This is a genomic window from Microbulbifer thermotolerans (assembly GCF_001617625.1).
GTDB classification, from domain to species: domain Bacteria; phylum Pseudomonadota; class Gammaproteobacteria; order Pseudomonadales; family Cellvibrionaceae; genus Microbulbifer; species Microbulbifer thermotolerans.
In genome coordinates this window covers 2,530,515-2,761,200 of the sequence record NZ_CP014864.1, presented here as the reverse complement: position 1 = coordinate 2,761,200, position 230,686 = coordinate 2,530,515, and the positions used below count along the sequence as shown (strand labels likewise).

The 230,686-nt window shown below is 56.0% G+C and carries 180 protein-coding genes, 1 tRNA gene and 1 other RNA gene (2 of these 182 only partly in view); 121 read left to right on the top strand and 61 right to left on the bottom strand.

Annotated elements, in window-relative coordinates:
* The 3 genes from A3224_RS11480 to A3224_RS11470 form a co-directional block, all read left to right on the top strand.
* Positions 1-270 carry the end of an ATP-dependent zinc protease family protein gene (locus A3224_RS11480; RefSeq protein ID WP_082817505.1) on the top strand. Its footprint begins 426 nt before the window's first position, so 270 of the gene's 696 nt are visible here — the last part of the coding sequence; its start codon lies off the left edge, out of view; the stop codon is at positions 268-270.
* Between the two features lie 64 nt (positions 271-334).
* Positions 335-1,867: a UUP1 family membrane protein gene (locus A3224_RS11475; RefSeq protein WP_067154660.1), complete on the top strand. Its 1,533-nt coding sequence runs from the start codon at positions 335-337 to the stop codon at positions 1,865-1,867.
* A 7-nt stretch (positions 1,868-1,874) separates the two neighbouring features.
* Positions 1,875-2,879, top strand: coding sequence for an alpha-L-glutamate ligase-like protein (locus tag A3224_RS11470; protein ID WP_067154658.1), 1,005 nt, complete (start codon positions 1,875-1,877; stop codon positions 2,877-2,879).
* Positions 2,880-2,954: 75 nt separating this feature from the next.
* On the opposite strand, the gene A3224_RS11465 is transcribed toward A3224_RS11470, so the two are convergent.
* Positions 2,955-4,106, bottom strand: coding sequence for an acyl-CoA desaturase (locus tag A3224_RS11465; RefSeq protein ID WP_067154655.1), 1,152 nt, complete (start codon positions 4,104-4,106; stop codon positions 2,955-2,957).
* A gap of 703 nt (positions 4,107-4,809) precedes the next feature.
* Between A3224_RS11465 and A3224_RS11460 the strand changes: the two genes are divergently transcribed.
* Positions 4,810-6,810, top strand: a complete 2,001-nt coding sequence (locus A3224_RS11460; protein ID WP_067154652.1) for an ATP-binding protein — start codon at positions 4,810-4,812, stop codon at positions 6,808-6,810.
* 134 nt (positions 6,811-6,944) lie between these two features.
* Positions 6,945-9,965 carry an EAL domain-containing protein gene (locus A3224_RS11455; protein ID WP_067154649.1) on the top strand — a complete coding sequence of 1,007 codons (3,021 nt, stop codon included), beginning with the start codon at positions 6,945-6,947 and terminating at the stop codon, positions 9,963-9,965.
* A gap of 13 nt (positions 9,966-9,978) precedes the next feature.
* On the opposite strand, the gene A3224_RS11450 is transcribed toward A3224_RS11455, so the two are convergent.
* Positions 9,979-10,782 (bottom strand): inositol monophosphatase family protein, encoded by an 804-nt coding sequence (locus A3224_RS11450; protein ID WP_067157905.1) that lies wholly within the window; start codon positions 10,780-10,782, stop codon positions 9,979-9,981.
* 133 nt (positions 10,783-10,915) lie between these two features.
* On the opposite strand from A3224_RS11450, the gene trmJ reads away from it, so the two are divergent.
* From trmJ to A3224_RS11305, 28 genes are all read left to right on the top strand, one after another.
* On the top strand, positions 10,916-11,707 hold the full coding sequence (gene trmJ / locus A3224_RS11445) for a tRNA (cytosine(32)/uridine(32)-2'-O)-methyltransferase TrmJ (RefSeq protein ID WP_067154646.1): 792 nt from the start codon (positions 10,916-10,918) through the stop codon (positions 11,705-11,707).
* 141 nt (positions 11,708-11,848) lie between these two features.
* Positions 11,849-12,325, top strand: coding sequence for a Fe-S cluster assembly transcriptional regulator IscR (gene iscR / locus A3224_RS11440; RefSeq protein WP_067154643.1), 477 nt, complete (start codon positions 11,849-11,851; stop codon positions 12,323-12,325).
* Positions 12,326-12,378: 53 nt separating this feature from the next.
* Positions 12,379-13,593 (top strand): IscS subfamily cysteine desulfurase, encoded by a 1,215-nt coding sequence (locus A3224_RS11435; RefSeq protein ID WP_067154641.1) that lies wholly within the window; start codon positions 12,379-12,381, stop codon positions 13,591-13,593.
* A 20-nt stretch (positions 13,594-13,613) separates the two neighbouring features.
* Positions 13,614-14,033: a Fe-S cluster assembly scaffold IscU gene (iscU, locus tag A3224_RS11430; RefSeq protein WP_067154638.1), complete on the top strand. Its 420-nt coding sequence runs from the start codon at positions 13,614-13,616 to the stop codon at positions 14,031-14,033.
* A 30-nt stretch (positions 14,034-14,063) separates the two neighbouring features.
* On the top strand, positions 14,064-14,387 hold the full coding sequence (gene iscA / locus A3224_RS11425; protein WP_067154635.1) for an iron-sulfur cluster assembly protein IscA: 324 nt from the start codon (positions 14,064-14,066) through the stop codon (positions 14,385-14,387).
* A 105-nt stretch (positions 14,388-14,492) separates the two neighbouring features.
* A complete protein-coding gene (gene hscB / locus A3224_RS11420) occupies positions 14,493-15,017 on the top strand; it encodes a Fe-S protein assembly co-chaperone HscB (RefSeq protein WP_067154631.1) in 525 nt (174 codons plus the stop codon).
* A gap of 2 nt (positions 15,018-15,019) precedes the next feature.
* Positions 15,020-16,885, top strand: coding sequence for a Fe-S protein assembly chaperone HscA (gene hscA, locus A3224_RS11415; protein WP_067154628.1), 1,866 nt, complete (start codon positions 15,020-15,022; stop codon positions 16,883-16,885).
* Between the two features lie 43 nt (positions 16,886-16,928).
* Positions 16,929-17,267, top strand: a complete 339-nt coding sequence (gene fdx, locus A3224_RS11410) for an ISC system 2Fe-2S type ferredoxin (protein ID WP_067154626.1) — start codon at positions 16,929-16,931, stop codon at positions 17,265-17,267.
* Positions 17,268-17,315: 48 nt separating this feature from the next.
* Entirely contained in the window at positions 17,316-17,510 is a 195-nt protein-coding gene (gene iscX, locus A3224_RS11405; RefSeq protein WP_067154623.1) for a Fe-S cluster assembly protein IscX, read from the top strand.
* Positions 17,511-17,681: 171 nt separating this feature from the next.
* Complete coding sequence (gene ndk, locus A3224_RS11400; protein ID WP_067157902.1) at positions 17,682-18,110, top strand: nucleoside-diphosphate kinase; 429 nt, start codon at positions 17,682-17,684, stop codon at positions 18,108-18,110.
* A gap of 125 nt (positions 18,111-18,235) precedes the next feature.
* Entirely contained in the window at positions 18,236-19,399 is a 1,164-nt protein-coding gene (gene rlmN / locus A3224_RS11395; RefSeq protein WP_067154621.1) for a 23S rRNA (adenine(2503)-C(2))-methyltransferase RlmN, read from the top strand.
* Between the two features lie 36 nt (positions 19,400-19,435).
* The gene (gene pilW, locus A3224_RS11390) at positions 19,436-20,230 is read left to right on the top strand and encodes a type IV pilus biogenesis/stability protein PilW (protein WP_067154618.1); all 795 of its coding nucleotides are present in this window, start codon (positions 19,436-19,438) and stop codon (positions 20,228-20,230) included.
* Positions 20,220-21,200, top strand: a complete 981-nt coding sequence (locus tag A3224_RS11385) for a RodZ domain-containing protein (protein WP_067154614.1) — start codon at positions 20,220-20,222, stop codon at positions 21,198-21,200. The genes pilW and A3224_RS11385 overlap by 11 nt, the downstream gene beginning before the upstream one ends.
* Before the next feature lie 98 nt (positions 21,201-21,298).
* On the top strand, positions 21,299-22,411 hold the full coding sequence (gene ispG, locus A3224_RS11380) for a flavodoxin-dependent (E)-4-hydroxy-3-methylbut-2-enyl-diphosphate synthase (RefSeq protein ID WP_067154611.1): 1,113 nt from the start codon (positions 21,299-21,301) through the stop codon (positions 22,409-22,411).
* A 317-nt stretch (positions 22,412-22,728) separates the two neighbouring features.
* Entirely contained in the window at positions 22,729-23,991 is a 1,263-nt protein-coding gene (gene hisS, locus A3224_RS11375) for a histidine--tRNA ligase (RefSeq protein ID WP_074904255.1), read from the top strand.
* Between the two features lie 141 nt (positions 23,992-24,132).
* On the top strand, positions 24,133-24,879 hold the full coding sequence (locus tag A3224_RS11370; RefSeq protein WP_067154605.1) for a YfgM family protein: 747 nt from the start codon (positions 24,133-24,135) through the stop codon (positions 24,877-24,879).
* A complete protein-coding gene (gene bamB / locus A3224_RS11365) occupies positions 24,876-26,039 on the top strand; it encodes an outer membrane protein assembly factor BamB (RefSeq protein WP_067154602.1) in 1,164 nt (387 codons plus the stop codon). The genes A3224_RS11370 and bamB overlap by 4 nt, the downstream gene beginning before the upstream one ends.
* 230 nt (positions 26,040-26,269) lie before the next feature.
* The gene (gene der, locus A3224_RS11360; RefSeq protein WP_067154598.1) at positions 26,270-27,664 is read left to right on the top strand and encodes a ribosome biogenesis GTPase Der; all 1,395 of its coding nucleotides are present in this window, start codon (positions 26,270-26,272) and stop codon (positions 27,662-27,664) included.
* A gap of 89 nt (positions 27,665-27,753) precedes the next feature.
* Positions 27,754-29,214 (top strand): NAD-dependent succinate-semialdehyde dehydrogenase, encoded by a 1,461-nt coding sequence (locus tag A3224_RS11355; protein WP_067154596.1) that lies wholly within the window; start codon positions 27,754-27,756, stop codon positions 29,212-29,214.
* Positions 29,215-29,268: 54 nt separating this feature from the next.
* A complete protein-coding gene (gene tsaA, locus A3224_RS11350; RefSeq protein WP_067154593.1) occupies positions 29,269-29,952 on the top strand; it encodes a tRNA (N6-threonylcarbamoyladenosine(37)-N6)-methyltransferase TrmO in 684 nt (227 codons plus the stop codon).
* Between the two features lie 442 nt (positions 29,953-30,394).
* A complete protein-coding gene (locus tag A3224_RS11345; protein WP_139223305.1) occupies positions 30,395-31,222 on the top strand; it encodes a hypothetical protein in 828 nt (275 codons plus the stop codon).
* Entirely contained in the window at positions 31,212-32,177 is a 966-nt protein-coding gene (locus tag A3224_RS11340) for a transglutaminase-like domain-containing protein (RefSeq protein WP_175487814.1), read from the top strand. The genes A3224_RS11345 and A3224_RS11340 overlap by 11 nt, the downstream gene beginning before the upstream one ends.
* A gap of 100 nt (positions 32,178-32,277) precedes the next feature.
* Positions 32,278-47,253 carry a LamG-like jellyroll fold domain-containing protein gene (locus A3224_RS11335; RefSeq protein WP_197462981.1) on the top strand — a complete coding sequence of 4,992 codons (14,976 nt, stop codon included), beginning with the start codon at positions 32,278-32,280 and terminating at the stop codon, positions 47,251-47,253.
* 142 nt (positions 47,254-47,395) lie between these two features.
* Positions 47,396-51,808, top strand: a complete 4,413-nt coding sequence (locus tag A3224_RS11330) for an RHS repeat-associated core domain-containing protein (protein WP_197462980.1) — start codon at positions 47,396-47,398, stop codon at positions 51,806-51,808.
* Complete coding sequence (locus A3224_RS16920) at positions 51,789-52,367, top strand: tetratricopeptide repeat protein (protein ID WP_156481472.1); 579 nt, start codon at positions 51,789-51,791, stop codon at positions 52,365-52,367. Before A3224_RS11330 ends, A3224_RS16920 begins: the two co-directional genes overlap by 20 nt.
* Before the next feature lie 580 nt (positions 52,368-52,947).
* Entirely contained in the window at positions 52,948-60,582 is a 7,635-nt protein-coding gene (locus A3224_RS11315) for a putative Ig domain-containing protein (RefSeq protein WP_067154574.1), read from the top strand.
* Positions 60,573-61,076, top strand: coding sequence for a protein disulfide oxidoreductase (locus tag A3224_RS11310; protein ID WP_067154572.1), 504 nt, complete (start codon positions 60,573-60,575; stop codon positions 61,074-61,076). The genes A3224_RS11315 and A3224_RS11310 overlap by 10 nt, the downstream gene beginning before the upstream one ends.
* 124 nt (positions 61,077-61,200) lie before the next feature.
* Complete coding sequence (locus A3224_RS11305) at positions 61,201-62,016, top strand: MBL fold metallo-hydrolase (protein ID WP_067154570.1); 816 nt, start codon at positions 61,201-61,203, stop codon at positions 62,014-62,016.
* 246 nt (positions 62,017-62,262) lie between these two features.
* Here A3224_RS11305 and A3224_RS11300 read toward each other — a convergent pair whose 3' ends face one another.
* Complete coding sequence (locus A3224_RS11300; protein ID WP_067154568.1) at positions 62,263-65,373, bottom strand: chitinase C-terminal domain-containing protein; 3,111 nt, start codon at positions 65,371-65,373, stop codon at positions 62,263-62,265.
* Positions 65,374-66,277: 904 nt separating this feature from the next.
* Between A3224_RS11300 and A3224_RS11295 the strand changes: the two genes are divergently transcribed.
* Positions 66,278-68,668 carry a TonB-dependent receptor plug domain-containing protein gene (locus tag A3224_RS11295; RefSeq protein ID WP_231902369.1) on the top strand — a complete coding sequence of 797 codons (2,391 nt, stop codon included), beginning with the start codon at positions 66,278-66,280 and terminating at the stop codon, positions 68,666-68,668.
* Between the two features lie 236 nt (positions 68,669-68,904).
* Here A3224_RS11295 and A3224_RS11290 read toward each other — a convergent pair whose 3' ends face one another.
* The 18 genes from A3224_RS11290 to A3224_RS11205 form a co-directional block, all read right to left on the bottom strand.
* Positions 68,905-69,363, bottom strand: a complete 459-nt coding sequence (locus tag A3224_RS11290) for a hypothetical protein (protein ID WP_067154564.1) — start codon at positions 69,361-69,363, stop codon at positions 68,905-68,907.
* A 67-nt stretch (positions 69,364-69,430) separates the two neighbouring features.
* Positions 69,431-70,960, bottom strand: coding sequence for an NADH-quinone oxidoreductase subunit N (locus tag A3224_RS11285; protein ID WP_067154561.1), 1,530 nt, complete (start codon positions 70,958-70,960; stop codon positions 69,431-69,433).
* Positions 70,957-72,540 (bottom strand): complex I subunit 4 family protein, encoded by a 1,584-nt coding sequence (locus tag A3224_RS11280; RefSeq protein WP_082817502.1) that lies wholly within the window; start codon positions 72,538-72,540, stop codon positions 70,957-70,959. The genes A3224_RS11285 and A3224_RS11280 overlap by 4 nt, the downstream gene beginning before the upstream one ends.
* Positions 72,537-74,393, bottom strand: a complete 1,857-nt coding sequence (nuoL, locus tag A3224_RS11275) for an NADH-quinone oxidoreductase subunit L (RefSeq protein WP_067154558.1) — start codon at positions 74,391-74,393, stop codon at positions 72,537-72,539. The genes A3224_RS11280 and nuoL overlap by 4 nt, the downstream gene beginning before the upstream one ends.
* Position 74,394: 1 nt before the next feature.
* A complete protein-coding gene (gene nuoK, locus A3224_RS11270; protein WP_067154554.1) occupies positions 74,395-74,712 on the bottom strand; it encodes an NADH-quinone oxidoreductase subunit NuoK in 318 nt (105 codons plus the stop codon).
* Entirely contained in the window at positions 74,702-75,229 is a 528-nt protein-coding gene (gene nuoJ / locus A3224_RS11265; RefSeq protein ID WP_067154551.1) for an NADH-quinone oxidoreductase subunit J, read from the bottom strand. The genes nuoK and nuoJ overlap by 11 nt, the downstream gene beginning before the upstream one ends.
* Positions 75,230-75,312: 83 nt before the next feature.
* The gene (gene nuoI / locus A3224_RS11260) at positions 75,313-75,831 is read right to left on the bottom strand and encodes an NADH-quinone oxidoreductase subunit NuoI (RefSeq protein WP_197462979.1); all 519 of its coding nucleotides are present in this window, start codon (positions 75,829-75,831) and stop codon (positions 75,313-75,315) included.
* Positions 75,832-75,859: 28 nt separating this feature from the next.
* Positions 75,860-76,816, bottom strand: coding sequence for an NADH-quinone oxidoreductase subunit NuoH (nuoH, locus tag A3224_RS11255; protein ID WP_067154548.1), 957 nt, complete (start codon positions 76,814-76,816; stop codon positions 75,860-75,862).
* Entirely contained in the window at positions 76,813-79,641 is a 2,829-nt protein-coding gene (gene nuoG, locus A3224_RS11250) for an NADH-quinone oxidoreductase subunit NuoG (protein ID WP_067154545.1), read from the bottom strand. The genes nuoH and nuoG overlap by 4 nt, the downstream gene beginning before the upstream one ends.
* Positions 79,642-79,697: 56 nt before the next feature.
* On the bottom strand, positions 79,698-80,984 hold the full coding sequence (gene nuoF / locus A3224_RS11245; protein WP_067154542.1) for an NADH-quinone oxidoreductase subunit NuoF: 1,287 nt from the start codon (positions 80,982-80,984) through the stop codon (positions 79,698-79,700).
* Positions 80,962-81,549: an NADH-quinone oxidoreductase subunit NuoE gene (nuoE, locus tag A3224_RS11240; protein ID WP_082817619.1), complete on the bottom strand. Its 588-nt coding sequence runs from the start codon at positions 81,547-81,549 to the stop codon at positions 80,962-80,964. The genes nuoF and nuoE overlap by 23 nt, the downstream gene beginning before the upstream one ends.
* Before the next feature lie 99 nt (positions 81,550-81,648).
* Positions 81,649-83,454 (bottom strand): NADH-quinone oxidoreductase subunit C/D, encoded by a 1,806-nt coding sequence (gene nuoC, locus A3224_RS11235; RefSeq protein WP_067154539.1) that lies wholly within the window; start codon positions 83,452-83,454, stop codon positions 81,649-81,651.
* 45 nt (positions 83,455-83,499) lie between these two features.
* A complete protein-coding gene (locus A3224_RS11230; protein WP_067154536.1) occupies positions 83,500-84,147 on the bottom strand; it encodes an NADH-quinone oxidoreductase subunit B in 648 nt (215 codons plus the stop codon).
* Between the two features lie 353 nt (positions 84,148-84,500).
* Positions 84,501-84,914: an NADH-quinone oxidoreductase subunit A gene (ndhC, locus tag A3224_RS11225; protein ID WP_067154534.1), complete on the bottom strand. Its 414-nt coding sequence runs from the start codon at positions 84,912-84,914 to the stop codon at positions 84,501-84,503.
* Positions 84,915-85,395: 481 nt separating this feature from the next.
* A complete protein-coding gene (locus A3224_RS11220) occupies positions 85,396-88,170 on the bottom strand; it encodes a valine--tRNA ligase (RefSeq protein ID WP_067154531.1) in 2,775 nt (924 codons plus the stop codon).
* 145 nt (positions 88,171-88,315) lie between these two features.
* Positions 88,316-89,176: a hypothetical protein gene (locus tag A3224_RS11215; protein WP_067154528.1), complete on the bottom strand. Its 861-nt coding sequence runs from the start codon at positions 89,174-89,176 to the stop codon at positions 88,316-88,318.
* Positions 89,177-89,211: 35 nt separating this feature from the next.
* Positions 89,212-89,634: a DNA polymerase III subunit chi gene (locus A3224_RS11210; RefSeq protein WP_067154525.1), complete on the bottom strand. Its 423-nt coding sequence runs from the start codon at positions 89,632-89,634 to the stop codon at positions 89,212-89,214.
* A gap of 132 nt (positions 89,635-89,766) precedes the next feature.
* On the bottom strand, positions 89,767-91,233 hold the full coding sequence (locus A3224_RS11205) for a leucyl aminopeptidase (protein ID WP_067154522.1): 1,467 nt from the start codon (positions 91,231-91,233) through the stop codon (positions 89,767-89,769).
* 187 nt (positions 91,234-91,420) lie between these two features.
* Between A3224_RS11205 and lptF the strand changes: the two genes are divergently transcribed.
* Both lptF and lptG read left to right on the top strand, forming a co-directional pair.
* Positions 91,421-92,551: an LPS export ABC transporter permease LptF gene (gene lptF / locus A3224_RS11200; RefSeq protein ID WP_067154519.1), complete on the top strand. Its 1,131-nt coding sequence runs from the start codon at positions 91,421-91,423 to the stop codon at positions 92,549-92,551.
* A complete protein-coding gene (gene lptG, locus A3224_RS11195) occupies positions 92,544-93,605 on the top strand; it encodes an LPS export ABC transporter permease LptG (RefSeq protein WP_067154516.1) in 1,062 nt (353 codons plus the stop codon). The genes lptF and lptG overlap by 8 nt, the downstream gene beginning before the upstream one ends.
* A 218-nt stretch (positions 93,606-93,823) precedes the next feature.
* Here the strand turns inward: lptG and A3224_RS11190 are convergent, their stop codons facing one another.
* Together A3224_RS11190 and A3224_RS11185 are read right to left on the bottom strand one after the other, a co-directional pair.
* Positions 93,824-94,321 carry an RDD family protein gene (locus A3224_RS11190; RefSeq protein WP_067154513.1) on the bottom strand — a complete coding sequence of 166 codons (498 nt, stop codon included), beginning with the start codon at positions 94,319-94,321 and terminating at the stop codon, positions 93,824-93,826.
* A 160-nt stretch (positions 94,322-94,481) separates the two neighbouring features.
* Positions 94,482-94,982 carry a hypothetical protein gene (locus A3224_RS11185; protein ID WP_139223228.1) on the bottom strand — a complete coding sequence of 167 codons (501 nt, stop codon included), beginning with the start codon at positions 94,980-94,982 and terminating at the stop codon, positions 94,482-94,484.
* A 512-nt stretch (positions 94,983-95,494) separates the two neighbouring features.
* On the opposite strand from A3224_RS11185, the gene A3224_RS11175 reads away from it, so the two are divergent.
* The 6 genes from A3224_RS11175 (at position 95,495) to A3224_RS11155 (ending at position 102,133) form a co-directional block, all read left to right on the top strand.
* Positions 95,495-98,218, top strand: coding sequence for a family 20 glycosylhydrolase (locus tag A3224_RS11175; protein WP_067154506.1), 2,724 nt, complete (start codon positions 95,495-95,497; stop codon positions 98,216-98,218).
* A gap of 212 nt (positions 98,219-98,430) precedes the next feature.
* Complete coding sequence (locus tag A3224_RS16915; RefSeq protein ID WP_175487792.1) at positions 98,431-98,598, top strand: hypothetical protein; 168 nt, start codon at positions 98,431-98,433, stop codon at positions 98,596-98,598.
* A 56-nt stretch (positions 98,599-98,654) separates the two neighbouring features.
* Entirely contained in the window at positions 98,655-100,289 is a 1,635-nt protein-coding gene (locus A3224_RS11170; RefSeq protein ID WP_082817501.1) for a GMC family oxidoreductase, read from the top strand.
* On the top strand, positions 100,286-101,092 hold the full coding sequence (locus tag A3224_RS11165; protein ID WP_067154503.1) for a putative RNA methyltransferase: 807 nt from the start codon (positions 100,286-100,288) through the stop codon (positions 101,090-101,092). Before A3224_RS11170 ends, A3224_RS11165 begins: the two co-directional genes overlap by 4 nt.
* A 161-nt stretch (positions 101,093-101,253) precedes the next feature.
* The gene (tadA, locus tag A3224_RS11160; protein WP_067154500.1) at positions 101,254-101,709 is read left to right on the top strand and encodes a tRNA adenosine(34) deaminase TadA; all 456 of its coding nucleotides are present in this window, start codon (positions 101,254-101,256) and stop codon (positions 101,707-101,709) included.
* A 1-nt stretch (position 101,710) separates the two neighbouring features.
* Entirely contained in the window at positions 101,711-102,133 is a 423-nt protein-coding gene (locus A3224_RS11155; RefSeq protein WP_067154497.1) for a potassium channel family protein, read from the top strand.
* 79 nt (positions 102,134-102,212) lie between these two features.
* Here the strand turns inward: A3224_RS11155 and A3224_RS11150 are convergent, their stop codons facing one another.
* From A3224_RS11150 to A3224_RS11140, 3 genes are all read right to left on the bottom strand, one after another.
* A complete protein-coding gene (locus A3224_RS11150; protein ID WP_067154494.1) occupies positions 102,213-103,259 on the bottom strand; it encodes a glycosyltransferase family 25 protein in 1,047 nt (348 codons plus the stop codon).
* Positions 103,260-103,731: 472 nt separating this feature from the next.
* A complete protein-coding gene (locus A3224_RS11145) occupies positions 103,732-104,820 on the bottom strand; it encodes an acyltransferase family protein (protein ID WP_067154491.1) in 1,089 nt (362 codons plus the stop codon).
* Positions 104,821-104,920: 100 nt separating this feature from the next.
* Positions 104,921-105,007 (bottom strand) — tRNA-Leu (locus A3224_RS11140).
* 155 nt (positions 105,008-105,162) lie between these two features.
* On the opposite strand from A3224_RS11140, the gene queA reads away from it, so the two are divergent.
* The 4 genes from queA to secF all read left to right on the top strand — a co-directional run bounded on the left by queA (position 105,163) and on the right by secF (position 110,496).
* Complete coding sequence (queA, locus tag A3224_RS11135; RefSeq protein WP_067154488.1) at positions 105,163-106,203, top strand: tRNA preQ1(34) S-adenosylmethionine ribosyltransferase-isomerase QueA; 1,041 nt, start codon at positions 105,163-105,165, stop codon at positions 106,201-106,203.
* Between the two features lie 127 nt (positions 106,204-106,330).
* On the top strand, positions 106,331-107,449 hold the full coding sequence (gene tgt, locus A3224_RS11130; protein WP_067154484.1) for a tRNA guanosine(34) transglycosylase Tgt: 1,119 nt from the start codon (positions 106,331-106,333) through the stop codon (positions 107,447-107,449).
* 166 nt (positions 107,450-107,615) lie between these two features.
* Positions 107,616-109,484 carry a protein translocase subunit SecD gene (gene secD / locus A3224_RS11125; RefSeq protein ID WP_067154481.1) on the top strand — a complete coding sequence of 623 codons (1,869 nt, stop codon included), beginning with the start codon at positions 107,616-107,618 and terminating at the stop codon, positions 109,482-109,484.
* 10 nt (positions 109,485-109,494) lie between these two features.
* Positions 109,495-110,496: a protein translocase subunit SecF gene (gene secF / locus A3224_RS11120; protein WP_067154478.1), complete on the top strand. Its 1,002-nt coding sequence runs from the start codon at positions 109,495-109,497 to the stop codon at positions 110,494-110,496.
* Between the two features lie 91 nt (positions 110,497-110,587).
* Here secF and A3224_RS11115 read toward each other — a convergent pair whose 3' ends face one another.
* The 5 genes from A3224_RS11115 to pyrC all read right to left on the bottom strand — a co-directional run bounded on the left by A3224_RS11115 (position 110,588) and on the right by pyrC (position 114,902).
* Complete coding sequence (locus A3224_RS11115; RefSeq protein ID WP_139223229.1) at positions 110,588-110,782, bottom strand: hypothetical protein; 195 nt, start codon at positions 110,780-110,782, stop codon at positions 110,588-110,590.
* Between the two features lie 193 nt (positions 110,783-110,975).
* Positions 110,976-111,737, bottom strand: coding sequence for a hypothetical protein (locus A3224_RS17140; protein ID WP_197462977.1), 762 nt, complete (start codon positions 111,735-111,737; stop codon positions 110,976-110,978).
* A gap of 14 nt (positions 111,738-111,751) precedes the next feature.
* Positions 111,752-112,879, bottom strand: a complete 1,128-nt coding sequence (locus tag A3224_RS17135) for an extracellular catalytic domain type 1 short-chain-length polyhydroxyalkanoate depolymerase (RefSeq protein ID WP_197462976.1) — start codon at positions 112,877-112,879, stop codon at positions 111,752-111,754.
* A 154-nt stretch (positions 112,880-113,033) separates the two neighbouring features.
* Positions 113,034-113,717 carry a ribonuclease T gene (gene rnt / locus A3224_RS11105; RefSeq protein WP_067154475.1) on the bottom strand — a complete coding sequence of 228 codons (684 nt, stop codon included), beginning with the start codon at positions 113,715-113,717 and terminating at the stop codon, positions 113,034-113,036.
* A 153-nt stretch (positions 113,718-113,870) separates the two neighbouring features.
* Complete coding sequence (gene pyrC, locus A3224_RS11100; protein ID WP_067154472.1) at positions 113,871-114,902, bottom strand: dihydroorotase; 1,032 nt, start codon at positions 114,900-114,902, stop codon at positions 113,871-113,873.
* 303 nt (positions 114,903-115,205) lie between these two features.
* Here pyrC and A3224_RS11095 point away from each other — a divergent pair, with 303 nt between their 5' ends.
* The 13 genes from A3224_RS11095 to A3224_RS11035 all read left to right on the top strand — a co-directional run bounded on the left by A3224_RS11095 (position 115,206) and on the right by A3224_RS11035 (position 130,470).
* Positions 115,206-116,426: an argininosuccinate synthase gene (locus tag A3224_RS11095; protein WP_067154470.1), complete on the top strand. Its 1,221-nt coding sequence runs from the start codon at positions 115,206-115,208 to the stop codon at positions 116,424-116,426.
* A 142-nt stretch (positions 116,427-116,568) separates the two neighbouring features.
* Positions 116,569-118,023 (top strand): cytochrome-c oxidase, cbb3-type subunit I, encoded by a 1,455-nt coding sequence (ccoN, locus tag A3224_RS11090; protein ID WP_067154468.1) that lies wholly within the window; start codon positions 116,569-116,571, stop codon positions 118,021-118,023.
* Between the two features lie 12 nt (positions 118,024-118,035).
* Positions 118,036-118,653: a cytochrome-c oxidase, cbb3-type subunit II gene (gene ccoO, locus A3224_RS11085; RefSeq protein WP_067154465.1), complete on the top strand. Its 618-nt coding sequence runs from the start codon at positions 118,036-118,038 to the stop codon at positions 118,651-118,653.
* 18 nt (positions 118,654-118,671) lie between these two features.
* Positions 118,672-118,890: a CcoQ/FixQ family Cbb3-type cytochrome c oxidase assembly chaperone gene (locus A3224_RS11080; protein WP_067154462.1), complete on the top strand. Its 219-nt coding sequence runs from the start codon at positions 118,672-118,674 to the stop codon at positions 118,888-118,890.
* Complete coding sequence (gene ccoP / locus A3224_RS11075; protein WP_175487793.1) at positions 118,890-119,798, top strand: cytochrome-c oxidase, cbb3-type subunit III; 909 nt, start codon at positions 118,890-118,892, stop codon at positions 119,796-119,798. The genes A3224_RS11080 and ccoP overlap by 1 nt, the downstream gene beginning before the upstream one ends.
* Before the next feature lie 133 nt (positions 119,799-119,931).
* Positions 119,932-121,353, top strand: a complete 1,422-nt coding sequence (ccoG, locus tag A3224_RS11070; RefSeq protein WP_067154460.1) for a cytochrome c oxidase accessory protein CcoG — start codon at positions 119,932-119,934, stop codon at positions 121,351-121,353.
* Between the two features lie 67 nt (positions 121,354-121,420).
* Positions 121,421-121,945 carry a FixH family protein gene (locus A3224_RS11065; protein WP_067154458.1) on the top strand — a complete coding sequence of 175 codons (525 nt, stop codon included), beginning with the start codon at positions 121,421-121,423 and terminating at the stop codon, positions 121,943-121,945.
* The gene (locus tag A3224_RS11060; RefSeq protein ID WP_082817499.1) at positions 121,942-124,416 is read left to right on the top strand and encodes a heavy metal translocating P-type ATPase; all 2,475 of its coding nucleotides are present in this window, start codon (positions 121,942-121,944) and stop codon (positions 124,414-124,416) included. The genes A3224_RS11065 and A3224_RS11060 overlap by 4 nt, the downstream gene beginning before the upstream one ends.
* A gap of 2 nt (positions 124,417-124,418) precedes the next feature.
* Positions 124,419-124,601: a cbb3-type cytochrome oxidase assembly protein CcoS gene (gene ccoS, locus A3224_RS11055; protein WP_067154455.1), complete on the top strand. Its 183-nt coding sequence runs from the start codon at positions 124,419-124,421 to the stop codon at positions 124,599-124,601.
* A complete protein-coding gene (locus A3224_RS11050) occupies positions 124,601-125,335 on the top strand; it encodes a sulfite exporter TauE/SafE family protein (RefSeq protein ID WP_067154452.1) in 735 nt (244 codons plus the stop codon). The genes ccoS and A3224_RS11050 overlap by 1 nt, the downstream gene beginning before the upstream one ends.
* Positions 125,336-125,737: 402 nt before the next feature.
* Complete coding sequence (locus A3224_RS11045; RefSeq protein WP_067154449.1) at positions 125,738-127,453, top strand: glycosyl hydrolase family 18 protein; 1,716 nt, start codon at positions 125,738-125,740, stop codon at positions 127,451-127,453.
* 108 nt (positions 127,454-127,561) lie between these two features.
* Positions 127,562-128,929, top strand: a complete 1,368-nt coding sequence (locus tag A3224_RS11040) for an isoprenylcysteine carboxylmethyltransferase family protein (protein WP_082817498.1) — start codon at positions 127,562-127,564, stop codon at positions 128,927-128,929.
* Between the two features lie 11 nt (positions 128,930-128,940).
* Positions 128,941-130,470, top strand: coding sequence for a glycosyl hydrolase family 18 protein (locus A3224_RS11035; RefSeq protein WP_067154446.1), 1,530 nt, complete (start codon positions 128,941-128,943; stop codon positions 130,468-130,470).
* Between the two features lie 51 nt (positions 130,471-130,521).
* On the opposite strand, the gene A3224_RS11030 is transcribed toward A3224_RS11035, so the two are convergent.
* Positions 130,522-130,755 (bottom strand): hypothetical protein, encoded by a 234-nt coding sequence (locus A3224_RS11030; protein WP_067154444.1) that lies wholly within the window; start codon positions 130,753-130,755, stop codon positions 130,522-130,524.
* 235 nt (positions 130,756-130,990) lie between these two features.
* Positions 130,991-131,845 (bottom strand): carboxylating nicotinate-nucleotide diphosphorylase, encoded by an 855-nt coding sequence (gene nadC / locus A3224_RS11025; protein ID WP_067154441.1) that lies wholly within the window; start codon positions 131,843-131,845, stop codon positions 130,991-130,993.
* Between the two features lie 354 nt (positions 131,846-132,199).
* Here nadC and A3224_RS11020 point away from each other — a divergent pair, with 354 nt between their 5' ends.
* The 7 genes from A3224_RS11020 (at position 132,200) to A3224_RS10990 (ending at position 141,352) form a co-directional block, all read left to right on the top strand.
* Positions 132,200-134,470, top strand: a complete 2,271-nt coding sequence (locus A3224_RS11020; RefSeq protein WP_067154439.1) for a DUF1631 domain-containing protein — start codon at positions 132,200-132,202, stop codon at positions 134,468-134,470.
* A gap of 172 nt (positions 134,471-134,642) precedes the next feature.
* A complete protein-coding gene (gene ampD / locus A3224_RS11015; protein ID WP_067154436.1) occupies positions 134,643-135,206 on the top strand; it encodes a 1,6-anhydro-N-acetylmuramyl-L-alanine amidase AmpD in 564 nt (187 codons plus the stop codon).
* 279 nt (positions 135,207-135,485) lie between these two features.
* The gene (gene ampE / locus A3224_RS11010; RefSeq protein ID WP_067154433.1) at positions 135,486-136,364 is read left to right on the top strand and encodes a regulatory signaling modulator protein AmpE; all 879 of its coding nucleotides are present in this window, start codon (positions 135,486-135,488) and stop codon (positions 136,362-136,364) included.
* Between the two features lie 476 nt (positions 136,365-136,840).
* Positions 136,841-138,265, top strand: a complete 1,425-nt coding sequence (locus tag A3224_RS11005; protein ID WP_082817497.1) for an aldehyde dehydrogenase family protein — start codon at positions 136,841-136,843, stop codon at positions 138,263-138,265.
* A gap of 103 nt (positions 138,266-138,368) precedes the next feature.
* On the top strand, positions 138,369-139,361 hold the full coding sequence (locus tag A3224_RS11000) for a threonine ammonia-lyase (RefSeq protein ID WP_067154430.1): 993 nt from the start codon (positions 138,369-138,371) through the stop codon (positions 139,359-139,361).
* Positions 139,362-139,453: 92 nt separating this feature from the next.
* Entirely contained in the window at positions 139,454-139,960 is a 507-nt protein-coding gene (locus A3224_RS10995; RefSeq protein ID WP_231902368.1) for a YbhB/YbcL family Raf kinase inhibitor-like protein, read from the top strand.
* 42 nt (positions 139,961-140,002) lie between these two features.
* Positions 140,003-141,352, top strand: coding sequence for an AmpG family muropeptide MFS transporter (locus A3224_RS10990; RefSeq protein WP_067154424.1), 1,350 nt, complete (start codon positions 140,003-140,005; stop codon positions 141,350-141,352).
* Here the strand turns inward: A3224_RS10990 and A3224_RS10985 are convergent.
* Positions 141,330-141,653, bottom strand: a complete 324-nt coding sequence (locus A3224_RS10985; protein ID WP_067154421.1) for an MGMT family protein — start codon at positions 141,651-141,653, stop codon at positions 141,330-141,332. The two genes, A3224_RS10990 and A3224_RS10985, sit on opposite strands and share 23 nt — an antisense overlap.
* A gap of 128 nt (positions 141,654-141,781) precedes the next feature.
* On the opposite strand from A3224_RS10985, the gene A3224_RS10980 reads away from it, so the two are divergent.
* Entirely contained in the window at positions 141,782-142,732 is a 951-nt protein-coding gene (locus A3224_RS10980; RefSeq protein WP_231902367.1) for a DUF481 domain-containing protein, read from the top strand.
* Between the two features lie 184 nt (positions 142,733-142,916).
* On the top strand, positions 142,917-143,678 hold the full coding sequence (locus A3224_RS10975) for an SDR family oxidoreductase (RefSeq protein WP_067154418.1): 762 nt from the start codon (positions 142,917-142,919) through the stop codon (positions 143,676-143,678).
* A gap of 68 nt (positions 143,679-143,746) precedes the next feature.
* Here A3224_RS10975 and cfa read toward each other — a convergent pair whose 3' ends face one another.
* Positions 143,747-144,895 (bottom strand): cyclopropane fatty acyl phospholipid synthase, encoded by a 1,149-nt coding sequence (gene cfa, locus A3224_RS10970; RefSeq protein WP_067154415.1) that lies wholly within the window; start codon positions 144,893-144,895, stop codon positions 143,747-143,749.
* A 148-nt stretch (positions 144,896-145,043) separates the two neighbouring features.
* On the opposite strand from cfa, the gene A3224_RS10965 reads away from it, so the two are divergent.
* The 3 genes from A3224_RS10965 to groL all read left to right on the top strand — a co-directional run bounded on the left by A3224_RS10965 (position 145,044) and on the right by groL (position 147,736).
* Complete coding sequence (locus A3224_RS10965; protein ID WP_067154412.1) at positions 145,044-145,523, top strand: FxsA family protein; 480 nt, start codon at positions 145,044-145,046, stop codon at positions 145,521-145,523.
* A 204-nt stretch (positions 145,524-145,727) separates the two neighbouring features.
* Positions 145,728-146,021, top strand: a complete 294-nt coding sequence (locus A3224_RS10960) for a co-chaperone GroES (protein WP_067154409.1) — start codon at positions 145,728-145,730, stop codon at positions 146,019-146,021.
* Between the two features lie 74 nt (positions 146,022-146,095).
* Positions 146,096-147,736: a chaperonin GroEL gene (gene groL, locus A3224_RS10955; RefSeq protein WP_067154406.1), complete on the top strand. Its 1,641-nt coding sequence runs from the start codon at positions 146,096-146,098 to the stop codon at positions 147,734-147,736.
* Positions 147,737-147,846: 110 nt separating this feature from the next.
* Here the strand turns inward: groL and A3224_RS10950 are convergent, their stop codons facing one another.
* Complete coding sequence (locus A3224_RS10950) at positions 147,847-148,209, bottom strand: site-specific integrase (RefSeq protein WP_231902366.1); 363 nt, start codon at positions 148,207-148,209, stop codon at positions 147,847-147,849.
* A gap of 330 nt (positions 148,210-148,539) precedes the next feature.
* Here A3224_RS10950 and A3224_RS16910 point away from each other — a divergent pair, with 330 nt between their 5' ends.
* The 18 genes from A3224_RS16910 to A3224_RS17420 all read left to right on the top strand — a co-directional run bounded on the left by A3224_RS16910 (position 148,540) and on the right by A3224_RS17420 (position 159,760).
* Positions 148,540-148,911 (top strand): hypothetical protein, encoded by a 372-nt coding sequence (locus A3224_RS16910; RefSeq protein ID WP_156481470.1) that lies wholly within the window; start codon positions 148,540-148,542, stop codon positions 148,909-148,911.
* Positions 148,912-149,060: 149 nt separating this feature from the next.
* Positions 149,061-150,335 (top strand): PIN-like domain-containing protein, encoded by a 1,275-nt coding sequence (locus A3224_RS10945; RefSeq protein WP_067154403.1) that lies wholly within the window; start codon positions 149,061-149,063, stop codon positions 150,333-150,335.
* A 32-nt stretch (positions 150,336-150,367) separates the two neighbouring features.
* Positions 150,368-150,835 (top strand): hypothetical protein, encoded by a 468-nt coding sequence (locus A3224_RS10940; RefSeq protein ID WP_067154400.1) that lies wholly within the window; start codon positions 150,368-150,370, stop codon positions 150,833-150,835.
* A 117-nt stretch (positions 150,836-150,952) separates the two neighbouring features.
* The gene (locus A3224_RS10935) at positions 150,953-151,258 is read left to right on the top strand and encodes a hypothetical protein (protein ID WP_067154397.1); all 306 of its coding nucleotides are present in this window, start codon (positions 150,953-150,955) and stop codon (positions 151,256-151,258) included.
* 88 nt (positions 151,259-151,346) lie between these two features.
* A complete protein-coding gene (locus A3224_RS10930) occupies positions 151,347-151,670 on the top strand; it encodes a hypothetical protein (RefSeq protein ID WP_067154394.1) in 324 nt (107 codons plus the stop codon).
* Positions 151,671-152,244: 574 nt separating this feature from the next.
* Positions 152,245-152,619: a hypothetical protein gene (locus tag A3224_RS10925; RefSeq protein ID WP_156481469.1), complete on the top strand. Its 375-nt coding sequence runs from the start codon at positions 152,245-152,247 to the stop codon at positions 152,617-152,619.
* Between the two features lie 93 nt (positions 152,620-152,712).
* On the top strand, positions 152,713-153,201 hold the full coding sequence (locus tag A3224_RS10920; RefSeq protein WP_067157876.1) for a hypothetical protein: 489 nt from the start codon (positions 152,713-152,715) through the stop codon (positions 153,199-153,201).
* A gap of 129 nt (positions 153,202-153,330) precedes the next feature.
* Complete coding sequence (locus A3224_RS10915) at positions 153,331-153,984, top strand: hypothetical protein (RefSeq protein ID WP_156481468.1); 654 nt, start codon at positions 153,331-153,333, stop codon at positions 153,982-153,984.
* A 77-nt stretch (positions 153,985-154,061) separates the two neighbouring features.
* A complete protein-coding gene (locus A3224_RS10910; protein ID WP_156481437.1) occupies positions 154,062-154,400 on the top strand; it encodes a hypothetical protein in 339 nt (112 codons plus the stop codon).
* A gap of 84 nt (positions 154,401-154,484) precedes the next feature.
* A complete protein-coding gene (locus A3224_RS10905; RefSeq protein ID WP_067154382.1) occupies positions 154,485-154,997 on the top strand; it encodes a hypothetical protein in 513 nt (170 codons plus the stop codon).
* Between the two features lie 175 nt (positions 154,998-155,172).
* Positions 155,173-155,610: a hypothetical protein gene (locus A3224_RS10900; protein ID WP_067154379.1), complete on the top strand. Its 438-nt coding sequence runs from the start codon at positions 155,173-155,175 to the stop codon at positions 155,608-155,610.
* A 78-nt stretch (positions 155,611-155,688) separates the two neighbouring features.
* On the top strand, positions 155,689-156,210 hold the full coding sequence (locus A3224_RS10895) for a hypothetical protein (protein ID WP_067154376.1): 522 nt from the start codon (positions 155,689-155,691) through the stop codon (positions 156,208-156,210).
* A gap of 334 nt (positions 156,211-156,544) precedes the next feature.
* On the top strand, positions 156,545-157,345 hold the full coding sequence (locus A3224_RS10890; protein WP_231902365.1) for a hypothetical protein: 801 nt from the start codon (positions 156,545-156,547) through the stop codon (positions 157,343-157,345).
* A 448-nt stretch (positions 157,346-157,793) separates the two neighbouring features.
* Positions 157,794-157,925 carry a cupin domain-containing protein gene (locus A3224_RS17425; RefSeq protein ID WP_265964964.1) on the top strand — a complete coding sequence of 44 codons (132 nt, stop codon included), beginning with the start codon at positions 157,794-157,796 and terminating at the stop codon, positions 157,923-157,925.
* 75 nt (positions 157,926-158,000) lie between these two features.
* Complete coding sequence (locus A3224_RS17130) at positions 158,001-158,141, top strand: cupin domain-containing protein (protein ID WP_197462975.1); 141 nt, start codon at positions 158,001-158,003, stop codon at positions 158,139-158,141.
* Positions 158,142-158,456: 315 nt separating this feature from the next.
* On the top strand, positions 158,457-158,819 hold the full coding sequence (locus tag A3224_RS10880; protein WP_067154373.1) for a hypothetical protein: 363 nt from the start codon (positions 158,457-158,459) through the stop codon (positions 158,817-158,819).
* 340 nt (positions 158,820-159,159) lie between these two features.
* Positions 159,160-159,450, top strand: coding sequence for a hypothetical protein (locus tag A3224_RS10875; RefSeq protein ID WP_156481467.1), 291 nt, complete (start codon positions 159,160-159,162; stop codon positions 159,448-159,450).
* Positions 159,451-159,634: 184 nt separating this feature from the next.
* Positions 159,635-159,760 carry a hypothetical protein gene (locus A3224_RS17420; RefSeq protein WP_265964969.1) on the top strand — a complete coding sequence of 42 codons (126 nt, stop codon included), beginning with the start codon at positions 159,635-159,637 and terminating at the stop codon, positions 159,758-159,760.
* 431 nt (positions 159,761-160,191) lie between these two features.
* Here the strand turns inward: A3224_RS17420 and A3224_RS17660 are convergent, their stop codons facing one another.
* On the bottom strand, positions 160,192-160,410 hold the full coding sequence (locus tag A3224_RS17660; RefSeq protein WP_067154367.1) for an OmpA family protein: 219 nt from the start codon (positions 160,408-160,410) through the stop codon (positions 160,192-160,194).
* Between the two features lie 373 nt (positions 160,411-160,783).
* Between A3224_RS17660 and A3224_RS10865 the strand changes: the two genes are divergently transcribed.
* Positions 160,784-161,356 (top strand): hypothetical protein, encoded by a 573-nt coding sequence (locus A3224_RS10865; RefSeq protein ID WP_067154363.1) that lies wholly within the window; start codon positions 160,784-160,786, stop codon positions 161,354-161,356.
* A gap of 571 nt (positions 161,357-161,927) precedes the next feature.
* Here A3224_RS10865 and A3224_RS16610 read toward each other — a convergent pair.
* Positions 161,928-162,530 carry a TIR domain-containing protein gene (locus tag A3224_RS16610; RefSeq protein ID WP_082817495.1) on the bottom strand — a complete coding sequence of 201 codons (603 nt, stop codon included), beginning with the start codon at positions 162,528-162,530 and terminating at the stop codon, positions 161,928-161,930.
* A gap of 574 nt (positions 162,531-163,104) precedes the next feature.
* On the opposite strand from A3224_RS16610, the gene A3224_RS17125 reads away from it, so the two are divergent.
* A complete protein-coding gene (locus A3224_RS17125; RefSeq protein ID WP_197462974.1) occupies positions 163,105-163,299 on the top strand; it encodes a cupin domain-containing protein in 195 nt (64 codons plus the stop codon).
* 221 nt (positions 163,300-163,520) lie between these two features.
* Here A3224_RS17125 and A3224_RS10850 read toward each other — a convergent pair whose 3' ends face one another.
* Complete coding sequence (locus tag A3224_RS10850; protein WP_067154357.1) at positions 163,521-163,829, bottom strand: hypothetical protein; 309 nt, start codon at positions 163,827-163,829, stop codon at positions 163,521-163,523.
* A 412-nt stretch (positions 163,830-164,241) separates the two neighbouring features.
* Positions 164,242-164,670, bottom strand: coding sequence for a hypothetical protein (locus A3224_RS10845; protein WP_067154355.1), 429 nt, complete (start codon positions 164,668-164,670; stop codon positions 164,242-164,244).
* Between the two features lie 125 nt (positions 164,671-164,795).
* On the opposite strand from A3224_RS10845, the gene A3224_RS10840 reads away from it, so the two are divergent.
* Together A3224_RS10840 and A3224_RS10835 are read left to right on the top strand one after the other, a co-directional pair.
* On the top strand, positions 164,796-165,830 hold the full coding sequence (locus A3224_RS10840; protein ID WP_231902364.1) for a Fe(3+) ABC transporter substrate-binding protein: 1,035 nt from the start codon (positions 164,796-164,798) through the stop codon (positions 165,828-165,830).
* Between the two features lie 130 nt (positions 165,831-165,960).
* A complete protein-coding gene (locus tag A3224_RS10835) occupies positions 165,961-167,598 on the top strand; it encodes an ABC transporter permease (RefSeq protein WP_231902363.1) in 1,638 nt (545 codons plus the stop codon).
* Positions 167,599-167,719: 121 nt separating this feature from the next.
* Here the strand turns inward: A3224_RS10835 and A3224_RS10830 are convergent, their stop codons facing one another.
* The 4 genes from A3224_RS10830 to A3224_RS10815 all read right to left on the bottom strand — a co-directional run bounded on the left by A3224_RS10830 (position 167,720) and on the right by A3224_RS10815 (position 173,358).
* Positions 167,720-168,781, bottom strand: coding sequence for an ABC transporter ATP-binding protein (locus tag A3224_RS10830; protein ID WP_067154352.1), 1,062 nt, complete (start codon positions 168,779-168,781; stop codon positions 167,720-167,722).
* A gap of 65 nt (positions 168,782-168,846) precedes the next feature.
* The gene (gene bioA / locus A3224_RS10825) at positions 168,847-170,109 is read right to left on the bottom strand and encodes an adenosylmethionine--8-amino-7-oxononanoate transaminase (protein ID WP_067154350.1); all 1,263 of its coding nucleotides are present in this window, start codon (positions 170,107-170,109) and stop codon (positions 168,847-168,849) included.
* Between the two features lie 82 nt (positions 170,110-170,191).
* Positions 170,192-172,642: an ABC transporter permease gene (locus A3224_RS10820; protein ID WP_067154347.1), complete on the bottom strand. Its 2,451-nt coding sequence runs from the start codon at positions 172,640-172,642 to the stop codon at positions 170,192-170,194.
* Positions 172,642-173,358, bottom strand: a complete 717-nt coding sequence (locus A3224_RS10815; protein WP_067154345.1) for an ABC transporter ATP-binding protein — start codon at positions 173,356-173,358, stop codon at positions 172,642-172,644. The genes A3224_RS10820 and A3224_RS10815 overlap by 1 nt, the downstream gene beginning before the upstream one ends.
* Positions 173,359-173,407: 49 nt before the next feature.
* Between A3224_RS10815 and A3224_RS10810 the strand changes: the two genes are divergently transcribed.
* Together A3224_RS10810 and ttcA are read left to right on the top strand one after the other, a co-directional pair.
* Positions 173,408-174,070, top strand: coding sequence for an arylesterase (locus A3224_RS10810; RefSeq protein ID WP_067154342.1), 663 nt, complete (start codon positions 173,408-173,410; stop codon positions 174,068-174,070).
* 127 nt (positions 174,071-174,197) lie between these two features.
* Positions 174,198-175,115: a tRNA 2-thiocytidine(32) synthetase TtcA gene (gene ttcA / locus A3224_RS10805; RefSeq protein ID WP_067154339.1), complete on the top strand. Its 918-nt coding sequence runs from the start codon at positions 174,198-174,200 to the stop codon at positions 175,113-175,115.
* Here ttcA and A3224_RS16605 read toward each other — a convergent pair.
* The gene (locus tag A3224_RS16605; protein ID WP_197462973.1) at positions 175,000-175,596 is read right to left on the bottom strand and encodes a hypothetical protein; all 597 of its coding nucleotides are present in this window, start codon (positions 175,594-175,596) and stop codon (positions 175,000-175,002) included. The genes ttcA and A3224_RS16605 overlap by 116 nt on opposite strands.
* Before the next feature lie 198 nt (positions 175,597-175,794).
* On the opposite strand from A3224_RS16605, the gene putP reads away from it, so the two are divergent.
* The 3 genes from putP (at position 175,795) to A3224_RS10790 (ending at position 178,446) form a co-directional block, all read left to right on the top strand.
* Entirely contained in the window at positions 175,795-177,261 is a 1,467-nt protein-coding gene (gene putP, locus A3224_RS10800; protein ID WP_067154337.1) for a sodium/proline symporter PutP, read from the top strand.
* 112 nt (positions 177,262-177,373) lie between these two features.
* Complete coding sequence (locus A3224_RS10795) at positions 177,374-177,886, top strand: macro domain-containing protein (RefSeq protein WP_067154334.1); 513 nt, start codon at positions 177,374-177,376, stop codon at positions 177,884-177,886.
* Positions 177,887-177,981: 95 nt separating this feature from the next.
* On the top strand, positions 177,982-178,446 hold the full coding sequence (locus A3224_RS10790; RefSeq protein ID WP_067154331.1) for an Mpo1 family 2-hydroxy fatty acid dioxygenase: 465 nt from the start codon (positions 177,982-177,984) through the stop codon (positions 178,444-178,446).
* Positions 178,447-178,621: 175 nt separating this feature from the next.
* On the opposite strand, the gene A3224_RS10785 is transcribed toward A3224_RS10790, so the two are convergent.
* Positions 178,622-179,107 carry an Lrp/AsnC ligand binding domain-containing protein gene (locus A3224_RS10785; protein ID WP_067154328.1) on the bottom strand — a complete coding sequence of 162 codons (486 nt, stop codon included), beginning with the start codon at positions 179,105-179,107 and terminating at the stop codon, positions 178,622-178,624.
* 194 nt (positions 179,108-179,301) lie between these two features.
* On the opposite strand from A3224_RS10785, the gene ald reads away from it, so the two are divergent.
* Positions 179,302-180,447, top strand: coding sequence for an alanine dehydrogenase (ald, locus tag A3224_RS10780; RefSeq protein ID WP_067154325.1), 1,146 nt, complete (start codon positions 179,302-179,304; stop codon positions 180,445-180,447).
* A gap of 208 nt (positions 180,448-180,655) precedes the next feature.
* On the opposite strand, the gene A3224_RS10775 is transcribed toward ald, so the two are convergent.
* Positions 180,656-181,372 (bottom strand): 16S rRNA (uracil(1498)-N(3))-methyltransferase, encoded by a 717-nt coding sequence (locus A3224_RS10775; protein ID WP_067154323.1) that lies wholly within the window; start codon positions 181,370-181,372, stop codon positions 180,656-180,658.
* 39 nt (positions 181,373-181,411) lie between these two features.
* Positions 181,412-182,257 carry a 6-carboxytetrahydropterin synthase gene (locus A3224_RS10770; protein ID WP_067154320.1) on the bottom strand — a complete coding sequence of 282 codons (846 nt, stop codon included), beginning with the start codon at positions 182,255-182,257 and terminating at the stop codon, positions 181,412-181,414.
* 439 nt (positions 182,258-182,696) lie between these two features.
* Between A3224_RS10770 and ffs the strand changes: the two genes are divergently transcribed.
* Together ffs and A3224_RS10760 are read left to right on the top strand one after the other, a co-directional pair.
* Positions 182,697-182,794: signal recognition particle sRNA small type (ffs, locus tag A3224_RS10765), an RNA gene on the top strand.
* A gap of 187 nt (positions 182,795-182,981) precedes the next feature.
* A complete protein-coding gene (locus A3224_RS10760) occupies positions 182,982-184,817 on the top strand; it encodes a M2 family metallopeptidase (protein ID WP_067154317.1) in 1,836 nt (611 codons plus the stop codon).
* A gap of 147 nt (positions 184,818-184,964) precedes the next feature.
* Here the strand turns inward: A3224_RS10760 and A3224_RS10755 are convergent, their stop codons facing one another.
* From A3224_RS10755 to purM, 4 genes are all read right to left on the bottom strand, one after another.
* Positions 184,965-186,323, bottom strand: coding sequence for an outer membrane protein transport protein (locus tag A3224_RS10755; RefSeq protein WP_067154316.1), 1,359 nt, complete (start codon positions 186,321-186,323; stop codon positions 184,965-184,967).
* Positions 186,324-186,564: 241 nt separating this feature from the next.
* Complete coding sequence (locus tag A3224_RS10750; protein WP_231902362.1) at positions 186,565-187,281, bottom strand: DUF3108 domain-containing protein; 717 nt, start codon at positions 187,279-187,281, stop codon at positions 186,565-186,567.
* A 308-nt stretch (positions 187,282-187,589) separates the two neighbouring features.
* Positions 187,590-188,243 carry a phosphoribosylglycinamide formyltransferase gene (gene purN, locus A3224_RS10745; protein WP_067154315.1) on the bottom strand — a complete coding sequence of 218 codons (654 nt, stop codon included), beginning with the start codon at positions 188,241-188,243 and terminating at the stop codon, positions 187,590-187,592.
* Positions 188,243-189,292 (bottom strand): phosphoribosylformylglycinamidine cyclo-ligase, encoded by a 1,050-nt coding sequence (gene purM, locus A3224_RS10740; RefSeq protein ID WP_067154312.1) that lies wholly within the window; start codon positions 189,290-189,292, stop codon positions 188,243-188,245. The genes purN and purM overlap by 1 nt, the downstream gene beginning before the upstream one ends.
* 220 nt (positions 189,293-189,512) lie before the next feature.
* On the opposite strand from purM, the gene A3224_RS10735 reads away from it, so the two are divergent.
* The 3 genes from A3224_RS10735 to A3224_RS10725 all read left to right on the top strand — a co-directional run bounded on the left by A3224_RS10735 (position 189,513) and on the right by A3224_RS10725 (position 192,736).
* Entirely contained in the window at positions 189,513-190,610 is a 1,098-nt protein-coding gene (locus A3224_RS10735) for a DUF2066 domain-containing protein (protein WP_067154309.1), read from the top strand.
* A gap of 1 nt (position 190,611) precedes the next feature.
* Entirely contained in the window at positions 190,612-191,337 is a 726-nt protein-coding gene (gene hda / locus A3224_RS10730; protein ID WP_067154306.1) for a DnaA regulatory inactivator Hda, read from the top strand.
* A gap of 463 nt (positions 191,338-191,800) precedes the next feature.
* On the top strand, positions 191,801-192,736 hold the full coding sequence (locus tag A3224_RS10725; protein ID WP_067154303.1) for a universal stress protein: 936 nt from the start codon (positions 191,801-191,803) through the stop codon (positions 192,734-192,736).
* 358 nt (positions 192,737-193,094) lie between these two features.
* Here the strand turns inward: A3224_RS10725 and A3224_RS10720 are convergent, their stop codons facing one another.
* Both A3224_RS10720 and sodB read right to left on the bottom strand, forming a co-directional pair.
* Positions 193,095-194,981 carry a DUF885 domain-containing protein gene (locus A3224_RS10720; RefSeq protein WP_067154300.1) on the bottom strand — a complete coding sequence of 629 codons (1,887 nt, stop codon included), beginning with the start codon at positions 194,979-194,981 and terminating at the stop codon, positions 193,095-193,097.
* Between the two features lie 95 nt (positions 194,982-195,076).
* Complete coding sequence (gene sodB / locus A3224_RS10715) at positions 195,077-195,661, bottom strand: superoxide dismutase [Fe] (RefSeq protein WP_067154297.1); 585 nt, start codon at positions 195,659-195,661, stop codon at positions 195,077-195,079.
* Between the two features lie 323 nt (positions 195,662-195,984).
* Here sodB and A3224_RS10710 point away from each other — a divergent pair, with 323 nt between their 5' ends.
* The 4 genes from A3224_RS10710 to A3224_RS10695 all read left to right on the top strand — a co-directional run bounded on the left by A3224_RS10710 (position 195,985) and on the right by A3224_RS10695 (position 199,446).
* Entirely contained in the window at positions 195,985-196,722 is a 738-nt protein-coding gene (locus A3224_RS10710; protein WP_067154294.1) for a hypothetical protein, read from the top strand.
* A 284-nt stretch (positions 196,723-197,006) separates the two neighbouring features.
* Positions 197,007-198,515, top strand: a complete 1,509-nt coding sequence (locus tag A3224_RS10705) for a fumarate hydratase (protein WP_067154291.1) — start codon at positions 197,007-197,009, stop codon at positions 198,513-198,515.
* Positions 198,516-198,766: 251 nt separating this feature from the next.
* A complete protein-coding gene (locus A3224_RS10700) occupies positions 198,767-199,111 on the top strand; it encodes a 4a-hydroxytetrahydrobiopterin dehydratase (RefSeq protein WP_067154288.1) in 345 nt (114 codons plus the stop codon).
* Between the two features lie 104 nt (positions 199,112-199,215).
* Positions 199,216-199,446: a DUF1272 domain-containing protein gene (locus tag A3224_RS10695; RefSeq protein ID WP_067154285.1), complete on the top strand. Its 231-nt coding sequence runs from the start codon at positions 199,216-199,218 to the stop codon at positions 199,444-199,446.
* Between the two features lie 45 nt (positions 199,447-199,491).
* Here the strand turns inward: A3224_RS10695 and A3224_RS10690 are convergent, their stop codons facing one another.
* A complete protein-coding gene (locus tag A3224_RS10690; RefSeq protein WP_067154282.1) occupies positions 199,492-200,262 on the bottom strand; it encodes a TlyA family RNA methyltransferase in 771 nt (256 codons plus the stop codon).
* 164 nt (positions 200,263-200,426) lie between these two features.
* Between A3224_RS10690 and nhaA the strand changes: the two genes are divergently transcribed.
* The 4 genes from nhaA to A3224_RS10670 all read left to right on the top strand — a co-directional run bounded on the left by nhaA (position 200,427) and on the right by A3224_RS10670 (position 203,907).
* Positions 200,427-201,902: a Na+/H+ antiporter NhaA gene (gene nhaA / locus A3224_RS10685; RefSeq protein ID WP_082817493.1), complete on the top strand. Its 1,476-nt coding sequence runs from the start codon at positions 200,427-200,429 to the stop codon at positions 201,900-201,902.
* A 423-nt stretch (positions 201,903-202,325) separates the two neighbouring features.
* Positions 202,326-202,709, top strand: a complete 384-nt coding sequence (locus A3224_RS10680; protein ID WP_067154279.1) for an MmcQ/YjbR family DNA-binding protein — start codon at positions 202,326-202,328, stop codon at positions 202,707-202,709.
* Positions 202,710-202,732: 23 nt separating this feature from the next.
* Positions 202,733-203,587 carry a thioredoxin gene (trxA, locus tag A3224_RS10675; RefSeq protein ID WP_067154276.1) on the top strand — a complete coding sequence of 285 codons (855 nt, stop codon included), beginning with the start codon at positions 202,733-202,735 and terminating at the stop codon, positions 203,585-203,587.
* Between the two features lie 2 nt (positions 203,588-203,589).
* Positions 203,590-203,907 (top strand): Nif3-like dinuclear metal center hexameric protein, encoded by a 318-nt coding sequence (locus A3224_RS10670; RefSeq protein WP_067154273.1) that lies wholly within the window; start codon positions 203,590-203,592, stop codon positions 203,905-203,907.
* A 144-nt stretch (positions 203,908-204,051) separates the two neighbouring features.
* Here the strand turns inward: A3224_RS10670 and A3224_RS10665 are convergent, their stop codons facing one another.
* Positions 204,052-204,591, bottom strand: coding sequence for an NUDIX hydrolase (locus tag A3224_RS10665; protein ID WP_067154271.1), 540 nt, complete (start codon positions 204,589-204,591; stop codon positions 204,052-204,054).
* Positions 204,592-204,694: 103 nt separating this feature from the next.
* On the opposite strand from A3224_RS10665, the gene A3224_RS10660 reads away from it, so the two are divergent.
* The 4 genes from A3224_RS10660 (at position 204,695) to A3224_RS10645 (ending at position 211,654) form a co-directional block, all read left to right on the top strand.
* A complete protein-coding gene (locus tag A3224_RS10660) occupies positions 204,695-205,930 on the top strand; it encodes an efflux RND transporter periplasmic adaptor subunit (protein ID WP_067154268.1) in 1,236 nt (411 codons plus the stop codon).
* A 33-nt stretch (positions 205,931-205,963) separates the two neighbouring features.
* Complete coding sequence (locus tag A3224_RS10655) at positions 205,964-209,098, top strand: efflux RND transporter permease subunit (protein ID WP_067154266.1); 3,135 nt, start codon at positions 205,964-205,966, stop codon at positions 209,096-209,098.
* 112 nt (positions 209,099-209,210) lie between these two features.
* Positions 209,211-209,822, top strand: a complete 612-nt coding sequence (locus A3224_RS10650; RefSeq protein ID WP_067154263.1) for an NUDIX hydrolase — start codon at positions 209,211-209,213, stop codon at positions 209,820-209,822.
* Positions 209,823-209,947: 125 nt separating this feature from the next.
* Positions 209,948-211,654 carry a dipeptidyl-peptidase 3 family protein gene (locus tag A3224_RS10645; RefSeq protein WP_067154262.1) on the top strand — a complete coding sequence of 569 codons (1,707 nt, stop codon included), beginning with the start codon at positions 209,948-209,950 and terminating at the stop codon, positions 211,652-211,654.
* A gap of 253 nt (positions 211,655-211,907) precedes the next feature.
* Here A3224_RS10645 and A3224_RS17655 read toward each other — a convergent pair whose 3' ends face one another.
* Complete coding sequence (locus A3224_RS17655) at positions 211,908-216,317, bottom strand: thrombospondin type 3 repeat-containing protein (protein WP_067157861.1); 4,410 nt, start codon at positions 216,315-216,317, stop codon at positions 211,908-211,910.
* 487 nt (positions 216,318-216,804) lie between these two features.
* Here A3224_RS17655 and A3224_RS10635 point away from each other — a divergent pair, with 487 nt between their 5' ends.
* The 5 genes from A3224_RS10635 to A3224_RS10615 all read left to right on the top strand — a co-directional run bounded on the left by A3224_RS10635 (position 216,805) and on the right by A3224_RS10615 (position 222,938).
* Complete coding sequence (locus tag A3224_RS10635) at positions 216,805-217,305, top strand: methylated-DNA--[protein]-cysteine S-methyltransferase (RefSeq protein WP_082817492.1); 501 nt, start codon at positions 216,805-216,807, stop codon at positions 217,303-217,305.
* Positions 217,306-217,475: 170 nt separating this feature from the next.
* Positions 217,476-218,006: a gamma carbonic anhydrase family protein gene (locus A3224_RS10630; RefSeq protein ID WP_067154259.1), complete on the top strand. Its 531-nt coding sequence runs from the start codon at positions 217,476-217,478 to the stop codon at positions 218,004-218,006.
* Positions 218,006-218,209, top strand: coding sequence for a DUF1289 domain-containing protein (locus tag A3224_RS10625; RefSeq protein WP_067154256.1), 204 nt, complete (start codon positions 218,006-218,008; stop codon positions 218,207-218,209). Before A3224_RS10630 ends, A3224_RS10625 begins: the two co-directional genes overlap by 1 nt.
* 75 nt (positions 218,210-218,284) lie before the next feature.
* Entirely contained in the window at positions 218,285-221,812 is a 3,528-nt protein-coding gene (gene dnaE, locus A3224_RS10620) for a DNA polymerase III subunit alpha (RefSeq protein ID WP_067154253.1), read from the top strand.
* Between the two features lie 169 nt (positions 221,813-221,981).
* Positions 221,982-222,938 carry an acetyl-CoA carboxylase carboxyltransferase subunit alpha gene (locus tag A3224_RS10615; protein WP_067154250.1) on the top strand — a complete coding sequence of 319 codons (957 nt, stop codon included), beginning with the start codon at positions 221,982-221,984 and terminating at the stop codon, positions 222,936-222,938.
* Positions 222,939-223,109: 171 nt separating this feature from the next.
* On the opposite strand, the gene A3224_RS10610 is transcribed toward A3224_RS10615, so the two are convergent.
* The 4 genes from A3224_RS10610 to A3224_RS10595 form a co-directional block, all read right to left on the bottom strand.
* Entirely contained in the window at positions 223,110-224,567 is a 1,458-nt protein-coding gene (locus A3224_RS10610) for a sugar porter family MFS transporter (RefSeq protein ID WP_082817491.1), read from the bottom strand.
* A gap of 310 nt (positions 224,568-224,877) precedes the next feature.
* Positions 224,878-227,196, bottom strand: a complete 2,319-nt coding sequence (locus A3224_RS10605) for a glycoside hydrolase family 3 N-terminal domain-containing protein (protein ID WP_231902361.1) — start codon at positions 227,194-227,196, stop codon at positions 224,878-224,880.
* A 140-nt stretch (positions 227,197-227,336) separates the two neighbouring features.
* The gene (locus A3224_RS10600; protein WP_231902360.1) at positions 227,337-230,051 is read right to left on the bottom strand and encodes a TonB-dependent receptor; all 2,715 of its coding nucleotides are present in this window, start codon (positions 230,049-230,051) and stop codon (positions 227,337-227,339) included.
* 287 nt (positions 230,052-230,338) lie between these two features.
* Positions 230,339-230,686, bottom strand: partial view of a carbohydrate-binding protein gene (locus tag A3224_RS10595; protein ID WP_082817490.1) — the final stretch only. The gene runs 1,809 nt beyond the window's last position; 348 of the gene's 2,157 nt are visible here — the last part of the coding sequence; the start codon falls outside the window, past its right edge; it ends in the stop codon at positions 230,339-230,341.

Genomic DNA, 230,686 nt, shown 5'->3' with positions numbered 1-230,686 from the left:
GCTGAAGGCGATGCGCCGGTGACCATAGAGCTGCCGGTCAAGCGCTATATGCGCGTGGCGCGCCCCGGCTTCGAGAGTCAGCGGCGCCCGGTCGTGGAAATGAATCTGACCATCGGCGATGTCACGCACATGGTCGAAGTCAATTTGACCGATAGGGGCAATTCCGATTTCCTTCTGCTGATCGGTCGCAATTTCCTCAAAGATGCAGCGGTGGTGGATGTGAGCAGACGCAATGTCCAAGGGGCGCCGAAAGTTCCGGTCGGCAAGTAGCCTTGAATGAAGAACGCCCGGTGCCGCATTAGTGCGGCACCCGCAACACTATGGGGAATGGCGGATGTCGCCACGCGCTCAGGTTTATATTCTCGCAGTACTTCTCGCCCTGATGGGCATCGGTCTTACTATCTACAAAAATCGCGAACTGGGTTTTCCCCTGTTGCCCGGTGAATACCGCACCGTCTGGACCATCGAGGCCAAGGTGAGCTTCGACGCCGACGGCGGCCCGGTCAAAGCGGCGCTCACCCTCCCGCGGGAACAGCGCAATATGGAGGTGCTGGGGGAGTCCTTCAGTTCCTCCGGCTACGGTTTCAATATCATCCAGCAGGATGATGAATACCGCGCTATCTGGTCCCGCCGCACCGCCGCGGGGCGCCAGTCTCTCTTCTATCAGTTGGACGTCCATCAAACGCCTGGGGCGCCGCTGGAACAGCCGTTGGATCTCTCCACCGAGGTGCAGAAGCCCTTCCTCGGCGCCCGCGAGCAAGAGGCCGTGCGCCTGGCCATCTATTCGCTGGTGGACTTTGCCCGCGAGCGCTCCTCGGATACTGAGACTTTTACCACCCAGTTGCTCACGGCCCTCGGCGACACCGGAAATCAGGATCGCAACCTGATCTTTGGTTATTACAAAGACAAGTCCCTGGTGGACGTGGCCCTGCTGGTACTGGCGGTGGCGGAAATCCCCGCGCACCGCATCCGCGGCCTCTACCTGGAGGATGACCGCCGTCGCCTGGCCCCCGAGGATCTACTGGAAATCTACGATGGCAAACGCTGGGTGGTTTTTGAGCCCGTCAGTGGCTCGCCGGGCGTGCCGAAGAACTTCTTTATCTGGCAGCGCGGTGGAAAGAGCCTGCTGGATGTGGAGGGTGGGCGCAACTCCCAGGTGACCTTCTCCGTCATCGCCAACGACGTACCGGCGCGGGATGTGTCCATGCTTAAAACCAGCAAGGAAAAAGAGGCGCTGGTGGACTTTTCCATTTACACCCTGCCGATTGAACAGCAGAGTATCTTCAAGCTGATACTGCTGGTGCCGGTGGGGGCGTTGGTGGTGGTCGTTCTGCGTGTTTTCGTCGGCCTGCGCACTTCGGGCACTTTTATGCCGGTGTTGCTCGCCATTGCCTTTATCGAAACGCAACTCTTTACCGGGCTGGCAATTTTCGTACTGATTTTGGTGCTTGGCCTCTGGGTGCGCTTTTACCTGAGCCGCCTCAATCTGTTGCTGGTGGCGAGAATCGCCGCCGTGGTGGTTACGGTGGTGATACTGATGGGGGCCATCAGTGTTGTCAGCTATAAGCTGGGAATCGAGCAGGCGCTGACGGTGACTTTCTTCCCAATGGTTATTCTCGCCTGGACTATCGAGCGCATGTCCATCGTCTGGGAGGAGGACGGCCCCTACGAAGTGGTGGTGCAAGCGGGCGGCAGCCTGTTGGTGGCGGTGTTGGCGTGGTGGGTGATGACCAACCGCTATATCGAGCACTGGACGTTCAATTTCCCGGAATTGCTGTTGGTACTGCTGGCGCTAATTCTGGTGATCGGCAACTATACCGGCTATCGGCTCGGCGAGCTGATGCGCTTCCGCCAATTGGTGAGGTGAGTCACCGATGCAGGGTTTTTCCGCAAAGCACCTGATTGCCAAACTGCGCGGCGGCATTGTGTCTCCACTGGCGCTGCGCCGCATGGGGGTGTTGGGTATGAATGCGCGCAATGTGCACTATATCGCCCGCTACAACGACAGAAGCAAATACCCCATCGTCGATGACAAGCTGAACACCAAACGCGCAGCCAAGCGCTGTGGTATTCCATCGCCGGAACTGATCGCCGCCTTTGAGACCCAGCCGAGCCGTGCGCGGGTTATGGAGGTAATCGAGCCACTGTGGCAATTTGTGATCAAGCCAGCGCGTGGCTCCGGTGGTAAAGGCATTCTGGTGATTACTGGCCGCAATGGTGACCAATATGTGAAACCATCCGGCGCAGAGGTGACGGCACTCGACATACTGCGTCATGTCAGCAATATCCACAGCGGTCTTTATAGCCTTGGCGGCAAGCCAGACCGGGTGATGATCGAGGCGTTGGTGGATTTTGATCCGGTGTTCGACAACTACTCCTTCGAAGGTGTACCGGATATCCGTGTGATCGTTTTCCGCGGCTTTCCAGTGATGGCAATGCTGCGCTGCTCCACACACGACTCCGACGGCAAGGCCAATCTGCACCAGGGGGCTGTCGGGGTGGGGATAGATCTCGCCACCGGGCGCAGTTGCCACGCAGTTCAGCGTGGCCTGCGTATCGACAAGCATCCGGACACCTTAATGCCTTTCGATAAGTTGGAGGTGCCCGGCTGGCGGGATCTGGTGCGGCTGGCTGCCAGTTGCTACGAAATGACGGGGTTGGGCTATCTCGGTTGCGACATAGTGTTGGACCGTAACCGCGGACCGCTTCTGTTGGAAGCTAACGCCCGCCCAGGGTTGGCGATACAGGTCGCTAACGGTGTAGGTCTGGGTAAGCGGCTGCGCCACATCGAGGACTTTGATCTGGAACAACTGGAAAAAAATGTGGACGAACGGGTGGATTACGCCATGCGCCAGTTCGCTGCGGGCAGTGGCTGGTAGGGAATTCCACCAGGAGGCAAAAAATAAAAAAGGGCGAACAAATGTTCGCCCTTTTTTATTTGGTTCAACCGGCGATCATTGGGTTGCGCTGACTGGGCAGAGATGGAACTGCTCCATCATGATTTGCAGGCGCTTGCGCTGCATGTTTAGGCTGTACTCCAGCTCTTTGACCCGGGTGCGGATGGCCGCGGACTCCCATTTTGCCAGCAGCCGCTCGCGCGCGTTTTCATAGCGGCGGGATTGCAGCTCTTTCCATTCGGCCAGGGCCGCGGCAAAGTCCTGTGCCTCCTTTTCCAGCACCCTGCGCCACCGCTCTTTATGGCTGGATTGTTGTAGCTTCTGCTCTGCGCGCTTGAACTGCATGGTCAGAATTGCCCGCTGGATGCGTATTGTGGGCACCGTTTTCAGATTGCGCGCCAACCCGAGCCAGCTCGCGGTTTTGATCAGCCATTTGGTGGGATCCCACTGATACCAGCGGATGCCGTTGCGGTAGTCGGTCTGGAATATGTGGTGGTAGTTGTGGTAGCCCTCCCCGAAAGTAAAGAAGGCCAACAGATCGTTATCCCGCGCGGTATTTTCGTCGGTATAGGGACGGCGGCCCCACATATGCGCCAGGGAGTTGATAAAGAAAGTGGTGTGGTGGTTGACCACGATCCGCAGTACGCCGGCGAGCAGCAACATGCCGATGATGTCACCGGTGAGCCAGCCGGCGAGGAGTGGCAGGCCCAGGTTCATGGCCAGAGTAATCGGAATGTAGTGGTTGTGCTGCCACATCACGATCTTGTCCCGCTGCAGATCCTTGGCATTGCTGAAATCCACCTTGCCGCTTGGGTAATCCCGCAGCATCCAGCCGATATGGGAGAACCAGAAGCCGCGCTTGGCGGAGTAGGGATCTCGGTCGTTGTCGTCCACGTGGCGGTGATGACGGCGGTGTCCGGATGCCCAGATCAGGATGCTGTTTTGTAGTGTTGCGGCGCCGAAGAGGGCGAATATTAGGCGCAGGGACCAGTGCGCCTCATAGGTGCGGTGTGACCAGAGGCGGTGATAGCCGGCGGTAATAGAAAAGCCACAGAGCGCGCCGTAGACGGCAAAGGCCAGCCACTGGTACCAGTGATAGCCGTGGAAGATACCGTACAGGGGAACCAGGATCAGCGCTGCCAGCGCGGTGCTGGAAAACAGCAAAGTGGTGACCCACAGTCGTGGAGGGGTCTTGGAAACTGCATTCATAGTACGACCTTTGTTGAACGCTACTGTGAAGTTGTCAGGTGGGACATTGTAGGTTGAGACCGATTGGTCGGGTATTTGGGTTTTTATCATCAGGGGGGAATGCTAACCCATCGGCAGGTGCCAGGCACCTTTGAAGGGGTGGTTTTGGGAAGTGAGTCCGCCTATGCCAATTTATGGTGCGTTGGCGCCATATATCGAACCTTGTTGGTTCAAGCTTCGCCAAATTTCCGCCACTGGCGTCCACAGAACTACGAATTCGTGGGGAAACCAAAGTTGGCACGGGGCTTGCAATATTACTGGCGTGGGCCAAGAGGCCTGCGCTCCGGGAATCCATCACGGGGTTATAGCATACGAAGACTGCGTGACTTCCCGTTTTCTCTCATCATCGCTGATTCTGGCCCCGCTTTGCGGGGCTTTTTTTTAATCTTTCCTGTATATAGCAATTGAGCGTATAGGTCAATACTTAATCAGCCCTTACGCAAATTTTTTCAGTGGTATTGCGAAAACCGGCGCAGCTGCTGGCTGCGGTCTTTTCACGGCAAGCTATTAATGCTTCACTAAGCAGCCTCCGATAAATTCGACCGAAAGCTCCTCGTTGGTCCCGGCGTTGCGCTTCTCACGCCCACGCGGAGGGTTTTCATTGTCGGGAGCGAATGGACCAGAGCTTCGCTAACCGAGATAGAAGCGTATAAAAGAGAAATACGTGTCAGAGCAACAGCCTCCCAAGGGTTCCCCGCCGCTGCAACTGGCCTCCCCCGATGAGCTGCGCGGGCTGGAGCCTGAGCAGCTTGCCCGGCAGGCTGTCTATCTGCAGAGCCTGCTACTGGATGTCGACTGTGGTCTCTGGGAGTGGCATCCGCACAGTGGCCGCCAGCGCGCTCAAGGACCGGTCTGGTCGATTTTTTCCAAAACCCTGGACTCGGCCCTGTGCGGGCTCTGGACTAGCGAGGACTTGCCGCTGGTACATTCGGACGACCGCGAAAAACTGCTGGCGCTGCGCCAGCGCCTGGCCGGACAGGGGGGCTGTATCGATGCCGCTTTTCGCGCCTATGATGGTGCCGGCCAGTTATATTGGCTGCGCCTCTGGGGGCGTGCCTTTAAGTCCGATACCGGCGAACTCTTCGCTATCGGTGGCTGCGCTGATTACAGCGAGGCACTGTCGGTACCCTATCTTTCCAATCTCCCCGGTGAGTGGCCTTTGCAGGCTCTTGCGGGGATCGGTGACGGTCTCTGGGAGTGGGATTTACGCGCTGAAGAAATTGTGCTGGACAGAGCCTGCTGGGCGATGTTGGGTTACGAGCGGGGACAGGTGGATGCCAATGCGCGCACAGCTCTGTCCCTGTGGAAGTCGCGTGTGCTGCCCGAGGACTTGCCGCGCCTCGAACAAGCTTTTACGGACCACTTGGCCGAACAGCTTCCACTGGATGTGGAATTCCGTCTGTGGCACCGGGACGGCGGTATTGTGTGGATGCGCTGTCGGGGGCAGGTACAGCGCAATAGTTGGGGCGAGCCGCTGCGTGTACTTGGCGTGATGCAGGATATCACCGCCAGCCGCGAGGCGTTGGCCCGCGCCGAGTGCGAACTCACACAGTTGCAACGCGAAAATAAAAATCGCGCCAATCTGCTTTTCGGTCTCAGTCATGAATTGCGCACTCCGCTAAATGCGATACTCGGTTACAGCCAGATGATCGAACTGGACCAGAGTCTCAATCCCGATCAGCGCCAGCGGCTCGGGGAAATCCGCCGCGCGGGTCAGCACTTGTTGCATCTGGTAGGGGATGTGTTGGAACTGGCGCGTATTGACAGCTTTCGACTGGCGCCGTCGATGGAGCCAATTCAGCCAGCGTCACTGGTGGCGGAGTGCAAACGTCTGCTGGAACCCCTGGCGGAAACCCGTCGTGTCAGTTTGATTTTTGAACCCCTGGGTTGGGAATCCGCCTATATCAGTGCCGACCCGGTGCGCTTCAAACAGGTTGTATTGAACCTTGCCGGCAACGCGGTCAAGTACAACCGGGAAAACGGCCGTGTGGTTATCAATTTTGCCCCCCAGGCCGAGGGCTGGCTGCGGCTTAGCATTCTGGATACCGGCCGGGGAATTCCTGAGGACAGACGGGCGGAAGTGTTCGAGCCCTTCAACCGCCTGGGAGCGGAAAAGGGGCATATCGAAGGTACTGGCGTCGGCTTGGCGATTGCCAAGCGGCTCACCGAAGCCATGGGCGGGCGCATAGATTTCGATAGTCATGAGGGGCAGGGTTCTATTTTCTGGATAGAGTTCCCCCTGATTGACCCGCCGGCCGAGGTGATGCAACTGACGGCGGGGCCGAGTGACCCGGTTGAGCTCCCCTCCTGCCACATTCTGCACGTGGACAGCCGGCCTTCCAGTGTCGCCCGGCTGAAAGCCATGCTGGCAGGCTTCCCCCAGGTTCGGCTTTTGGTTGCGGCCGACGCTGTGGAGGCCATATTCACCGCTCGTACTCAGTGTCCGGATATCATGCTCTTCGATGCCTCGGTGCCGGGGATATCCGCCGCGGATACGGCGCGGATTCTAAAGGCGGATCCGGTGACAGCGTCTATTCGCTTCGTGGTTGTGGGCGAATACAGCGGTGAAAGTTGCGACGCAGGCCTGCCCGATTCCTATGACTTGGCGCAGTTATCCCGGGTGCTGAGCAAGTGTCTGGCGGATGCGATGAAAACCGCGCCATAAATACATAGGGTTCCGGCAATGGTGGCGAATTTTTCGCACCGGGTTACACTTGCCCGGCTCTGCAAAAGCGCCGTGTCCGGCAGGTGCCCATTCAGGCGAATACACGGGAAGACAACAATAAACTGAGGAGGGAAATGTCTGCCACTCTACCGGATGCCCGCCCCGCGGGACGGGAATTCCGACAACGTCTGTGGGTTTCGGCTCTGTTATTGGCTGTATTGGCCGGCATCTTTGTAGCGGTTTGCAAACAGCTGCTCAGTGTCAACGGCGGGGCGGCGATTCTCTGGTTTCCCGACGCCATCGCTATTGCGTTTTTGTATCGACATCCACCGCGTGACTGGCCCCCGTTGCTGTGTGCTCTGGTGTGCGCCAATGTCGCCGTGGATCTGGCGATGGGGTTTGAAGCCGGAGCGGCGGCCATATACGGGTTGGCGGGATTGGCGGAAGTCCTGCCCGCCGCACTGCTGTTGCGGCGATTTTTCCCCAATGAGACGTATTTCGACAGTCTCGGGCAATGGGCGCGCTTCACCCTGATTACCGCGGTGTTGCCGCCACTGGCCAGCGCCACCATTGGCTCCGCCATAGCAGCGCTGCGCACCGGCATCGATTACTGGACCTTGTTTTCCGCTTGGTATCTGGCGGATGCTGTGGGGATACTGGTACTGCTTCCCCTGGCGCTCCACTGCAACGCGGAATCTTTGCGGGCGCTGCTGGACCGGGTACAACTGAGCCGTCTGCTTACCGTGACCGGAGCAGTGATCGCGGTGATATTTCTGATTTTGGAAATCGCTCTGCAGTCTTTTGTTTTTGTCTCTCTTCCCCTGATCTGGGCTGCCACTCGGCTGCCCATTTTCCAGACGCTGATCGTGATCTTCGTCGCTATTTTGTCCCTAGCGCTGAAATATGTCGGCGTGGACGCGCATCCCAATCCCAGCCTGTCCCCGATTGCAGGCGAGAGAACCGGGCTGCACTTGGTGCTCTCCATATTTGCTGCCGTGATTCCAGCTTACGTCATGGCGGTTTATACCAATATTGAGCGCCATCGCAACGCGCGCATTATCGCCATGGAGAGCAGCTTCCGCGAGGCGGTGGAGCAGTCGCATATCGGCATGCTCCTAGTGTCTCTCGACGGGGTGGTCCGGCGGGTCAATCGCAGCTTTTGCACCTTCCTGGGTTACGAGGAAAGCGAACTGATCGGCCGCAGTGTCTTCGACCTCACTTACGCCGGTGACGAGGCCGAGAGTCGCACTTTCTGGCGGGAATATGTGCGTGGAGAGTGCGATGTGCCGCAGATGGAAAAGCGCTATGTGCGCAAAGACGGCGCGGTGGTCTGGGGCCATCTTTCATGCTCTCTCGCCCGCGGGGCCGATGGTAGAGCGCTTTACTCCATTGCCCAGGTTGAGGATATCGACAGCCGCAAACGCAGTGAGGCAAAACTACTGGAATCCCGTGAGCGGCTGCAGGTCACACTATCCTCCATTGCCGATGCGGTCATTTCCACCGACGTTGATCAGAAGGTCAATTTTATGAACCCGGTGGCCGAGCAGATGACCGGCGTCACAATGGAGGAAGCGCGAGGGCTGCCCCTGGATCGCATTTTCCATAGCACAATGGGGGTCGATGGCGAACCCTTGGACAACCCGGTCTCGGAGTGTCTGCAGTTGGGAGCGGCGGTGCGCGGTGCCGAAGGTGCCGTTCTGCACAGCCGCGACGGGCGTACCTATGAAATCAAGAATTCAGCTGCCCCACTGAAGACGGAGAGGGATAAGCTGTTGGGTGCGGTGATGGTATTTCAGGATGTCAGCGAGTCGCGCCAGCTGATACGCCAACTCACTTATAAAGCCTCTCACGACGATCTTACTGGCCTCCTCAATCGCGACGCTTTCAAACGCGAATTGCTGAAAGCCATTGACAGTGCGCGTTGTGGCGATGAGTGCCACGCGCTGGCATTTGTCGATCTGGATCGCTTCAAAGTGATTAACGACAGTGCCGGCCATTTGGCTGGCGATGCTTTGTTGAAAAAGATCGGCAGCTATCTGCGCGCCCTGTTGCGCACCAGCGACTGTGTTGCGCGACTGGGTGGAGACGAGTTCGGGGTACTCTTCCGCAACTGCAACAAGATGCAGGCAAAGCTGCGCTGTGAGCAGTTGATTCGGCAGGTTGTCTCCCTGCGCTTCCCGTGGAACGAACGCGTCTATGATGTCGGCGCGAGTATTGGTATCACGGAAATCAACTGCGACAACCACCGCCTGGGCGATTTGTTGAGCCAGGCGGACGTGGCTTGCTACTCCGCCAAGCACGCCAGCCGCGGTACCGTGATGATTTACGAGATGGAGCAGAGCGCCGCGGCTTTACGCCACCGGGAAATTATTATGGCCTCGACTATCCGCGAGGCGCTGGACGGTGGACGGCTGACACTTTATGCACAGGCGGTGGCGGAAACCGCCGATACCGGAGTAGTCAGTCATTGCGAGATTCTGGTACGCATGGTGGATCACCGCGGCGCGCTGATTATGCCGGCGGCTTTTATTCCCGCCGCTGAGCGGTACGGGTTGATGCTGCAGATAGACCGCTGGGTGGTGGATGAGGTGCTCGCGCGGCGCGCGGCCCAGATTTGCGCCGCGGGAATCCGCTTTTCCCTCAATCTTTCCGCCGATGCACTGGGCGATGCCGAATTCCAGACCCACCTGATCCGGCTGTTGGAGGAGACGCCGGTACCGCTGTCACGAATCGGCTTTGAAATCACTGAAACGGCGATCATCAATCAGATGGAAAGCGCCAGCCACTTTGTCGCAACCCTGCGCAAGATGGGGTGTGAGGTGGCGCTGGACGACTTCGGTAACGGACTCAGTTCGTTCGGTTATTTAAAAGCCTTCTCCATTGATTACATCAAGATCGACGGCAGCTTCGTGCGCCAGGTGGAATCCAACTTCGTCGATCTGATTATTGTCGAGTCCATCCATCAGGTGGCGCATCGCCTTGGTGCCAGGACTATTGCGGAATATGTGGAAGACGCCTCCACCGCTGAGCGATTGCGCCGTATCGGTGTGGATCTGATGCAGGGCTATTATGTCGGTCAGCCCCAACCGCTGGCGCAGCTGCTGGATGCGGCTGCGCCAACTGTCGCACAGCCGGCGGCGCTGACCGAGCGCTAGGTGGGGCGGGGTCTTAGCGAAGGTGACCCAAATGCCTGCCGACGGTTTGCAGCAGTGGTTTGAAGACTTTGGGGGTCCCGCAGACCAAGTGCCCTGAATCCAGGTAGCTCTCCCCACCCCGGAAGTCACTGATCAGGCCGCCGGCCTCTTTCACTAACAAGGATCCCGCCGCGATATCCCAGGTGTTCAGGTACATTTCCCAGAAGCCGTCGAAACGTCCGGCGGCCACATAGGCCAGGTCCAGGGAGGCGGCGCCGGGGCGGCGGATGCCCGCAGTCTGGCCAGCGATTTCCTTAAATGCCGCCAGGTAAGGGTCTATGGCATCCAGAGCGGGACCATTGAAGGGCACGCCGGTGCCGATCAGGGCGCCGCGCATATTCTGCCGGGGCGATACGCGGATGCGGCGCCCATTCAGGGCCGCGCCGCGGCCGCGACTGGCGGTAAACTCTTCGCGCTTGATGGGGTCCAGTACCACGGCGTGCTCGATGCGCCCGCGGTAACGGCAGGCGATGGAGATCGCAAACTGGGGAATACCGTGAATAAAGTTGGTGGTACCGTCGAGAGGGTCGATAATCCACTCATAGTCTGGCTCCGCGCCCTCCAGTAGGCCACTTTCTTCGGCGCGGATACTGTGCTTGGGGTAGACCTTGCGCAGGTGGTAAATAATTTCCTGCTCGCTGGCTTTATCTACCTCAGTGACGAAATCGTTGCGGGCTTTTTCCTCGAACTTGGTGACGTCGCCTCGCTCCCAGGCTCGTTCAATCAATTCACCGGCCTTGCGCGCCGCGCGCAGGGCAATATTCAGCATGGGTTCCATAACAATTCCGCACTTGTTGTTGAAAAAAACTGGCCACGGGCTCGCCGCGGCGGAGCGATTGTAGGGATTCCGGCGCATATTTGCTACACTCGCGCGCCCGCGTCATCCCGACAAACTGAAATATCCGCAGAGTATGGCCAAGTCCCCTCTCGACAGCAATCCACTCGCTGTCCTCGACAATATCCGTGTGGTGTTGGTGAACACCGCTCATCCCGGCAATATCGGCGGCGCCGCGCGCGCGCTGAAAAATATGGGGCTCAGCCAGCTCTACCTAGTGGCGCCGCGGGAATTCCCTGCCGCCAATGCCGTCTGGCGCGCCGCTGGCGCTGCCGATTTGCTGGACAGCGCCGTAGTGGTGGAGACGCTGGAGGAGGCCGTGGCTGACTGCGGTCTGGTGGTGGCCACCAGCGCCCGCGAACGCCGCATACCCTGGCCGCTTTTGACGCCGCGCCAATGTGGCGCCAGAGCCGTGGCTGAGGCAGCTACTCATCCGGTGGCACTGGTGTTCGGACGCGAGGACCGAGGGCTGACTAACGAGGAGTTGCAGGCCTGCAATTTTCACGTGCATATTCCGGCCAATCCAGAGTACAGCTCCCTGAACTTGGCCACTGCGGTACAGGTGCTCGCCTATGAGGTTCGCGTGGCGGCGCTGGAGGCGGAAAAAGGTGAGGCTCTGAATTACGCCGATTGGGACAGGCCGCCTGCCAAAGCCGGTGATATGGAACTTTATTTCGAGCACTTGCAGCAGGCCCTGGGAGAGCTCGGCTTTATAGATCCGGAAAACCCGCGTCAGACTATGACCCGTCTGCGCAGACTGTTCAGTCGCGTACGCCCGGACGATATGGAGCTGGGTATACTGCGCGGCTGGCTGACAGCGATACAGAATTACATCTACGGGACCGGTGGCAAGGGACGCCCGGAATAGATGAACCAGGTGACGCCCGTGGGCGGCGAGTGGGATATAATTCCTGACACAAGAGCTGGGTTATATACTTGACTAACTTGGTGGGTTATTCCATACTCGCGGCCCGATCGAAAGAGGGTTGTAGATCAGTCGGGAGCTGATATGCGTTTGACAACCAAAGGTCGCTACGCGGTCACGGCGATGCTGGATTTGGCGTTGCACGCCGATCGTGGTCCTATCAGCCTGGCGGACATTTCCAAACGCCAGGGCATTTCCCTGTCTTATCTGGAACAGCTGTTCTCCCGTCTGCGTCAGTCCGGCCTGGTCTCCAGTGTGCGCGGTCCGGGTGGTGGTTACCGCCTGGCGCGGGATGGTGCCGATATTTTCGTGGCGCAGATCGTTGACGCGGTGAATGAGTCTGTGGACGCCACTAATTGCGGCGGCAATGCGGACTGTGCCAACGGTGAACAATGTCTGACCCATTATCTGTGGTCCGATTTGAGCGAACAGATTCACAACTTCCTCAGCGGTATCAGCCTCGCCAATCTGGTAGCCCGCTCGGAAGTGCAGGAAGTGGCGCGCCGGCAGGATATACGCGAGGCCCCGGAAGAGCGGGTCGCGGTGGTCGGCGGCCTGTAACCGGGCCCTTCCCGCGAGATGTACAAAGAGTTACTGAGCGAAACGGTATGACTATGAAGCTTCCCATCTATCTGGATTACTCGGCCACCTGCCCGGTGGATCCGCGCGTTGCCGCCAAAATGGCGGACTACTTGACGATGGAGGGCAACTTTGGCAACCCGGCCTCGCGTTCGCACCTGTATGGCTGGAAGGCGGAAGAGGCAGTGGAAGAGGCGCGTCGTCAAGTGGCGGAACTGGTCAATGCCGATCCGCGTGAGATCGTCTGGACCAGTGGTGCCACTGAGTCCGACAACCTGGCTATCAAAGGGGCAGCCCATTTTTACCAGAGCCGCGGCAAACATATCATCACCTCCAAGATAGAGCACAAGGCGGTGCTGGATACCTGCCGCCAGTTGGAGCGCGAGGGGTTTGAGGTCACCTACCTCGATCCGCGCCCCGACGGCATTGTCTATCCGGAGCAGGTGGAAGAGGCGCTGCGCGATGACACCATTCTCGTCAGCCTGATGCACGTCAACAACGAGATCGGCACGGTCAACGATATTGCGGCCATCGGTGAGCTGTGCCGTGCCCGCAAGGTGATCTTCCATGTGGACGCGGCCCAGAGCGCCGGTAAACTGCCGATCGATCTGGGGGCGCTGAAAGTGGATCTGATGTCCTTTTCCGCGCACAAGGTCTACGGCCCCAAAGGCATTGGCGCTCTGTATGTACGCCGCAAGCCGCGGGTGCGTATCGAGGCGCAAATGCACGGCGGCGGCCACGAGCGCGGCATGCGTTCCGGCACACTGCCGACCCATCAGATTGTCGGCATGGGGGAAGCTTTCCGCATTGCCAAGGAGGAAATGGCGGACGAGTCTGCGCGCATGCTGGCGCTGCGCAATCGCTTCTGGGACCAGATCAAGGATATGGAAGAAGTTCATGTCAACGGTTCCATGGAGCAGCGGGTGCCCGGCAACCTGAATGTGAGCTTCGCCTTTGTGGAGGGTGAGAGCCTGATTATGTCCCTGAAGGATCTGGCGATTTCCTCTGGCTCCGCGTGTACCTCCGCCAGTTTGGAGCCCAGCTACGTACTGCGCGCCCTGGGAGTGAATGACGAACTGGCCCACAGCTCCCTGCGCTTCAGTTTTGGCCGCTTTACCAGCGAACAAGATGTGGATACGGCGGCGGCGGAGGTGCGCAAGGCAGTGGAAAAACTGCGCGAATTGTCGCCGCTGTGGGATATGTACAAAGACGGCATCGACCTCAATACCATTGAATGGGCGGCGCATTAAAGGTTTAGGAGAGATTAGCAATGGCCTATAGCGATAAAGTCATCGACCACTACGAACGCCCCCGCAATGTCGGCCGCCTTGACGAGAAGGCGGACAATGTGGGCACTGGCATGGTGGGCGCACCCGCCTGCGGCGACGTCATGCGTCTGCAGATTCAGGTGAATGACGAAGGTGTCATCGAAGACGCCAAGTTCAAAACCTATGGCTGCGGTTCCGCCATCGCCTCCAGTTCTCTCCTCACTGAGTGGGTAAAGGGAAAAACCCTGGAGGAGGCCGAGCAGATCAAAAACACCGCTATCGCCGAGGAGTTGGCCTTGCCGCCAGTGAAAATCCACTGTTCAGTACTGGCGGAGGACGCCATCAAGGCTGCGGTACGCAATATCCGCGAGAAGCGTGGCCAGCTGGCAGAACAGGAAGTCGACACAAAAGCCGCGGGCTAAAACCCATCGGGCAGTAGGGGTAGAATTGCAATGGCCATTACCATGACGGAAGCCGCGCAGGCGCATATCCGCCGCCAGCTTGAAAAACGCGGCAAGGGCGTGGGTATTCGTGTCGGCGTCAAGACCGCCGGTTGCTCTGGCCTTTCCTATGTGCTGGAGTTTGTCGACGCAGTGTCTGCCGAGGACATGGTTTTCGAGCAGAATGGCGTCAAGCTGGTGGTGGACCCAAAGAGTCTTGTCTACCTGGACGGTACCGAATTGGATTTCGTCAAGGAAGGGCTGAATGAAGGGTTTGCCTTTTCCAATCCGAACGTGAAGAACGAGTGCGGTTGCGGCGAAAGTTTTCACGTGTGATCCCCGCCAGCCGTGGAAAGGCCGGGTGCGTCGTGCATGCCGGCCTTTTTCATATCTCCACCATCTGCGGGGCAGTGTAAACGCAGCCTGCCGGGGTAAATGCCTATGCCACTGAATCAGAATTATTTTGAAATATTCGGCCTCACCCCCGAGTTCGATATTGATCGCGCGGCCCTGGCCGAGCGCTACCGGGAACTACAGCGGGAGTTCCACCCCGATAAGTACGCCGCCAAGTCCGAGCGCGAACAGCGGCTGGCGATGCAGTACGCGGCGAAGATTAACGAAGCCCATACCACTTTGCGCGATCCCGTGGCGCGCGCGGCTTACCTGTTGCGGCTCTCCGGCGTGGAAGTAAGTCCCGAACAGACTACCAGCGACGCGGAATTTCTGATGCAGCAGATGGTACTGCGCGAGCGTTTGGAAGAAGTGCGGGACGCGGCAGAACCGGAAAGGGCGCTGGACCACCTTGGGGATGAAGTGCGCGGCCTTTTTGTTGCTGAGCAAAAACATTTCGCCGGGTACTTAACGGCGGGCGATTTGGAAGCGGCGAAAAACTCCCTCTTTAAATTGCAATTTCTCGCCAAGTTGCAGCGACAAGTGGAAGACCTGGAAGAAGATTTACTGGATTAAAAATGGCATTACTGCAAATCTCCGAACCCGGCCAGACTCCCGAACCCCACCAGCGCAAACGTGCAGTCGGCATCGATCTGGGGACCACCAATTCGCTGGTGGCCACGGTGCGCAGCGGCTCGGCAGAAGCCATAGCGGCGGAAGACGGCAGTGTGATACTGCCGTCGGTCGTGCACTACGGTGAAGCGGGCATCAGTGTGGGCGCCGTTGCCCGCGCCCGCGCCGGAGACGACCCGTACAACACGCTGATCTCGGTCAAGCGCATGATGGGGCGGGGCATTGCCGATGTGCAGAGTTTCGGCGATCAATTGCCATACAGATTTGCCGATACCGATGGCGGAATGCCTTTGATTGAAACCGCTGCCGGGCCGGTGAGTCCCGTTCAGGTATCCGCCGAAATTTTGAAAACACTGGCGCAGCGTGGTCGGGAGGCCCTCGGCGGCGAGCTGGATGGCGCGGTCATTACCGTACCCGCCTATTTTGATGATGCCCAGCGCCAAGCCACCAAAGACGCCGCGCAACTGGCGGGTCTCAAGGTGCTGCGGTTGCTGAACGAGCCCACGGCGGCCGCGGTCGCCTATGGTCTGGATAGAGATGACGCCGACTCCAAGATCATAGCTGTCTACGATTTGGGGGGCGGCACCTTCGATATTTCCATTCTGCGCCTGTCCCGCGGTGTCTTTGAGGTGCTCTCTACCGGCGGTGATACCGCTCTCGGCGGCGACGACTTCGACCGCGCCATCGCCAGCTGGATCGCAGCACAGGCGGGATTGGGCACCGACCTGGACCCGGCCACCCAGCGTGAACTGCTGGATAATGCCTGTGCCGCCAAAGAGGCTTTGGCAAGCAAAGAGCAGGTGGAAGTCGCCTGTGGGGATTGGCGGGGCACTCTGGATCGCGCTGGTATGGCGCGGCTGCTGGACCCCCTGATCGACAAGACACTGCGCGCCTGCCGGCGCGCCCTGCGCGATGCCGGCTTGTCTGTTGAGGATGTGCAGGAGGTGGTACTGGTGGGCGGTTCCACCCGTACCCTGCGCGTGCGCGAGCGGGTAGAGGAATACTTCGGCCGTCCGCCCCATGCGGATATAGACCCCGATCAGGTGGTTGCCATTGGCGCGGCCCTGCAGGCGGACGTGCTGGTAGGCAACAAATCCCGCGACGACCTGCTGCTGCTGGATGTGATACCTCTGTCTCTCGGTATCGAAACTATGGGTGGTTTGACGGAGAAACTGATTCACCGCAACACCACGATTCCCGTAGCCAAGGCCCAGGAGTTCACCACTTTCAAAGACGGCCAGACAGCCATGGCGATCCACGTGGTGCAGGGAGAGCGCGAGTTGGTCAAGGACTGCCGCTCCCTGGCCCGTTTTGAATTGCGCGGTATACCGCCCATGGTGGCTGGTGCCGCCCATATCCGCGTGACTTTCCAGGTGGATGCGGACGGCCTTTTGTCGGTGACAGCGACGGAGAAGAGCAGTGGCGTCAGTGCCGATGTCACTGTCAAACCCTCCTATGGCCTGGAGGATAAGGACATTGCCCGCATGCTCCAGGATTCCTACGCCCACGCCGAGGAAGACAAGGTTGCGCGGGCGCTGCGCGAGGCCCAAGTGGAGGCGGAGCGCACCCTGGAGGCACTGCTGACTGCGTTGCAAGAAAATGGCGCTGAGCTGCTCAGCGAAGAGGAACTGAGCGATCTGGAGCGGGCCATGGAGGCGCTGCGGTTGGCGCACAACGGCGGCGATGCGGACGAAATCCGGCGGCGCATTGACGCGCTCAATCAGGTATCTGAGCCTTTCGCTGCGCGCCGTATGGATGCCTCCATTAAACGCGCCATGCAGGGGCACTCCCTGGACGAATTCGATCAATAAATGCCGGGACCCTGAGGGACCCACTGGATAGAGTTACAAGCCCATGCCAAAAATCGTTTTTTTGCCCCACGCCGAAATTTGCCCCGAGGGCAAGGTGGTGGAAGTGGAACCCGGAATCAGTATCTGTGACGCGGCCCTTGAGAACGGTGTTGAGATAGAGCACGCCTGCGAAAAATCCTGTGCCTGCACCACCTGTCACGTGATCGTGCGCGAGGGTTTTGACTCCCTGGAAGAGCCTGACGAACTGGAAGAGGACATGCTGGATAAGGCCTGGGGGTTGGAGCCGGAATCGCGCCTGTCCTGCCAGGCAATCGTGAGTGACGAAGATCTGGTGGTCGAGATTCCCAAATACACCATCAACCAGGTATCGGAAAAACATTGACCAGTTGGTCTGAATCGCCGCAGGTCTAGTTGCGAGGAGAAGACGCAGATGAAATGGACAGATATCAACGACATCGCTATCGAGTTGGTGGAAGCATACCCGGACGTGGACCCACTCTCGGTCAACTTTGTTGAACTGCGCAACTGGGTGATGGAGCTGCCCGGTTTTGACGATGATCCCGAGCGCTGTGGTGAAAAAATTCTCGAGGCTATACAGGCGGCATGGATCGAAGAGGCCGAGTAAGTCACCAGATAGTACAAACTTCGTGCAACAGCGCGTATAATCCGCCCTCCGCAAAATGGCGGTGATTAAAATCTGAGTGCTCCGCGCGGGCACACAAGAATTCATTGAAGAGCAACTGTTTGAGTTGCTCTTTCTGTATAAGCATTGCAAACACTGAAATTGGAGAACAAGATGGCCCTGGAACGCACTCTTTCCATTATCAAGCCGGACGCGGTAGCCAAGAATGTTATCGGCGAAATCGAAACCCGCTTCGAAAAAGCCGGTTTGCGTATTGTTGCCATGAAAATGCTGCACCTGTCCCGCGAGAAGGCCGAGGGCTTCTATGCCGAACACAAAGAGCGTCCCTTCTTCAAAGATCTGGTGGACTTCATGACTTCCGGTCCGGTCGTGGTACAGGTACTGGAAGGTGAAAATGCTATTCAGGCAAACCGCGATCTGATGGGGGCCACCAACCCGCAGGAAGCAGCTCCCGGCACTATCCGCGCCGACTTCGCCCAGAGCATCGACGCCAATGCGGTACACGGCTCCGACTCCCCTGAGTCTGCAGCGCGTGAGGTGAGCTACTTCTTTGCCGAAGACGAGATTTGCCCGCGCAGCTGATTTCGCGACAAAGGCAGTGTGAAGGGCCCGCCCCGCAGCGGATTGTGGCACTTTGTCAAAGTGCGCAGGCCGCTCACGGAAAGAAGCGGGTCCGCTCCTAAGCCTGAATCCCACGAGGTAATCCCATGACCCAAGCGCAAACCGCCAAAACCAACCTGCTCGGCCTGTCCCCGGACAAGCTGGCCGCCTTCTTTGAATCGCTGGGCGAAAAGCGTTTTCGCGCGGTGCAGGTGCTCAAGTGGATTCACCAAAATGGGGTCGATGACTTCTCGCAGATGACCAATATCTCCAAGGTACTGCGAGAGAAATTGGCTCAGGTGGCAGAGGTGCGGGCGCCCGAGGTACTGGGTCAGTGGGACTCCGCCGACGGCACGCGCAAATGGCTGATCCGCGTCGAGGGCGGCAATGCCATTGAGACCGTCTATATCCCCGATGGTGACCGAGGTACCCTCTGCGTATCCTCCCAGGTTGGCTGCTCTTTGGACTGTAGCTTTTGCGCCACAGGCAAGCAGGGCTTCAATCGCGACCTGAGCGCGGCGGAGATCATCGGTCAGGTGTGGATCGCCTGTAAGTCCTTCGGTCAGTTGCAGCCGAAAGGTCCGCGCAAGGTGACCAACGTCGTTATGATGGGTATGGGCGAACCGCTGTTGAATTTTGACAATGTGGTCGACGCCATGACCCTGATGATGGAAGACAATGCCTACGGCATTTCCAAGCGCCGGGTCACCCTATCTACATCCGGCGTGGTGCCCGCGCTGGACCGCCTCGCGGATGTGACTGATGTCAGTCTGGCCATCTCCCTGCACGCGCCCAACGACGAGCTGCGCAACCAGCTGGTTCCCATCAATAAAAAATATCCGATCGCCATGCTGCTGGATTCCGCCCAGCGCTACATAGAGCGCATGCCGGACAGCCATCGCAAGATCACCATTGAGTACACCCTGATCCGCGAGGTCAACGACCGTCCCGAGCATGCCGAGCAGTTGGCGGAGCTGCTGCGCGATGTGCCAGTCAAGATAAATCTGATACCCTTCAATCCGTTTGAGCTGTCCGACTACGAGCGGGTAAGCAACAATGCTTTGCGACGCTTTCAACAGATTTTGTTGGACAAAGGTTATACGGTAACCGTGCGCACCACCCGCGGCGATGACATTGCCGCGGCCTGCGGTCAGTTGGCTGGCAGCGTTAACGATCGCACGCGCCGCTCTGAACGCTACCGCAATGCCCGGCTCCGAGACGATGGCGCAGACCAAGGCGAGATAGAAAGCCCGGTGCGCTTCGTCGGGTGATGTCGACAGAACATCACCGGAGGCCGGAACAAAACAATGACAGGTGATGTTGTGTTAGCGAAAAAACTCTCCGGACTTCTTTCTGGCTTGATCCTCTCGGTCGCGCTGAGCGGCTGTGTCACAACCGGCCTGCCGCAGCGGCAGGAAGTTGATATTGAAAAAGCGGTTCAGACCCATGTGCAGCTGGGGCTGCGTTACCTGAGAAATGGCGACAACCGCGAGGCGGCCCGCCACCATTTCAACAAGGCCCTGGAACTCGGTAAAAAGGACCCTATGGCCCATCTCGGACTCGCGCTGATGTATCAGACGGACGGCGAGGTAGAGGTGGCTGAATCCCACTTCAAGAAAGCGTTGCGCTACGGAGACAACTTCTCCATGGCGCGGACCAACTACGGTGCCTTTCTCTACCAGCAGGAGCGCTACGAGGAAGCGCTAGTGCAGTTTGAGAAAGCGGCTTCCGATCTCACCTATAACCGCCGCTCCTATGCGCTGACCAACTATGGCCGTACAGCCGCAAAGCTGGGCAAGGTGGAAGAGGCAGAGAAGGCTTACACCCGCGCCCTGGCGCTGGATGACGATTTGCCTCAAGCCTTACTGGAATTGGCCGAACTTAAATTTAATACCGGTGCTTATGTAGAGGCAAAGCACTACCTGGACAGATACAGTGCGAAAAACCGGCAGATACCTCAGTCCCTGTGGCTGGGTATCCGAATTGAGAAAATTTTTGGCAACCGGGACAAGGAACGGAGTTATGCCCTGGCGCTGAAAAATCTCTACCCCTATTCGGCGGAAGCGCTGAAGTACAAACAGACTATGGCCAATGACGGATAACCTTTCCGATATCGCCCGCGAGCAGACGGGTGAATCCCGTGAACAGCTGCTGGATAATTCCCCCGGCAGCCAGCTGCAACGCGCCCGGGAGGCGGCCGGCCTGAGCCGGGAGGAATTGTCCAACCGCCTGTGCATGACCGGGAACAAACTGGAACTGCTGGAGCGCGATCAGTACGACCGCCTGCCGGGCGCCATCTATGTGCGCGGCTATATCCGCAATCTCTGCAAAGAGCTGAATATCGACGAGGGGCCCGTGTTGCAGGCATTCTCCGGCTATTGCAGTGCCGAGGAAGAGAGCCGTGAAATACTTGCCCACGTCAGCCGTGGAGGAGAAGTTTCTCCGGTTCGACACCGCATGCGGGGCCTATTGGTGTTGCCGCTGTTGCTGGTGGGGGTTGTTTTCTGGTGGCTATATGGCCGCGATGTGGCACAGCAGCCGGCTGCGCTCGCCAACGGGGGCTTGTATCCGGAAGCGCCAAGGGATGAGCTGGCCGCCGTGGAGCCTGAGGGCGGTGACGTTGTCGTTGCGGATGGAGCGGCTGCCGCGGATTCAGCGGAGAGCGAGGCCGAACTCAGTGCCATGCCTGCAATTGAGGCGGATCCGATCTCCGCTGTCGGTGAATCGGAACAGGTGCCGGCAATTGCTGAACCGCAGGCCGTCGTGACGCCGGCCACCAGTGCTGAAGAGTCTGGCTCCGGGCAGTCAGTGGAACCCTCCGCAGCATCTGTCGACGGCGCACTGCGGCTGACGTTTGTCGAGGAGTCCTGGGTCGAGGTCAAGGACGCCAGCGGCCGCGTACTGCTGGCCAAGTTGCAGCCCGCCGGTACTGAAGTCGAGCTGAGCGGTGAGGCCCCTTATCAGTTAATGCTGGGCAATGCCCGGGGAACACAAGTGCGCTATCGCGGCGAGCTGATTGACAGTGACCCCATCGGTAGCCGCCGCACCCGCCGCCTGACAGTGGGCGAGTAGTTCACTCTTCGCTAGGGCGCGGCCCCTGTAGGTTTGCGCCCAATCTCTCTATAATCCCTCCTTCATATTTTGTATCCGCAAAACTGCCAGGTCACCCTATGCAATTTGAGTCTCCCATCGCCCGTCGCCAGTCGCGTCAGATCATGGTTGGCGATGTGCCCGTCGGCGGCGGTGCTCCCATCTCGGTGCAGAGCATGACCAACACCGACACTTGTGATGTCGCGGCTACTGTGGCTCAGGTGCAGCGCTTGCAGCAGGCGGGTGCGGACATTGTGCGGGTATCCGTCCCGAGTCTGGACGCCGCCGAAGCCTTCGGTGAAATCAAAAAGCAGGTGAGCGTGCCCCTAGTGGCGGATATTCACTTCGATTACCGCATCGCACTCAGAGTTGCCGACTTGGGTGTCGACTGCCTGCGGATCAACCCGGGCAATATCGGTCGGGAAAAGCGTATCCGCGCGGTGGTGGACAAAGCGCGCGATCTGAATATTCCGATCCGCATTGGCGTTAACGCCGGTTCCCTGGAAAAAGACTTGCAAAAAAAATACGGCGAGCCGACACCGGATGCACTGGTGGAGTCCGCCTTGCGCCACGTGGAGATTCTCGACAGCCTGGACTTCCACAATTTCAAGGTGAGCGTCAAGGCATCGGACATTTTCATGGCCACTGCTGCCTACCGAAAACTGGCCCAGCTGATAGAACAGCCCTTGCACCTGGGGATCACCGAAGCCGGCGGCCTGCGTTCCGGCACGGTCAAATCCGCCATCGGTCTCGGAGCATTGCTGTTGGATGGGATTGGCGACACGCTGCGGGTTTCCCTTGCCGCCGACCCGGTGGAAGAGGTCAAGGTGGGTTGGGATCTGCTCAAGAGCCTGCGCCTGCGCACCAAGGGGATTAACTTTATCGCCTGCCCCAGCTGTTCGCGGCAAAACTTCGACGTGGTCAAGACAATGAACGAATTGGAGGCGCGCCTTGAAGATATCACCACCCCGCTGGATGTCGCCGTGATCGGCTGCATTGTCAATGGCCCCGGGGAAGCAAAAGAGGCGGATATCGGGCTCGCCGGCGGTACGCCGAGCCACGCGATTTATGTGGACGGCCAGCCGGACCGCAAATTCAAGAACGACAACCTGGTCGACGACCTGGAAAAACTGATTCGCGAAAAGGCCGCTGCCAAGGCCGAGCGGGAGGCGGATATAATCGCCAAGGCGTAGAGCCAGGGAACTTCTGATGAATTCGCATGAGCGTTGTAGCCTGTGTCGGGGCGCTCAGGTTATGGGCTGGATATTTCGAAAATACACGAGTACATCCCTGTAATTCCGCCGGATATCTCCGTGTTTCCGGTGGTTCCGAGATATCCATCCCGTTATCTGAGCTCCCATCTGGCCTTGCAGTCTTTTTACCGCCAGGAGGCGAATTTATCAGAGGCTCCCTACAGGAGCCCGCAATAAGTGGCAGAAAATCGATGTGCAGGCGCCTAGTCGATATCGGCTCTAGTGGCGCTGAGTTAACCAGTAAGTAAGGAACACCGTTGAAACAACTTCGCGCAATTCGCGGCATGAACGATCTGCTGCCGGATCAGTCTCCGGTCTGGCAGTATGTGGAATCCACACTGAGCGAGCTCTTTGCCCGCTATGGCTACAGCGAGATCCGCACCCCTTACCTGGAGGCGACGGAGCTGTTCAGCCGCGCCGTGGGAGAAGTCACGGACATTGTCGAGAAGGAGATGTATACCTTCGATGACAAGAGCGGTGACAGTGTAACCCTGCGCCCGGAAGGCACCGCCGGCACAGTGCGCGCTGCCATCCAAAACAATTTGCTTAACCAGCCGCAGCGCCTTTGGTATTTCGGACCCATGTTCCGCTACGAACGCCCGCAGAAAGGGCGCCTGCGGCAGTTTCACCAATTTGGTGTCGAGGTTTTCGGAATCCCGGGGCCCGATATCGACGCGGAAATCCTGATTATGACCGCGCGCCTCTGGCGTCAGTTGGGCATTGCCGACAGCGTGAGTCTGCAGCTGAACTCCCTGGGCAATGCTGCCAGCCGCGCCGCTTATCGCGAGGCCCTGGTGGATTACCTGCAGGCCCGCCGCGAGCAGTTGGACGAGGACAGTCAGCGCCGCCTGGAACGCAACCCGCTGCGCATTCTCGACAGTAAAAATCCCCAGACACAGGAACTGCTGGCCGGTGCACCCTGTCTACTGGATTTCCTGGACGAGGAATCCAAAGCCCATTTCGACGGTCTGAAGGCACTGCTGGACGCCGCCGGGGTGAGCTACGAGATCAACCCCAAGCTGGTGCGCGGTCTCGATTACTACGGCAAAACGGTATTTGAGTGGGTCACCGATAGCCTCGGCGCCCAAGGTACCGTATGCGCCGGTGGCCGCTACGATGGCTTGGTGGAACAGATGGGCGGCAAGCCGACGCCGGCGGTAGGCTTCGGCCTCGGCGTTGAGCGCTTGGTTCTGATGCTGGAGACACTGGGCGTACTGCCGGAGTTTCTGAATCGCCAAGTAGATGCCTATCTGGTGGCCGTGGGTGAGGTACAATCAGCGGCTTTAGCTGCGGCGGAGCGGCTGCGTGAAGATCTGCCCTGGCTGCGTCTGCAGGCCCATATGGGCGGCGGCAGCTTTAAGAGCCAGATGAAAAAGGCCGACAAGAGCGGTGCTGACTATGCGCTGATCATTGGCGAGGACGAGGCCGCCTCGGGGCAGGTGACGGTCAAGTACCTGCGCGAGGAACAGCCGCAACAGACTGTGGCGCTGGAGGCTTTGGCGGCGCTGCTGCGGGAGTAGTGCACGGCAACCGGAGCCACCGGTGCCGGAGCATTGAGGTAATGCGAAGACAAGGCGGTCCGCTGTCCTCGCACAGGAAAATGGTAACCCGGCTTTGTGCATCCCGGGCCCTGGAACAAAACAGGAAAGGCAAACAATTACATGGCAGACCATCTGACAGAACAAGAACAGATAGAAACGCTCAAGCGCTGGTGGGCGGAAAATGGTAAGGGAATTGTGACCGGCGTGGTTTTGGCGCTGGCCGGCTATTTCGGGTACCAGTGGTGGCAGAACTCCGAGCGGGCCAAGGCCGAGGAGGCCTCCAATCTGTACCAGAACTTTGTCGAGGCGGTGTCCGCCAATGGTGGCGAGCCGGACAACAAGCAGATGACCACTGCCAAAAGCATTAGTCAGCAGCTGAAGGACGAATTCCCCAAGGGCATCTACGCCAGCCACGCGGCTCTGCGTCTCGCCGCTGAGGCGGCAGAGGAAAACGACCTGGAAAGCGCGGAAAAAGAACTGCAGTGGGTGCTGGACAACACCCAAGAGGAAACCTTGAAACTCTTGGCCAAGCGCCGCCTGGCCGCAGTGATGGCCGCGCGCGGGAAGCCGGACGAAGGACTGAAACTGCTCGAAGGCGCTGTGCCCTCATCCTTCGCCGCGCTGTTTGCCGAGACCCGGGGCGATATTCTGTTACAAAAGGGTGAGGAGGCCGGAGCCCGCGCCGCTTACCAGCAGGCGCTGGCGCAGCTGTTGCCGGAACAGGCGGAGAGCGCCCAGCTACTGCGCCTGAAGGCAGAGAGTCTGTCTGCACAGGATGACGGCGCAGAGGACAAGAGTGAAGTACAAGGCGGTGAAAACGAAGTAGAACCTGCAGACGCAGGGGCCGAGGAGAGCAGCGAACAATGAGTTTTCTTTCCCGAGCGGCCGGCCGCGCCGCCGCCGTGGCGCTGGCAGTGGTGTTGGCCGCCTGTGCTTCCAACGAAGAAAAGGAAGACACAGATCCCGTTGAACTGGTGGATATCACCACATCGGTGGATCTAAAAGAGGTGTGGTCGCGGAACATCGGTGATATCGACGCCACTCGCTACGCCATGCTGCAACCGGCGGTGAGTGCCGGCAAACTGGTGGTGGCCAACAGTGAGGGCGAGGTCATCGCCTTGGAGCGAAACACTGGCCGGCGCTTGTGGGAGACTGATCTGGAGATAGAAATCAGCGGTGGCGTCGGCGTTGGTCTGGGCATGGTGGTGGTCATCGACTACCGCGGTCGCGCTGTGGCCCTGAATCTGGAGGACGGAGCGGAACTCTGGACCTACCAGGTGTCCGGTGAAGTGGTCTCTGTCCCGGCGATAGGTGCCGGAGTGGTTGTATTGCAGACAGTGGATGGCAAGCTGCTGGGGCTGGACGCCACCAGTGGCGGTGAACTCTGGACCCATAATACGGTACTGCCGGTACTGACCCTGCGTGGAACCGCATCGCCGGTGATCGTGGGCGGTACGGTAATTGCCGGTCTCGACAACGGTAAGTTGATCGCATTGGACGCCCGTGACGGTATTCCGCGTTGGGAACAGCGGGTTGCCATTCCTCAGGGCTCTGCGGAGCTGGATCGGGTAGTGGATATTGACGGTGCTCCAGTGGTGCGTGGCGATTTAGTTTTCGCGGCCAGCTACCAGGGCCGTGTGGTAGCCCTTTCCCGTGAAGATGGCCGCGGCCTGTGGGCACGGGATGCCTCCACCCACCAAAGCGTGGCGGTAGGCGCGGGCAATGTATACTTGAGCGATGCCGGGGGTAGTGTCTACGCCTACAATGTGGGCAATGGCCAGATTGTCTGGAACAACAACGAGCTGCTGCGCAGGGAGCTTTCCGCTCCGGCTTACTTCAGCGATGTGCTGGTAGTGGGGGATTTGGAAGGTTATCTTCACGTTCTGGATCCCGCCAACGGCCACTTTATTGGGCGTAAGCGTATAGACGGTGATCCTGTGCGAATCCCGATGCTGGTGGATGGAGATCTGCTCTTCGCTCTGTCCGACGGCGGTGAACTCGTCGCTCTACGTCTCGAACGGCACTGATAGCAGCGGCGCCACAGGTATCTTCGCCAGATATCTTCCGGCAGGGCCGGACAGTGAGGGCGTCTGATTAATTCGCGTGAACGCTGTAATGGATTCCGGGCTGCCCAGGTCCGAAGAATCTCTAGCGGCGGGAAGCAAAATAATCAGAGGCTCCTAATAAATGCCAAGTTGAAAGTAGCCCGCTTCGTGCGGGCATTCGTGTTTTTTGGATAGGCTCAAATCAGATTTATATGCTGCCAGTAATTGCCTTGGTCGGGCGCCCCAATGTGGGCAAATCCACACTCTTCAACCGGCTCACCAAGAGCCGCGACGCCTTGGTGGCCAACTACGCCGGCCTGACCCGCGACCGCAAATACGGTGAAGCGGAGATCGGCGGCCGCAGGGTGATCCTGGTGGACACCGGTGGAATCAGCGGCGGAGAAGAGGGTATAGACGCAGCCATGGCTCAGCAGTCGCTTAGAGCGATTGAAGAGGCCGATGTCGTACTATTTCTGGTGGACTGCCGCGCGGGACTCACCGCAGCGGATGAGATGATCGCCGACCAGTTGCGCTCAAGATCCAAACCCACCTTCCTGGTGGCGAACAAAGTGGATGGCGTCAACCCGGACATCGCCCTGGCCCCCTTTTACGAGCTGGGCATCGGCGAAATATTTCCCACTACGGCGACCCACGGTCGCGGCGTGCGCAGTTTGATGCAACGGGTGGCGGAAGATCTGCCGGAACAGGTGGAGACGCCGCAGTCCGAAGAGGCAACGGGTATTAAAATCGCCATCGTCGGCCGCCCCAACGTGGGCAAATCAACCCTGGTCAACCGCCTGCTGGGGGAAGAGCGGGTGGTTGTTTACGACCAACCCGGCACCACGCGCGACAGTATCTACATTAATTACCAGCGCGACGACAAACCCTACACCATTATCGATACCGCAGGGGTTCGCAGGCGCAAAAATATCAAGGAGTCCGTAGAGAAGTTTTCCATCGTTAAAACTCTGCAGGCGGTGGAAGATGCCAATGTGGTGGTGTTGGTGATTGATGCCCGCGAGGGGCTGGTCGATCAGGACATGCACCTGATGGGCAGCGTCATTCAGGCTGGGCGCGCACTGGTAGTGGCACTGAACAAATGGGACGGCCTGGAAGCGGACCACCGCGAATACGTCAAGGCGGAATTGGAGCGGCGTCTGCGCTTTGTCGATTTCGCCGATATTCACTTTATTTCCGCCTTGCACGGCACAGGGGTTGGCAATCTGTATCAATCGATTGAAGCGGCCTATCAAAGTGCCACCGATAAGCTGAGTACCAACCACCTCACGCGAATCTTGCAATGGGCAGTAAGTGAGCACCAACCACCACTGGTGCGCGGTCACCGAATCAAGCTGCGCTATGCTCATGCCGGTGGGCAGAATCCACCGGTTATTGTGATTCACGGCAACCAGACCGAAGAAGTGCCCGCGCACTATGTACGCTATCTGGAAAAAACCTACCGTAAAGCACTCGATCTGCATGGCACCCCCGTTAAGATCGAATTCCGGACTGGCACTAACCCCTATGCGGGCAGAAAACAAAAGCTGACCGATCGCCAGAAGGCCAAAAAGCGGCGGTTGATGAAATTTGTAAAAAAGAAAAAATAATTTTCTTTTGTAACACGTGTGCACAATCAACACCTCTTTTCCATGTAGGAAAGAGGTGCGGAGGGAGAGAGCAAAGAACGGAGGCGATCATGCTCGAACTCAAAAATACTGCATTGCTGCGTACCCAATCCTACGTCAACGGTCAATGGATAGACGCTGACTCAGGAGAAACCTTTGCGGTCACCAATCCAGCCACCGGTGAAGTCATTACCAGAATAGCCAATCTGGGACCCGCGGAAACCCGCCGAGCCATAGAGGCTGCGGATAAGGCGTGGCCAGCCTGGCGCAAGGCAACCGCCAAAGAGCGTGCCAACGTTCTACGCCGCTGGTTCCATCTGATAGTGGATAATGTCGATGACTTGGCAAAAATCCTTACCGCCGAACAGGGCAAACCACTAACCGAGGCCAAAACCGAAATTCTCTACGGCGCAAACTATATAGAATGGTTTTCCGAAGAGGCTAAGCGCATCTATGGCGATGTGATTGCGCCCCCCTCCAATGACAAGCGCATTGTCGTAATCAAGCAGTCCGTCGGCGTTGCCTGTTCCATCACCCCCTGGAACTTCCCCAGTGCGATGATCGCCCGCAAAATGGCCCCCGCACTTGCCGCTGGCTGTCCTTTTATCGCCAAGCCCGCTTCGGAGACACCGCTATCGGCACTGGCACTGGCAGTGTTAGCGGAAGAGGCCGGTATCCCTGCCGGTATTTTTAATGTAGTGGCCGGTAAAAGTGCACGGGAGATAGGCGCCGAGATGACAAGCAACTCTCTGGTGCGCAAGTTCACCTTTACCGGCTCCACCGCCGTAGGGCGCCTGTTGCAGACCCAATGCGCCGACACCATCAAAAAAACCTCGATGGAACTGGGTGGCAACGCCCCCTTTATTGTGTTCGATGACGCGGATATCGATGAAGCGGTCAAAGGCGCCATTATCTGTAAATACCGCAACGCAGGGCAGACTTGTGTCTGTGCTAATCGCATTTTCGTGCAAGAGGGTGTCTACGACGAATTTGTGGAGAAATTTACTGCTGCGACTAAAGCTTTGAAAGTTGGCAACGGCACTGATCCAGATACCCAGGTCGGCCCTTTGATCACCAGCAAGGCAATAAAAGGTGTGCAGGAATTAGTGGACGACGCACTGCAGAAAGGTGCCAAAGCAACGATTGGCGGTACACCTCATGGACTGGGTGAATGTTTTTATGCCCCCACGGTGCTAACTGAAGTCAACGCGCAGATGCGCCTTTTTAAAGAAGAAATTTTTGGCCCGGTAGCGCCACTGTTCAAATTTTCCTCTGAGGATGAAGTGATCCGCATGGCCAATGACACCGAATTTGGCCTTGCTTCCTATTTCTATTCCCGCGACATCGGTCGTATCTGGCGTGTAGCGGAAGCGCTGGAATATGGAATGGTAGGTATTAATGAGGGCATAATTTCCAATGAGATGGCCCCCTTTGGCGGAATAAAGGAATCCGGACTAGGGCGCGAAGGTTCCAAGTATGGCCTGGATGACTATCTGGAAATCAAATACCTCTGTATGGGCGGCGTGAATTAATAGTTGCCCGACTTCCTGCCCCATAGCGGGCAGGAGACAGCGAGAAGATAGCTTTTGAATATTTCCCCTATTGCAACGGTACACTCCTGTTTTGGAGAAAAATTCGGTGTGCCACGACAGCCTATGCTGGCTGACGCCAGTCGCGCATCTATTGAATTACTGCCTCCAGTAAATAGCCCCGATGCCATTGCAGGCATAGCAGAACACACCCACCTATGGATTATTTTTCAATTTCATCAGACGAACGGGCAGTGGTCCAGCAAGGTGCGCCCACCACGTCTTGGCGGTAACAAAAAACTCGGCGTGTTTGCCACCCGCTCGCCATTCCGCCCCAACAATATCGGCTTATCCGTGGTGCGCTTGATCGAAGTACGTACCTCTCCAAGAGTAGAACTCATCATCGGTGGTGCCGACCTGGTGGACGGAACCCCGGTGCTGGATATAAAACCCTATATTCCTTATGTGGACGCGGTTTCAGAAGCGCGCAGCGCCTTCGCAGATGCCCCACCACCTTCCCTCGCCGTTTATATTCCTGAAGAAATACAAAAAAAAGCCACCGCATACAGTGATGAGTGGGGGACAGACCTTCCTTTACTGATTCGCCAAGTTCTACAACAAGACCCTAAACCCGCATACCAAACACCTGATCCAGAGCGTATCTATGGTATGCGGCTTTGTGGTTTTAACCTGCGTTGGCGTTATACATCTGGCGGTATTGAGGTTGTATCATTGAGTTAACCTGGTAAATAGGTTTTCCGGTCTAACTTGGAAAAAGGATTCAATTGATTGGATGTTCTTTATTGCTTCAGGGAATCCCTGATTAATTTGTATAAGCACTTTGGCTAGTCTTAGGCGTTCAAGTAACAGGGTGTCCGCTTCAAGAATGTCCCTTCAATCTCACTAGTCAGCTACCCTAATTTAAGAATTTTAAATTAGGGTTTTATCGCATAGACTTCATTTTGTTGAAGTGAGGTATTTATCACAAATAAGTTGTGAGCTATATCAATAAGTAGTGCACCCCTGAGATTAGTCTAAAAAATTTCGCTATGTAGCTGTGTAAGTATGTAATAGCTTGTAATGAAATAATATTGACGAAATTATGCTTGTGTCATTACTATTGCCCGCCTTGGGGGTGGTTTTTCTTTTAACCGCAAATAAATAACAAAATGAGTAATTAGGTGTGACGGGAACTTTCACATCTGTAATTCGCGGATTTGGATTGCTCTGCGTTTTTTGGGGATTTTCGTATTGTCTTAGTGCGAAAGCGGCAGAAGCTGAGGCTGATTACTGTTCCGCTGACGCTTCTGGTAATTACTTCACTCCACTTGCGCCCGTGAGGGCGGAAACATCCGAACTCTGCTTTACTCACTCTGAAGAGATTAAGAGTGTCGAGAATTTAGTGCTTGCTGATGTTGCTGTACAGCCTCAATTTCATGATCCCGCACTGAATGTTATACACCTGTCTGGCAGGCAGCTCAAAACAAAGGTGTTTTTGAAGAATAAGCCTTTGCTTATCGTTGCGGAGCCTTATAAAAGGCACTCGATGGCAAAATTATGTAAGGAGCTTATTCAGGGCGGATTTCAAAGCCCAAAGATTCTCATAGGTGGTGATATAGCCGGTAGCGATACTGTCAGCATTGTATCGGTAGAAGATTTTATTGTTGAAGTAAGCAACTTTGGTGCAGTTACAGTTGCGACCAGTCGGCAGGTGGCTAAAGAACTTTCAGTATTGGGAATCGCGTCAGTTGCTGTTGAAGAAAATTTACAGTTGGCACCAGTCGTGCATAAAGCAGCACTGGATTATTCAATAAATGGTTATTTTCCCGTATTCGTGGTTGGACGAAAAAGTGAAGAGGCAAAACTGAAATTACAGCTAGAAGGTGAGCCACTTAGTGATGTCTACTTGGTTTCTGGCGGAATAGAGCAGGTTAAAAGTGCGCTGAAAATGAGCGCACTAAGAGCTGTTAAAAGACAGGGATTGGATGGGGTGTCCAGCTGTGGCGGTTAAAAAAGAGGGTGTGAGGATTTTGGGTAGTGAATCTATAGCTGGAGTCGATAGTAAAGAAATAATGCTTTCACCTTTGTCTCATAGAGTTCGGATAAAACATTTTTTCGGTTATGTTTTTTTGGTTGCTCTTTTGGCGACTGTGTTGGCTGGGATTGGTTGGTTATATATTCACTGGCATAAGCGAGATTCTATTTACGAAATTGAAAAAACAATTCGTTATAGCTTTCTTGTGAAAAATAAAACTGCAGAATACCTTGAAAGTGCATCATTAAAGGTTTTTGCTCCTGTACCGCGGAATTCATATCAATTGATGGAAACTATAACAGCTAATAAACCTTTTGAAATTCAGTTAGATCAATCCGGAAATCAATCGTTGATATTTCATCTAAAAGGTGTTTCTCCCTATGCCAGTGAAGTGATAAGTATTACTGCAGAGATGAGGTTGGCCGGAAACCCGCAGCCATTTACTTTAGAGACTGAACCGCTTTTAGCTGTAGAGCCTAATATCGAAGTGAATGATCCGGATATTCGCGAATTGGCAGGCAAGTTGGGCGGAAATATCGATAGCATAGCTGCGTGGATTTATAAAAATGTAAAAGATGTTGGTTACATAGCGGAAGATCGGGGGGCGCGTTACGCGATCACCAAGTTAAGAGGAGATTGTACGGAGTTTGCCTCTGCATTTGTTGCCTTGGCAAGAGTTTCTGGTATTCCTTCGCGGATGGTTGCAGGGTTTATGATGGAGGATTCAGGAAGGTTGCAGGCGGAAAATTACCATAATTGGTCTGAATATCAGACGGGCAATACGTGGAGTGTTGCTGATGTGCAAAATAACACTATTGATTTCGGGTATGGAAAGTATATCTCTTTTTATAGTTTTGATAGGTATTCTCGGTTAGGAAATAGCCATAGATTCTTAAGTTTCGATGAGCGTTTAGATGTGCAGATGCTCTAAAAGGTCAGAGTTATGACTGCTCGATATGTATTGAATAGAGATTTGTTGTGTTAGCAATTTGAGAATTTTGACTGGTTCTATGTACAGGTATGTTGGGGATATGAATTACTTAGGGACTGAAGTAAAGGGATATTTGTCAGCGTTGCTGGTGCTTCTACTTTTCCTATCAGAGATTCCAGTGTGTGGAGCTGAAGATAGCGGTAAAGTAGATGAATATCGGAGTCTCGTTATAAATGATTCTCCGCTGGCATACTGGCCTCTAGATGACAGTATGAGTGGGGGGAGTGCTGATGTAATGGGGAATGCTCCTGATATTACTAGCGGTGAGGATCTAGAGTTTGTTGAGATGCAACCTAATTTGGGTGGTGCAATAAAACTGGATGGTGAAAAACAATACTTAAAGGTAAACCCAAACATTCCTCGTTTGCCAGATACATTCTCTATAGAGTTATGGATTCAGTTTGATGAAATGGCTGGTGAGGATGAAAGAGGAATATTGTTTGTTCCGTCTACTAATGATCGTAAAGGTTTATTTGTAGCTGATGAAGATAGTGAAGATTTTTCCTTTGGGGCTACAAAAAAAGGGCATGTTGCATTTTCTTATTGGGGGGATTTTTCGTATTCCGTATCAGATCCAGACCCTATAGTGGCTGGTGAACTTTATCACTATGTGGTTACATATGGAGATGAAGTTCTTTCTTTGTATAGGAATGGCACGCTTGTAAATTCTATCGAAGAGTTTGAGAGTATTTATATTTATTCGGATAGCTATTTTATTGGAGGACATCCTTCTTCAAATAATAATGATGTTCAAGTGGAGGAGGTGATAAATGGCTTGGTGAGTGATATTGCTATATATGATTATGCGCTCTCTGGAGATAAGGTAGAACAACATTATAAATCGGGTGTTGGTATTTCAGACTCTGACTATTTGGTGATAACCAATGATACAATAATTTTGGAATCGGATACTAGATTCGAAAATAAACATATCCACGTCGACGGAGCATCCTTGACACTTGATGGAAGTCACAAGTTTTCTAGCATGACTTTATCGAGTGGTGCAGTTTTAAAACATTCGGTTGGCGCAAGTATAGATTTGGAGGTGGAAGGGGTTTTAGAGATTGACTCATCTTCGAAAATCGATGTTTCAGAGCTTGGAAACTTATCTGATCCACAAAACTGCGAAGCTTGTGGCGGTGCACATGCTAGCTATGGCGGCGGCCGGGGACAGATACCTTACGGAAGTTATAAGCAGCCGTTAGAGTTGGGGGCAGGCGGGAAGCACTCAGTAAATGGCGTGGCAGGGGCCCGTGGGGGTGGTAGTCTTCATCTGAAAGCAAAAAAATTGATGTTGAATGGCAATATCCTGGCAAATGGGGGGGCAATAACGAGTTCTTATGAAGGGGGGTATTCTGGTGGCGGTGCTGGAGGTTCCATATTCCTGCAGGTGGATGAGATTGAAGGAGACGGAAGTATCAGTGCTCATGGTGGTGCTGGAAATAATTCATACGCTAATGGTGGTAGTGGTGGGCGAATAGCCGTTTACTATAAACCAGGCAGTGTTTTTAATTTTATTAAGCAGATTTCAGCAAAGGGCGGTAAAGGGAAGTTATACGGTGGCCCTGGGAGTGTGTTTCTCCATGACGGCGCCGTTGAAAAATTAAATGTTAAAAATGCTAATGCTGAATTTGGTAGCCTTAAATACTGGGATGTTGAGGAGGGTGATGCTCAAGTTCATTCTGTAAGCCCATCCCCTAGTTCTACAGATCTTGGTGGCTCCTATTATATTTATGGTGGCAGTAAAACGGAAGAATCCAGGATTTCACAAGAGGTTAGCCTTATAGGTGGTAATATTTCTCAAGCCGAAATTGATGAAGGAAAAATAGCATTATCAGTAAGCTGGATACAGTCGTCATATAGTGGGGATGACGAGGGTCAAATAATTTTGGAGTATCTTGATGCTTATGGAAATAAGATATCTGAAAGCACTAGCGAGCTTACGACGACAGAAGCTCAGGAATGGGAGCAAAGAAACTTAGTTTCAACTGTGCCGGTAGGAACGACTTCCTTTAACTTGGTTATTCGGTCTGTTCGCAGAAGTGGGGTAGATGCGGATAGTTATTACGATAACATCCGGATTACGGCTCATCGTATTGATTATGATCCTGTGAGTGGAGAGGATTTTTCAGGTCTGTTAATTTTGGATAATCAAGCATCAGATTCCAAAGCAGAGCCTTATGTTCTAGAAAACACAGCAAGAGAGGATATCTTGCTAAGAAATGCCGCGTTGCAGATTCCGGAAGGTGTTGATCTGAGAACTCACTCTATTCGAGGAAATAAAAACGCATTAGTAACCTTCAGTGGATCATTTTCGTATGAGGCGGAAGATTTTATAGTGGATGGATACACCCTTGTAATGAGTTCATCCTATGATTTTGATTCATTGTTTGCCGTTGTGAATCGGGGTGGGGTAACTATACCCTCTGCAGAAGAAGATTCCTTTTTATTACAAATTTCAGCTAATGATATATATATCGCTGATAATTCTTCGGTAGATGTTAGTGCAAAGGGAAAAAAACCTATAGAAGGTAGCCATTTTAAATCTGGTGGCAGTTATGGAGGTGTGGGTGGTGCAGATCCAGTGTCAGGAACGGTAGCCGAGACTTTCGGTTCGATTGAGATGCCGACAGACTTTGGCGTAGGAGGTTATGGTTCGGATGTCTCTATGTCAGGAACCCGAGGTGGTGGCGCCATAAAGTTAATTGCCAATAACAAGTTCGAAGTTTATGGCGATATTTTGGCTAATGGAGAAGATGGTCTATCGCAGGTCGGTGCGGGAAGTGGCGGCTCAATATGGATAGAGGCAAAGGAACTGATCGGAAATAGCAATACGCTGATAGAAGCTTCCGGTGGACGTGGTTACTTCGCTGCTTCCGGTGGTGGTGGTCGAGTCGCAATTTATTATGACTCACTGACAGGGTTTGATCCTGCTGCCCGTGTTTTTGCGCGAGCTGGTAATAACTACTCTGGAACGACGGCTTATGGGGGGCCGGGAACAGTTTACCTTTATGATCGTTCTGCAGAATTCAACAATGCTAAGTTGCAGATCGCTAACCATAATGCATCTACATCATATGCGCCCTATACGTTCAGCGGACAGGTAGACGCCCCGATATTTATCAGTAATGCACGCGCGATTATAGAGGAAGGAACCTATCTAAACTCTTCGATTTCTGGTGCAGGATATAGTAGTGCCTATGTGAGTGCAAAGGGAGACTTTACAGTAGCCAATAATAACTTGGTTGTTGACGGTTATACGCTTGAGCTGCCTCAGGATTACAGCTTTGATTCCATTTCGGTTAAGAACAATGGAAAGATCACTACACCGGCGGCGTCAGGCACTTTTACTTCAGGCATTACCCTGACTGCTAATGACTTCTATATCAGCTCCAACTCCTATATTGATGTCAGCAGCAAGGGACGTCTACCGGAGGAAGGTGAACACTGGAAATCTGGCGGTAGCTATGGTGGCTTGGGAGGTGCAGACCCCACTCCGGGAACAGTAGCACCTATTTTTGGTTCTATGGAAGCGCCGGTAGATTTTGGTGTGGGGGGCTATGGAATAGATGCGTCAGTACAAGGTTCCCGAGGTGGCGGTGCTATTAAGCTGGTTGCCACTAATAAATTTGAGGTGTATGGCGATATATTGGCGAATGGGGGATTCCAAAGAGAGGTCGGTGGAGGTAGCGGTGGTTCTATCTGGATAGAAGCCAAGGAACTGATAGGAGGTAATGGTACTTTGATAGAAGCTTCTGGTGGGAGAGGTTATCTTGCAGCAACCGGAGGTGGTGGTCGAATTGCCATTTATTACGATTCTCTGACGGGATTTAATCCTGAAAATAGTGTTTTTGCGAGGGCTGGTTATAATTATTCGTGGGCTACCGGCTATGGCAGTCAGGGAACGGTTTATCTCTACGATCGCTCATTGCCTTCCAATAATGCCAGATTGCAGTTTATTAACCGAGGTACATCCACAGCCTATGCCCCGTATCATTTGAGTGGTGAAGTAGATATTCCGATCTATTTTGAAGATTTGCGAGTAATCCTTGAGGAAGGAGTAACTCTTTCCGCACCACTCACGTTTAAAGAGACCTCAGTTATTGTAAGTGAAAATATAAACCTTTCTGTACCGATAACTTTTATTAATTCTGAAGTTGTTCTAAAAGAAGGCGTGCACCTGGGTTCAACAATATCAGGGAATGGTTATAACTCGGTATATATAAAGGCTGAGGGTGACTTTACGACAGCTGACAATAACTTGGTTGTTGATGGTTACACGCTTGAGCTTCCACAGGATTACAGCTTTGATTCCATTACGATTAAGAATAGTGGAAAGATCACCACACCGGAGGCATCGGATACCTTTACGTCAGATATAACCCTGACGGCCAATAATTTCTATATTAGCTCCAATTCCTATATTGATGTCAGCGACAAGGGACGTCTACCGGAGGAAGGTGAACACTGGAAATCTGGCGGTAGCTATGGTGGCTTGGGAGGTGCAGACCCCACTCCGGGAACAGTAGCACCTACTTTTGGTTCTATGGAAGCGCCGGTAGATTTTGGTGTGGGGGGCTATGGAATAGATGCGTCAGTACAAGGTTCCCGAGGTGGCGGTGCTATTAAGCTGGTTGCCACTAATAAATTTGAGGTGTATGGCGATATATTGGCGAATGGGGGATTCCAAAGAGAGGTCGGTGGAGGTAGCGGTGGTTCTATCTGGATAGAAGCCAAGGAACTGATAGGAGGTAATGGTACTTTGATAGAAGCTTCTGGTGGGCGAGGTTATCTTGCAGCAACCGGAGGTGGTGGTCGAATTGCCATTTATTACGATTCTCTGACGGGATTTAATCCTGAAAATAGTGTTTTTGCGAGGGCTGGTTATAATTATTCGTGGGCTACCGGCTATGGCAGTCAGGGAACTGTTTATCTCTATGATCGTTCTCTGCCATCCAATAATGCCAAGTTGCAGATTATTAATCGCGGTACATCCACAGCCTATGAACCCTATCAATTGAGTGGGCAGGTGGATATCCCGATTTACTTTGAGGATTTGCGAATAATCATTGATGAGAGCGTAAATCTATCAACTCCATTAAGCTTTAAGGATGCAGTTGTTACGCTAAAAGATGGCGTGCACCTGGGCTCAGCAATATCGGGTAATGGTTATGGCTCAGTATATGTGAAAGCCGAGGGTGATTTTACGGTAGCCAACAACAACTTGGTCGTCGACGGCTACACTCTCGAGCTGCCGCAGGATTACAGCTTTGATTCCATTACGGTTAAGAACAGTGGAAAGATCACCACACCGGCGGCGTCAGGCACTTTTACTTCAGGCATTACCCTGACTGCTAATGACTTCTATATCAGCTCCAACTCCTATATTGATGTCAGCAGCAAGGGACGTCTACCGGAGGAAGGTGAACACTGGAAATCCGGCGGTAGCTACGGTGGCTTGGGAGGAGTAGATCCCACCACAGGAACAGTCGCTTCTACTTTTGGATCCGTAGAAGCCCCGGTGGATTTTGGCATGGGGGGTTATGGTGCAGATGCGACTGTACAGGGCAGTCGTGGTGGCGGTGCCATTAAACTTATAGCCAGTAATAAATTTGAAGTGTATGGCGATATATTGGCGAATGGAGAATACCTGCGAGACGTCGGTGCGGGTAGTGGTGGTTCTATCTGGATTGAAGCCAAGGAACTGATCGGAGGTAGCGGTACTTGGATCGAGGCTTCTGGTGGGCGAGGCTATCTCGCAGGGACTGGAGGTGGTGGCCGAATTGCCATCTATTACGATTCACTAACGGGCTTTAACCCTGTTGACTGTATTTTCGCGCGAGCGGGATATAACTATAGCAATGCTACTGCCTATGGCGGCCCGGGAACTGTTTATCTCTATGATCGTTCTCTGCCATCCAATAATGCCAAGTTGCAGATTATTAATCGCGGTACATCCACAGCCTATGAACCCTATCAATTGAGTGGGCAGGTGGATATCCCGATTTACTTTGAGGATTTGCGAATAATCATTGATGAGAGCGTAAATCTATCAACTCCATTAAGCTTTAAGGATGCAGTTGTTACGCTAAAAGATGGCGTGCACCTGGGCTCAGCAATATCGGGTAATGGTTATGGCTCAGTATATGTGAAAGCCGAGGGTGATTTTACGGTAGCCAACAACAACTTGGTCGTCGACGGCTACACTCTCGAGCTGCCGCAGGATTACAGCTTTGATTCCATTACGGTTAAGAACAGTGGAAAGATCACCACACCGGCGGCGTCAGGCACTTTTACTTCAGGCATTACCCTGACTGCTAATGACTTCTATATCAGCTCCAACTCCTATATTGATGTTAGCAGCAAGGGACGTCTACCGGAGGAAGGTGAACATTGGAAATCCGGCGGTAGCTACGGTGGCTTGGGAGGAGTAGATCCCACCACAGGAACAGTCGCTTCTACTTTTGGATCCGTAGAAGCCCCGGTGGATTTTGGCATGGGGGGTTATGGTGCAGATGCGACTGTACAGGGCAGTCGTGGTGGCGGTGCCATTAAGCTTATAGCCAGTAATAAATTTGAAGTGTATGGCGATATATTGGCGAATGGAGAATACCTGCGAGACGTCGGTGCGGGGAGTGGTGGCTCTATCTGGGTCGAAGCAAAGGAACTGATTGGAAGCAGCGGTACATTGATAGAGGCTTCCGGGGGGCGTGGATATTACGCAGGGACCGGTGGTGGTGGTCGTATCGCTATCTACTACGACTCGTTGACGGGCTTTGACCCTGCAGCCCGTGTTTTTGCGCTGGCTGGTAACAATTACGCCGGCGCTACTGCCTATGGCGGCCCGGGAACTGTTTATCTCTATGATCGTTCTCTGCCATCCAATAATGCCAAGTTGCAGATTATTAATCGCGGTACATCCACAGCCTATGAGCCCTATCGATTGAGTGGGGAAGTAGGCATCCCGGTATACTTCAGTTCTGTACAAGCTGTTATAGAAAAAGGCGCGTATCTGGCCGCTCCGATTTCCGGATCGAGTTACAGTAAAGCCTATGTGAAGGCCGAGGGTGACTTTACGGTAGCCAACAACAACTTGGTCGTCGACGGCTACACTCTCGAGCTGCCGCAGGATTACAGCTTTGATTCCATTACGGTTAAGAACAGTGGAAAGATCACCACACCGGCGGCGTCAGACATATTTACTTCTGGTATTACTCTGAGTGCTACTGATTTCTATATCAGCTCGAATTCCTATATCGATGTTAGTGGAAAGGGATATCTACCTTCAGAGGAAGTGAGTTATCAATCTGGTGGTAGCTACGGTGGCCTCGGTGGGGTATTGGCTGATGGTACGACCAATGCAGTTTACGGCAGCGCGGTAGCCCCTATGGATTTTGGAACCGGCGGCAGGTATCAGGATGATAGTCAGCCGGGCTCCCGTGGCGGCGGCGCTATCAAATTAGTGGCAGACAGATTGGAGCACTACGGTTATATCGATGCCAATGGCTATGGTTCTTCCAGCTATAAAGGGGGTGGCAGTGGTGGCTCTATCTGGCTGGATATCGGCGAATTGGTGGTTGGAGGTAACGGTTATATAAGAGCCAACGGTGGCTATGGGATCAATGCCGGTGCCGGCGGTGGCGGCCGCGTTGCTATCTATTATGAATCACTCACCGGTCTCAATACGAGCCGGGTGGAAGCTAATGACGGTGGAAGCAATAGCAGTGGCGTTGATGGCGAGGATGGCAGCGTTCATATCGCTGAAAAGACTGCTGCACCCAGAGTGCGGGCTGTTAGCCCCAGCGGTTACCACAATGCGCCTATTTCCAGTGTGGTTGTACAGTTCAATATTGGAATTGATAACGAATCACTGGATATTAATGACTTTGAATTGACGGATTCTGTAGGAAATTTTATCGCGATTACTTCGGTTACATCTCTAGATGATATCCGCTACCAAATTGACTTTGCTCAACCTCTTGGGGAAGGTGTTTATACCTTTTCTGTAGGGCCGGATATTTTCGGTACTAACGGTCTGGGCATGGATCAGGATCAGGATGGGGTTGAGCAGGAGCCGGAAGACGATAGGTTCTCTGTCCCTATAGTTGTCGATATTACTAAGCCAGCTCCACTGACTCTGGATCAGCCACTGGCACCTGAAATAAACAACTCTAACAGCCGCTGGATTACGCTCTCCGGCAATCGTGAAGACGACACTGCTATCTTGGTTAACGGCAGTGAAATTGTACCTTCGGGATCAGGCCGTTGGTCTGGTCGTTATTATTTGCCGGAAGGTGAGTCCACGATTGAGGTAGTGGCAAGGGATCTGAGTGGTAACTTGTCGGAGCCAGTTTTCCTGATCTTTAATGTAGACAGCAATGCTCCCAATATTACGGCTGCCGATCCGATAGGAAGTCTCAACCTGGCCCCGCCCTATATCACACTGGTGGTAATCGAGGAAGGCAGTGGCATTGACCTGCAAAACAGTGACATTACGGTTAAACGCAATGGCGTAGTACTGGCAGGGGCTCTTGCCCTGTTTGAAGGTCAAATCCAGTTTACTCCGGACGCTCCCTTCCTGGATGGTGACTATGAGATTGTGGCTCAGGTAGCAGATAAACTGGGTAATTTGTCTGCCAAGCGTACTTATCACTTCACGCTCGATTACACACCACCGGCGCCTGCAACACTGAATGATTATCCGCCGGTGACTACCGTGAATGCCCATGTATTCAGCGGCACCAAAGAAGCGGGCAGTGCTGTTCTTGTGAATGGCAGTCTGGCCGTAGTTGCATCAGCTGATACCACATGGAGTACACAGGTTGCATTGTCATCGGGCGATAACACCATCGCCTTTGTCGTGCGCGATGCGGCTGGCAATGAGAGTGAGCCGACCTTGGCGCAGATCCGTTATGACAATAATCCGCCTGGGCCGGTTGCGTTGGTAATCGATCCCAACGGCAGTGGTTCAGATCTGCTGCTGAACTGGAGCAGCTACGATGAGTTTGCCAACGGCAACGATATTGGTGAGTACCGTATCTATCAGAGTGCGAGCAGCTTTACGGATATCGCCGGCAAAACACCGGTAGCGGTTGTACCGCAGGGAACCAAGCAATTCCGTGTGGAAGGATTGCCACGGGATACTCAGGCGCACTTTGCTGTAGTCGCTTACGATACCCAGGGACTATTTAATCCCGCGGTAACTTCCACGGGCGCTGTGCCGGTGGATGTGGCTGCGCCAGATGAGATCAGCAATCTGATTGTAATTCCGGGTACCGACCGCCTGCAGCTCAGCTGGAATCCGTCTGCTAACTCCGCCGGTGATCTGGCTGGTTATAAGGTGGTATTTGCCGGAGACTTAAGCGGCAGGGTGGATGATATTCCACTGGCATCACTCAGTGATTCGCAGGCGCCGGTAGAGCATTTGGTAGAAGATCTCAGCCCTGCTACTTCCTATCCCTTGCGAGTCTATGCGTACGATGAGAGTGGCAATGCGTCTGTCGGTATTGAAGATGCCGGTACCACATTATTGCCGAATCCGACTACTGTGACCGCGGTGCCGAAGAGCAGCAAGATTGAGATCAGTTGGTCCAGTGTCGCGCCCTATGAACTGCTGAAAAACTATGCGGTTTATGTGGAAGATAAGAGTTTCAATTCCATTGTGGGACTGCAACCAAAGGCCGTGCGCAGTAAAGGCGCTGCTGACAGTGAGCACAGTTGGTCTCTTGCGGGCCTGAAAAATGGCACTACCTATTATGTGGCAGTAACTGCTGTAAATATTTCCGGTGGCTCCGATCCAGTGGTAACACCGGTGGCTGTAACACCTGTGGAGGACACAGATGGTCCGGTTATCCATGCTGCGCAATATCAGCAGATAGCAGAATTGCTGGATCTCACTTTGGCTCCGACTTTGTCAGAAGATGGCAGTTTCAAAATCACCGCTGAGGATGAGTCTGGTGTATCCCGGATAGAGTTCTATCTGGACGGCACTTTGCTGGGTACCGCATATACAGCCAGTAGTGGCGCCTTTGGACGCAATATTGTCCTGCTGGATCTGTCGGATGGTGAACATGTCCTTACAGTTAAAGCCTACGATGTTTGGGAAAATGTCACTATTGCCCAGTACAGTTTCACCGTGGCGCTCGCCCCACCACCGGCACCGCAGATTACCAGCCCGAGTGACGGCTGGGTGACCAACAAGCCGTCGGTAATCGTTTACGGTAAAGCGGAAAAACAGACCCAGGTTCAGGTTTATCGCAATGGCGTTGCGGAGGGCAGTGTTGCTGCGGTCGATAGTTATGGCAATTTCCAGGTAGAAATTTCCCTGGAAGAGGGAGAGAACCAGATCAGCGCAGCGGCGGCATATCCGCAGCGTAGTGGTTTTGGCGAGCCGAGTGCCACACGCACTATAGTGCTCAATACATCTATCCCGGATGCTCCGACCAATCTGACTGCTATCGAGAGAGAGCTTGGTCAGATTTCTCTGTCTTGGAATGCGGCGAACAGTGATGATATCGATAACCAGACTGCTGGTTACAATGTCTATCGCTTAGCTTCTCCGTTCACTTCTGTGCAGGAAGCGCAGCAACTGAACAACCAGCTTCTGAATGAAACGAAATTTACTGATCTACCCTCGGTAGATGGTAACTATTTCTATGCCGTTACTACGGTTAATAAAGTGGGCACAGAGAGTAGCCTGTCCAATCTTGTAGAAGCCACTGCGGATAGTGAAGGTCCCCATGCTCTGGAGGTGCGCTACCACTCCAATGGCTTAGTGGATTCGGCTAGCGGCCATTACGCGCCAGGTACAGTGGAAGTTGTGGTGCAGTTTGACGAGCCGCTGCGTAACAAGCCCTATTTCGCCATAGTACCTGAGGGCGGTGTGCCTATCGCCGTTGATCTGAGTAAGGATTACAGCGATGACACCTTGTACACCGGCAGTTTCATTATCGAACCTGACAGCATCTCTGGAACCGCCTATGCGGTAATGTCCGCGCACGATAATGTTGGTAACCGAGGAACAGTTATCGAGCAGGGGGCAACACTGCTAATTGATGCTCAGGGGCCGGAAGTGACCGCGCTGACATTGAACCCGGGCGAGCCTCTGAAGGTCGATGAAGTGAGCGGCCTGCAGGTGGAAGTGGTGCTGCAACTGAATGACGAAGTCAAGCAGGGAGAAATGCCCACTTTAGTGCCGCTGCTCGACAACCTAGAAGTTCCCGGCTACGAGAGCGGCATTACTCTGGTGCGCGATGTTCAGTCTATAGAAGGAAGCTCCTTGTGGGTGGGAAGCTTTGCTCTTCCCACCAGCGCCGGGCGGGATGTAGACGGCAATCCCACGGTGGCAAATCTGAGCTTCAGCTATCAGGCGCTGGATGATCTGGACAATATTGGCAACAAAATCCGTGTACCGAACAGCTTCCAGGTCTACCAGGGCGATCTGCCACCGCTGGATATTCCACAAAACCTCAAGGCCACTGCATTGCCGGGTGGCAAAGTGGCGCTAACCTGGGATGCGGTGGAAGGCGCCCGCTATGTGCTCTATCGCAAGGCGGAGGGCGATGCGGAATTTGTGGAGATCCTGCGCCTTTCGGAAACCGAAACCCAAGACGTTCTGCCTGACGATGGCAACTATTTCTATGCCATCGCCAGTGAACGCCGGAATAACAACCAGGTTGCGGTGAGTGCGATGAGTGAGCCGGTGGCTGTCAGTGCGGACAGTATTCCTCCCGCTGCGCCCTCTGAGCTGGCCCTGGAGCTGAATGGTGCCGGCATAGTGGCCACCTGGCAGGCACCGCTGCAAGATGCCGATGGCAACGATGAGGCAGTGGACAAGCTCACTTATAACCTCTATCGCTTGAATTTGGCTGAGGGCGAGACTGCAACAGCGGAAACCCTGCGAGAGATAGAGCCACTGCAAATCGGTATCCCGGATACCATCGCCCTGGATGCCAAACCCAGCGAGAGCGAGCACGTCTATGTGGTAACTGCTCTGGATGAAGCGGGTAACGAGTCTGTTCCGAGTAACACGGTCTACCTAAACTTTGGCCTATTGCCTGTTTCCGATCTCAGTATTTCGGTCAGTGCCGAGGGCAACCCGCAGCTTCAGTGGAACCATAGTGGTACGGCTATCGCTGGCTATCGTGTCTATGTGGGTGAAAGCGATGATCTGCAGGAAATCACTGATGCGTTGATTCCTCATGGCGGAAATACAACGGTGTTCGTGGATACCGGTTACTCCGCTGGAGCACAGGGTGTAATGACGGAACGCCGCTATACGGTAATCGCCGAGGACGAGAAAGGAGCAACCAGCATAGGGCACAACCTGTTGTTGCCGGCGCTTTCGGTGGAAGTGATTGAGCCGGAAAGCGGCGATGCTGTGGTCAAGCGCGGCGTGATGAATGAAGTGCGCTTCCGCGTACAGAACCGTGGCAGCAGTGACATCTCGGGTATCAAGCTGTTTGCCACTGTCAATGACGGCGGTGTGGCGCGCGAGCACCAATCCGCCAGCTTCTCCGTTGCCGCCGGTGGCCTGGTCGAAGTGCCGATTGTGATTGGCGGTTACGAGAAGCTGGATACTCTCAGCAATATTCAGCTGCGCTTGGAGCAATCGCCATTGCCTGGCGAAACAGTATTTATCCACGCGGAAGATGAAATACTGGTGGGTGACGCAGCTCTGCGTCTCGGGCTGGAGACGGACACCGTTTACCGGGGCGGCCTGGGCAAGGTGCGCTTCACCATGGAAAACACTTCGCTTGTGGAAACAGAAGTGTTGATGGCGCGGCGCAATGGCCGCGATCCGTCGGACGAAGTGCGCATCCGCATCGAAGATGCGGATGGAAACCTGCTCGCCAGTCAGCCTGTACAGCAATTTACCGGTGATGTCATTACCGTCGCCAGTGGTGAGACGGTAGCGCGGCTGCAGCCTGGTGAGACCTTTGTTTCCGACTGGATTGAAGTGCCGATACCTCAGGCGGCACCGGATCAAGTCACTGTGGCACTGGAAATTGATCGTTTCCGCTACCACACCGGCAAGCCCACGCAGGTTTTGATTGAGGGTAACGGTACCCGTATCCAGGCGTCGCTTCAGGAGACCGCCTACTATGGTGAAGTTACCGAAGTTACTCCTGGACTGATCTACAGTGACGGGGAAGTTGTCACTATTAGCGGTCGCGCTATGGATCGCACCAGTGACTCGCCCGTTGGTAATGTGCCACTGACACTGGTGATGGAGTTGCGCGGCTTCGAGCGGCAGGTGTCCGTGATTACTGATGCGGACGGCAACTTCTTTTACGAGTTCGATCCCCAGGGGCAGAGTGGTACCTGGCGGATATCCGTTATCCACCCGGATAGTCTTGCCCGTCCTAACCAGGGGGAGTTTGCGGTGCTGACTTCCGAAGTAAGTCCGCCGCAGATCACCCTTCATATACCGCGTAATTACACCCAGGTTATCCCGATCAATATAAACGCGGGTTACGGCAGTGAGCTGACTGATGTGCGTTTGGTTTCTGTCGCCGAACCCGGAACAGAACAGCTGCAGATACCACAAGGTCTGCACTTGGATCTAGGCTCAGTAATTGCGCTGTCGCCGCAACAGAAGGGGGTAATCAACCTGTCTTTTTCTGGCGACAATCTGGCACCGGAAAGCGGTTCCCTTTATTTCCAGGTACTGGCGAATGTGAATGGTGTGGCGCAAGTGCTGGAAGATATTGCACTGGAATACCGCTTGTCTGAGAGCCAGCCGGTTATCAAGGCGACGCCCGCCTTTATCGATACCGGTGTTGCTCTTGGAGGCAGCACCACAGAGACCTTTACGCTGAAGAACACCGGTTTCGACGTGCTGCGCAATGCCACCCTCTCCCTGGTGGACAGCGCTCAGAACCCGGCGCCGACCTGGGTGCGTCTCGACGGCACCGCGAACCTCGGTGATATGGACATTGGCGCGAGTCGCGATATCAGCGTCACCTTCAGCCCGGATAACACCGTAGAGCAGGGCAATTACGAATTCCGTCTTCTGGTAGAGGGTGACGGAGGCCACAGCTTTACGGTGCAGATGTTTGTGGCCGTGGTCACTTCGGAAATTGGCGATGTCTTTTTCCATATCAGCGACATCTACACCGCCACACTGGGCGAGGACAATCAACTGATCCCTGGTTTGGCCGGAGCCAAAATTGAACTGCAGAACGAACAGGTATTGTCCGAAACCCGTACTATCAGCAGCGATGCTAATGGTGAAGCCTTGCTCAAAGACCTGCCGGCCGGCCGATACGCCTACCGGGTGAGTGCCTTCGATCACGAGAGCGTTTCCGGTCGCCTCTGGATCAGGCCAGGTGCGACTGTCGCCGAAGAAGTGTTCCTTATGAACCGCATTGTCACAGTCGAATGGCAGGTGAACGAAATTAACCTGGAAGACCGCTACGAGATCAAGCTGGAGGCTACTTTTGAAACCAATGTGCCGGTGGCCGTGGTGATGTTGGACCCGATCAGTGTCACTCTGCCGGATATGAAAAAGGGCGACGTATTCACCGGTGAGCTGAGCCTCACCAACTACGGCTTGATCCGTGCAGATGAAGTACAGGGCCTGCTGCCATCCGGCAATGACGTGGTGTCATTCGAGTTTCTCGCCGAGGTGCCGGAAACCCTGGAGGCGGGTGAAGTGGTGTATATCCCATACCGTATCACCGCACTGCGCGACTTTAACCCCAGTGAAGAGGGCGCGGCCAGTGGAGCCGGATGTGGCAGCCACAGCTTTAAATACAAAGTCAGCTATCAGAGCCAGTGTGCCAACGGCCAGGTAGTGCCCGGCGGTACATCTACTTACTGGTCCACGGCCTCCTACGGTTCCTGTGGAGGTGCTGGAGGCGGTAGCGGAGGCGGCTACTACTTCGGTGGAGGGGGCGGCAGCGGCGCCAGCTATGGCAGCGGTTATACACCGATAAGCAAAGACGAAACCCTCCGCTGTGAGCCGGACCCGAGTTGCGATGAGTGCAACAAATACAACACTGCGGCTCAATAAATGCACTGAGAACGCCCTCTCCCCGTGGGAGAGGGCTGGCCCGGGCGTATTCCGGTAGGGTGCACCCGCGATTGGAATTGGAAACAACGAAAAGAACTTTGGGAAAGTATCGATGAAGTTTTCTGTCGGGGAACAAGAAAAAATGCTTCTAGTCGGAGCCAGTGCTCGGGGGCGGCTACTAGTTTATAAACGCTGGATAACGGCAGTCTCCACAGTGGTATCCCTGGCACTTCTGGTGCTGACTTCCGGGACTTATGCAAAGCCCGGTATCTCCAGCGATGGCGCCCAGCCGCGCGCCGTTTCCTCGGAAAATATGGAAGACCTGGAAGATATGCAGGTCAAGGTGCTGGGTGGCTATGTGCGTATGACCCGTCGCTGGACCCGCAACGGCTGGGAGTGGAACAGTCGCTGGAATCCAATTCTCACTTACGATCAGCTCAAGGCGCAGGCCTCGGAGGAAGAGCAGCAGGCATCAGGCCAACAGGCAACGGCTGCCGGTTGTCAGCAACCCTATGAGTTCTACCTGTTCCGCAATGGCCAGTCCTACCGCCCGGAAAAGTTCCGCTCGGATTTGAACAGCTGTATCACACCGGATGGAGACGGCTATCATGCCCTTTTAAATCAGACGCTGACGAAAAGTGGTGAGGATTACACCTGGCGCGATAAAAAGGGCAACCTGATTTTCTACAAAGAGGGAAAACTCTCTTACTACGAAGATAAAAATGGTGTCCGCGTCAGCCTGGAATACGAAGACGACCGCATAGTGCGCGTCAAGGATCACCTGGGTAACACCGTTATTACTTACCACTGGGAGCAGCTGGCAAACCAGGTTAACGGCGAAACAGTTCTATCTTACCGTTTGAAAAGCCTCGAGGACTACAGTGGCCGCAAGGTTATCTACAAATACGGTGAAGATGCCGCTGATCCACTCAGCTATCAGCAGCTGGTGGAAGTGATCGACGTGCGCGGTAAAAGTTGGGTTTACCAGTATCAGTCCCTCAGTAATAACAAACTGGCACTTAAGAGTGTCACCGATCCCAATGGACGGATAACCACCTACTCCACCAATGCCGATGGCCATATTAACGGCTACGAAACTCAGGACGGTACCGGCGTTACCTATAGCCACAGTGCTGAGGATCAGGTTTACAAGGCCACCCAGCGCGACAGGTCAGGCGTGGTCACGGAAACCTGGCACAACGTGATGGGAATGCCGATCAAGCAGTTGATCGGCGGCGAACTGCAGTATGAAATAGAATACCAGTACTCCGGCAATAAGACCGCTAAAGATTTGGCTGAACAATACCGGTACACCGGTAGTACTCAGTTGGCAGCTAACGCCAATGAAGCACCGGTGCGCATTATCAGCAGTGTCACTACCGATGCCCGGGGTCTGAAAACCAAACACTTTTACGATACCTTTCGCAATGTCACCCGCACCGAAAATCCCGACGGTACCTATACCACCACTGAGTGGAATACTGAACTGACTCTGCCGCTGCACGAGCGGGATGAGCGCGGCGTGATCACCGAATATGAATACGATGAGCGCGGCAATCTGATCACTCTGATTGAAGCTGCCGGCACATCCGATCAGCGCATCACCCGCTATACCTACGACCAGTACGGGCAGATGCTCAGCGAGAGTACTGGAGAATCCACAGCCGATAATACAGAAATTGCCATCACCCGCTGGGAGTATGACGATTTTGGCAACGTAACCAAAGTCATAGATCCCGAAGGCAAGGTTACTGAATACCGGGACTACGATGTCAACGGCAACGCCCACACTATTGTCGATGCGCGCGGCAAAACCTGGACCCGAGACTACGATGCAGTGGGCAACCTGCTCTCGGACCTGAACCCCTATGGCCAGGGCTTCCACTACGAGTACGACGCTGCCGGTGACCTGATAAAAGTTACTGATGCCAGCGGCAGCAGCCTGCATATCACCAACAACGCCTCCGGCCTGCCGGTGACAGTGACCGATGACAAGGGCAACAAGCTGGCATTGGCTTATGACAAAGGCAACCGCCTGGTAACTATCACTGATGCGGAAGGTGCCAGTATCCGCCTGGAATACAACAGCCAGAACAAGCTGAGCGCTATTATAGACGGTGAACAAAACCGCACTGAATACAGTTATCAGCAGAACTTGCTTTCAAAGGTTAAGAACCCGACTTACGAGGAAGAGCTGGGCTACGACAAACGCAACCGCTTAGTGCAGAGCAGGCAAAAGGCCAACAATCTAGAATACCTGCGCGCTTATGGCTATGACCTGAGTAACAACCTCATTTCGGATACAGACGCACTGCAAAACACGGAAAAATATGAATACGACCACTTAAACCGCCTGGTCGCTATTATCGATCCCGTCAACGGTGAGACAAAAAAAACCGAATTTACCTACGACGCCCGCGATAATCTGCTGCAAGTCAAGGACCCGGAAGGGCGTCTGACTGTTTACACCTATGACAAAAACGACCGTCTGAAAACGGAAACCAAACACGACTTTATCGGCACTTCTAAACAACGGGTCTACGATTACGACGCCAACGGCAACCTGATTGCGGTTACCAACCCGCAGCAGGAAAAGCGCGTATACAGCTACGACGATGCCAACCGCCTGATCAGGCTGCAGGTCTATGCCCACAAGGACAACCCACAGCCGGTCAAGGTAGTGGATTACCACTATAACGCCAAGGCCCAGTACACCGGTTATACCCAGACTCCGGGGCCGGATACCGCCAACGCCACTGCGGATATAGTTCATCACAGCGAAACTTACACCTACGACAGCCTGAACCGGCTGGCATCGGTCAGGGTGGATTATTACGGCCAGGGGGATCAGGCCGAAGAGATCACTTTCTCCAAAAGCTACAGCTATACCTATTACGGCAACGGACTGAAAAAAACCTATACAAATCCGGAAGGGATTACCTATACCTACTACTACAACAAAAATAACCAGCTGGCGGCGGTGCATATCCCCGGTGAGGGCCAGCTGGCCTGGACTGATTTCCACTGGCTGGCGCCGCAGACACTACTGCTGCCCGGCGGTAACCGGATCACCCTCAGCTACGATGACTTCCTGCGGGTCAAGGAGCGTATTCTTGAAGACAGCGCTGGCAACAACAAAGCCAGAGCCGTCTACGAGTACGACCTGGAAAGTAATATTCGCAAAATCACTTCCGACCACGGTGAATATATATTTTCCTATGACAACCTTTACCGCCTGACCGAAGCGGACTATCCGCTGGAAAACGCTGCCAACGACGAGCGCTTCGGATACGACGGTGTGGGCAACCGCACAGAACACGCCGAGCGGGCGGATTCCGCCACGGAGGCGGATTTCAATCTGTCCGTATCTCAAAGCAGCTACAACAACCAAAACCAGCTGACCGCTATCAGCGGCGACAGCCCAGCCAGTTTCGAATACAACGACAACGGCCACACAAGCAGCAAAGTGCAGGACGGCATTACCTGGGATTATCAATACAACCACGAAGAACGCCTGATCGCCGTTGTTAAAAACGGCGTTACCGTTGGCAGCTACCAGTACAACCCCTACGGGCAACGGATTCGCAAACAGGCTGGCGAAACAACCTACTTTCTCTACAACGAAGAGGGGCTGGCGGCGGAGTACGACACTGTCGGCAACCTGATCCGGGAATACCACTTCAAGCCGGGTATGCCCTGGATGACGGAACCCCTGTTTCAGCGGGCTGCCAGCGGGGAGCTTTACTACTACCAGAACGACCACCTGGGCACGCCGCAGCGGATGCTGGATAAATCCGGGGCAGTGGTTTGGGAAGCTCGCTATTCGGCGTTTGGAAAGGCTGAGATTCTGGTTGAGATTGTTGAGAATAATTTGCGGTTTCCGGGGCAGTATTTTGATGGGGAGAGCGGGCTGCATCAGAATTTCTTGAGGTGCTATGATCCCTTAAGTGGGCGATATTTACAGACCGATCCGATAGGATTGAAAGGTGGTTGGAATGCCTACGTATATGTAATGCAAAACCCTGTAACAAATATAGATCCTTTCGGCTTGGATATTTTATCATTTTTGGGAGTAGCAGATGGCTCCTCCGGGGAACGTCCTGATCGTGTATGGGAGCATCAAACTTGGAATGAATTTCAGAAGGAAAATCCAAGGTCATCTACCAAGAATAGTAAGCGATGGATAGATCATAAGCTTAGGCAAATGGGTGGAGGTAAGGGCTATTGGGGAAGTCATGGTACAGTTGGAGCAGCCTCTGATGCTTTGGGAGTTATAAACTGGCAGATGGAAAACTCCTGCTTTCAAAGAGGGTTGAAAATTCAGAGTCAGATTAACAAAGAAATAATGGATTATGATGAAGGTTATTGCCCAAAAAATAAAAGTACAAAGGTATATTGGCATGTAGTTATGTATATTGATAGAAATGGATGTATTAATGATTACAGAGTCAATCTTAGTCGTACACCGGTTCCGCCTAGCTACGCATTGCCTCCTGATACAATAATAGGTGGTTGGAGAATTAAAAGTGGAGTTTATGATCAAGCAAAAAATTAGCAATTTTACTTTAGTGGTAGTTTTTATATTAATTTCTTGTGGGAAGTCTCTAACTCAAGATGAATTATATAAGAAATATTTGTCTTGTTATGAGTCTGAGAATTATGATTGTTCCCTTAATTATATTAGTTTAATGATTGAAAAAGATCCAAATAATATATTTCTGAGGAGGGAAAGAGCTGATGTTTATATGAATCTTTCTAATCCAGATATGGCTATTTTAGATGTTAAATATACGATTGACAACGATTTGGCATATTCTGAAGATTATTTGCTCTTGTTTGATATTTATAGATTTTTAGGGCGTGGAAAAGAGGCAGAGAAAATTCTTCTGTCAGGAATAAAAAAGGCGAAAGAAAGAATGCCGTTTACTCCACTACATGTAGATAGCGTTAATCCTGGAGAGGAAGAGTTGTTTTTGAATTTGTATCGGTTCTATATAAATATGGGTGAAGAGGAAAAAGCATGTGAAATTGCAGAAGATGGATTTAGAAGAAATTCTGCATCAATTGATCTCAGGGATGTGACGTCCAATTGTGGGGCAGAAAGAGAACAGTAAAAGGTAAAGAGGATAAAGGGGCGAGAATAAAGGGAACAGGTCTATTTTAGATGCTTAATTAGCAAAGGCTTGAAGTAGCGCCTGACCAAGATCGAGAAACGCTATGCCAAGGCAAGCCAGAATCCTGTTAGCCAATATGCCCCATCGTATAGTCCAGCGGGCCCACAACCAGAAGCCAGTGTTCCTGGTGGATGAGGATTACCAGTACTGCCGTGACAAGCTGTATATCGAATTAAACCCAGTGCGCGCGGGCATGGTGCGCAGGCCGCGGTCGTACAAATGGCCCAGCTACAGGGCGTGAATCGGGGTAGAGAAAGTTTGAACCGGATAGCCACGAGGAGGGGCGGGGCTCGGGCGCAACGGCGAGCAGAATTGATTAAGACCGCAGTGCCGGCAGATGAGCTGGGGTTCTTGAGTAAGGCTTGAGCGAGGAGCCAGCTGATCGAGCACCGTCGGACTGGGGCGCCCCTAGGTGGGCGACAAATAGATAAGAGACCTATTGGACGGTCATCTGGCCGCTAATCGAGGTCGTCAACATAAACAGAATGTGAAATACAAGTCATTGTCGGGAATAGAAAACATGTTGCAACGTTGGGGGATTTTGGCAGCTTTTTGGATTTGTACGCTGGGTGTGCCGGCTACCGTTGCTCAGGAAGAGGCGCTGTGTGCGGAGGTGCGCATAGAGATACTTCAGGAGTTGACACTGGAGCGTCAGGGCTTTGAGGCCATAATGCGCATTACCAACAGCCTGGATACCTATTCCATCGAAGATATCGCGATTACTGTCAATTTTACCGATGCCGACGGCAATGCGGTCACAGCCACCTCCAACACTGCCGCCAGTGATGCGGAGTTTTTTATCCGCGTGGATGATACGCAAAATATTAATTCACTGGTTACCGGCGACGATGGCGCTGTAACCGACGGCGTGATCCAAGCGGGAAAGGTGGGTGAATTTCGCTGGCTGATTGTGCCCACCGCCAATGCGGCCGGGCAGACGGACAACGGTGAACTCTATTTTGTGGGTGCAACGCTTTCCTATTCCTACGGCGGCAAGGAAGAGCTGGTGCAGGTGGCGCCGGACTCCATCGTGGTCAAGCCCCAGCCGCTGCTGACACTGGATTACTTTCTCACCCAGGAAGTGATCGGCGACGATGCCTTTACCACCGAAATTGAGCCGCCGGAGCCCTATACCCTGGGTGTGCGTATCGACAACAGCGGCTACGGTACCGCCAGAAATGTCAAAATAGAATCTGCGCAGCCCCGGATCGTCGATAACGAGCAGGGTTTGGCGATCGACTTTACCATTACCAAGAGTTTTGTTGAGAGCCAGCCTGCGGAACCCACCCTGCTGATCAATTTCGGCGAAATAGCGCCCCAGAGTATGAAAACCGGCCGCTGGGTGATGGAATCCACCCTGTCGGGAAAATTTACTGAATTTTCCGCCAGCTTTACTCACGCCGATGAGCTGGGGGGAGAGTTGACGTCCCTGATTGAAGCTACCAACGCCCACCTGCTGGTGAAGGATGTGCTGGTGGATCTGCCGGGGCGGGACGCTGTGCTTGATTTTCTCGCCTACGGTGCCGGCGGCGATTTATATCTCTACGAGAGTGAAAATACGGGTGCGGATCTCGCCTTGTGTAAGAGCTGTGCCCAGGTGACATCCTTGTCTTATACCCTCGGAAGTGAAAATGGCGGTAGCCGCGTTCTGAGCGGCGCTGTGCAGGAAGGCTTCGGTTTTATCCAGGTGTCCGACCCCTACGCCGGGGCCAAGGTGTTGCACAGGGTAGTGCGCGGAGACGGGAAAACGCTGAATCCGAATAATTACTGGCTGTCAAAAAAGCGCGCTGATGATAAGGTGAGCTTTAACTATTTTATTAATATTTTTGATTACGATAGTAGTCCCGACTATACGCTCTATTTTGTCGACTCCGCTGAGCTGCCGCAGCCTCCGGTGATCCAGGCGATTCTCGACCGCACCAGCCACGAAGGTGGTCAGATCGGATTCCTGGTGCAGGCCTCGGACCCGAACGGCACAGTGCCGCAGTTGTCTTCCAGTAACCTGCCCTCCGGCGCCACCTTTACCGATGGCGGTGACGGTACCGGCATTTTCCGCTGGCAGCCGGCCATCGGTCAGGCGGGCAATTATGTCGTTACCTTTACCGCGACTGACGGTGCTCTCTCCACTCAGCGTTCTGTCAATCTGAAGGTGAACCCGGCCGATGACACCGACGGCGACGGCCTCAGTGATGCCTGGGAGAGAGAGCACTTCGGTAATTTGGACCGGGACGGCACCGGCGACTACGACGGCGATGGCCGCACCGATGCCCAAGAAGAGGAAGTCGGCAGTGATCCCACGGTGCCGGAAGTGGCGCCCGGGGCCCCGCAAATTGCCAGCCCGGTATTTGATGCGGAAATACTCGACGGCGCCGCCGAACTGTTGCCGACACTGGAAGTGACGAACGGACAGCACGATCCGGAGCTGACTGTCGCCTATCAGTTTGAAATCTATTCCGACGAGGCGATGCTCACCAAGGTGGCGGAAGCCACTGTGGATGAAGGCAACGGCAGTACCCGCTGGACTGTTGCCGCCGATGCGCTGCTGCCCGGGCAGTCTTTTGCTGACAACAGTCTCTACTTCTGGCGCGTGCGCGCAATTACCGTGGTGGAAGCAGGCAGTAATGAAGCCCCGGTTGCTTCCAACTGGGAGGCGAGCCGCTTTTTTATTAACACTGCCAATGATGCGCCGTCAGCGCCGGCGATTATCGCCCCGCAAGTCGATGCGATCCTTGCCGACACCCGCCCGGAACTGATCGTAGCTCACGCCTTTGACGCAGACCGAGACGCGCTGACTTACGGCTTTGATCTGTTTCACGAGTCTGATCTGGATACACCGATTGCATCCGTAAACGGACTTCTGCCCGGCGGCAACTTCCAAACCAAATGGCAGGTGCCGAACCCGCTCGATGAAGACAGCGCCTATATATGGAAAGCCTGGGTGGAGGACGAACACGGCGCTCGAACAGAGAGTGCAATCGGCAGTTTTCTGGTCAGTGTGCAGAACAATGCGCCCACGGAACCTTCGATTGTTTCTCCGGTTGGCGGATTGTCAGAGTGGTTGCCGAATAACGGCGTGGAACTGCGTGTGGCCAATGCCTCTGATCCGGAGCAGCAGCCGCTCACGTACTTTTTCGAATTGGATACTGTGGCCAGTTTTGACCGCGGAGCTGTTATTTCGTCCGGTCCGGTGACCGAGGGAGACACAGAGACCGCCTGGATTATCGAGGGACTGCAGGAGGACCTTACCTACTACTGGCGCGCCAAGGTCAGTGACGGTGAGGTGGAGAGTAACTGGGTAAGCGCCAGCTTCCAGGTGGACAGCGATAATTCAGCACCACCGGTGCCCAGCCTGCAGAATCCCGGCGATGGTGCGGTGGTGGAAAGCCTGCGTCCGCTATTTGAGGTCAATCCGGTGATTGACCCGGATGGCGATGCAGTGCAGTACCGCTTTGAAGTGTATTCGGATGCGGAGTTGACGCTGCTGGTGGCAAGCCAGCAGCAAGCGGATACTCAGTGGACGCCCGGTTTCGACTTCAATGACAACAGTCACTACTACTGGCGCGCCCGCGCTGAAGATGCCAAGGGCATGGCCAGTGACTGGAGCCCGGTCAACCGGTTTGCCATCAACGAAAACGCTGTCAATGATCCTCCGCAGATCACGCTGGTTCTGCCGGACAGCGCGGTTACCGTCAGCGGGCCCCAACTGCTGATCCAATGGCAGGACAGCGATCCAGACAGCAATGCCACTGTATCTCTTTACTATCTGTACGAGGGTGGCAGCAGGACATTGATTGTTACCGATATTCCTGAAGATGAAGATGGGGAGGGCGATCAGTATCTGTGGGATGTGTCCGGCCTGTTGCCCGGCAATTACACCCTGGAAGCGGAGATCACCGATGGCGAGACAACGGTGACCGCCAGCGGTTGCTGCACCATTACAGTACCCTCCCAGTCCAAGCGCATTACGGTTACACCCTTGACGCCGCTGGAAACCGATGAAGCGGGCACAGTGATCGCCGCAGTGGAAGTGAGCCTGGACCAGCCGCTGCAGGCGGGTACAAGCCTGACTCTCAATTTGTCCATTACGGATGAAACCGAGGCGGAAATTCTCGGAGATCACTACCTGCAGTTTACCGCGGAAAACTGGGATATTCCGCAGACGATCCGGTTGCGCGGCCTGGATGATTGCAATGTGGATGGAGACAGTCCTTTCAGCCTGGTATTCCAGCCGGCGCAGACTGACGATCCGGCCTACAGCGGCTATCTATTGGACAGCATTGCTTTTGTAAACCGGGACAGTGAGAGCGCGGGGCAGACACTGTTTATCTGTCGCTATCAGCTGGAGGAACAAGTTCCCCTAAGCGGTACCGATGAGGTGGAATCCCATTACCGAGTACAGCTGGATAATCAGGGCGTGGCACTGGTGGATGCCAGTGCGACCCTGACTCTGCTGCCGTCTCCCGATCTCAACTACGCCGCAGAAATTGTCGGCAGTAATCGCTTTACCTTCAGCGATATTCCGTTCGCCGGCAGTGTTTTGAGTAACGAAATACTGGTGATTCGCCATCCTGCCGGTCAGGCACTGGATTTTGCTAAATTCTCCTGGGATATAGAGGCTGGGGAATCTCAGGTCGATGTAGAGGGCAACAGCGGAAACAACACACTCCACGGCAGCGTCGGGGCCGATATTATCGATGGCAAGGCCGGCAACGATACCATCTATGCCGGTGATGGCGACGATGTAATTATCGGTGGTCCCGGTGCCGATCAACTCTACGGTGAGGGAGGTAACGATACTTTTATCGTCGAGGGTAATGATGGCTATGCCGATCGCTTTGAAGGCGGCGAGGGCTTTGACCAGGTGCTCGGAGGCAGCGGCGACGACGCCATCCGCCTCAGTGTGTTCAGCGGCAGTGCTACCGTCGAACGCATTGATGGTGCCGGCGGTTACAACATTATCTACGGTACCAGTGGCAACAATATCCTGGATTTCTCCGATACGGAACTTGTCAATATCGCTTTTATTGACGGCCTGGCTGGCAACGACACTATTTATGGTAGTTCCGCTGACGACAAGATTATCGGCGGCAGCGGTAACGATCAGCTGTACGGCAATGCCGGTGACGATATTTTCTATATCGAAGGAGTGAATTCTGGCACGGATCGGGTGGAAGGCGGCACTGGCCTGGACAAGGTGGTCGGCAGTGATGGCGACGACTGGTTCCGCTTCAGTGTATTCAGTGGAGAAGCTCGAGTAGAAGTTATTGACGGCGGCGAGGGTAACAACCAAATATTGGGCACTTCTGCCAATAACACTCTGGATTTCCGCGATGTCACTCTGTTGAATATCGCGCGCCTGGATGCCGGTGCCGGTAACGATACTGTGTACGGTTCCAGTGCTGCGGACGTTATTGTCGGCGGTCTGGGCAGTGATAATCTCTACGGCGAGGGTGGCGATGATCGCTTCCTGATCACAGCTGGTGATGCCGGATTTGACCGCTATGATGGCGGTGAAGGTGAGGACTGGCTTGTCGGTACACCGAGTGATGATGATTTCCGCCTCAGGGTATTCTCCGGTAACGCGACGGTGGAAGTGATCGACGGCGACGGCGGCTACAACCGTATTCTGGGCAGTAGCGCCAATAACACGCTGGATTTCAGCAATACGCAGCTGATTTCCATCGATTTAATTGACGCCGGTGCCGGCAATGACACCGTCAAGGGGTCTTCTGCGGCGGACGTAATTGAGGGCGGTTTGGGTTCAGACCTGCTTTATGGCAACGGTGGTGCAGATATCTTCCTGCTTACCGCCGGCGATACGGGTTTCGATCAGTACCGCGGTGGAGAAGGTACTGACCGTATTCTTGGCACTGATGGTGATGATGAAATCCGCCTGAGTGTATTTAGTGGTGAAGCGCGGGTGGAAATTATTGACGGCGGTGCCGGCAATAACCGCATTGTCGGTTCCAGCGCTAACAACACTCTGGATTTCAGTGAAACCCAGCTGCTGAATATTGCCGAGATAGATGCGGGTGCAGGCAATGATACCGTTTACGGTTCACAGGGTGCAGATCGCATCCTCGGTGGGCCCGGTTCCGATTACCTTTACGGCGAAGGCGGTGACGATACGTTTGTCGTGATGGAAGGGGATTCGGGCGCGGACCGCATCAATGGAGGCGAAGGTTTCGACACACTGCTGGGCAGCTTCGCAGATGACAATATTGTGTTCTCTGTATTCGGTGGTTCGGCTACTGTGGAGCGTATTGATGGCGGCGCCGGCACTAATAGGATCAGTGGAACCAGTGCCAATAATACACTGGATTTTCGCAATACCGAGCTGGTCAATATCGCACTGATTAACGGTGCCGAGGGCAATGATACTATTTACGGTACCTCGGATGCCGATGTAATCGAAGGCGGCCTGGGCAGCGATACTGTCTACGGTGAGGGCGGTGACGATATTTTCAAATTGACACCTGGGGATACCGGGGCGGATTCCTATCGCGGCGGCGAAGGAAGAGATACGCTGCTGGGGACCAGTGGTGATGACCTTTTCCGGTTCAGTGTTTTTGCCGGCGAGGCGTCTGTGGAAGTGATCGATGGAAATGGTGGGACAGATCGTATCGTCGGTACCACTGCCAACAACACACTGGACTTTTCCGCTACAGAGTTGATCGGTATCGCATCCATTGACGCCGGTAGTGGTAATGACACCATTTATGGATCACCCGAGGCAGACACTATAGCTGGTGGTTTGGGCAGTGATTATCTGGTAGGTGGCGATGGCGATGACACCTTCCTGTTTACTGCCGGCGACACCGGTGCTGACAAGTACAGTGGAGGCAAGGGGGACGATCAGTTGCTGGGGAGTGCGGAAGATGACGATATGATTTTCAGCGTTTTCTCCGGCGCGAATACTGTTGAGCGTATAGACGGTGGCGAAGGGGTGAACCGCCTGTTTGGAACCAGCGCCAACAATACCCTGGATTTCAGAGAGACCCAGCTGGTGAATATTGCTTCAATCCACGGTGCCGCCGGTAACGATACTATTTACGGCTCCTCGGCGGATGATGTGATTGAAGGCGGAATCGGCAGCGATACTCTTTATGGCAGTGCTGGTGACGACACCTTTATCGTTACTCCAGGGGATACCGGCTATGACCGTTATCAGGGGGACGAAGGCAGCGATACTCTGCTCGGTACCGACGGTGACGATGAATTCCGCCTCAGCTTTTTCTCCGGTGATGCCACTGTTGAAACCATCGACGGCAAAGCGGGCACTAACCGGATTGTCGGCAGCAGTGCCAATAATACTCTGGATTTTCGCAATACGGAGTTAATCGCCATAAATCGGATTAATGGCGGTGCCGGTAACGATACCATCTATGGCTCCCAGGGAGACGACTTTATCGAAGGAGGCATTGGCAGTGACAACCTCTACGGTGAAGGTGGAGATGACGTTTTCCTGCTCACTGAGGGCGATACCGGCTATGACCGCTACTCCGGCGGAGCGGGGACGGATGAAGTGCGCGGTTCCAGCGGCAACGATCTGATTCGCCTGGCCTCTTACTCCGGAGCCTATACCGTCGAAGTAATTAACGGTAATGGTGGCGTTGACTATATCCAGGGTACCACTGGTAACAATACTCTGGACTTTTCAACGACGGTGCTGACGGCAATCGCTGAAATCCGTGGCGAAAAGGGCAATGACACTATCTATGGCTCGCAGGGAGCGGATACTATCCGCGGCGGAGCGGGCAACGACACCTTACAAGGCAATGCCGGTGCCGATATCTATGTCTTCGCGCGCGGCGATGGCGTGGATACTATTAACGATAGTGGCTCAAGTGCCGGCGACAAGCTGTTGTTTGAAGGTGCCATAGCGCCGGAAGATATCTGGCTGGTAAAAAATGGCAATCATCTGGATATCTACCTGCTGGCGGGCGCGGAAAAAGTGCAGGTCCGCAACTGGCAGTCTTCAGAGAGTGCGATAGAAGTGATTGCAACGGAGGCTGGTGCTGAATTGCCACTTGCCAATATCGATGCGTTGGCGGAGCTGATGACTGCGATCGGTGTTCCTCAAAATGGCGTCATCAGTCTGAGTGGCGACCAACAGGCACAGGTCGCTGAGGCCAGGAATACCGCATGGCAGTAAAATTCAAGAAAGTCTTCTGGAATCTACTCCAGTTTGCGTTTATCGCTGTACTGGCTGTCGGTGCGGTGGCTTACTATCAGCAGCGGGATATCCCCCGAGAGCAGGCGCCGCCTCTCTCGGGCATGTCTTTGGATGGAAGCCTGCTGGATCTGCACCAGGCTACTTCGCAGGGGCCGGTGCTGATTTATTTCTGGGCTTCCTGGTGCGGTTACTGCCGTGTGGTTTCTCCGGTGGTTTCTGAGCTCTCGCAGGATCATCAGGTGATTACCGTGGCCATGCAGTCCGGCAGTGATGAGGAATTAGCTGAATATCTGGTGCGCCGGGATCTGCAGTTCCCTACCATTAACGACCCCAATGGCGTATTGAGCCATGCCTGGGGAGTCCGGGTAACACCAACCATCGTGATTGTGGGCAGTGACGGCCGGGTGGCCTGGGTGACATCTGGCGCCACTTCCAAATGGGGCCTACAGTTCAGGCTCACGCTGACCGATTAGTATTCCTCCACGCTGCCGCAGCCATTCAGAGACTGGATATGTCACACAAGTTTGCGGATATGGTAATTTCCCCTGCCTTGGTAATTGCGTTCAAATGGCTTTTCCTGAAAATTGAGGGATTGCTGTGTCTGTTCTCGATTCTTTCCGCTACCAGGGATTGGATGGGCTGCGTGTAGGCCGTTTTGACCTGGGAATTAACAGTTCGTTTATTGTCTACCGGCTGGCGGATACGATTATCGACACGGGTCCGAGCAATCAGTGGAAGTTTGTGCGGCCATTTGTCTGCGCTTGTCCCTTCAGTCAACTGTTATTGACTCACCACCACGAGGATCACACTGGCAATGCGGACGCCATTTACCGGTTGACGGGGGTGCAGCCTCTGGCCCCGGCGGGAACTGTGGATATTCTCAAGCGGGGCTTCCGAATTCCGCCGATACAAAAGATCATTTGGGGAAGTGCGGGTAAGGTGAAAGCCAGGCCCTTACCGGACCACGTTCAGATTGGTGGCGAAGCGGTAGAAGCGATTTTTACACCGGGCCACGCAAAGGATATGACCTGCTATCTGTTACCGGAGAGGGGCTGGCTGTTCAGTGCGGATCTGTATCTTGCCAATTATTTAAAATTACTGCGCAGTGATGAAGATATTCCCACACTGCTCGATAGTATCCGCAAAGTGCTCGAGCGGGATTTTGAGGTGATTCTCTGTCCGCACCGCGGGGTGGTGGAAGATGGTAAAAAGCGCTTGCGGGAAAAGTACGATTATTTGCTCAATTTGGCGGACCGTGCGCAATCTCTGGAGCACCAGGGGCTGGATTTGTCCGCTGTGACAAGGCGTCTTTTGGGCAGGGAAAATATGATGAGTGTGCTCAGTCGCTATAACTTCAGTAAGCGCAATCTAATTGCGTCCTGTCTGCAAGTGGATTTATCCCGCTATCGCTAATCCGAAAAAAAGGGGCGCCTTCCCTAGCGCCCAGGTCATGCCTGTGAGAATGACTTTAAGGAGCCTCTGATGTTTTTACTCGGGAGTGGTAGCGGGCTACGGGGTGTTCAGGCACGGTTTTGAAATATCCGTCCTATCACCTGAGCTTCACATCCGCCACCAAAGAACCTCTGCTACCAGGAAATGAATTAATCAGAGGCTCCCTAGAATTTTTTTGCACCAGTCAGAGAATGGTTTAGATGCGGTTTAATTCGCTGAGCAAATGAGTGTCCAGCTGCCGTCACTGCTGCCCGGCTGGGAATTGGTCCACCACTTGGCTTGCCAGACACTGCCGTTGTGTACAATCCGGTCACCGCCGTTGGCGTGATCGCCAGCGGGCCAGTTGGGATAGACGGGATAAACCGAGGGGTCGATACCCATGCCTGCGCAGTTATCATCGCCGCCGTTATCACCGCTGTTACCGTCCCCGCCATTGTTGTGATCACCTGAGAGATCGGCCAGTGGCAGGTCCGGGTATTCGAAGGCCAGGGCATAAGCGGTTCCGTTAATAGTAACGGTGTAGGCCTGGGGGCCGGTGATCGGCAGATAGTAGTTGAGGGTCATGTCCCAGCTTTCGCCGTCGGCCAGGTCTTTCCAGTTCGGCAGAGAAAAGCGCACGCGATGGAATTCGTGTTGCAATCCGCCCACGTTACCACCGCCTGCGTTGGCGCCGCTTTCGATGACCTCCAGCCCGGCACCGCTTTGGTCGCTGATGGTATCTGGGGTAGAGGTTGGCATATCGAATTCGAACACTGTACCGCCTGGAATCGTGGTTCCGGTATTGTTTGTGATGGCGAGCTTGGGGTTGAGTGGATAATTCTGGTCGCCCAGTTTGAAGTCACTCACTGTTATTGTTATATCCACCGCTTGGGTTGGCAGCGGGCGGTTGCTGCGTTTTTCCCGATAGGGAGTGGCGCTTTTAAATTTTTCGTAGGCGACATCGGTCATGGTGGAGCCTATAAAGTATTCGTTTTTGGCGGTATTCCAGGCGTAATCACCCGCCAGCTCCCAGATCATAATGCCGCCCAGTCCCTGGTCGATGACATATTGGGCCTTGGCTTCCATGGAGGCTTCGTCTTCGGTGGAGAGGAATACTTTTTTGGTGTCGTTCCATAGCCAGGCAGCCTGGGACACACTGTCGTAGTGCCGGGTGTAAGTACCGACGAGCCTGTCTGCCGGATCATTGACTGTATCCAGGCCGTAGTACCCGATATAGCTGCCGAGGATCCCTTGCTCCAAATTCTTTGCGTGCCACAAAGGATTGGTCCCGGCTCCGATTTCTTGTCCGTTGCCGTCCGAGTCGTGCCAGATATTGTCTATTCCGATGGCTCCGTAGCCGCATTTGGCTGCGCCGCCGGTACCTGCCGGGCATTCTGACTGGTTGGGTAATGAGGCTGTGCCGCCGAGGCCCCATTCGCCGTTAGCCGAAGTAACATTCTGCCATCCGCGGGTGTAGTAGGGGGTGCCGATATTGATGCGTCCGGGAGACATGGAACCGCGGAAGTATTTTACTGCCCAGTCGATATTCAGATAGCCAATGCCGCCATACTGTGCGGTGTTGTAGATATTCGCCGCCTTGAGTTCCGGGTCATTGCCGTTATCAAAAATTGCAGAGTTGTGGCCCACGTACTCATTCCAGGTACCGTGGAAGTCATAGGTCATGATGTTGACGTAATCCAGGTACTGGGTGATCGGCATGGTTTCCATACCGCGCAGCAGGTAGCCGGAAGATGGGGCGGCAATAGTGAGCAGGTAGTGGGTATTGTCCTCCTCTCCGGCCTGGTCCAGTTTTTCCCGCAGCACACGCATCAGCGCCACATACGAATTCATCAGGTAGGCGCGCAGGGGATTTGCAAAGCCGAAATCCAGAGGGTTGCCGGCATCGTTCATCGATGTGGGATATTCGTAGTCAATGTCCACGCCGTCAAAGCCGTAGGTGCGGATAAAGTCCACCACTGAGTTCGCGAAGGCTTCAATTCCCGCGTAATTGACACTGCCGTCGGCATTGGTGGTCATCGTGTAGAAGCCACCGTCGTTGACGCGATCACCCTGTTCGTTCAAGTGGCCACCGGTCTCGGCCCAGCCACCGACGGAAACGAGGGTTTTCACATCGGGGTGTTGTTTTTTGTATTTAGCCAGTTGGTTGAAGTGTCCCTTGTAATTAAAAGCGGGATCTGTTTCCGCGCCAGACACCCCCGGCCACTCCATACCGGTGGAGGGATTATCCGGGTTTGAAGTGTCACCAATGGAAATAGAATAATCGCTGTCTATATGGGCGAAGGCGTAGTTGATATGGGTAACCTTGTCCCATGGAATATCTTTCACCAGATAGCTGGGTTGGCCATTAGTGCCGTTTCGCCAGCTTGTGAAGTAGCCGATGATGCGCCTCTGGTGATCCGGCCCCAGTTTCTCGCGGCCAGCAGCATCGTAGATATCGCAGTAGTTGGGCGCGGTTCCCGGCGTGGTATAGAGCCCGTCGGGGCGGCAGGGGTGGTCGCCTGTGTGCGCTTCGCCGACGGATATGTAGACGCTATTGGAATTTGTGGAGAGGTGGTCGTCATCGGTCGCAACTGCGTGGATCGTATGGTTGCCTTCGATGGCGGTCCAGTTGAACTGATAGGGTGGTGTGGTATCCACCCCGACGCTTGCGCCGTCGACAAAGAATTCCACGTTGAGCAGACTGCCGTCGGTATCGCTGGCGGTTGCTGTGATTGCGACGCTGGCACCTGTATCGAAAGTGGTGCCATTAGCTGGGGCATCCAGACTAATCTGAGGTGCTTGTGGACCTTCGGGGTTGTTGACGGTGATGGGGATATCGGGGGTTACCGTCTGCTGTCCGGCATCATCGGTGATTCGGGCACTGAGCACAGGATTAGTGCCTGAGGCCGACCAACTGATTTGCCAGGGGGGGGTGATGTCCGTACCGATCGAGGTGCCATCGACAAAAAATTCGACGGACACCACGGCGCTGTTGTCGCTGGCATCAACCGATATGATAACGCTGTCATTTTTATTGAAAACGGTGCCGCTTGCGGGACTGGTGATGGATCCCTGTGGTGGTGTGTCTTGTGCGGCACCACATTCGCCCAAATCTGTCCATGCGTGGGGCCACGCCCAGCCGACACCCGGCGCATAGGGACCACCGATGGTGCACCACCCACCCACTGTGCACTGATAAGCCGTGTTGTTGTTCTGGACCTGATCACCAGTGTTGTAGCTGGTACCGTCCGCGTAGGCGGGCAGCCCGCTGCAATCGTAGGCGTAGCCTTGTGTGCCGGCTAAGCCAAGCGTCAATGCAATTGCGATTCTCCGTTGCATCGTCCCTTCCTGTTGCTCTTGATATTGTCGATGGTGTTTGGCTGCAAGTGGTGGCTTTACGCCGTGCACTTTGCGCTATGCGAAATGACACCGCTGTCAACACTAGCAACCTCTACTTCCTCAGAACAATGAGCAAATGGCGGATTTGTGAAATGTATAGCGTATTCGGCGCCAATTTAGTTTTTTCTAAATGGTTTTGTGCTGGATTCCGGGTATATGGTTGTGGTTTTTCCCGACCAAATTTTTAGCGCCATCCCGTTTCTTGAAATCCGCTGCAGCACTTATGGAAATTTTTCGGAGGCGTAATCTAAGGGGAGCTTTGAGTCTGTGGGGGAATTCCGTTTTCGGTTTGCTATGCCAAGTAATGGTGCAATAGCTGCAAGCCCTTCCCGAATAGGTGCGAACAGGATTGTTGAACCGTAAACGAAGCGGTCGGAGATTTTGTCGTACTGTTTCTTTTTTACGGTAAAGAAATTGAAAAGGATAAATTTGCGCTTTGATTTTGTTAAAAAGTCATAATTTTCATTTTCGGGTGGTTAGGAATTGATATTAAGCTGTTGTGCCAATAAAAGCTGACCGGAATCACATATCTATTCGAAAATATTACCCTATGGGTGTCACAGTATTTGCATAGGCATTACGGGGATTAGAGGAAACTATAACCTCTGATCTGTTTTGCTAAGCTGCAACTGGCGTCCCTCAATTTTTATCGAACTCATTGGGTGCGTCCGGTATAGGAACTGGAAGAGCATTTAACTTCCAGCTTCTGGCAGTTTGGGGTCCTTTATCTTATAGATAAAAATTTCGGGTATCTCTTATGAAAGACAAAAAAATAATTGCGATTCGCTCTGTTTTGGCAACAGCGGTTTCCATAAGTTCGATTTCAGCAGTGTGTCAGGAAAATATGATTGAAGAGATCGTCACTATAGGGACACGTGTTGAAGGGCGATCCGCTACCGATTCCGCCGCTCCGATCGATATCGTCAGCGGTGATCAGTTCGTCAATCAGGGGGATGGTGACCTGAACAATCTGCTGCGCAATGTAGTGCCTTCCTATAATGTGAACACACAGCCGATCAGCGATGCGGCGACTATTGTACGTCCCGCGAACCTGCGCGGTCTGCCGCCGGACAGCACTCTGGTGTTGGTCAACGGCAAGCGTCGACACCGCGCCGCAGTGATCTCTTTTCTGGGAGGTGGGCTTTCCGATGGTGCACAGGGGCCGGATATTTCTGCAATCCCTGCGATTGCGTTGAAGCAGGTGGAAGTACTGCGAGACGGCGCTGCGGCCCAGTACGGCTCGGATGCCATTGCCGGAGTGATCAATTTCCAGTTGAAAGACGCGGCAGAGGGAAGCTCCGCGGAAGTGAAGTATGCAACCACGGCAGAGGGTGATGGCGATCAACAAGTTTTCGCAGCAAATGTGGGTCTGCCTTTGACTGACTCCGGATTCGCCAACGTCAGCTTGGAATTTCGCCAGCAGGATGACACCAGCCGCAGCGTGCAGCGAGATGATGCTGCCGAATTGATTGCCGCGGGCAACACTGAAGTGGCAGACCCCGCGCAGATCTGGGGGCAGCCAGAGGTGGAGGATGACATCAAGTTTTTCATCAACAGTGCTGTTGAGTTAAATAGCGGTGCGGAGCTATATGCATTTGGCAACTATGCCAGCCGGACCGTGGATGGCGGGTTTTATTTCCGCAACCCAGAAACGCGCCCCGGTGTATACGCCTGGGAGGATGATGACGGAAACCTGTATCCGCTGATCGCTGATCTGGACCCAAGTAATGGTGTTGATAGTTGTGTGGGCATGGACCACGCTGATGCACTGGCAAGCGAGGAATGTTTTTCTTTCCAGGAAATTTTTCCGGGCGGATTCACGCCGCGTTTTGGCGGCGACCTGGAAGATTACTCGATGGTTTTTGGTCTGCGTGGAGAAATGGCCAATGGCATCGGCTATGATATCAGCGCGAGCCGCGGCCACAACCGGGTGGATTATTTTATCTACAATACCGTCAATGCCACGCTTGGACCGAATACACCGACTGAATTTTCTCCCGGTTCATATATTCAAGAGGAAACCAATTTCAATATTGACTTGACCAAGAGTATGCAGCTTGGTGAAAAGCCTTTGTTTGTCGCTGCGGGATTTGAATGGCGCGAGGAAGAGTTCGAGGCAAAAATGGGGGATCAGGCTTCATGGGAAGTAGGTCCACTTGTAGATCAGGGTTTTACTGTTGGCTCTAACGGGTTCCCGGGCTTTGGTCCCCAAGTAGCGGGGGTTTTTGACCGCGACAATATTGCTATCTATACCGATACAGAGCTTGAAATGAGCGACAGCTTGCGCTTAGGGGCAGCGCTGCGCTGGGAGGATTTTTCCGATTTTGGCAGTACCTCAAACTTCAAGTTGTCCGGACATTATATCGTTAATGATGTACTGGCTTTGCGCTCTACGGTCAGTACCGGTTTTCGTGCACCCACACCGGGGCAGTCCAATATCACCAATGTATCCACGGTATTTACCGATGGGCAGCTGGTCAACCGAGGTACGATTCCCGCGACCAATCCCATCGCAATGTTAAAAGGTGGCAAGCAACTGCAGCCGGAAGAATCTGAGAGCTATACTTTTGGGGCAATTATCAATCTCGGGGGGTGGGATATTACCCTGGATTACTTCCATATAACGGTCACTGATCGCATCACCCAGTCCGCTGACCAGGAACTGACCGATGCGGAGCGGGCGCAACTGGTGGCTGATGGTATCACTGGTGCTGAGTCACTCAATATCTTCCGGTTCTATACCAACGATTTCGATACAGAAACTCAGGGCATAGATTTGGTTGGTACTTATTCGCTCACAGATTCCACGGAACTCAGTTTGGCTGCGAACTGGACAGAGACCGAAGTGATCGACTATAACCCCGAGACCATGGATGAAACCCGGATTGGCCAGTTGGAGGATGGACTGCCGAATATCCGTGCAAACGCGACGATAACCCATTACGGTGATAGCTGGCGTGGTCTGATGCGGATTAATTATTACGGTAGTTACTGGGAGGCGCATCTGGATGATGGCAGCTTGCCGATTGACGTTGGGGACGAATGGACGCTGGATGTGGAGGCCGCCTATAATTTCAGTGATTCACTTTCCTTGATCGCGGGTGCTGAAAATCTGCTCGATAATTATCCGGACGAAAATCCGTGGGCGGGCGTTGCGGGAGCGGAATACCCTGTGACCTCTCCAATGGGATTTAATGGAGCACTCTATTATTTGCGGGCACGCTACGAGTTCTAGGGTTTTATTTGAATAAAAGAGAATGCCTGCTGACTCACTTACGAGAATGCTTTAGTTGATGTTGGGTATTCGGGCAATGGGATAGCATTGCGAAAATGCACGTATGCGACTATACATGCGTCGCATTTCAAAATGCTTTCCCCATTGTCTGAACCTTTTGTTCAAAGGTGAATTGTCGTTTTCATTAGGAGGTGAATTAATTAGAGATTTGTTAGAGTTCGGCGGAAATGTTGAATTCACATATCCCATAGTGAATTGGTGGCCATAGATAGCGTGATCCTCTCTTTATCTTGAATCTGCTTTAGGTCTTCAAATACTTCCTTTACTTCGGAAGACTCTATCGCCCCGTGTACTGCCTCGTAAAGATTGGAAAAGTAACGGTCTACTTCTCTGCCAATTTTGTTGATTTCTCTAATGGTGGGCGGGTCGCTCAGCTCAAGTTTGTTGATAAAGTCATCAGAAGATTCTTCTTGAGTGTACTGCAGCCAGGTTCGCATCACCTTATGCTTGGCGACTTCACCATAGTTGGAAAGGTTTCTCGCCATGCGCTCTTCGTGCTCCAGCATGTGCTTGAGCAGTAGTTGCGTTCGCCGATCCTGGGCTTTTTTTAATAGTTTTTTATACAGATCCGCCATTTTCAGGTGGAACTTCTCCGCATCTTTGATGACTTCATAAGCCTGCTTGAATGTTTTCATGGCGCTGCCTTTTGATTTTTGTAGCCGCCTGCACGTCAGAATGTGCGGCGCCTCTCCATATGTATTCTTATAGCGTATATATCCAATCGATCAAGATCTGTGGAAACACACCAAAAATCAACAATACGCCAGTCAGTGAGATCAGTAGTAGCCGGCCCGATACGGCTATCCGTACGCTTTCTATGGAATCCAGTGGCGCCTGAGGTTCACGCAGCACCATGGTTAGCAGCAGACGTAAGTAATAGAAAAGGCCTATGGCGCTGCCGATCACGACAGCGGCCAGAAGAAGCCACAGTTGTCCCTGGATGCCGGCGGCAAAGATGTAAAACTTGCCGATAAAACCGATGGTTAGAGGGATGCCTGCCAGCGAGAGAAGCATTGCCGCAAGGCAGCCGGCAAGCCAGGGGGACCGCCATAGGAGTCCGCGGTAAAAGTCGCGTTGAAAAGGGGATGTGGTGGTGTAGACATACTCACCTGCACTGCCTGCTGTTCTCGCCAGGGCGCTGTCTGCGATCAGTCCCACCGCGCCGAAAGCCCCTAGGGTGGTGATCACATAGGCAACCAGGTAGTAGAGAACCGCCTCGTTGCCGAAGGCGCTGTTGCCAATCAGAAATGCGACGAGTAAGTAGCCGATATGTGCGATGGAAGAATAGGCCAATAGTCGTTTGATATTTTTTTGCATAAGCGCCAGTAGATTGCCGACCAACATACTGGCCACGGAAGCTGCGGCCAGCAGCCCGGTCAGCGCTGGAATGGAAAATAGTTCCAGTTCGGTAAACAAGCGCAGTAACAGAGCCACCACGGCACCTTTGCCAACGGTGGCAATCAGGGCGGTGACTGGCGAGGGTGCACCCTGGTAGACGTCTGGGGTCCAGATATGGAAGGGCACCAGAGAAAGTTTGAAAGCGAGTGTAATCAAAAGCAAAGTCAGGCCGCTCAATAACAGCGAAGGGGTGCGCGGTAAATTCGCCACCGCCGCAGCCACTCCACCAAAATCCAGCGCACCGCAAGCAGCGTAGATTAGGGCGATGCCGAACAGTCCCAATGCGGTGGACAAGGCCGACAGCAGCAAGTACTTAACGCCGGACTCAAGAGAGTACATTTGCTCCAGTCTAGGGGAAAGATCGCCAGTGACAGCAAACCCGAGCATTGGATAGAGCGCCAGGCTCATCAGTTCCATGGAGAGGAATACGCTGGCGAAATGATTGGAGAAAACCAGTGCCATTGCTCCCAACATAACCAGTAACAGCAATAGGTAGAAGGCTTCGGGTATGCTTTCCCGTGCAGAATCACATCGCTTTTGCAAATAACTAAACCCCAGAACCGCAATGGCCAGCGCGGCCAGTAAAAACAGCAGGCAGAAAAACAATGCCTGCTGATCGATCAACAGCAGACCGGTGACTTCGATGGGTGCTGCGCTTTGCGACAGAGTGCGGGCAACGTCAAAACAAGCCGCAATTGCCGCGATCAAGGTGATCACCGCTGTGGCCGCTGCAGCCTTGTGGCTGCGTAGAAAGGATACTTGTAGCAAAAGAAACAGGATGCCTCCGCTCAATATAAGCAACGGAAGAATGGCATGGATTTCCCGTGCACTCATGGTGAATTTCCTCTGCGATGATCAGTGTCTGGCCAGGCGGAAAGTCGCAATTTGGGCGAGGATATTTGTGAGGTGGCAGTGGGTGCTTTCTTATGTAGTGTTCCAGTTCTTGCAATGGCGGGTTGAGCGATATCGAAAACTACTTGTGGGCGAAGACCGAGGAGCAATAACCCTGCAGCCAGCGATATGAGCGCCAGAAATTCACGCGCTTTAAGATCCGTCGGAGACCGGGTCTGTGCGTCTTCGGGTGTGCGTAGTCCGCCGAAAAATACCCGTTGCATCATCAGCAGTGCATAGAGCGCCGCGCCGATCAGTCCTGTTGCCGCGATGGCAGTGATCCAGTGATTGCTGTCGAAGCTGCCAAGCAACACCAGGAATTCGGCGATAAAGTTACCCAGCCCCGGCATTCCCAGAGACGCCACCGCAAAAAAAAGTGCTGTTGCGGACAGCTTGGGCAGACTGCTCCAAAGGCCGCCCAGCTGTGCCATGTCGCGGCTGTTGAGCCTTTTTTGAATGGCGCCTACAAGGGAGAATAGTGCGGCGGTGCTGAAGCCGTGGGCGATCATCTGCATTACCGCGCCCTGTGCTGCAACTGTATTCATGGCGTAGAGGCCGAGTAATACAAAACCCATGTGGCTGACACTGGAGTAGGCCACAAGGCGCTTCATGTCCTGCTGTGCGAAGGCGAGCAGAGCACCGTAGATGATATTGGCGGCGCCGATCGACATGGCAACGGGTGCGAAAGCCGCCGAGGCATCGGGAAACAGCGGTAGAGTAAAGCGCAGCAGACCGTAGGCACCGGTTTTCAGCAATATTGCCGCAAGCAGTATGCTGCCCGCTGTGGGTGCCTGGGTATGGGCATCCGGAAGCCAGGTGTGCAGGGGCAATGCGGGCAGTTTTACCGCGAAGGCAATGAAAAAACCGAGCATCAGCCAATAGGCGTTTCCGGGTGTCAGCTGTGCGTTCAACAGCTCACGGTAATTGAAGGTCAGTATTCCACTGGCGCTGTAGTGAAGATAAACGAGGGTGACGATGGCCAGCAACATCAACAGACTGCTGGCCTGGGTGAAAATAAAGAATTTGATTGCTGCGGGAATGCGTTCCTCATAACCCCAGACCGCGATCAAAAACAGCATGGGAAGCAACATGACTTCCCAGAAAAAGAAAAATAAAAAGAGGTCTATCGCGGTGAAAACCCCCACTACTCCGGCCAGAGTCCAGAGATAATTGAAATAGAAAAAGCCGCGCCGGAAGCGGATATCCCGCCAGGTTACCACCAGACCGAAAAGGCCCATTAACACCGTCAGGGCCAGCATCAGAAATCCCAGACCGTCTATAGCCAGAGAGAAGCTGATACCGAAGCGGGGAATCCAGTTAATTTGCACACTGTCCCACCAAACGCCAGTGGGGGAATCCGTTAAGTGAGGCCAGTAGGTGGCAAGCAGGGCGGCGGCCACTGAAAGACTGATAAGCGAAATCTGGCGACTGCCACGGTTGAAATAGCGCTCGGACAGCCAGGCGAGTATGCCGCCACAAAACAGAATCGCGATGATTGCCGGGAGTGTGCTGAAGGGTGTCATAGGACCACCAAAAGCGCGAGAAAGATAATGGCACCACAGGTGAAACTCGCTATATACCCGCGAATTAGTCCGTTTTGCGAAGTGCTGAGCAGGTTGTGAAGCTGCCGGCAGATAAACGCAGTGCCGTTGTAAATACTGTTCAGAATGTCATTGCGGTTAATGCGCGCGAGGGAGGTTAAGGGTTGTACCAGCAGTCTGTGGTAAAGCCAGTCAAAGCCCCAGCCAGAAAACCAGAGCTTTTCCAGGGCGGATTTGTTCCGGGACTCCATGGGACTTGTGTTGTGTCGGAACAGTAGCCATGCCAAGGTCAGCCCCAGGATGGGCGCGGCAATGGCCACGCCTTCAACCCAGAGCGGTGCATGGCCTGCCGGGGCCTGTGTGAAAACCCTTTGCAGTGGCGGGGTCAGTAGGCCTCCGAATAACGCCAGCACCGCCAGGACCGACAAAGGCAGTGTCATTACCCCGTTGTTGGCATCCTTGCACCGGGCGGAGGCCGGACCATCGTTGCCAAAGAACACCAAAAACAGCAGGCGGAAACTGTAAAAGCCGGTTATCAGGGCTCCCAAAATTCCCGTGAACCAGATGCCATTGAAACCGCCTTGGTACTCCCATGCTTTGAGCAGTATCTGGTCTTTGCTATAGAAGCCCGCGGTAAACGGCAGAGCAGCCAAACTGGCGCAACCAATAGCAAAGCAGCCAAAGGTGAAAGGGAGTTTTCTACGCAGGCCGCCCATGGAAAACAGTGATTGCTCGTGGTGCAGGCTGAGAATCACTGACCCGGCGGATAAGAACAGCAGGGCTTTGAAAAAGGCGTGGGTCATCAGGTGAAAGATGGCGCCGGTCCAGGCTCCCACACCCAGTGCCAGGAACATATAGCCGATTTGGCTGATGGTAGAGTAGGCCAGTACCCGTTTGATATCGCTTTGTACCATTGCGCTGAAACCAGCGAGCAGTAGCGTCAGCGCACCGACAATACCCACAGCGCTCATCGCTGTTTCCGAGGCGTTAAAGAGTGGGTGCATCCGCGCGATCAGGTAGACGCCGGCGGTTACCATGGTGGCCGCATGGATCAGTGCGCTGACCGGGGTCGGACCGGCCATGGCATCGGGCAGCCAGGTCTGCAGCGGCAGTTGCGCTGATTTTCCCACCGCGCCGCCGAGCAGTAGCAGGGCGGCGAGCGTAACCGTTAAATTATTTGCGGGCACGCTGGCTGCGGCTGTATTCAATGCGCGGATACTCAGCGTTCCGAACTGGGTAAACAACAGGATCAGGCCGAGGAGCATGGCCGTGTCGCCGATACGGGTGACAATAAAGGCCTTGCGTGCGGCGTCTCCGTTGGCTGGGTTCCGGTACCAGAAACCGATCAGCAGATAACTGCACAGCCCAACACCTTCCCAACCCAGGTAGAGCAAGAGCAGATTATCCGCCATCACCAGTATTAACATGGCGCCGACAAACAGGTTGAGATAGGCGAAGTAGCGTCGGTAGCCATCGTCCCCATGCATGTAACCGGCGGAGTAAAGATGGATCAGAAAGCCTACCCCTGTGACCACCAGTAACATCGCCATGCCCAGCCAGTCCAGATAAAAATCAAATCCCAGCTGCAGTGCGCCGACCTTGAGCCACTGCCATAACGAGACCTGTAAAACCGCCGACGGATTGTTGAGGAACAGCGTCCACATAATTAGCAGCGTAAGCAGTGCGCTCAGGCATACACTGCCAACGCCTACAACAGCACTGACGGCTTCGGGCGGCTCTCGCCGGTGAAACAGTGGCAAGGCGATGAGCACTACAAAGCCGAGCAGCGGCAGTAGCGGGATCCAGGCGAGAAACGGGGCGAAAAAATCCTGCATATCAACCTCTCAATCCGTTCAGTTGGTCGATATCCACGGTGTGCCGGCGGCGAAAGAACTGTAAAACCAAGGCAAGCGCAATAGCCACTTCCGCTGCTGCTAGCGTGATAATGAAAATAAACATCACCTGGCCGTCGCTACTGTCCCAGTGTGCACCGGCGACGACAAACGCCAAGGCTGCCGCGTTGGTGCATATTTCCACGCACATCAACAGATAAATCACATTACGCCGCACCAGTAGACCGATGAGCCCTAAGCAGAAAAGAATGGCGGACAGCGTCAATCCGGTGAGCAGGTCTGGCAGTGTTTCAGTCGGCATCTGGGGCCTCCGGCGTTTCGATGCGTTTGTGCCGGGCCAGGTGAAAAGCGCCAACGAGACCGGCGAGCAGCAGCATTGATGCGAGTTCCACCGCCAGTATGTAGTGGCTGAACAGCGCGATACCCACTTCCGTGGGGCCAATGTAGTGTATTCTCTGTGCGGATTCCTCTGCGCCGCTGAATATCAACAGCAGCAGCTGTACCAGGAGAATTGCAGTCAGTAGCGCCGGGCCGTACCAGTTTTTCGGCGCGAGCCATGCTTTTTCCTGATCGACAGCGGCGTCCCCCTGATTGAGCATCATAATGACAAAAATCATCAATACCATGATTGCGCCGGCATAGACGATGACTTCCAGTGCCGCGGCAAAGGGCGCACCGTAGAGTGTAAAAATAACCGCGATGGCGAGCAGGGACACAATCAGGTGGAGCAGGGCGTGGACGGCGTTACGACTGGAGATAACCATCGCGGTGGCAACCGTGGCGGTGGCTGCGCTGATGTAGAAAATCACTGCTGTCATAGGTTTATTCCTCGCTCCGTAAGAAGGCGCTAAAGAAACGGCGATTTCACCTGGGCGTGTGCTTAGGGATTCCATTATTGTTTTTATAAATTCAGACTCTTGATTTCGACTGGCTTGGACTCTTGCTCCGCCTCACCTTTTTTCTTGCCCGCGACCGCTTTGCCCGCTACGCGGTAAAAACTGTAATCGTGATATTTTCCCGGGCCGCTGATCAGAAGATCTTCCTTTTCGTATACCATGTTCTGGCGATCGTATTCGCACATCTCGAAATCCGGGGTAAGTTGTATCGCGTAAGTGGGGCAGGCGTCTTCGCATAGACCACACATAATGCACCGGGAAAAATTGATGCGGAACCAGGCCGGGCGCCAGCGGCCGTCTTCATCCTCGGTTTTTTGCAAGGCGATACAGTCCGGGGGACAGGCCGCGGCACAGAGGTTGCAGGCCACACAGCGCTCTTCGCCATCCGGGTCTCGAGTGAGCACAATGCGGCCCCGGTAGCGCGGCGCCAGATAGGGTTTTTCTTCCGGGTACTGCACCGTCGCGTTGCGGCGGAACAGGTGCCTGAATACCAGCCACATACTGCGCAGTTGGCTCGCTATCATGGGGTTTCTCCGGCGGTTCTTTGTGTATCTATCCAATCCATAACAGTGCCCCCGCGGTGACCAGCAAATTGAGCAGAGAGAGCGGCAGCATCACTTTCCAGCCGAATTGCATCAGCTGGTCGTAGCGGGGGCGCGGCAGGGCGGCGCGCAGAAGAATAAACAGCAGTACCAGGAACGCGGTTTTCAGGGAAAACCAGACCAGCGGTGGCAGCCAGGGACCCAACCAGCCGCCCAGAAATAGTGTGGTGATCAGGGCGGAAATCAGAATGACAGACAGGTATTCACCGACAAAAAAGATCCCGAACTTCATGCCGGAGTACTCAGTGTGAAAGCCGGCGGTCAGTTCGTGCTCCGCTTCCGGGAGGTCGAAAGGCAGGCGGTGGCTTTCGGCAATTCCGGCGATAAAAAATACAACGAATCCGATAAACTGGGGCAGCAGGTACCAGCCGTCCTGTTGTGCTGAGACAATTTCGCGCAAGTTAAAGCTCCCGGAGAGCATCACCACGCCCATCAGGCTCAGCCCCATAAAAACTTCGTAGGAAACTGTTTGCGCAGCGGCGCGCAGGCCGCCTAACAGTGCGTATTTGTTGTTAGACGCATAGCCGCCGAGGATCACGCTGTAGACTGCCATGGAAGACATGGCGAGGATAAACAGGAGGCCGATATTTAGATCGATGACACCGATGGTGGGGGATATTGGCAGTACTGCGAAGGAAAGCAGCATGGTGGCCATTACCACCGCTGGGGCGAGTATAAATACGGGGACATCGGCGAAACGGGGGACAAAGTCCTCTTTGAAAAACAGTTTGATCATGTCCGCCACCACCTGCAGCAGGCCAAAGGGGCCTACCCGGTTGGGGCCCGGCCTGTCCTGCCACAGGCCCAGCAGGCGCCGCTCACCCCAGGTCAGCAGGGCAGCCAGTAGTACTGCGGCCGCCAGTATGCCGAAGATATTCAGTAGCGTGATCCATATTGGAACTGTCATGGTGTTTCTCCCGGTTCGCGGTCGCTGCGGCGTTCCAGCTGTGCGGGAGCGGGCAACAGTGCTGCCAGGGTTTCCAGGCCCGGCAATCCGGAAGGCACACCCACCGTGCCGGGTGGCTGTGCATCGCTGATGCGGATCTCCACGGTGTGGGATTCACCGCCCAGCTGCAATTGCCCAATGTCCTGCGCTGTGACATCGAGCCTCAGGGCGTCTTCGCGGCTGATCTGTGCAAAGGGAATGTCGGTGACGCTTGCGATGGCTGCGGCGCCCACACTGAGCTCACCGGAGCCGAATAGCCGGTAGAGGGGAACGGCGGTCAGTGTTTTACTGGTTTTTGCGGGCACCGATGCTGCTAATTGCCATTCGGGGAGTGGTTGCGGTTGTCGCCGGATAGGGACGCTGCCCCTGACACCCAGGCGGTGGCCATTGATTTCCTGCTGAAATTTGATAATCGATTGATTTGAGTTCCAGCCTGGCGACCAGATATGGGCGGAGAGCGGTGTCATCGCCGGGCTTTGGATGCCCTCCATACTGAAAGTCATAGGGGCGTCTGGGTCCGGGTGTGGTGGAAGTTCGGCCACCTGCGCTTTGGCGCCCAGCGCGGTGCGCCCGCTGTAGCGGTGGCTTTGCCGCGCAATTTTGAGCCCGTTGAGGCGGTAGTTTTCGTCGGGGCCGATTTTCTCCAAGACTTCGAACTGGTGAAAATTTGCGGCGAGTGCTTCGCTCAGGTCCATGCTGTGCCGCCAGGCGGCGATGGTCGCCAGTTGCGGGGATTTCTGTTTGCAGAAATTCGCTGCATCCACCAGCCAACGCCAGCTTTCCTGAATATAGCTGGCCCCTTCACAAACGGCGTAAAAGCGCTGAGCGGTACCCTGGCTATTAATATAGGTACCCTGACTCTCCGCCGTGGCTGCGGCGGGGAAAATCAAATCCGCGTGTCGCGCGGTGTTATTGAGCAGGGTGTCGATCAGGATGACGGCATCGGCACTGTTGAAAATCCGTTCGACAGTGTGGCGGTCGGCGCGGCGGTAGAGGTCGTTTTCCAGCACGATCAGTGTGCACGGCGTGCCGCTGTGTATTTCTAGGGTGTGTGCCAGCTGTTCCAGATCCCCTTCCCCCGCTGGGAAAAATTGTGTCAGCCCGAGGCTATTGACTTCTGGACAGGCCAGGTACAAGGAGCAGGGGGAGGAAGAGGTATCTGCCAGAGTGGCGGCGATTTTTCCGGCGCAGTGGATAATGTCACTGCTTCTGCTCCCACAGCCGGAGATGATCAGCGGATTTTCCGCCTGCCGAAGGGTGTTCGCCACTTGCTCCACCTGTGCACGGCAGTCTGGGGCAAGTTTCCGTGCACCGGTATCGTCCCCCAGAATCAGTTGCGCGATGCTGTCGGCAAACAGCGCGGTTTGTTCCGGTGTGCCGAGCAGTGTGGCACTGGTGATATCCGCGAGCCGAGGTTTTTCCAACCCGATAAAAAAAATGGGACTGGCTTCGACGCGCAGCTGGCGTACCGAGGCGTCCTGCCAAAGGGGAATCTGCAGTTGCTGTGCCTGCCGCTTTTGTCGGTTGCGTGCTGCCTGGCGCACTGCCAGTGCGACGCGCGGCGCGGTGTTGTCTATGTCTTCACCGAGAATCAATATGGCGTCTGCGCTCTCGATTTCCGGTGTGGTGGGGCAGTGAATGCGCGCGTCCCGCTGCGTTCTGTCCACCAGTTGTAGCAGTTGCAGGTCCCGCGCAGAAAGGCCGCTAAAAAAGTTGTTTTTTCCCACCAGCTCCCGGAGTGCAAAGTTGTTTTCCAGTGAGCTGCGAGGTGATCCTATGCCGATAAGGCGGCGCCGGCCCTGTTGGACTTCTGCGAGGTGCCGGGCCAGATGTTTAACCGCGGGTTCCGGGTGTATTTCGCCGTGGATTCTTTCCCCCGGTGCCGCAGTGGAGCTGATGATATTTTTTTCGCACGCGACCAAAACATTTTTGATGCGCTTTTCGCTGTTGACATAATCGTATCCAAAGCGACCGCGGTCGCAGAGGAAATAGCCGTTGATATCGCGGTTGTAGAGATTGACCACCCGGCGCAGTATCGGATCTTTTCCATTACCGGGGGCGCGCGCGCCGGGTGCGGTATTGCAGCCCACCGCGCAGTGTTCGCAGACCGAGGGCGCCGATTGCAGATCCCACTTGCGCACAAAGTGTTTGCTGAAGGTTTTGTCAGTAAAGACCCCAGTAGGGCAGACTTCCACCAGGTTGCCGCTGAAGCCGTTTTCCAGTAAACCATCTTCATGGCGGCCAAAGTAGACCTGGTTATTTCGCGCCAGAGGCTGTAGATCTGTGCCTCCGGCGTAGTCGCGGTAAAAGCGTGTACAGCGGTAGCAGGCAATACAGCGATTCATTTCGTGGTTGATAAAGGGGCCCAGGTACTGATTGCGGTGGGTGCGTTTACGGCCGCGGAATCGGCGCATGGTATGGCCGCTCATCTCGGTCATATCCTGCAGGTGACACTCGCCGCCCTCTTCACAGACAGGGCAGTCGTGGGGGTGGTTGGTCATCAGGTTTTCGATAATGCCGCCACGGAATTGGCGCGCGCGCGTTGCGTCGACACTGTAAATACCGCCTTCCCTGACCTGGGTCATGCAGCTCATAACCAGACGGCCGTGCTTGTCATCGGTGTTTTTGTATTCGATCACTGCACACTGGCGGCAGGCACCAACAGATCCCATCGCCGGATGCCAGCAGAAGTAGGGCAGGTTTATTCCGGCTGTGAGGCAGACGCTGAGCAGGTTTTCTTGTTCTTCTGCTTGATAGTGTTTGCCGTCGATTGTGATGGTAGGCATAGCTTATCCGTTTTTTTATGGTTCCTTCTGCTCGCACAGATTGCGGGCATGGCTCTCTACCGGTAAGGGCAGCGCCCTTTTCTGATGTGATCGATAAAGTCCTCTTCAAACAGGCGCAGTGCGCTTTGTAGGGGCTCGGCGGCACCGGGGGCCAGAGCGCAGAAGGTATTGCCGGGGCCCATGCGTGCCACCTGTTCCTGCAGCAGATCCAGATCCTCCGGTGTCCCACTGCCGTTTTCGATTCGGGTCAGAATTTCCACCACCCAGGGCAGACCGTCGCGGCAGGGGGTGCACCAGCCGCAGGATTCCCGGGCAAAAAACTGACTCAAATTCAGGACAAGCCCCACCGGGCAGGTGTGGTCGTCCAGTACGATGATGGTGCCGGTCCCCATGCGGCTGCCCGCCTTGGCGATTGCGTCATAGTCCATCGGCAGGTCCAGATCTGTGGGGCCGAGAAAATCCGTGGAACCACCGCCGGGGAGGAAGCCTTTGAGTTTCAGTCCATCGCGCATGCCGCCGGCGTGTTCTTCAATGATTTCCCGGATGGGTGTACCCATGGGCAATTCCCAGGTGCCCGGTTTGTTGACCTTGCCGCTGACTCCGAACAGTTTGCTGCCCGCGTCCTGGCAGCGGCCGAGGCTTTTGTACCATTCGCTGCCAAGTTCGATCAGGTGCGGAATATTGCAAAGTGTTTCCACATTGTTGACGACGGTGGGTTTACCCCAGAGGCCGCTGACCTGGGGAAAAGGCGGTTTTGCCCGTGGGATGGCCCGCCTTCCCTCCAAGGCGTTGAGCAGGGCAGTTTCTTCACCGCAGATATAATTACCTGCGCTGCGGTGCAGATAAATTTCCAAGCTGTAACCACTGTTGAGAATGTCCGGCCCGATAAGGCCGGCCTGTCTGGCTTCGTTTATCGCTTGTTCCAGGCGTACCGCTGCCAGGTGGTATTCGCCGCGGATAAAAATATAGGCGGTGCGCGCTTCTATGGCGTAGGCGGCGATGGCCATGCCCTCGATCAGCAGGTGAGGGTTTTGCTCCATCAGCAGCCGGTCCTTGAAGGTGCCCGGCTCCATTTCGTCTGCATTGCACACCAGATATTTGACCGAGGGGCTGCCCTTTCCCCGGGGGACGAAGCTCCATTTAAGCCCTGTGTTGAAACCGGCACCGCCGCGGCCGCGCAGTCCGCTTTTCTGAACCAGCTCGACAATATCTTCCGGTGCCATGCCCAGGGCTTTTCTCCAGCCGCTGTAGCCGCCGTTATCCTGGTAGCGCTCGATATCCGGTGGTTTATGCTGCGGGCATATGTTTTTGGTCAACGGCTTAGTCAGTGTCTGGTCCGGCATGGCAGGAGCCTTTCGCGCGATGGGTTTTGATTTTGTTGTCGAGAATTTCGTCCACTGTGGCTTCTGTGAGATGGCGGTGCATCTCTCCGTTGATCATCATTACCGGCGCTTTGTCGCAGTCGCCGAGGCAGGGGGTTTCCAATAAGGTGAAAAGCCCGTCTGCCGTGATTTCTCCTGGCTTGATACGCAACTTCTCCTGGATTTTTTTCTGCAGGTGGGCGCACCCCATAATCCAGCAGCTGGCGCTTTTGCACAGAAGAATCACTTCTCGGCCCACTGGCTGGCGAAATATCAGTTGGAAATAGGTGGCGACACTTTCCAGTTGCGCCACTGGAATGTCCAAATAGGCAGAGACCGCCCGCAGACTTTCGTCGGAAACCCAGCCGCGGTGTTTCTGCACTATACGCAGTGCTTCCAGGCCCACAGAGGCCTTGTCCTCGTAGTGGGCGAACTCGCGTTCAATCTCGGCTTTTTCCGCATCACTTAAGCTGGCCTTGTGAATGTCTTCGCCCGCCTTGTTTTGCTCCATTACTGCTATGACTTCCGCTTCAAAAGTACTGGACATAGGTTATTCCCGATAATTGGGGAACCGCTGATAGGTTTGCTTGATTGTCCTGTGCCACAAGCCGTCATCGCGTTCGTGTGCATTCATCAGCGCGCCCTGCTACCGGTCCACATCTGCCATCACAAAATCGATACTGGCGATGATAGCGATCAGATCCGCCACCAATAGGCCGCGCGCCATCAGTGGAATCATCTGTAAGTGGGGGAAAGAGGGCGTGCGGATTCGGGTACGATAGGCGCAATTTCCGCCATCGCTAATAATTTGGTAGCTGTTCACTCCCTTGGTGGCTTCCACCGGATAACAGACTTCACCCGGCGGCATTACCGGCCCCCAGCTGTTGTTGACGAAGTGCTGTATCAACGTCTCTATGTCGTGCATGGTGCGCGACTTGCGCGGCGGCGTGGTAAGGGGATGATCGGATTTATAGGGGCCGGGGGGCATATTGTCGAGGCACTGGCGGATAATCCGCAGACTCTGCCAGATTTCCTCGACACGAACCCGGCAGCGGTCGAAACAGTCGCCGCTGTCGAAACAGGGGATATCAAACTCAAATTGATCGTAGCCACTGTAGGGGCGGCGCTTGCGCAGGTCCCACTCTAGTCCTGTGGCGCGAAGGCCGGGGCCGGTGACGCCCCACTCCAGTGCTTCTTGTGTGTTGTAGACGCCGATGCCACGGGTGCGTTTTTGCAACAGCTTGTTTTTCAGCACCATGCCCTCGTACTCGCGCAGCCGCTTTGGCATATAGTCGAGGAATTCTCGTACCAGCTTGTCCCAGCCGCGGGGCAGATCCTGCGCTACACCGCCGATTCGGAACCAGGCCGGATGCATACGCCCGCCGGTGATCGCTTCGATAATGCCGAAAAGTTTTTCCCGGTCGACGAACATGTAGAAGACGGGTGACATCTGCCCCACGTCTTGGGCAAAGGTGCCGTAGAACACTAGATGGCTGGCAATGCGGAATAGTTCGCACAGCATTACCCGAATCACCTGTGCGCGAGATGGGACCGGAATTCCCGCCAGTTGCTCCAGCGCCAACACGTAGGGCAGATTGTTCATTACGCCGCCCAGATAATCGATACGGTCGGTGTAGGGCATAAAAGTGTGCCAAGCCTGACGCTCGGCCATTTTTTCCGCACCGCGGTGGTGGTAGCCGATGTCTGGCACGGCGTCGATAATGCGCTCGCCGTCCAGTTGCAGTGCGACGCGAAAAACTCCGTGCACACTGGGATGATTGGGCCCCAGATTCAAAAACATGAATTCCGCGCTGTCGCTGGCGCGGGCCATACCCCACTCCTCGGGCTTGAATCGCAGTGCTTCTTGTTCCTGGCGCTGTTTTTCCGCTGTTAGTTTGAAAGGGTCTACTTCAGTGGCGCGGGCGTGGTGGTCTTTGCGCAGCGGGTGTCCCTGCCAGGTCGAAGGCATCAGGATCCGGCGCAGATTCGGATGCCCAATAAACTCGATGCCGAACAGGTCCCAGATTTCCCGCTCGTACCAGTTGGCGCTGGTCCACACGCTGGTGGCGGATGGGGCGGACAAATGCGATGCTGGAAGCGCCAATTTAATGCGGATAAACAGATCCCGCTGCACGGAAAGCAGTTGGTAGACCAGGGTGAAATCACTTTTAGGCTGCTCGGATTCTCCCTTGCCGCGGTTGATCCGCAGCCGTTCGTCGATGGCGGTCAGGTCGTAAAGCATTGCGAACGGGTGGGAAATTTCCGCTTTCAGAAAGCGCAGCAGCGGCAGCAGTGAGCGGCTATCCGTCCACAGCGTCGGCATATCGGGGCAGTCCGGTTGCAGCCAGTATTTGTTATGCCGGTATTGGCTGCGCAGGTCACCGATAAAACTTTTGGCCGCCGCACGGTAGGGTGTCGGGCTGTAAACACTGTTGGCGATGACGCTGTTCATAATTTTTCTCCCCCTTTCGGGAGGGCAAGCGCGGGCTTGCAGTGCTCAGACGGTATCGGGTGACCGCAGTTTGTCTGCCGCCATGCGTTTTTCACGGTTTTCGTCGCGCAGGCTGGGTTTTGGAATCCGGCGCACCCCCTGATCTTCCACCACCCAGCTGATGGGGCGGCGCTCCGTGGCCACCTGTTTTTGCAGTAGGGTCAGCCCCTGCATCAATGCCTCCGGGCGCGGCGGGCAGCCGGGCACGTAGACGTCAACGGGGAGAAAACGGTCTACGCCCTGCACCACACTGTAGATGTCGTACATGCCGCCGGAATTGGCGCAGGAGCCCATGGATATCACCCAGCGCGGCTCCATCATTTGCTCATAGAGTCGCTGGATTACTGGCGCCATTTTGATAAATACGGTGCCGGAAATGACGATAAGATCCGCTTGCCTCGGTGTGGCGCGGATCACTTCTGATCCAAAACGGGCGATGTCGTGACGGCTGGTAAAGGCAGTGGCCATTTCCACATAGCAGCAGGAAAGGCCAAAGTTAAAGGGCCAAAGTGAATTGGCTCTGCCCCAGGCCACCAGTTTTTCCAACTTGGTAAGCAGGATATTTTTTTTGATCTCTTCGGAAAAAATATCGTCCTGTGTCCGCCTGGCATCCACGGCGATCAGATTGTCCGCTTTGGTTAACTGCCAGCGCATAGGCTTTCCCTAAGAGGTTATTGTTGTCCTTTTCGTCGCTCTATGGGAGCCTTTGCCCCATACGCTCCTTGGACGTGAAGACGGTTAAAGGTTAGGGAACCTCTGATTAAGTCACTTTCTGGTGGCAGAGGCGCTTCGGGGGCGCATGTGAAGCTCAGGTGATAGGACGGGCATTTCGAAACCGTCGGATACAGGGATGTATCCGTCGGAGCTACAGGGAAGTACTCGTGCGTTTTCGAAATGTCCTTCCTATTGCCTGAGCGCCCCGGAAGCTACCATAGTGTCCACGCGAATTAATCAGAGGTTCCTTAGATAAATACTCACAATTTCATTGCAGCGTCCACGCGAATTAATTAGAGGTTCCTTTGCTGTTTTCCGCCCCAATCCAGTGCGCCCAGGCGCCATAGATAGATCAGGCCGGCGAGGAGTATTACGATGAAAATAGCTGCTTCGATAAAACCCAGCAAACCGGTTTGCCGGAAAGCGATCGCCCAGCTGAACAGGTAGATAGCTTCCAGGTCGAAGACAATAAAGAGTATGGCCACCAGATAGTAGTTGATAGAAAGACGCACATGCGCGCTGCCCTGGGAGACAATACCGGATTCGAAAGGTTCATCCGTGGCGGCGTCCCGCCGCCGCTGGCCGAGGAAATACGACAGCCCTAACATCAGGGCGATGAGCGCGAGTACGGCAAATCCGTAGACGATCAGTGGCCATAAATGCTGCACTAGAGTGGCCGGGTCGAATTGGGTTGGTCGATTCAACATTTCTCTCCCCGATTTGCTGGAGGGTGCTGACCCTCTTTCGGTCGTACTGCGGCGTATAAAAATCCCTGATCGATTTTGTCTGCGGAATTCAGATCAACCGCGGCAGAGGCTGATTTTTTATTGTTGGCGTAAAAATTTTGATGTGTGACGCAAGTACGGAACACTGCCTGTTTTATAAATCTTTGCCGTGGAGAGTGCCAGTGAGCTAAAGGATCAATTACTTCTTAAGTAATGGGTTTATATGCGCGTTACTTCTGTAATATTGGGCGTCACCGCTTTCAGGTGGGCGTGGGAAGGGGGGGAAGGCATTTGGCAGCTGGTGTCGGGGAAAACAGAGAGTGAAGCGGTGACAACAAAAAAGGGGCCTGCGCCCCTTTTTTGCGAATTGTCACTGTTGAGAACCTCTGAAGCCGGAGAGGGCTTCGGGCGCTCAGTCACAGAATGACTTTTGCCGCCGGGATGTGAACCGATCAGAGGTTTCTCAAAGCTTACTGATTGCCTCCAGCTGTTGCTGCAGGCGCGCCTGGGCACTCAGCACGTCGGCCAGTTTATCCCTTTCTTTGGCGACTACTTCCGCCGGCGCCTTGTCGACGAACTTGGGATTTTCCAGCTTGTTCTCCAGGCGGCTGCGCTCTTTCGCCAGCTTGTCGATTTCCTTCTGCAAGCGTGCCGTTTCTGCCTGTACATCAATCAGCCCGGCCATGGGGACCAGCAGCTCCATGTCGCCAACCAACGCCGTGGCAGAAGCGGGCGCGGATTCTCCGTCGGCGAGCCAGGTGATGGACTCGAGGCTTGCGAGCTTGAGCAGCAGGCTGCGGGCCTGTTCCAGCAGTGCTTCGTCGCGCTGCGAGCCGTTGCGCAGCAGCAGCGGAATTTTCTTCGCTGGGGAGATGTTCATCTCTCCGCGAATATTGCGCACGCCTTCGATCACCTGCTTCAGCCAGGCGATGGCCGCTTCGGCTTCGGTATCGATCTTGTGATCGTTCGGCTCCGGGTAGGGTTGCAGCATAATGGTTTCGCCGCTTGCGCCGGCGAGGTCTTTCACCCTTTGCCAGATTTCCTCGGTGATGAAAGGCATCAGTGGATGCGCCAGCCGCAGTGTTGTTTCCAGTACGCGGATCAGGGTGCGGCGGGTGCCTTTTTTAATGGCGTTTGACGCGTTTTCGTCCCAGAGTATCGGCTTGGAAAGTTCCAGATACCAGCTGCAGTATTCACCCCAGATAAAGTCGTACAGCGCCTGGGAGGCGAGGTCGAAGCGGTAGCTGTCCATAGCTTCGCGCACGGCTTTTTCTGTGCGTTGCAGCTGGGAGATGATCCAGCGGTCGGCGAGGCTGAGTTCGAAATCGCCGCTGCCATCCTGGCCGCAGTCGTGGCCCTCGCAGTTTTGCAGCACGTAGCGGGAGGCGTTCCAGATTTTGTTGCAGAAGTTGCGGAAGCCCTCGATTCGGCCCACGTCGAACTTGATATCGCGGCCGGTGGATGCCAGCGAGTAGTAGGTGTAGCGCAGGGCATCTGTGCCGTAGGCGGCGATGCCTTCGGGGAATTCCTTGCGCGTCTGCTTCTCAATTTTTTCCTTCAGGTGCGGCTGCATCATGCCGGTGGTGCGTTTCTGCACCAGGCTTTCGAGATCGATGCCGTCAATCAGGTCAATGGGGTCTAGCACATTGCCCTTGGATTTGGACATCTTCTGCCCTTGGCTGTCGCGCACCAGTCCGTGCACGTACACGGTGTGGAAGGGCACTTCCTTCTTGAAGTACAGGGTCAGCATCATCATGCGCGCGACCCAGAAGAAGATGATGTCGAAACCGGTCACCAGCACCGAGGTGGGGTGGAAGGTTTTGAGTTCCGGGGTTTCCTCTGGCCAACCGAGGGTGCCGAAGGTCCAGAGGCCGGAGGAGAACCAGGTGTCGAGTACGTCTTCGTCCTGGCGCAGGGTGACTTCACTGCCCAGGTTGTTTTTCTCTCGCACCTCCTGTTCGGAGCGGCCGACGTAGACATTGCCTTCGTCATCGTACCAGGCGGGAATGCGGTGGCCCCACCACAGCTGGCGGGATATGCACCAGTCCTGGATATCGCGCATCCAGGAGAAATACATATTCTCGTAGTTCTTGGGCACAAAATTGACACGGCCGTCTTCCACCGCTTTGATGGCTTCTTCCGCCAGCGGCTGGGTTTTTACGTACCATTGATCGGTAAGCCAGGGCTCGATCACTACGCCGGATCGGTCGCCGCGGGGAACCTTCAGGGTGTGTGGCTCGACCTTTTCCAGAAGGCCCAGGGCGTCTAAGTCGTCTACAACCTGGGAGCGGGCGGCGAAGCGCTCCATGCCGCGGTATTTTTCCGGCACGTTTTCGTTCAGGTGTGCGTCGGCGTCGAGGATGTTGATCATCTCCAACTGGTGGCGCTGGCCCATTTCGTAGTCGTTGAAATCGTGGGCTGGGGTAATTTTCACGCAGCCGGTACCGAATTCGCGGTCTACATAGTCGTCGCCGATGATGGGGATTTCGCGTTCTGTCAGCGGCAGCTTAACCTTCTTGCCGATCAGGTGCTTGTAGCGCTCGTCTTCCGGGTGCACGGCCACTGCGGTGTCGCCGAGCATAGTCTCGGGGCGGGTGGTGGCGACCACCAAGTGGCCGGAGCCATCCGCCAGCGGATAGCGGAAGTGCCACAGGTGGCCTTGTTCTTCCTCGTTCAACACTTCCAGGTCGGAAATGGCGGTGTGCAGTTTCGGGTCCCAGTTCACCAGGCGTTTGCCGCGGTAGATAAGGCCGTCTTCGTACAGGCGGATAAAGACTTCCTGCACCGCCTTGTAAAACCCTTCATCCATGGTGAAGCGTTCGCGGGACCAGTCTGGGCTGGCGCCCAGGCGGCGCAGTTGGCGGGTGATGGTGCCGCCGGACTGTTCCTTCCACTCCCATACTTTTTCGATGAACTTTTCGCGACCCAGTTGATGGCGGTCTTGTCCTTCTGCGGCGAGCAGGCGTTCCACGACCATTTGGGTGGCGATACCGGCGTGGTCGGTGCCCACCTGCCAGAGCGTGTTATCTCCCTGCATGCGGTGGTAGCGGATCAGTGCATCCATGATGGATTCCTGGAAGCCGTGGCCCATGTGCAGGCTGCCGGTGACGTTGGGAGGCGGAATCATGATGCTGTAGGGATTGGCTTCGGTATCGCCGTTGGGCTTGAAGTAGCCGTTTTCTTCCCAGGTTTTGTACCACTGCTGTTCTATGGCGTTGGGCTGATATGTCTTGTCCATGCGGGTGGGAAACCTTGTTCTGCTCGCCGCGGGGGCTGGGAAATCACTCGAGGCCTGTCGCGCCGAATTCGCCGAAGTGACGGGCGAATCCGGTGCGGCCAGGTCCTGTGCCGGAACTGTTGGAAAAGGCGGGGATTATACCGCGCTACTGCTTGGCTTCCAGTTCGTCGAGCATTTTCTCGATGCGCGCGCGGAGCTGGCGCTCCAGTTCGGGTAGCTGTTTTGCCACCAGGCGGTCGACGAGTTGCTTGCGCTGGATTTCCTTATCCGCCGGTTGTGCGTCTTTCCCCGCTTGCGGAAGGAGTGGCGCGGGCTCTTGGGGTTCCGCGGCTGCGTTTGCCTTGGGCCCAGTGCTTTCCGCAGAAACTTCTTCGGCCGGGCTTGTCGCGGTCGCTGGTGCTTCGGGGGTGGGTTCCACGGTTTTGGGGACCCGACCGCCTGTCAGGCGCGCGCGGATATGGGCGGGCAGAAACGGGTTTTCCTTGGACGGGGTCTTGGTTTGAACGAAGAGTTCTCCCTGTCCCTGTTCCTCGGCGCTTTGAGCGGCATCGCCCGCTGCAGATTGCTTCTGTAGATGCGCGGCAGGCGGTGATGGGGGGTCTTCCCGTTCCCGCGGCGCCGCTGCGGCCGGGGCAGTGGAGGACTCCGTCAGAGGTGCTCCGCTTTCCGGGCGCAGGTTTTGTAGCGGGCGCAGCAGTTCGAGTTCTGACTCGTTGAGCTCCGGTTTGCCGTCGTCCGGCAGCTCTTCGTCTACGGGAGAGAAGAGAATCGGCAGGTCAATTTCTTCCAGCGGTCGGCGGGACGCCGGTCGCAGCGGCTGCGGTTTTGGTGTCCGCGCGGCGGACTGTCGGGACGGGACAGGCCCGGCCACCTGATCGAGCAGGGGGATATCGCCGAGTTCGTCACTGCCGAGCAGGTCGCGCAGGGTGTTCAGCTCATCGAGCAGTTCGCTGGAAGGCCCGGGCTGATGTCCGCGCTGTTTGTATTTGTTCTTCCGACGGGACATGGCTGGGTGAGTGCCTGCTTGCCGTGTGGTTAATGTCAGTTGATCTTGTGGGATTGTAACGGATATCCGCGATCGCGGAAGTGACAGAATCGCGTTCGGGAACGCGCCAGGGCGTCCGGTTGCTGCACGACGATTTCTGCCAGGCGCTCAAAGCGGCTGAACCAGCCGGGGACGTCGCTGCGCAGGTTGATCAGCAGACCGTGGTGCTGGCCCGGTTCCTCGCCGCAGTTGATTTCCACCGCTGCGTTTTCGCCCGCACTCTGCGGCGCGTGGGGCAGGAAGCTGTCCTCGCGGAAAGTCCACAGCAGTTGGTCCAGTTCGTTAGCCCGGGTTTTGTCGTCGACTGCCAGCAGCACGCGTAAGCCCGCGCGGTAGGCTTTTTCCGCCAAGCGACAGGCGAAAATATCGGCGTCCCGGTGCTGATCACCGGGGAGTACATAGAAGTCTATTCGGGTCATCTTTAATTCCAGCTCGGGCGAATGGGACGCTGTCGCGGAGGCGTCAGGCGCGGCCCCGCCCGCGCCCTTCCCTGGCCGCGGGGTGGGTCAGAGGCCGCGGCCACCGGGGCCGTCACCTCTGGGTTTTGCGGCTCATTTGCCCAGCAGGTACTCCACCAGGAGCGGCACGGGCCGCCCTGTGGCGCCCTTCTTGGCCCCGGAGTGCCAGGCGCTGCCGGCGATGTCCAAATGCGCCCAGGTGTAGTCTTCGGTAAAGCGGGATAGGAAACAGGCGGCGGTGACGGAGCCCGCCTCGCGGCCGCCGATATTCTGGATGTCGGCAAAGTTGGAGTCCAGCGCGGACTGATATTCGTCCCACAGCGGCATCTGCCAGGCGCGGTCGCCAGTGCGTTCGCCAGCGGCGAGTAGTTCCTGTGCCAGACTGTCCCGGTTGGAGTACAAGCCGGTGGCGTGACTACCCAGAGCGATGACACAGGCACCGGTCAGGGTGGCCACGTCGATCACCACTTCCGGCTTGTACTTGGCGGCGTAGGTGAGGGCATCGCAGAGTACCAGGCGGCCTTCCGCGTCGGTATTGAGGATTTCAATGGTTTTGCCGGACATGGAAGTGACGATGTCGCCGGGTTTGCTGGCGCGGCCGCTGGGCATGTTCTCCGCTGCGGCCACCAGGCCCACTACGTTGATTGCCGGTTGCAGTTCCAGCAGTGCGCGCATGACACCGAAGACAGCGGCGGCGCCGCACATATCGAATTTCATTTCATCCATTTGCTGGCCGGGCTTGATGCTGATACCGCCGCTGTCGAAGGTGATTCCCTTGCCCACCAGGACCACCGGTTTGTCTCCGGCCTTGCCGCCTTTGTAGTTCATGGCGATCAGCGCCGGCGGCTGTTCGCTGCCCTTGGCGACGCTCAGGAAGGCGCCCATACCGAGGGACTGCAGTTTTTTCTCGTCCAGTACGGTGGTGGTCAGTTTGGCATTGCCTTTTGCCAGCGCGCGCGCCTCTCCGGCTAGGTAGCTGGGGGTGCAGATGTTGCCCGGCAGGTTGCCCAGTTCGCGTGCCAAGTTGCTGCCGGCGGCCTGGGCGGCGCCTATTTCTACGCCGCGCTTCACTGCCTTGAGTTGTCCCCGCTCCGGCGCGTGCACGGTAAATTTGGCCAGTGGATTGTCTTTGGCATCGCTTCGGCAGCGGGTAAATCTGTAGGTGGCGAGGCCCGCGCAGAGGGCCAGTTGCTGCGCCTGCCAGGCGGTATCGGCATCGGCCACTTCCAGCTCTGTCAGATAGCTGCAGGCATTTTTGAAGTCTTTGGCAACCCCGGCGCTGTTGGCGGCGAGCTTGCGGAAGTCCGCGCGGTTGAGCGCACCGTCTGCGGCGCGCACCAACAGCGCCCGCTCCACCGGCCCTTCCACCAGATTGACGGTCAGGGTGCTGGCGAGTTTGTTGCCGAGGTCGCCGCGTTTCAATATTTTGCCGATGACACCGCCACTGACTTCGTCCAGGGCGCGGCCAGCTGCACCCAGACGGTTTTTGGCATCGACGGCAATGATGGCGCAGGCGCTGCGCTGTTTGCTGATATCGGAGACCTTGGCAGAGAACTGCATAATTCCGTTTCCTTTCATTGAAATCTGGTTCTATGTCCCGCGTTTCGAGACATTGCAAATAAATTTGGCGATAATGCGCCGCACAAGTTTAACTCCTGCGCCATAGGATTGTCGTAATTGGAGTGACTTGTTCATTATTTGATCCACAACTTACCGCATCGCTGTCACCAAGGAATTCATTCGCCCCGTGATTATTTTCCGCTATCTGTGCCGCGAGCTGCTTTTCGCCACGCTAGCAGTCAGCGCCGTGCTTTTACTGATGGTGATGAGTGGCCGTTTTGTGAAGTATCTGGCGGAAGCAGCTGCGGGCGACCTCTCCGCGAATATCCTCTTTGCCTTGATGGGATACCGCCTGCCGGGGTTTCTGGAACTGGTGCTTCCGCTCGGACTCTTTGTCGGTATTCTGCTCGCCTATGGCCGCCTCTATATCGAGAGTGAAATGACAGTGCTGCACGCTTGCGGTTTCAGCGAGCGGCGTCTGCTGATGTACACCCTGGCGCCGGCCTTTATGGTGGCATTGGTGGTGGCGTCCATGAGCCTTTATTTCTCGCCCACCGGCATGGCGCGGTCCTCCAGCCTGCTCACCGCGGATAAATCGCGCAACGAGTTCGATCACCTGGTGCCGAAGAAGTTTGTCGGCACGGAAGGGGAGCGCGCGGTCTACTACGCCGACTCCCTGAGTGAGGACAAGTCCACCATGCGCGATGTTTTCCTCGCCGAGCTGGGCAACTCGCGCGCGGATACAGAAACGGACCACCAGATCGTCACCGTCGCGCGGGAGGGGGTGCAGCGGATAGATCCGGAAACCGGGTTGCGCTATCTGGTGTTGCGCGACGGTTACCGCTATGAAGGCATACCGGGGCAGCGCGACTACCGTCTGATGAAGTTCTCCAGTTACGAAGTGCAGTTGGAGATTCCCGAAGCCCGCAGCCGTTGGCGCGACCGCATAGAGTCCGCATCCACGCTGGATTTGTGGCGTAGCGACAATCCTGTTGAGCGCGCTTATCTGCACTGGCGCTTCAGCTTGCCGGTACTGGTGCTGGTGGTGGCAGTGCTGGCGGTGCCATTGTCCCGCACCAATCCGCGGCAGGGGCGCTACGCCAAGATGGTGCCGGCGGTGCTGCTCTACATTACCTACCTGGTGATATTGCAAGGGGTAAGGGGGGCAATTGAAGATGGCAAGATTGGCAACCCAGCGGCCATTTGGCTGGTGCACCCGCCTTTTCTCATTCTCGGTCTTTTGATGCTGGGCGGACGCGACTGGAGGCGGCGGCCGAAGCGCGCCGCGGTACACGGCGGAGAGGGGCGCAATGCGTAAACTGGATGTCTATATCGGCCGCACTGTGGCCATGGCCGTCGGCGCCGTCCTGCTGGTGTTGATTGGCCTGGATGTGATCTTTGCCATTGTCGATCAGCTGGGCGAACTGGAGGACAATTACCAGTTTGCCGACGCGGTGCTGTATGTGCTCTGGACACTGCCTGAGCGGATCTACGAACAGCTGGGTTTCTCCGCCCTGGTGGGCTGTATGGTTGGCCTGGGCACCCTCGCCGGCACCAGTGAACTCACGGTAATGCGCGCTGCGGGCATCTCTATCGGCCGGATCGCTTGGGCTGTGATGAAACCGGTGATGCTGCTGATTGTGCTGGGGCTGGCGCTGGCGGAATTCGTGATACCGCATACCAATCAGACCGCGGAAAACCGCAAGGCTATGGCCCTTGGAGAACTGGATGACAGCGGCCTGGAGGAGGGGCTGTGGCTCAAGGAGGGCGATGAATTCGTACACTTTAATGCGGCGCTGCCCAGCGGCGAGCTGTACGGTGTTACCCGCTACCGGTTCGGCGACGAGCGCGAGTTGCAGCGGGTGGAATTCGCCGAGCGCGGCTATTTTGCCGGTGACCACTGGATACTGGAGAACAGCCGCACGACGACCTTTACCGCCGACCGGGCCCTCAGCGAGGTGAAGGCGCGGCAAGAGTGGCAGGCGGAAATTTCCCCGGAACTGTTCGCTCTGGTGGTCCCTCTGCCGTCGGATCTGTCACCGCGGAATCTCTGGGCTTACGGCAATTTCCTCGACCGCAAAGGGGAAGACTCCAGCCGTTATTGGCTGCAGTTCTGGAAGAAATTGCTGCAGCCGCTGACAATTGCCAGCCTGGTCATGGTGGCTATTTCTTTTATTTTTGGCCCCTTGCGGGAAGTGACCACCGGCCTGCGCGTCTTTACCGGCGTTATCGTCGGTATCGTCTTCCAGACGCTGCAGGATATGCTCGGGCCTTCATCGGTGGTGTTCGGCTTCCCGCCGTTTATCGCTGTTCTGCTGCCGATACTGCTCTGCTTTGCCCTTGGCTGGCTGTTGTTAAAGCGGGCTAGGTAAATTAAGGAACCTCTGATTAAGTCACTTTCTGGTGGCAGAGGCGCTTCGGGGGCGGATGTGAAGCTCAGGTGATAGGACGGGCATTTCGAAACCGTCGGATACAGGGATGTATCCGTCGGAGCTACAGGGAAGTACTCGTGCGTTTTCGAAATGTCCTTCCTATTGCCTGAGCGCCCCGGAAGCTACCATAGTGTTCACGCGAATTAATCAGAGGTTCCTTAACGGCCCTTCTTGGGTTTCGGCAGCAGACGGACTTCAGAGGCGGAAATCAGATCGTGCCAGCTGGCGCGGTCCGTGCGGGTCCAGGCCCAAAAGTATCCCAGGCCCAGGCAGGCGACCGACAGCGGGGCCATCAATACGCGCAGTGTGCACTGACGCCAGCTCAGTTGTACGCCGCCGGGACTGGCCAACAGGAGGCGCCAGGCGCGCATGCCGATGGTTTGTCCCGCCGCGCGCCAGGACCAGATGAAATAGCTGGCGACCACTGCCGCCATTCCCAGCGGAAAGAGCGTGTGGTACAGCGGTGTGCCCACACAGCGCTGATCCGGCAGGCACTCCAGTAGCCCCAGGGTTGAGGACAGGGGCACCACCAGTAATCCATACACCATCAAAAGCCCAGCCACTATCAAAGCGTCGTAAACCAGGGCCGCCAGTCGCCGGCCAACGCCGGCTCGCGGCAGTTGTGAGAAGGTTTTGGGGGTGGCTGAATTGGTCACTGTTGTCTCCGCCAGAGATAAATGGCGGGGATTCTATCAAATCGATGCCGGGGAAGGAGTTGGATGGAAATTGGGGGCGTTGGAAGATCGCCCCCGTTGGTGATACAGCGGCCCCCCTGGCGCACGATTGCAGCTGGGTGCCGGAATGCGATCTTTGCGCTCAGAATTCGTATTCGAAGGAGAATCTGAACTTTTCGTCTGAAAGGCGCACGTCGTAGTCCAGGGCTTTGCCGATAGTGCCGTGGCCACTGGTGTAGCGCAAAAGACCACTGCTGAAGTTGCGCTTGTTCTGCTCCCGGTAGGTTTTCCAACCCATTTTTAGAATTTCATTGAGGGCCTTGCCACCAGTGGTGGGCTGGAACTTGTCTGGGTTGGTGTGCATCTGCAGCCATTGATAATTGAGACGCCGCTGAACCGAATCCATGGAGTTGTTGCGTAGATTTTCCGCGGCTTCATATAGGGCGGCATTGTCCATGCCAAAGGCGCTGTCGGTAAAAAAAGCGTTGTCCGCCTGCAGATTCAGAGCGCTGGTGGAGTCGGGAATAAACAGTTCGTCGGCGAGGCAGGAACCGGACGTGGGAAGTAAAAGCAGACTAAATACAATTGTCAGGTGTTTGTTTGGACGGAATCGAAAACTGCTGAATTCCTTGGAGACTTCCATTTGATCTACCCCGGGGTGTCTACTTCTTAGCCAAGCGGCCGCAGTCGCCGTTGAATTTATTATGGTTCACCCTTAATGAACTGTTGTATCTCATATCTTTGGCGCCCCATGCAACCGGTATTTGTGGACGGGCTGGAAAAACTGGTCATTGCGCCACAGGCCGCGCCACTGTTGGTTTTTTCCATTCTTGTCGATCTTCTTCCAAAGGTGCGAAGCGGAACGCCAAAGTTTTTTATCCTGGTTCACACAATACGCCTGGTGCTTTAATGAAAACTTGATCTATGTCGCTTATTGAGTTTTCCGCGGAGGCAAAGGCACTTCCGACGTAATAGCGTGGGCGCGGTAAGGGTTCGAGAAGACCGCGCGAGGCCGGTGTGTGGCTTTATGTGAGTTTTCCCCGGTGTATTCGCCTGGCGTGCAGAAGATTGCAAACTGTGTCGCACTACACGCTGTTGACAGCGTTGTCTTTTTCGCTATGGTGACGCCAGCAATAAAAAAGATGAGAAAGCGCCATGATCCGTGTTCCCTTGATATCCGCACTGCTTCTGGCCGCGCTTTTATCTGCCTGCGACCGGTCCGGCGGCTTTCCCGCTCCGACCGGCAGTGAACGACTTTCCTCCGCAGAGCGGATTGCGCGCGATTTTTTGGTAACTCAAGAGGTGCTTACAAACTTCCAGGGGGTGGATGAACGGCTGCGCACTGAGTGCAAACGCGCTGGCGGCAGCGGTGCCATCTGCTCAAGCTATCGCATTTCGCTAATCAATCAGGGCGAGGCAATCCGGCCCGGAGAAGGCGATTGGGCCATTTACTTTCACAGCATCCGCCGCAGTCTGCGTCTGTTGAACCGGGATGACTTCACGCTCGAGCACATCAAGGGTGATCTGCACCGGCTGACGCCCACCGAGGCGTTTACCGGCATCGCCGAGGGTGAGACGCTGGCCTTTGACCTACTGGCGGAATATTGGATGCAGTCTGAATCGGATTTCATGCCGCGCCTGTTCGTGGTTGATGGGGCCGGTAAGGCCCATGTCATTGCTTCTACTGACAGCGATAGTATTGAAGGGTTGGCGCTGCCGATCACCTCTCATCATCCGGAAAATTGGAAACGCACTGCCGACGATGCCAATACACTGGCCACCCCCGCCAGTCGCTATGCTGCTTTCAGCACAAGACAACCGGACGGCGGAGAATCCTGGCGCACGCGCATAATTCCACGGCCGCAATTATTGGAAGTAACGGGAGAACCGGTGCGCCTCCGAACTGGCATCGCGGTGGACGCGGGACCTCTGGAGAGCAGGAGCCTGCACGCTTTTCGCCAGCGGCTTGAGCAGCTGGGGCTGGCACCCTCCGGCCCCGGGGCTTACCCGGTGCGGGTGGACATAGAACCGGAAGCCTTCAGGGAAAAGGTCGCGGGCGCTTACACTCTACAGACGAAAGCGCGCGGTGCGCGGATTATTGGCCGAGATCAGGCCGGCGCTTTTTACGGCCTGCAGTCCCTTTTGGCACTGGTGGATCTGCGCAGCCAGACACTGGCGCGGGTGCGGGTGGAAGATGCGCCACGTTTTCCTCATCGCGGATTTTCTCTCGACGTAGGGCGCAACTTTCACAGTAAGGCGGTGGTGTTGAAGTTGCTGGATCAGATGGCGGCCTACAAGCTCAACCGTTTTCACTTCCACTTGTCTGACGACGAGGGGTGGCGTCTTGAAATACCCGGCCTGTCTGAATTGACGGAAGTGGGGGCCAGGCGCTGTTTCGACCCCGGTGAAACCCGCTGTCTGCTTCCTCAGCTGGGTTCGGGTCCAAAATCCGACAACAGCGGCAGCGGCTTCTTTACTGTCGAAGACTATATCCACATCGTGCGCTATGCCGCTGCACGCCATATTGAAGTGATTCCCGAGTTCGACATGCCCGCTCACGCACGCGCCGCGGTGGTGGCGATGGAAGCGCGCTACAGAAAACTGGCCGATGAATCCGCACAGAGGGCGGCTGAGTACCGATTGATTGATCCACAGGACGATACGCAATACCTGTCGGTACAGTTCTACGACGACAGCTACATCAATCCGTGTATCGACTCTACCTACCACTTTATTGGCAAGTTGATCCGGGAAGTGCAAGCGATGCACCGGGCAGCCGGTGCTCCGCTGGCCAGCTGGCACTTCGGTGGCGATGAAGCGTTGAATATCCTTGCTGGCAATGGCTTCGAGGATGCTCCCGGCAGCGATCCAGACAAGGGCGATGTGGCATCGGTGAAGCGCCAGATGCCGTGGAGCGAGTCGCCAGCCTGTCAGAAACTCGTGCCCAAGGGCGAAGTGGAGGATCTCGGGCAGTTGGGTGCCTTCTTCGCCAAGCGGGTTAGCCGCCTGGTGGCCGAAGCCGGTATTCCCACTCTCGCGGCTTGGAGTGATGGCGTAAAACATATAGAGAATGCCGGTGAGATGCTGGCCACCAAGCGAAATTATGCCAATGCCTGGACACCGCTGTTCTGGGGCGGCGGTGCTGAAAGTGTGCGCTTGGCAGATGCAGGGTTTGGAGTGGTGCAGTCCCACGCGGATTTTCTTTATTTCGACATGCCCTACGAGCTGGATCCCAAAGAGAGCGGCTATTACTGGGCCTCGCGCTCAACAGACACCCGTAAAGCGTTCAGCTATGCGCCGCTGAACACCGCGCAACTGGCGGAAATTTCAACTGATCGCGATGGCAGGGGCTGGTCGGCGATGTCACCGGCGCCAGAGTTTGAGAAGAGTGTGCAGGGTATTCAGGGGCAGCTGTGGAGCGAGGTGGTGCGCACTGATGCCCAGGTGGAGTACATGCTATTTCCGCGCCTTTTGGCTTTGGCGGAACGCGCCTGGCACCGGGCGGAATGGGAGCTGCCGCTGGCGGAAGGACAGAATTTTTCCGCCCGGACCGCAGCTGTCGATAAGGCATCGCTCGACGCTGACTGGAACGGATTCGCTGCGGCGCTGGGGAACAGGGAGTTGCTCAAGCTGGATTTGAGCGGCATCGCTTATCGTATACCGGTGCCCGGTGTAGTGGTGGAAGATGGGGCACTGAAAACCGCGCTGCCTTATCCGGGATTGCCACTGGAGTATTTCGACGGCGAAAGATGGCGGGAACTGGAAACGAGTGTTTCGGCAGATGCGGTATGGGCGGTGCGCGCCCGCAGTGCCGACGGCCGCCGCACTGGGCGCGCGGCGATTTTGCGGGCGCTGCCTGCGGCGAATGCGCAACGTTGATCTCTGCGCGATCGCCCGGTGCTAACCGCTGGTAGTGCCCCGCCGGGGGCTACTCCGATGTATTCGCGGGCGGCGCCGCTAGTCCTGGCTCTCTAAACAGGGGGGAGCGCCCGCGTAGTACAAAAGTGCTTACCTGCGTACCCTACGGGCCACTTCTCAACCCCGCGGTTACCCCCCCCCTCTAAGTGATTACTTCTGCGTCCTTCCCCGGCATGGAACTACTTTTGCTGCCGGTGGCGAAGAATTTACCGATCGATGCCCAGGCCGCTGCTGCAGCTACACTTGCTGCACCACGTTTTGGCCGGACAGAAACACTGCCGAACGCGGTTTTTATCACTGATTTCAAAATTGTGGAGGGGTTTGTTTTGCACAGCCTGTGACAGGTCTATGGTCGCGTGTACCGTCTGGGCAGCAAAGCGATAAAAGAGAAAACCCTATGGCCCGTGAAATGGTATTCGACTATGTGATTGTCGGCGGAGGTTCCGCCGGCTGTGTACTGGCCAACAGGCTCAGTGCCGAGGAGCGGCACAGAGTCTGTCTTCTGGAAGCGGGACCGCCGGACCGCAGTCTTTTGATCAATATGCCCGCGGGCATCGGTTATCTGGTGCCGGGGGAGCGCTATAACCTGCACCATTACACTGAGCCGCAGATGCATTTGGAAGGGCGCCGCCTGTTTTGGCCCCGCGGCCGCACGCTGGGCGGCAGCAGTGCCATCAACGCGATGATCTATATGCGCGGCAACAGTGACGACTACGACGCCTGGGAGGCCGCGGGCAACCCCGGCTGGGGCTGGCGCGACATCTTGCCCTACTTTCTGCGGGCGGAAGGCAATGCCAGGGGTAGCGATGCCTTTCACAGTGGCGCGGGTCCTCTATCGGTGTCTGACCTGCAATGGAAGACAGAGGCCGGGCGCGCTTTTGTGCGCGCGGCCCGTTCCGCCGGCCACCCGTTCAATAACGACTTCAATGGCAGTCATCAGCACGGCGTAGGGTTTTATCAGGTGACGCAGAAACACGGTCGCCGGTGTTCCGCCGCCGCGGCTTATCTGCACCCAATTAAAAACAGGCCCAATTTGAGCGTTTTTACCCGCAGTCAGGTCGCACGCTTGTTGTTCAGAGGGGATCGGGTAAGTGGGGTGGCGCTGATTAACGGCAAGCGCATATTGGCCAACAGGGAAGTACTGCTCTGCGCTGGCGCCATCCAATCGCCGCAATTGCTGTTGCTTTCAGGTATTGGCCCCGGCGAAGCGTTGAAAAAGCACGGGATACGGCTGCAGGCACACTTGCCGGGAGTGGGCAAGAATCTGCAGGACCACCTGGATATCACCCAGGTAGTGCAGGCTTCGGAAGCGGTAACTTTTTCCAATTCTCTGCACTCGAAATTACAGATGGCTCTACGTCTGCCGGAATTTCTTTTGGCACATCGGGGGCCGCTCACCAACAATGTGGCCGAGGCGGGGGGATTCGTCTTTTCCAGTCGTGCTGGCGGACAACCGGACATTCAATTTCACCTTTCCGCGGCGCCGCTATTTGAGCACGGACGGAAAAAGCCCGGAGGCTATGGTTACTCGTTGCACGCCTGTGCACTGAGGCCCAGAAGCCGCGGGGAAATCATATTGGCGGATGGCGACCCCAGGTCGCTGCCGCTGATACAGCCGAATTATTTAAGCGAATCCGAGGATATGGCAGTGATGGTGGAAGCGTTTGAAATGGCGCGCGATATTTTGATGCAAGCGGATATGCAGCGTTACCACAAGCGCTGGTGGAGTCCGGATAAAGCGCTGCGCAGCAAGCTATCCATCAAACGCTTTATCCGGCGCCATGCGGAGACCATCTATCACCCGGTGGGTACCTGCAAGATGGGCCGTGATGAGATGGCCGTGGTGGACGCGGAACTCAAAGTGCATGGCGTGGATGGACTGCGCGTGGTCGATGCCTCCATAATGCCCGCCCTCATCAGCGGCAATACCAATGCACCGGTCATTGCCATCGCGGAAAAAGCGGCGGATTTGATTCTGCAGAAGCGGGCGAGTCCGCCGCAGGTAAACACGGAAACTCTGAAAACCGAATGATCTGGCAATGTCCTGTCTGTCAGCTGCCGTTGCAGTGCGATGATACGCGCTGGCATTGCGCCAACCATCACAGCTATGACTGTGCCCGAGAGGGCTATGTGAACCTGCTGCCGGCCAACCGAAAACGCAGCAAAGACCCCGGTGATTCCGCGGAAATGTTGCGCGCGCGGCGCCGCTTTCTCGACGCGGGTTACTATCGCCCGCTGGTTGAGGCGGTGACGGCGCTACTGCCATACACTCCCGGTCGACAATTACTGGATATTGGCTGTGGCGAGGGGTATTACCTCCGCGCACTCGAGGCCGCAGGCTGGCCGTCGCAGGCACTGGCGGGCGTGGATATTGCCAAGGCCGGCGTGCGTCTGGCAGCCAAGCGCATGCCGGATGTTCAGTTTGTGGTGGCCAGCAGTGTGGAGCTACCTTTGGCGCAGGACAGTGTCGACCACTTGCTGCGAATCTTCGCTCCAGCTGCGGACAGTGAAATGCGCCGGGTGCTGAATCCGGGCGGTTCACTGTTGGATGTATCTCCGGGGCCGGAGCACCTCTGGTCACTGAAGGCGGCCCTCTACGACGAGCCGCGCCTCCATCCACCGCCCGGGCGGGTGGACGGATTTGTACCGGAAATGGAAGTCCGTTGCTGCTTTCCATTTCGGGTTCAGGGGCGTGAGGCGATCGCGGATTTTCTGATGATGACTCCTTTCGCTTGGAAAGGCAGCCGGGATATGCGCCGCCAGCTGGAACAGCAAGACAGTCTGAATCTGGAAGCGGACTTTGTGGTGCGCCGCCTGGTCGCTACGGAACCTTAGGTTGCGTCGCTTAATGGCGGCAAAGATACTTTGCGCCCAGATGAGAAGCGCATGTGGTGGGATGGATATGACGGGCCCGTCGATAGGCTTCGGTATGCGGCGGATTAAATAAGACTATCCCGGCTACACGACGTCGGTATAACAATTTATCTGGGAACTTTATGGCAACCCCGAGAGATTACGGATTTATGCGCCGGGCCCTGGAGCTGGCGGAAATTGCCGGTGCGCGCGGTGAAGTGCCGGTTGGTGCGGTTTTGGTGTTCGAGGGAGAGGTTATCGGCGAGGGCAGCAACCGCCCGATTGGTAACTGTGATCCCAGTGCCCACGCGGAGGTCATCGCCCTGCGCCGCGGGGCTGAGCGGATGCGCAACTACAGACTGCCGCAGACTACCCTCTATGTCACTATCGAGCCCTGCACCATGTGCTTCGGCGCCATGATACACGCGCGTGTCGGCAGGCTGGTGTACGGTGCCTCGGAGCCGCGTGCCGGCGCGGTGGAAAGTCGACTGCAGCTCGGCGCGTCGGATTTTTACAACCACAAAATTTCCGTGGAGGGCGGTGTATTGGCGGAGGAGGCCGCGGCTCTGGTGAGGGAGTTCTTCGCGGACAGGCGCTGAGATGCTGGTTGCTTATCTACTCAACAGTTTTCTTGTGGCGGCGACAGTGCTGATTCACCACGAATCGCTCAACGGGCTGTTCCGGCTGGGGCAGAAGTTGTCGGTGCGGCGGAATTTGGCGGTGTTGATCGGTGTGTTCGGTGCTCTGTTCGCGCACGTTGCGGAAATCTGGCTGTTTGCCCTCGGTTACTACTATATGGTGCGGTCCGAGGATTTCGAAACCCTGGCCGGCAATTTTGATGGCAGTTTAATTGACTGTGTTTACTTTTCCTTTACCACATACACGTCTTTGGGGTTTGGCGATATCGAACCCATGGGCTATTTGCGCTTTACCGCTGGCCTGGAGGCGCTCGCAGGATTGATGATGATTACCTGGAGCGCCTCTTTTATGTTTCTGAAAATGCAGAAATATTGGGAAGTTTAAACTGAGCCCAAAGTCTATTTTATCGTCCGGACACCCTTGAGCTGGAAATAGCGCTTGCGAGAATGCACTGAAGTTTCCGTTAAAACTTGAGCCGCGGGGTGCGTCCCGGACGTTTTGTGGGGTTCTGAGCCGGGTAAAATGCACGCGCGTTCCGCCGCAGATAGTAATGGCGCTCCAGGCTGCGCCAGAGTTTACCCAGCGGGTGCAGCCAATAGAGCCAGGTTGCGACTTTGTCCCGTCCCGCGTTGGACTTCACGATACTGGATTCGTGTTCCGTTTCCCACAGCAGGTGCGGCTCCACGCCGTAGAGTTGCAAATCGAACTGCCAGAAGTGGTCAAACAGCTTGTCGATGGGTTCGAAGATGCGGCTGCCGTGTGCCAGCACCTTTTTCATGCCCGCGCGGTTGATCAGATACCCCTGCGCTCCACACCAGCCGCGCTCTGGCCGCACCAGTGTGTGACTGCCATCGGCGAGCGGCTGTATTTCCTTGCGCTTGCGCACCTTGAGGCCCATCAGGCGCACCATTTCCACATTTGCGGGCAGGCGCTCCAGCTCCGCCAATACCTTGCCGAAGCTCGGTTCCAGGCGTACGTCGTCTTCGAGAATACAGACCCGTTCGAGACCGGACTCATAGGCGCGGCGTATGGCGCGCAGGTGCGCCAGATAGCATCCGACTTCGGAACTTTTCAACTCGCATAAATGGCGCCAGCGAGTGGTGCCTTGGGAGAGGCGTTCGCCACGCTCAAATTCAGGCATACCACTGCGGCCATCGACGCCGGGGATGGCAGTCGTTGGCAGGCGCTGTGCTCGCAGTGATTCCAGTAGCGATTTTACCCGCTCCCCATCCGGGTCCAAGGTGATCACCCAGCAGGGTGCTTTGGTGATGTGCGAAGTTTGTGGGCGTTGCCGTGTAGGGCGCTCGCGCTTATGCGGTTTCTGTGGCCGCGGCTGGTAGGCGGGCGCCGGCTGTGTCGCCACTCGCTGCAACTGAGCGGAGGCGCCATTGGCTACAGCCACCCCCGTGTTGCCGGCCAGTTGTTTCAGAAGCTGGCCGACCATGTCCACAGGGATATTAGCGAAGCGTTTGAGTGCCGCGGTGAAGCGGCGATGATTTTGCTGTTTCATCCGCGCCTCCCACTTACACACTTCAGAGCTGGTGTGAGAGAGGAGAGGAGTCTGTTGAGCATGCGATCACCTTATCTGCAACGCGGTCGCCAGCGGGCGACCAATCCAGCGGTTGCTACTGCGGTCCGTGATCGAGCAAGGTTCGGCGCCTGGGCCGACCATCCCTGTGTCCGAATCTGGATTTTTTGGTTGATTCGTCTGTTGACTTTCAGAAGGTGGCCGGACACCGCTCGGCGCCGACGGGATGGAGACGAGAACCGCCCCCAGGATAGCTACCAACCCCCCAATACCTACCTTCTTGTTATCTTTCTTTGGTTTGTTTGCGGAGTCTAACCTTAACGCGGACGCTCGTACTGTTGAACGTCTGATTTTGGGATCTATCTCACATAGTTTGTCAGGTGCGGAAGAGGAGAAGCGGCTTGCGAATTAATCATAAGGTCAGGTGCTAGCCAAATTACATAGGGTTGTACAATTAAGCAAAGTTTAGCTGTGACTTTGCCGATTGTGTTAAAGCTCTGCCGATGGCGATGGACGGCCTTTCTATCACTTGATAGATAAGATGGGAAATGGCGATAGCGAACAGCGTAGTGATAAAAATATAGAAGCCAAGTGATAGGTTGGCGAGCGGTAGACCCCATTGCTGTTGAATTGACCAGTCGAGCACTTTAATGGCAATCGGATGGAATAGGTAAACAGAGTAACTGATAAGCCCCAAATACAGAAACTGCCGGGGAGGGGTTTTGCGCATCAGCAGTCCTCCCAAAAAAACTACAAGTGCAATTAGGTGAGAGAGCCCGAACCGTGCGGGGTTATTGACCAGATTGTGGCCCAGTAGGCCAAGAGTCAGTACTGCCAGGGGTAAAGAAAAAACAGTAAAAACACCCAGAATAGTGTAGTGGTAATCAGATCGGTTAATGTAAGTGTGACGGATCAGTGCGCCACAAAACATAACTGCCAAGCAAAACGGGGTGTAAGTGATGGGGGAGGGTAGGTTGGTAAGTTGAGGCATAAATTTACCGGCTAATTGCCAAACAACGAATATGAATAGATTGCTCAAGCAGGCTAGAAGCAGAGCTGCGGGCCGGTTGAGTAATTTCATCGCAAATAAGAGGGCAACCAGGCAGTAAAAGATTAGTTCGATTGTGAGAGTCCAGTATAGTCCCTGAATATTCTCATAACCAAACAATCCTTGTAGCATTGTGATGTTAGCTACAATAGTGCCTGTTGAAAGGTGGCTGTTGTCTACGAAAACAGTAAAGACTATCGCGGCGAGTAGTGATATCCAGTAAGGGGGGTAGAGCCGGAAGAATCGTCTTATAGCGAATCTCTTCAGAGAAGACTCTGTTTCGGAGAGACTATAGGGGATCACGAACCCCGAAATCAGGAAAAAGCAAATAACTCCGATTCGGCCGAAGTCAACCGTCGAGGCTATATCAGCCAGCGCTGTTCCATGTTGAGCTATTCTAGGGTTTCTAACAAAGAGCTCGCTGCTGTGTTGCCACACTACTAGTAAGGCAGCAATTCCACGTAGGGCATCTAGGTTGAAAAAACGGCTATTCATTGTCGTTTATTCGCGTTATTCAGCTCGTATCGAGTCGAATGGTCGTCCATGGCGCTTAACCAAGATACGAAAAAGCCCGCACTAAGCGGGCTTTCAAACTTGGTACCAGAGGCCGGACTCGAACCGGCACGGGTTTTACCCCAACGGATTTTGAATCCGTCGTGTCTACCAATTTCACCACTCTGGCACTGGCTCGGGGCCCGAGAATGCACACCGGAACCGCGAGAGGGGCCGATTATAGCGATGCGAGGCTCGCGGTCAACAGGATTTGGCGCGAAGAGCGGTTTCCGTTACTCTTCGCGCCCCTTGGTTCTCCAAACTGCTGATTGCCGGACTGATTCCATGCGCCGCCAGGATTTCCACTTCGAACTTCCCGATGAACTGATCGCCCGCGCGCCGGCAGCAGAGCGCCGGGGCAGCCGCCTGCTGTGCCTGGATGGCCCCAGCGGCGCTGTCCAGCACCGGCACTTTGCGGATCTGGCCGATCTGGTGGATACCGGTGACCTGCTGGTGTTCAACGATACCCGGGTTATTCCGGCGCGCCTGTTCGGGCGCAAGGCCACCGGTGGCCGCTTGGAGATACTGATAGAGCGGGTGCAGGGCGAGCGCGATGCCTTGGCTCATATTCGCTTCAGCAAGTCTCCCAAACCCGGCAGCGAAATATTACTGCAAGACGGTACCGAGCTGCGGATGGTTTCGCGCCGCGGTGCGCTGTTTGAACTTGAGTTTCCCGCAGAAGGCGTGCTGCCGGTGCTGGAGCGGCTGGGGCATATGCCGTTGCCGCCGTACATCGACCGGCCCGATGAGGACGCGGATCGGGAGCGCTACCAGACGGTATACAGCCGGGAAGCCGGCGCAGTGGCGGCGCCGACGGCGGGATTGCATTTTGACGAAGCTATGCTGGAGACCCTGCGCCACAAAGGTGTGGAGACTGCGTTCGTGACTCTGCATGTGGGCGCCGGCACTTTCCAGCCGGTGCGCGTGGACAACATATTCGAGCACGAGATGCACAGTGAGGTGATGAATGTGCCTGAATCCGTCTGCCGCGCGGTGGCGGACTGCCGTGCCCGTGGCGGTAGAGTGATCGCAGTGGGGACCACCAGCGTGCGGGCCCTGGAGAGTGCGGCGGCCGGAGGTGAGCTGAAACCTGTCGTGGGGGAAACGGATATCTTTATCTACCCCGGCTATCAGTTTCGCGTCGTGGATCGCCTGATTACCAATTTCCACCTGCCGGAATCCACACTGCTAATGCTGGTCAGTGCATTTGCCGGTTATGATCAGACAATGAATGCCTATCGGGAGGCGGTGCAGAAGCGCTACCGTTTCTTTAGTTACGGGGATGCGATGCTGATCGATCGCAACCCCCATGTGAGCGGCTGGTGAGTCTTCACATCTCTCAGTCCGCAGCCAAAATTCAGGTCCGTAGCGCGTGGGAGTGCCGCTGCAAGCTGGCATTTGCCGCCCGGGCCGGTACCAGAATCAGGAGTTTCCCTTGAGTCGCCAGTGCTTTATGCAGTTTGAATTGGACACCACCGACGGCAAGGCCCGACGCGGGCGCTTGCGTTTTCCACGCGGGGTGGTGGAGACGCCGGCGTTTATGCCGGTGGGTACCTACGGTACCGTCAAAGGGATGCTGCCGCGGGATATAGAGGCCATTGGGGCACAGATCATCCTCGGTAATACATTTCACCTGATGCTGCGCCCGGGGGCCCAAGTGGTGCAGGAACACGGGGATCTGCACGACTTCATGCAGTGGCAGGGGCCTATTCTGACGGACTCCGGCGGCTTTCAGGTATTCAGCCTTGGAGATCTGCGCAAGATCACCGAGGAGGGCGTGTCTTTCCGATCGCCGGTGGATGGCAGTCCGGTTTTTATGGGGCCGGAAGAGTCCATGCAGGTACAGAGGGCGCTGGGGTCGGATATTGTGATGATCTTCGATGAATGCACGCCTTACCCTGCCACGCCCGAAGAGGCGCGCAAGTCCATGGAGCTGTCCCTACGCTGGGCGGAGCGCTCCAAACGGGCTCACGGAGACAGCCCGTCGGCGCTGTTTGGCATAGTTCAGGGTGGTATGTATCCCGAGCTGCGGGATATTTCCCTGCGCGGTCTGACCGATATAGGTTTCGATGGCTATGCCATTGGCGGCCTGTCGGTGGGTGAGCCCAAGGAGGAGATGATCCGGGTGCTTGATCATTTGGCCCACCGAATGCCGGCGGACAGGCCCCGTTACCTGATGGGCGTGGGCAAGCCGGAGGATATTGTCGAGGCGGTGCGCCGGGGGGTGGATATGTTCGATTGCGTGATGCCCACCCGCAATGCGCGCAATGGCCATCTGTTCACCGCCGAGGGCGTTGTGAAGATCCGCAATGCCAGGCACCGGCACGACACAGGCCCCCTGGAAGCGGATTGCGACTGCTATACCTGCAAGAATTTTTCCCGCGCCTATCTGCACCATCTGGATCGCTGTGGCGAGATGCTCGGTGCCCAGCTCAATACCATTCATAATCTGCGCCATTATCAGCGGCTGATGCAAGGGCTGAGAGAGGCGATTGCCGCCGGGGCACTGGAGACTTTTGTGATCGATTTCTATCGGCGACTCGGGCGTGATGTGCCGCCACTGTCATCGTAATTGCGGGCGCCAGTCCGGGGCTGATTTGTACCCTAATACTATCCCCGTATAATCGGCCTCCATTTGGGGGAAAGGCGCCTTGCAATCCGGCACGGGAGCCCGCATATCCCCCGACATTGCCAAAGTTTACCGGCCGTAACGGCCCCACTAGAACAATGAGAGCAGCATGAATCGCTATCCCCTCTGGAAGTATCTCCTGATTCTCGCGGTTGCGGCCCTCGGCATTTTGTATGCCGCGCCCAACCTCTACGCACCGGATCCCGCCGTGCAGATTTCCGGCCAGTCCAGCGCTATGACCGTGGGGCAGGGTGTGCTCGAGCGGGCACAGAAGGCACTGGATGACGCTGGTATCGCCTATTTTGGCGGCGAAGTGCAAGACAAGGCGGTTTTGCTGCGCCTCAAGTCAATCGAAGAGCAGTTGCCAGCCAAACGAGCCATACAAGAGGCTCTGGGGCACAGTGAATATGTAGTGGCGCTGAACCTGGCCTCCACTACCCCGGATTGGCTCGCCAATATGGGGGCCAGTCCGATGAAGCTGGGCCTGGACCTGGCCGGTGGGGTGCACTTCCTAATGGAAGTGGACACCAACACCATCGTCAAGACCAATATGGAAGGTTACGCGCAGGATGTGAAAGCCAAGCTGCGTGCGGCCAAAGCCCGCTACCGCAGCGTGGAGTTGGTGGATGAGCGGGAAATCGTTGCCCGTTTCCGCAGCGAGGAGTTACGTGATCTGGCGGTCTCCACCATGCGTAAGGAGTTCCCGCAACTGCAGCTGACCGAATCCGGCAGTGGCGACAATCTGATCGTGCGTGCGACATTGTCTGACCAGGAAGTTAAGCAGTTGGAGGATTACGCGGTAACTCAGAACCTCACTACCCTGCGCAACCGCGTTAATGAGCTGGGCGTGGCGGAGCCAATCGTGCAGCGCCAAGGGCGCAACCGCATCGTGGTGGAGCTGCCCGGTGTTCAGGATACCGCCGAAGCCAAGCGCATTATCGGCAAGACCGCCAACCTGGAGTTCCGCATGGAGGCGCGTCCGGACACGCTGGTCACCAACAAGGAATATTTCGAATACCGGGATGAAAGACAGCGCCAGATGTACGGTGGTGCATGGCTGGAGCGCAAGGTGATTATCAAAGGGGACCGGGTAACCGATGCCCGCGTCGGCTACGACGAGAGCGGCTTCCCGCAGGTAAACATCACCCTGGATTCCCGCGGTGGCGAATTAATGCATCGCGCCACTTGGAAAAACGTCGGCCGTCGCATGGGCACTCTGTTTATCGAAAGCCGTTTCGTGCCACAGGCCCGCACGGATGAGCAGGGCAATGAAGTCATTGTGCAGCAGCGCACCGACGACAAGAAAATCATCAGCCTGGCCACGGTACAAAGTGCTTTGGGGCGTCAGTTCCGCATTACCGGCCTGGACAGTCCTGCGGAAGCGCAGGAGTTGGCGTTGCTGTTGCGAGCGGGAGCCCTGGCGGCACCCATGTATTTTGTTGAGGAGCGCGTTATAGGTCCGTCTCTGGGTGCGGACAATATCGAAGTGGGTGTGACTTCGGTGCAGATCGGCCTGCTGGCGGTGGTGATCTGCATGCTGCTTTTCTATCGGGTGTTCGGCCTCGCTGCCAACCTCGCCCTGCTGGTGAACATGATATTGCTGGTAGCCGTGATGTCGATTATCGGGGCAACACTCACTCTGCCCGGTATTGCCGGTATCGTGCTGACGGTGGGTATGGCGGTAGACGCCAATGTGCTTATCTTTTCGCGAATACGGGAGGAACTCAGGAATGGCATGTCGCCACAAATGGCGATCAGTGCCGGCTTCGATAACGCCTACAGCACCATTGTCGATGCCAATATCACCACGCTGATTGTGGCGGTGATCCTGTACGCGATTGGTTCCGGCCCAGTGCAGGGTTTCGCGGTAACCCTGTCCATCGGCATTTTGACCTCCATGTTTAGCGCAATCATGGGGACCCGTGCGTTGATCAATCTTTTCTACGGCGGCCGCCGTGTGCAAAAACTCTGGATCTGAGGAGTCGGCGATGAGCGAGACCAAAGTAGAGAACGGAAAAATTACCGAATATATGGGCAAGCGCGTGTTTGATTTTATGCGGTGGCGTAAATTGGCCGCGGCGCTATCCATCGCCATGGTGGTCGCGTCTATTACTGCCCTTGCAATGAACGGCCTACAGTTCGGCTTGGATTTTACCGGCGGTACGCAAATTGAAGTGGCTTACGAGCAGGCGCCCAATGTAGAGTCGGTCCGCGATCAGTTGGATTTGGCCGGTTTCGAAGGTGCTTCGGCGGTGCGATTTGGCTCCGATAACGAAATCCTGATCAAGCTGCCGCCGGAAGTGGCCGAGGCGCAGACTCAGATCAGCGCCCGCGATGAAAAGGCGTCACAAACCATCGGAGACAAGGTGGTGGAGGTGTTGCGTCAAAACAGCGATGGCGCTGTGGAGTTGCGCCGCGTGGAAATGGTGGGACCGCAGGTCGGTGAGGAGTTGCGGGACGACGGCGGGTTGGGCATGTTGTTCGCACTGGCCGTGGTGATGGCCTATGTGGCGCTGCGCTTTCAATATAAATTTTCCTTTGGTGCCGTGACGGCCCTGGCCCACGATGTGATCATCGTATTGGGTTTTTTCGCCCTCTTTAAACTGGATTTTGACCTGACGGTTCTCGCAGCGGTGTTGGCGGTGATTGGTTACTCCCTTAACGACACCATTGTTGTCGCAGACCGCATTCGCGAAAATTTCCGCAAAGTGCGCAAGGCGAGTACCGAGGAGATAATTAATATTTCCATCAGTCAGACGCTGGGCCGTACCTTTATGACCTCATTCACCACTCTGTTGGTGCTTTGGGCATTGCAATTCTTCGGCGGCGAGCTGATTCACAACTTTTCCCTGGCGCTGATTGTCGGTGTGGTGGTGGGTACTTACTCATCCATATACGTGGCAGCCAACGTGCTGATGTTCCTGAAGATTACCAAGGAAGACATGATGCCGCCGGTCAAGGAAGGGGCGGAATTGGAAGAAATGCCTTAAGAAGCGCGTTGCCCCGGTTAAGCCGGGGCTAACCAAAACAAGGTGGTACAGCGACTGTGCCGCTGGCCGCGGAGAAAGATAAAGGAAGTAATCAGCTGCGGGGTTTTTTGCCCAGGGTGATGTGTCTGGGGCCTGAGGTGTTGGTCTGCCCGCTGACCCCTTTGGGGACCTGCTGGATCTTACCGCCAGCGGCGAGAAATGCCTGAACCTGTTCCTCGATACTTTCGCGGGTTTCGACGGCGGCGGGCTGTTTGCGCTTGGCGGAGGTGGAAGCTTTTTTGGCCACGGTAATTTCCGGTTTTGAGCGTGAACCACGCATTATACATAAAACTGGATGAAATTTCACCCAATCGATTAAGTGGTATTCATACCGCCGTTCCATGAATGATTTTTGGCCTGGATCCATGGAGGCCGGATTTGATAATGCCCGGCGTTTACCGGGCATATTTCCCGTATGTCTCTGTGAGTCGGGTGTTCTATCAGGGGCAGTTACCTGTCCGCCAAATGCTGCCATCGCTGCTGTGCAGTGTGGTCCAACCCCAGGTTGATCCTGGCATGGCATCGCCGCTCCCTTTGGCAAAGTAATCCGGTGTCAGGGGATTGCCGGTACTGTATGCGCGCCCGGCGGCCTTGTGGTAGTAATTGTATGTTGAATAGTCGCTGCAACTGCTGTTGCTTCCGTCGTTACCGCCGCTATTACTGTCATTATTGCTGCAGGCCACTGCTGGGCCGCTGCAGCTGCCGTCACCATCTCGCCACTGGCACCGGTCGCTGGAAATAGGATATTCGTCCAGCCGGAAAGGTGCAGTGCTGTATTCGAGATAGCAGTTGGCATAGTTGGTATAGTCCAGGCGACCTGCAACGATATGATCATCGAGGGTTGCGGTCACACCAGCGTCCACGGTAAAGGTGACACTGGCGGTGGCCTTGAGACCGGTCAAGTCGGTGGCGGTAACAAGGGCAGTCTGCTCGCCCCCTGGCAGGTTACACTGTTCGGCCCTGAAAGCAGTCCCGGTTACCGAGGCGGTGACACTGTCGTTGGCGAAAGCTACCACCAACGAATCCAGGTTCTGGTTTTCATCGATGACAGTGCCCATGACCGATGCGCACTGACCGCTGGTTTCGGCGGAGATATCGCTCAGTTCCGGCGCCATCGGGGGCGGTTCCGGCCCAACCCGCACTGTCTGCGCGTAGGCTTCGCTTTTCGCCCCCTCATTGTCGGTGGCGACTATGGTGACCAAGTAGAGGTTATCAGTCAGTGAGTCGCTGGTAATAAAAAAAAACCGCTGTTATCGACCTGACCGCTGGCGCTGGACGTGATGTTCCCGCTAAATGTGGCGTTTACCTGAGAGATGCTGCCCTCGGCATCGGTCGCGTTGCCGCTGACGAGGATGCGGTCGCCACTGGAGCTGACTTCCACATTACTGAGTACTGGCTGCTGATTCCGGTCAACCCGTTTGTTGTTGTTGGCGAAAAATTGTCCCAGGTAGCGTGCGTAATTAATGCCTGCGCTGCTGATATAGCCTCCCGTAGCGCCCTCGCCGCCAGACCAGGAGTGGTCGACACCGTCCAGCCATAGCATGGAAACGCGACCGTCTTCCCAGAGGGTTTCCTGGGCGCTGCGGCCGTCTTCGGAGATGGTGTTTGTTCCGGAAAGCTGACTGACACCGTAGACACCCGCCATACCGTCCGCATTTTGTCGGTTGTAGCACTGATTGACCGTCGAGTCTTCCGTGCCGTGTGCAATGGATGCAATTTGGGTGGCGAAGTGGTTGGCGTAGCTGCCGGCGTAATTGTTGCAACGGCTAGCCACATCGGCAGCTTCGCAGGGGCCCAGAGCGCCACTGGCGCTAGTGCCAATGCTCGGCCCGGCGCTAACGCCCACGCCGGCGAAAACGTCCGGCGCCAGGCAGGCGGTGGTGTTGGCAAAGCTGGCGCCGGAGGAGAGGCCAGCGATGTAGACTTGGTTCGGATCTATCCCCCGGCTACTGTCGCCGGCCATGGTGTTGGCCAGATTAATCAGATTTTGGTAGTCGCCAGCGGAGCGGGACTTGCTGCCCTGCCAGTAGGACCAGCAGTTATAGCCCGCTTTGTTCATGGCGTCGGGTACGGCAATCACCATGCCGAATTCCTCAGCGGCGTCTTCCAGGTTGGCGGTCAGATAATTGTCGATAGGTTGTACGCATCCGTGCAGGACGATCAGCAGTGCTTTGCCGTTGCCGATCGGCGAACTGTTCTCCGGGGTGTAAATATGCACCTTGTTGAAACCGCCAACGGAGACATTCTCTTGCCAGCTGCCGGCTTGAGCTGTCGCAGTCGCGCACAGTGCCGCGGTGGCAAGCAAGCGCAGGAGGCGCCCTTGCAGGAGCTTGGAAGTCATCATCGCATTCACCTTTTATTGTTATTCGGGCATCGGACAGCCTAGAAGGGCAGGGGGGGGGATGGGAATGCGACCTTGGTTGTAGCGACAGATGTCGGGCTGACAGGTTTTCCCGTGCGCGCGGCCACTGGTGCAGGGGGCGCAAGGGCACCGGGCCTCAGGAGGTCTCCCGGTCTTCCCCCTGGGATATGGTTGCCGAGGATAGTGGCCATCCGCCCAGTGCCTTCCATTTATTCACGATCCCGCAGAAGAGTTCGGCTGTTTTCTCTGCGTCGTATTCGGCGGAGTGGGCACTGCTGTTATCGAATTCTATTCCCGCGACTTGGCAGGCCTTGGCCAGAACCGTCTGGCCGTAGGCGAGGCCGGCGAGAGTGGCGGTATCGAAGCAGGAAAAGGGGTGAAAGGGGTTGCGCTTGATACCGCAGCGCTCCACCGCGGCATTGATAAAACCGAGGTCAAAGTGGGCGTTGTGGGCAACCATGATGGCGCGGGTACAGCTGTGTTTTTTCACCGCGCTGCGGATCTTGCGGAACATTTCCGGCAGGGCCATTTCCTCGGGAATGGCTTCGCGTTCCGGGGACTCCAGGTCTATGCCGATAAAGTCCAGGGCGGATTGCTCTATGTTTGCGCCCTCAAAGGGTTCCAGGTGAAAAGTGTGGGTCTCCTGCGGAAAGAGCTGGCCCTCTTCGTTCATATCCAGGATAACCGCGGAGACTTCCAGCAAGGCATCGGTGCGCGCATTGAAGCCGCCGGTCTCCAGGTCCACCACTACGGGCAGGAAGCCGCGGAATCGTTGGGCGAGTAGGCTTTTGGGTCCTGTGGGTTCTTCCGCGGGGGTCACTCGATGTCCTTCTTTGGTCTGTCGGGGTTAGTTTATTGAAATGCGAAGTCCGCTGCGGCAGCAGGTTTGGTGGATGCTTGCTGAGGTTTCACAAGCAGCTGCCGCTCCAGGGACTTTGCCTTTCAGTTTTTGCACGTGGCTAATGTTCTGTTTTTAAACCAGCTTCCAGTTCAATGTTTCCCCGGCCGCCAGTGGAATCAAGGGTTCTCCACCCATATCCAGGTGTTCGGGCAAAGACCAGGGCTGTTTCACCAGGGTGATGCGATTTTCGTTGCGTCGTAGGCCGTAAAAGTCCGGCCCGAACTCACTGGCGAAGCCTTCCAGTTTGTCCAGCCTGCCGGCGCGGTCAAAGGCCTCGGCGTAGAGTTCTATGGCTGCAATGGCTGTGTAGCAGCCAGCGCAACCGCAGGCGGCCTCTTTTCTGCCCTGGATATGGGGCGCCGAGTCGGTACCGAGAAAGAACCGGGGGCTGCCGCTGGTGGCTGCCTCCATCAGGGCGGCCTGATGGTAGCTGCGCTTTAGAATCGGCAGGCAGTAGTAATGGGGGCGCACGCCGCCTACCAGCATATGGTTGCGATTGTAGAGCAGATGGTGGGCGGTGATAGTGGCGCCCACGCCTTCGCGCGCTTTCTGCACGAACTCGACCGCATGGGCTGTGGTGATGTGTTCCAAAACGAGCTTCAGGTTCGGGAAATCCTCCACCAGTCTGGTCAGCACCTTCTCGATGAACACCTGCTCGCGGTCGAATATGTCGATATCGCTGGTAGTCACCTCGCCGTGCAGCAGCAACTTCATGCCGGATTCCTGCATGGCCTCCAGCGCTGGGTAGATATTGGCCAGATCGGTAACGCCCGAGTCGGAATTGGTGGTGGCGCCCGCTGGATAGAGTTTGGCGGCGACAACGCCGGCTTTGCGGGCCCGTCTGATGACTTCCGCATCCGTCCTATCGGTGAGGTATAGGGTCATCAGGGGCTCAAAATCGGTGCCTTCAGGGATTTGCTCAAGGATGCGTTGTCGGTATGCGCGAGCATCATCCGCATTTGCAACCGGCGGAACCAGGTTCGGCATCACAATGGCGCGGCGGAATTGGCGGGCCGCGTCAGTAACTGTACGCGCGAGGGCGGCGCCGTCACGCAGGTGGATGTGCCAGTCGTCTGGGGCGCGAAGGGTGATCTGCTCCGTCATATTGCTCTGTGTAACCGGGTAAAGATGAGCGGGTTAGGGGCGCGCATGCTACCGGAAGCGCGGATAAATTGCGATGCACGGGCTGTTCATAATATGATCAACTGCTGTGGTGAATCGCTTTCCGCTAGTCGTTCGCCGAACTTGGCGCTACAATCGCGCCCCGAAAGAGGTACCGAGAGTACCACTCCTGGGCACACCTCCAAGAATAATTCCCCAGATCGACACCGATTTCGTGCGCGGAGACCACCGGCCCCGGCGCTTGTGGTGGCGCTTATTTGATTCAAGCGGCAGCAGAGGACAGCAATGAGCAAAATCGACAAGGTGGTATTGGCGTATTCCGGCGGGCTGGATACCTCGGTGATCGTACGCTGGTTGCAGGAGACCTATGACTGCGAAGTGGTGACTTTCACCGCCGATATAGGTCAAGGCGAGGAAGTGGAGCCGGCGCGGGCCAAAGCCGAGGCGCTCGGGGTCAAGGAGATCTACATCGATGACCTGCGCGAGGAGTTCGTGCGCGATTTCGTCTTCCCGATGTTCCGCGCCAACACCATCTACGAGGGGGAATACCTGCTGGGTACCTCCATCGCCCGCCCACTGATCGCCAAGCGCCTGATTGAAATCGCCAACGAGACTTCCGCCTCTGCGATCGCTCACGGCGCCACCGGCAAGGGCAACGATCAGGTGCGCTTCGAACTGGGCGCTTACGCCCTGAAGCCCGGCATTCAGGTGATCGCTCCCTGGCGTGAGTGGGATCTGACTTCCCGCGAAAAGCTGATGCGCTACTGCGAGCAGCACAAGATTCCAGTGGATTTCTCCTCTGGCAAGAAGAAGTCCCCTTATTCAATGGATGCCAACCTGCTGCATATCTCCTATGAGGGCGGCATTCTGGAAGATCCTTGGGCGGAGGCCGAGGAGAGCATGTGGCGCTGGAGCGTCAGCCCCGAAGCGGCCCCCGATCAGCCCACCTATATCACCCTGACCTTCGAGAAGGGTGACGCGGTGGCCATCGATGGCGAACGCATGAGTCCGGCAACCCTGCTGGAGAAGCTGAACAAGCTGGGTGGCGCCAACGGAATCGGCCGCCTGGATATTGTCGAGAATCGCTACGTGGGCATGAAGTCCCGCGGTTGTTATGAAACACCTGGCGGCACCATCCTGTTGAAAGCGCACCGCGCGATAGAGTCCATTACCCTGGATCGCGAAGTGGCGCACTTGAAAGACGAGCTGATGCCGCGTTACGCAAAGCTGATCTACAACGGCTACTGGTGGTCGCCCGAGCGGCGCATGCTGCAGGCGGCAATCGATGAGTCTCAGCAGGTGGTGAATGGAGATGTGCGCCTGAAACTGTACAAGGGTAGCGTAAGCGCCGTGGGGCGCCGGTCTGCGGATAGTCTGTTCGACGAGCGCATCGCCACCTTTGAAGAGGATGCGGGTGCCTACGACCAGAAGGACGCCGAAGGCTTTATCAAGCTGAATGCCCTACGTCTGCGCATTGCCGCAGGTAAAGGAAGAAAATTGATATAGATCAGCCGCGCGGGGCCGATGATGCGTTTAAATCCTCGCCCTGCAACCAGTGCGGACGATTGTGACGCAGAAAGCCGCCGCTTTGGGTGCGGCTTCTGTCGTTCAACGTAAACAAATTTTAAAAAGCAACGGAAGTAACGCAATGACGACATCGGTGGCAAAGACCGGCCCTGTGCCGGGCTATGACTACAAGATCGTGCGCCAGTTCACCATAATGTCCGTGGTCTGGGGTATCGTTGGTATGGGAATGGGGGTGCTGATCGCCGCTCAGCTGGCTTGGCCTGCCCTCAACGACTTCTGGCAGCCGTTTTCCCACTTCGGCCGCCTGCGTCCGCTGCACACCAACGCGGTAATTTTCGCCTTTGGCGGCAGCGTGCTCTTCGCTACTTCTTACTATGTGGTGCAGCGCACCTGTCAGACGCCTCTCTGGGGTGGCTGGCTGGTACCTTTCACCTTTTGGGGTTGGCAAGCGGTCATCGTTGCCGCCGCTATCACCCTGCCGCTGGGTTACACCTCCACCAAGGAGTACGCTGAGCTGGAGTGGCCGATCGATATACTGATCACCCTCGTCTGGATCGCCTACGCCCTGGTTTTCTTCGGCACTATCGCCAAGCGCAAAACTTCACATATCTACGTGGCCAACTGGTTCTTTGGCGCTTACATCATCACCATTGCCGTGTTGCATGTCGTCAACAACCTGGAGATTCCGGTTGCGCCGTTTAAATCCTATTCCATCTACTCCGGCACTAAGGATGCGATGATCCAGTGGTGGTACGGCCACAACGCGGTGGGCTTTTTCCTGACCGCGGCCTTCCTCGGCATCATGTACTACTTCGTGCCCAAGCAGGCCGGACGCCCGGTGTATTCCTACCAGCTGTCCATCGTGCACTTCTGGGCGCTGATCTCGATCTACGTTTGGGCCGGCGGCCACCACCTGCACTACTCGGCGCTGCCGGACTGGACCCAGAGCCTGGCCATGGTGATGTCCGTGATTCTGCTGGCCCCCTCCTGGGGCGGCATGATCAACGGCATCATGACCCTGTCTGGAGCCTGGCACAAACTGCGTACTGACCCGACACTGCGCTTCCTGGTGGTATCCCTGTCTTTCTACGGCATGTCCACCTTTGAAGGGCCGATGATGTCCATCAAGACAGTCAACGCCCTGTCTCACAACACCGACTGGACCGTGGGTCACGTTCACTCCGGCGCTCTGGGCTGGGTGGCCATGATCTCCATCGGCGCCCTGTACCACCTGGTGCCGGTGCTGTGGAAGCGCAAGGAAATGTACAGCGTGAAGCTGATCAATGCGCACTTCTGGCTGGCCACTGTGGGCACCGTGCTCTACATCGCCGCTATGTGGGTGAATGGTATTACCCAGGGCTTGATGTGGCGTGCGTTCAACGCCGACGGCACGCTAACCTACAGCTTCGTGGAAAGTGTGATTGCCAGCCACCCGGGTTATGTCGTGCGCTGGATCGGCGGCTCTCTCTTCCTGCTGGGAATGTTGCTGATGGCTTACAACGTGTTCCGCACCGTGACCGAGACGGAGAATGCCGCTCGTGAAGACAACACTAAGGCACAACCGGTAGCGGCGTAAGGAGGTCAGATCGTGAAAAACCATGACATCGTAGAAAAGAACATCGGTCTGATGATCGCCTTCATCGTCATTGCCATCAGCTTTGGCGCGTTGGTGGAGATAGTTCCGCAGTTCTTTACCAAGGACAACAACGAACCTATTGCCGGCCTCAAACCGCTGGGTCCGATTGAGCTGGAAGGGCGCGATATCTACATCCGCGAAGGCTGTCACGTCTGTCATACGCAGATGATCCGCCCGCTGCGCGCGGAAGTGGAACGGTATGGCCACTACTCCATGGCGCAGGAATACGTTTACGAATTTCCCTTCCTGTGGGGATCCAAGCGCACCGGTCCGGATCTGGCCCGCGTAGGCGGCCGTTACTCCGATGAGTGGCACCGCGCGCACTTGTACAACCCGCGCAGTGTAGTGCCGGAATCCATTATGCCTGCTTACCCCTGGCTGTTCGACAATGTCGTCACCGGTGAGTACACGGCCAGGAAAATGGAAGCGCTGCGCACATTGGGTGTGCCTTATACCGACGAGGACATCGCCAATGCCTCCAAACCCTTCATCGGCGACAAGGTGAAGGAGATAGACGCACTGGTGGCCTATCTGCAACAGCTGGGTACTGTGGTACAGCAGAAACGCTGATCCGCGACGAGGTTTAGCATGATTGACATATTGCGGCAGATCGCCGTCGTTCTCGGAGCACTGGCATTTCTCGCCATCTGTTGGTGGGCCTTTTCTCCGAAGCGCAAAAAGCGCTTTGAGGAGGACGCCAAGCTGCCGTTCGCCGATGAAGAGCCTTCAACCGATGAAGCTCGCGGGGACAAAGATGAATCCGGAGACAAATCCGGCGCGAAACAAAAACAGGGGCAGGATAAGTAATGAGTACATTTTGGAGTCTGTGGGTAATTGTGCTCACCCTCGCGAACCTGGGTCTGATTGCCTGGGTACTGTTTGCCAACCGCAAAGTGGCGGTGGATGACCAGGCGGATCCGGAAAACAAAACCACCGGTCACGTCTACGACGGCATCCAGGAATACGACAACCCGCTGCCCAGATGGTGGTTCATGCTGTTCGTGGGTACCTTGATATTTACCGCTATCTACCTGGCGGTTTATCCGGGGCTGGGTAACTTCAAAGGGCTGCGTGGCTGGACTTCCGTGAATCAGCTGGAGGCCCAGCAGGCGAAGGCGCAGGAGCAGTTCGACGATACTTTCGGCAAGTACCTGGATATGCCTATCGAACAGATTGCCGAAAGCCGCGAGGCTTTGAAAATGGGTGCGCGCATCTTTGCCAACAACTGTGCTGTGTGCCACGGCGCGGATGGTGGCGGCAACTATGGCTTCCCCAACCTCACCGATAACGACTGGCTCTACGGGGGTACGCCGGAGAAAATTCTCGAGACTATTCACGAGGGTCGGCAGGGTGTGATGCCGCCACAGGGTCCGGTAATTGGCGAGGAAGGTGTCAAGAATGCCGCAGAATATGTGCTGGCTATGAACGGCCTCGAGCACAATGCCGAGATGGCCGCCGAGGGCAAGAAGATCTTCGGCACCGTTTGCATGGCATGCCACGGTATGGACGGGAAGGGTAACCAGGCGCTGGGTGCCCCTAATCTGACCGACAATATCTGGCTCTACGGCGGCAGCCGCGAGCAGATACAACACACCATCCGCGGCGGTCGTCAGAACCAGATGCCGAGCCAGAAAGACAAACTGCGCGAAGACAAGATCCGCCTGGTGGCGGCCTATGTCTACAGCCTCTCTCGTCAGGAAGAGGTAGAGCAGTAGTTTTCCAATCTGAACCATCGACCCGGCGCGGCCGGGTCGCAACGGGATCCCGGGCGTCGCACGGACGAATAAGAAAAGCCTCATCGAGTTGAAGAGAGCCCGTTCGCGCCGCGCAGGGGCTAAGAGAGGTATTGTGAGCGACAATCGAATCCCCAGCATCGAAGAGCAGGACGGTGACGGCGAAGTGCGCTACCGCATGCTCTATGAGTCGGCAGACAAGGTTTATATTCGCCATATCCGCGGCGTCTACACCCGGATCCGCAAATACACGGGCCTTCCTCTTCTGGCGGCCTATTTTTTCATCCCCTGGTTTAATATCGAGGGCCGTCAGGCACTTCACTTCGACCTCCCGGAGCGACAGTTCCACATTTTCTGGGCCACCTTCGGCCCCCAGGATGGCTTCCTGCTTGCGTGGCTGCTGATCATTGCCGCTTTTGGCTTGTTTGCGGTTACCACATGGCTGGGCCGGGTCTGGTGCGGATTTACCTGTCCGCAGACGGTGTGGACCATGATGTTTATCTGGGCCGAGCGGGTGTGTGAAGGAGACCGAAACCAGCGCATAAAACTGGATGCGGCGCCCTGGAGTGTGAACAAAGTGCTCCGCAAGGGGGGCACCCACGCCATCTGGGTATTGATCGCCTTTGCCACGGCACTGGCTTTTGTCGGCTACTTTTACGGGATTCGCGATCTGGTGGTGGATCTGGCGAGTTTTGAAGCCCATCCTCAGGCCGTTTTCTGGGTAGCTTTTTTCACCTTTGCCACATACTTCAATGCCGGTTTTATGCGCGAACAGGTGTGCAAGTACATGTGCCCCTATGCGCGCTTCCAGTCGGTGATGTACGACCGGGATACCCTGGCGGTCTACTACGATGCCAAGCGCGGGGAAACCCGTGGCCCCCGCAAAAAAAATATGGATTATCGAGCAGAGGGACTGGGCGATTGCATCGATTGTTCCTGGTGCGTGCAGGTGTGCCCTGTGGATATCGATATCCGTGACGGAATGCAGTACGAATGCATCAACTGCGGTCTGTGTGTGGATGCCTGCAACAGTGTCATGGACAAGATGGGCTATGAGCGTGGCTTGATCCGTTTCACATCGGAAGACGAACTGGAAACGGGTAAAACTAATTACCTGCGCCCGCGCCTGTTCGGTTACGCTTTTGTGCTGACGGCGATGGTTGCCCTCTTTACCCATCAGGTCGTCACCCGCAGCCCCATAGAGGCCGAGGTGTTGCGCGACCGGGGAGCGCGCCTGTTCCGCGAGTACCGCGGGGATATTCAGAACGTGTACACGGTCAAAATCAACAACATGGACCGGGATCCCCATGAGTTTTCTATCGCCGTCGAGGGCGTGGCTGGTTACGATTACTCCCTGCGCCGGCCGCGGGATATTTACCTGGAGGCGGGGGAAATCTTTGCGGTGCCAATTCGCGTAAGTGTGCCCAAGGACCAATTGAAAACCGCCAAGCACAATATCGTTATCGTCGTGCAGGCGGAGGATGATCCCGAACTGATAGACCGGCATCAGACGGTGTTTATCGGACCTAAGCAATAGACGTTGAGGCCCGCGGAAAGCGGGCCTTTAAATAAAGGTTTCACGGTCCGTAATTTTGGATAACACAATGAGTAAACACTCTTCAAAACCTTGGTATCGTGAGTTTTGGGTGTGGCTGGTGCTTTCGCCACTGATTTTGACCGTGGTAGTCAGTTTCGTGATGGTCTCCATCGCTGTGCGTCACGCGGACGACACTGTCAGCGACACCTACTACAAAGACAGCCGCCTGTATCACTTCACCGCAGACCAGGACAAGCGGGCCAAGGCTTTGGGGCTCGCGGGTATGGTGCGCTTCGCGCGCGCGGACAACACCATCACCCTCGAGCTGACAGGCGATCTGGACTACCCTCAGCGGTTGCTGCTGACACTCAGCCACCCGGTGGAGGCGGATCTGGACCGCCATATTCTGCTCGAACAGTTGTCGGTGGGCCGTTATACCGGCTCAGTGACCGGCGAGCTCAAGCACCGTTGGTACTTGCGTTTGATGCCTGAACTGAACCCGCAGGAGCACCAGAAAGCCGAGTGGCGTCTCAAGGGCGAGATCAACTTTGACCTGGGCGACTCCGCGCCGCTGAATCCCGCTATTCAATGAGTTCCACTGCCTGCTATCACTGCGGCCTACCAGTGCCCGCCGGCAGCAACTTTTCTGTGCGCATCGGCGGGGTAGAGCGTCCTATGTGCTGCCCTGGTTGCGAGGCGGTGGCCGGTGCCATCGTCGCCGGCGGTCTCGACAACTTTTACCGCTACCGGGACAGCCGAAACGAACGCCCGGAGGAGGTGCCGCCCGAGGATCGCTGGGCCGCTTACGACCTGGCGGAGGTACAGCGCCAGTATGTGCGCCCCTTCGGCGATGACGATCGCCAACTCGCCAGTCTGCTGATCGGCGGTATCAGTTGTGCCGCCTGTGTTTGGCTGATCGAGAAACATCTGGGCCAGCTCGAAGGGGTGGACAAGGTGTCGGTCAACGCCAATACCCAGCGCGCGCAGGTATGCTTTGATCCATCCGCAATACGACCCAGTCAGCTCTTCGCCGAACTGGCCCGCATCGGTTACCGGCCGGCACCGGCCACTTCGGCAAACAGCGAAGACCTGATCCAGCGCGAACAGCGAGCGGCTTTGCGCCGCCTGGGTGTTGCCGGACTGGGCACCATGCAGGTGATGATGTTTGCTGTAGCACTTTATTTCGGTGCCAGCAGCGGCATAGAGACCGAGCTGCAAAGCTACCTGCGCTGGGTGTCCCTGCTGGTGGCCACGCCGGTGGTGTTTTTCGCCGCGAGACCCTTCTTCTCCGCCGCCTGGCGCAGTTTGCGCGGGCGCAGCCTCAGTATGGACGTGCCGGTCTCACTAGCTATAGGCCTCGCTTATGTGGCCAGTTTTTATGCCACTGTTTTTGAAACCGGCGAAGTCTATTTCGAATCCATCTCCATGTTCACCTTTTTTCTATTGCTTGGCCGCACTGTGGAGATGCGCGCACGCCACCGCGCCGGTCTCGCCAGTGGCGGCCTGGCGCAGCTGTTGCCACTGACAGCGACAAAAGTTGAAAAGGGTGAAGAGAACAGTGTCCCGGTGGCGGCATTGGCCGCCGGCGACATCATACTGTTGCGCCCTGGCGACACCATTCCCGCCGATGGCGAGGTCATCGAGGGTGAGAGCGGCGTGGATGAGTCCCTTCTCAGCGGCGAGTCCGCTCCGCGTCAAAAGTCCCCAGGGAGCACGGTTTATGCTGGCAGCGTCAACAGTGACTCCTCACTTCTTGTGCGTGTGACGGCTGCCGGCCAAGCCACGCGCCTGTCCGCGATAGAGCGTCTGGTGGAGCGGGCTCAGTTGGAAAAGCCACGCCAGGTGGCTCTGGCGGATCGCGTTGCCGGCTGGTTCGTCGGCCTGGTTCTTGTCGCGGCGCTGACGGCGTTCGCCTTCTGGTGGCACCTGGACGCGGAGCGGGCCTTCTGGGTGGCCTTGTCGGTGTTGGTTGTCACTTGTCCATGCGCCCTGTCACTGGCCACTCCGGCGGCGGTCGCGGCGGCGACCTTGCGCCTGCAACAGATAGGTCTGCTGGTGGCCGCGGGCAATCTGTTGGAAACCCTTCCGCGTATTACCCGTGTCGTGTTCGATAAAACGGGCACCCTGACCCGCGGCGAACCTCACATAACGCAGATTGAACTTTTGCGCGACGGCTGGACAGAACAGCGGGTCAAGGACTGCGCTGCGGCGCTGGAATCCCACAGTAACCACCCGCTCGCTCGCGCCTTTCGGGCCTGGCGCGGCAATCTCGGCGCAAGCGAGCTCAGACTGCATACCGGGCAGGGTGTTGAGGGTGTTGTCGATGGCGAGCGGCTGCGCCTGGGGCGGGCGGACTTCGCTGTGCAGCCGACCGGCGCGGCGGCACCGGAAATTCCGGCGGCGGAAGGGCAGTGGCTCTTGCTCGCCGATACCGAGGGCCCTGTCGCCTGGATTGCGCTGGGCGACAGTCTGCGCCCCTCTGCGAGAGGGGCAGTGGCTCGGCTGCAAGCGGAAGGCCTGCACACGGAACTGTTGAGTGGTGATCAATCGGCGGAGGTGGCGCGCCTTGCCGCTGCCGCTGGAATCCGCGATTTCCGCGCGGGGGCTTCACCGGAAGACAAGTTGGCACATCTACAACAGTTGCAACGGCGTGGCGACAAAGTGCTCATGGTGGGGGACGGTCTCAACGACGTGCCGGTGTTGTCCGGTGCGGACGCCTCGGTGGCGATGCTGTCTGCTGCAGATCTCGCCCAGTCGCGGGCGGACGCCATCCTTTTGAACGGCGATTTGATGGTGCTGCCGGACGCCATTGCCCTGGCGCGCAAATGCCGGCGCATTGTGCGTCAGAACCTGACATGGGCCCTGGGATACAATGCTCTGGCTCTGCCTTTGGCAGTGTGCGGTCTGGTACCGCCTTGGGCGGCGGCTATCGGCATGTCGGCCAGCTCACTGATCGTGGTATTGAACGCATTGCGGCTTTCGCGCAGTCGTGTGGGCAAGCGCCCTGTTGGCAGCTCGTTGCCAACAGGGCAGGTTTCCTCGGAATCAACTAGTCGGGGTTAGTTTTGGACAGCCTCTATTTTCTGATCCCCATCGCCATTCTTTTTATTGGTCTCGCGGTGAAACTCTTTTTCTGGGCGGTGAACAGCGGCCAGTACGATGACTTGGAAACCGAAGGGAGGCGTATCCTCTTCGATGACGACGAGTCCGGCGTCGACGTGCCGGAGCAAGATGAGCGGGATGACTAATGGGAGACTGGGGATTTTTGGCTGCTGCGCTGGCCGTCGGATTTTTTGGCAGTAGTCACTGCATTGGCATGTGCGGCGGTGTGGCCTCCGCTCTGGGGATGGCGGTGCCGGGACGGCAGACTGCCTGGACGCCGTTGATCTGTTATTCCGCAGGGCGTCTCAGCAGTTACGCATTCATGGGGGCTCTGGCGGGGGCACTGGGGGCGGCGGCACTGCCGACACTGACGCCACTGCGCCTGCTTGCGGGGTTTATGCTGATCGCTATGGCGCTCTATATCGCGGGGATCTGGCGCGGCCTTGTCTGGCTGGAAAAAGGGGGGGCGCATCTCTGGCGTTACCTGCGCCCGCTGTCGGAAAAACTGCTGCCAGTGAAGTCCGCTCCCCAGGCACTGGCCCTGGGGGCGCTGTGGGGCTGGTTGCCCTGCGGTTTGGTCTACAGTGCGCTCACCTTTGCCTTGGCGCAGGGCAGCGCATTGCGCGCGGCGCTGGCAATGCTGGCGTTTGGCCTTGGCACAGTGCCCGCCATGCTCGCCACTGGCGCCGCCGCGGCACAGGTGCGTAGTTTTATGCAGAAACCGGCGGTGCGGCTGCTGTTTGCCGGCGCGATATTGCTGTTCGGTGGCTGGACTCTCTGGGGGGCGTTGGGGCACGGCGGCCACGCCGGTCATGACCACACGCCGGCGGTGGAAAGCATGGATCACCAACACCAAGAACACCAACATCACCACCATTAACAGCAGACTTTTTTAGCAAAACGTTTTGCTCTGACTGTGTCTCACTTCTTAGGTTGACGCGATTTTTTTCGCCGTTATGTGACCATCTGCACTTATTCGTAATCGCTGTCTGGTGCGAAAAAATAATCAGCGTTATCTTCTCTCGCGCACAGATGACAGCGTTATCATTTTTATTTTTGACAGCGCTGTCTGTGCGTCGGTAAACGGTGCTCAGCAGTCCCCACCGGCGAAACAGGGCGTTGAAGTGCTCGGATGCTAAAGGCGCATATTTGCATCAGTGTGGCTCGCTGGAGTGGTGGGGATGTGCAGCGGGATTGGTGTGCGCTGTTGCATCTTGTGGGGTATCTGCGCGGGCTTTCGCCGTTGGCTTATCGAACTCACTTTAAAAATACGGTGACATGCATGAAAACAATGACGTCTTTACGGTTGGGGGCCCTGGCGCTACTCGGCCTGATTACGGGACAGGCGTACAGCTACGATTGCGGAGGCGTACCTGTCTACGTGGACGGTTCCCCCTACAGCACGAACGATATTGTGCAGAATTACGACGTGGCCTATCGCTGTAAGGTAGGGGGCTGGTGTAGCCAGGGCGGCCCCTACGAGCCGGGTGGTAGCGCCGGATGGGCCTGGCCCGAGGCCTGGGAAGACATTGGGGCCTGTGACGGCGGTAGTGGTTCCTCTTCCGGTGGCACCTCTTCCGGCAGTTCTTCGTCGGGAAGTTCTTCCGGTTCCGGAGGCCCGGTTGACACTGGCAGCTGTGTCAGTCTGCCGCTGTGGTCTGCGACCGAGGTTTACGTTGGCGGAGACCGGGTCCAGTACCAGGGCAAGGAATATGAGGCCAAGTGGTGGACCCAGGGGGAAGACCCGGCCCAGTCTGGTGCGGAGGGTGTATGGCGGCTGATTGGGCAATGTGCCAGCGACTCCGGCAGCTCGTCTTCGTCCAGCAGTTCCGGCAGCAGCTCCGGCTCTGGTAGCGGTTCCGGCTCCGGCAGTGGTTCCAGCAGTGGCGGCGAGCGCCTGGGCGGCTACTTCGTGAACTGGGGCGTCTATGGCCGCAATTATCACGTGAAAAACATTGTCACCAGTGGATCTGCCGAGAAATTGACGCATATCTACTACGCCTTCGGCAATGTGCAGAATGGCAAGTGCACTATCGGTGATTCCTACGCAGACTATGACCGCTTCTACGATGCTTCCGAAAGTGTCGACGGCGTGGCCGATACTTGGGATACGGGCGCACTGCGGGGGTCTTTCAACCAGCTGCGCAAGCTGAAGCAGATGTACCCCCATATCAAGGTACTCTGGTCGTTTGGCGGCTGGACCTGGTCCGGTGGTTTCCCCCAGGCAGTGCAGAATCCTCAGGCCTTCGCCGATTCCTGTTACAACCTGGTTTTCGATCCGCGTTGGGCCGATGTATTTGACGGAATCGATCTGGACTGGGAATACCCCAATTCTTGTGGTCTGACCTGCGATAGCAGTGGTTTCTCCGCTTTTACCGAGATGATGGCAGCCATGCGCGCCCGTTTTGGTAACAAGCTGGTCACTGCGGCGATCACCGCAGACGGCAACACAGGGGGTAAGATCGATCAGGCGGACTACGCCGGTGCGGCGCAATATGTCGATTTCTACAACGTCATGAGCTATGACTTCTTTGGTGCTTTTGACGCCGATGGTCCCACTGCGCCGCATTCCGCATTGTATGACTACCCGGGTATCCCGACTCCCGGTTTCTACGCCGATAAAGCGATTCAGGCACTAAAAAGCAAAGGTGTTCCGGCACAAAAACTCAGCCTCGGTATCGGTTTTTACGGCCGCGGCTGGACCGGCGTCACCCAGTCGGCTCCTGGCGGCTCTGCTACTGGTGCGGCTCCGGGTACCTACGAGGCTGGTATTGAGGACTACAAGGTGCTTAAGAACACCTGCCCGGCTACTGGCACCGTTGCTGGCACGGCTTACGCGCACTGTGGCAACAATTGGTGGAGCTACGATACACCCTCTACCATTGCCGGAAAAATGCAGTATATCGCCGACCAAAATCTGGGAGGCTCCTTCTTCTGGGAACTTTCCGGCGATACGGCAGATGGCGAGTTGATTGAAGCCATGCACAGTAATCAGTAGATTGGTTTGGTTTCCGGAAAATATACTCGGAACCAAAGGGCCCCGATGGCAGGATGGCCGCGGGGCCCGGCAAAACAAAATTTATTTGACTGATTACCTGGCCGCGATATGAAAAAAAATAAAAAGCCCGCGGCGGCGGAAGCCGTCGAATGTCCCAAGTCACCCACCAGTGTTGTTATCAATCTGATCGCCCTTGGCATTTCTCTGCTGGCGGTGGTCTGGCTGCGCGAATACGGACAACAATTGCCCTCGCGCACAGCTGGTTTGATAGTGGTCTGCACAGCCCTGGCGGTGCCGATTATTCTGCTGGAGTGGTTGTTTCTGAAGCCTTACCGCAATGCGTCCGCAGGGTTGGATTTTTCCCGGCGCAAGCAGGGCAGCGCGCGGCGCGCGGCGGTGAAGCTGTTGGGCTTTTACGCCAGTGTGGGCCTGGTGGCCTTTGTTTACTGGCTGTTTCCCGAATATCACGGCTCTTTTTACGACAATTATTTTGCGGTGGTGAAAACGGTTCTGCCCTGGTGGCTGTTGCTGGCGGTACCTTATTTTTACTGGCTGGACGGGCACATGCTGAAACCCAGGGACGGCTATTGGCACTTGGGTAGCTGGCTGCTCGGCCGGCGCGATGATGTCGATGGCCGCGCCATTGGCCAATTGTTGCTGGGTTGGTTGGTGAAACTGTTTTTCCTTCCGCTGATGTTTGTCTATCTCGGCAATAACCTGACAACACTGCTCAATTTTGACTTTTCGCAGCTCGTGGGAAGTTTTCGCGCAGTGTTCGATTTCACCTTCAACTTTCTCTACTACATCGATTTGTTGTTCGTGACCGTGGGCTACGTGTGCACGCTGCGCCTGTTTGACTCCCATATCCGCACTGCAGAGCCGAGTTTTCTCGGCTGGGGGGTGGCGCTAATAGGCTATCAGCCATTCTGGGGCTCTTTTTCTGGTCTCTATCTCAAATACGATGAAGGGCCGGCCTGGGGTTATTGGTTCTGGAATACACCTTGGGCCTACAGCCTGTGGGGCAGCGCGATTCTTCTGCTGATTGCCATTTATGTGTGGGCGAGTGTGCCGTTCGGTATCCGCTTTTCCAATTTGACCCACCGCGGCATTCTCACCAACGGCCCATATCGCTACACCAAGCACCCGGCTTATGTCAGTAAAAATCTGTCTTGGTGGATGATTTCCATGCCTTTTATGGTCAGCACCACCGCGGATGAAGCACTGCGTCACTCGCTGCTGCTGTTGTTGGTGAATTTTATTTACTTCATGCGCGCCCGTACGGAAGAGCGGCATCTTTCTTGGGACCCGGACTATGTCGCCTATGCGCGCTATATCGAGCAGCGCGGATTGTTTGCCTTTGTCGGGCGCTGGTTCCCGCTGCTGCGATTCAAACCCGGGTGTTTGTTGAATGTTGGCGGCCAGCCCAGAGCCCAGGGGCAGGTGCACCCGGCGGCGCCGGAGCTGGCGACGAAATAAGGACAAGGATTATGAAAATGTTTTGGCTTGGCCTCACCGCTTTGGGGCTATGTGCGGCAAACGCCGCCGCGGTGGACTGCAGAAGTCTGCCCGACTGGGAGAACGCAGGCGTCTACGTGGGCGGAGATCAGGTTCGCCACCTTAACAATGCCTATACCGCCAAATGGTGGACTCAGGCCGAGGATCCAGCGACCCATTCGGGGACCTGGGATGTCTGGCGCTACGACGGTGCCTGTGATGGCGTTTCCTCCTCGTCGAGTTCATCTTCATCCAGTTCCTCAAGCAGCTCCTCCGGCAGCGGCTCGTCAAGCGGCTCTTCATCCAGTGGTGGCAGTTGCAGCTCACCGCAGTATGTCGATGGGGGGCGTTACAGCACTGGCGATTTGGTGCAAAACGTCGGATCGGAATTCCGCTGTGATGTGGGAGGCTGGTGCAGTCTGGGGGGAGCCTATGCGCCCGGTGTCGGCTGGGCTTGGGGGGAAGCCTGGACGCAGTTGGGGGACTGTGAGGGTAGCTCCAGCAGTTCTTCCAGCTCCTCTGGTAGCTCGGGCAGTTCTGGCAACCCCGGCAGTTCCGGCGGCAACAGTGGCTTGTTGCCGAAGCACGCGCTGGTGGGTTATTGGCACAACTTCAACAATGGCTCGGGTCTGTATCGTATCGCGGAAGTATCGGACGTATGGGATGTGATTGTCGTGGCTTTTGCGGACGATGCCGGCAACGGTAATGTCGCTTTCAATCTGGACGCGGGGCTGAACAAACAGCAATTTATTGATGATATTGCTGCCAAACGCGCCGCTGGCAAGATAGTGGTGCTGTCATTTGGTGGCCAGAACGGTACCGTGACGCTCAACAGTGCAGAGCATGTCACCAATTTCGTTAACAGCACCGCGGACATTTTGGATGAATACGGCTTCGATGGTATCGACATCGATCTCGAGTCAGGTGCCGGCGTTATGCATGGTGCGCCGGTGGTGCAGAATCTCGTCAGCGCGGTTAAACAGCTGAAAGCGCGCTACCCGAATATGTACTTGTCCATGGCGCCGGAACATCCTTATGTTCAGGGTGGCTATGTGGCCTACACGGGTATTTGGGGCGCATATCTGCCGATGATTGATCAGCTGCGCGACGAGTTGGATTTGTTGCATGTACAGCTGTACAACAACGGCGGCTTGTCCACCCCCTACCATTCCCAGGCCTATGCGGCGGGATCAGTGGATATGATGGTGGCTTCGGCGATGATGCTGATTGAAGGTTTCCCGCTCGGTGGAGGCTCGGCGGGTTATTTCGACGGGCTTCGCCCGGACCAGGTGGCTTTGGGATTGCCGTCGGGGCCCAGTGCCGCCGGGAGCGGACAGGCTGCCACCGCAGATATCAACCGGGCACTGGACTGCCTTACCGCGCGGGTTAATTGCGGCAGCCTGACGCCGAGTCAGGCCTGGCCGGATTTCAACGGCGTGATGACCTGGTCGATTAACTGGGATATGCACGACGGTGGAATCTTTTCCGGGCCGGTCGGCAGCCATGTACACAATCTGCCCTAAGCGGAAGTAAGAGAAAAAACGGGGCCGCGAGGCCCCGTTCTCAATTGCCGGCTAGGATCGGTCAACCATTTCCGGATGCCCCGCGCGCGCCGCGCAGTGGGCGCAGCAGTAGAATTTGCCCCCGGCTTCGGTTCCGTGGCCCAGGATACGGCAGTTGCACTGCTCGCACCTTGGCGCCAGGGCTTGGATGGCACACTCAAAACTGTCGAAGGTGTGCGTTATACCGCCCATAGTGATTTCCATCGTTTTGTCGTAGTCGTTACCACAGGTTTCGCAGCGGTTCATGACAGGAATCTCCGTGAAAGAAGGGACCAAATAAAGCTTAGGGAACGACTGCCTGAATCGCGAGGGTTGTATAGTGGGGAGGGGCGCCCGGACCTGGGGGCGGATACGAAAGTGCAAGTACACACCCGTGACGCTATGGGATACCTCCGTGTATCTGGCGGTTTTGCACTGATATCCCCTCCGCTTGTACGTGATTACGGGGCGCGGAGCCCCTCTACGTCAGGCGGTGATGCCGTCAGAGATCGATACGCAGGGAGAGGTCGATGGCGCGTAGATGTTTAGTCAGACTGCCGGACGAAATATAGTCCGCCTCCAGTTTCGCCAGCTGCTGTAAGCGGTCACTGTCGACACTGCCGGAAATCTCGATTTTGGCCTTGCCTTTGGCCAGGGAGAGCGCGGTCCGCGTGTCCTCGTCACTGAACTCGTCCAGCATAATTACGTCCGCGCCGCTGTCGAGTGCCTGGCGCAGCTCGTCGAGATTTTCCACCTCTACTTCGACCAGTGCTCCGGACTTGATCTTTTTGGCCTGGGCGATGGCCCGATCGATACCACCAGCGGCGGCGATATGGTTTTCCTTGATCAGGAAGGCGTCGTAGAGGCCAATGCGATGATTGTGGCAGCCCCCGCAGAGTACGGCGTATTTCTGTGCCGTGCGCAAGCCGGGAATCGTCTTGCGGGTGTCGAGTATCTTGATCTGAGTGCCCGCTGCCCGCGCCGCGTATTCCGCTGCGGTGGTTGCCGTACCAGAAAGGGTTTGCAGAAAATTCAGTGCGGTGCGTTCGCCGGTCAGAATGGCGCGGGCGTTGCCAGTGAGCTCGAAAAGCACCGCGTTGGCGGCCACTTGATCGCCGTCTTCGCAGTGCCAGGTCAGTTGCAAATCCGGGTCCAATTGGTGGAAAACCTCCTCCACCCAAGCGCGGCCGCAGACGGTGCATGCCTCACGGGTAATCACCCGCGCGCGGGCGCTCCGGTCTGCCGGTATCAGCTGGGCGGTGATATCGCCACTGCCGATGTCCTCCTCCAGTGCGGCTCTTACGGTGCGTTTGATATCGGAGATCAGGTTGGGAATAGGCGTGTCTTGTGGTTGCATGGGAAGACCTCGAATACGGTGGGCGAAGTGTACCTGAAACCCGATGGATTTGGACTCCGGGACGGCATTGTCATAACGCGGCGCCGCGGGTCGGGACAGGGGAAGTTGTGATGAATTTTCTGGCTGTCATCAGCTTGTGACAAGCGTCTCAATTACGCTGGTGCCCGTTGTTCAACCGTACCGAAACAGCGGTAGAATGGGCGTTGGCAATCAATCCGCCCGTGTGCGGTACAAACGGGTGAGCACAATATTGGACGCTTGCACGGCGCCCTGCGCGAAGCGCAATGGCAGGGCATAATTAGATACTATCGATAGAGCTGGGAGCCGGGGCGGTATCCCGAAGGCGGCTTGGCAATGAAAGATTCCAACAAGGTTGTTTCACTGGCGGAACGCTTGGATAGTTCTGCGCGCAAACCGGTGCGTCTGGCAGCGGCAGTGGTGGCTCTGCGTGATAAAGCGCGGGAGCTGCTGCAGGAGCAGGTCAAGCAGCTTTTCGGCAAGGTGGATGACTCTCTCTTTTCCATGGCGGAGCGGGCCCACGGGCAGGAAGAGCAGGATGGCCTTTTTCAGGCGCTGCGTTTGCTGCGGGTGGAGCGCCGCCATATTGTCGAGCGGTTTGCGGCCAATATCGATGCGGCGTTTCAGGTGTGTTCTCCGGAGCGGGAGAAAGAGGAGGCCTTCGCCTCGGATAATCTGTCGTTGGTACACAACGATGACCTGGAGCAACTGGTTGCCGCCGACACCATGGTGGCCAATGCCAAGCGCGATTGTGCCGAGCTCATCACGGAACTGTGCCTGCGCCTCGACACCCTCTATTCGGTCAAGATCTACGACAAAAACAACCCCCTGGGGCCCGATGCCATCTGCGACGCTTTTGTCGAGGCCGTGCGCCCACTGGATATTCATATTCGCGCGCGCCTGACCCTGCTGAAAAAATTTGAGCAGGGGGTGATGTCGCAGCTGAAGGATTTCTACGAACACTGCAATCAGCTGCTGGTGGAGCGCGGCGTCTTGCCGTCTCTGCGCGAGCAGCGTCGGGTCGCCCGGCAGCAGCGCAACGCGCCGCGCTCTGGCGGTGCTACTGGGGCCGGGGCAGGGCCTGTGCAGTCCGGAAGTACCGCGCCGACTCAAGGTGGTGGCCCTGTAAGCGCGGGGCATTTTCCACCGGGGCTGCTGCCCGCCACCGCTGGAATCGCCCCTATGCCGTCGTCGGACCTGCTGACGTATTTGGGTGAGCTACAAGGCAGTGCCCACAGCTTTCAGCCCGCGGACGAAGCTCAGCCTCTGAATGTTGGTGAGCTGCTGCAACAGCGCTTGGTTCAGGCCAACCAGGCCGCCTCTCTGGCCAAGGTAGACAGCGATATCATCAAGCTGGTGGAGATGCTGTTTTCCTTCATTCTCGAAGACCGCAATCTGGCCGATCCGATTAAGACGTTGCTTGCGCGGTTGCAGCTGCCACTGTTGAAGGTGGCCATTGCCGACAAGTCTTTCTTTAGCAAGGGCGGTCACCCCGCGCGCAAGCTGTTGAACGAGCTGGCCGACGCCGCGACCGGCTGGCAAGCCGGGGAAAATTTCGAGTCCGACCCGCTGTACCGGGAGATCAGTCAAGTGGTCGATCGCGTACTCAGCGAGTTCGACCAGGACGTCAACATCTTCTCGCTGCTGCTGGAGTCCTTCCGACAGTTTATTGCCCGTGAGCGCAAACGCGCGGAGATGCTCGAGCGCCGCGTGGTGGACGAAGCGGACGGGCGTGCTAAAACCCAGGCGGCGAGGGCGCGAGTGGCCGCGGTGATGGATGCCTTGGTCGCCGAACGGGAATTGCCGCAAGTCGTGCAGGACTGGCTGCACAAAGTCTGGAACAACGTCCTCTTTCTCACCTGTGTCAAGGAAGGGACAGAAAGCGAAGCCTGGAGCCGCGATGTGCGCACGGCCCGGGACCTGGTCTGGAGTGTGCTGGCTCCCATGCCCGACAGCCGCCAGCAATTGTTGGGGTTGTTGCCCACGTTACAGGAGCGGTTGCGCGAGGGTGTCGAGGCGGTTTCCTTAAACCCCTTCGAGGCGCGCACGCTGTTTTCCGGGTTGAAAGAGGTGTACCGGGAGCGCTTCGCGCTGGCCAAACAGCTCACCGAGGAGCGCGAGCGGCAAGTCAGGGAGCAGGTGGCCCAGGAAATGCGGGAAGCCGCGGAGAACACCTCTGAATCAGACGTCCAGCAGGCCCCGGAGATACCGCAAGAGGCGGTCTCCGTGCCGCAAATGGAAGAACTGGAACAGGTGGTCGCCGAGGCGGAAGTGGCCGCGCCCGAGGCGGAGCAGGGAGAAGCGCAGCTGCCGGAGAGCGACCCCCACTGGCAGATGACCTATCGCTTGGCGCAGGGCAGCTGGTTCGAACTTAAACGTTCGGACGACGAGCAGTTCCGCTGTCGCCTGGCGGCGGTCATTCGCGACATAGACCAGTTTATTTTTGTCAATCGCAATGGCGCCAAGGTGGCGGAGTTCTCTCGTCTGGAACTCGCCTATGCCTTGCGCGGAGCACAGTTGATGCCGCTGGATGACGGTATGTTGTTCGAACGGGCACTGCAATCCGTGATCGGGAACGTGCGCAAGAAACGCAGTGAGCAAAGATAACCGCTGCACTGCCATCTCACCTGGGATTTAAATATCCGCTGATCGGTTCTCCTGTCTGGGGGTGCGCGGGGCCGGTTGGCATCCCCAGCACCGCTTCCATAGAATGTGAACTCCCTGGCGCGATGTGGTGCGCGAGCCCCCGCGCTCTTTTCTGCCGAAGCGGAGACCTAGCGTGAAGTATCGACTGGAATCCGGTTGGTTGTCCGGCGCGCGCCGGGTGCCCAGCCCCCACTGCGACAGCCGGCCAGCGGATTGCTCCATAGACTTGCTGGTGATTCACTGTATCAGCCTGCCCCCGGGCCAGTATGGCGGCCGCTATATCGACGACCTTTTTCTCGGCCAGTTAGATGCAAGTGCCCACCCTTATTTCGCTGAGATCGAAGGGCTTCGGGTATCGGCGCATATTTTGATCGACCGCGAAGGCCGCGTTACACAGTATGTCCCCCTGGAGCTGCGCGCATGGCACGCTGGACAGTCGCAGTTCGAGGGCCGCTGCAACTGCAACGACTTTTCCATCGGCATTGAGCTGGAGGGATTGGACACGGATAGTTATACCGATGTGCAATACCGAGTGCTGGCGCAAGTGAGCGCGGCTATCATGGCATCTTATCCGGCAATCGACAAAAGCCGGATTACCGGCCACTCGAATATCGCACCCGGCCGTAAACTGGACCCTGGCCCAGGTTTTGACTGGGATCGCTATTTTCGAGAACTGGATCAAGCGGCCGTCGTTTGATCGTAGAACCTAGGTAGCCTCTGATTCATTCACACGGGAGTTGTAGTGGGGTGGGGCGTAGACATTGGGATGAGGGGCGAAAACACACGAGTAGGTCCCTGTGTCCGACAGTTTGGAAATGCCCATCCCACCACCGGAACTTCTCATTGGGCCTCAAAGTATCTTTGCCGTTATAAAACGGTTTAATCAGGGGCCCTAAGTGCTGGTGGCGCGGTAATAGTTTTTTCTGAAGCTCGTCGGCGTTATTCTTCTCAATCCAACTCAATCATGAGAACGATTATGGCACTGTTGATCGTGTTGCTGGCCTTGGGCCTAGTGCAGCTCTGGGGGTCCGGTGCGCCGCTGCACCGGGACGGATGGTTTCGATGGTGGCACGGGCAACTGGACAAGATAGAACTACTGCACAAGGACGCGGGATTGATGCTGGCGGCCTGCGTGTTGCCCCCGGTGCTGTTTTCCGCAGTATTGATGGTGCTGGCGGAAGCTCTCCTGGGGGGGCTGGGTTCCTTGCTGATGGGGGTTCCCCTGCTTCTCTACTGCCTGGGAAGGGGCAATTTTAGCGAAATCCTATCGAATTACCTGCGCAACTGGTACAAGGGCGACTTGGCCGCGGCCAGAGAGGCGGCGGCCCCACTGATGAAAGAATTGCACGAGGAGCCGGCGGACAGTCGGCATCTGCATGAGCAGGTGTTTCGCGGTGCGGCCTATTGCGCATTCGAACGCCTCTTCGCCGTACTCTTTTGGTTTTTCCTGCTGGGGATTCCGGGCGCTGTATTGTTCCGGCTGAGCGCACTCTACGCCGAGCTGTCCCGTGGCGGTAACGGAGGCGCCGCGGCCGAGCGTTGGCTGTGGCTTCTGGAGTGGCTGCCTGTACGGGTGATGGGATTCAGCTTTGCCATAGTGGGCAATTTTGTCGGCTGTTACCGAGCCTGGCGCCAGTGCCTCACCTGCCGGGAGCGGGATACCGACGAAGTGTTGGAGACCTATCTCGAGGGTGCGCTGGGCGGCATAGATGCCAGTGAGTGCAGCGCTGGTGCCGAAGTGGCTGAGGGGCAGCGAATCTGCGGTGCGCAATTGGAAGGGTTGCAGGCATTGCTTTCCCGTTCTCTGCTGTTGTGGATCACCGTTATGGCGCTGGCGGTGTTGTTTGGTTTTTGAGGTGCCACTGGCCGCTACCGCGCCTCGGGGAGGGCAGTCTGTCAGTGGATGAACGAATTACGTGGCGGACCTGAATTGCGGCCGCCCCTTCCACATAGATAGGTGACTTGACGGTTTTTGGATTCGCATGGGCGCGTAGTGGGCTTCGGGACGTCCATTCCATCACCTGAGCGGCTCATCTGGCCCAGAGCATCTTTACCGTTACCAAGCGACTTAAACAGAGGCTCTTTAATCCATTGCCCGAAGATCCGGCACAACGGTCGTGCCAGCGACTGCTCATGGGCCGTTTCGCAAGCTTCATGCGCTCTTCGGTGATAAGAGAATCTACGCCAAATTTGTAAAATTGTCCCATTTCCCTTCTTGACTTCATTCCATCCGCCTCCGATATTGCAGGGACTCTTTCCCAAGCCGGTGTAAAAAGCGTGCGGCTTTGACCGGTACCATAATAACGATACATCTGAGAGAGGAAACAAAGGTTGAAAGCGTCTGCGTTGGAATCTCAAGTAAGGTTGCCCCCGGAACCGGATAGCGGCTTCGATGCGGCGGCGCTGGTGGCAGGGCTGCGCACATTTTTTCGCAGCGGCACTACAGCTGATATCGGCTGGCGGCGTCGGCAGCTGGAACAGCTGCGCAGCATGTTGTCTGAAAACGAAGCCCGCTTTCTCGATGCGCTGGCGCAGGACCTGCACAAAGCGCCCCAAGAAGGCTATATGACCGAGATATCCGGTCTCTACGAAGATATCGCTCACACGCTGAAGTACTTGAAAAAATGGGTGCGGCCGCGCCGGGTCCCGACGCCGCTAATCGCCCAGCCGGCAAAGAGTTATACGTTGCCGGAACCCCTGGGAGTGGTGCTGATTATCGGGGCCTGGAACTACCCCTTGCAGTTGCTGTTATCGCCACTCGTGCCGGCTATCGCCGCTGGTAACTGCGCCGTATTAAAACCCTCCGAACTGGCGCCGGCCACGTCCCGGCTGGTGGCAGAACTGCTGCCGCGTTACCTGGATGGCGATGCGTTTATCTGTGTTGAAGGCGCAGTGCCGGAAACCACCGCGCTGTTGGAACAGCGTTGGGACCACATTTTCTACACCGGAGGCGGCCAGGTGGGGCGTATCGTAATGGCCGCGGCCGCCAAGCACCTGACGCCTGTAACACTGGAACTTGGGGGCAAAAGCCCATGTATCGTCGCCGACGATGCAAATATTGCGTTGGCCGCTCGGCGAATAGCCTGGGGCAAGTTTCTCAACGCTGGACAGACCTGCATTGCCCCTGATTATCTCCTGTGCTCCAAAACCACCGCCGACCGGCTGCTGCCGGAAATTGAAAAGTCTGTGCGCGCCATGTTCGGGGATGATCCTCGCAAGTCTCCGGATTACGGTCGCATCGTCAACAGTCGTCACGCTCACCGCTTGGCCAGCTACTTGAGTGATGGAGAAGTGGTTTTCGGCGGTCAAGTGGATGCCGATGCGCGCTATGTAGCGCCGACGCTGTTGCGCAACGTCGGCGTGGAGTCGGCGGTGATGCAAGAGGAGATTTTTGGCCCTGTGCTGCCGGTCGTGGAGCTGAATGATATTTCCGAGGCGGAAGCGTTTGTCAACGAGCGCGAAAAACCACTCGCACTCTACGTTTTCACCCAGAGCGATGCTACCGCCGACCACCTATTGGCCCGCTGTAGTTCCGGCAATGCTTGTGTCAATGATTGTGTAATGTTTATGGCAAACAGTGCCTTGCCGTTTGGCGGCGTCGGCGCCAGTGGCATGGGGGCTTACCATGGTGAACACGGTTTTCGCACCTTCAGTCATTTCAAGGCAGTGATGAAACGGCGCAATATCTTCGATTTGAGTATACGTTACGCCCCCTTCAGCGCCTGGAAATTTAAACTGTTGCGGCTACTGCGTTAAATTATCGGGGCACCGGAGCCGGGGCGCAGCCGTCAGGTTCGCTCCGGTTCCAGTCTCTGGCCATTCCAAGGAAATAATAACCTCTGCCTTCCCGATACCCCTTATGCAGAATGATCGCAATGATGTTCCCCGCAGCGCTGATGTCTTCACCGCGGCACAGCATATCGCCAGTTATATTCACCGTACGCCTCTGATTAGCAGCCGCCTGCTGAATACACTCAGCGGTGCCAACCTATGGTTTAAGTGCGAGCATTTGCAGAAGGTCGGTGCCTTTAAGGCGCGTGGTGTTTGCAACGCATTGGCGCAGGTACCATCAGAGGTCACTATGGTGGCCACGCATTCTTCCGGTAATCACGGCGCTGCGCTCGCCTGGGCGGCTGCGGAGCGCGGCTTGGCGTGCACGGTAGTGATGCCGGAGACAGCGCCTCAGGTCAAGCGCGCGGCGGTCGCTGCCTACGGTGCCGAGATTGTGATCTGCGGACCTTCGCAGGCGGACCGGGAGCGCGCGCTGGAAAGCGTGGTAGCTCAGACTGGAGCTCATGTGGTGCCCCCTTTCGATGACCGCCGCATTATTGCCGGGCAGGGTACCGTTGCCCTGGAGACCATACAGCAGTGCCGCGAGCGCGGCTTCACGCCGGATGTGCTGGTGGCACCGGTGGGTGGCGGCGGCCTATTGGCGGGGGTCGGCCTAGCGGTGGCAGCGCTGGCTCCGGATATTACGGTAATGGGGGCCGAGCCCGCCGGCGCCGATGACGCCCAGCGCTCTCTCCGTGGCGGGGTGCATATCACCGCGCCACAGGTGCCGGATACCATTGCCGACGGTTTGCGGACTTCCCTGGGGCGACGTAACTATGCGGTGATACGCCGTACCGTACGGGATATTGTCACGGTAACTGAGCATGGTATTGTCGAGGCCATGCGCATGTTGTGGATGTACACCAAACAGCTGGTTGAGCCGTCGGCGGCGGTCGGGCTGGCGGCGGTACTGGAGCACAGCGCGCGCTTTCGCAACAAAAATGTCGCCCTGATACTGACAGGCGGCAACATGGATTTGGATCGGGTTGCGGATCTTTTTTCCAGGGAGGAGCTGTCTTGAACGTTTCAGTACTGTTGCATCAATATCTCAGTTTGCTCCGTACACGGGTTGCTAAACTCGGGATTACTACAATACTAATGGTGATAACGCCTATGTCTTTTGCCGTTTCTTCCACTCCGGACTTTATTCTCACTTCGAAAACCCTGAAAGCTGGTGAGCGCATGCCCATGGCCCACGTTTTTGATGCCTGCGGTGGCGATAATATTTCTCCACAGCTCAGTTGGCAGGGCGCACCTGAGGGGACCGAGAGTTTTGCCCTGATGGTACATGACCCGGATGCACCCACAGGCAGCGGTTGGTGGCACTGGGTTATGTTCAATATTCCGGCAGATGCCACTGAGCTTCCCGAAGGGGCTGGCGATCTGAAAAACGGCCTGATTCCCGAAGCGATACAGGTCCGCAATGACTACGGCGCTCCCGGCTACGGCGGTGCCTGCCCACCGGAGGGGCACGGAGACCACCGCTATCAATTCCGCCTCTATGCGCTTAAGGTGGAGCAGTTGCCTCTGGACGATACCGCAACCCCGGCCATGGTGGGCTTTAACGTCAACGCCAATGCGCTGGCGGTAGCGGAGTTGGAGGTCGTCTACGGTCGTTGATTGCTGCGGACGAGTTTATTCACACAGAGATTATTCAGCGGCATGCCACAAAACAAACTCAGTTGGGGAGAGGCGCTGCAGGTTTATCTCAAGCCTCGCGTACTCGCCATGTTCTTCCTCGGTTTTTCCGCCGGACTGCCGCTGTTGCTGGTTTTTTCCACCATGACCGCGTGGCTGCGGGATTACGGTGTCAGCCGCACAGCCATTGGTTTTTTCGCCTGGGTGGGTATCACCTTTTCCATCAAGGTGTTATGGGCTCCGGTGATCGACTATTTGCGCCTGCCGCTGTTGACACGCTGGCTAGGGAAACGCCGCAGCTGGATGCTGGTCTCTCAGTTGGGGGTGGCTTTGGGCCTGCTGGGGATGGGCAGTTTGAATCCGCAGCTGGCATTGACTCAGGTGGCGGTACTGGCGGTGTGGGTAGCTTTCTGCTCTGCCTCCCAGGATGTGGTGATCGATGCCTACCGCATTGAAGCCGTGGATAAGGAACTGCAGGGGGCCATGGCCGCCAATTATGTCTTCGGATACCGGGTGGCGCTGCTGGTGGCTGGTGCGGGTGCTCTGTATATCGCCGAGCTGGCCAACTGGCCCATGTCCTATACCGTTATGGCACTGCTGATGGGGGTAGGGGTTATCACAACCCTGTTGGTGGCAGAGCCGGACCACTCGAAAGTGAAGGCGCAGGCGGCTTCTTTCCAGCACGCGTGGGTAGATCGGATGCTGGGCAGCGGTGAGCACGGCCCGCTTAAGGAATGGTTTGTACGCGCCGTCGCCTGTCCGTTTATTGAGTTTTTTGAACGCAACGGCCGCTTTGCGCTGGTGCTCTTGCTGTTTATTGGTATTTACCGCTTGAGCGATATCGCCATGGGGGTGATGGCCAATCCCTTCTATCTGGACCTGGGATTTAGCAAGAGCGATATTGCCGAAATCGGAAAAATCTTTGGCTTCTTCTGTACCATCATCGGTTCATTCCTGGGCGGTTTGCTGGTGGTGCGTTACGGCATTATGCGCCCCTTGATTCTCGGTGCGGCCATGGTGGCCGCCACCAATCTGCTGTTTGCCCACCTGGCTCAGGTGGGGCCGGACAAAGTCTGGTTGGCAGTGGTGATCAGCGCAGACAATATCAGCGGCGGTATATCCAACGCAGTGTTTATCGCCTATTTGTCGAGTTTGACCAATCAAGCTTATACGGCCACCCAGTACGCGCTCTTCAGTTCCCTGATGACCCTGCCGGGGAAATTCATCAGCGGTTTCTCCGGAGTAGTCGTGGATGCTCAGGGTTATGCTCAATTTTTCGTCTATGTCGCCCTGCTGGGTACCCCGGCGGTGATTCTGGCTGTTTATCTGTGGTGGCGCGACAGCCGCGGTTCTAAGGCTGCCAGCGGTACTTGAGCAGATCCACGCGCCCGTTGTGCAGAAAGATCCCCTCTCTTTCCAGCCGCGCTCTCTGCCGCGCCGCGTCTGGCTCCGGCAGTGATATACGCCCCTGGGCGTTAATGACCCGGTGCCAGGGCAGTTTGGTATCCCGTGGTAGTTTGCGCAATGTCTGTCCGGCGAGCCTTGCGGCGCGCGGATAGCCCGCCATTTGCGCCAAGTCACCGTAGGTGATTACGCGACCATAAGGGACTGTGGCCAGTACACGATAAATTCTGGTTGTGGCATCATTGCCCTCTGTTTGTGCGTCTGCTCTCACAAATAACTCCGCATTTCCAACTTCCCGATAACTCCAAGGCGCTTCCTGTGGTTCCAGTTGTACGAAAATTAACATCTCTTCTGCTTTTTTTACCGCTTTTTGTCTCCCTTAATGCCGCGGCGGGTGTCTTGACACTGGATAACGGTGACCGGGTGCACGGGGAATTGGTGGTTGTGGAGCGGGAACAGGTTGTATGGAAGTCTGAGAATTTTGGCGAGATTAAGGTGGACAAGTCCAAGGTATTGTCCATGGATGTGGATGTGGACCTGAAGATCGCCGGACGCGAAGGCCCTTGTGCACTGGTTGGACACCGCCGCGAGCAGTGGGAGCTATACTGCGACGAAGGCGCGGGCTGGGTGATGGATTTTCCCGCTGTCGACCGGGCTGAACCCTATATCAATTTTGTCGGCAACCCGGTGGTCTTTCACGGCAAGGTCAGTGCCGGTGGCGTTTTCGAAAGTGGCAACCGCGAACGCGAAGATCTCGATACGAGTATCAATCTGGACATCCGTAATGGCGATTTCCACCATCTGATTAATTTCCTTTATCAGAATCAGACAGATAGTGAAGTGGAGGGGCTGGAAAAATACCAGCTGGGCTATAACCTGCGCTGGATTTTTGCCGAAAGGTGGTTTGCCGCCGCCAATAGCGCAGTGGAACGGGAAGAAGCGCGCAACCTGGATCTGGGCACCACTCTGGGTCTTGGTCTAGGTTATCTCTTTTTTGACACCGCAAAGACGGCCTTTTCCCTGCAAGGCGGTATCAGCAGCCTACAGGAAGACTTTATCGATACTGATTTGAGTGAGGACCAGGATGACAGTTTCGCAGCCGGGCGTTTGGCACTGAATTACCGCTACAAATTCGCGCTTGGGCCTGAAGTCTATCTGGACCAGGAAACATTGCAGTCCCTCGATCGCAGTGACGACTACCAGGCCACAGCCAAGTTTGGCGTGCGCACCCCGCTGGTAGAGGGAGTGCTGATGGAAATCGCCTACCACTGGCTATATGACAATACGCCATCACTGGACTTGGAAAAAGAGGATACCAAGGTGACGGTTGGTGTCGGTTACCAGTGGTAGTTGTGAATTTCCGGTGCTTTGGACCAAGTGCTGGTAAATCTGCCTTGAAGGCTTAAAGATACGTCGTTATTGGCTGAGGAAGCCCGGTGGTGAGGCGATGTGCCCGCCTCGGAGTTGATCACCCTCCCCGCAATTTACCCAAGGGGAGCACAAAAATAATGAAGATTAGAAAGAGGAATCCAAAATGCAAATCGCCAACAGCGTAGTAGCTATCACCGGTGCCGGTCGGGGACTCGGCCGCGCCACTGCCGAATATCTCGCCGAGCGCGGTGCACGTTTGGCACTGATCGATTTAAACGAAGATGATCTGAAGGCGAGTGTCGAGGCCTGCGCGCAACACGGTGCAGAAGTACGCAGCTATGGAATCAACGTGGCTGTGGAAGAAGAAGTGGACAGCGGTTTTGCCAAAATCGCCGAAGACTTTGGCGGCCTGCAGGTGCTGGTGAACAACGCCGGCATTATGCGCGACGGTATGCTGCTGAAAGTCAAAGACGGCAAAGTGACCGATCGCATGTCCCTCGCTCAGTGGCAGTCGGTGATCGATGTCAACTTGACCGGCGTCTTCCTCTGTGGCCGCGCCGCTGCGGCGATCATGGCCGAGCGCGGGGAAGGCGGTGTGATTGTGAATATTTCCAGCCTTTCCCGAGCCGGCAATATGGGGCAGACGAATTATTCTGCCAGTAAGGCCGGCGTTGCCGCTATGACCGTCACTTGGGCGCGGGAGCTGGCTCGCTACGGCATCCGCGCAGCCGCGATTGCACCAGGCTTCATCAATACGGATATGGTTGCGCAGATGCGCCCTGAGATCCTCGATAGCCTGGTGAAGCAGGTGCCTCTGCGCCGCCTGGGTGAGCAGGAGGAAATCGCTTCTACGGTAGCGTTTATTCTGGAGAACGACTTCGTTTCCGGTCGGGTACTGGATATCGATGGCGGCGCGCGCATATGATCCCACATTGAGGATAATGCGCTGTGGAAAAAAACTGCGGCCGCGATCGCGGCCGCATCTATACCCCCTCAGGAAACCCGCTCAATACCACCCTGCAACCGATCTGAAAACATCCACTGCCACAGCTGAATATACCGGGCGCGGAAGGCGCCGGCGCAGGACAGCAGGTAGTAGCGCCACATGCGGTAGAACTGCTGTCCATATTGCTCTGCGAAACGCTCCCAGTGCCGTTCAAAATTGGCGTGCCATGCCAGTAGGGTCTTCTCGTAGTCACTGCCGAAGTTGTGCATATCCTCGCAAACCAGCAGATTGTCCGCCGCGTCGGTGATCTGGCCCGCGGAGGGAAGTTCACCGTTGGGGAAGATGTACTTCTCTATCCAGGGGTCAGTTGTTGAGTGGCGCAGGTTTTTGCCGATGGTATGCAGCAGCATCAGGCCGTCCTTTTTCAGGCAGCGCTTAACCACGCGCATAAAGGTGCGGTGATTCTTGCGCCCGACATGCTCAAACATGCCCACGCTGGCGATGCGGTCGAAGGGTTGATCCAGGCTGCGGTAGTCCCGCAGGTGCACGGTAATCGGCAAGTCCGCATAAGTTTCGGCGATATAGTTGCTCTGCTCGCGGGAGACGGTCACTCCGACGCATTCGACCCCGTAGTTCTTTGCCGCGTAACTGATCAGGCTGCCCCAGCCGCAGCCGATGTCCAGAAGGCGCATACCTGGCTTCAGACCCAGCTTGCGACAGATCAGATCCAGCTTGGCTGTTTGTGCCTCCTCCAGTGTCTTTGCCTCGCGCCAGTAGCCGCAACTATAAGTCATGCGGCTGTCGAGCATGGCCTGATAGAAGTCATTGCCCAGATCGTAGTGGTGTTCACCCACCTTGAACGCACGGCGCCGGCTCTGCAAGTTGATCAGATAACTGCGCAGGATGCGCCCGGCATTGCGCCAGGGCTTGATATAACGGGGCAGGTCCGCGGTGAGAATGCGGTAGAAGAACTGGTCGAGGGATGGGACATCCCAGTCCCCGCGCATATAGGTCTCGCCCAAGCCCAGACTGTGACGTGCAACGATTTCGTCCAGTGCCTCCGCCCGGTGCAGGCGCATATCCCAGGGTCTGTCCCCGTTGATACGGATATCCGCTTCACCGAACACCTCGTCCAGCAAATGGCGGCTGCGGCCGACTGCGGGTACTTCCATGGTGTCTTGCTGCTCAGTTGCCATCGTTGGCCTCCTTGGCTCAATTGACGCTATGGCGCGCCGAGTTGAATGCGGCGCCCTTGAAGAATTTGCCACCTCACTCCATTTACTACAGCATATCGAAAATACCCAGTTTCGCCCGTTTCTCCAAACAAGCTGAAAGGAACCCCGAATGCGCCCACTGCTGTTGTTGTTCATCGCCATGCCCATCCTGGAGATGTGGCTCTTGATTACCGTGGGCAGCGAGATCGGCGCACTGCCCACCATTGGCTTGGTGCTGTTCACCGCGGTACTGGGGATGGCACTGCTGCGCCGCCAGGGGCTTTCCACAGTGATGCGGGCCCGCCAGAAGGCCGAGGCTGGTGAATTGCCGGCGCGGGAGATGGTGGAAGGAATTTTCCTCGCCGTGGGCGGTGTGCTGTTGTTAACCCCCGGCTTTATTACAGACCTGCTCGGTTTTGCCTGTTTGGTCCCAGGACTGCGCCAGCTGCTGCTGGTACGCCTGTTGCGGCACGTCACTATCGTGGGAACCAGCTATACAGCCCGTGGAGCGCGGCCAGATGATCGATTCAACGATCACAATGTGATCGAGGGGGACTACTCCCGCGATGAGAGTCACTCCAGCAAGGGAGATAAGCGTGACCCTGATTGAGTTGTACAAAAAATAAACTTCTGTGGCATGACAGTCACAACCCCGCAGTTTTTTTTCCTGCCGCTGTTGAAATCCTCATGAGTGCCCATAGATAGGGTCCACCCCAAGTTTTTTGCCCCGGCTCTGCCAGCCGGAGCGGGGCGAGGGCCCGAGACAGGGCCTACCACTTTGGAAACTGTGAAACACTCAATGGAGAGCTTATCCATGAAAATTCGTCCTTTACACGACCGCGTCGTAGTGCGCCGTAAGGAAGAAGAAGAGAAAACCGCTGGCGGCATCGTGCTTCCGGGCGCAGCCAAAGAGAAGCCGAATCAAGGTGAAGTGGTTGCCGTGGGTGAAGGCAAGCTGCTGGATAACGGTGACGTTCGCGCGCTGTCTGTAAAAGTTGGCGACAAAGTTGTGTTCGGTCGCTATGCCGACAGCAACACCCTCAAGGTGGACGGCGAAGAGCTGATCATCATGAGCGAAAGCGATATCTACGGCGTACTGGAAGGTTAAGCGACCGCTGTACTCCCCGTAGCGCCCGTCCGGCGTGTAGATAGAAACGCATACAGAATCTGAGGAACAAAATCATGGCAGCTAAAGACGTAAAATTCGGTGATGACGCCCGCCAGAAAATGCTGAAAGGCGTGAATATTCTGGCTGACGCAGTGAAAACCACCCTGGGCCCGAAAGGCCGCAACGTAGTACTGGACAAGTCCTTCGGCGCTCCCACCGTGACCAAAGACGGTGTATCCGTAGCCAAGGAAATCGAACTGCAAGACAAGTTCGAGAACATGGGCGCACAGATGGTGAAGGAAGTGGCCTCCAAAGCTTCCGACGCCGCCGGTGACGGTACCACCACTGCCACCGTACTGGCCCAGGCAATCGTCAGCGAAGGCCTCAAGTCCGTGGCCGCCGGCTTCAACCCGATGGACCTGAAACGCGGTATCGACAAAGCCGTAGCCGCCGCTGTTGAACACATCGCAGGCCTGTCCACTCCCTGTGAAGACAGCAAATCCATTGCCCAGGTAGGTACTATCTCCGCCAACAGCGACGAGAGCATCGGCTCCATCATCGCGCAGGCCATGGAAAAAGTTGGCAAAGAAGGCGTAATCACTGTAGAAGAAGGTTCCGGCCTGGAAAACGAACTGGATGTGGTAGAAGGTATGCAGTTCGACCGCGGCTACCTGTCTCCCTACTTCATCACCAACCAGGAAAGCATGACCGCCGAGCTGGAAAACCCCTACATCCTGCTGGTGGACAAGAAAATCTCCAACATCCGCGACCTGCTGCCGCTGCTGGAGCAAGTAGCCAAGGCTTCCAAGCCGCTGCTGATCATCGCTGAAGACGTAGAAGGCGAAGCGCTGGCCACTCTGGTTGTCAACAGCATGCGCGGTATCGTTAAAGTTGCCGCTGTTAAAGCACCTGGCTTCGGCGACCGTCGCAAAGCCATGCTGCAAGACATCGCCATCCTGACCGGCGGCACCGTGATCTCTGAAGAAGTTGGCCTGGAACTGGAAGGCGCCACTCTGGAGCACCTGGGTACCGCCAAGCGCGTGACTCTGTCCAAAGAAAACACTGTGATCGTCGATGGCGCCGGCGATGTGAAAGACATCGAAGCCCGCGTTGCTCAGATCCGCACTCAAATCGAAGAATCCACTTCCGACTACGACAAAGAAAAACTGCAAGAGCGCGTGGCCAAGCTGGCCGGTGGTGTTGCAGTGATCAAAGTTGGCGCCGCCACTGAAGTGGAAATGAAAGAGAAGAAAGCACGCGTAGAAGACGCCCTGCACGCAACCCGCGCCGCAGTGGAAGAGGGCGTGGTACCTGGTGGTGGCACCGCACTGGTTCGCGCTACCCAGGCTATCAAGGTAACCGGTGACAACGAAGACCAGAACCATGGTATTGCCGCCGCACTGCGCGCCATGGAAATGCCGCTGCGTCAGATCGTTACCAACGCCGGCGAAGAAGCCTCCGTTGTGGTCGACAAAGTGAAACAAGGCTCCGGCAACTTCGGCTACAACGCCGCTACCGGCGAGTACGGTGACATGCTGGAAATGGGTATCCTCGACCCGGCCAAAGTAACCCGCACCGCACTGCAGGCGGCTGCTTCCATCGCCGGTCTGATGATCACCACCGAAGCCATGGTTTCCGAGATCCCGGAAGAAAAACCGGCTGCGCCTGACATGGGCGGCATGGGTGGTATGGGCGGCATGGGCGGCATGATGTAAGCCAGCCTGATCCGGCTATACCAAAGAAAAAGCCCCGCAATTGCGGGGCTTTTTTGTATTGGTCCGACTCCCTTCTCGTAATCCTTCATTCGGTACCATGAAGCGAGACACTAGGCCGCTCCCGCTTCTGCAATTGCAGTCCCACCCGGCGGCTGCATCCGATCCATTGGGCTCAACACCCCCTTGCCAATGAAGCACTTATACAGGTAAACCAGGGCGTTCAATGCAACCCTCTGGGTATTTACCGAACAATCCCTCTGCTGGGAAAGATGTGTGAGAAAGTGCTCCACCTCCGCAGAGCCCATTTCCTGAGGGTGCCGTTTTTGATGAAAACAGATAAAGCGCCGCACCCAATGGACATAGGTCTTCTCGGTCGTAAATGCCAAGCCGTTCTGGCGAATATGTAGTCGTAGCCTGTCTAAAAAACGCACTGGTTGGGCGGATATTCTGGGGCGAACGTCATCCATGACCATGGTAGAGCTCCTGGAACTGTTTTTATATACAGTATTTCCGCAAGAATGACGATGTCAAGACCGTGATCAGTAGCCAGTGGCTATTGTTCACCGCTGAACAGCGGTTAAGTTATTGACTTTAAAGGACGTAGTGATAAAACTTGGCGCCAAGTAAACAAAAAGATAACAGAGCGCCAGGCTCGTTTAACTCCGGAAGTTAGATTGACTCGTAAGTTATCTAATTGATTTTAATGGAGATTTTCTAGAATGTGGTATTGCGCGCCTGTGAACAAGAGCCAAGGTGATATAGAGCCATTGGCTTTTGAATAAAACTGTTAAGCATCACAAGTAATGAAATTCTTACCGCTCATAATTGGAATTTTTCCTGGCCTGTTGCTAGCTAGTACGATCCCTTTAGATAATGACGTTATCCAAGTAAGAGAATGTGGTATGGAACAAAGAGATGGCCATGGGCAGTTGCTGCCAATAGTTGTTTCAACTCCGCTTGAGTTAAATTGCCTCAATTGCAAAATTGAGTTCAATTTTAACGTACCTGCAGGTGGAGGCTATCCAACCAATTTAAGTGCCAAATCCAGCGGCATCTCGAAACAGCAGGAAAATAAGTATAAAAATACATTCTCTCGTGGCTGGGCATTTCCAGGTTGTAGCCATAAAGGCAAAGCCAGAGGTTTTCAGGGAGAGCGCAGGGCCTTCAATGCTTAACAAACGCAGGCAGTTTGCTCCGGCCCTTCGGGCCTCCGCGGGACGCCCAACGCCATGCACATATTGTGCTGGTCGCTGCGCTCCCTTTTTAGCACAATATATGCATGGCATTGGTCGCCCCTGCTGCGGGCGTTCAATGAGGAGATAGAATGAAGGATTTGTTTCCAGGCCATTTTAAAGAAAGTGAAGGAAAGCTTCGCGAGGTTTGGGATACCTCATTGTTTGTTTTTGATGCGAATATCCTTCTTAATCTATATCGTTATTCTGATACTACTCGCAAAGAATTTCTAAGAATTCTGGAGAAGATTAAAGATCGAGTTTGGCTTCCTCATAGAGCAGCTGATGAGTATTTGAACAATCGACTTTCCGTTATAGATCAGCAAGAAAGATCGTACGATGAGACAAAAAGGTCGATTCAGTCGCTACGAAGCGATCTTGAGAACGCACGCCAGCATCCCTTTGTCAGCAACCGAACCATGTCTAAAGTAAGCAAAGTATTTGATGAGCTTTGCGAAGAGCTAGATAAGAACCGGTCGGTTCATACCAATAGAATCTCAAATGACGAAATAAAATCGTCGGTTTCTGAGATATTTGAGGGTAGAGTTGGACAGCCATATGATAAGGAAAGGCTTGTTGAATTGATTGCCGAGGGAGAAGAAAGATATAAGCAAAAAATACCACCTGGATTTAAGGATGGCGCTAAATCCGGTGACAGTGATATATTCACAGAGAAGTGCAGGAAGTATGGAGACCTAATTGTTTGGACACAAGTAATCGATCAAGCAGTAGCTTCCGGAAAAGGTGTAGTTTTAGTAACTGATGATAAAAAAGAAGACTGGTGGGAAAAGTTTAAAGGTAAGACCGTTGGGCCGCGCCCCGAGTTGGTAAAAGAATTCAAAGATCGTGCAAACAATACTTTTCACATGTATCAAGCTGACCGCTTTCTTGAGTTGGCTAGAGAAAATCTAGATGAGCAAGTTAGTGATGAAATAGTTGAAGAGATTCGGGAAGTTAGGAGAAGGGACAAGCTGGCTCAAAAGCGAATGAGAGAAATGGAATTCATAAAACGGCGAAAAAATGAGATGAGCCATTTGTTTCAAGAGCTAGAACAAAGTAAGAGTAGAATGATGGCGTATGAAGAAGAACGCCGAATGTTGCAGCAGCGTATGAAAGAGTTGGAGTCAGTAAGAAGCGACATGCGGCATCATCAAGAGCATTTGTTGAGAGAGGGTGTAGATAACCCCGATTTTGAACCTTTCATGGATCACTATGCTGCTCTATCTGAAGAATACTCTAAAGTTAGAAGTAACCTTAAAGATTCATCTATGAGGTGTAAAGAGATTCAACTCCATATGATGGAGCTTGAAAAAGAGGTCGCCCATCGAATGAAAATCATTGAACAAGACAATCCAGCGGACTCGTAAACTCGCCGCTGATTTTTGCGTTAAGTGAAGAAATGAACTGGCTATTGAACATTGATTTTCTCCAGCTGATGGCTCAAGCGCCGCAAACAGCGTTGCTTGATTTCGGTGATCGTTTCACCCTGGATGATGTTGCCGCTTTAATGGTAGAAGGCGCACCAAAGGTGTTTGCCGCACTTCCACCGAAAGACAAAGAAAAGCTGCTGAAGGGATATCACACGCGCTCAAGGGAAGAATTGCCTCCAAAAGAATGGTGGCCGCGAGTCAAAGAAGAGTTCCATATCTTTCTCTGCACAGAAGACCCGAAGTACGAGAACCTCCGAAGAAAGCTCAACGATTCAGCGTCCGCAACCACCACAACCTTTGTTGGCCTTATTTCTGCTGCTATTGGGAGCAATCTTGGTTTTGAGGCGGGTTCAATAATTGGTCTGGTTGCGGCCTGCGTTTATGCCGCAGCCAAGTTCGGCAAAGAGGCATACTGTGCAAATGCACTTAACAAGTAGTTCCAGCGGACCCCGAACGCTCCGCGGCAGCTTGCGCATGCCTTCGGCATTGTTGCGCAATCTACCGCTCCGCATTCGGGCCCGCTGAACTAGGCGTTAAAGGGCCAAGACTGTTCTATGGCTAAATCTGAGTTTGACCAGCTTCCTTTGCATGATGCATTGCTTGAATCGGCAGAGGCCAAGTGGGCTGAGAAGACAATTCAGTTGCGTCTTGCGGTGTTCACGGATTCTACAAAAGAGGCCGCTCCGCACGTCTTGAGCTTTCTGGGAGTCACCAGCTTTATAATGCAGCATAAAGAAGCGTGGGGGCCGTCCAATTCAGTGCTATCTGCATCATATAGTTGCGGTATCTATAGACTGGAGATGCAATCTGGGGATTGTATCGAAGTGGAGGCTGATTCTTTTGATTTGGCCAGCCTTTAACCAAGCGGTAAACCGGACACCAAAAGCGTACCGCTTTTGGTTCCCTTCGCTGGCGCTCCGGTGCCGGTTACCTAAGCGTTAAGTGGCCATGGAACTAGACGAATTTGAAAAGTCGATAGTGTCTGCAATAGGAAAACATCAACCCCTAATACTCGACGTTATCGATGAGTTGAAAGTGAAAAGTCGTGAATATACCGGTCCGGGTCTATTTGTGAATTTCATGCCTATCAAAGGTAAAGTAGATTGTGGAATTCAAGTTTTAGATCTACTTGGTCAGATCGAACTACAGAGCGGATTAGTACTATCAGCCCATATTGAAATGAGCGAAGGAAAACCAGATTTTCTGGAGGTTTATACTCTGCCATTAACCGAATGGGATGGTACTTACAGTGGTTTTGCTATCTGCAACTAGCCACTTAACAAGCGAATGTTGTGCAGGCAAAAGCGCCGCTAACGCGGCAGGCCTAGGACTCACTATCGTTCGCCTCAAATCACAGACGTTATGAGTCCGAATGAATAGGTTTCATTGTGAATGAGAAATACAATATATTTCTATCAAGCTTATTTGTTCTTGTCGTTGTAGTTGGGCTGTCAATTTTCGCGGGTGTTGCGTATATCTATACACTTTGCGGTCTTTCGGTGTGGGCTGTGATCGGTCACTTAATCACACTAGATGATGATATGCCGGGAGAGTGGAGCAACATGGAGGGTTCACCCGAAGTTTGGCGTAGATCAAGAGTCGAGCTTTTAATAAAGTCCTTAGTAATGTTTGCTCTCGTTGTAATCACGATGGCTTTTCCAAGCTTGGGAGAATACGGTGCCCACTGAAATCGTGGAAACTCATAACCATGCCGGGCAGTTTGCTCCGGGCCTGCAGCCCTCCGCGGGACAGCTCACCTTACGCACGTTTTGCGCGGGTCGCTGCGCTCCCTTTTCGCGCAAATCGCGCACAAGGTAATCCGCCCCTGCCGGCGGCGTTATGCACTATGAATAGATATATTGCGATAATTTTAACTCTCTTTCTGTCGAGCTGCGCATCATACAAAGTTGTTCCAGAAGGAGAATTGAAGAAATTGCCAGAAGGCGAAAAGGTTTCTATCAAGAAACAAAATGAATGGCCAGAAGGGGCTCATTGTTTCGAGCCACTCTTTTATGTGCTTTCTCTAGGCATTATTCCAACGCACTGTGTAGATACCTATACTGTTACAGCAGAGAGCAACGAGCTAGGCACTGTTAAAGTCACGTCTATGCAGGGCTGGGTTACCCTTTTAATGTCGCCATTTCCTGTTTGGCAGTATGGTTTCGGTACTGAAAAAGACGTTGAGAGCAATGTAAGCAGTTTAATCGAGGTCGCAGAGTAAAATGCATAACAAGGCCAGGCACAATCGCCCACTTCGTGGGCTGGACCTCCGCACTGCGTGCTTCGGCCTGTGCTGGCGGCGTTAGCACTCAATATGAATCGAGTAATTTTTACAATAATCGGAATAATACTGGCTACAAATACCATGGCAGGTCCCTTTACCTATGACATCCAGCAAGCAGGGTATGATTTCGATCAATATGATCTCAAAGGTGAGGCCACTTACGAGATATTCATCGATGAATTCCAAAAATTTCCTTGGGTCGAGCAAGTAGGTAAAAATACAGGTGGGTCTGAACCAACTATCTCCGTGAAAAACAAGGAGAGCAAAATAGACTATTGGGTCTCTGTCATTGGCAAACCTAACGAATATGCCTATTTGGTCGGAATTGTTCAGCCTAAAATGGTCAAATCTATGTTCGGCCTAGGCAAGGAAAAGGAGGTAAGGTGGGTATCTATATATGTCGCTGAGCGACAACAAACAGTAGAAGACACATTCAAACTCTATTTTGCAGGTAAAATTCCTGAGCTAAACCAGGAGCTTTCTAGGCTTCCTTTGTTTTTAGAGCAAGAGGCAAGATAACAGTGCTAACAAGGCAGTCAAATTGACAGCTATTCCGTTGCTTGGTTTTGGTGGCGGTCGCTACGCTGCCACCAAAATCAACCAACTACATAGCTGCAATTTACTGCGGCGTTATGCGAAAACAAGATCATGAGTACACCTCCACACAGTAAAATTATCAACAGAGTAGCAAGGCAGGCTTTGAAGCCTGTTGGTGTTGAGCGAAAAGGCCAATCGAGGGTTTGGCTTGATGACAATGGATGGTGGATTACTGTAATCGAATTTCAACCTTCTTCATGGTCAAAAGGCACTTACCTAAATGTGGGTATTAATTTTCAGTGGTGCCCCAAAGAACACCTATCTTTCGATATTGGATATAGAGAAGCAGGTTTTGTCGAATATAAATCAGATGAGCAGTTTGAGCCTAAAGCTCAAGAGTTCGCAGAAATTGCCAAAGCTAAAGTGTTAGAAATTAGAGAGCAGCTATCTAGCCCGAAATCAGTAAAAGAGTACGTAATTTTTTCGTTGCAGAACCATCGGCCAACGTTATGGGGTGAATTTCATCAAGGTATGTCATGTGTTATGACTAAAAACAGAAACGAAGCTATTTCATATTTCAATCAGGTGCTAAGCAACCCTCACGATACAGAGTGGGCGATAGAGCTTAAAGAATTCACATCTCGAATGGTTAAATTACTCGAGTCAGGCGAGGATGCGCTCCGATTCATAGAAGAAATAGTAAATAAATCACGTGAATTGAAGAAATTGGAGCCAACGGATGTTCAGCTTGCAGAATTCGCATAACAAGGCGCTGCTGCCGGACAAATTTTCCGCTTCGCTCCAAATTTGCCGCAGAGCACGGCGTTATGTGTAAGGTAAGCATGGACGAGCATCTTAGGTTATCAGCACAAAGAGCTTTACTAGGCCGTATCACGAGGGGTCTTAGGGCTGTATCGGTAGAGAAATCAAATAATGTTGTTAAGTGGCGTTGCGTATTCGGTTCAGAGGTAGCAAAGGAGTCACAATGGGAGCTACTTTCGGAAGCAGCCGCAGAATTAATTGCTGATTTTGAGCCGCCAACGAAGATAGAGGAAGAGTACATAGTGGTGCGATTTCGAGATTCGGAGCAAAAGGTTCCGAATGAAATCCCTCATTTAAAACATATTGTATTTCTAAGGCATGAGCGTGAAAGTTATCCCGAGCTTGCGATCAACACATAACAAGTCAATCAACTTCGCGCCTACGGCGCCGGACGCGCTAAAGCGCGCCGGTTATATAGGCGTTACAAGGCATAAGGAGAGAGCGTGGGAATTACTGTACATTTTGAGGGAAAATTAAAAGACGAAGCCTCCTATAATGCAATCTGCTCAAATGCTGAGGCGTTTGCTAAAGAAATGGAATGGCCTTTCGCGCTAATCTCTGAGCAAGAGATAAAGCTCGAAAGAACCCGCAATGAAGAAGATTGGGACTACATAGGCCCAGTTAAAGGTATTGAGATATTTCCACATGAAGCTTGTGAGCCATTCCGCTTGGAGTTCGATAGGGATCTCTATATTCAAGAGTTTACAAAAACTCAATTTGCTCCCGTCGAAATACACGTTCTATTAGTCGAATTCCTTCGGTCAAATATTGAATTGTTCGAGTCCATTGAAATAATCGATGAAGGTGAGTACTTCGAAACAAATGATATCGAAGTACTCAAGAAGCACCTGCAAGCATGCAACTCTCAACTCGAGCAATATCTGGAGCAACCAGATAAATACTACGGTCCAGTAAAATTAGAAAACGGCCGTATAGTCGACCTTATGGAACAGTAATGCCTTGTAACAAGTTACTCAAGTTCACTCTGGCCGCAAAAGGCGCGGCCTCCGTGTAATGACCCAGTAAATAACTGCACATGGTAAAGTCGCTTCATCAGATGGAGTGAAGCATGACACAACAACCGGATATCAAACGTTGGACTTCCGCTGAGCAAGGAGTTATGTGAAATAAATGAAAGACAACTATTTGGTAATCACTGCAGATGTTGAAGATGATGGGACCGTAGGTTTGAAAGGAATCGTTTCAGTACGAGGGTTTTCAGGTACGGGCGAAGCTTGGTTTAACGTATCTCAAGTCATTGAGTTTTCCGAGCAGTTAGAGCACTTTGCAAAAACCACCGAAAACCCTCCAGAAATCTTTGGGGGTTATTGGGATGGCGAGGGGAATTTGATAAACAAACTATTCTCTCTTCGGTTCTACTCACTCTCAAATTATCGCGCAGGTGTTCAAGTTGAGTTCGCAGATCATCCCTATACGGGCTGCCGTACTGAAGAAATCGCTTGTGTTAAGGTTGAGCTCAAACCCGAGATGCAGGCTTTCATTGAATTTTGTAGTCAGTTAAAAAAACTTTTAACTAATGACTTGCACGAGGCCAAGCTTTATTGCTAGACCTCGCATAACAATCACAGGCAGTCGACGCGAAAAAAGCTCGCGCAACTGCTACAAGCGTTAACTCTATGAGGCCGCATGGAAGAAATATTTAACTGGGTAAGACCAATACTTAGCGGGTTAGCGGGCGGACTCTTTGTCTGGGCGTTAGTCGCATTCACTAAAGATCAAGGAAAGCATGAAGGCAGTATAAGACATCTACATTACGGGAAGCCTTTCAAGATATTTGCTTTGCTGCTAATTCCTTTTTCCGTTTTCGTGGTCTATGCAGTTTCCCAATCATATAAAGGTCAAGAAATACCGGCGTTTCTTGTTGCATTGGGTTTTGTTTCGGGTGCCATATTTTTCCCTTACCAAGCTTTCTTCGTAAGGTTTAGCTACGATGACGAATTCGTTTATTATAAAAGCCCCTTGGTGGGAACAAAGAAAGAGCCGTGGGGTAATCTCATAGATGTAGGTTACTCGAAACTACTCCAAGCTGACTTCATTGTGGTTGATGGCATTGGGAAAATCTGGTGTTCGAATATGCTTAATGGGTATGGTGAGCTTGGTGAGTTTCTTGAGAAGAAGGTTCAAGAGCTATATCCAGAGCAGAGTTAAGGAACCTCTGATCAAGTCACTTTCTGGTGGCAGAGGCGCTTCGGGGGCGGATGTGAAGCTCAGGTGATAGGACGGGCATTTCGAAACCGTCGGATACAGGGATGTATCCGCCGGAGCTACAGGGAAGTACTCGTGCGTTTTCGAAATGCCCGTCCTATTGCCTGAGCGCCCCGGAAGCTACCATAGTGTCCACGCGAATTAATCAGAGGTTCCTTAACAAGGCGCTGTTGTCGGACTGGCCTTCCGCTGGAAGGCGCTCCAAACCAGCCGCAAATCGCGAATAAGGTAAGCCGCCCCTACCGTGGGAGTTACATGCCTAGGAGAGTTTTCAACATTGGATAATGATCAGTTTTACCCTAAGGAAATTATGAATATAACGTTAAGATCAATTGGAGTTTTCGGTGTCCTATTATTTGGAGTCTTGCTCTCTGTAACCTTTGTTTCTCCTGAGAGAATCGAGCATTCAGCCAAGGGTTTTGTAAAATATCAAATTGAGAAAGAAATCCGTGAAAAGCATCAAGTTTTGACAGAATCTGATGTCGCTACCAAGGCTTTGAATATTGCTAGTAGGCTGGGGTTTGAAAAGGAAAAAATTCAAGAGAATATCGACAATAAGCTACCCGAGAAGATTGCGAGTATAGTTGCCGCAATGTGCGGTTATGATTGTGAAAAAAAGAAAATTTTGGCGCAATCTATAACGTCTGACTATTTAGAGCGTATTAAAAGTATTGAGATCGCTCAAAACACGTTAGGTGATATTGTAAAGAGTAAATATGTTGAAATTGTGGGTAACTTAAAAGTAGACCTTCGGATATTTCTTGGCACTAATTTTGTAATGTTTTTGATTCTTTTGGGAATATCTTTTGCTAAGCCGAAAGCTGTTGTCCACCTGTTTTTACCAGGAATGCTTTTGCTATTATCAACGATAATATCTTCATCTATATATATTTGGGGTCAGGATTGGTTTTATACAATTTTGTATAATGATTATATGGGGTTTGGGTATCTGGCCTATATATCGGTGATTTTTGCTGTACTATTAGATATTGTATTTAATAAAGCAAGGATCACGAGTGAAATTTTAAATGGCATTTCTAATGCGATCGGTTCTGCCTTCTCGGTGGTGCCGTGCTAATTGTATTTAAGGAACCTCTGATTAAGTCACTTTCTGGTAGCAGAGGCGCTTCGGGGTGGATGTGAAACTCAGGTGATAGGACGGATATTTCGAAACCGTCGGATACAGGGATGTATCCGTCGGAGCTACAGGGAAGTACTCGTGCGTTTTCGAAATATCCGTCTTGCTGCCTGAGCGCCCCGGAAACTACCATAGTGTTCACGCGAATTAATCAGAGATTCCTTTACATAGGTTATTCCCGAACTGGAATACAACAAAATCAAGAAATACGGCATTTTATATTAATGTGGCATACTCCAATTCTTAATGGAGCCTTGGTATAAGAAAATGTACTGATTTTATCTTGAGGGGCTACTATAGATACTAACCATAGAAAACCCGGAAAATCGCCTGCACAAGTGTATCCGATGACTCTGTGTTCAACCCATGGCAGCAATGGGAAGTTCGGATGGATAAGGCAGAACTGAAAAGTTTCTCTGAGCCGGATGAAGTGCGTGAGTTTCCCAAGGGGCGGGTGGAGTTGCTGAAGATAGGCGGTGGGATTGTCGGCCGCGCTGTCTTTGAGCCGGGCTGGCGTTGATCGGAATCAGTGCGGCCAATTTTAAATACACAGAGTTGTGATGCTCCGCATTTTCAATATCAAATATCCGGAAGATTGAGGGTATTAACGGACGACGGTACCGAAATCGGTTGTAAACCCGGTGATGTTCTGTTGCTGCCCACGGGACGCGATGCCTGGGTGGTTGGGGATGAGCCTGTGGTGACAAAACTGGACACCCACCAATTGAAAACGTGATGGAAAAGCTAGGATAAAATGTCTTGCGAAGGTTGGCAGGGTGGTGGACCCTGGCACTATCGCGCTCGATGGCTATCTACGTGCTAACAGTGTTTACAATAGTTGAAGGAACAAAGATTTAGATTGGTAGCGAAAAGCGGTTGTTGTGAGCGTTTCATTTGGGGCCGGCATTGCTACTGGGGTATTGGTTGGTACGCTTATAGCGATGACGTCTGTTGGGTTTATTGTTGGCGTTTTTGTGGGAGGTTCAGCCGCCGTTGGAGTGGGCTATGGAGTCAAAGAAATTGTTGGGTGGATATATGACTAGTGGTAATCATGAATAATCATTCTTTGATGCTATTTTTTGCCGTCATAGCCCTCGGAGGTGTGGCAAGCATGATGCTCGGTCTTCTGCTTCTCCGCCTAACGCTAACTCGTCGCCTTAAGAAAAAACTGCAGGCAACCGGAGAATATTGGGAGAGTGGTACCATCGATTTTGGTTTTATCAATACCGCAATATTTGCCTGGGCTTGCACAATGCGTCGCGTTCAGAAGCTTGAAAGGTTTCAGTTAATCTACCCGGGGCTGGATGTCAGGTCATATGCAAATGGGTTTGAAAGAGTTGCAGCCTATGGCACTGTCGGTGGGTTATTGGCTGCTTCCCTGGGTGTTGTCTTCTTTTTCATTTTTAAGTTATAGCCATAGAAAAATTGAACTCTCGCTAATTTAAAAGTAAGTTTATGGGGTCGTACATATTTAGTCTTCTTTTTTCGCAGCTTGCTATACGGGGAAATAAAGCCGACGTTCCGAGCGGAGTTGCGCCAAACCGTTTTTTTTGGCGCAGTAGTCCTTCGCGGAATCTCGCGATAGTGTTTTTCGAGGAAAGGAAAAACTTTAGAAAGTGAATGGCGTTTTAAAAGTGTCCATGAATAGCGTGAATCTAGCACCTGACAAGGCCAGTCAGAGGGACACAAAACTCGCCGCTTTGCTGCGGTTTTCGTGCTCCTGCTGGCAGTGTTATGCATCTTAGTGACTTGAAGTGAATAATGTAGAAATGGAAGAAAAGAAGAAATTCCCTAAGGAAATCGCAATTGCACTGGCTGTCGTCGGTGTGCTAGTTTCACTGGCTCCAGTTGCCATCATTCAAAATGAGGCAGCAGTTTTACCCGTAATATTTGGCCTTTTAATGAACTTCGTTCTTATACCTTCTATATTTCTACTGTTTGGCGGTATCCAGAAACTACGTGATAAGCAGTTCAACTTGTGGAACGCATACTACCTTGGGCTCTTTGTTGCCATAGTTTTGGCGGCACAAAAGCTGGCTGCGTAGTGGCTATTCATAACAAGGCCGGGCCGTTTGCTCCAGGTCTTTGTCCCTTCGCGGGATATCTTATCTTGTGCGCATATTGCGGGGTAGTGAATCATCCTTTCTGTTAGTTTACCCGCGCGTGATCTAGGAGCGGGCCACGGTTAGACTGATAGTCGCCAAACATTCAGTCTAAAAGGAGATAACCGTGACCCACGATAATGAGAATACAGCAGCAATATCAGCTATGGCTGAAATCCTTTCTGATCAAGGATTTGATGGGCTGGCCTCGGCTTTCCTGGTTCTGCTCAACGAGCTGATGTTGATAGAATGAGATCAGTACCCGGGAGCGCCCTTCTGCGAGCGTTCATAGAGTCGTTGGGGCTATGTCGTACAAGATTCGGTATTTGCATATAGTTAACCTCGCTTTTGTCAAGGTTTTTTTAGTGTGGCCCGTAATTTGTTGATTTGTCAGTATTTATAGCGTTGGTTAAATTTTCTCCACAAAAGGGTTGTGCTGGTTATACGGGCGCTGGAGGCGTTTGTAAGCGGAATATACATAGAGTTATCCACTGTATCTGTGGACGATATGGATGAGAATGAGGTGGCTATCAGCTGGGGTGTCTTTGCTTCGCCACTACCTGTAGGCAAGAGCGCCCCGACTTGATTGGGTGTGTAGGTATTCGAGGTATCTATGCTGGCCGGGCTTGTTCGCTACTTACACTGTGAGCAAGCCCGGCTGAAAAGTTACTTCTCGCTGACTGCTCAGCAGAAGCGCATTTCTACCCGCCGGTTCTGGGCGCGACGGCTTTCAGCCTCATTGCTTGCTACCGGTTGTTGTTCTCCATAACCTTTTGCTGTCAATCTGGTGGCATCGACCCCGTTTTGGATTAGGAAAGCGCATACAGCTTCGGCTCGTTCACTGGATAGTTGTAGGTTGTAGTCGTCGTTGCCGCGGCTGTCTGTGTGGCCCGCAATTTCCACTTTCGGGTTTGCGGTTCAGGTAGTGTTAGCGATTCGGACCGATTTCTAACTGCTTGAGTCTCGCTAGTTGGTGGTCATCAGTGCGATAAGATGTAAATTGCGGTTCCGTATCAATTGCAGGAGCAGACTATTCTCCGTGGCCCTTTATTCCAATAGTGCTTCCCCAGGATGACCTGGCACTGTTGATTGCGGATATTCTGTCTTTATGCCGGCAACTGAAGGAGGGTGCTCTTTTGATGAACCAGTAACTTGATCGAAAGACGTTAGGCTAGATAAAAGAAGCTGTATCCATGTGCGTGATCTTTTTGCAACTTATAAACCGTGTGAAATGTCCTCGGGTGGTGGTCTCCATTATTGATATAAGGAAGAAAAGATGTTGACTGACAGGGCAAAAAAGTATCTGGCGACTCTCGAACGGGTGCCCTCTATTCCGACTAGAGAGATAGAGCGCATTCTGTCTGATAATGAATATCCATGTATTCCAGACTGGCTAGAATTTCATGACAGATTTTCCGGGTATATAGAGCCTTTGGGGCTGGATAGGGCCGTGTGGGGATTGGCCCATAATTCTCCTGTCTGGATGGATTCATTTTCTGTCGATGTTGAATGCGACAAAATAGAAGGAACTTTTGAGGTTGTCTGCGCAGATGTTCATCCTTCATATAATTATACTATTGATGATAGGGGGCATTTTTTCGGATTGGCTTCAGAATCTTTTGAAATTTATGTAGAACGCAAAGCGGTTGGTTTTTTATTTTCGAAAGCGGGAAGTGTGAGACCGATTAGAGTGGCGGATATCGAAGATGAAGTTATTGGGCATATACTGAATAAGGAAAATCTCATTTCTGAGGCGACAGATAAATTTTTCACTTATTATCGGTATGATAATTACCTTTGCGTGCAGAATTCTGAAAATTTATCGATAAATGGCTGGATTATAGTTTAGGGTGGAGAGTAATGAACGCCTACAAATGAAGGATGGGAAAAATGAGCATGTAGTATATGCGCGGCCATAGGTAAAAGTTACCATCACTGAGTAGTTGGTATGTTGAGTGGGTTGAATGGACAGTATCAATCAGAAATTTGAAGTGGCATTCGATGTTTCGATTCGGGTAGAGGTGCAGATTGATCCTTAGCTACTCGAGAACGGGTACTAATCATCAAGAGCGCTTGATGGGTTCGTTTGAGTGCTGTCATTGCTTCTGGGCGCTTAAACAATGGATGGATATTTCGGAAACGCACGGGTGCTTCCCTGTAGCGCCGACGGATATGCCCTTGTGCCCGATAGTTTTGAAAAATCCACCCCGCAGCCTGTGATTCTCATTTTGGACGTTTCTTTATTATTCAGGAACGAAATAATCTGTTGTTCCTTAGATATTTTTTATATTCACTGTCTCGGGTTGCATCTTCTTTCTTTAGAAAGTCTAAGACTTTGCGTTAATTGGTTTAACATGCTCTGATTTTAATCGGTCGCGTACGGTTAAATTTATAGAAAGACAGTTTACCAGTCTTTTTAATTACAGATCGCCTATGGCGTCGATCAGTGACTGAAGAGCGGATTCTGTAATAATAAAATCGCCTTTGTCCCAGGCTAGAGGATCATGTTTCGCTTGGAACTTTGCGGCACTTACTCGTTGAACAGGGACGCCATTTAGTACTAAGGATGAATTTCCTGAGAGATCTAGAACAATACCTTTAAGCGGTCTTTGTAGTGGGCGGCGTTTGCTTTCGCTTATGAACTGGCTCCACTCTTGCATGCACCACTGGCTGTGGGCAAATTCGTCTGTATACACAAAAATCATCGCTTTGGCTTCTGACATGGCCTTGGTGTAGAGCTCATTCCAGTCAGTTCTTCTGGCGCCAATGGGTATGGCTCCCGTTGGGGATCGCATATGTGAGCGATAATCTGGTGAGACAAAAGCGACATTTGGGGGCGGGACAGCATTTCCAAATGTATTTGCATGCATGGTATTACCAGATCGGGATACAACAGAATCTAGGTATACAGCATTTACGTGATACAAATTGTAATGTTTCATTAATTTGTCCCGTAGCCAATGGGCAAATGTAGAGCCGTGATTAACCATTGCAAAACTGAGTAGAATGAGCGTGTTGTCCATATGAATACCTTTCGGTTTGATGAGTTAGACTTTAATTAATTCGAATAAGTGCGGCAGTAGAAGGTAGGTCTCTATTTATTTATTGGAACTGCTGCTATAGCGCAGTTCAAATTTTCTTGTTTAAATGCTCAGTGATTGACGGTGCTGGGCAATATGGGCACGGAAATAGGTGGTTTGACTAAAATTTACCTGTTGGATCTTAGAGAGTATCCCAGCACGATGATTTCTTGGGAGCACTTTATGGACTGCGAGTTTCTATCCGATTGTTTCATATGGCTATGAAAAGTATGTGATGCAAGTTAGGTTTTACATGTTTTTCTGAGTTGTCTTGGGGTTGGCGTCCTATTTTGGCGTCAAATACTGCATAAGACAGCCGTAAAATATTTGTATTCAATGATCTGATTTTCAGCTTGAGTGGACTCTTCCCTGTATTCGATGCGTGAATATAAGGGCCACGTTAGTCATTTTTTGTTTTTGCAGCGCGAGATAACATACAGTAAATCATGTTTTTCTTTTTTTAAGCTAATTTTTGTTGCGACCTATATTCAATCAATGTCAGCAATAGGGCTTTCGAATGGATAAGGCAGAACTTAGAAGTTTCTCTGAGCCGGATGAAGTGCGAGAGTTTCCCAAGGGACGGGTGGAGTTGCTGAAGATCGGTGGCGGTGTCGTCGGCCGCGCTATTTTCGAGCCGGTCTGGCGATGGTCGGAATCAGTGCGGCCGATTTTAAATACACAGAGCTGTGATGCACCGCATTTTCAATATTAAGTTTTCGGCAGATTGAGGATATTAATGGATGACGGCACAGAGTTTGATTGTAAGCCCGGTGATGTGCTGTTACTTCCCACGGGACACGATGCTGGGTGGTAGGGAATGAGCCGGTAGTGGTTGCGGATTTCCAGGGAATGGCAGATTACGGCAAAGGAGAGTAAGTGCCGTTCCCTGGCGTCGAGTAAAGGCCACTTTGGACATCGGGAAAACCGATATCCTCAGTTCCGGTCCGGGCGGTCTGAAATAATTAAGCCGCTGTCTGGATCCACTTCCAGCGCGCGCGGCTTGCCTCCGTAAAGCGCTTTTATTTTCCAACGTCCTCCGGCAAACGTTGCTTCGGTAATCGGTCTAAAACCGAGGTTGTGTAGTTTGCTGCGAATAGTGGAGTAATCTAGGGCGATTTCGGAGGGTTTATCGCCATACAGATCGGGGCTATCGTAAATCGGAGCCGGGGTGTTGGGGTTCAGGTTCGGGGGAATGGGAAAGGTTAGGGCGTTTACGAGCAATACCGTGGCAACAAAACTCATGTGTAACTCCTCTCACTACCCAGAATAATGATTGATAATGTGAGGAGACCAAAATTCCCATATTTATTCGGGCAGAATTCCGCACTAGGGAACCTCTGATTCATTTACGTGAACACATCCGCCCCCGAAGAACCTCTGCTACCAGGAAATGAATTATTCAGAGGTTTCCCAGGTACCTCTGATTAATCGTATAAACACTGTTGGCAGTTCCGTGGTGCTCGGGTGGTGGGATGGATATTTCGAAAACGCGCAAGTATTTCCCTGTCGCTCCGCTGGGCACGTCTTTGTATCCGGCGGTTTCGAATGTTCAATCTCATTGCCCGAGCACCTCATTCGGGTAAGGTGCCTCTTTATCCTACAGGAACGAATTAACCAGAAATTCTTTGGTATTGAGACGCAGCGGGCAGATGATTCACTGCCCGCTCTGTTCCAGACGTTGCTGAATCATGCGGCACCATTCTTCGCTTCCGCCGTCAGGTCCGTGGGTTCCGTCGCCGCCGGTGAGTTTGTCTATCGCCAGGAACCATTCATCGGTTCCGACTTCCGGCAGGCCGGCGGGGTAGAGGTCGGCCATGTCGCCGTTTTGCATCGTTATTACTTGCTCGTGTACCCATACAAACCACTCCGGCGTGCAGATGGTGGCCGCGGCGCTATCGTCAGATGGGGGTTCCGCGGATTCGGGTGGGGCAGGTGGCGTAACCGGTTCTTCCATCATCTCGGTGGCGCCTTCGTCCGGCGGTGTAGTCTGGTGATCGCCGGGATCGTGGGTATCACTGTTGCGGCCGCAGCCGGCTAGGCCGATGGTGAGTACGAGTGCGATGAGTGCTAGGTGGTGGTACATGGGGCCTCCGCAAGTCGCCGTTTGTTTCTAAGCATAGGTGGAATTTGGCGGCACTGCAGGCAGTTGACTTTATCTGGGGTAAAAATGAGAATGCTTCTCAAATAAGTGGAGCAGGGCATGGATTAATGATGCGTATCCGATCTTTTTCTTTCGTCGCAATGTTTGTTGCAGGACTGGGCAGTGCGGTTGCGGTTTGTGCTGCGGAGCGGGTGAATATCTATTCCTACCGCCAGCCGTTTCTGATCGAGCCGGTGCTGGACAAGTTTACAGAGGAAACTGGCATCGAAACCAAGGTCGTTTATGCGAAAAGCGGCCTGAATGAGCGGCTGCAGCGGGAGGGACGCAACAGCCCGGCGGATCTGGTGCTGACTTCCGATACCCGCAACCTGATGGATTTGCTCGCCAAGGGCTTGACCCAGCCGGTGCGCAGTGACGTGCTGGAAGGGAATATCCCCGCACAGTTTCGCGATGAGAACGGAAATTGGTTTGGCCTGACGACACGCGCGCGTTTGATCTATGCCTCTAAGGAGCGGGTCAAGCCCGGTGAGATTACCCGCTATGAGGATCTGGCGGACCCCAAGTGGAAAGGCCGTATCTGCATTCGCAGTGGCAAACACCCCTACAATCTATCCTTATTTGCCTCCATGATTGCCCACCACGGTGAGGCGGAGACCAAAAAGTGGCTGCAGGGACTGAAAGCGAATCTAGCGCGCAAACCCCAAGGGAACGATCGCGCCCAGGTAAAAGCGATTAAGGAAGGGGTGTGCGATCTGTCTCTGGGCAACAGCTACTACTTTGGCAAGATGATCACCAATACCGAGCAGCCGGAGCAGATTGAGTGGGCCAAATCGGTCAATCTGGTGTTCCCCAACCAGCAGGATCGCGGCACCCATATGTTTGTTTCCGGAGCGGTGCTCACCAAGTATGCCCCCAACCGGGAAAACGCGGTCAAATTGCTGGAGTTCCTGAGTGGCTCTGAAGCCCAGTACCTGTATGCGGAGAAAAACTTCGAATTCCCCGTGCGGCCTGGTACGAAACGCTCCGAGCTGATCGAGGAATATATGGGCGAGTTTAAGGAAGATAGTTTAAGCCTGACGGAAATCGGCGCCCTGGTACCTGCTGCCTCTCGTCTGGTGGACGAGGTGGGCTTCGATTTTTAAAATCGTGGGACCCGATTAATTGTTGTGGCGCGGCCCCCGCTTTCCGGCGGGAGCCGCGTTTTTTGATTCTATGACCCCTGCATCTTCTCTTTCCCGCCGAAATTTTTCCGGTTTGCGGTGGATATTGTCGGTGGCGGCGATAGCACTGCTGGTGGCTCTGCCGCTGTTGTCAGTTTTCTGGCTGGCGCTGTTTCCCGAGGAGAATATCTGGCCGCATCTGCTGGATACGGTACTTTTCCACTATATTTCTGCGACCCTGATGTTGGCGTTTGGCGTCGCTGTGCTGACCTTGTTGGCAGGCGTGGGCGCCGCTTGGCTGGTGACCATGTGCCGCTTTCCGGGGCGGGGTTTATTCGAATGGGCGCTGTTGCTACCTTTTGCGGTGCCGGCCTATGTCATCGCCTATGTGTACACGGATCTGCTGGAATACGCGGGGCCGGTGCAAAAATTTCTGCGGGCGTTGTGTGGTTGGCAGACGGCGCGGGATTACTGGTTCCCGGAAATCCGTAGCATGGGCGGTGCTATTGCCATGCTATCTCTGGTCCTCTATCCGTATGTGTATATGCTGGCGCGGGCCGCCTTTATCGAGCAGTGCGGGAGTATCCGCGCCGCCAGCCGCTCCCTCGGTTGCACACCTTGGCAGAGCTTTTTAAGGGTCTCGCTGCCCATGGCGCGCCCGGCGATTGCAGTGGGCCTCTCTCTGGTGCTGATGGAGACACTGAATGATTTCGGCACTGTGGATTTCTTTGCGGTGCGCACACTCAGTGTGGGCATCTACGATACCTGGCTGAGCCGCGGCAATTTGGGAGGCGCCGCCCAGATTGCTTGCAGCACGCTGGTTTTCGTGGTGCTGTTGATCGTGTTGGAGCGCCGGGGGCGCAAGGGACAACGGCATTTTGTGCAGTCTCCCGTGGCGGGCAGCGATTTCTATCGCCTTCGTGGTTGGCGCGCTTTGTCAGCCAGTCTTTTCTGTGCGTTGCTTCTGATCAGCGGTTTTGGTGTGCCGATTGTTGTGTTGGGCGGTTATGCGCTGGACAACTTTTCCAGTTACTGGAGCGGAGATTTCCTCGCCATAGCGCGCAATAGCTTTCTGCTCTCCGGTGCAGCCGCAGTGGTGACAGCGGTTCTGGGATTGTTACTGGCCTACGGCAAGCGCCTGTATCCACGGCGGTCGGTTAAGTCTCTAGTCGGTTTTGCCAAGCTGGGCTACGCCATGCCCGGTGCGGTAATGGCCATCGGTGTGCTGATTCCACTGGCGGCCTTCGACAATGCACTGGACGCGCTGCTGCGCGAGCACTTTGGTATCTCAACCGGGCTGCTACTGTCCGGCAGTGTTTTTGCGATCGTATTTGCTTATGCCGTGCGCTTTCTCGCCGTATCTGCCGGTGCCATAGAATCCAGTCTGGACAAGGTTACGCCGTCGATGGACCGCGCGGCCCGCTCTCTGGGGCGCAACAGCTGGCAGACACTGTGGGCGGTTCACTTCCCTCTGGTGCGCGCCGGGCTTCTGAGTGGTGCGCTGGTGGTGTTTGTGGACTGTATGAAGGAACTGCCGGCCACGCTGTTACTGCGTCCTTTTGGTTTTGAGACGCTGGCGACCCATGTATATCAGTTTGCGTCCGATGAGATGCTGGAACGTTCCGCATTGGGCGCGTTGATGATTGTGTTGGTGGGGTTGCTGCCGGTAATACTTCTGAGCCGTTCGATGGGGCGCCGCAGGGAAGGGCAGGTGGCTGAATTGGTGGAGAGTGAGGCGCCTACTCTGTGATCCCACCGCTGGCCGCCCTTAGGGAGCTTCTGATGAATTCGCTTCCCGATGGTGAAGATACTTCTCGTCCGAGAGTGGAGTACCTTTAAGCCCTGAGAGCGAATTGATCAGAGATTCCCCTTCATTGCTTGAGATCCGCTCGCTGATGTTCAGTAAAGATTACCGGTGAGTTGATGCGCAAGGGAACTTCACTGCCCGGGGCGAACTGAAGTTCTGCGCTCAAGGTTGTTTCTATTATCCGCCCCGAGGGCAGGCGGAACTTGTACAGTACACTGCTGCCGAGAAAGCGCTTATCCACTACCTCGGCGTTTACCGCATCTGGATGTTCACCAGGTAGCAGGTCTTCGTTGCGCACAAAAATCTGGAATTTGGTACAGGCCGCTTGGACGGATGGAGGCAGCGGCATCCGCCCCATTTCTGTTTCGATCAGGTCCGGTTGTCGCAACTTTCCTTGCAGCAGACTGCCTTCTCCGACAATACGTGCCACCGCTGCACTGGCCGGTGTGCGGTAGGTATTTTCCGGAGTGTCCCACTGCTGCAGCCGGCCGCCGCTGAGTACGCCCAATTTGTCCCCGGCTGCAAAGGCTTCGTCGCGGTCGTGGGTGACAATCAGTGCAGCCATACCCTCTTCGCGCAATATCTGTCGTACTTCGGTGGCCAAACTGCGCCGCAGCTCCATATCCAGGTTGGAGAACGGCTCATCCATCAGCAGCAGCTGCGGGCGCGGCGCCAGTGCCCGGGCCAGGGCGACGCGCTGCTGCTGACCACCGGAGAGCTGGTGTGGATAGCGGTTGGCGAAGCTTTCCAGGTGCACCAGTTGCAGTAGTTGGCGCACACGGGCCTCCCGTTCCGGGGCGGGCAGGGATTTGAGGCCAAAGGCGATATTTTGTTGAAGATTCAGGTGGGGGAAGAGGGCGTAGTCCTGAAATACGACACCGATATGACGCTTCTCCGGCGGGGTGATGGCGTCGGGGGTGGCGATTGGTTTCCCTCCCAGTGCAATACAGCCTCCGTAGGGTGGCTGAAAGCCCGCGATGGCGTGTAGCAGTGTGGTCTTGCCACAACCGCTGGGGCCGAGCAGACAGGCGATCTCCCCTTTGTCGAGCGTGAAGGAGACAGATTCGAGAATCACTTTTTCGCCGTAACGGCATTCGAGGTCAGTAACTTTTAACAGCGCTTGCACGAGAAAATTCCGGGAAAATACATTTGCCGGGTGGACTAAGCGCAGCCCACCCACCACGGGAATTGTTAGGCCAGGACTTCGACCATGGCGTTTGTCAGTTGGCTCAGATCCTGTTCTGAAATTACATAGGGCGGCATGGCGTAGACCAGCTTGCCGAAGGGCCGCAGCCAGACGCCGCGCGCGATCAGCGCCTCCTGTACCCGCGCCATGTCTACCGGCTCGCGCATCTCCACCACGCCGATAGCGCCCAGGCAGCGCACATCGGCGACGGCATCGGCGTTGCGCAATGGAGCCAGTTCTCTCTGTAGTTGCTGTTCGATACTGGCGACACGCTGTTGCCAGGGGCTGGAGAGCAGCAGGTCGATACTGGCATTGGATACGGCACAGGCGAGGGGATTGCCCATAAACGTGGGGCCGTGCATAAAAACGCCCGCTTCGCCCCGGCAGATGCCTTCGGCAACTTTATCGGTACACAGGGTTGCGGCCAGGGTCATGGTGCCGCCGGTCAGTGCCTTGCCGAGGGTCAGGATGTCCGGGCTGATACCGGCGTGTTCACAGGCGAATAGCTTGCCGCTGCGGCCGAAACCGGTGGCGATTTCGTCGGCGATCAACAGCAGCTCGTGCTGGTCGCAGAGTTCGCGCACACGCTGTAAATATTCCGGTGAGTAAAAGCGCATACCGCCGGCGCCCTGGACGATTGGCTCGAGTATCACCGCCGCCAGTTGCCCGTGGTTTTCCTCGATCAATTGTTGCAGCTCGGCGATATCCGCGTCCTCGCAAGGCTCGTTAAAGGTGGGCCGCGGTGCGGGGGCGAAGAAGTGTTGAGTCAGTTGGCCCGCGAACAGGTGGTGCATGCCGGTGACAGGGTCGCAGGCGGCCATAGCGCCGAAGGTGTCGCCGTGGTAGCCGTTGCGCAGCGCCAGCAATTTGTTTTTTTCCGGGCGCCCCTGGGAATGCCAGTACTGCAGCGCCATTTTGATTGCAACTTCCACAGACACAGAGCCGGAATCGGCCAGAAAAACCCGTTGCAACGGTTGCGGGGTTATCTCCACCAATTTTTTGCACAGGTCGATGGCTGGCTGATGGGTGAGGCCGCCGAACATCACGTGCGACATCTTTTCCATCTGCTTTTGCAAGGCGGTGTTCAGCTCCGGCACATTGTAGCCGTGCAGGGCACACCACCAGGAGGACATGCCGTCGATCAGGGCGCGGCCATCTTCGAGGTAGAGGTGTACGCCCTCCGCGCGCGCTATGGGATAGACAGGCGGCGGGTCAATCAGGGAGGAGTAGGGGTGCCATATATGGGCGCGATCGAAGTCCAGATCCATACAGCTTTTTTGACTCAGTTCGGAGTTGCCCCAGCGGGAGCGGCCCGCTTCCGGCCGCTCCCGCAGGGAGATAAATTCACATTCACGCGAGTTCGCGCAGTACTCTCAGCGGTGGCTGACTGACTGAGCGGCGGCAGGCGAGGGTGCCCGCGGTGCCGACCAGCAGCGCGCCCGCCAGCGGGCCCAGCAGCCACAATTGCGGGTGGAAGGTGAGCGGCAGCTCGAAAACCCGTTGTGCCAGTACCGCCAGTGTCGCCTCGGCGCCGATGGCCGCTAGCATACCGGCGGCGGCACCGAGCAGGCCGAATTCCAGTATCAGGCTCTGCAGCAGCAACCGCCGGCGACCGCCCAGTGTGCGGATAATCGCTGCCTCCTGCAAACGTTCGGAGATACTGGCGCGCACACCGGCCAAAAGTACCAACACACCGGCCACCAGCATCAATACCAGGACGGACTCAATGGCCAGGGACACCTGGCCGATGGTATCGCGGATACTCTGGATGATCTTGTCCAGCTCGATCACGCTGACACTGGGAAATTCGCGTACCAGGTCGTTGATCAACAGCTTTTGCTCCGGCGGCAAGTAGAAGCTCGTGATATAGGTCGCGGGGAAATCCTCCAGGGTGCCTGGGGCAAACAGCATATAGAAATTGGGCCTCATGCTGTTCCAGTTCAGGGAGCGGAAGCTGGCGACCGGCGCCTCGATGGTGAGGCCGCCGACGGAGAATCGCAGCTGGTCGCCCAGGGACAAGTTCAGGCGCGCCGCCAATTCCACTTCCACCGACACGCCTTCATTGACCTTGTCCCACCACTCGCCCTCCAAAATCCGGTTGTCGGGCGCCAGTGTTTCAGTCCAGCTGAGATTGAGTTCCCGGCGCAGTGCGTTGTCTTTCTCTTTGATCTCCTTTACCGGCACACCGTTGATCGCCACCAGGCGCCCGCGCACCATTGGGTAGATTTCGGTGCTGACAATACGGTTGTCCGCCAGCATTTTGCGCAGGTCTTCAACTTCGTGTGGGGCGATATTCAGCAGAAAGTGGTTGGGGGCCTTTTCCGGCAGCTGCATGCGCCATTCATCGATCAACGCCGTGCGCGCGAACACGAGTGCCAGCATTGCCAGTAGTCCGGTGCCGAAGGCGGCGATCAACAGGGTGTTAAAGGCGGCGCGGCGCTGCAAGCTGCCCAGGGCGATACGCCAGGCACCACCGAAGGATGCCAGGTGCCCGCGCACTAATAGCCGGTTGACGAGGGCCGCACCGCCAACCAACAGTGCCAGGCCGCTAAAGAGGGCCGCGGTGATCGCAAGACTCCCGGACAGCCACCAGATCAGGATCAGCATGGAAGTGGGGCCGAGCACCAGCCCCAGCCATTCACGTCGGTCGGGGTTGCTCCAGTCCCGCCGCAGAGTCTGCATGGGGTCGGTGCGCGCCAGGCGCACGAGGGGAGCCACAGCAAAGCCGAGTGCGCAGGCGAAGCCGGTGGCCAGGCCGACGAGCAGTGGGTTCCAGCGGCTGGGAGGTGGTTCCACCGGAAAAACATCCGCCATCAGGGCCACGGCCTGGGACTGGATCAGACTGCCGGCGAGCAGGCCGACAGCGGTGGCCAGCAGGGTCAGTGCGGTCAGCTGGCCCAGGTAGATGGTCAAGACCTTGCCGCGACTGGCGCCGAGGCTTTTCATCACCGCCACGTAGGCCGTGTGGCGCAGACCGTAGCGGCGCGCGGCCAAGCCGACGGCGATGCCGGCCAGAAGTACGGCAAGGCTGCCGGCGAGGAACAGAAAACGCTCGGCGCGTTCAAGAGCCGTGGCCACTCGCGGCTGGCCATCGCGCAGGTCGATAACGCGCTGGTGTTCGGTCAATTGCGGTTTCAGCCAGGTGAAATAGCTCTGCAGCACTTTGTCGTCGCCGGCAAACAGATAGCGATAGCGCACCCGGCTGCCGGGCTGAATGACACCGGCGGCGGGCAGGTCTTGCAGGTGCACTAATACCCGCGCGCCCATGTCGAAGAGGCTGGTGCCGCGGTCGGGTTCCCGTTCGAGCAGGCCGGTGATTTTCAAACTGGTGTCGCCCAGTTGCAGGGACTCGCCCAAATGCAATTGCAGTAGGGGCAGCAGGCGCGGCTCGACCCAGGCTTCACCGGGCGCGGGGCCTCGTTGCACTTGGTGTGTGGGGCCATTTTCGCGATCGCGCACTTCCAGCTCGCCGAGTAACGGATAGCCCTCTCCGGCGGCCTTGACCGACGCGAACTGGAACTGGTCGCCAGCGGCGACCATGGATGCAAACTGCACCACTTGCGCTGTTTGCAGGCCGCGTTCGCGGGCTTCTTGCAGCCAGGCCGGATCCACCGGCTGACTGCTGCGCAGCACCCGCTCGGCGGCGAGAAAGGTCAGTGATTGTTGCTGCATCGCGCGGGCGAGGCGGTCGGTCACGTGGGAGATGGCGGTCACGCACGCAACCGCCAATACCAGCGCCGAGGCGATCAGGGCCAGTTCGCCGCCGCGCCAGTCTCTGAAGAGCAGTTTGAGGGGCAGCATCAGGTGGACACCTCCGGCAGGGACCCGCTGCCAGTTTCTCCCGCCGCTATCTCGCCCGCTACCATACGCATCTGCACGCCGCAGCGCTCGGCCAGACGCTGTTCGTGGGTGACCAGCACCAGGGTGGTGTTGGACTCTGCGTTGAGTTTGAACAGCAGCTCGATCACGCGTTCGCCGTTGGCGGCGTCGAGGCTGCCGGTAGGCTCGTCGGCGAAAAGAATACCGTCGTCACCGGAAAAGCTGGCAAATGCCCGCGCGATGGCGACCCGCTGCTGCTCGCCGCCAGATAGCTGGCGCGGGTAATGATGCAGCCGGTGTGAGAGGCCGACCCGGTCGAGGAAATTGCCGGCACGCTTGGCGGCACCGCGTTCTCCGCGCAGTTCGCTCGGCAGCATGACGTTCTCCAGCGCGGTGAGCCCGGGCAGAAGCTGGAAGGTCTGAAACACAAAACCGACGCAGCGGGCGCGCAGGGCGGCGCGCTGTTCCTCATCCATCCGGGTGATCTCCTCGCCGGCGAGCCATATGTGGCCGCCGGTCGGTTTGTCGAGACCGGCCAGCAGCCCGAGCAGGGTGGATTTGCCGGAACCAGAGGCACCGGTGATCGCGAGACTTTCGCCGCGGGCGAGTTGCAGGGAAATATTATTTAATAGGGTCAGCGGTCCCTCGCTGGTGCTGACCTGGTGGTACAGGTTTTCGGCCCTTAGCATGGCGGACATTCAGTGTTCCTTCTGCAGCGTCTTACACAGGAGAATTGGAGAGTATGACATGACGACAGATTTTTTCCGGAGGCTGTACCTGTATTTTGGCTTGTGTCTAATGCTGTCTATCCCACTCGGACAGGCGCGGGCCGCGGACAGGCTGGTGGTGTTGGGGGACAGTATCAGCGCCGCCTACGGAATTGATGAGGCGCAGGGCTGGGTGCAGTTGCTGCGCGAACGCCTGCAGGGCTCCGAGAAGCCCATTGAAGTGATCAATGCCAGTATCAGTGGGGAGACATCGTCCGGTGGGCTGGCGCGCCTGCCGCGCTTGTTAGAGGAACACCGACCGCGCTGGTTGATCGTGGAGCTGGGGGGCAATGATGGCCTGCGCGGTTATCCGCCCCTGGCGCTGCAGCGCAATCTGCAGAAAATGGTGAATCTGGCGCAAAATGCGGGGGCCGAGGTGCTTTTGCTGGGAATGCGTATGCCCCCCAATTATGGCCGCGCTTATACCGAGGCTTTTGCCGCTGTCTATCCAAAGGTGGCCGAGGCCGAAGAAATCCCGCTGGTGCCCTTCTTTCTGGAACCTGTGGCGCTGATGGATGGCGCCATGCAGAGCGACGGTATTCATCCCACGGCTGTGGCCCAGCCGGTGCTGCTTGACCATATTTGGCCCTGTGTTCAGGTGCTGCTGGGACAGGCGGTTGGTGATGAGTCCTGTACTCCGTGATTGGAATGCGTACAATCGCGGGCCAATGATTAAGGTGTCACCACCTGTTTAGAGAGGCCGGCTGCCGCCAGCCGGCCTTCCTTACACCCTTGTTGCAAGCACTAAGCTCAGTCGTAAGAGAACCGCCATGCCCGAATTGGAAAGTCGCCGCGAGCGCCTGGAATTCAACAAGCTGCAGAAGCGCCTGCGCCGCAATGTGGGCCGCGCCATTGCGGATTTCAACATGATCGAGGAGGGCGACAAAATCATGGTGTGCCTGTCCGGAGGCAAGGATTCTTACGCGATGCTGGATATCCTGCTGAATCTGCAGAAAACGGCACCGGTGCACTTTGATCTGGTAGCGGTGAACATGGACCAGAAACAGCCTGGTTTTCCGGAACATGTGCTGCCGGAATATTTGCAGTCTCTGGGGGTGCCCTATCACATTATCGAAAAGGACACCTATTCGGTGGTCAAGGAGGTGGTGCCGGAGGGTAAGACCACCTGCGGCCTCTGCTCTCGCCTGCGCCGCGGTACTCTGTATGGCTTTGCCGAGGAGATAGGGGCGACCAAGGTCGCGCTGGGCCATCATAAGGACGATATTGTCGAGACGCTGTTTCTCAATATGTTTTACGGCGGGCGCCTGAAGGCGATGCCGCCGAAGCTGCGCGCGGATGACGGGCGCAATATCGTGATCCGCCCCCTGGCCTATTGCCGCGAGGAAGATATTGCGCGCTTTGCCGAGTACAAGGAATTCCCCATCATTCCCTGCAACCTTTGTGGCAGCCAGGAAAACCTGCAGCGCCAGGCGATTAAGCAAATGCTGCGGGAATGGGACAAGAAGTTTCCGGGCCGCAGTGAAAACATCTTTGCCGCGCTCACACGGGTATCGCCTTCACAACTGGCGGACAGGGATTTGTACGATTTCGAAAGCCTTGAGCTGGACCGCTCTACGCCATCGGCTGCCGCGCGCGATGACTATGCGCTCCAGCGACAGGTGCAGACGTGGGTTCCCGATGGTGAAGCGGAGGCGCCGCCGCAGTATATCGAGGCGCTGAATCTGTAGGATCTGCGGCACTGACCAGGCGCGCGTAGCTGCACTGGAAATCCCGCACTGTTGCCGCGGGGCCGTGGTGGAAGTGCTGGTGCCAGAGCCGCGCCATGGCCACCACGTCGTTTTCCTGTACCTTGTTCACGCCGGCGGCGCGGTATATCAGCCAGGCGATCGCAGTGGCGTAGCGCAGGTTGGTGGTCAGCTCCTCGTGCGGGTGGTCCAGAAAGTCCCATTGACTCGCCAGTCCGCGCACTTTGGATGCCAGAGCGGGGTGGTCGATCAGGTATTCATCCCAGATCTCTCGGTGAGTGTGCGGCTGAATCTGGTAGATGCCGAGGCCGTGGCGCCGCCCCTGTTTGAGGTGAAAGCCCAGCTGCGACTCCTGCGCGGCGGTGCCCAGTAGCAGGTTTTCCATTCCCGGCGACCAGGCCTTCAAGTGCTTGAGGGTGGGACGAATGACCAGTAGCCGTAGTTCGTCCAGACAGATGCCCATAGTGTTGTCAGGTTTTTCCGTGTGTCCCCCAATATGTAGTTGGCGGATTGAGCCGCTGCCAGTGAATGAGTAGATTTGTGCGTAATAAACACAAAATTTGACTGTAACAGCTCCTGTAGAGCTGGAAATTGATTAAAAAATAATCATAATCTGAGCCCTACACTTCACCGCCATAATACTCCACATAACAGGTTCTCTATGTCTGAACAATGGCTCGTCTCCCTCACGTTTGTCGCCTACCTGGCCCTGATCCTCGCCATCGGTGCCTATGCCTATCTGCGCACTAGAAATGCCAGTGACTACTTCCTCGGTGGCCGCAGCCTGCCGCCAGCGGTAGCTGCGCTCAGCGCCGGCGCCTCGGATATGAGCGGCTGGTTGCTGTTGGGGCTGCCCGGTGCAGCTTACACAGCGGGCCTTTCTTCGAGTTGGATTGCCATCGGGCTGTTCAGCGGCATTGTCATCAGCTGGATAAGCATGGCGCGGAGGCTGCGGATATATACCTATGAGTTGGACGATGCTCTGACTGTACCGGCCTATCTGCACCGGCGTTTTGACATGGGGCATCCCTATCTGCGTACGGTCTGTGCCGTGTTCATCTTGTTGTTTTTTCTTTTCTATGTGGCCTCGGGGCTGATTGCCGGCGGCAAGCTGTTCGAAACTGTGTTCGACTGGGATTACCGCTGGGCGGTGATTATTGGCGCTGTGGCGGTGATTTCCTACACACTCTTCGGTGGTTTTCTGGCCGTTTCCTGGACGGATGTGTTTCAGGGGCTGTTGATGAGCCTGGCGCTGGTGATAGTGCCGGTAATCGTCATTCGGGACGTGGGAGGGCTGAGCGCTGGCTGGGCACAGTTGCACGCGAAGGTGCCGGAATTGATGCATTGGATGAGCGACAATACGGGCCAGGCACTGGGGCTGGCGGCGATTGTCAGCTCGCTGGCCTGGGGGCTGGGCTACTTTGGCCAGCCCCATATACTGGCGCGCTTCATGGCCGTGCGTCATCCAGGCGATGTGCCGGTGGCCGCCTCGGTTGCCGCTATCTGGTCATTGTTCGGGTTTATCGGGGCCCTGTCGGTGGGTTTGTTCGGCCACCTGGAATTGCAACAGGTGCTGCCCGATGGGGAACGGGTATTTATGGCGTTGGTGGAAACCCTGTTCCACCCGCTGGTGGCCGGTATCCTGTTGGCGGCAATTCTGTCTGCGATCATGAGCACTGCGGATTCCCAATTGCTGGTGAGTTCTGCCGCCCTGGCGGAGGATATCTACCATGTGTGGTGGGGACGCGAAACCAGTCCGGAAGCGATGGTGAAGGTGGGACGCTGGGCAGTGGTGGCCCTGTCATTGATCGCGGTCTGGGTGGCCATGGACCCCGATTCCAAAGTGCTCGATGTAGTGGCCTATGCCTGGGCCGGCTTGGGTGCAGCCTTTGGCCCGGTCACCTTGATCAGTCTTTTCTGGTCGCGTATGACCGGCGCCGGTGCCATTGCAGGTGTTGTGGTTGGGGGCCTGACGGTGGTCATTTGGGGGCAGCTCTCCGGAGGTATATTCGATATTTATGAGCTGTTGCCCGGCTTTGTTTTCTCTGCAGCTGCTATTGTCATAGTTAGCGCCGTGACGAAATGCCCCGCGGCAGTGGCCTCGCGCCACCGCCAGTTGCTGGGGTGACAGCGGCTGCGGCCGTCCCTGGGATAGTAGCCGCCTGTCGTCGCGAGTCTGTTGTGAAGTGATAAGGACGTCCATCCGCAGCGATTATTCCAAAAGCGGTTGGAGAAACTGAGTGATTGAAGTTCATCTCGGTGATATCACTCGATTACAAGTCGATGTAATCGTCAATGCCGCCAATCAGCACCTTCAGAGCGGCGGTGGTGTGGACGGGGCCATTCACCGTGCGGCGGGCCCCGGTCTGCTGGAAGTCTGCCGTGAAATAGGCGGCTGTCCAGTAGGGGAGGTTCGCGCCACACCGGCCTTCAATTTACCCGTGAAACGTATTTACCACACCGTGGGCCCGGTCTGGCGGGGTGGCAGCCTGGGCGAGCCTGAGCTGCTCGCCAGCTGTTACCGCCAGTGTCTGGCGCTTGCCCGGCGGGAACATATGCGATCCATTGCTTTTCCCGCCATTAGTTGCGGTGTTTACGACTATCCACCGGAGCAGGCGGTGGATATCGCGGTGGCGGAGGTGCGCCAGCACCTGGATGGCAATTGTCAGCTTCAACGCATAGTCTTCTGCTGCTTAGATGAGATGCTGGATAGACTGTACCGACAGAAACTCGGGGTCAGTGAAGAACGTTGACTAATTATTCACGATCGTGAATAAATATTGATTTGCAGTCATCGATAACGGATGATTGATCCGCTTCCAACAATAAAAACAGCGAGGAGGAGACCATGCGCAGCGCGGAACAATGGTTCGCCGAATACGGCGAGAGCCATCAAAATCCCACCAACAAAGCCATTCATTGGGTGGCTGTTCCAGTTATATTCGCGACTGTTGTGGGCCTTCTGTGGGCCATTCCGCAACCGGCCTTTATGGAGGCCATTCCATGGCTGAACTGGGCGGTAGTGGCGCTGGTGCCGACATTGATCTTTTACCTGCTGTTGTCTTTCCCATTGGCTCTGGGTATAGCGGCAATCAGTGTTGTGTGCCTGTGGGGGTGGTCGGTGGTGGAACGGCAGGGGCTTCCCGTTTGGCAGACGGCGTTGGCCGTTTTCGTCTTGATGTGGATCTTGCAGTTTATCGGCCACTACATAGAGGGTAAGAAACCCTCATTTTTCAAAGATTTGCAGTTTTTATTGATTGGTCCAGCCTGGGTTATCGGTTTTATTTATCGCAAGTTCGGTATCAAATACTGACCTGTTTACAGGGGCTGGCGATGTATAGGTCTCGGGCATATCCCTAGTGACCAGCGGGGCCTTGGTTCTAGGCCCCTGGGGACGGGAGCGTTCGCGCAAACCGCAATCCCATTGCCCGAGGGCCTGGAATCGGTAGCCGCGCTTTTGCGAAGCGATTGTGGCTCCTCCAGTTCACCTACCGGTTGTAGTGCACCGGTACTTCCAGCGTTTCCTTTACCTGCTCCATCACCACGTAGCTGGTGCACTCCAGTACCTCCGGCAGGCTCAGCAGAGTTTCCCCGTAAAATTTGCGATAGGCATTCATGTCGGCGACCCGCGCTTTAATCAGGTAATCGAAGTTGCCCGATACCAAGTAGCACTCCTGGACTTCAGGCAGTGCGGCCACAGCGTTGCGGAATTCCTCGAAAGCATCTTGGGCTGACCGGTTCAGGCGTATTTGTACGAAGACCATCAGGGCGGCATCGAGAAATTCCGGATTGACCAGAGCTGTGTATCCCTGGATTACGCCTTCACTCTCCAGCCTCCTTACCCGTTCTACGCAGGGGGTGGGCGTCAGCCCCACCTGCCGCGCCAGTTCCGCATAGCTTGTACGGCCGTTTTTCTGCAGGACACGCAATATATTGCGGTCAATGGTGCTCAGTTCGTTGGCGCGTTTGCGCATACAGGGGCTCCGATGCTTATGTGAGATCAATAAATGATCAGAAAAAGGGTTGAACCAGTGGGTTCCACTAATTTAAGTAGAATTTTTTTATAAATCCACTTTTAAGACGGATCTATACTAGCCAGATCGCTGAGGTAAAGATAAGGCCACTTCCGCCTTCGCGGCGTGTCGGCCGAAAGTGAGGAGCGAAAATAATGTTGATTGGTGTCCCAAAAGAGATCAAAAACCACGAATACCGTATCGGTCTGACCCCGGCCAGTGTTCGTGAACTGATCAGCCACGGCCACGAGGTTGTCGTAGAGAAAGACGGCGGTGCGGCCATCGGCTTTACCAACGAAATGTACCAGCAGGCGGGCGCCCGCATCGCGGATACGCCGGAGGAGATCTTCGCCACCGCCGACATGATCGTCAAGGTAAAAGAGCCGCAGCCCAACGAATGTGAAATGCTGCGCCCCGGACAAGTGCTTTACACCTACCTGCACCTGGCGCCCGATCCCAAGCAGACTGAACTGCTGGTGAAATCTGGCGCAACCTGCATTGCCTATGAAACCGTAACCGACCGCTTCGGTGGCCTGCCGCTGCTGGCGCCCATGTCCGAAGTTGCTGGCCGTATGTCTGTACAGTGTGGCGCCCATCACCTGGAGAAAGCGCAAGGTGGATTGGGGGTGCTGCTGGGCGGTGTTCCCGGTGTGGCGCCGGCCAAGGTGCTGATTATCGGCGGCGGTGTTGTGGGTACCAATGCCGCCAAGATGGCGGTGGGAATGGGTGCCGATGTGACCATCCTCGACCGCTCTCTGCCGCGTCTGCGCCAGCTGGACGATATCTTCCGCGGCGCGGTACGTACTGAGTATTCCACCAACGATGCCATTGAGCGGCACGCGCTGGAAGCGGACCTGGTGATTGGTGCCGTTTTGATCCCGGGAGCCGCCGCGCCGAAGCTGTTGACTCGCGACATTGTCAGCCGCATGAAGAAAGGTGCCGTGGTGGTGGATGTGGCCATTGACCAGGGAGGCTGCTTCGAAACTTCCAAGGCGACCACACACCAGGAGCCGACTTACGTGGTCGACGGCGTGGTGCACTACTGTGTGGCCAATATGCCCGGCGGTGTTGCGCGCACTTCCACCATGGCTCTGAACAACGCCACTTTGCCGTACGCGGTGGCACTGGCCAACAAGGGCGCCAAGAAAGCACTGCTGGACGATGCCAACCTGTTGGAGGGGCTGAATGTCCATGCGGGCATGGTGACTTACCAGGCAGTGGCCGACGTGCTGGGTTACGAATATGTAGACCCGAAATTGGCGTTGCAGAAATCCGCCGTGGCGGAAGACGCACTGGCCTAATGACAAGCGGCGGCCCTTGGCCGCCGTGTGAATGGTATTCCGTAACGCGCTTGTCTTTTTCGGGTAAACAGTTTTCTCCGGGGGATTCGTCTCTTCCCCCACTCTGTGAGGCTCGGTGACAGGAGCCATCTTTTACCGCCGCGCCATGCGCGGCTTTTTTGTGTCTCCTCGCTGCAGGTATGTGTGGCAACTCCCGGAGTTGGGGCGGTCAGCGCCCCGGAAAGATGCGGCCGAGCAACACCGGCAGGGCTGTTTCCACTCTCAGTATCCGCGGCCCCAGATGCACTGCTTCAAATCCATTCTCCCGCAATTTGTCCACTTCGTAGGGGATAAAGCCGCCCTCTGGTCCCACCACCAGTGTCGCGGGCTCGGCGATATCCACCGGGCAGGGCCGCTCCGCCACGGGGTGCGCCACTAGCTTCAGCGAATCGGCGGCAATCCCTGGCAGCTCGTCTTCCACAAACGGTTTAAAACGTTTGCGCAAATGCACTTGCGGCATCCGGGTGTCGACCGCTTGTTCCAGGCCCAGCAGGCACAGTTCACGCAATTTGTTTTCGTGCAGCCAGGGGGTTTGCCAGTAGGATTTTTCCACCCGGTAGGCGTTGATCAGGTAGAGATTTTTTACCCCCAGTGCGGTGGCGTGTTCTATTACCCGCTTGAGCATTTTCGGCCGCGGTAGGGCCAGTACCAGCGTGAGGGGCAGGGCGTCAGGGGGGGAGCGGTGCAGGTCCACCTTGAGTTCAATGAAATCGCCGTTTTGGGCTGTGATTTCGCCGTGGCCGATATCTCCGTTCAAGAGGCCAACGCGAAGCCGGTCACCGGGAGTGGCTCTGTGTACTTCGCGGATGTGTTGCTGCCGGCGCCCGCGCAACCGCACGCGGTCGGGCGCGACAAAGTCGCTCTGTTCCAGAATGATTAGATTCAATCTGCCTTACTCGTTGTTGTCACTTGGCACCTGGGGGGCTCAGATTTTCGCCGCGGCCACGGCCCCTTTTCCAAGTCCCTCGTAAGCGCGTACCCGCACTTCCGTGTCCGGTTGTGCCCGGGCGATGGTATCGGCGATGTGTTGTGCCAGTTGCTCCACTGTGGTGTCGCACTCCACGAGCTCGCAGCGTTCGGCGGGGATCTCCAGGGAAAATTCGCCCTGCTGTGCCGAGTAGGCAAAATGCAGTACCTGCTCACTGCTATCGTTGCACAGGTCCTCGCGTGTCCCGAGGTAGATATCGCGCCAGCGCTCGGCCCAGCGGCGTTCCCACTCGGGACAGCGCTCTCCGTCGAGGTAGATCTCGATTCTGGAGCGGTGGCCGTGAGCGATGCGCTGGCAGTTGCCCGCGTGTTTCTTGAGGCCGTGGCTGTAGTGGTAGTAGGGCGTGGAAATTTTCTCACTGGCGAAACACAGGTTTAGCCGTTCGATACTGGCCGGAAAGGCAATGGTCAGCTGTCGAATACTCCAGGCGGCGACGCTGTCCGCATTGATCGCTTCTGCCTCAACCAGTGCGAATGCCTGCTCGGGCCCGGATACACAAATTTGCCCGCCGCTGTGCAGTGCCCAGGTCAGTGCAATGCCCCCGGCGTTTTTTTGCAGCTGTAAATGCGGTGAAAGAATGGGGACCAGTAGGCGGTGGTCGAGCTGTTCGTCCAGCCAGCGGCGCAGTGTCTTTTTGACAATGCCGAAGTCGCACACCATACCCTGACTGTCCAGGGCGCCATCGAGGCTTGCGCTTGCCAGCCAAGTCTCGCCCACCAGCCCGCGCTGGTGGTCCAGATAGCTGAAATCTACGTTGGTGAGATTGTCGACGAACAGGTGCATGAATAACTCTTGGCCGGGAAGGATTTAGGCGCGCACAGTATAACGGTCCGGAGCGCGAGCCGCTAAGGAACCTCTGATTAATTCGCTTCCTGACGGTAAAAATTCTTTGGAGCTAGATGAGAAGCTCAGGTGATAGGATGGCCATTTCGAAACCGTCGGATACAGGGATGTATCCGTCGGAGCTACAGGGAAGTACTCGTGCGTTTTCGAAATGGCCCTCCTATTGCCTGAGCGCCACGGAACTAACCAAAGCGTTCACGCGAACTAATCAGAGGTTCCCTAAGGAAGCTCTGATTAATTCGCTCAGCCGCTGGGGTTGCTGCGGCGCGCCCGGGCCGCATTTTTAGTGGGATTGGTGGGACGGGACTATGGACTTCAACAGCGGTTCCCTTATAATGCCGCTCCTCTTCGGATATCGCGAAGAGTGTTGTGGCGGCCCTTCCGGTCCCCCCGCAATGAACAGCTGTGAACCCCGCCAGGCCCGGAAGGGAGCAACGGTAGCAGTGACGTCATGTGCCGGGGGTGTTGCTGGTTGGGCTGCCTCCATATTTCCCTTCCGCTGCTGCACCCTTTCTCTCTCAAGATATTTCTCCAAAATTGTTTTGTTGCGGGAAATTTTGTACCGATATGTGCCAGCCACTAGTGGTCCCGTCCCTTTGCTCGCTCTCCTTATGCTATAAACGGCGGCACTAATAAGTGAACCAATAATGATTTGGGGGAGAGCATGAAGAAAATTGCCCTAGCGATTGCCGCGACTGTGGCTCTGGCCGGATGTCAAGGCGAAAAGGCCGATTCTGTGTCTGGCGGGGATGCTAACAAGCAATTGACCGCGGAGGATGCCAAGGTATTTCTGCAGGACGCACAGTCGCGTCTGGAGGCAATGGCAGAAGAGGCGAGCCGCGCAAGCTGGTTGGCGGCTACCTATATCAACGGGGACTCCCAATTTGTCGAGGCATTGGCCTCTGAGCGCTACACCGCTATGGCGGTGGAGTTGGCTGCGGAAGCTGCCAAGTTCAACGGCCTGGATCTGGATCCAGATACTCGCCGTCAGTTAACCATGCTCAAACAGGGCTTGGTATTCCCGGCGCCCAAAGATCCGGCACTGACTGCGGAGCTTGCGCAGATCGGCTCCAAGATGCAGGGCATGTACGGAGCCGGAAAATATTGCCGCGAGGAAGATGGCGGGGAGAAGTGTTATACCCTGACCGAAATGGGCCGCCTGATGGCCGAGAGCCGCGACCCCGAGCTGCTCGAGGAGCTGTGGGTGGGTTGGCGCGAGATCTCTCCGCCGATGAAGCCTCTGTACGAGCGCCAGGTAGAGATAGGCAATGCCGGTGCGCAGGAGTTGGGCTACGACAACCTGAGCGTTTTCTGGCGTTCCAAGTACGACATGGAGCCGGACGCCTTCTCTGCCGATATGGATGCCCAGTGGAACAAGGTCAAGCCGCTTTATGAGGCCTTGCATTGTCATGTGCGGGCCAAACTGAACGAGCATTACGGGGATGAGGTGGTGCCGTCCACAGGAAAGATTCCGGCGCACCTGCTCGGAAATATGTGGGCCCAGGAGTGGGGCAATATCTACGACTTGGTCAAGGACGAGGATATGCAGGCGCCCTATGACCTGACTCAGCTGGTGGTGGATTCCGGCATGAGTGAAAAAGACATGGTCAAGGTGGGCGAGAATTTCTTCACCTCTCTCGGCTTTAAACCGTTGCCGCAGAGTTTCTGGGAAACCTCCCAGTTTACCCAGCCCCGTGATCGCGATGTCGTCTGCCACGCAAGTGCCTGGAATATGGACGGCCAGGATGATATCCGTATCAAAATGTGCATTCAGAAAACTGGTGAGGACTTTGTCACCATTCACCACGAACTGGGGCATAACTTCTACCAGCGTATCTACAAGCACCAGCCTTTCCTGTACAAGGAAGGCGCCAACGACGGTTTCCACGAGGCGATTGGCGATACCATCGCCCTGTCCATCACGCCGAAATACCTCAAGCAGATTGGCCTGATGGATGAAATTCCGGACGAGAGCAAAGATATCGGTTTCCTGATGCAGCAGGCGCTGGACAAGATTGCCTTCCTGCCTTTCGGTCTTTTGGTGGACAAGTGGCGCTGGCAGGTGTTTAACGGCGAAGTAAAACCGGAAGATTACAACAAGGCCTGGTGGAAGCTGCGCGAGCAGTATCAGGGCATACAGGCGCCGGTTGAGCGCACCGAGGCCAATTTCGATCCGGGTGCCAAGTACCATATCCCTGGAAATACACCCTATGCCCGTTATTTCCTCGCGCGTATACAGCAATTCCAGTTCCACCGCGCACTCTGTGAGGCCGCCGGCGAGACTGGCCCGTTGCACCGTTGCTCCATTTATAAAAACGATGCCGCCGGCAAAAAACTGCGGGATATGCTCGCCATGGGGGCAAGTAAACCCTGGCCGGATGCCATGGAGGCGCTGACCGGCCAGCGCGAGCTGGATGCCTCGGCGATTATCGATTACTTCCAACCGCTGATGGCGTATCTGGAGGAACAGAATAAAGGGCGTCAGTGCGGCTGGGAGTAACGCGTACTTGTTAAGTTATCCATACCTGGTCCCGGGGACAGCCTCTGCTTAGCGCCGGATGGTGCTTGTGAATATCGAGAGCCGGGATTGGGACAAAAAAAGGGCCGGATTTTGCAATCCGGCCCTTTTTTTGTGGGCTGTGCCCAATCAGAAGGCGTAGTTCAGGGAAACACCTGCCAGCCAGGCTTCGATATTGGTGGTTCCGCCATCGAAGTAGGTGGGTGCCGGCACGGTAGTGAATTCCTGGATGGTCTCGTCGTCACCCCACAGGTAGGCCAGACCGCCGTCAATACTCAGCTGGTTGTTGAACTTGTAGGTGCCGCCGATGGTTACCCAGTTGCGGTCGGTATCCGGGATGGACAGGGTCCGCCAAGTGATGGGCAGGCCGTAGGCGTTGGCTGCGGCGTCTCCGGTATTGAAGCCGTCCCGCGCCGCACCTTCGTCGTAGGCATAGCCGATGCGCAGGGTGACCTCCTCGCAGGGGTAGTATTCACCGGCGATGCTGTAGCGCCAGCCGCTCTGGAAGTTTTCCTCCTTGAACAGCAGCGGGTTGAAGCCTTCGCCACCGGCGGGAATAAAGGCTTCGAGTCGCTCGAAGTCATCCCAGTCGGTCCACAGGGCGCCCAGAGCCAGGCCCCAGTTTTCGTTGAATCGGTGGTACAGGCCCAGTTCCAGGGTGTCCGGCAGATCCAGTGTCACCTTGCCTTTGGCGTCGTTGAACGGAGACAGGGGTAAGGGTACCAAATCGGAATTGACGTCACCCTCCAGTTCGGGATCCAGCTCTGCGTGGTAGGAAATACCGAACCGGGTGCGGTCGGTGATATTCCACAGGGCGCCAATGGTCCAGCTCACTTCCCAGTCATCCGCGTCGTCATAGGACAAAATGTCGGCGCCAGCGACGGTTGGGTTTAGCCCGAAGTTGGTTGGAACCATGGTTTTCAGAGTGGCGTCGGCATAGAGGAAGTTCACTGCGAAGCCAATGCTGAACTGATCGTTGAAGTCGTAGGCTACCGACGGAGCGATATTGACGGTCAGCAGTTCGGTCTTGTCGGCAATGGTGGTTACCGGCCAGTCACTGTCAAAATCGGTTTCCAGGCCGTAGTTGGAATACATGGCCAGGCCGAAGGACCAGTTTTCGTTGAATGGCACGGCTAGGTAAGCATTGGGTACCCAGGCGGTTGGGGCGTAGTCAGTGGCCTTCTGGTCAGAGAGGGTGGCAATAGGGGTATCCGGCGCGGCGAAATAGGTAACGTCTCCCTCAGCGTCGATTTCCGGATTGACATAGATAACACCGCCAGAGAGGGTGATAGTGTCAAAGAGAGCGGAACCGGCTGGGTTGCGCGCCAGGATTGCGGCGTTGTCGCCGACAGTGTTTTCTGCCGCAAAGGCGCGGCCCAGGCCGGAGATGCTGGTTTCATTCAGGTAAAAGCCGGCGGCCATGGCCCCGCTGGAGGTGGTGCTGATTGCGGCAGCCAGGGCTGCGCGACGCAGAATTGTCTTTTTCATAAGGTCCCACTCTTATCGCTGTTAATAGAAAGCCACAAACAGGATTGAGATAACGCTGAACGGTGGCTGTAAAACCTATTAAGTATGTATGTGGTTATTGCAAGTTGTTCCCCGCCGAAAAGTGTAGCAGCGCCAAACTTCTCGGACAGTGGAAACCAGCGACTTTATAAAGATAAAATGCCGAAAAATCTATGGAATATAGTGATATTTTGTCGGCTAATAGAGTGGAAAGGAAAATTTGTTAGTCGATACTGATGGTTTTTCCGTCAATGATCAATTTGGTCAAGGAAATCTGATAGCTTTTGCCATCTTCCTCCGTCTGCATTAATTTCACCAGCGCGTAGTTCCACTGCGGTGCAAACCAGATTTTGGTTTCGCGCTCGGCGCCGCCGTCCCGGATGCGCTCCACCAGGACCGTGTTTACTTCTCCCAGCGGCGTTTGCAGTTTTTCGGTTCCGGTGACGGCGAAGCGGTATTCGCGAATTTTTTTGCCGTCCGCCACCTGATATTTCAGGTCTTTATCACCCTCAGCGACATCCAGGGCCAGCTGCAGTTGATAGCTGATTTTGTCCTGGATGTCCTCGGGGGTATTTTCCAGTGTGTGCTCGGCATCGGACAAATTGACTACGCGCCCTTCGTTTGGCTCAAAATTGAGCACTGTGTGTCTGTCCCGGCCCAGCCCTGTCTTGTGGTACTCGTAGTGTTGCGGTGTCAGTTGGCTGTTGCTGCTGGCAAAGCGGGAATATTCGCGGATTTTGGCGAAAATGGAATCGGCGCGGAAGTCCAACCGCCAGCTGTCATTGCTGCCGGAAAGTTCACGTTTGGCGGTGACGCTGAATCCGTTGAATTTGGCGGAGTAAGTGGCGGAAAAGGGTTGAAGCTCCGCGGCTTGCAGCCGGAAGGATAAAGAGAGCAGGAATAGGAGTGAAAGAAAATAAAGATTATGGCGCAAGGACACAGCGGCCTCCTTTTGTCCTGCCCCGCCCAATGTGCGGGGCGCTGTGGCTTCCCTGAACTCTTAGACCAACATCGGCCGCAAAAAGTGCCGTCTTAGGGAGCCTCTGATTAATTCACTTCCTGACGTCAACACTCTTTGGAGCCAGATGAGAAGCTCAGGTAGTAGGCTGGCCATTTCGAAACCATCGGATACAAGGATGTATCCGTCGGGGCTACAGGGAAGTACTCGTGCGTTTTCGAAATGGCCATCCTATTGCCTGAGCGCCTCGGAACCTACCGTAGTGTTCACGCGAATTAATCAGAGGTTCCTTAGCTTGTAATTTTTTTACCGCTGCGCGGAAGGATCTCGCCGTCCAGTTCGGCCTGGTCCCCCATCATGCGCAGCCGCCCCTGGGCAAACCAGGTAACCGCCAGCGGATAAATTACATGCTCTTGTACCTGCACGCGCTCTGCAAGCCGCTCGGGGGTATCGCCGGTTTCAATTGGCACCACGGCCTGCACAATGGCGGGACCGCCATCCAACTCTTCGGTAACAAAGTGCACCGTTGCGCCGTGCTCATCATCACCTGCCTCCAGTGCCCGCTTGTGGGTGTGCAATCCCTGGTACTTGGGCAATAGTGAGGGGTGGATATTCAGCAGGCGGCCTTTGTAGTGGCGTACGAATTCCGGCGTCAATATGCGCATAAAGCCCGCGAGCACTACCAGGTCTGGCTGGTGGCGGTCAATTTCCTCCATAAGGGCGCGGTCAAAGCTACCCCGATCGTCGAAGTCCCGGTGGTTGACTACCGAGGTGGCGATGCCTGCATCGGAGGCGCGGATCAGGCCGTAAGCATCGGATTTGTTGCTGATCACCGCGCAGACGGAGAATTCGGCACCTTCACTTGCGGCAGTATCAATGAGTGCCTGCAGGTTGGTACCGCTGCCGGAGATAAGTACTACTGTTTTACACTTGCTCTCGGTCATTAAATACCCGCCAGCTCCACAGGGTCCGCGTTATCACCAGCGGCCTCGATAGCACCGATCACGAAGGCATCCTCGCCCAGCTGGCGCAGTGTATCCAGCGCGGTATCGGCGGCGTCGGCGGGCACGCAGACGACCATACCAACCCCGCAGTTGAACGTGCGGTACATTTCCCGCTGGTCGATGTTGCCGGCTTCGCGCAGCCAGCGGAACACGGCCGGCATTTCCCAGCTGTTGACATCGATGCGTGCGCGGGTGCCTTGCGGTAGCACCCGCGGCAGGTTTTCCAGCAAACCGCCGCCGGTGATATGGCTGAGGGCGTTTACCTGGGTTTTCTTTATCAGTTGCAGCAGATTTTTGACGTAGATACGTGTCGGTGCCATCAGCGCCTGGGCAAGGGTGGTGTCGCCCAGGGGTTGCTGCAGGTCGGCGCCACTGATCTCCAGTACCTTCCGAATCAGGGAGTAGCCGTTGGAGTGGGGGCCACTGGAAGCCAGGCCGATCAGCACGTCGCCCGCTCTGACTTGGCTGCCGTCGATGATTTCGGACTTCTCCACCACACCCACACAGAAGCCGGCCAGGTCGTAATCTTCACCTGCGTACATTCCCGGCATCTCAGCGGTCTCTCCACCCACCAGGGCGCAACCGGCCTGTTCACACCCCGTGCCGATACCGGAAACCACTTCAGCGGCGATATCTACATTCAGCTTGCCGGTGGCATAGTAATCAAGGAACAGCAGCGGCTCGGCGCCAGCCACCACCAGGTCGTTGACGCACATGGCTACTAGGTCGATACCGATGCTGTCGTGGATGCCGAGGTCCATGGCCAGGCGCAGCTTGGTGCCCACCCCGTCGGTGCCGGACACCAGTACCGGTTCCCTGTATCCGCTGGGGAGCTGGCACAGGGCGCCGAAACCGCCCAGTCCGCCCATCACTTCCGGGCGCGCGGTGCGTTTGGCGACATGCTTGATGCGATCGACCAGGGCATTGCCCGCGTCGATATCGACACCGGCGTCTTTATAGGAGAGAGATTGCGGCTTGGAATCGCTCATGGTTCATCCTGCGTGGACTTTTAGAGGGCGCGTATTCTAGTGGAATTTCAACCGATTGTGGGAATAGACCGCCATTTCTCAGCGAAATCCATGTCGAGAAATGCGTGCCAGGTACTGGGAGAAATAGCCGACACTGATACAATAGCCCCTTTTTTACACCGCCCCGCATCTTTCCGTGGGGTGGTTGCTTCCAAAGACAAGAGGTTTTGGGGGAAATCCGATGCGTAAGTTGCTCAGGCACGGGCTGGCGTCAAAGGTACTGGCACTGTTGATGTGCGCACTGATTCTGCCCGCTCAGGCCCGGGTGATACCGGATCTGTATGAAGTGGTGGAGGCAGTGCCGAGCCGCGGTGCTATGGACCGGGCTTCTGCCAGCAGTCGTGGGCTGGAGCGGGTGTTCGTGCGCGTGACCGGTGACGCCACAATTGGCGACAACCCTCAATTGAAGACGGTGCTGGAGCGGGCCCAACAGTACTTGCAGGGGTATCGATACACGCGGGAGGACAACCAGCTTTATCTGCATCTCTCCTTTGATCCCCAGGCCGTGTCCGACCAGGTTCATACCCTGGGCCTACCCATGTGGCCGAACAATCGCCCGGCGACTTTGGTTTGGGTAGCGGTGGACACTCTGCAGCAAGGTCGCAGCGCTCTGCGCGAGGAGCAGTATCCGGAACTCTACGCGGCGCTGGAAGCCATGGCGCTAGAGCGGGGCTTGCCGGTGGACTTCCCGGTAATGGACTTGAATGACCAGCGCAATATGCCCCTGGGCAATCTCTGGGCCCTGGACGAGCGCGCCGCCGAGCGCGCCAGCGTCCGCTATGGCCCGGACGCCACCCTGATGGGCCGATTGCTGGAAGTGTCCGGCGAGCGCTGGCAGGCCAGCTGGCTGTTGATACACGGCGGGCGCAGCTACGCCTTTGATGCCAGCGGTACGTCCCTGGAAGAGGTGGCCCTGCGAGGGATCGATGAGGCCGCCAATTTGATGGCGCAGCGCTACGCTGTGCGACCGAGCGGTGACAGTGGCCCCCGGGGCACAGTTATCGTTGAAATCTCGGGGATCGACAGTTTCGCCGATTACACAGAGGCCTCCGCCTATCTGCAGGGGCTGGCCCAGGTCAGCAGTGCGGATCTGTTGTCGGTCGACAGCGACCGCATGCGGCTTGCCCTGACCACCTCCGCCACGCTGCAGAAGCTGCGCGACGCACTGGCGTTGAATCGCAAGCTGGAGGCTGGGGCGGACAGTGACCCCATAGATTTGACTGGCTACCGCGCCCCTCTTGGCAGCGCGGATAACCCTCTGCATTACCGCTGGCACTGAAATGAGCGTACACGAGGGCGTACCGCAGCAACTGCCGCTGGGAGTCTCCATGCGGGATGACGCCACATTCGATAACTTCTATCTCTCCGAGGCGGACCCCAATCGCCAGGTGGTGGCTCTGCTGCAGTCTTTCGCCAGCGGGGAGAACCCCGAGCCGGTTATTTACCTCTGGGGTGATGCCGGCAGCGGGGTCAGCCATTTGCTGCAATCGGTTTGTCAGAGTGCCGAAACCAGCGGCCGCTCCTTCCAGTACCTGCCTTTGGCGGACCTGCTGGCGATGGAGCCGGCGGTGATTTTGGACGGACTCGAACAATTGGAGCTGGTGTGTATCGACGATCTGCACCTGCTCGAGGGGCACTCTGAGTGGCAGACGGCGCTCTTCCACCTCTACAACCGGGTCAAGGATGGCGGCGGTCAGCTGCTGTTGGGGGCGCGCAAGTCCCCGCGCGGTCTGGATATCGGGCTGGCGGATCTGCGTTCGCGCCTGCAGTGGGCGCTGGTGTTCCAGCTGCGCCCGCTCAGCGACAGCGACAAGGTGGCGGCCTTGCGCCGCCGCAGCCAGTTGCGCGGCTTCGATCTGCCGGAAGATGTGGCCCAGTACATACTTCACCGCGCCCCCCGCGACACCCGTGCGCTCTTCCTGTGCCTGGAGCAGCTGGACCGCGCCTCCCTGATGGCCCAGCGCAAGATCACCATTCCTTTCGTCAAGCAGGTCTTGAATATCTGACCCGCGCTTCGATCCACTTGTGGCGGCCCTGTGGCCGCACCGCCGCACTATGGAACCTCTGATTAATTCGCGTGAACACTATGGTGGCTTCCGGGGCGCTCAGGCAATAGAACGGACATTTCGAAAACGCACGAGTACTTCCCTGTAGCTCCGGCGGATACACCCCTGTATCCGACGGTTTCGAAATGTCCGTCCTATCACCTGAGCTTCACATCCGCCCCCGAAGCACCTCTGCCACCAGAAAGTGACTTAATCAGAGGTTCCCTATGTCCCGTTTTTCCGTAAAAAGCAGGTTGGAAGTACTGCTGCCACTATATTTACTGGGGAACCCCTGACGCATTGGTGCGAGCGTATGGCGCGCTTTTGGTCCCAGATACGGGCCGATCAGAGGTTCTCAGCGTGTGGCCGGGGCAAGGCTATAGTGCCCGCAAACTTCAAAAGTCGCGCAGCCGGGGTAAGCCTTATGCAGAACTTTCACAATATTCTTTATGTCAGCCATGCCACAGGCGATGAGACTGCAGGGCTGCTGCAGGCGCTGGCAGCGGCGCGCAACAACGGCGCGGCGGTGAAAGTGTTGATCGTTTGTCCTGCGATACCAGATGGGTTCGAGGAATTCAGCCAGGTCTGTATGGATGCGTTGGCCGCGCGGCTGGATGAAGCGCTCGACAAGGTGCGGGCAAAACTGGCGTTGGAGAAGGATGCGCTGGCGCTGGAAGTGGAAACGGACTGCGGCAGTCGCCCGGCGGAGCGGGTGATTCGCAGGGTGCTCGCGGAAGGGTACGATCTCGTGGTCAAAAATGTTGAGGGCGCAGCTCAGCGTTTGGGTTTCAAGGCCATGGATATGGAGCTGTTGCGCAAATGTCCCTGTCCGGTGTGGCTGTGCCGCCCAATCGATAAACCGCACCGGGAAATCCGTGTGGCCGTAGCTGTGGATCCCGAATGCCGGGAAGCGAGTGTTTACGAACTTGCAATTGGCCTGCTGCGCTGTGCCAGGTCGCTGGCGGATACGTGCAGCGGCGAGTTACACATCATTTCCTGCTGGGACTACGACGTGGACGAATACCTGCGCCACAATTTTCCCCTCAGCGCGTCCGACGAGGAGCTGAACAGGGCCGTCGAAGCGGCACGGGCGACGCACCGGGCAAAGCTCGATGCACTGATTGATGCCTCGGGCATCGGAGGAACATTGGCGGTGCACCATGAAATTGCCCGACCGGATCGCTATATTCCCATGCTGATCGATGAGCAACGCTTTGATATTTTGGTGATGGGCACAGTGGGGCGCACTGGTATCCCCGGCTTTATTATGGGGAACACGGCGGAAAATATTTTGCAGAAAGTGCGCTGTTCGCTCCTGGCGATGAAACCGAGCAATTTTGTTTCCCCGGTGAAAGCGTGAAGTATCCAGCGGGATATCGAGCTGGTGATGTTCCTCGAGATGGGCATTTGGAAAGCGCACGAGTAGGTCTCAGCCCCCCTACGGTTTCGCGATGCCCATCCCATCACCCGGGCTTCTTAAGGAGCCTCTGATTAATTCACTTCCTGACGTAAAAACGCTTTGGAGCCAGATGAGAAGCTCAGGTGATAGGCTGGCCATTTCGAAACCGACGGATACAAGGATGTATCCGTCGGAGCTACAGGGAAGCACTCGTGCGTTTTTGAAATGGCCATCCTATTGCCTGAGTGCCCCGGAAGTGCTCAATCGCTTGGAAGCGAATACATCAGAGGCCCCTCAGAAGAATTCACCAAGGTTTTCTTCAGCGCTGTTTTTCCTGTTCAATCCAGCGTTCCACCAGTACTTCCAGAATGTCCAGCGGCACTGCGCCGTTGGCCAGAACGGTGTCGTGGAACTGGCGGATATCAAACTGGTCGCCGAGTGCCTGTTTCGCTTTTTCGCGCAGTTCCACGATTTTGAGCATACCGATTTTATAGGCGGTGGCCTGGCCCGGCATGACGATGTAGCGCTCTATGGCTTTGACGACATCACCTTTCGGGTTGGGGGTATTTTGCAGCAGGTAGTTAATGGCCTCCTCGCGGGTCCACCGCTTGCTGTGGATGCCTGTATCCACCACTAGGCGGCCCGCGCGCCAGAGTTCCATCGCCAGGCGGCCAAAATCGGAATAGGGGTCCTGGTAGAAACCCATTTCCTTGGGAACCAGCTCGGCGTAGAGCCCCCAGCCCTCGGTGTAGGCGGTGTAGCTGCCGAACTTGCGGAATTTGGGAATTCCCTCCAGTTCCTGGGCAATGGATAGCTGCATATGGTGGCCGGGGATCCCTTCGTGATAGGCCAGGGCCTCCATCTGATAGGTGGGCATGTTTTTGGTGTTGTACAGGTTGGCGTAGTAGATGCCGGGGCGTGAGCCGTCCGGGGCGGGTCGCTGGTAGAAAGCCTTGCCTGCGGATTTTTCGCGGAAAGGCTCCACGGCTTTGACGATTAAATCCGCCTTGGGCTTGGTGGTAAACAGCTCGTCCAGGCGGCCTTTCATGGTGTCGATAATTTCTGTGGCCTTTTCCAGGTAGCGTTGTTTACCGTCCGCGGTGTTGGGATAGTAGAACTGCTCATCGGTGCGCATGAATTCAAAGAAATCCTGCAGACTGCCGTCAAACGCCACTCGCTGCATGATTTCGCGCATTTCGCCGTGTATGCGCGCCACTTCTTGCAGGCCGATTTCATGGATCTCGTCTGCACTCAGATCTGTGGTGGTGTATTGCCGCAATTTGAACGCATAGAATTCGTCGCCGTTGGCGAGTTTCCAGACTCCGTCATCGGTAGTGGCGCGCTTCTCCAGTTGCTGAAGGTAAGCGATCAGTTTCCTGTAGGCGGGGCCGGCGCTGGAAAGCAGCGCTGACCTGGCTTTGCCTACCAGCTGTTCTTTGCGTTCGCTGTCGATCGCCAACTGTTCCACCTTACCCTTGAAGTCCGCGAACAGGGTGCTGTCATCGCCGTCGTCAAAAGGAGCGCCGGTGATCAGGTTTTTGGCATCGCTGATCACATAGGGAAAGACAAATTTGGGCACTATGGTTCCGGCTTCGGCGCACGCCTCCAGGTTTTTCTGCAATTGGTCGAAGTGCGCTGGCAGGGCGTTGAGGCGTGCGATATAGGCCTCTGCGTCATCGGCGTTATCAATGCGGTGCTGGTTGATCAACAGTGATGCGACGCCCGTGTGCACCGCATACATTTGATTGACGGGGTAGCTGTGCAGGCGCCATTTGTAGGCCTCGATCTCCTGTTCCAGTTTGCGCTTGGCCAGTTGCAGACTCAAGTACGTGGCGTCGTCGAGTTTAGACGGGTCCAGCTTATTCAGTGTGGCCAGCTGGCGCAGGTTGATATCGTGTGTCTCCTGGGCAAACTCGGGGGAGAGGTCGTCCCATTTGCCGTAGTCCTCTTTTACGCCCAGGAAGGTCATAAATTGCGGGCTGCGGGATAGATGCTCCTGGAAAAAGTCCTCGAACAGCCGGTTGGCTTGGGCGATGGCCGCCGGGTCGGCACTTCCCGGAGCCGGGAGCGTCTGTGGGGCTGCTTGAGTGGCCTCGGTACTTTCCCGCTTGATTTGCGGTGAAATTTCGGAATTACGATCGCGGTCACAGCCGGTCATCGCTATTGCGCTGATGGCAGTGGCGAACAGGGTGGTTATTAGCTTCATCGTCATCTCCCCTGTTATCTTTGCTGTTGTTTTTGGTGCGGTCTCTACAAAAAAAGCGGGCGCAGGGCCCGCTTTTATGCGTTTTCGGTGTCTTCTCAGGCGCCGAAGTTCTGGTTCACGAAGTCCCAGTTCACCAGGTTCCAGAAAGCTTCGAGGTACTTCGGACGCAGGTTGCGGTAGTCGATGTAGTAGGCATGCTCCCAAACGTCACAGGTCAGCAGGGGAGTCTGGTCGGCTTCGGTCAGCGGTGTGCCGGCGTTGGAGGTGTTGACGATGGCGAGGGTGCCGTCGTTCTTCTTGACCAGCCAGGTCCAGCCGGAGCCGAAGTTGTTTACGGCACTGGTGCTGAATTCTTCCTTGAACTTGTCAAAGGAGCCAAACGCCTTGTCGATCGCTTCGGCAACAGGGCCAGTGGGGGCGCCGCCGCCATTGGGGCTCAGGCAGTTCCAGTAAAAAGTGTGGTTCCAAACCTGGGCTGCGTTGTTGAACACACCACCGGAAGAGGTTTTGATGACTTCTTCCAGAGATTTGTCGGCGTCGGGTGTACCTTCCAGCAGGCCGTTCAGTTTGTCTACGTAAGTTTTGTGGTGCTTGCCGTAGTGGTACTCGAGGGTTTCCTCAGAGATATGCGGTTCCAGGGCATTCTTCGCGTAGGGGAGTTCAGGCAGTTCGAAAGCCATGGTGTTTTCCTTCCTTTGTGACAGGTTGTTGGTGAGGGCATTCTACACGGGCCATCGGGCGTTATTAAGCCGGGATAGCGGAGAAACGCGTATGGGGGCGGATTTCTCAATCGCAAGGGGGGATGTAGAATCCTTCTGGCTTTTGGTGTCTGCGCGGTTACGAGACGCCGTTTGTCCCGCCTGTGGCCTCCGGCTAGGCTATAGAGGAGCGCTTACTTTTTCGTCAGCTTTTGGTATAACTGCCGCTGGATTCAAGTCATGACAGATCCGGATACCAAGTGTCGGGTGCCCGGATCAGTGAAATCATCAGGTAAATAGTCAATATGCAACGCAGAGAGCCAACATTGGACAGCAGCGCCGCCATCGAGCCGCAATTGGATACCGGGCCCATCGGGCGCAGCCCGCGTACGCCGCAGCCCGCGCCCGTTGCGGAGGAACCGGGCGGCGGCTTCCCGGTACTGGCCCTGTTTGCGCTGATACTGGCTCTGGCGGGACTGGGTGCGGCGGCCTTCCTGTATCAGCAGTGGCAGGCCAGCCGGGTTCAATTGGTCGATGCGGAGGCCCGTATCGCCGAGCTGGAGAAGCGCTTTGAAATGTCGGACGAAGAGGCATCGGCGTCTGTCGAGGTGCTCAACGCCAAGGTCAAAGAGAACGCCTCCGAAATCCGCAAGCTCTGGGGCGTGTCATACGACACCAACCGCAAGAGCATTGCCGCCAATAAGAAGTCCGCGGCTGCCAACAAGAAAGAGCTGGCTGCCCTGGCGGGCAAGGTCAATGGGCTGAGCGCCAGTGTGCAAAAGATTGCCGCGGTGGAATCCTCCCTGGCGGAGCTGCGCAAGAACACCACCGAAAAGCAGCGCGAAACGGCGGACAAACTGGTTAGCCTGGAACGCCAGCTGGCTTCCGTGCGTTCTGATCTCACCGCCCGTGTGGGCGCCAACGAAGAAGCGGTCGAATCCATGGACGCCTACCGCCGCTCAGTGAATAAAGACCTGGTGCAGCTGCGCGAGGCCATTCGCAGCCTGCAGTCCGGTTCCAGCACTGCCGCATCGTCCCTTTAAGGAACCGCTGACCAATTCCATATGAAGCTTCAACGAGCGGTAGTCCCGGATCGAAAGCTTATGTGACGGGATCGGCGAGTTGAAGCAGCGGGGTACAGGGACGTACCCGATGGCACTAACGGAGGGTTGTGAATCGCCGAACAGTCTACTCTCCCACAGGATCATTCTCAGGACTCTTAGAGCGATCAGCGATCGTGTTAGCCGGTCAGCTCAGCATTTCCCGCAATACCCCCACAAATTGTGTAAAATTGCCCGCCTCCCCGAGACGTTAACCGGAGTCGGACATGACCACTATCCGCCAGGATGATCTGATCGACAGCGTCGCCGACGCATTGCAATTCATCTCTTACTATCACCCGCGGGACTTTATTCAGGCCCTGCACAAAGCCTACGAAAAGGAAGCCAACCCGGCGGCCAAGGATGCCATGGCGCAGATACTGATCAATTCGCGCATGTGTGCCCAGGGCCATCGGCCCATTTGCCAGGACACCGGCATCGTCACGGTGAAGATGAAGGTGGGTATGAATGTTCAGTGGGATGCGGAGATGAGTGTGACCGAGATGGTCAACGAGGGTGTGCGCCGCGCCTACACAAACCCGGACAATGTTCTGCGCGCGTCCATCCTCGCGGACCCGGACGGCGCCCGCAAGAACACCGGCGACAACACCCCGGCGGTGATTCACTATGAAATCGTGCCCGGTGACACCGTAGAAGTCTATGTGGCGGCCAAAGGTGGTGGCAGTGAGGCGAAAAGCAAGTTCGCCATGCTGAACCCCTCCGACTCCGTCGTAGACTGGGTCTTGCAGATGGTGCCCCAGATGGGTGCAGGCTGGTGTCCCCCGGGAATGCTGGGCATAGGCATCGGTGGAACCGCCGAGAAGGCCATGCTGTTGGCGAAGGAATCCCTGCTGGACCCGATCGATATTCAGGAACTGCAGGAGCGTGGTCCCGCCAACCGCGCCGAAGAGCTGCGCCTGGAGTTGTATGAGAAGGTCAACAGGCTGGGGATCGGTGCTCAGGGTTTGGGTGGCCTTACTACTGTGCTGGATGTGAAGGTCAAGGATTTCCCGACCCACGCCGCCAACAAGGCGGTGGCGATCATCCCCAACTGCGCCGCTACCCGCCACACCCACTTCACTCTGGACGGCTCCGGTCCGGCGCGTCAGACGCCGCCGGCACTGTCAGACTGGCCGGAAATCACCCGCGAAGCGGGCGGTGGTGCGCGGCGGGTGAATCTGGATACCGTCACCCGCGAGGATGTGCTGAGCTGGCAGCCCGGCGAAACCCTGCTGCTCAACGGTAAAATGCTCACTGGCCGCGATGCCGCGCACAAGAAGATGGTGGATATCCTTGCCAAAGGTGAGAAACTGCCGGTGGACCTGTCCGGTCGCTTTATCTATTACGTGGGCCCGGTGGACCCCGTGCGTGACGAAGTGGTGGGTCCTGCAGGTCCCACAACCGCGACCCGCATGGACAAGTTCACCCGCACCATGTTGGAGCAAACCGGTCTACTGGGGATGATAGGCAAGGCCGAGCGCGGCCCCGCCGCGATCGAGGCCATCCGCGACAACAAAGCCGTTTATTTGATGGCTGTCGGCGGTGCCGCCTACCTGGTGGCTCAGGCGATCAAGGAGGCCCGGGTCGTCGCCTTCCCGGAGCTGGGGATGGAAGCCATCTACGAGTTCGAGGTGGAGGATATGCCGGTGACCGTGGCTGTAGATAGCCAGGGAGACTCTGTACACAGCAGCGGCCCGCTGATCTGGAAAGAAAAAATCGCAGAGAGTGCGGTTTAAGGGGCGATCCCTTGTGGGTAAAAGGCCGGTCTCGTTTTGAGACCGGCCTTTTTTTTGGGGAAGGCGGAGAAGGATAGGGGGCTCAAACGGCACTTTCCTGTGTCGTTTTTAGTAATCTGTCCCATTTAGCGCGGTCAAAACCATATAAAATCGGTTTTTGGTCGGTGCACTTGTTTCCTTCGGGTGTGGCGGTTAGAGTCAGTCCAAGTCAAGACAAGCCATAATAAACACAATATCTTGAGGACTCTCCTATGACCGAACTCGCCCAACAACAGTGTGAAGCCTGCCGCGCCGATGCCCCTTTGGTCAGCGATGAAGAACTCCCAGAGCTGCTGCGGCAGATCCCCGATTGGACACCGATAACCCGCGACGGAATTCTGCAACTGGAGCGGGTCTTTAAGTTCCGTAACTTCAAGCAGGCGCTGGCGTTTACCAACCGCGTGGGTGCCATCGCGGAGGAGGCCGGTCACCACCCGGCGCTGCTGACTGAATGGGGTAAAGTGACCGTGACCTGGTGGAGCCACGAAGCCAAGGGGCTGCACAAGAACGACTTCATCATGGCCGCACGTACCGACCAGCAGCTTGAGGCGGAGTAGCCGGAAGTTTCCACTGGCGGCCCGCTTCGTCAGGATCGGTGGTCCCATTTTCATCGGACCGCCGCTTATGTCTGATGCCAGGATTGTAAAGGTACGGGACCGCCATGCTGAGAATGAAGTCCACCTGCGAGCGCTGCAGCGCTCCGCTGGGGCTCACCGACCGCGCTTTTATCTGCTCATTTGAATGTACGTTCTGCCCCCACTGTGCCCAGCAGCTGGAGATGTGCTGTCCCAACTGTCAGGGGCAGCTGGTGCTGCGCCCGCCCCGCAGCCACTCACCCACTGAGCGGCCGCCGCAGCGCTTTAAGGCCAAACTGGAAAAATTGCTGAAATAAGTTGCCCTTTGCCGGGAAGAGACGGGCCGCTCGGTGCCCGTGGCATCACCGGGGTATACCGGTGCCGCGGCTTGCCCAGAGCAAAAACTCCCGGTTGCCGTCACCGCCCCGGATGGGGCTGTCGATGTACTCCTTGACCTCCAATCCCAGCGCTTTACACATCCCAGTGACCTTCTCCTGTACTTTGGGATAGAGTGCTGTGTCCCGCACAAGACCGCCCTTGCCGATGCCCTCCGGCCCCACCTCGAATTGGGGTTTCACCAGGCTGAGCAGCTCGCCACCGGGGCGGAGCAGTGCCGGCAGCCGCGGCAGTATCAATGTCTGGGAGATAAAGGACACATCCATGACGATTGCATCGAAACCGCTGTCGCCATAGGGTGCCAGTTGAGCGGCGGTCAGACTGCGGGCGTTGATGCCTTCGAATAGATGCATGCGCGGGTCCTCGCGCAGTTTGGCCGCCAGCTGATCGCGGCCCACATCCACGCCCACCACCTGTGCCGCGCCACGCTGCAGCAGGCAGTCGCTGAATCCACCTGTGGAGCAGCCTACGTCCAGGGCATTCCAGCCGCTCGCGTCCAGCCCCGTGTGGTCGAGTATGGCGGCCAGCTTTAGTCCGGCGCGAGATACATAGCAGTCTTCCGGCAGCGGTTCCACTCTGAGTTCCCAGTCTTCGCCAACCGGCTGGCCCGCTTTTCGTGCGGGTTGCCAGTGGCCGCCGGAGGAGAGCATTACCCTGCCTGCGTCCACCAGTTTTTTTGCGTGGGTGCGGGAGTTGGCCAGGTTGCGTTGTACTAACAAAATATCCAGACGGGTCACGAAACAGGCTATTGTCCAAAAGGTGTAGAGGAGGAAATGATTGCCATGCTACCCTCCGACTCCCGTTGATAGAAGTACCGGCGCACTACGGTGGTTGCCGCATGTGTTTGGATGCTTGGCGGCACGGGTGCGAACTACTCTAGAAGAAAGGAGGTCGGTGGCCGATGGCAAAAAGGGTGCTGGATAAATTCAAGATTCGCAAGGGGAAGGTGTTTGAGGCGCCCCTGGAAAATGCCTTTGGACGGCTGGTAACCCCGTTCGAGGAATTTATCCACCGCCAGAGCAGTAGTGGCATATTGCTGATGCTAAGTGCCGTGGCGGCGCTTTTGATTGCCAATTCTCCTCTGCAGCACGCATACGAACATATACTGCACATGCCGCTGAGCCTCAATATCGGCGACTGGACCTTTTCACTCACGGTGCACCACTGGATTAATGACGGCCTGATGGCCATCTTTTTCTTTCTCGTTGGCCTGGAACTGAAACGTGAATTTCTGGTGGGGGAGCTTTCCGATCTCAAGCAGGCGGTGTTGCCGGTGCTCGCCGCCGTCGGCGGTATGTTGGTTCCGGCACTGATCTACGCGGGCTTAAACAGTGGAACCGAGGCGGAGCCCGGCTGGGGCATCCCGATGGCCACGGATATTGCCTTTGCCGTGGGTTGTATCGCGCTTCTCGGCAACCGGGTACCGCGCTCAGTAGTCATGTTCCTGGTGGCTCTGGCGATTGTCGACGACTTGGGGGCGATTCTGGTGATCGCCATCTGGTATACCGAGGACGTCAAGATGACGGCGCTGATGACCGCGGGCGCCCTGGTGTTGATTATGTGGCTGTTCAAGGCGGCTGGGGTGCGCCGTTCTCCAGCCTATGTTTTCGTCGGTATGCTGCTCTGGTATGAGCTGCACGAGGCTGGGGTGCACGCTACCCTGGCGGGTGTCATTACCGCTTTGGCCTTGCCCGCGCGGCCAAAATATGACCCGGTGGCGTTCAGCTCATTTGTCAAAGATATTATCCGCAGTTTCGACCGCTGCTTTCGCCCCGGCGATAACATCATTGCCAACGACGCGTTGCGGGCCCGGGTAATGGCCCTGGGTAACGGTGTCAACCTGGCGCAATCGCCGCTGCAGCGTATGGAGACCCGTTTGCATATACCGGTGGCATTCCTGGTGATACCGATTTTTGCGCTGGCGAACGCGGGGATACCCTTCGACAGCTTCACCAGCAGCGAGGCAGTGTTTAATCCCCTGACCATGGGGGTTATCGCCGGCTTGGTGGTGGGCAAGCTGGTGGGAATCACCGGCGCCACCTGGTTGGGCTGGAAACTTGGCTTGGGGCGTCTGCCCAGAGGGGCCAGCTTCCACCATATTGTCGGTGTTGCACTGCTTGGCGGTATAGGTTTCACCATGTCGATTTTTATTTCAGAACTTGCCTTCGCGGGGCAATCGGAATTGCTGGTGCAGGCCAAGGCGGGCGTGCTGTTGGCCTCAGTGATCGCGGGTGTGCTGGGCTTTCTGGTATTGAGCCGGGCGCCGGTTTCCGAAGAGGCCGAAATGGTGGAAGCCGTATCGGAAGCCAGGGATGTAAAAGCGGCGGCGGAAAAAGCTGCTGGGGAACCGGTTCGACGGGATGCGGATGGGAGCTGAGGCAGGCCTGTGCCGCGGAAAATAGGATGGCCATTTCGAAAACGCACGAGTACTTCCCTGTAGCTCCGACGGATACATCCTTGTATCCGTCGGTTTCGAAATGGCCAACCTATCACCTGAGCTTCTCATCTGGCTCCAAAGAGTTTTTACGTCAGGAAGTGAATTAATCAGAGGTTCCCTAGGTAAATCTCCCCGGCTCTGGTGTTTCAAAACCGCCGGATACAGGGACGTCCCGAGTGTTTTCGAAATGCCCAACCCTTTGTCGGAGCGGCCCAAAAACAATTGTAGCGGCGCATGTATTAAACAGCGGCTTTTCATAGCCGCTTTTCTGTTGTCTATGCACAAGTGAATTGCTATTTGAGTCGCGGTCGAAGGTTTGCCAAGCCCTGACTGCCGCCGTCACTCAGCTGGTAGGAGAGGATCGTGGATTATCAATCTGCACGAAATTATTTGCTCTCCCGCCCCGAAGCGGTAGAGGACTTTCCGTTTGGCCCCGAAGTGGCAGTGTTCAAAATCAAGGCAAAAATGTTTGCCACCCTGACCGTCGGCAAGGATGGGGTGGTGCGCTCCAATCTGAAATGTGATCCGGATGAAGCTCAGGCGCTGCGCGATATATTTGCTGGCGTCCTGCCCGGCTACCATATGGACAAGAAGCACTGGAACACGGTGTTGTTCGATGGCAGCGTACCAGATGGCGAAATCGAGCGCATGATGGACAAGTCCTATGGGCTTGTGGTCCGGGGATTGCGCAAAGCGGAACGGCAGACTCTCGAATTGGCATACGGTACTGATACCATATACCGCTAGTCCCATCTGACACAGGAGTGGTTGTGAACGAATTTATTGTCGAGGTAACGGCGCAAAACGCCCAGCAGGTACTGATCGAGGAATCCATGAAGCGCCCGGTGGTGGTGGATTTCTGGGCCGATTGGTGCGAGCCGTGCAAGCAGCTGATGCCAGTGCTTGAGAAACTGGCTAATGAGTACGCGGGTCAGTTTCTGTTGGCAAAGGTGAATGCGGACAGCGAGCAGATGCTTGCAGCGCAATTGGGCGTGAGGAGCCTCCCCACAGTATTGGTGCTCAAGGAGGGGCAGCCGGTGGACGGTTTTGCTGGCGCGCAGCCGGAAAAGCAGATCCGCGAGATGCTCGACAAGTACCTGCCGAAACCCTGGGACTTGAAGCTGGCCCAGGGCCAGCAACTGGTGGCAGAGGGCAAGCTGACGGAAGCACTGCCGGTGTTGCGCCAGGCCTATACAGAATCCTCTGAGCGCGCGGATATCGCCAAGCAGCTGGCGGCGGTGCTGTTGGAGCTGAACCGGGTTCAGGAAGCGGAGACGGTATTGGGCAAGATATTGCTGGCGGATCAGGATAGCGATTATCAGCAGTTGATGTCCCAACTGGAATTGAAGCAGAAGGCTGCCGAGTCTCCGGAAATCAAAGCCCTGCAGGAGGCTTTGGCGCAAAACCCTCAGGACAGCGAAGCCGCCTACAAGCTGGCAATACAGTACAGTCAGACACACCGCCACCAGGAGGCTCTGGATCTTCTGCTGGATGTGTTGCGCAGGGATATGAACTTTGCCGACGGCGCCGCCAAGCAGGCCTATCTGGATATCGTCAAAAGTCTCGGTGCCGGAGATCCCTTGGCAAGCCAATACCAGCGCAAGTTAATGACCCTTCTTTATTGATCATGTACAAGCTCTGCGTATATATCCCCGAGTCTCATCTCGAAGTGGTCAAGCAGGCACTGTTTGCCGCCGGTGCGGGACGTATCGGTGACTATGACCACTGCTGCTGGCAGGTGAAAGGCTGTGGTCAATTTCGTCCCTTGGACGGTAGCCAACCTTATATTGGCCAGACCGGGGAGGTGGAACAGGTGACGGAATACCGGGTGGAAATGGTGTGCGCTGACGATTTGGTGGACGCAGCCTTGGCGGCCCTGCGCCAGGCCCACCCCTACGAGGAGCCGGCCTTTGACCTGTGGCGCTTGGATGAGCGCTGCGGTTGAATCCTTAATTCCCAGGATGGCTTCTCTCTGATGGCGCCGTTACTGGCGCCTATCTGTTTTCGGATACTTGCAACTCAGCGTGAATACCTTGCGGATTTGTTGTGCGAGCAGCAAACACTGGGCACTTTCTTTGGGTAATAAAAATCACAACTTGCGGTGAATCACTCCCCGGCGCAGCGGAAAACTGCCGGTTTTGCGGTCTGCGAAGTAGTGCGCCAGCGTCTCTTGGATGATGGGGAAGGCAATTTCATCCCAGGGGATTTCCTTTTCTTCAAACAGTTTCACTTCCAGTGACTCGGGGCCGGGACCAAAGCTGGTGTCGGTCAATTCGCCGCGGTACATCAGGTAAAGCTGGTTGATGTACGGTATGTCATAGATGGTGTAGAGATCATCTACACGTATGTTGGCGCGCGCCTCTTCCCAGGATTCCCGAAGTGCCCCTTCCTCACTGGTCTCGCCGTTTTCCATAAATCCTGCCGGCAGTGTCCACAGGCCCCGGCGGGGTTCTATGGCGCGCCTGCACAGCAGCACCTTGTCTCCGAGGTAGGGCAGGGTACCGACAATAATCCGGGGGTTAATGTAGTAGATAGCGCCGCAGTTGCCACATAAGTGGCGGGGGCGGTCGTCGCCTTTGGGAATCGAAAAGGTAACGGCATCGCTGCCGCAATGACTGCAGTATTTCATCGAGCCAGTATACCCGCCGGGACAAAAGCCGCCAGTGGGCTTTTTAGCCACCGCCTATAGTTGATAGTGGAGTTCCTTTGCTGTTGGCAATGGTTGTAGTCCCATGGCGCGATTTTTTTTGTTTGGCGTTTTACTGGTCTCGCTGGTGTCGTGCGGTGGCGGAAAAGGTGAGGAGCAGGCGCCGCCACCGCCGCCGGTAGAAGTGTTGACCGTGCGCGAACAACCGGTGATACCGCGCTTCGAATATGTTGGGCGGGTAGAAGCGACGGACGAATACAAAGTGCGCCCCCGGGTGGAGGGCTATATCCAGAGCCGCCATTTCACCGAGGGCGATACGGTACAGAAAGGTCAGCTGCTGTTTGAGATTGACCCCAAGCCTTTTATCGCCGCGCTGGAAAACCAGCGCGCCAATTTGTCCCAGGCTCAATCGGCGTTGCGGGTGGCGGAGCGGAACTACCGCCGCGGCCTGCAGCTGGTCGATCAGGGTGCTATCAGCCAAGTGCAGATGGATGAGCTTACCGGCACATTCGAGGAAGCGCAGTCGCAAGTGCAAGCCATGCGAGCGAATGTGGACAAGGCGGAGCTCGACCTTTCCTATACGGAGATCTATGCGCCGCTGACCGGACTCATTGGCCGCACCGACTACACCGAGGGATCTCTCGTGGGACCCGCCACTGATCCCCTGGCCACCATCGTCAAGATGGACCCGATCTATGTGTTGTTCGAAGTGCCTGAAGACCGCCTTTATTCCGTGCGGGTGGCGGAGGGGCAGCGTCGCCAGGAGGGGTTGGCCCCGGTACAACTGGATGTACGAATCGAGCAGCCGGACGGCACCTTCTATCCCTACCGGGGCGTCATTGTATTTGTGGACAACCAGATAGATCCGAATACCGGTTCCGTCGCCGTGCGGGCGCGTTTCCCCAATCCGCAACAACTGTTGGTCCAGGGGCAGTATGCGCGGGTATCGATTCGCGTCTTCACTGGAGAGGAGGCCATCAAGCCGCTGGTGCCCCAGTCGGCGGTGATGGAGGACATGCAGGGCCGCTATGTCTACGTGCTGGGTGAGGGCAATGTGGCGCAGAAGCGCTACCTGGAACTGGGACAGCGGGAGGGTGAGCTCTGGGCGGTGGAAGACGGTATCAAGGCCGGGGAGACAGTGATCGTCAACGGCCTGCAGCGGGTGGTGGCGGACAAGCCGGTTACACCGCAGAACACACCGCGCAATCCCTACGATCAGGCGGTGCCGCCCGAGCCGCCGTCACCGGATCAGAACGGGATGTCCGATGACGCGGACGGAGAGCGTCGTCGCGACACAGGGGAATTCGATGACAGTAAATAACCTACTGTTGCCGGAGGGCGAAGCGACCATTACATGATCAGTGCCTTCTGTATCCGGCGGCCGCGGTTCGCCTTTGTCATCTCGATATTGATTACCCTGGCTGGGCTCTTGTCCATGCCGCTGCTGCCGGTGGCGCAGTTTCCGGATATTACGCCAGCGACCATCAGTGTCACCGCCACTTACTCCGGTGCCAGCGCCGACGTAATGCGCGACAGCGTGGCGGTGCCCATTGAAACTCAGGTCAACGGGGTGGAGGGGATGGCCTATATGTCCTCCACCAGCGGCAACGACGGCTCCTACAGCCTGACAGTTACCTTTGAATCCGGGATAGATGACGACATGGCCCAGGTCAATGTCCAAAACCGGGTTCAGCAGGCGACGCCGTCGCTGCCGGAAGACGTCAAGCGCAATGGTGTCACGGTGAAGAAACAGTCCAACACCTTGCTGTTGGTGGTGAACCTTTTTTCCCCCAATGAAACCTTCGACGAACTTTTCCTGAACAATTACGGTGAGGTTTATTTAAAAGATGAGCTGGCGCGGGTACCCGGTGTCAGCAGCGTGACGATTTTCGGCACCAGTACCTACGCCATGCGTATCTGGTTAAACCCGGACCGAATGGCATCTCTGGATGTTACCACCAGCGACGTGATCAGTGCCGTAGAGGCGCAGAATATCCAGGTGGCTGCGGGACAGCTGGGGTCCCCGCCCATCCGGCAAGAGCAGCAATTTCAGTACAACATCATCGCCCAGGGCCGACTGGTGAGCGCGGAGGAATTTGCCGATATCACCATCCGCGCCAAACCGGATGGGGGCATGGTGAAAATCAAGGACGTGGCGCGGGTGGAACTGGGCAGTGAATCCTATGCCTCTTATGGGCAACTGGACAACAAGCCGGCCGCGGTGATCGGTATCTATCAACTGCCCGATGCCAATGCCATTGAGGTGGCGGACGGAATCAAAGCCAAGGTAGCGGAGCTCTCCCGTCGCTTCCCCGAGGACCTCAAAGCGGAAATTCTCTACGACACCACGCTTTTTGTTGAGGCATCAATGAAGGAGGTGACCGAGACCCTGATTATCGCTTTGATCCTCGTTATTGTGGTGGTGTTTATCTTTTTGCAGGATTGGCGTTCCACACTGATTCCCGCCATTGCCATACCGGTATCCCTGATCGGTACTTTTGCGCTGATGTTGGCGCTGGGCATGACCATTAACACCATCACGCTGTTTGCACTGATTCTCGCCATCGGCATTGTTGTGGACGATGCCATCGTGGTGGTGGAAAACACCCAGCGTTTAATGGGGGAAGGATTGGCGCCCAGAGAAGCGGCGCTGGAATCCATGCGCGAGGTCACGGGTCCGGTTATTGCCACCACGCTGGTGCTGCTCGCCGTATTTGTGCCGGTGATGTTGATGCCGGGGCTGACCGGCAAGATGTATCAGCAGTTCGCCATCACTATCTCGATGGCCGTCATCATCTCCTCCATTAACGCTTTGACCTTGAGCCCGGCATTGTGCGCCAGTGTGTTAAAAGCCGAGCGGGGCGGTGAGACGGCTGGCGCCAGGGAAACAGGCGTCTTCGGTTTTTTCAACCGAATTCTGCACCGCGCGACCAATTTCTATATGCGCATGGTGCGTTTTTGGGTGGGAATACCATTGCTGGGCATTGCATCCATCGTGGGGCTGTTACTGCTCTGCTACTGGCTTTTTACCCATGTCCCCACCGGGTTTATTCCAGATGAAGATCAGGGCACGTTCATGCTGCACGTGCAGTTGCCGGATGGCGCATCTCTGGAGCGCACCGGCCCTGTGGTGGACAAGGTGACGGACATTTTGATGGAGGAAAAGGGGATGGCCCACGTGGTGGGTGTTCCCGGTTATAACATGTTGTCCAGCAGTGCGGTGTCCAATGCCGCCATGATGTTCGCGATTCTCAAGCCCTGGGAGGAGCGCACCGCAAAAGAGGACCATCAGTTTGCAATCATGGAGCGGGTGCAGGCAAGGTTTGCGGAAATTCCCGGCGCACAGGTCATGACCTTTGCAATACCGCCTTTGCCGGGTATCGGTACCGTGGGTGGTTTCGAATTTGTACTCGAAGATTTACAGGGGCGCAGCGCCAGTGAACTGGCACAAGTGATGTACGGTTTGTTGGGGGAGGCCAACCAAAGCCCGGAAATCGCCCAGGCCTTTACCAGTTTCCAAGCCACGACTCCGCAACTGCAACTGATTCTGAATAAAGATAAGGCCCATGTGCTCGGCGTACCACTGCCGGAGGTTTACTCCACCTTGCAGACGCTGCTCGGCGGTTACTACATCAATGATTTCAATTTGTACGGCAAGGTGTTCAAAGTAATGGTGCAGGCGGACGCCCAGTTCCGCGATAAGGAAGAGGACCTGGCGGGTTTTTATGTGCGCGCCAACAGCGGCGGTCTGGTGCCGGTGACATCCGTCGCGGATATAGCTCCCATGGTGGCTCCGCAGAATATTACCCGCTACAACCTTTACAATAGCGTCACCATCAACGGCGCGCCGGCGCCGGGCCGCTCCAGTGGCGAGGCGATGAAAACCATGGAGGCGCTCGCCGCGCAGCTGCCGGAAGGTTACGGCTATGAGTGGACGGGGGCCAGTCTGCAGGAAATCAGTTCCGGCAATATGGCGCCGATACTGTTTACACTGGCGATAGTGTTCGTTTACCTGTTTCTGGTGGCGCAGTACGAGAGCTGGAGCATCCCGCTCGCGGTGATCCTGTGTGTGCCTATAGCCATAGCTGGCGCGATGTTTGCAGTGTGGGTCACGGACTCCATAAATAACCTTTACACTCAGATAGGCTTGGTGTTGCTGATCGGCATGGCAGCTAAGAGCGCCATCCTGATCACCGAATTTGCCTCTGTGGAACGGGAAAAGGGCAAGCCTATTGTCGAAGCCGCGGTAAGCGCTACCAAATTGCGCTTCCGCGCCGTTTTGATGACGGCCCTGTCGTTTATTCTCGGGGTGGTGCCTCTGTTGTTAGCCACAGGCGCGGGTGCCGTTAGCCGCGTATCCCTGGGACTGGCTGTTTTCGGTGGCATGACTGCGGCGAGTATTTTCGCGACTTTGTTGGTGCCTGTGTACTATGCCCTGGTACAGGGGCTGCGAGAGAAGATCAAAGGCGTGCAGACCCCTAAAGAGTGATACAGGTGGAATAAGCGGCTTCGGGAATCAGCAATAATTGACTTACCCTGTCACTGGGAACAGATATGATGGAAGCTGCGCCATGTGCGTAGTAGAAGTGTGACCCATTACCATGCTAGCCAGTATCGAAGAAAAAGTATTCCAGCTGCGGGACCATATACAGGCCCGGGTACCCAGTGGGCCGGATCTGCACGGCCACGCAGCGGTGCTTCTGGCCCTTACTGACGAGCCGGACCCGCAGGTGATACTGACTAAGCGCTCCGCGAATCTTTCCACCCACTCCGGTGAAGTATCCCTGCCCGGCGGCCGCTGGGATGAGACGGACCCATCCCTGGAATACACTGCGCTGCGGGAAGCCGAGGAGGAAATCAGCCTGCCGGCGGAGCGTGTGCGGATGCTCGGCCCTCTGTGGCCGCGCACCACCCGCTGGCAGGTGCATGTGACCCCCTGGCTGGGCGTCATCTCCCCGGATATTCCCCTCAGGCCGAATCCCGGCGAGCTGGACGCGATTTTCCGCGTTCCCTTGTCTTTCTTCCTCGCCGATCCGCGCATTCGCACGGATCGTATTACTATCGACAAGCGCGATATCTATCTGCCCGCGTACCAATACCGCGGTTATGAAATCTGGGGGTTCACCGCTGGCGTACTGACCGAATTCCTGGTCAAAATTCTCGGCGCGCCCATCGGACACCGGGATGGCGTCCCTATGCGGGTCCTGGGCTGAAACGCCCTCTCGCCGTCGGCGGTATCATTCCGGGGTCGCCATATGCCGTTACCCCAGTGCCTTGATAATTGCCCTCCGCCGGACTAATGTGGCGCCGGATCAAAGTAACGATAGGCAGAATTCTTATGACAACCCCTATTAAGTACAAACAGATCGCCGCAGCGCTGCTGGCAATCGCTGTGGTGAGCGGTTGTTCGCCGAAAGACAAACAGCAGTCCGATGCCGCGAGCGAAGCGGCCCCACAGCAAGTGCAGGAAGTTGCACAGCAACAGGCCGCAGAAGAAAGCCAGGCTCGCTTTGATATCTATGCTCCCGTGGCTCTGAATGCGGATCTTTCAGATCTGAGTGACGATCAGCGGCAGATGATCGGTCTTCTGATCGAGGCCAGCCAGATTATGGACCGCCTCTTCTGGCTGCAGTCTTACGGTTCCCCGGAAGATCTGTTGTCAGGCATCGAGGACGCCCGGGCGCGCGAGTTTGCCAAAATCAATTACGGCCCCTGGGATCGCCTGGACGACAACGAACCCTTTATCGAAGGCTACGGTCCCAAGCCCCTGGGTGCACGTTTTTATCCTGAAGACATGACCAAGGCCGAATTCGAGGCCTGGGATCAGGCCGGCAAGGACGGCCTGTACTCTCTGGTACGCCGTGATGAAGACGGTAAGCTCAAACTGGTGCCTTATCACGAGGCATATAAAGACGACTTGCAGAAGGCCGCAGATCTTCTGCAAAAGGCTTCTGAGCTGGCCGAGGATAAGGAATTTGGCAATTACCTGCGGATGCGCGCCAAAGCACTGGTAAGCGATGATTTCCGCCCCAGTGATATGGCCTGGATGGATATGAAGAACAACCGTATCGACGTAGTGATCGGCCCAATCGAAAACTACGAGGATCAGTTGTTTGCCTACCGCACTGCCTATGAGTCCTACGTGTTGCTGAAAGACATGGCCTGGAGCGAGAAGCTGGCCAAGTACGCGGCCTTCCTGCCGGAGCTGCAGAAGGGGCTGCCGGTGGAGGAAAAATACAAGGCCGAAGTACCGGGCACCGACTCGGATCTGAATGCCTACGATGTTCTGTACTATGCGGGCCACAGCAACGCGGGCTCCAAAACCATCGCCATCAACCTGCCCAACGACGAGGAAGTGCAACTGGCCAAGGGCACCCGTCGCCTGCAGCTGAAGAACGCTATGCGCGCCAAGTTCGACAAAATACTGGTGCCCATCAGCGAAGTGTTGATCGCCGAGGACCAGCGCAAGCACATCACCTTCCCGGCTTTCTTCGCCAATACCATGTTCCACGAAGTGGCCCACGGCCTCGGCATCAAGAAAACCGTCACCGACGGCAGCAATGTGCGTCAGGCGCTGAAAGAAACCTCATCCTCTCTGGAAGAAGGCAAGGCGGATATCCTCGGCCTCTATATGGTGACCGAGCTGCACAACAAGGGAGAAATAGAAGAGGGCGAGCTGATGGACAATTACGTCACCTTCCTCGCCAGTATCTTCCGCAGCGTGCGCTTCGGTGCCGCCAGTGCCCACGGCAAGGCGAATATGGTGCGTTTCAACTACTTCAAGGAGCAGGGCGCCTTTACCCGGGACTCAGAAACTGGCCAGTATCGCGTGGATTTCGAAAAGATGCAGAAAGCCATGACCAGTCTGTCCAATCTGATTCTGACCATTCAGGGCGACGGCAACTACGAGAAAGCGAAAGAACTGCTGGAAACCAAAGGTGTGGTCGGTGCCGAGTTGCAGGCCGATCTGGATCGTTTGTCGGAAGCGGATATTCCCGTGGATGTGACATTTATTCAGGGCAAGGAAGTTTTGGGTCTTCAGTAAGTTTGTATTTGCCCCGCAACAAAAACCCGGCATCTGCCGGGTTTTTTTATTTTTGAAGCCCCCGCTTGTAGCCTGCCAAGGGAGTTCACCAGAGTATTTGTTTAGCCGCGGAGCCAGTGCGGTAACTCCACGAAGTGATTGAGCGGTTGGCTCTGTCGGTTTTTGCGCTTTGCAAAAATAAAAAGCCCCGGCAAGTGCCGGGGCCAGGTGTTGGCCCGCTTTGTGAGCGGGCCGGGTGATACTGTTATTTTCCTCAGGGGGTTATTGGGCGAACACAGGCTGCGTAGACATCAATCTGATTCAGCAGGTCTACTAGTGCTCCCGCATTGACTTGCAACTGGTTGAAGTTGCCATTGGCTTCGAACACTACCAGTTTGCGGTCGCCGCTGCCCAGCAGGTTCAGTGCCAGCAGGCTGCCACCGGATGCACTGTCTACCACGGTGCCGTTCAGCAGTGTGGAGATAGTGATGCTCTGCAGTATGGTCAGATCCAGCAGAGTATCCGGGTTTTCCAGCACAAAGCCGACGCTGTTAGTACCGGTATAGGTAGTGCCGGTATCGGTGACGCGGACAAAACCGCTGCCTGCCACACCGACCGGAACCGAGATGCGCGCTGCGTTGTTCAGGTTGTTGTCAATCACGTCCGCTTCGTCGGTCACAGTGCACAGCAGGCAGATGCCCTCGGTGCCGCTGCTGACGGTGGCGTTGGGCACGGTGATCGGCTCGTACACCTGGTTGTTACCGCAGCGGGCGAAGTCCGGATCGCAAACATCGCCGATGCCGTCACTGTCGGTATCCGCCTGATCTGCGTTGGCGATATTCGGGCAGTTGTCGACGTTGTTGTCGACCCCGTCGCCATCCAGATCGTTGTCACAGGCATCGCCGATACCATCGCCGTCCTGGTCTTCCTGACCCGGGTTGGGATCGATGGGGCAGTTGTCGCTGTCGTTGTCCACACCGTCGCCATCCAGGTCATCGTCACAGGCATCGCCGATACCGTCGCTGTCCACGTCTGCCTGGTCGGCATTCGGGGTCAGCGGACAGTTGTCGACGCCGTTGTCGACACCATCGCCGTCTACATCGCTGTCGCAGGCATCGCCGATACCATCGCCGTCGGTGTCTTCCTGACCGGGGTTGGGGATCAGCGGGCAGTTGTCAGCGCCGTCGTCGAGGCCGTCGCCGTCGTCGTCAGCGTCACATAGATCGCCGAGTCCGTCGCCGTCGGTATCGGTCTGGTCGCTGTTGGATACCAGCGGGCAGTTGTCGACGCCGTCATCTACACCGTCGCCGTCGTCGTCGCTGTCGCAGACATTACCCACGCCATCACCGTCGGTGTCGGTTTGATCGCCGTTGGGGATCAGCGGGCAGTTGTCGGCACCGTCGTCGACACCGTCACCATCGTCGTCGTTGTCACAAGCGTCGCCTGCGCCATCGCCATCGGTGTCGGTTTGATCGACGTTTGAAACCAGCGGACAGTTATCGGCACCGTCGTCAACGCCGTCGTTGTCGTCGTCGTTGTCGCAGGCGTCGCCGAGTCCGTCGCCGTCAGTGTCGGTCTGGTCGGCGTTGGCGATCAGCGGGCAGTTGTCGGTGCCATCGTCGACGCCGTCGCCGTCATCGTCACTGTCGCAGACATCGCCGATACCGTCGCCGTCCAGATCTTCCTGGCCGGGATTGGGTGTAGCAGGGCAGTTGTCCACGAGATCGCCGATGCCGTCACCGTCGGAGTCAGTAAGGGCGTCGCAAGCGTCGCCGATACCGTCGCTGTCAGTGTCTTCCTGTCCCGGGTTGGGGGTCAACGGACAGTTGTCGCTGCCGTCGTCGACACCGTCGTTGTCGTCGTCGCTGTCGCAGGCATCGCCGAGTCCGTCGCCGTCGGTATCGGTCTGATCGGCGTTGGGTACCAGCGGACAGTTGTCGGCGCCGTCGTCCACACCGTCGCCGTCGTCGTCGCTGTCGCAGGCATTGCCTATGCCGTCACCGTCCGTGTCGGTCTGATCCGAATTCGAATTCAGCGGACAGTTGTCGCTGCCGTCTTCGATGCCGTCGCCGTCATCGTCGGTGTCACAGGCGTTGCCCAGTCCATCGCCGTCGGTATCCAGCTGATCGGCATTGGCCACCAGCGGGCAGTTGTCCAGACCGTCGGCGACACCGTCGTTGTCGTCGTCGTTGTCACAGACGTTGCCCAGACCATCGCCGTCAGTGTCTTCCTGGGCGGGGTTGGCGATCAGCGGGCAGTTGTCGACATTGTCGTCGATACCGTCGCCGTCATCGTCGTTGTCACAGGCGTCGCCGATACCGTTGCCATCGGTGTCGGTCTGGCCGGGATTGGCGATGAGCGGGCAGTTGTCGGCAACATCGTCCACGCCGTCGGCATCGTCGTCACTGTCACAGACGTCGCCGAGTCCGTCGCCGTCGGTATCCAGCTGATCCGCGTTGGCATCCAGCGGGCAGTTGTCGGCTCCGTCGTCGACGCCGTCGCCGTCGTCGTCGTTGTCGCAGGCGTCGCCGATTCCGTCGCCGTCGGTGTCAGTCTGGCTCGGGTTGACGATCAGCGGGCAGTTGTCGGTGCCGTCTTCAACGCCGTCGTTGTCGTCGTCGTTGTCGCAGGCATCGCCGAGTCCGTCGCCGTCGGTGTCGGTCTGATCGGCGTTGGGAACCAACGGACAGTTATCGCTGCCGTCGTCCAGGCCGTCGTCGTCGGTGTCGGAGTCATCGTCGCAGACGTCGCCGATACCGTCGCCATCCTGGTCTTCCTGGCCGGGGTTGGCATCCAGCGGGCAGTTGTCGCTGCCGTCGTCCACACCGTCTCCATCGTCGTCGCTGTCGCAGGCGTCGCCCTGGCCGTCGCCGTCAGTGTCGGTCTGGGCCGGGTTGGCATCCAGCGGACAGTTGTCGGTGTCGTTGTCCACGCCGTCGCCGTCCACGTCATCGTCGCAGGCATCGCCGATGCCGTCGCCGTCCTGGTCTTCCTGACCGGGGTTGGCGATTAGCGGGCAGTTGTCGACGCCGTTGTCCACACCGTCGCCGTCGGTGTCATCGTCGCAGGCATCGCCGATGCCGTCGCCATCCAGGTCTTCCTGGCCGACGTTGGCTGTGGTCGGGCAGTTGTCGACATCGTTGTTGACGCCGTCGCCATCGACATCGTCGTCGCAGGCATCGCCGATGCCGTCGCCGTCCTGGTCTTCCTGACCGGGGTTGGCAATCAGCGGGCAGTTGTCGGCGCCGTCGTCGACGCCGTCGCCGTCGTCGTCGCTGTCGCAGGCGTCACCGATGCCGTCGCCGTCGGTGTCGGTCTGATCGGGGTTGGCGATGAACTGGCAGTTATCGACGCCGTCGTCGACACCGTCTCCATCGTCGTCGCTGTCGCATAGGTCGCCGAGTCCGTCACCGTCGGTGTCGCTCTGATCCACGTTCGGGACTGTCGGACAGTTGTCCGCACCGTCGTCCACGCCGTCGCCGTCATCGTCGTTGTCGCAGGCGTCGCCGAGGCCGTCGCTGTCCAGGTCTTCCTGTCCCGGATTGGGCACTGTCGGACAGTTGTCCACGTCGTCGCCGATACCGTCGTTGTCGGAGTCGGTGAGTGAATCACAAGCGTCGCCGACGCCGTCGTTGTCGGTGTCTTCCTGGCCGGGGTTGGGTACCAGCGGGCAGTTGTCGCTGCCGTCGTCCACACCGTCGCCGTCGTCGTCGCTGTCGCAGGCGTCACCGATGCCGTCGCCGTCGGTGTCGGTCTGATCGGCGTTGGCGATCAGCGGGCAGTTGTCGGCGCCGTCGTCGATGCCGTCGCCGTCGTCATCACTGTCGCAGGCATTGCCGAGTCCGTCGCCGTCCGTATCCATCTGGTCGGGATTGGGGGTGTCCGGACAGTTATCAACGCCGTTGTCGACACCGTCGCCGTCCCGGTCGCTGTCACAGACATCGCCGATACCGTCGCTATCGGCGTCTTCCTGACCGGGGTTGGGTGTCAGCGGGCAGTTGTCTTCTGTGTCGGTGATACCGTCGCCGTCCTTGTCGTTGTCACAAGCGTCGCCGATGCCGTCACCGTCTGTATCTGTCTGATCGCTGTTGGCCACGAGCGGACAGTTGTCGCTGTCGTTGTCCACGCCGTCGCCGTCCACGTCGTCGTCACAGGCGTCGCCGATGCCGTCGCCGTCCTGGTCTTCCTGGCCCGGATTAGGCGTATTGGGGCAGTTGTCGGCGTCGTCGTTGACACCGTCGTTGTCGCCGTCGTTGTCACAGGCGTCGCCGATGCCGTCACCGTCGGAATCTTCCTGACCTGGGTTGGGCGTGTTGGGACAGTTGTCGTCGTCGTCGGGAATGCCGTCGCCGTCGTCATCGTTGTTATCGATGTCGTCGCAGGCGTCGCCGATGCCGTCACCGTCGGAGTCTTCCTGGTCGGGGTTGGAGACGAATTGGCAGTTGTCGAAGCCATCGGGCTGGCCATCGCCATCATCGTCGTCGTCGCAGAGGTCGCCGAGGCCGTCGCCATCGAGGTCTCTCTGGTTGGGGTTGGGTACAGTTGGGCAGTTATCCTCGGAGTCGGGGATAGTATCTGAATCCGAATCCACGAATGGTGGCGGGTGGCCGGTACTGCCGTCGGCGTCGCAGCCCGTTAGGACTGCCATCGCCAAAGCGAAAAACAGAATAGGTATTCGTAACATGAACGAAATCTCCTTGGCACAAGTGCCGCTGTGTATGGTGGGGTAGGCCACAGGGAGGGGCGATAGCTCTGGGCAGGTGCCTTGCGCCGCCGGGGCCAGCAAACTATCGCTGGCGCTACCGTATACCGATGCGGCAGGCGGCCGCCGGAGCCACAGCCTGACATCCCTGTTTGGCTGTGTGCTATTTCCGGAGAAGGAAATGCGTTGCGGACTTGTGGTCCGCGCATCAGGTTTAGGCCAGGTTCCGGCACTCGTCCATCTATTGGCACCGCAGCTCGACACATGAGGCGGCGTTTGCCCTTTTTGTCAAACGGGGGCTGGAGCTGCTGTTTGCTCACCGCAAGCGGCGGTGAGGAAATCACTGGTCCGCAAGGGGGGCTAGCTCTACACTGCGCCGAGCATTGGGAAAAACTGCAGCGCATCCGGCCCGCTTCTCTCCGGGTGTCGCGGATTCGCGGTGGCAAGCGGCGAAACCGGGAGAATTGAAATGATCAACTATGAAATCTACACCACTCGCTTCGGTGCGGTGGCCATCGCCGCGGATACCCGGGGGGTGGTGGCGCTGGCATTTCACAGCGACGCGCGGCCCGTGTGCGCCGGGTCCCACTGGGATCGGCGCTCGTCGGCGCTGACCGATAGCGCGGCGGGGCAGCTGGAAGAGTATTTCACCGGTAAGCGGCGGGAGTTCGATTTACCGTTGTGCCCGCGCGGTACGGATTTTCAATGTCGGGTCTGGGAGGCGCTGCAGCGGATTCCCTATGGCGAAACCCGCAGTTACCGCCAACAGGCGGAAGCGATGGGCAATCCGAAATCGGTGCGCGCCGTGGCGCGGGCCAACGGCGCCAACCCTATCGCCATTGTGATTCCGTGCCACAGAGTGATCGGCGCCGACGGCAGCCTGACCGGCTACGCTGGCGGCCTGGACATCAAAGCGCGCCTGTTGGCCCTGGAGGGGGCCCGTTTTGTACAGCAGGAGCACTCGCTGTAATTGCGGGTTTATCTGCCTGCCTGTGTGCAATATTCACCCCATTCCCGCGCGCCTTTTCTCAGAAAACGTATTTCTTTTATTCCCCGGCGCGTATCAAACGGAGATTCTCTGGTCACCGCCCTCTGCGACCGGGATAATAGCCCCTCGATTTCACCGGGCGCGGAGGTTAGATGCTGTACAAACTGGGGGACAAAGAGCCGCAACTGGAAGGTGAGGGACACTATATCGCTCCCGGGGCCCAAGTGGTTGGCAATGTGAGGATGCTCGCCCACAGCTCTGTCTGGTTTAACGCCGTGGTGCGCGGCGATTCCGACCCGATTACCATCGGCGCCTACAGCAATGTGCAGGACGGGGCGGTGTTGCACACAGATCCGGGCCTTCCGCTCACCATCGGTAATGGGGTAACCATCGGCCACAAGGCGATGTTGCACGGTTGCTCCGTTGGCGACTACAGCCTGGTCGGTATCAATGCGGTGGTGTTGAACGGGGCCAGGATCGGCAAGTGCTACATTATTGGCGCCAATGCGCTGGTGACAGAGAATACCGAAATCCCGGACTACTCGCTGGTGCTGGGCAGTCCCGGCAAGGTAGTCAGAAGTCTGGATGAATCCACATTCGAGCTGCTCAAGGCCAGCAGCGATCACTATATAGCTAACGGTAAACGCTTTGCCGAACAGCTGATACCTGTTTCCGATACGTGATGTCCGATCACAGGAACAAGGCTGAAAAGCCGGTAAAGTCCCCCTGTATCTCAGTTTGCGCGCTCAACGCGGAGGATATCTGCGAAGGCTGTTTCCGCACCGGCGCGGAGATCAGCCGCTGGGGGAGGATGAGTAATGAGGAGCGCCGTGCCGTTTTGAGAAGCTGTACCGAGCGCGCGCGCCGGATGGGCCGCATCTGGTAGCTGATTGAAGAATGCAATGTAGATGTGTCCCTGGGGGGTACGTCTATAGAGTTAATGCCGAGAAGCAAACACACAATGACAAACCCTTTTGTCCATTTAAGAGTTCACTCCGAATATTCCCTGATCGACGGGTTGGTACGAATCAAACCTCTGGTGGCGCGGGCGGCGGAACTGCAGATGCCCGCTCTGGCGCTCAGTGATCAGACCAACTTCTTCGCGCAGATCAAGTTTTATCGCGCCTGCCTGGGGGCCGGAATCAAGCCTTTAAGCGCCGCTGACTTCTGGCTCAGCGAGGGCGGCGAGGATAAGCCGACCCTGATCACTCTCTATGCGATGAATGGCACAGGCTATCGCAATCTCACCGAATTGATTTCCCGTGCCTGGATGGAGGGGCAGTACCACGGCAATGCCTTTGTAAAGCGGGAGTGGGTAAAGGATTACAGCGAGGGTGTGCTGATGCTGTCCGGTGCCAGGTTTGGCGACGTGGGCCGCGCCCTGATCGCCGGGCGGCGCCAGCAGGCGGAGGAACTGGCCCGGGAATGGTCGCAGGTTTTCCCTGGCCGCTACTATCTGGAACTGCAGCGCACCGGCCGCCCCGGCGATGAGGAATATCTGCACGCGGCGGTAAACCTGGCGCAGACGCTGGAACTGCCGGTGGTGGCAACCAATGACGTGCGCTTTCTGGATGAGAGCGAATTCGAGGCCCACGAGGTGCGGGTGTGCATCCACGAGGGGCGCACTCTGGATGACCCAAGGCGCGAACGCCGCTATTCACCGGAGCAGTATTTCCGCACGCCGGAGGAAATGTGGGAGCTGTTCGCGGATATTCCCGAAGCCCTGGAAAACACTGTCGAGATCGCCAAGCGCTGTTCAGCGCCGATACAACTGGGTAAGTATTTCCTGCCGGAGTACCCCATCCCCGAGGGGATGAACGAGAACCAGTTCTTCGAGAAGGTTTGCTTTGAAGGACTGGAGCGGCGTCTGGATAAGATCCTCGACAAGTCCGCACCGGATTACGCCGAGCGGCGCGCTGTCTACGAGGAACGTTTGCGCTTCGAGCTGGACATCATCATCCAGATGGGCTTCCCCGGCTACTTCCTGATCGTGATGGACTTTATCCAGTGGGCCAAGGATCACGATATCCCGGTGGGGCCGGGGCGGGGGTCCGGTGCCGGCTCGCTGGTGGCCTATGCACTTAAAATCACCGACCTGGACCCGCTGCAATACGACCTGCTGTTCGAACGCTTCCTCAACCCGGAACGGGTGTCCATGCCGGACTTCGACGTGGATTTCTGTATGGAAAAGCGCGACCGGGTGATCGCCTATGTGGCGGACAACTATGGTCGCCAGGCGGTGAGCCAGATCATTACCTTTGGCACCATGGCCGCCAAGGCGGTGGTGCGCGACGTGGCGCGGGTACAGGGCAAATCCTACGGCCTGGCCGATAAGCTCTCCAAGATGATCCCGCCGGACGTGGGCATGACCCTGCAGAAGGCCCATGAACAGGAAGAGGTACTGCGGGAATTCCTCGAGACAGACGACGAGGCGCAGGAAATCTGGGAAATGGCGGTGCAGCTGGAAGGCGTGGCCAGGAACGTGGGCAAGCACGCCGGTGGTGTGGTGATTGCCCCCACCAAGCTCACCGATTTCGCGCCTCTCTACTGCGATGAGACGGGCGCGGGCCTAGTGACTCAGTTCGATAAGAACGACGTGGAGGACGCGGGCCTGGTGAAGTTTGACTTCCTCGGCCTGCGCACCCTGACCATTATCGACTGGGCCAAGCGCATGGTGGATGAGCAGCGGGCCCGCGAGGGACTGCCGCCGCTGGACATCGCCGCCCTGCCGCTGGACGACGAAAAGACCTTCCAGATGCTCAAGCGGGCCGAGACCACCGCGGTCTTCCAGTTGGAATCCCGCGGTATGAAGGATCTGATCAAACGCCTGCAGCCGGATAATCTCGAGGACATGATCGCCCTGGTGGCGCTGTTCCGTCCGGGCCCGCTGCAGTCGGGCATGGTGGACGACTTTATCAACCGCAAGCACGGCCGCGCCCAGGTGGCCTATCCGGACGCCAAGTACCAGCACGAGAAGCTCAAGCCCATCCTGGAGCCCACCTACGGGGTTATCGTCTACCAGGAACAGGTTATGCAGATCGCCCAGGAGCTGGCCGGTTACACCCTCGGCGGTGCGGACCTTCTGCGCCGTGCCATGGGTAAGAAAAAGCCGGAGGAGATGGCCAAACAGCGCGCCATTTTCGAGGAAGGCGCCAAGAAGCAGGGCGTGGACCCCGAGTTGGCGATGAAGATCTTCGACCTGGTGGAGAAATTCGCCGGTTACGGTTTCAACAAATCCCACTCCGCGGCTTACGCCCTGGTGTCCTACCAAACTGCTTGGCTCAAGGCCCACTATCCGGCGCAGTTTATGGCCGCCACCATGTCTTCGGATATGGATAAGACCGACAAGGTGGTGACCTTTATCGAGGAATGCCGGGCCATGGGCCTGGAGCTGGTGCCGCCGGATGTGAATCTGGGCAGCTACCAGTTCTCCGTGGATGCGGACAATCGCATTATTTACGGTCTTGGCGCCATCAAGGGGCTGGGCGAAGGGCCCATTGAGAACATTATTAAGGTGCGCAAGGAGGGAGGCCCCTTCACCGACCTGTTCGACTTTTGCTCCCGCGTCGATCCGCGCAAGGTCAACAAGCGGGCCCTCGAAGCCTTGGTGCGCTCTGGGGCGCTGGACAGTATCGGCCCGCGCGCCGATGGCGCGGACGGTCTCAATTACGCTCGTGCAGTGATGTTTAATGCACTGGATGAGGCGGTAAAGGCCGCTGAGCAACAGGCCGCCAACGCCAGCGCCGGGATGATGGATCTGTTCGGCGAGGTGGTCCCCAGCGCTTCCGATGGTGATGTCTATGCGGATTTCCGCCGCACCCGACCCTGGAGTATCCGCGAGCGCCTGGAAGGGGAGAAAAACACCCTCGGTCTCTATCTTACCGGCCACCCGATCGATGAATACGAGGATGAGCTCAAGCAGCTGGTCAAGGCGCGAATTGCGGATTTGAAACCGGGCAAGGACAGTCAGAAGGTGGCCGGCCTGGTAGTGGGCATGCGGGTGATGAAAACCAAACGCGGCGACACTATGGCCATTGTCACCCTCGACGACCGCAGCGGGCGTATAGAGGCGGCGGTATTCAGCGAGACTTTCTCCGAGTGCCGCGAGAAACTGGCCAAAGACGCCCTCTTGGTGTTGGACGGCCCGGTTGCCCACGACGACTACAGCGGCGGCCTGAAAATGACCGTCAACAGCGTCGCCAGCCTGGATGAATTGCGCCGCGACAGTGTCACCGGGGTGCAACTGCGGCTGGAAAGCGCTGCGGCCACGCCGGGGCTGGCCAAGCGTTTGGCTGCCTGCCTGCAGCCCTATACCGGCGGCGCCTGCACCGTCAGTCTCGAGGTGGTGCGCAGCGATGCTCGCGGCACCTACCGGCTGCCGTCGCAGTGGCAGGTGGAGCCGAGCGATCAACTGGTCCAGTCCCTGCGCGAGCTGCTCGGGCGGGAGCGCGTTGCGCTCAACTACACTGAGCGGCGCCGGCGTGGCTAAATTGGCCCTGGCCGCTTGCGAGATATTCCCTGGGTGCAGGCTCGACTAGGCGGTTCTATCTGGTAAGCTAGCCGACATTTTTAAGTAACAGCGAATATGCGGGCCCGCGGCCCGCGAGCTGAACGGGGGCCGGCGCTCCCGGGTTCCCAAATATCAAGGCGCGGACTTCATGAATTTCAACTTTCTCGAATTTGAACAGCCGATCGCTGAGCTGGAAAGCAAGATCAAAGAGCTGCAGCATGTGGGTGACGATGTCGATCTGAATATTGCCGACGAGGTGGCCCGGCTGCGCGAGAAGAGCAGGAGCCTGACCGAATCCATCTACTCCAACCTCACCCCCTGGCAGGTGGTGCAGGTGGCGCGCCACCCACAGCGCCCCTATTCAAAGGATTATATTGAGCGTATTTTCACCGACTGGGATGAGCTGCACGGCGATCGCCATTTCGGCGATGACAAAGCCATTATTAGCGGCATCGCGCGCCTGAACGGAAAACCGGTGGCTGTGATCGGTGAGGAGAAAGGGCGCTCCGTAAACGAAAAGGTGGCGCGCAACTTTGGTATGCCCAAGCCGGAAGGCTATCGCAAGGCGCTGCGTATCATGCAGATGGCCGAGCGCTTCAAACTGCCGGTGCTGACCCTGATCGACACTCCCGGAGCCTATCCGGGCATCGACAGTGAAGAGCGGGGCATCAGTGAGGCCATCGCCCAAAATCTGGCGGTGATGTCCCGTCTGCGCACCCCCATCATCTGCACCGTGATTGGCGAAGGCTCCTCCGGCGGCGCGCTGGCGATTGGTGTGGGCGACCAGCTGAACATGCTGCAGTACTCCACTTACTTCGTGATCTCTCCCGAGGGCTGCGCCAATATCATCTGGAAAACCGTGGAGAAGGCGCCGCTGGCGGCCGAGGCCATGGGGGTGACTTCCAGTGTGCTGGAAGAGCTGGGTATCGTCGACGAAACAATTCCGGAACCTTTGGGTGGGGCTCATCGCGATCCGGATGCCATGGCCGCACGCTTGAAGGAACGCCTCGGCGATCAGTTGGAACGGCTGACCAGCACGCCCATCGACGAGCTGTTGGAGAAGCGCTACCAGCGGTTGATGAGCTACGGCAATATCGCTTCCTGATACCCGCTCGGGCGAACACAGGGTTCGCCCTTACCTTTCTGTTTTTATCTTTGCTGGCCCGTGCCATGCGCCCCGCCCCCTGCAATCGCGCGATAGTACGGGTGGGGCTGTTGGTACCAGTCCCGGAATAAACCGGCGCGAGCGGTCGGGGATCGATCCCTTCCGCCGCAATTATCCGCGGATTTCCTCCAGTTCCAGCCCCTTGGTTTCTTGCACCAGGTAGACCACGAAGACAATGGACAGAAGAGCAAACAGTGTGTAAATGCCGTAGGCTCCGGCGAGGCCGATTCCCGTCAGCATGATCGGGAAGGTCATGGTAATGCCGAAGTTGGCAACCCATTGGGAGAGGCCGGAAACTGCAAGGCCGGAGCCGCGGATCTGGTTGGGGAACATCTCGCCCAACAGGGTCCACATGGCCGGCCCCCAGGAACCGTTGAAGAAGAACACGTAGACGTTGGCCGCGATCAGTGCCAGCAAGCCCATGGACTGAGAGAGATGCAGTTTACCGTTTGCATCCACGGTGGCGCCGGCAAAGGCGAAGGCCACCAGACCAAGCGTCACCGCCATGCCGATGGAACCCGCTAGCAGCAGCGGTTTGCGGCCGATCCTGTCGATCAGTGTCATGGTAATCAGGCAGGCTGCAATGCTGACACCACCGGAGATGATGTTTATGAGCAGCGCATCTGCTTCGGAAAAACCCACCGCCTGCCACAGTACCGCGCCGTAATAGAAGACAACGTTGATGCCGACTAGCTGCTGGAAGGTAGCTAGGCCAATGCCCACCCACACAATCTTGCGCACCTTGCCCACACCGCCGCCATTGGATTCCAGCAGGTCTGACAGGCGCGGGCGGCGGTTGCTAACGGTGGACTGGCGAATGCTCTCCAGTTTTCCGGCTGCAGCCGCTTTACCGTAGAGCTTGCTCAATACAGCCCTGGCTTTCTCTGTCTGGCGGGAAAGAACCAAGTAGCGGGGGCTTTCCGGAATCAGTAGTAGGGTGCAAAAGAACAGCATCGCCGGAGCGATTTCAATCCAGAACATCCAGCGCCAGGCGGTGTAGCCCAGCCACCAGTCATTAACCGCAGAGCCAGCAGCCTGGGCCAGCCAGTAATTGCTTACAAATGCTGCAAACAGACCAAAAATGATTGCTATCTGGTTGATGGTGGTCAGCCGACCGCGCAGGGCCGCCGGGGCTATCTCACTGATATACGCCGGTGACATTACGCTGGCCGCGCCCACCGCGAGACCGCCGAGAATGCGGTAGAAAACAAACTCCGGGGAGCCGGTGGCAATGCCGGAACCCCAGGCGCTGACGACAAACAGGACCGCCGCAATCAGTAGCAGTGTCTTGCGTCCCCAAAGATCGGCCAGGCGACCGGCAAAAAAGGCACCCGCGGCGCAGCCCAGCAGCATCGAGGCTACGTTAAAGCCCGTGCCGGCGGTATCGGAATGAAATGCCTGCTGCAGCCCGGTCACAGTGCCGTTGATCACGCCACTGTCGAACCCGAACAGGAAGCCACCGATGGTGGCCACACAGCAGATCAAGGTTATCAGGGGAAGGGGCGCCGCGTCTTGGCGCTCCTGTAGAGGCTCCAGGTTGCCTTCAATGGATTTCTCATACGCTTGCATTGGTTACTTCCTGCTTTTAGGTGTTTGGTTGTTATTGTGTTGGGTTCGAAGTTCTTCTTTACGTAATCCGCAGGGGCCGTTGATTGCGATATTTTGGTGTGACAAAACTGTTCCACTTTGTGTGGATTTACTAAGTAAGGTGCGAAATCGGTTGGAATTACGTTTCTATCAGTTGCTGCCGAAAAAAAGGGAAGTTGTGGGGCAGCGAATTCTGTATTCACTGCCATATTTCTTTTACCCGCGCGCCACCCCATTTACGGAACTCGGGGCAGCGCTATCCGTTTATTTTGAACTATTTTTTATGGAGCACTTATTGCAGGGTAAAGCTGCCCTGCAAGCCCGATTCTGCGTCTGGTGCAATCCATACATGGAATTCACCGGGCTCGATCACCTGTTGCATCTGCGCGTTGTGGAAGGCCAGCTGGTTGGCTTTAAGTGTAAAACTCACGCGACGGGATTCTCCGGGCGCCAGGGTAATACGCTCGAAACCCTTTAATTCCCGTACCGGCCGCGACACACTGCCCACCAAGTCGCGCACATACAATTGCACGGTTTCGGTGGCGGTGCGCTTGCCGGTGTTGGTGATGGTGGCGGAAACATGCAATTGTCCATCTGCATCCAGAGTGCTGTCGGAAAGTTCCAGTTCACTGTAATGGAATTCGCTGTAGGTGAGGCCGTAACCGAATGGGAACAGCGGTTTGTGCCCGTAATCCAGCAGATTGGATGAGTTGCCCGGCTGATGCTGAAACACCTCGCGACCGATTTTTTCGATACGAGTGTAATTGTCATCGGTTGCCGGACGGCCAGTAGGTAGGTGGTTGTAATAGATAGGGATCTGGCCCGCGCCCACCGGCCAGCTCAACGGCAGGCGGCCGGAAGGTGAGGTTTCTCCGTAGAGCACCTCCGCCAGTGCCGGTCCGGCCATGGTTCCCGGGTGCCAGGCCATCATCACTGCGTCGGCCTGTTCGAGGGTTTGATCCAGCTGCAACGGGCGCCCAGCCATCAATACCATTGCCAGCGGCTTGCCGGTCTTGGCCAGCTCTGCCAGCAGTTGCGCCTGTGCGCCGGGCAGGCGAATATCGCCGCGGCTGTGGCCCTCGCCGGAGAGGATAGCTTCCTCGCCGCCGACAAAAAGCACTACATCGGCTTTTTTGGCCGCTTTGATTGCCGCTTTGAAACCGCGCGTGCTGGTGTCCCGGCTGTATTCGAGGCCGGCGGCGTAGAGAATTTTACCTTTATCACCCACCATCGCGCGCAGTGCAGGTAGCAGGGTGCGCGAGTGTTCTTTGTTACCGTTGTACACCCAAGTGCCCATCTGCTCGTGAGGGGCATCCGCCAATGGGCCAATAAGTGCGACCGTCTGGCCTTTCTTCAGCGGCAGCAGCTGTTTGTCGTTTTTGAGTAGGACGAAGGTTTCCTTGGCGGCCTCTTTGGCGGCATTCAGGAATTGGTCGTTGCGGATGATCTGCTCACGCTCGGCTGGCGTTTTTGCTCGGGGGTAGGGGTTTTCCCACAGTCCTAAGCGCAGTTTTACCCGCAGGATATTGGCCACCGCTGTATCTAACTGTGCTTCGGTAAATTCCCCTTCGTCCATTAATCTTGCCAGGAATTGTTCGTAGGTGTCCGTGTGCATCTCCATATCGATGCCCGCATTGGCGGCAAGGGCGGCGGCGTGCTTGGCGTCGCGAGCATAGCCGTGAGGAATCATTTCCATCACCGCGTTCCAGTCACTTACTACAAAGCCGTCAAACCCCCATTCGTCTCGCAGAATCTGTTTGAACAGGAAGGGGCTACCAGTGCCGGGGACATCGTTGAGGGAGCTGTAGGTACTCATGATGCTCTGCATACCTGCGTCTATACCGGCCTTGAACGGCGGCAGGTAGATATCGCGTAGCAGGCGCTCGGGAATATAAGCACTGTTGTAATCGCGGCCGCCTTCTGCGGCACCGTAGCCGGCAAAGTGTTTGCCACAGGCAGCGAGGCTGGTGGGATCGGAGAGGTTGTCAGTCTGGAAACCTTCCACCATGGCGACACCGAGGATCGAGGTCAGCAGAGGATCTTCCCCCAGGGTTTCGGCGATGCGGCCCCAGCGCGGGTCGCGGCTGATGTCGATCATGGGTGCAAAGGTCCAGCGGATGCCATCGGCGCTGGCCTCTTGTGCGGCGATGCGCGCCCCGTTTCTAATCAGTTCCGGATTCCAGCTGGCGGCTTGGCCGAGAGGAATTGGGAAAATGGTTTCGTAGCCGTGGATTACATCCTGCCCAAACAGAAGCGGAATGCCCCGGGGGCTTTCTTCCACGGCGAGGCGTTGCAATTCCTCGAATGCATTGTTATCCACGGAACTGAAGTTGACATTCAGGAACCCTCCGACGCGTCCTTCGCGTATTGCCTGCTTGATATCTTTCATATCCTCGGCCTTGAAGGTTCCCCAGTCGCGCAGTGCCAGCTGACCGATTTTTTCCTGCACGGACATTTGTGCGAGTAGGCTCTGGATACGGGACTCGATGGCATTTTGTTGGCTGTGGGATTGGGTGGTAGCCACAGATTCGTTGGCGGCCTGAAGTGGCAGAGTGGCGGCGAGCGAGAGAAGCCCGGCCATAGCGGCAATATAAATGGGATACTTTTTCATACTAATCTCTCTCAGGTACTACTGACATCAGTTTGCTTACGCGTAAAATCGGCGCGGGGAAAAAGGCCCCCGCCAGCATAGGTGGGGGCTAGGACGACAAGCGAAGGTGAAGATCGCTTTACTGTTAATCCGGCAGTCGGTTAAAAGTTGTAGTTGCCGCGGATGCCATAGAAACGCGGCATGGAAACCGGGCCTTTGATAACGCCGTCGCCACCGCCGGCCCAATAGGTTTCTTTTTGGTCGGTGAGGTTGTAAACGAAGGCTTCCACACTCCACTTGTTATCCGGCGCTTCCAGCTTCAGGGTGCTGTTTACACTGTGGAATGCCGGGCGCACATCGCTAAAGGCGTCGGGAGTTTCCGTGGCGAAGATATCGTAGTGTTTATCCACGTTTAGGAAGGTGTGGTATGACTTGTCTCGCCAGAAGTAGCTGAGGTGAGGAATAATGGCGAAGCCGTTGTCGAAACGAAACGTATGGGTGTAGTTCAGCTTGACACTGAGTTTCGGGGATGCCGCCAGTTCGTTGCCCTTGAGGTTAACTTTCATTGCATCGTTGTCTGGGTTGGTGGCTACGCCGTGATCCACTTCGAAAAGGTCAGTGGCTGCGAAATCCCAGTGATAGATAAAATCACTGGTGATTTCGGTGTCCAGCCAGGTCAGGTAACCTTCAAAGCGACCGTTTTCAATCGGTGCCCAGTCAAATTCCACTTCCAGACCTTTGATTACGGCGCTGCCGATGTTGTCTGTCTGGAAAACCGTTTGAGTTTCAGTGGTGATTTCACCGGTTAACTCGCCGGTTTCGTCATCCCGCTCTTCCACATAGTAGGGAAAGATACCTTTGGCCGATGCCGCCTGCATATCTTCGTAGTCGCTGTAGAAGAGCGTCGCCATGATGTTCAGGTTGCCGTCCAGGTAAGTGCCCTTGGCGCCCAGCTCGTAGGTGGTCACGATTTCTGGATCGTAGGTGTTCTGATGGCGCTCTTTAATGATGCGGTCGCCATTGGCATCGGTCAGGTATTCTGCAGTGGTGGGGTCTTGCTCATACTGTACAAACACGTCGCCGATGCCGCCGGATTTGAAGCCGTTGGCTATATACCCGAATACCATCAGGTCGTCGTTGACAATGTAATCCAGGCCCACGCGATAGTTGGTAAAATCCCAACTGCCTTTGGTCTGGTTGTCGCTGACGATGCTGTAGATGGAGGAGTCCTCGAAGTAATCCGTGGGCAACTGATTGAACGCATCGCGATCCCACGCCGGGAAACAAGCCTCGCCGGTTTGTGGATTAATGGTGTCAGCGTTACAGGCCATATTGTGACCGCCCACATCCTGCTTGGTATCTTCGGTGTAGCGCACACCAAGAGTCAGGTTCAGCTGGTCGGTGATGGCGTAGGTGCCCTGGGTAAAAAGGGCCTGGGATTTGAGGGTACGCTCAGGCTGATTCCAGTAGTCCGCATTTTGGCCACTGTTGATCCAGCCACCCTGCATATTGTTGTCTTCTTCAAAATAGAAAACGCCGGCAATCCACTGCAGCGGGCCAGAGCCGGTGGACTGCAACTGGATTTCGTGGGACTGGGAAGTGAAGGTCGCATCGCGAAAGAAGATGGACATATCCCAACCGGTGATGCCGCGGTCCTGATCGGAGCGCTGTGAGCGCACCTGCTGGCTCCAGCCGGCGTTGTACACCAAGGCGATTTCGTCGGAAAGATCCCAACTCAAATTGGAGCGTACGGATTCGATATTCAGGTCGAGAAATCCGGGCACACTGACGTTGACGGTGTAGTCGTCGGCACCGGGGCCATATACGCTTTCACAACCCAGCTGGCCGGGTATTGGTACATCGGAAATATTGCCGTCGGCATCCAGATAGTTGCCATCATCGTCTTTGCGGATGCGCTTGGCGGCCATATCACAGTTGAGGGTGTCGGTACCGCCGGCACTGTCGTCTTGGAATTGCTCATAGGCCAGCATCCACGATAGGGATTCTACGGGTTCCCACAGAGCGCTGATGCGGAAGGCGTATTGATCGGAGTTGTTGTAGAAGTCGGAAGGGTCGGCCTTGACCAGCTCCTGTACTTCACCGCTGCCCCAGCGCTCGCGCTGGCGCAGGCTGCGGTCTTCATCAGCACCGGTATACACTGGGGCGTTCTGAATTTCTTCCGGCAGGTAGCGCACATCCCACTGGTTGGGGTCGTAGTAGCCGTCGAGATAGGAGTCGCGGGTTTCCTGCATAAAGGAAGCGCGCAGGGCAAAGGTCTCGCTGACCGGGATATTGATCATGCCGCGGGTCTGCTGGTGGTTCCAGCGACCGAGTTCGATGCCGATGGACGCGTCGAACTCGTTGAAGTCCGGGCGCTTGGAGATGATGTTGACGTTACCCACGGTTGAGTTGCGCCCGAACAGCGTGCCTTGAGGACCGCGCATGGCTTCCACCCGCTCCACATCGAACATCAACGCCATGGCGCCCTGCGGGCGGGGAGAGTAGATGCCGTCCAGGTGTAAGCTCACTGAGGGATCACCCAGCTCGGTGATATTGGTGGACCGCACACCGCGCATGGCAACCACCGGCGCGGTCTGGGACGAGTCCATGGAGATTTCCATGTTCGGCACCATTTGCGCCATATCCTTGATGTTGGTCAGGCCCTCGCGGTCCAGTTTTTCCTGGCTGAAGGCGGTGATGGAAATCGGGGTTTCCATCAGGTTGGTTTCCCGCTTGGTGGCGGTAACGGTAACTTCTTCCAGAGAGTTGGTTTGGTAAGCGTCGTACTGTGAGTTTCTCTCTTCCTCCTGGGCAAGAGCCATTCCCGTGTTGACCAGGGCAATGGAGAGCGCCAAAGGCTTGTGCAGTCTCATCATCGTTTTCCTCTGAGATATGGTTATTGTTTTATGCCGCCTGCTGTGACGGAGGAGGAACTCTGCCAAAGACCTTTTGGCCGTGCGTTCGGGTACCGTTACTCGAACGAAAAATCCAGCTTTTGGGGAGGGTTCGAGTATTTTTGATCAGTCGTACGCTTTAAAAGTCCTTTAAAATCAATGGGTTAGTGTGTGTTCAGTTGAGGGCGCCAGTTGGCTTCCACAAGTGACAGGGGCCGCGACCGGTGTCGGCGGCTCCTGTATTTCGGCTTAGCTTGTTGGCTTTTGGGTTACTTTTCAAGCAGCCATAGCTGGTTGTCACCGCCGTGATAAGTCCACTGCTGGATGTTGCCTCCGGGCTCGGTGGAGCCGTCCTGAACGTCCAGGGATTTGCCGCTGTGGACGGATATGATGCGGAATCGGTTGGCGTCGACCGGCTCGATCAGCCAGTTCTGGTTGTCACCGCCGCCGTATTCCCACTGTTGGATATTGGCGCCGTTACTTGTGGATGCGTCCTGCACATCTAGTGCTAAGCCGCTGTAGGTGTTTTCCAGCCGGTAACTGCCATCGCCGAGGGCAGTGATCTGCCAGGACTGGTTGCCGCCTTGGATTACGTTACCCCCATTGGTGGTTGCGCT

Bases quoted from the DNA above. Each gene is read 5' to 3' on its own strand.
- A3224_RS11475 (WP_067154660.1), top strand. From the start codon at position 335: ATGTCGCCACGCGCTCAGGTTTATATTCTCGCAGTACTTCTCGCCCTG.
- A3224_RS11470 (WP_067154658.1), top strand. From the start codon at position 1,875: ATGCAGGGTTTTTCCGCAAAGCACCTGATTGCCAAACTGCGCGGCGGC.
- A3224_RS11465 (WP_067154655.1), bottom strand. From the start codon at position 4,106: ATGAATGCAGTTTCCAAGACCCCTCCACGACTGTGGGTCACCACTTTG.
- A3224_RS11455 (WP_067154649.1), top strand. From the start codon at position 6,945: ATGTCTGCCACTCTACCGGATGCCCGCCCCGCGGGACGGGAATTCCGA.
- A3224_RS11450 (WP_067157905.1), bottom strand. From the start codon at position 10,782: ATGGAACCCATGCTGAATATTGCCCTGCGCGCGGCGCGCAAGGCCGGT.
- trmJ (WP_067154646.1), top strand. From the start codon at position 10,916: ATGGCCAAGTCCCCTCTCGACAGCAATCCACTCGCTGTCCTCGACAAT.
- iscR (WP_067154643.1), top strand. From the start codon at position 11,849: ATGCGTTTGACAACCAAAGGTCGCTACGCGGTCACGGCGATGCTGGAT.
- A3224_RS11435 (WP_067154641.1), top strand. From the start codon at position 12,379: ATGAAGCTTCCCATCTATCTGGATTACTCGGCCACCTGCCCGGTGGAT.
- iscU (WP_067154638.1), top strand. From the start codon at position 13,614: ATGGCCTATAGCGATAAAGTCATCGACCACTACGAACGCCCCCGCAAT.
- iscA (WP_067154635.1), top strand. From the start codon at position 14,064: ATGGCCATTACCATGACGGAAGCCGCGCAGGCGCATATCCGCCGCCAG.
- hscB (WP_067154631.1), top strand. From the start codon at position 14,493: ATGCCACTGAATCAGAATTATTTTGAAATATTCGGCCTCACCCCCGAG.
- hscA (WP_067154628.1), top strand. From the start codon at position 15,020: ATGGCATTACTGCAAATCTCCGAACCCGGCCAGACTCCCGAACCCCAC.
- fdx (WP_067154626.1), top strand. From the start codon at position 16,929: ATGCCAAAAATCGTTTTTTTGCCCCACGCCGAAATTTGCCCCGAGGGC.
- iscX (WP_067154623.1), top strand. From the start codon at position 17,316: ATGAAATGGACAGATATCAACGACATCGCTATCGAGTTGGTGGAAGCA.
- ndk (WP_067157902.1), top strand. From the start codon at position 17,682: ATGGCCCTGGAACGCACTCTTTCCATTATCAAGCCGGACGCGGTAGCC.
- rlmN (WP_067154621.1), top strand. From the start codon at position 18,236: ATGACCCAAGCGCAAACCGCCAAAACCAACCTGCTCGGCCTGTCCCCG.
- pilW (WP_067154618.1), top strand. From the start codon at position 19,436: ATGACAGGTGATGTTGTGTTAGCGAAAAAACTCTCCGGACTTCTTTCT.
- A3224_RS11385 (WP_067154614.1), top strand. From the start codon at position 20,220: ATGACGGATAACCTTTCCGATATCGCCCGCGAGCAGACGGGTGAATCC.
- ispG (WP_067154611.1), top strand. From the start codon at position 21,299: ATGCAATTTGAGTCTCCCATCGCCCGTCGCCAGTCGCGTCAGATCATG.
- A3224_RS11370 (WP_067154605.1), top strand. From the start codon at position 24,133: ATGGCAGACCATCTGACAGAACAAGAACAGATAGAAACGCTCAAGCGC.
- bamB (WP_067154602.1), top strand. From the start codon at position 24,876: ATGAGTTTTCTTTCCCGAGCGGCCGGCCGCGCCGCCGCCGTGGCGCTG.
- der (WP_067154598.1), top strand. From the start codon at position 26,270: ATGCTGCCAGTAATTGCCTTGGTCGGGCGCCCCAATGTGGGCAAATCC.
- A3224_RS11355 (WP_067154596.1), top strand. From the start codon at position 27,754: ATGCTCGAACTCAAAAATACTGCATTGCTGCGTACCCAATCCTACGTC.
- A3224_RS11335 (WP_197462981.1), top strand. From the start codon at position 32,278: ATGAATTACTTAGGGACTGAAGTAAAGGGATATTTGTCAGCGTTGCTG.
- A3224_RS11330 (WP_197462980.1), top strand. From the start codon at position 47,396: ATGCTTCTAGTCGGAGCCAGTGCTCGGGGGCGGCTACTAGTTTATAAA.
- A3224_RS16920 (WP_156481472.1), top strand. From the start codon at position 51,789: ATGATCAAGCAAAAAATTAGCAATTTTACTTTAGTGGTAGTTTTTATA.
- A3224_RS11315 (WP_067154574.1), top strand. From the start codon at position 52,948: ATGTTGCAACGTTGGGGGATTTTGGCAGCTTTTTGGATTTGTACGCTG.
- A3224_RS11310 (WP_067154572.1), top strand. From the start codon at position 60,573: ATGGCAGTAAAATTCAAGAAAGTCTTCTGGAATCTACTCCAGTTTGCG.
- A3224_RS11300 (WP_067154568.1), bottom strand. From the start codon at position 65,373: ATGCAACGGAGAATCGCAATTGCATTGACGCTTGGCTTAGCCGGCACA.
- A3224_RS11295 (WP_231902369.1), top strand. From the start codon at position 66,278: ATGATTGAAGAGATCGTCACTATAGGGACACGTGTTGAAGGGCGATCC.
- A3224_RS11290 (WP_067154564.1), bottom strand. From the start codon at position 69,363: ATGAAAACATTCAAGCAGGCTTATGAAGTCATCAAAGATGCGGAGAAG.
- A3224_RS11285 (WP_067154561.1), bottom strand. From the start codon at position 70,960: ATGAGTGCACGGGAAATCCATGCCATTCTTCCGTTGCTTATATTGAGC.
- A3224_RS11280 (WP_082817502.1), bottom strand. From the start codon at position 72,540: ATGACACCCTTCAGCACACTCCCGGCAATCATCGCGATTCTGTTTTGT.
- nuoL (WP_067154558.1), bottom strand. From the start codon at position 74,393: ATGCAGGATTTTTTCGCCCCGTTTCTCGCCTGGATCCCGCTACTGCCG.
- nuoK (WP_067154554.1), bottom strand. From the start codon at position 74,712: ATGCCGACTGAAACACTGCCAGACCTGCTCACCGGATTGACGCTGTCC.
- nuoJ (WP_067154551.1), bottom strand. From the start codon at position 75,229: ATGACAGCAGTGATTTTCTACATCAGCGCAGCCACCGCCACGGTTGCC.
- nuoI (WP_197462979.1), bottom strand. From the start codon at position 75,831: ATGATAGCGAGCCAACTGCGCAGTATGTGGCTGGTATTCAGGCACCTG.
- nuoH (WP_067154548.1), bottom strand. From the start codon at position 76,816: ATGACAGTTCCAATATGGATCACGCTACTGAATATCTTCGGCATACTG.
- nuoG (WP_067154545.1), bottom strand. From the start codon at position 79,641: ATGCCTACCATCACAATCGACGGCAAACACTATCAAGCAGAAGAACAA.
- nuoF (WP_067154542.1), bottom strand. From the start codon at position 80,984: ATGCCGGACCAGACACTGACTAAGCCGTTGACCAAAAACATATGCCCG.
- nuoE (WP_082817619.1), bottom strand. From the start codon at position 81,549: ATGTCCAGTACTTTTGAAGCGGAAGTCATAGCAGTAATGGAGCAAAAC.
- nuoC (WP_067154539.1), bottom strand. From the start codon at position 83,454: ATGAACAGCGTCATCGCCAACAGTGTTTACAGCCCGACACCCTACCGT.
- A3224_RS11230 (WP_067154536.1), bottom strand. From the start codon at position 84,147: ATGCGCTGGCAGTTAACCAAAGCGGACAATCTGATCGCCGTGGATGCC.
- ndhC (WP_067154534.1), bottom strand. From the start codon at position 84,914: ATGTTGAATCGACCAACCCAATTCGACCCGGCCACTCTAGTGCAGCAT.
- A3224_RS11220 (WP_067154531.1), bottom strand. From the start codon at position 88,170: ATGGACAAGACATATCAGCCCAACGCCATAGAACAGCAGTGGTACAAA.
- A3224_RS11215 (WP_067154528.1), bottom strand. From the start codon at position 89,176: ATGTCCCGTCGGAAGAACAAATACAAACAGCGCGGACATCAGCCCGGG.
- A3224_RS11210 (WP_067154525.1), bottom strand. From the start codon at position 89,634: ATGACCCGAATAGACTTCTATGTACTCCCCGGTGATCAGCACCGGGAC.
- A3224_RS11205 (WP_067154522.1), bottom strand. From the start codon at position 91,233: ATGCAGTTCTCTGCCAAGGTCTCCGATATCAGCAAACAGCGCAGCGCC.
- lptG (WP_067154516.1), top strand. From the start codon at position 92,544: ATGCGTAAACTGGATGTCTATATCGGCCGCACTGTGGCCATGGCCGTC.
- A3224_RS11185 (WP_139223228.1), bottom strand. From the start codon at position 94,982: ATGGAAGTCTCCAAGGAATTCAGCAGTTTTCGATTCCGTCCAAACAAA.
- A3224_RS11175 (WP_067154506.1), top strand. From the start codon at position 95,495: ATGATCCGTGTTCCCTTGATATCCGCACTGCTTCTGGCCGCGCTTTTA.
- A3224_RS16915 (WP_175487792.1), top strand. From the start codon at position 98,431: ATGGAACTACTTTTGCTGCCGGTGGCGAAGAATTTACCGATCGATGCC.
- A3224_RS11170 (WP_082817501.1), top strand. From the start codon at position 98,655: ATGGCCCGTGAAATGGTATTCGACTATGTGATTGTCGGCGGAGGTTCC.
- A3224_RS11165 (WP_067154503.1), top strand. From the start codon at position 100,286: ATGATCTGGCAATGTCCTGTCTGTCAGCTGCCGTTGCAGTGCGATGAT.
- tadA (WP_067154500.1), top strand. From the start codon at position 101,254: ATGGCAACCCCGAGAGATTACGGATTTATGCGCCGGGCCCTGGAGCTG.
- A3224_RS11155 (WP_067154497.1), top strand. From the start codon at position 101,711: ATGCTGGTTGCTTATCTACTCAACAGTTTTCTTGTGGCGGCGACAGTG.
- A3224_RS11150 (WP_067154494.1), bottom strand. From the start codon at position 103,259: ATGAAACAGCAAAATCATCGCCGCTTCACCGCGGCACTCAAACGCTTC.
- A3224_RS11145 (WP_067154491.1), bottom strand. From the start codon at position 104,820: ATGAATAGCCGTTTTTTCAACCTAGATGCCCTACGTGGAATTGCTGCC.
- queA (WP_067154488.1), top strand. From the start codon at position 105,163: ATGCGCCGCCAGGATTTCCACTTCGAACTTCCCGATGAACTGATCGCC.
- tgt (WP_067154484.1), top strand. From the start codon at position 106,331: ATGCAGTTTGAATTGGACACCACCGACGGCAAGGCCCGACGCGGGCGC.
- secD (WP_067154481.1), top strand. From the start codon at position 107,616: ATGAATCGCTATCCCCTCTGGAAGTATCTCCTGATTCTCGCGGTTGCG.
- secF (WP_067154478.1), top strand. From the start codon at position 109,495: ATGAGCGAGACCAAAGTAGAGAACGGAAAAATTACCGAATATATGGGC.
- A3224_RS17135 (WP_197462976.1), bottom strand. From the start codon at position 112,879: ATGATGACTTCCAAGCTCCTGCAAGGGCGCCTCCTGCGCTTGCTTGCC.
- pyrC (WP_067154472.1), bottom strand. From the start codon at position 114,902: ATGACGGAGCAGATCACCCTTCGCGCCCCAGACGACTGGCACATCCAC.
- A3224_RS11095 (WP_067154470.1), top strand. From the start codon at position 115,206: ATGAGCAAAATCGACAAGGTGGTATTGGCGTATTCCGGCGGGCTGGAT.
- ccoN (WP_067154468.1), top strand. From the start codon at position 116,569: ATGACGACATCGGTGGCAAAGACCGGCCCTGTGCCGGGCTATGACTAC.
- A3224_RS11080 (WP_067154462.1), top strand. From the start codon at position 118,672: ATGATTGACATATTGCGGCAGATCGCCGTCGTTCTCGGAGCACTGGCA.
- ccoP (WP_175487793.1), top strand. From the start codon at position 118,890: ATGAGTACATTTTGGAGTCTGTGGGTAATTGTGCTCACCCTCGCGAAC.
- A3224_RS11065 (WP_067154458.1), top strand. From the start codon at position 121,421: ATGAGTAAACACTCTTCAAAACCTTGGTATCGTGAGTTTTGGGTGTGG.
- A3224_RS11060 (WP_082817499.1), top strand. From the start codon at position 121,942: ATGAGTTCCACTGCCTGCTATCACTGCGGCCTACCAGTGCCCGCCGGC.
- A3224_RS11050 (WP_067154452.1), top strand. From the start codon at position 124,601: ATGGGAGACTGGGGATTTTTGGCTGCTGCGCTGGCCGTCGGATTTTTT.
- A3224_RS11045 (WP_067154449.1), top strand. From the start codon at position 125,738: ATGAAAACAATGACGTCTTTACGGTTGGGGGCCCTGGCGCTACTCGGC.
- A3224_RS11040 (WP_082817498.1), top strand. From the start codon at position 127,562: ATGAAAAAAAATAAAAAGCCCGCGGCGGCGGAAGCCGTCGAATGTCCC.
- A3224_RS11035 (WP_067154446.1), top strand. From the start codon at position 128,941: ATGAAAATGTTTTGGCTTGGCCTCACCGCTTTGGGGCTATGTGCGGCA.
- A3224_RS11030 (WP_067154444.1), bottom strand. From the start codon at position 130,755: ATGAACCGCTGCGAAACCTGTGGTAACGACTACGACAAAACGATGGAA.
- nadC (WP_067154441.1), bottom strand. From the start codon at position 131,845: ATGCAACCACAAGACACGCCTATTCCCAACCTGATCTCCGATATCAAA.
- A3224_RS11020 (WP_067154439.1), top strand. From the start codon at position 132,200: ATGAAAGATTCCAACAAGGTTGTTTCACTGGCGGAACGCTTGGATAGT.
- ampE (WP_067154433.1), top strand. From the start codon at position 135,486: ATGGCACTGTTGATCGTGTTGCTGGCCTTGGGCCTAGTGCAGCTCTGG.
- A3224_RS11000 (WP_067154430.1), top strand. From the start codon at position 138,369: ATGCAGAATGATCGCAATGATGTTCCCCGCAGCGCTGATGTCTTCACC.
- A3224_RS10995 (WP_231902368.1), top strand. From the start codon at position 139,454: ATGTCTTTTGCCGTTTCTTCCACTCCGGACTTTATTCTCACTTCGAAA.
- A3224_RS10990 (WP_067154424.1), top strand. From the start codon at position 140,003: ATGCCACAAAACAAACTCAGTTGGGGAGAGGCGCTGCAGGTTTATCTC.
- A3224_RS10975 (WP_067154418.1), top strand. From the start codon at position 142,917: ATGCAAATCGCCAACAGCGTAGTAGCTATCACCGGTGCCGGTCGGGGA.
- cfa (WP_067154415.1), bottom strand. From the start codon at position 144,895: ATGGCAACTGAGCAGCAAGACACCATGGAAGTACCCGCAGTCGGCCGC.
- A3224_RS10965 (WP_067154412.1), top strand. From the start codon at position 145,044: ATGCGCCCACTGCTGTTGTTGTTCATCGCCATGCCCATCCTGGAGATG.
- A3224_RS10960 (WP_067154409.1), top strand. From the start codon at position 145,728: ATGAAAATTCGTCCTTTACACGACCGCGTCGTAGTGCGCCGTAAGGAA.
- groL (WP_067154406.1), top strand. From the start codon at position 146,096: ATGGCAGCTAAAGACGTAAAATTCGGTGATGACGCCCGCCAGAAAATG.
- A3224_RS10950 (WP_231902366.1), bottom strand. From the start codon at position 148,209: ATGGTCATGGATGACGTTCGCCCCAGAATATCCGCCCAACCAGTGCGT.
- A3224_RS16910 (WP_156481470.1), top strand. From the start codon at position 148,540: ATGAAATTCTTACCGCTCATAATTGGAATTTTTCCTGGCCTGTTGCTA.
- A3224_RS10945 (WP_067154403.1), top strand. From the start codon at position 149,061: ATGAAGGATTTGTTTCCAGGCCATTTTAAAGAAAGTGAAGGAAAGCTT.
- A3224_RS10940 (WP_067154400.1), top strand. From the start codon at position 150,368: ATGAACTGGCTATTGAACATTGATTTTCTCCAGCTGATGGCTCAAGCG.
- A3224_RS10935 (WP_067154397.1), top strand. From the start codon at position 150,953: ATGGCTAAATCTGAGTTTGACCAGCTTCCTTTGCATGATGCATTGCTT.
- A3224_RS10930 (WP_067154394.1), top strand. From the start codon at position 151,347: ATGGAACTAGACGAATTTGAAAAGTCGATAGTGTCTGCAATAGGAAAA.
- A3224_RS10925 (WP_156481469.1), top strand. From the start codon at position 152,245: ATGAATAGATATATTGCGATAATTTTAACTCTCTTTCTGTCGAGCTGC.
- A3224_RS10920 (WP_067157876.1), top strand. From the start codon at position 152,713: ATGAATCGAGTAATTTTTACAATAATCGGAATAATACTGGCTACAAAT.
- A3224_RS10915 (WP_156481468.1), top strand. From the start codon at position 153,331: ATGAGTACACCTCCACACAGTAAAATTATCAACAGAGTAGCAAGGCAG.
- A3224_RS10910 (WP_156481437.1), top strand. From the start codon at position 154,062: ATGGACGAGCATCTTAGGTTATCAGCACAAAGAGCTTTACTAGGCCGT.
- A3224_RS10900 (WP_067154379.1), top strand. From the start codon at position 155,173: ATGAAAGACAACTATTTGGTAATCACTGCAGATGTTGAAGATGATGGG.
- A3224_RS10895 (WP_067154376.1), top strand. From the start codon at position 155,689: ATGGAAGAAATATTTAACTGGGTAAGACCAATACTTAGCGGGTTAGCG.
- A3224_RS17425 (WP_265964964.1), top strand. From the start codon at position 157,794: ATGGATAAGGCAGAACTGAAAAGTTTCTCTGAGCCGGATGAAGTGCGT.
- A3224_RS10880 (WP_067154373.1), top strand. From the start codon at position 158,457: ATGAATAATCATTCTTTGATGCTATTTTTTGCCGTCATAGCCCTCGGA.
- A3224_RS10865 (WP_067154363.1), top strand. From the start codon at position 160,784: ATGTTGACTGACAGGGCAAAAAAGTATCTGGCGACTCTCGAACGGGTG.
- A3224_RS16610 (WP_082817495.1), bottom strand. From the start codon at position 162,530: ATGGACAACACGCTCATTCTACTCAGTTTTGCAATGGTTAATCACGGC.
- A3224_RS17125 (WP_197462974.1), top strand. From the start codon at position 163,105: ATGGATAAGGCAGAACTTAGAAGTTTCTCTGAGCCGGATGAAGTGCGA.
- A3224_RS10850 (WP_067154357.1), bottom strand. From the start codon at position 163,829: ATGAGTTTTGTTGCCACGGTATTGCTCGTAAACGCCCTAACCTTTCCC.
- A3224_RS10845 (WP_067154355.1), bottom strand. From the start codon at position 164,670: ATGTACCACCACCTAGCACTCATCGCACTCGTACTCACCATCGGCCTA.
- A3224_RS10840 (WP_231902364.1), top strand. From the start codon at position 164,796: ATGATGCGTATCCGATCTTTTTCTTTCGTCGCAATGTTTGTTGCAGGA.
- bioA (WP_067154350.1), bottom strand. From the start codon at position 170,109: ATGGATCTGGACTTCGATCGCGCCCATATATGGCACCCCTACTCCTCC.
- A3224_RS10820 (WP_067154347.1), bottom strand. From the start codon at position 172,642: ATGCTGCCCCTCAAACTGCTCTTCAGAGACTGGCGCGGCGGCGAACTG.
- A3224_RS10815 (WP_067154345.1), bottom strand. From the start codon at position 173,358: ATGTCCGCCATGCTAAGGGCCGAAAACCTGTACCACCAGGTCAGCACC.
- A3224_RS10810 (WP_067154342.1), top strand. From the start codon at position 173,408: ATGACGACAGATTTTTTCCGGAGGCTGTACCTGTATTTTGGCTTGTGT.
- ttcA (WP_067154339.1), top strand. From the start codon at position 174,198: ATGCCCGAATTGGAAAGTCGCCGCGAGCGCCTGGAATTCAACAAGCTG.
- A3224_RS16605 (WP_197462973.1), bottom strand. From the start codon at position 175,596: ATGGGCATCTGTCTGGACGAACTACGGCTACTGGTCATTCGTCCCACC.
- putP (WP_067154337.1), top strand. From the start codon at position 175,795: ATGTCTGAACAATGGCTCGTCTCCCTCACGTTTGTCGCCTACCTGGCC.
- A3224_RS10790 (WP_067154331.1), top strand. From the start codon at position 177,982: ATGCGCAGCGCGGAACAATGGTTCGCCGAATACGGCGAGAGCCATCAA.
- A3224_RS10785 (WP_067154328.1), bottom strand. From the start codon at position 179,107: ATGCGCAAACGCGCCAACGAACTGAGCACCATTGACCGCAATATATTG.
- ald (WP_067154325.1), top strand. From the start codon at position 179,302: ATGTTGATTGGTGTCCCAAAAGAGATCAAAAACCACGAATACCGTATC.
- A3224_RS10770 (WP_067154320.1), bottom strand. From the start codon at position 182,257: ATGCACCTGTTCGTCGACAATCTCACCAACGTAGATTTCAGCTATCTG.
- A3224_RS10760 (WP_067154317.1), top strand. From the start codon at position 182,982: ATGAAGAAAATTGCCCTAGCGATTGCCGCGACTGTGGCTCTGGCCGGA.
- A3224_RS10755 (WP_067154316.1), bottom strand. From the start codon at position 186,323: ATGAAAAAGACAATTCTGCGTCGCGCAGCCCTGGCTGCCGCAATCAGC.
- purN (WP_067154315.1), bottom strand. From the start codon at position 188,243: ATGACCGAGAGCAAGTGTAAAACAGTAGTACTTATCTCCGGCAGCGGT.
- purM (WP_067154312.1), bottom strand. From the start codon at position 189,292: ATGAGCGATTCCAAGCCGCAATCTCTCTCCTATAAAGACGCCGGTGTC.
- A3224_RS10735 (WP_067154309.1), top strand. From the start codon at position 189,513: ATGCGTAAGTTGCTCAGGCACGGGCTGGCGTCAAAGGTACTGGCACTG.
- hda (WP_067154306.1), top strand. From the start codon at position 190,612: ATGAGCGTACACGAGGGCGTACCGCAGCAACTGCCGCTGGGAGTCTCC.
- A3224_RS10725 (WP_067154303.1), top strand. From the start codon at position 191,801: ATGCAGAACTTTCACAATATTCTTTATGTCAGCCATGCCACAGGCGAT.
- A3224_RS10720 (WP_067154300.1), bottom strand. From the start codon at position 194,981: ATGAAGCTAATAACCACCCTGTTCGCCACTGCCATCAGCGCAATAGCG.
- sodB (WP_067154297.1), bottom strand. From the start codon at position 195,661: ATGGCTTTCGAACTGCCTGAACTCCCCTACGCGAAGAATGCCCTGGAA.
- A3224_RS10710 (WP_067154294.1), top strand. From the start codon at position 195,985: ATGCAACGCAGAGAGCCAACATTGGACAGCAGCGCCGCCATCGAGCCG.
- A3224_RS10705 (WP_067154291.1), top strand. From the start codon at position 197,007: ATGACCACTATCCGCCAGGATGATCTGATCGACAGCGTCGCCGACGCA.
- A3224_RS10700 (WP_067154288.1), top strand. From the start codon at position 198,767: ATGACCGAACTCGCCCAACAACAGTGTGAAGCCTGCCGCGCCGATGCC.
- A3224_RS10695 (WP_067154285.1), top strand. From the start codon at position 199,216: ATGCTGAGAATGAAGTCCACCTGCGAGCGCTGCAGCGCTCCGCTGGGG.
- nhaA (WP_082817493.1), top strand. From the start codon at position 200,427: ATGGCAAAAAGGGTGCTGGATAAATTCAAGATTCGCAAGGGGAAGGTG.
- A3224_RS10670 (WP_067154273.1), top strand. From the start codon at position 203,590: ATGTACAAGCTCTGCGTATATATCCCCGAGTCTCATCTCGAAGTGGTC.
- A3224_RS10665 (WP_067154271.1), bottom strand. From the start codon at position 204,591: ATGAAATACTGCAGTCATTGCGGCAGCGATGCCGTTACCTTTTCGATT.
- A3224_RS10660 (WP_067154268.1), top strand. From the start codon at position 204,695: ATGGCGCGATTTTTTTTGTTTGGCGTTTTACTGGTCTCGCTGGTGTCG.
- A3224_RS10655 (WP_067154266.1), top strand. From the start codon at position 205,964: ATGATCAGTGCCTTCTGTATCCGGCGGCCGCGGTTCGCCTTTGTCATC.
- A3224_RS10650 (WP_067154263.1), top strand. From the start codon at position 209,211: ATGCTAGCCAGTATCGAAGAAAAAGTATTCCAGCTGCGGGACCATATA.
- A3224_RS10645 (WP_067154262.1), top strand. From the start codon at position 209,948: ATGACAACCCCTATTAAGTACAAACAGATCGCCGCAGCGCTGCTGGCA.
- A3224_RS17655 (WP_067157861.1), bottom strand. From the start codon at position 216,317: ATGTTACGAATACCTATTCTGTTTTTCGCTTTGGCGATGGCAGTCCTA.
- A3224_RS10635 (WP_082817492.1), top strand. From the start codon at position 216,805: ATGATCAACTATGAAATCTACACCACTCGCTTCGGTGCGGTGGCCATC.
- A3224_RS10630 (WP_067154259.1), top strand. From the start codon at position 217,476: ATGCTGTACAAACTGGGGGACAAAGAGCCGCAACTGGAAGGTGAGGGA.
- A3224_RS10625 (WP_067154256.1), top strand. From the start codon at position 218,006: ATGTCCGATCACAGGAACAAGGCTGAAAAGCCGGTAAAGTCCCCCTGT.
- dnaE (WP_067154253.1), top strand. From the start codon at position 218,285: ATGACAAACCCTTTTGTCCATTTAAGAGTTCACTCCGAATATTCCCTG.
- A3224_RS10615 (WP_067154250.1), top strand. From the start codon at position 221,982: ATGAATTTCAACTTTCTCGAATTTGAACAGCCGATCGCTGAGCTGGAA.
- A3224_RS10610 (WP_082817491.1), bottom strand. From the start codon at position 224,567: ATGCAAGCGTATGAGAAATCCATTGAAGGCAACCTGGAGCCTCTACAG.
- A3224_RS10605 (WP_231902361.1), bottom strand. From the start codon at position 227,196: ATGAAAAAGTATCCCATTTATATTGCCGCTATGGCCGGGCTTCTCTCG.
- A3224_RS10600 (WP_231902360.1), bottom strand. From the start codon at position 230,051: ATGATGAGACTGCACAAGCCTTTGGCGCTCTCCATTGCCCTGGTCAAC.